Source organism: Streptomyces sp. NPDC051218 (assembly GCF_044455475.1).
GTDB lineage: Bacteria > Actinomycetota > Actinomycetes > Streptomycetales > Streptomycetaceae > Streptomyces.
In genome coordinates, this window is sequence record NZ_JBITEU010000010.1 from 281,617 (window position 1) to 470,707 (window position 189,091).

General features: G+C 70.2%; 173 protein-coding genes and 3 pseudogenes (1 of these 176 cut by a window edge). 74 read left to right on the forward strand and 102 right to left on the reverse strand.

The window, feature by feature from the left end; translation table 11 throughout:
* Nucleotides 1-959, reverse strand: the 5' portion of a protein-coding gene (locus ACIBCK_RS29280; protein WP_399395028.1) for an alpha/beta fold hydrolase. The gene continues 31 nt to the left of window position 1, outside the view; only the first 959 of its 990 coding nucleotides appear in the window; it begins with the start codon at nucleotides 957-959; the stop codon falls past the left edge of the window.
* Nucleotides 960-1,215: 256 nt separating this feature from the next.
* On the opposite strand from ACIBCK_RS29280, the gene ACIBCK_RS29285 reads away from it, so the two are divergent.
* From ACIBCK_RS29285 to ACIBCK_RS29300, 4 genes are all read left to right on the forward strand, one after another.
* Nucleotides 1,216-1,431, forward strand: a complete 216-nt coding sequence (locus ACIBCK_RS29285; protein ID WP_399395030.1) for a hypothetical protein — start codon at nucleotides 1,216-1,218, stop codon at nucleotides 1,429-1,431.
* A 144-nt stretch (nucleotides 1,432-1,575) separates the two neighbouring features.
* Nucleotides 1,576-2,217: a TetR/AcrR family transcriptional regulator gene (locus tag ACIBCK_RS29290; protein WP_160507089.1), complete on the forward strand. Its 642-nt coding sequence runs from the start codon at nucleotides 1,576-1,578 to the stop codon at nucleotides 2,215-2,217.
* Nucleotides 2,218-2,404: 187 nt separating this feature from the next.
* Nucleotides 2,405-2,632, forward strand: coding sequence for a DUF3107 domain-containing protein (locus tag ACIBCK_RS29295; protein WP_055565193.1), 228 nt, complete (start codon nucleotides 2,405-2,407; stop codon nucleotides 2,630-2,632).
* A 222-nt stretch (nucleotides 2,633-2,854) separates the two neighbouring features.
* Nucleotides 2,855-3,127, forward strand: a complete 273-nt coding sequence (locus tag ACIBCK_RS29300) for a hypothetical protein (RefSeq protein ID WP_399395032.1) — start codon at nucleotides 2,855-2,857, stop codon at nucleotides 3,125-3,127.
* A 317-nt stretch (nucleotides 3,128-3,444) separates the two neighbouring features.
* On the opposite strand, the gene ACIBCK_RS29305 is transcribed toward ACIBCK_RS29300, so the two are convergent.
* Nucleotides 3,445-4,182: a ferritin-like fold-containing protein gene (locus tag ACIBCK_RS29305; RefSeq protein ID WP_399395033.1), complete on the reverse strand. Its 738-nt coding sequence runs from the start codon at nucleotides 4,180-4,182 to the stop codon at nucleotides 3,445-3,447.
* Nucleotides 4,183-4,646: 464 nt separating this feature from the next.
* Between ACIBCK_RS29305 and ACIBCK_RS29310 the strand changes: the two genes are divergently transcribed.
* Nucleotides 4,647-7,019: a DEAD/DEAH box helicase gene (locus ACIBCK_RS29310; protein WP_399395036.1), complete on the forward strand. Its 2,373-nt coding sequence runs from the start codon at nucleotides 4,647-4,649 to the stop codon at nucleotides 7,017-7,019.
* Between the two features lie 624 nt (nucleotides 7,020-7,643).
* Complete coding sequence (locus tag ACIBCK_RS29315) at nucleotides 7,644-8,552, forward strand: alpha/beta fold hydrolase (RefSeq protein WP_399395038.1); 909 nt, start codon at nucleotides 7,644-7,646, stop codon at nucleotides 8,550-8,552.
* On the opposite strand, the gene ACIBCK_RS29320 is transcribed toward ACIBCK_RS29315, so the two are convergent.
* A complete protein-coding gene (locus tag ACIBCK_RS29320) occupies nucleotides 8,549-9,490 on the reverse strand; it encodes an NYN domain-containing protein (protein ID WP_399395040.1) in 942 nt (313 codons plus the stop codon). The two genes, ACIBCK_RS29315 and ACIBCK_RS29320, sit on opposite strands and share 4 nt — an antisense overlap.
* 207 nt (nucleotides 9,491-9,697) lie before the next feature.
* On the opposite strand from ACIBCK_RS29320, the gene ACIBCK_RS29325 reads away from it, so the two are divergent.
* Nucleotides 9,698-9,850, forward strand: a complete 153-nt coding sequence (locus ACIBCK_RS29325; protein WP_167829028.1) for a hypothetical protein — start codon at nucleotides 9,698-9,700, stop codon at nucleotides 9,848-9,850.
* A gap of 122 nt (nucleotides 9,851-9,972) precedes the next feature.
* On the opposite strand, the gene ACIBCK_RS29330 is transcribed toward ACIBCK_RS29325, so the two are convergent.
* The 3 genes from ACIBCK_RS29330 to ACIBCK_RS29340 all read right to left on the reverse strand — a co-directional run bounded on the left by ACIBCK_RS29330 (nucleotide 9,973) and on the right by ACIBCK_RS29340 (nucleotide 12,402).
* Complete coding sequence (locus ACIBCK_RS29330) at nucleotides 9,973-10,578, reverse strand: MarC family protein (RefSeq protein WP_399395042.1); 606 nt, start codon at nucleotides 10,576-10,578, stop codon at nucleotides 9,973-9,975.
* A 69-nt stretch (nucleotides 10,579-10,647) separates the two neighbouring features.
* Nucleotides 10,648-11,535: a PHP domain-containing protein gene (locus ACIBCK_RS29335; protein ID WP_399395045.1), complete on the reverse strand. Its 888-nt coding sequence runs from the start codon at nucleotides 11,533-11,535 to the stop codon at nucleotides 10,648-10,650.
* Between the two features lie 225 nt (nucleotides 11,536-11,760).
* Nucleotides 11,761-12,402, reverse strand: a complete 642-nt coding sequence (locus ACIBCK_RS29340) for a DUF6758 family protein (protein ID WP_399395047.1) — start codon at nucleotides 12,400-12,402, stop codon at nucleotides 11,761-11,763.
* Between the two features lie 205 nt (nucleotides 12,403-12,607).
* Between ACIBCK_RS29340 and ACIBCK_RS29345 the strand changes: the two genes are divergently transcribed.
* Entirely contained in the window at nucleotides 12,608-13,897 is a 1,290-nt protein-coding gene (locus tag ACIBCK_RS29345; RefSeq protein WP_399395048.1) for an MFS transporter, read from the forward strand.
* A gap of 18 nt (nucleotides 13,898-13,915) precedes the next feature.
* Here the strand turns inward: ACIBCK_RS29345 and ACIBCK_RS29350 are convergent, their stop codons facing one another.
* A complete protein-coding gene (locus tag ACIBCK_RS29350) occupies nucleotides 13,916-14,500 on the reverse strand; it encodes a suppressor of fused domain protein (RefSeq protein ID WP_399395051.1) in 585 nt (194 codons plus the stop codon).
* 471 nt (nucleotides 14,501-14,971) lie between these two features.
* Here ACIBCK_RS29350 and ACIBCK_RS29355 point away from each other — a divergent pair, with 471 nt between their 5' ends.
* Together ACIBCK_RS29355 and ACIBCK_RS29360 are read left to right on the forward strand one after the other, a co-directional pair.
* A complete protein-coding gene (locus tag ACIBCK_RS29355; RefSeq protein WP_367044822.1) occupies nucleotides 14,972-16,093 on the forward strand; it encodes a magnesium and cobalt transport protein CorA in 1,122 nt (373 codons plus the stop codon).
* Nucleotides 16,094-16,127: 34 nt separating this feature from the next.
* The gene (locus ACIBCK_RS29360; protein ID WP_399395053.1) at nucleotides 16,128-16,655 is read left to right on the forward strand and encodes a hypothetical protein; all 528 of its coding nucleotides are present in this window, start codon (nucleotides 16,128-16,130) and stop codon (nucleotides 16,653-16,655) included.
* 44 nt (nucleotides 16,656-16,699) lie between these two features.
* Here ACIBCK_RS29360 and ACIBCK_RS29365 read toward each other — a convergent pair whose 3' ends face one another.
* A complete protein-coding gene (locus ACIBCK_RS29365; protein WP_399395334.1) occupies nucleotides 16,700-17,422 on the reverse strand; it encodes a hypothetical protein in 723 nt (240 codons plus the stop codon).
* 248 nt (nucleotides 17,423-17,670) lie between these two features.
* Between ACIBCK_RS29365 and ACIBCK_RS29370 the strand changes: the two genes are divergently transcribed.
* The 3 genes from ACIBCK_RS29370 to ACIBCK_RS29380 are packed head-to-tail and all read left to right on the forward strand — an operon-like array spanning nucleotide 17,671 to nucleotide 20,682.
* Nucleotides 17,671-18,948 (forward strand): magnesium transporter MgtE N-terminal domain-containing protein, encoded by a 1,278-nt coding sequence (locus tag ACIBCK_RS29370; RefSeq protein ID WP_399395055.1) that lies wholly within the window; start codon nucleotides 17,671-17,673, stop codon nucleotides 18,946-18,948.
* Nucleotides 18,935-19,504, forward strand: a complete 570-nt coding sequence (locus ACIBCK_RS29375; protein ID WP_399395056.1) for a DUF1003 domain-containing protein — start codon at nucleotides 18,935-18,937, stop codon at nucleotides 19,502-19,504. The genes ACIBCK_RS29370 and ACIBCK_RS29375 overlap by 14 nt, the downstream gene beginning before the upstream one ends.
* A 44-nt stretch (nucleotides 19,505-19,548) precedes the next feature.
* Complete coding sequence (locus tag ACIBCK_RS29380) at nucleotides 19,549-20,682, forward strand: Mrp/NBP35 family ATP-binding protein (protein WP_399395058.1); 1,134 nt, start codon at nucleotides 19,549-19,551, stop codon at nucleotides 20,680-20,682.
* A gap of 93 nt (nucleotides 20,683-20,775) precedes the next feature.
* Here the strand turns inward: ACIBCK_RS29380 and ACIBCK_RS29385 are convergent, their stop codons facing one another.
* The 5 genes from ACIBCK_RS29385 to sigE form a co-directional block, all read right to left on the reverse strand.
* Nucleotides 20,776-21,450: a hypothetical protein gene (locus ACIBCK_RS29385; RefSeq protein WP_399395060.1), complete on the reverse strand. Its 675-nt coding sequence runs from the start codon at nucleotides 21,448-21,450 to the stop codon at nucleotides 20,776-20,778.
* Nucleotides 21,451-21,636: 186 nt separating this feature from the next.
* On the reverse strand, nucleotides 21,637-22,110 hold the full coding sequence (locus ACIBCK_RS29390; protein ID WP_399395062.1) for a sec-independent translocase: 474 nt from the start codon (nucleotides 22,108-22,110) through the stop codon (nucleotides 21,637-21,639).
* 82 nt (nucleotides 22,111-22,192) lie between these two features.
* Entirely contained in the window at nucleotides 22,193-23,800 is a 1,608-nt protein-coding gene (locus tag ACIBCK_RS29395) for a S1C family serine protease (RefSeq protein ID WP_399395336.1), read from the reverse strand.
* 924 nt (nucleotides 23,801-24,724) lie between these two features.
* Nucleotides 24,725-25,825, reverse strand: coding sequence for a zf-HC2 domain-containing protein (locus ACIBCK_RS29400; protein ID WP_399395064.1), 1,101 nt, complete (start codon nucleotides 25,823-25,825; stop codon nucleotides 24,725-24,727).
* The gene (gene sigE / locus ACIBCK_RS29405) at nucleotides 25,822-26,589 is read right to left on the reverse strand and encodes an RNA polymerase sigma factor SigE (protein WP_399395066.1); all 768 of its coding nucleotides are present in this window, start codon (nucleotides 26,587-26,589) and stop codon (nucleotides 25,822-25,824) included. The genes ACIBCK_RS29400 and sigE overlap by 4 nt, the downstream gene beginning before the upstream one ends.
* Before the next feature lie 153 nt (nucleotides 26,590-26,742).
* On the opposite strand from sigE, the gene ACIBCK_RS29410 reads away from it, so the two are divergent.
* A complete protein-coding gene (locus tag ACIBCK_RS29410; protein WP_399395337.1) occupies nucleotides 26,743-27,441 on the forward strand; it encodes an O-methyltransferase in 699 nt (232 codons plus the stop codon).
* Between the two features lie 110 nt (nucleotides 27,442-27,551).
* Here the strand turns inward: ACIBCK_RS29410 and ACIBCK_RS29415 are convergent, their stop codons facing one another.
* Entirely contained in the window at nucleotides 27,552-27,719 is a 168-nt protein-coding gene (locus ACIBCK_RS29415) for a DUF3117 domain-containing protein (RefSeq protein WP_003966491.1), read from the reverse strand.
* 320 nt (nucleotides 27,720-28,039) lie between these two features.
* On the opposite strand from ACIBCK_RS29415, the gene ACIBCK_RS29420 reads away from it, so the two are divergent.
* Nucleotides 28,040-28,840, forward strand: a complete 801-nt coding sequence (locus ACIBCK_RS29420) for an enoyl-CoA hydratase/isomerase family protein (protein ID WP_399395068.1) — start codon at nucleotides 28,040-28,042, stop codon at nucleotides 28,838-28,840.
* On the opposite strand, the gene ACIBCK_RS29425 is transcribed toward ACIBCK_RS29420, so the two are convergent.
* Together ACIBCK_RS29425 and ACIBCK_RS29430 are read right to left on the reverse strand one after the other, a co-directional pair.
* A complete protein-coding gene (locus ACIBCK_RS29425; protein WP_399395070.1) occupies nucleotides 28,837-29,427 on the reverse strand; it encodes a DNA-3-methyladenine glycosylase I in 591 nt (196 codons plus the stop codon). The genes ACIBCK_RS29420 and ACIBCK_RS29425 overlap by 4 nt on opposite strands.
* Nucleotides 29,424-29,828, reverse strand: coding sequence for a DivIVA domain-containing protein (locus ACIBCK_RS29430; RefSeq protein WP_399395072.1), 405 nt, complete (start codon nucleotides 29,826-29,828; stop codon nucleotides 29,424-29,426). The genes ACIBCK_RS29425 and ACIBCK_RS29430 overlap by 4 nt, the downstream gene beginning before the upstream one ends.
* 123 nt (nucleotides 29,829-29,951) lie before the next feature.
* On the opposite strand from ACIBCK_RS29430, the gene folP reads away from it, so the two are divergent.
* Nucleotides 29,952-30,812, forward strand: coding sequence for a dihydropteroate synthase (gene folP / locus ACIBCK_RS29435; RefSeq protein WP_399395074.1), 861 nt, complete (start codon nucleotides 29,952-29,954; stop codon nucleotides 30,810-30,812).
* A 51-nt stretch (nucleotides 30,813-30,863) separates the two neighbouring features.
* On the opposite strand, the gene ACIBCK_RS29440 is transcribed toward folP, so the two are convergent.
* Together ACIBCK_RS29440 and dapE are read right to left on the reverse strand one after the other, a co-directional pair.
* A complete protein-coding gene (locus ACIBCK_RS29440; RefSeq protein WP_399395075.1) occupies nucleotides 30,864-31,619 on the reverse strand; it encodes a TIGR00730 family Rossman fold protein in 756 nt (251 codons plus the stop codon).
* Between the two features lie 105 nt (nucleotides 31,620-31,724).
* Nucleotides 31,725-32,816, reverse strand: coding sequence for a succinyl-diaminopimelate desuccinylase (dapE, locus tag ACIBCK_RS29445; protein WP_399395076.1), 1,092 nt, complete (start codon nucleotides 32,814-32,816; stop codon nucleotides 31,725-31,727).
* A gap of 62 nt (nucleotides 32,817-32,878) precedes the next feature.
* Here dapE and ACIBCK_RS29450 point away from each other — a divergent pair, with 62 nt between their 5' ends.
* Together ACIBCK_RS29450 and ACIBCK_RS29455 are read left to right on the forward strand one after the other, a co-directional pair.
* Nucleotides 32,879-33,802: a heavy metal transporter gene (locus ACIBCK_RS29450; protein ID WP_399395078.1), complete on the forward strand. Its 924-nt coding sequence runs from the start codon at nucleotides 32,879-32,881 to the stop codon at nucleotides 33,800-33,802.
* Nucleotides 33,803-34,104: 302 nt separating this feature from the next.
* Nucleotides 34,105-34,575, forward strand: coding sequence for an ATP-binding protein (locus tag ACIBCK_RS29455; RefSeq protein ID WP_399395080.1), 471 nt, complete (start codon nucleotides 34,105-34,107; stop codon nucleotides 34,573-34,575).
* Nucleotides 34,576-34,649: 74 nt separating this feature from the next.
* Here the strand turns inward: ACIBCK_RS29455 and ACIBCK_RS29460 are convergent, their stop codons facing one another.
* Nucleotides 34,650-35,630, reverse strand: coding sequence for an ArsR family transcriptional regulator (locus ACIBCK_RS29460; protein ID WP_399395081.1), 981 nt, complete (start codon nucleotides 35,628-35,630; stop codon nucleotides 34,650-34,652).
* An 82-nt stretch (nucleotides 35,631-35,712) separates the two neighbouring features.
* Between ACIBCK_RS29460 and ACIBCK_RS29465 the strand changes: the two genes are divergently transcribed.
* Entirely contained in the window at nucleotides 35,713-36,957 is a 1,245-nt protein-coding gene (locus ACIBCK_RS29465) for an MFS transporter (protein WP_399395082.1), read from the forward strand.
* On the opposite strand, the gene ACIBCK_RS29470 is transcribed toward ACIBCK_RS29465, so the two are convergent.
* Nucleotides 36,870-37,973, reverse strand: coding sequence for a bifunctional succinyldiaminopimelate transaminase/glutamate-prephenate aminotransferase (locus tag ACIBCK_RS29470; protein WP_399395084.1), 1,104 nt, complete (start codon nucleotides 37,971-37,973; stop codon nucleotides 36,870-36,872). The genes ACIBCK_RS29465 and ACIBCK_RS29470 overlap by 88 nt on opposite strands.
* A gap of 114 nt (nucleotides 37,974-38,087) precedes the next feature.
* A complete protein-coding gene (gene fdxA / locus ACIBCK_RS29475) occupies nucleotides 38,088-38,408 on the reverse strand; it encodes a ferredoxin (RefSeq protein WP_030573070.1) in 321 nt (106 codons plus the stop codon).
* A gap of 143 nt (nucleotides 38,409-38,551) precedes the next feature.
* Here fdxA and ACIBCK_RS29480 point away from each other — a divergent pair, with 143 nt between their 5' ends.
* Nucleotides 38,552-39,571 carry a GNAT family N-acetyltransferase gene (locus ACIBCK_RS29480; RefSeq protein WP_399395086.1) on the forward strand — a complete coding sequence of 340 codons (1,020 nt, stop codon included), beginning with the start codon at nucleotides 38,552-38,554 and terminating at the stop codon, nucleotides 39,569-39,571.
* 40 nt (nucleotides 39,572-39,611) lie between these two features.
* Nucleotides 39,612-40,448, forward strand: coding sequence for a tetratricopeptide repeat protein (locus ACIBCK_RS29485; protein ID WP_399395088.1), 837 nt, complete (start codon nucleotides 39,612-39,614; stop codon nucleotides 40,446-40,448).
* Nucleotides 40,449-40,458: 10 nt separating this feature from the next.
* Here ACIBCK_RS29485 and ACIBCK_RS29490 read toward each other — a convergent pair whose 3' ends face one another.
* A complete protein-coding gene (locus tag ACIBCK_RS29490; RefSeq protein WP_399395089.1) occupies nucleotides 40,459-41,265 on the reverse strand; it encodes an AraC family transcriptional regulator in 807 nt (268 codons plus the stop codon).
* 49 nt (nucleotides 41,266-41,314) lie between these two features.
* On the opposite strand from ACIBCK_RS29490, the gene ACIBCK_RS29495 reads away from it, so the two are divergent.
* Nucleotides 41,315-41,782: a DUF2000 family protein gene (locus ACIBCK_RS29495; RefSeq protein WP_399395091.1), complete on the forward strand. Its 468-nt coding sequence runs from the start codon at nucleotides 41,315-41,317 to the stop codon at nucleotides 41,780-41,782.
* Nucleotides 41,783-41,851: 69 nt separating this feature from the next.
* On the forward strand, nucleotides 41,852-42,694 hold the full coding sequence (locus ACIBCK_RS29500; protein WP_399395093.1) for a tetratricopeptide repeat protein: 843 nt from the start codon (nucleotides 41,852-41,854) through the stop codon (nucleotides 42,692-42,694).
* Between the two features lie 26 nt (nucleotides 42,695-42,720).
* Here ACIBCK_RS29500 and ACIBCK_RS29505 read toward each other — a convergent pair whose 3' ends face one another.
* The 8 genes from ACIBCK_RS29505 to ACIBCK_RS29540 form a co-directional block, all read right to left on the reverse strand.
* Nucleotides 42,721-43,350 carry a response regulator gene (locus ACIBCK_RS29505; protein WP_399395094.1) on the reverse strand — a complete coding sequence of 210 codons (630 nt, stop codon included), beginning with the start codon at nucleotides 43,348-43,350 and terminating at the stop codon, nucleotides 42,721-42,723.
* On the reverse strand, nucleotides 43,347-44,528 hold the full coding sequence (locus ACIBCK_RS29510) for a sensor histidine kinase (RefSeq protein WP_399395338.1): 1,182 nt from the start codon (nucleotides 44,526-44,528) through the stop codon (nucleotides 43,347-43,349). Before ACIBCK_RS29510 ends, ACIBCK_RS29505 begins: the two co-directional genes overlap by 4 nt.
* Nucleotides 44,529-44,632: 104 nt before the next feature.
* Nucleotides 44,633-45,367, reverse strand: a complete 735-nt coding sequence (locus ACIBCK_RS29515) for an ABC transporter permease (protein ID WP_399395096.1) — start codon at nucleotides 45,365-45,367, stop codon at nucleotides 44,633-44,635.
* The gene (locus ACIBCK_RS29520; RefSeq protein WP_399395097.1) at nucleotides 45,361-46,320 is read right to left on the reverse strand and encodes an ABC transporter ATP-binding protein; all 960 of its coding nucleotides are present in this window, start codon (nucleotides 46,318-46,320) and stop codon (nucleotides 45,361-45,363) included. The genes ACIBCK_RS29515 and ACIBCK_RS29520 overlap by 7 nt, the downstream gene beginning before the upstream one ends.
* Before the next feature lie 140 nt (nucleotides 46,321-46,460).
* The gene (locus tag ACIBCK_RS29525; RefSeq protein WP_399395099.1) at nucleotides 46,461-48,716 is read right to left on the reverse strand and encodes a hypothetical protein; all 2,256 of its coding nucleotides are present in this window, start codon (nucleotides 48,714-48,716) and stop codon (nucleotides 46,461-46,463) included.
* Nucleotides 48,717-48,885: 169 nt separating this feature from the next.
* Nucleotides 48,886-49,368, reverse strand: coding sequence for a DUF6113 family protein (locus ACIBCK_RS29530; protein WP_399395101.1), 483 nt, complete (start codon nucleotides 49,366-49,368; stop codon nucleotides 48,886-48,888).
* Complete coding sequence (mshB, locus tag ACIBCK_RS29535) at nucleotides 49,365-50,318, reverse strand: N-acetyl-1-D-myo-inositol-2-amino-2-deoxy-alpha-D-glucopyranoside deacetylase (protein ID WP_399395103.1); 954 nt, start codon at nucleotides 50,316-50,318, stop codon at nucleotides 49,365-49,367. The genes ACIBCK_RS29530 and mshB overlap by 4 nt, the downstream gene beginning before the upstream one ends.
* Nucleotides 50,319-50,349: 31 nt before the next feature.
* Complete coding sequence (locus ACIBCK_RS29540) at nucleotides 50,350-50,544, reverse strand: hypothetical protein (RefSeq protein WP_160507048.1); 195 nt, start codon at nucleotides 50,542-50,544, stop codon at nucleotides 50,350-50,352.
* 149 nt (nucleotides 50,545-50,693) lie between these two features.
* Here ACIBCK_RS29540 and ACIBCK_RS29545 point away from each other — a divergent pair, with 149 nt between their 5' ends.
* Complete coding sequence (locus tag ACIBCK_RS29545; protein ID WP_399395105.1) at nucleotides 50,694-52,871, forward strand: prolyl oligopeptidase family serine peptidase; 2,178 nt, start codon at nucleotides 50,694-50,696, stop codon at nucleotides 52,869-52,871.
* 329 nt (nucleotides 52,872-53,200) lie between these two features.
* Here ACIBCK_RS29545 and ACIBCK_RS29550 read toward each other — a convergent pair.
* The 5 genes and pseudogenes from ACIBCK_RS29550 to ACIBCK_RS29570 form a co-directional block, all read right to left on the reverse strand.
* Nucleotides 53,201-54,273 (reverse strand): annotated as a pseudogene (locus tag ACIBCK_RS29550) (ABC transporter ATP-binding protein).
* Between the two features lie 52 nt (nucleotides 54,274-54,325).
* On the reverse strand, nucleotides 54,326-55,372 hold the full coding sequence (locus ACIBCK_RS29555; protein ID WP_399395107.1) for an ABC transporter ATP-binding protein: 1,047 nt from the start codon (nucleotides 55,370-55,372) through the stop codon (nucleotides 54,326-54,328).
* A 6-nt stretch (nucleotides 55,373-55,378) separates the two neighbouring features.
* Nucleotides 55,379-56,356 carry an ABC transporter permease gene (locus ACIBCK_RS29560; protein WP_399395109.1) on the reverse strand — a complete coding sequence of 326 codons (978 nt, stop codon included), beginning with the start codon at nucleotides 56,354-56,356 and terminating at the stop codon, nucleotides 55,379-55,381.
* Complete coding sequence (locus tag ACIBCK_RS29565; protein ID WP_399395111.1) at nucleotides 56,349-57,272, reverse strand: ABC transporter permease; 924 nt, start codon at nucleotides 57,270-57,272, stop codon at nucleotides 56,349-56,351. The genes ACIBCK_RS29560 and ACIBCK_RS29565 overlap by 8 nt, the downstream gene beginning before the upstream one ends.
* A 70-nt stretch (nucleotides 57,273-57,342) precedes the next feature.
* Nucleotides 57,343-58,977, reverse strand: coding sequence for an ABC transporter substrate-binding protein (locus ACIBCK_RS29570; RefSeq protein WP_399395113.1), 1,635 nt, complete (start codon nucleotides 58,975-58,977; stop codon nucleotides 57,343-57,345).
* 146 nt (nucleotides 58,978-59,123) lie between these two features.
* Here ACIBCK_RS29570 and ACIBCK_RS29575 point away from each other — a divergent pair, with 146 nt between their 5' ends.
* Nucleotides 59,124-59,717 carry a Uma2 family endonuclease gene (locus tag ACIBCK_RS29575; RefSeq protein WP_399395115.1) on the forward strand — a complete coding sequence of 198 codons (594 nt, stop codon included), beginning with the start codon at nucleotides 59,124-59,126 and terminating at the stop codon, nucleotides 59,715-59,717.
* Here ACIBCK_RS29575 and ACIBCK_RS29580 read toward each other — a convergent pair.
* The 8 genes from ACIBCK_RS29580 to ACIBCK_RS29615 form a co-directional block, all read right to left on the reverse strand.
* Nucleotides 59,714-60,217, reverse strand: coding sequence for a GNAT family N-acetyltransferase (locus ACIBCK_RS29580; protein WP_399395117.1), 504 nt, complete (start codon nucleotides 60,215-60,217; stop codon nucleotides 59,714-59,716). The genes ACIBCK_RS29575 and ACIBCK_RS29580 overlap by 4 nt on opposite strands.
* Nucleotides 60,218-60,309: 92 nt before the next feature.
* Complete coding sequence (locus ACIBCK_RS29585) at nucleotides 60,310-61,476, reverse strand: ABC transporter ATP-binding protein (RefSeq protein WP_399395119.1); 1,167 nt, start codon at nucleotides 61,474-61,476, stop codon at nucleotides 60,310-60,312.
* Nucleotides 61,469-62,530, reverse strand: a complete 1,062-nt coding sequence (locus ACIBCK_RS29590; protein ID WP_399395120.1) for an ABC transporter ATP-binding protein — start codon at nucleotides 62,528-62,530, stop codon at nucleotides 61,469-61,471. The genes ACIBCK_RS29585 and ACIBCK_RS29590 overlap by 8 nt, the downstream gene beginning before the upstream one ends.
* 11 nt (nucleotides 62,531-62,541) lie before the next feature.
* On the reverse strand, nucleotides 62,542-63,498 hold the full coding sequence (locus ACIBCK_RS29595) for an ABC transporter permease (RefSeq protein ID WP_399395122.1): 957 nt from the start codon (nucleotides 63,496-63,498) through the stop codon (nucleotides 62,542-62,544).
* Entirely contained in the window at nucleotides 63,491-64,420 is a 930-nt protein-coding gene (locus ACIBCK_RS29600; RefSeq protein WP_399395124.1) for an ABC transporter permease, read from the reverse strand. The genes ACIBCK_RS29595 and ACIBCK_RS29600 overlap by 8 nt, the downstream gene beginning before the upstream one ends.
* An 81-nt stretch (nucleotides 64,421-64,501) precedes the next feature.
* Entirely contained in the window at nucleotides 64,502-66,127 is a 1,626-nt protein-coding gene (locus ACIBCK_RS29605) for an ABC transporter substrate-binding protein (protein ID WP_399395126.1), read from the reverse strand.
* 625 nt (nucleotides 66,128-66,752) lie between these two features.
* Nucleotides 66,753-68,627 (reverse strand): translational GTPase TypA, encoded by a 1,875-nt coding sequence (gene typA / locus ACIBCK_RS29610; protein ID WP_399395128.1) that lies wholly within the window; start codon nucleotides 68,625-68,627, stop codon nucleotides 66,753-66,755.
* Nucleotides 68,628-68,925: 298 nt separating this feature from the next.
* A complete protein-coding gene (locus ACIBCK_RS29615) occupies nucleotides 68,926-71,250 on the reverse strand; it encodes an ABC transporter family substrate-binding protein (protein WP_399395130.1) in 2,325 nt (774 codons plus the stop codon).
* A 378-nt stretch (nucleotides 71,251-71,628) separates the two neighbouring features.
* Between ACIBCK_RS29615 and ACIBCK_RS29620 the strand changes: the two genes are divergently transcribed.
* The 8 genes from ACIBCK_RS29620 to ACIBCK_RS29655 all read left to right on the forward strand — a co-directional run bounded on the left by ACIBCK_RS29620 (nucleotide 71,629) and on the right by ACIBCK_RS29655 (nucleotide 81,149).
* On the forward strand, nucleotides 71,629-71,943 hold the full coding sequence (locus ACIBCK_RS29620) for a hypothetical protein (protein WP_399395132.1): 315 nt from the start codon (nucleotides 71,629-71,631) through the stop codon (nucleotides 71,941-71,943).
* An 89-nt stretch (nucleotides 71,944-72,032) separates the two neighbouring features.
* On the forward strand, nucleotides 72,033-72,866 hold the full coding sequence (locus tag ACIBCK_RS29625) for a hypothetical protein (protein ID WP_367044778.1): 834 nt from the start codon (nucleotides 72,033-72,035) through the stop codon (nucleotides 72,864-72,866).
* The gene (locus tag ACIBCK_RS29630; RefSeq protein ID WP_399395134.1) at nucleotides 72,866-74,848 is read left to right on the forward strand and encodes a fumarate reductase/succinate dehydrogenase flavoprotein subunit; all 1,983 of its coding nucleotides are present in this window, start codon (nucleotides 72,866-72,868) and stop codon (nucleotides 74,846-74,848) included. The genes ACIBCK_RS29625 and ACIBCK_RS29630 overlap by 1 nt, the downstream gene beginning before the upstream one ends.
* Nucleotides 74,845-75,651 carry a succinate dehydrogenase/fumarate reductase iron-sulfur subunit gene (locus ACIBCK_RS29635; protein WP_399395136.1) on the forward strand — a complete coding sequence of 269 codons (807 nt, stop codon included), beginning with the start codon at nucleotides 74,845-74,847 and terminating at the stop codon, nucleotides 75,649-75,651. The genes ACIBCK_RS29630 and ACIBCK_RS29635 overlap by 4 nt, the downstream gene beginning before the upstream one ends.
* A 188-nt stretch (nucleotides 75,652-75,839) precedes the next feature.
* Nucleotides 75,840-77,060 (forward strand): alpha/beta hydrolase family protein, encoded by a 1,221-nt coding sequence (locus tag ACIBCK_RS29640; RefSeq protein ID WP_399395138.1) that lies wholly within the window; start codon nucleotides 75,840-75,842, stop codon nucleotides 77,058-77,060.
* Between the two features lie 47 nt (nucleotides 77,061-77,107).
* On the forward strand, nucleotides 77,108-77,782 hold the full coding sequence (locus ACIBCK_RS29645) for a phosphotransferase (RefSeq protein ID WP_399395140.1): 675 nt from the start codon (nucleotides 77,108-77,110) through the stop codon (nucleotides 77,780-77,782).
* Nucleotides 77,783-78,199: 417 nt separating this feature from the next.
* Complete coding sequence (locus ACIBCK_RS29650; RefSeq protein WP_399395142.1) at nucleotides 78,200-80,308, forward strand: TPM domain-containing protein; 2,109 nt, start codon at nucleotides 78,200-78,202, stop codon at nucleotides 80,306-80,308.
* A gap of 127 nt (nucleotides 80,309-80,435) precedes the next feature.
* Nucleotides 80,436-81,149, forward strand: coding sequence for a PspA/IM30 family protein (locus ACIBCK_RS29655; protein ID WP_399395144.1), 714 nt, complete (start codon nucleotides 80,436-80,438; stop codon nucleotides 81,147-81,149).
* Nucleotides 81,150-81,224: 75 nt separating this feature from the next.
* Here the strand turns inward: ACIBCK_RS29655 and ACIBCK_RS29660 are convergent, their stop codons facing one another.
* From ACIBCK_RS29660 to ACIBCK_RS29695, 8 genes are all read right to left on the reverse strand, one after another.
* On the reverse strand, nucleotides 81,225-83,843 hold the full coding sequence (locus ACIBCK_RS29660; RefSeq protein WP_399395146.1) for a SpoIIE family protein phosphatase: 2,619 nt from the start codon (nucleotides 83,841-83,843) through the stop codon (nucleotides 81,225-81,227).
* A gap of 166 nt (nucleotides 83,844-84,009) precedes the next feature.
* Nucleotides 84,010-84,426: an ATP-binding protein gene (locus ACIBCK_RS29665; protein ID WP_399395148.1), complete on the reverse strand. Its 417-nt coding sequence runs from the start codon at nucleotides 84,424-84,426 to the stop codon at nucleotides 84,010-84,012.
* Nucleotides 84,427-84,652: 226 nt separating this feature from the next.
* On the reverse strand, nucleotides 84,653-85,039 hold the full coding sequence (locus ACIBCK_RS29670) for a (deoxy)nucleoside triphosphate pyrophosphohydrolase (protein WP_399395150.1): 387 nt from the start codon (nucleotides 85,037-85,039) through the stop codon (nucleotides 84,653-84,655).
* Nucleotides 85,040-85,057: 18 nt separating this feature from the next.
* Complete coding sequence (locus ACIBCK_RS29675) at nucleotides 85,058-85,243, reverse strand: SPOR domain-containing protein (RefSeq protein WP_399395152.1); 186 nt, start codon at nucleotides 85,241-85,243, stop codon at nucleotides 85,058-85,060.
* A gap of 216 nt (nucleotides 85,244-85,459) precedes the next feature.
* Entirely contained in the window at nucleotides 85,460-87,154 is a 1,695-nt protein-coding gene (locus ACIBCK_RS29680; protein WP_399395154.1) for a purine-cytosine permease family protein, read from the reverse strand.
* A gap of 178 nt (nucleotides 87,155-87,332) precedes the next feature.
* Nucleotides 87,333-88,085: a GntR family transcriptional regulator gene (locus tag ACIBCK_RS29685; protein WP_399395156.1), complete on the reverse strand. Its 753-nt coding sequence runs from the start codon at nucleotides 88,083-88,085 to the stop codon at nucleotides 87,333-87,335.
* 174 nt (nucleotides 88,086-88,259) lie between these two features.
* A complete protein-coding gene (locus ACIBCK_RS29690) occupies nucleotides 88,260-89,408 on the reverse strand; it encodes an alpha/beta hydrolase fold domain-containing protein (protein ID WP_399395158.1) in 1,149 nt (382 codons plus the stop codon).
* Nucleotides 89,409-89,709: 301 nt separating this feature from the next.
* Nucleotides 89,710-91,284, reverse strand: a complete 1,575-nt coding sequence (locus tag ACIBCK_RS29695; protein ID WP_399395160.1) for a S8 family peptidase — start codon at nucleotides 91,282-91,284, stop codon at nucleotides 89,710-89,712.
* 250 nt (nucleotides 91,285-91,534) lie between these two features.
* Between ACIBCK_RS29695 and ACIBCK_RS29700 the strand changes: the two genes are divergently transcribed.
* The 3 genes from ACIBCK_RS29700 to fxsT all read left to right on the forward strand — a co-directional run bounded on the left by ACIBCK_RS29700 (nucleotide 91,535) and on the right by fxsT (nucleotide 98,598).
* Nucleotides 91,535-92,641, forward strand: a complete 1,107-nt coding sequence (locus tag ACIBCK_RS29700; protein ID WP_399395162.1) for a threonine synthase — start codon at nucleotides 91,535-91,537, stop codon at nucleotides 92,639-92,641.
* Between the two features lie 204 nt (nucleotides 92,642-92,845).
* A complete protein-coding gene (locus ACIBCK_RS29705) occupies nucleotides 92,846-94,297 on the forward strand; it encodes a hypothetical protein (RefSeq protein WP_399395164.1) in 1,452 nt (483 codons plus the stop codon).
* Between the two features lie 398 nt (nucleotides 94,298-94,695).
* On the forward strand, nucleotides 94,696-98,598 hold the full coding sequence (gene fxsT, locus ACIBCK_RS29710; protein ID WP_399395166.1) for an FxSxx-COOH system tetratricopeptide repeat protein: 3,903 nt from the start codon (nucleotides 94,696-94,698) through the stop codon (nucleotides 98,596-98,598).
* A gap of 36 nt (nucleotides 98,599-98,634) precedes the next feature.
* Here the strand turns inward: fxsT and ACIBCK_RS29715 are convergent, their stop codons facing one another.
* The 7 genes from ACIBCK_RS29715 to ACIBCK_RS29745 form a co-directional block, all read right to left on the reverse strand.
* Nucleotides 98,635-100,494 carry an HEXXH motif domain-containing protein gene (locus tag ACIBCK_RS29715; protein ID WP_399395168.1) on the reverse strand — a complete coding sequence of 620 codons (1,860 nt, stop codon included), beginning with the start codon at nucleotides 100,492-100,494 and terminating at the stop codon, nucleotides 98,635-98,637.
* Between the two features lie 59 nt (nucleotides 100,495-100,553).
* Entirely contained in the window at nucleotides 100,554-100,718 is a 165-nt protein-coding gene (locus ACIBCK_RS29720) for a hypothetical protein (RefSeq protein ID WP_399395170.1), read from the reverse strand.
* A gap of 124 nt (nucleotides 100,719-100,842) precedes the next feature.
* Nucleotides 100,843-101,910, reverse strand: a complete 1,068-nt coding sequence (locus ACIBCK_RS29725) for a trypsin-like peptidase domain-containing protein (RefSeq protein ID WP_399395171.1) — start codon at nucleotides 101,908-101,910, stop codon at nucleotides 100,843-100,845.
* A gap of 12 nt (nucleotides 101,911-101,922) precedes the next feature.
* Nucleotides 101,923-102,231, reverse strand: coding sequence for a trypco2 family protein (locus ACIBCK_RS29730; RefSeq protein ID WP_399395173.1), 309 nt, complete (start codon nucleotides 102,229-102,231; stop codon nucleotides 101,923-101,925).
* Nucleotides 102,232-102,337: 106 nt separating this feature from the next.
* The gene (locus tag ACIBCK_RS29735; protein ID WP_367049225.1) at nucleotides 102,338-102,745 is read right to left on the reverse strand and encodes a rodlin; all 408 of its coding nucleotides are present in this window, start codon (nucleotides 102,743-102,745) and stop codon (nucleotides 102,338-102,340) included.
* Between the two features lie 111 nt (nucleotides 102,746-102,856).
* Nucleotides 102,857-103,747, reverse strand: coding sequence for an LCP family protein (locus tag ACIBCK_RS29740; protein WP_399395175.1), 891 nt, complete (start codon nucleotides 103,745-103,747; stop codon nucleotides 102,857-102,859).
* Nucleotides 103,748-104,389: 642 nt separating this feature from the next.
* Nucleotides 104,390-104,800 carry a rodlin gene (locus tag ACIBCK_RS29745; RefSeq protein WP_399395177.1) on the reverse strand — a complete coding sequence of 137 codons (411 nt, stop codon included), beginning with the start codon at nucleotides 104,798-104,800 and terminating at the stop codon, nucleotides 104,390-104,392.
* A gap of 206 nt (nucleotides 104,801-105,006) precedes the next feature.
* Here ACIBCK_RS29745 and ACIBCK_RS29750 point away from each other — a divergent pair, with 206 nt between their 5' ends.
* From ACIBCK_RS29750 to ACIBCK_RS29760, 3 genes are all read left to right on the forward strand, one after another.
* Nucleotides 105,007-105,417 (forward strand): rodlin, encoded by a 411-nt coding sequence (locus ACIBCK_RS29750; protein WP_399395178.1) that lies wholly within the window; start codon nucleotides 105,007-105,009, stop codon nucleotides 105,415-105,417.
* Between the two features lie 225 nt (nucleotides 105,418-105,642).
* Nucleotides 105,643-105,900 (forward strand): chaplin, encoded by a 258-nt coding sequence (locus ACIBCK_RS29755; protein ID WP_399395340.1) that lies wholly within the window; start codon nucleotides 105,643-105,645, stop codon nucleotides 105,898-105,900.
* Between the two features lie 99 nt (nucleotides 105,901-105,999).
* A complete protein-coding gene (locus tag ACIBCK_RS29760; protein WP_399395180.1) occupies nucleotides 106,000-106,902 on the forward strand; it encodes a chaplin in 903 nt (300 codons plus the stop codon).
* 348 nt (nucleotides 106,903-107,250) lie between these two features.
* Here ACIBCK_RS29760 and ACIBCK_RS29765 read toward each other — a convergent pair.
* Nucleotides 107,251-107,416: pseudogene (locus ACIBCK_RS29765) on the reverse strand (dimethylaniline monooxygenase); the annotation flags it as partial.
* 160 nt (nucleotides 107,417-107,576) lie between these two features.
* On the opposite strand from ACIBCK_RS29765, the gene ACIBCK_RS29770 reads away from it, so the two are divergent.
* On the forward strand, nucleotides 107,577-108,809 hold the full coding sequence (locus ACIBCK_RS29770) for a glycoside hydrolase family 26 protein (RefSeq protein ID WP_399395182.1): 1,233 nt from the start codon (nucleotides 107,577-107,579) through the stop codon (nucleotides 108,807-108,809).
* Between the two features lie 46 nt (nucleotides 108,810-108,855).
* On the opposite strand, the gene ACIBCK_RS29775 is transcribed toward ACIBCK_RS29770, so the two are convergent.
* From ACIBCK_RS29775 to ACIBCK_RS29810, 8 genes are read right to left on the reverse strand one after another with little or no spacing between them, the layout of a single operon-like run.
* Nucleotides 108,856-109,983 (reverse strand): GNAT family N-acetyltransferase, encoded by a 1,128-nt coding sequence (locus tag ACIBCK_RS29775; protein WP_399395184.1) that lies wholly within the window; start codon nucleotides 109,981-109,983, stop codon nucleotides 108,856-108,858.
* Complete coding sequence (locus ACIBCK_RS29780) at nucleotides 109,983-110,642, reverse strand: lipopolysaccharide biosynthesis protein (RefSeq protein ID WP_399395186.1); 660 nt, start codon at nucleotides 110,640-110,642, stop codon at nucleotides 109,983-109,985. The genes ACIBCK_RS29775 and ACIBCK_RS29780 overlap by 1 nt, the downstream gene beginning before the upstream one ends.
* Nucleotides 110,642-111,817, reverse strand: coding sequence for a glycosyltransferase (locus tag ACIBCK_RS29785; RefSeq protein ID WP_399395187.1), 1,176 nt, complete (start codon nucleotides 111,815-111,817; stop codon nucleotides 110,642-110,644). The genes ACIBCK_RS29780 and ACIBCK_RS29785 overlap by 1 nt, the downstream gene beginning before the upstream one ends.
* Nucleotides 111,814-112,599, reverse strand: a complete 786-nt coding sequence (locus ACIBCK_RS29790; RefSeq protein ID WP_399395189.1) for a polysaccharide deacetylase family protein — start codon at nucleotides 112,597-112,599, stop codon at nucleotides 111,814-111,816. The genes ACIBCK_RS29785 and ACIBCK_RS29790 overlap by 4 nt, the downstream gene beginning before the upstream one ends.
* Nucleotides 112,589-114,241, reverse strand: a complete 1,653-nt coding sequence (gene murJ / locus ACIBCK_RS29795; protein WP_399395191.1) for a murein biosynthesis integral membrane protein MurJ — start codon at nucleotides 114,239-114,241, stop codon at nucleotides 112,589-112,591. Before murJ ends, ACIBCK_RS29790 begins: the two co-directional genes overlap by 11 nt.
* Nucleotides 114,238-115,629 (reverse strand): O-antigen ligase family protein, encoded by a 1,392-nt coding sequence (locus ACIBCK_RS29800; protein WP_399395192.1) that lies wholly within the window; start codon nucleotides 115,627-115,629, stop codon nucleotides 114,238-114,240. Before ACIBCK_RS29800 ends, murJ begins: the two co-directional genes overlap by 4 nt.
* 5 nt (nucleotides 115,630-115,634) lie before the next feature.
* Nucleotides 115,635-117,113, reverse strand: coding sequence for a sugar transferase (locus ACIBCK_RS29805; RefSeq protein ID WP_399395194.1), 1,479 nt, complete (start codon nucleotides 117,111-117,113; stop codon nucleotides 115,635-115,637).
* Entirely contained in the window at nucleotides 117,110-118,258 is a 1,149-nt protein-coding gene (locus tag ACIBCK_RS29810) for a glycosyltransferase (RefSeq protein ID WP_399395196.1), read from the reverse strand. Before ACIBCK_RS29810 ends, ACIBCK_RS29805 begins: the two co-directional genes overlap by 4 nt.
* 371 nt (nucleotides 118,259-118,629) lie before the next feature.
* Between ACIBCK_RS29810 and ACIBCK_RS29815 the strand changes: the two genes are divergently transcribed.
* The 7 genes from ACIBCK_RS29815 (at nucleotide 118,630) to ACIBCK_RS29845 (ending at nucleotide 123,072) form a co-directional block, all read left to right on the forward strand.
* On the forward strand, nucleotides 118,630-118,869 hold the full coding sequence (locus tag ACIBCK_RS29815; RefSeq protein WP_399395198.1) for a chaplin: 240 nt from the start codon (nucleotides 118,630-118,632) through the stop codon (nucleotides 118,867-118,869).
* Between the two features lie 200 nt (nucleotides 118,870-119,069).
* On the forward strand, nucleotides 119,070-119,714 hold the full coding sequence (locus ACIBCK_RS29820; RefSeq protein ID WP_399395200.1) for a hypothetical protein: 645 nt from the start codon (nucleotides 119,070-119,072) through the stop codon (nucleotides 119,712-119,714).
* Between the two features lie 270 nt (nucleotides 119,715-119,984).
* Nucleotides 119,985-120,266: a hypothetical protein gene (locus tag ACIBCK_RS29825; RefSeq protein ID WP_399395342.1), complete on the forward strand. Its 282-nt coding sequence runs from the start codon at nucleotides 119,985-119,987 to the stop codon at nucleotides 120,264-120,266.
* Nucleotides 120,267-120,530: 264 nt separating this feature from the next.
* Nucleotides 120,531-121,034, forward strand: a complete 504-nt coding sequence (locus tag ACIBCK_RS29830) for a DUF5949 family protein (protein WP_399395202.1) — start codon at nucleotides 120,531-120,533, stop codon at nucleotides 121,032-121,034.
* 86 nt (nucleotides 121,035-121,120) lie between these two features.
* The gene (locus ACIBCK_RS29835; RefSeq protein ID WP_399395204.1) at nucleotides 121,121-121,771 is read left to right on the forward strand and encodes a vitamin K epoxide reductase family protein; all 651 of its coding nucleotides are present in this window, start codon (nucleotides 121,121-121,123) and stop codon (nucleotides 121,769-121,771) included.
* Nucleotides 121,771-122,160: a tyrosinase family oxidase copper chaperone gene (locus ACIBCK_RS29840; protein WP_399395206.1), complete on the forward strand. Its 390-nt coding sequence runs from the start codon at nucleotides 121,771-121,773 to the stop codon at nucleotides 122,158-122,160. Before ACIBCK_RS29835 ends, ACIBCK_RS29840 begins: the two co-directional genes overlap by 1 nt.
* 39 nt (nucleotides 122,161-122,199) lie before the next feature.
* Nucleotides 122,200-123,072, forward strand: coding sequence for a tyrosinase family protein (locus ACIBCK_RS29845; RefSeq protein ID WP_399395208.1), 873 nt, complete (start codon nucleotides 122,200-122,202; stop codon nucleotides 123,070-123,072).
* A 127-nt stretch (nucleotides 123,073-123,199) separates the two neighbouring features.
* Here the strand turns inward: ACIBCK_RS29845 and ACIBCK_RS29850 are convergent, their stop codons facing one another.
* Nucleotides 123,200-123,478: a chaplin gene (locus tag ACIBCK_RS29850; protein WP_367044739.1), complete on the reverse strand. Its 279-nt coding sequence runs from the start codon at nucleotides 123,476-123,478 to the stop codon at nucleotides 123,200-123,202.
* 171 nt (nucleotides 123,479-123,649) lie between these two features.
* Between ACIBCK_RS29850 and ACIBCK_RS29855 the strand changes: the two genes are divergently transcribed.
* Nucleotides 123,650-123,919, forward strand: coding sequence for a hypothetical protein (locus ACIBCK_RS29855; protein WP_367044738.1), 270 nt, complete (start codon nucleotides 123,650-123,652; stop codon nucleotides 123,917-123,919).
* A 137-nt stretch (nucleotides 123,920-124,056) separates the two neighbouring features.
* Here the strand turns inward: ACIBCK_RS29855 and ACIBCK_RS29860 are convergent, their stop codons facing one another.
* Nucleotides 124,057-124,698: a hemerythrin domain-containing protein gene (locus ACIBCK_RS29860; RefSeq protein WP_399395211.1), complete on the reverse strand. Its 642-nt coding sequence runs from the start codon at nucleotides 124,696-124,698 to the stop codon at nucleotides 124,057-124,059.
* Nucleotides 124,699-125,171: 473 nt separating this feature from the next.
* Between ACIBCK_RS29860 and fusA the strand changes: the two genes are divergently transcribed.
* On the forward strand, nucleotides 125,172-127,271 hold the full coding sequence (fusA, locus tag ACIBCK_RS29865; protein ID WP_399395213.1) for an elongation factor G: 2,100 nt from the start codon (nucleotides 125,172-125,174) through the stop codon (nucleotides 127,269-127,271).
* Between the two features lie 93 nt (nucleotides 127,272-127,364).
* Here the strand turns inward: fusA and ychF are convergent, their stop codons facing one another.
* Nucleotides 127,365-128,453, reverse strand: coding sequence for a redox-regulated ATPase YchF (gene ychF, locus ACIBCK_RS29870; RefSeq protein ID WP_399395214.1), 1,089 nt, complete (start codon nucleotides 128,451-128,453; stop codon nucleotides 127,365-127,367).
* A 197-nt stretch (nucleotides 128,454-128,650) separates the two neighbouring features.
* On the opposite strand from ychF, the gene ACIBCK_RS29875 reads away from it, so the two are divergent.
* The gene (locus ACIBCK_RS29875) at nucleotides 128,651-129,328 is read left to right on the forward strand and encodes a DUF6542 domain-containing protein (RefSeq protein WP_399395216.1); all 678 of its coding nucleotides are present in this window, start codon (nucleotides 128,651-128,653) and stop codon (nucleotides 129,326-129,328) included.
* A gap of 75 nt (nucleotides 129,329-129,403) precedes the next feature.
* Here ACIBCK_RS29875 and ppgK read toward each other — a convergent pair whose 3' ends face one another.
* Both ppgK and ACIBCK_RS29885 read right to left on the reverse strand, forming a co-directional pair.
* The gene (ppgK, locus tag ACIBCK_RS29880) at nucleotides 129,404-130,147 is read right to left on the reverse strand and encodes a polyphosphate--glucose phosphotransferase (RefSeq protein ID WP_399395218.1); all 744 of its coding nucleotides are present in this window, start codon (nucleotides 130,145-130,147) and stop codon (nucleotides 129,404-129,406) included.
* A gap of 35 nt (nucleotides 130,148-130,182) precedes the next feature.
* Entirely contained in the window at nucleotides 130,183-131,166 is a 984-nt protein-coding gene (locus ACIBCK_RS29885; RefSeq protein ID WP_399395220.1) for a 4-hydroxy-3-methylbut-2-enyl diphosphate reductase, read from the reverse strand.
* An 84-nt stretch (nucleotides 131,167-131,250) separates the two neighbouring features.
* Between ACIBCK_RS29885 and ACIBCK_RS29890 the strand changes: the two genes are divergently transcribed.
* From ACIBCK_RS29890 to ACIBCK_RS29905, 4 genes are all read left to right on the forward strand, one after another.
* Complete coding sequence (locus ACIBCK_RS29890; protein ID WP_399395222.1) at nucleotides 131,251-132,675, forward strand: APC family permease; 1,425 nt, start codon at nucleotides 131,251-131,253, stop codon at nucleotides 132,673-132,675.
* Between the two features lie 676 nt (nucleotides 132,676-133,351).
* Nucleotides 133,352-134,578, forward strand: coding sequence for an exodeoxyribonuclease VII large subunit (xseA, locus tag ACIBCK_RS29895; protein WP_399395224.1), 1,227 nt, complete (start codon nucleotides 133,352-133,354; stop codon nucleotides 134,576-134,578).
* A gap of 10 nt (nucleotides 134,579-134,588) precedes the next feature.
* Nucleotides 134,589-134,855 (forward strand): exodeoxyribonuclease VII small subunit, encoded by a 267-nt coding sequence (locus tag ACIBCK_RS29900; protein WP_399395226.1) that lies wholly within the window; start codon nucleotides 134,589-134,591, stop codon nucleotides 134,853-134,855.
* 186 nt (nucleotides 134,856-135,041) lie between these two features.
* Nucleotides 135,042-135,632: a malonic semialdehyde reductase gene (locus ACIBCK_RS29905; RefSeq protein ID WP_399395228.1), complete on the forward strand. Its 591-nt coding sequence runs from the start codon at nucleotides 135,042-135,044 to the stop codon at nucleotides 135,630-135,632.
* Nucleotides 135,633-135,753: 121 nt separating this feature from the next.
* On the opposite strand, the gene ACIBCK_RS29910 is transcribed toward ACIBCK_RS29905, so the two are convergent.
* Nucleotides 135,754-136,272 carry a DUF4245 domain-containing protein gene (locus ACIBCK_RS29910; RefSeq protein ID WP_399395230.1) on the reverse strand — a complete coding sequence of 173 codons (519 nt, stop codon included), beginning with the start codon at nucleotides 136,270-136,272 and terminating at the stop codon, nucleotides 135,754-135,756.
* Nucleotides 136,273-136,480: 208 nt separating this feature from the next.
* On the opposite strand from ACIBCK_RS29910, the gene glpX reads away from it, so the two are divergent.
* Nucleotides 136,481-137,512, forward strand: coding sequence for a class II fructose-bisphosphatase (gene glpX, locus ACIBCK_RS29915; protein WP_367044672.1), 1,032 nt, complete (start codon nucleotides 136,481-136,483; stop codon nucleotides 137,510-137,512).
* Nucleotides 137,513-137,609: 97 nt separating this feature from the next.
* Here the strand turns inward: glpX and ACIBCK_RS29920 are convergent, their stop codons facing one another.
* Nucleotides 137,610-137,990: a WhiB family transcriptional regulator gene (locus ACIBCK_RS29920; RefSeq protein ID WP_361055699.1), complete on the reverse strand. Its 381-nt coding sequence runs from the start codon at nucleotides 137,988-137,990 to the stop codon at nucleotides 137,610-137,612.
* A 126-nt stretch (nucleotides 137,991-138,116) separates the two neighbouring features.
* Nucleotides 138,117-138,806, reverse strand: a complete 690-nt coding sequence (locus ACIBCK_RS29925) for a DUF1707 domain-containing protein (RefSeq protein WP_399395232.1) — start codon at nucleotides 138,804-138,806, stop codon at nucleotides 138,117-138,119.
* A gap of 213 nt (nucleotides 138,807-139,019) precedes the next feature.
* Between ACIBCK_RS29925 and ACIBCK_RS29930 the strand changes: the two genes are divergently transcribed.
* Nucleotides 139,020-140,687, forward strand: coding sequence for a fumarate hydratase (locus tag ACIBCK_RS29930; protein WP_399395234.1), 1,668 nt, complete (start codon nucleotides 139,020-139,022; stop codon nucleotides 140,685-140,687).
* A gap of 55 nt (nucleotides 140,688-140,742) precedes the next feature.
* Here ACIBCK_RS29930 and ACIBCK_RS29935 read toward each other — a convergent pair whose 3' ends face one another.
* Entirely contained in the window at nucleotides 140,743-142,275 is a 1,533-nt protein-coding gene (locus ACIBCK_RS29935; RefSeq protein WP_399395236.1) for a ricin-type beta-trefoil lectin domain protein, read from the reverse strand.
* A gap of 122 nt (nucleotides 142,276-142,397) precedes the next feature.
* On the opposite strand from ACIBCK_RS29935, the gene ACIBCK_RS29940 reads away from it, so the two are divergent.
* From ACIBCK_RS29940 to ACIBCK_RS29955, 4 genes are all read left to right on the forward strand, one after another.
* On the forward strand, nucleotides 142,398-143,810 hold the full coding sequence (locus ACIBCK_RS29940) for a class II fumarate hydratase (protein ID WP_399395237.1): 1,413 nt from the start codon (nucleotides 142,398-142,400) through the stop codon (nucleotides 143,808-143,810).
* A 64-nt stretch (nucleotides 143,811-143,874) separates the two neighbouring features.
* On the forward strand, nucleotides 143,875-144,561 hold the full coding sequence (locus ACIBCK_RS29945) for a DUF402 domain-containing protein (RefSeq protein ID WP_399395238.1): 687 nt from the start codon (nucleotides 143,875-143,877) through the stop codon (nucleotides 144,559-144,561).
* A 172-nt stretch (nucleotides 144,562-144,733) separates the two neighbouring features.
* Nucleotides 144,734-145,381, forward strand: a complete 648-nt coding sequence (locus ACIBCK_RS29950; RefSeq protein WP_399395344.1) for a class I SAM-dependent methyltransferase — start codon at nucleotides 144,734-144,736, stop codon at nucleotides 145,379-145,381.
* 415 nt (nucleotides 145,382-145,796) lie between these two features.
* A complete protein-coding gene (locus ACIBCK_RS29955) occupies nucleotides 145,797-147,512 on the forward strand; it encodes a SpoIIE family protein phosphatase (protein ID WP_399395240.1) in 1,716 nt (571 codons plus the stop codon).
* 70 nt (nucleotides 147,513-147,582) lie between these two features.
* Here ACIBCK_RS29955 and ACIBCK_RS29960 read toward each other — a convergent pair whose 3' ends face one another.
* Nucleotides 147,583-149,847, reverse strand: coding sequence for a transglycosylase domain-containing protein (locus ACIBCK_RS29960; RefSeq protein WP_399395242.1), 2,265 nt, complete (start codon nucleotides 149,845-149,847; stop codon nucleotides 147,583-147,585).
* Nucleotides 149,848-150,121: 274 nt separating this feature from the next.
* Between ACIBCK_RS29960 and ACIBCK_RS29965 the strand changes: the two genes are divergently transcribed.
* From ACIBCK_RS29965 to ACIBCK_RS29975, 3 genes are read left to right on the forward strand one after another with little or no spacing between them, the layout of a single operon-like run.
* Nucleotides 150,122-150,649 (forward strand): PadR family transcriptional regulator, encoded by a 528-nt coding sequence (locus ACIBCK_RS29965; RefSeq protein ID WP_367044664.1) that lies wholly within the window; start codon nucleotides 150,122-150,124, stop codon nucleotides 150,647-150,649.
* The gene (locus ACIBCK_RS29970; RefSeq protein ID WP_399395245.1) at nucleotides 150,646-151,332 is read left to right on the forward strand and encodes an ABC transporter ATP-binding protein; all 687 of its coding nucleotides are present in this window, start codon (nucleotides 150,646-150,648) and stop codon (nucleotides 151,330-151,332) included. The genes ACIBCK_RS29965 and ACIBCK_RS29970 overlap by 4 nt, the downstream gene beginning before the upstream one ends.
* Nucleotides 151,329-153,677, forward strand: a complete 2,349-nt coding sequence (locus tag ACIBCK_RS29975; protein ID WP_399395246.1) for an FtsX-like permease family protein — start codon at nucleotides 151,329-151,331, stop codon at nucleotides 153,675-153,677. The genes ACIBCK_RS29970 and ACIBCK_RS29975 overlap by 4 nt, the downstream gene beginning before the upstream one ends.
* Before the next feature lie 48 nt (nucleotides 153,678-153,725).
* Here ACIBCK_RS29975 and ACIBCK_RS29980 read toward each other — a convergent pair whose 3' ends face one another.
* Nucleotides 153,726-154,664: a LysR substrate-binding domain-containing protein gene (locus ACIBCK_RS29980; protein ID WP_399395248.1), complete on the reverse strand. Its 939-nt coding sequence runs from the start codon at nucleotides 154,662-154,664 to the stop codon at nucleotides 153,726-153,728.
* Between the two features lie 129 nt (nucleotides 154,665-154,793).
* Between ACIBCK_RS29980 and ACIBCK_RS29985 the strand changes: the two genes are divergently transcribed.
* Complete coding sequence (locus ACIBCK_RS29985) at nucleotides 154,794-155,348, forward strand: peroxiredoxin (RefSeq protein WP_399395250.1); 555 nt, start codon at nucleotides 154,794-154,796, stop codon at nucleotides 155,346-155,348.
* Nucleotides 155,349-155,364: 16 nt separating this feature from the next.
* Nucleotides 155,365-155,898, forward strand: a complete 534-nt coding sequence (locus ACIBCK_RS29990; protein ID WP_399395252.1) for an alkyl hydroperoxide reductase — start codon at nucleotides 155,365-155,367, stop codon at nucleotides 155,896-155,898.
* 66 nt (nucleotides 155,899-155,964) lie between these two features.
* Here ACIBCK_RS29990 and ACIBCK_RS29995 read toward each other — a convergent pair whose 3' ends face one another.
* From ACIBCK_RS29995 to ACIBCK_RS30010, 4 genes are all read right to left on the reverse strand, one after another.
* Entirely contained in the window at nucleotides 155,965-157,314 is a 1,350-nt protein-coding gene (locus tag ACIBCK_RS29995) for an AI-2E family transporter (protein WP_399395253.1), read from the reverse strand.
* 124 nt (nucleotides 157,315-157,438) lie between these two features.
* Complete coding sequence (locus tag ACIBCK_RS30000; protein WP_399395254.1) at nucleotides 157,439-158,179, reverse strand: lytic transglycosylase domain-containing protein; 741 nt, start codon at nucleotides 158,177-158,179, stop codon at nucleotides 157,439-157,441.
* Between the two features lie 388 nt (nucleotides 158,180-158,567).
* Nucleotides 158,568-159,890 (reverse strand): PhoH family protein, encoded by a 1,323-nt coding sequence (locus tag ACIBCK_RS30005; protein WP_399395256.1) that lies wholly within the window; start codon nucleotides 159,888-159,890, stop codon nucleotides 158,568-158,570.
* A 329-nt stretch (nucleotides 159,891-160,219) separates the two neighbouring features.
* Nucleotides 160,220-160,981, reverse strand: a complete 762-nt coding sequence (locus ACIBCK_RS30010) for an isoprenyl transferase (protein WP_367049210.1) — start codon at nucleotides 160,979-160,981, stop codon at nucleotides 160,220-160,222.
* Nucleotides 160,982-161,111: 130 nt separating this feature from the next.
* Between ACIBCK_RS30010 and mgrA the strand changes: the two genes are divergently transcribed.
* Nucleotides 161,112-162,149: an L-glyceraldehyde 3-phosphate reductase gene (mgrA, locus tag ACIBCK_RS30015; protein ID WP_399395258.1), complete on the forward strand. Its 1,038-nt coding sequence runs from the start codon at nucleotides 161,112-161,114 to the stop codon at nucleotides 162,147-162,149.
* Between the two features lie 30 nt (nucleotides 162,150-162,179).
* On the opposite strand, the gene ACIBCK_RS30020 is transcribed toward mgrA, so the two are convergent.
* Nucleotides 162,180-162,704, reverse strand: coding sequence for a hypothetical protein (locus tag ACIBCK_RS30020; RefSeq protein ID WP_399395260.1), 525 nt, complete (start codon nucleotides 162,702-162,704; stop codon nucleotides 162,180-162,182).
* A gap of 310 nt (nucleotides 162,705-163,014) precedes the next feature.
* Between ACIBCK_RS30020 and ACIBCK_RS30025 the strand changes: the two genes are divergently transcribed.
* Nucleotides 163,015-163,374 carry a DUF192 domain-containing protein gene (locus tag ACIBCK_RS30025; RefSeq protein WP_399395262.1) on the forward strand — a complete coding sequence of 120 codons (360 nt, stop codon included), beginning with the start codon at nucleotides 163,015-163,017 and terminating at the stop codon, nucleotides 163,372-163,374.
* A 213-nt stretch (nucleotides 163,375-163,587) separates the two neighbouring features.
* On the opposite strand, the gene ACIBCK_RS30030 is transcribed toward ACIBCK_RS30025, so the two are convergent.
* A complete protein-coding gene (locus ACIBCK_RS30030; RefSeq protein WP_399395264.1) occupies nucleotides 163,588-164,034 on the reverse strand; it encodes a winged helix-turn-helix transcriptional regulator in 447 nt (148 codons plus the stop codon).
* 61 nt (nucleotides 164,035-164,095) lie between these two features.
* Here ACIBCK_RS30030 and ACIBCK_RS30035 point away from each other — a divergent pair, with 61 nt between their 5' ends.
* On the forward strand, nucleotides 164,096-165,310 hold the full coding sequence (locus ACIBCK_RS30035) for a winged helix DNA-binding domain-containing protein (RefSeq protein WP_399395265.1): 1,215 nt from the start codon (nucleotides 164,096-164,098) through the stop codon (nucleotides 165,308-165,310).
* Between the two features lie 65 nt (nucleotides 165,311-165,375).
* On the opposite strand, the gene ACIBCK_RS30040 is transcribed toward ACIBCK_RS30035, so the two are convergent.
* Nucleotides 165,376-165,882 (reverse strand): DinB family protein, encoded by a 507-nt coding sequence (locus ACIBCK_RS30040; RefSeq protein ID WP_399395267.1) that lies wholly within the window; start codon nucleotides 165,880-165,882, stop codon nucleotides 165,376-165,378.
* A 214-nt stretch (nucleotides 165,883-166,096) separates the two neighbouring features.
* Nucleotides 166,097-166,855, reverse strand: a complete 759-nt coding sequence (locus tag ACIBCK_RS30045; protein WP_399395269.1) for a class I SAM-dependent methyltransferase — start codon at nucleotides 166,853-166,855, stop codon at nucleotides 166,097-166,099.
* A 66-nt stretch (nucleotides 166,856-166,921) separates the two neighbouring features.
* Between ACIBCK_RS30045 and ACIBCK_RS30050 the strand changes: the two are divergent.
* From ACIBCK_RS30050 to ACIBCK_RS30060, 3 genes and pseudogenes are all read left to right on the forward strand, one after another.
* Nucleotides 166,922-167,257, forward strand: a pseudogene (locus ACIBCK_RS30050) (ketosteroid isomerase); the annotation flags it as partial.
* An 82-nt stretch (nucleotides 167,258-167,339) separates the two neighbouring features.
* Nucleotides 167,340-167,915 carry a GNAT family N-acetyltransferase gene (locus ACIBCK_RS30055; protein ID WP_399395272.1) on the forward strand — a complete coding sequence of 192 codons (576 nt, stop codon included), beginning with the start codon at nucleotides 167,340-167,342 and terminating at the stop codon, nucleotides 167,913-167,915.
* 88 nt (nucleotides 167,916-168,003) lie between these two features.
* Complete coding sequence (locus ACIBCK_RS30060; RefSeq protein ID WP_399395275.1) at nucleotides 168,004-168,378, forward strand: antibiotic biosynthesis monooxygenase family protein; 375 nt, start codon at nucleotides 168,004-168,006, stop codon at nucleotides 168,376-168,378.
* A gap of 298 nt (nucleotides 168,379-168,676) precedes the next feature.
* Here ACIBCK_RS30060 and ACIBCK_RS30065 read toward each other — a convergent pair whose 3' ends face one another.
* The 11 genes from ACIBCK_RS30065 to ACIBCK_RS30115 all read right to left on the reverse strand — a co-directional run bounded on the left by ACIBCK_RS30065 (nucleotide 168,677) and on the right by ACIBCK_RS30115 (nucleotide 178,691).
* Entirely contained in the window at nucleotides 168,677-169,327 is a 651-nt protein-coding gene (locus ACIBCK_RS30065; RefSeq protein WP_399395276.1) for an OmpA family protein, read from the reverse strand.
* 3 nt (nucleotides 169,328-169,330) lie between these two features.
* Nucleotides 169,331-169,927, reverse strand: coding sequence for a hypothetical protein (locus tag ACIBCK_RS30070; RefSeq protein WP_399395278.1), 597 nt, complete (start codon nucleotides 169,925-169,927; stop codon nucleotides 169,331-169,333).
* Between the two features lie 33 nt (nucleotides 169,928-169,960).
* The gene (locus tag ACIBCK_RS30075; RefSeq protein WP_399395281.1) at nucleotides 169,961-170,572 is read right to left on the reverse strand and encodes a pilus assembly protein TadG-related protein; all 612 of its coding nucleotides are present in this window, start codon (nucleotides 170,570-170,572) and stop codon (nucleotides 169,961-169,963) included.
* On the reverse strand, nucleotides 170,569-170,757 hold the full coding sequence (locus ACIBCK_RS30080; protein ID WP_367049207.1) for a hypothetical protein: 189 nt from the start codon (nucleotides 170,755-170,757) through the stop codon (nucleotides 170,569-170,571). Before ACIBCK_RS30080 ends, ACIBCK_RS30075 begins: the two co-directional genes overlap by 4 nt.
* Nucleotides 170,758-171,232: 475 nt before the next feature.
* Nucleotides 171,233-172,108 carry a DUF5936 domain-containing protein gene (locus ACIBCK_RS30085; protein ID WP_367049205.1) on the reverse strand — a complete coding sequence of 292 codons (876 nt, stop codon included), beginning with the start codon at nucleotides 172,106-172,108 and terminating at the stop codon, nucleotides 171,233-171,235.
* Between the two features lie 27 nt (nucleotides 172,109-172,135).
* The gene (locus tag ACIBCK_RS30090; RefSeq protein WP_399395282.1) at nucleotides 172,136-173,080 is read right to left on the reverse strand and encodes a type II secretion system F family protein; all 945 of its coding nucleotides are present in this window, start codon (nucleotides 173,078-173,080) and stop codon (nucleotides 172,136-172,138) included.
* On the reverse strand, nucleotides 173,080-174,438 hold the full coding sequence (locus tag ACIBCK_RS30095) for a CpaF family protein (protein ID WP_399395284.1): 1,359 nt from the start codon (nucleotides 174,436-174,438) through the stop codon (nucleotides 173,080-173,082). Before ACIBCK_RS30095 ends, ACIBCK_RS30090 begins: the two co-directional genes overlap by 1 nt.
* A 10-nt stretch (nucleotides 174,439-174,448) precedes the next feature.
* Complete coding sequence (locus tag ACIBCK_RS30100; RefSeq protein WP_399395286.1) at nucleotides 174,449-174,775, reverse strand: TadE/TadG family type IV pilus assembly protein; 327 nt, start codon at nucleotides 174,773-174,775, stop codon at nucleotides 174,449-174,451.
* Nucleotides 174,776-174,941: 166 nt separating this feature from the next.
* Nucleotides 174,942-176,567, reverse strand: a complete 1,626-nt coding sequence (locus ACIBCK_RS30105; protein WP_399395287.1) for a CpaE family protein — start codon at nucleotides 176,565-176,567, stop codon at nucleotides 174,942-174,944.
* 397 nt (nucleotides 176,568-176,964) lie between these two features.
* On the reverse strand, nucleotides 176,965-177,678 hold the full coding sequence (gene cpaB, locus ACIBCK_RS30110) for a Flp pilus assembly protein CpaB (protein WP_399395289.1): 714 nt from the start codon (nucleotides 177,676-177,678) through the stop codon (nucleotides 176,965-176,967).
* 95 nt (nucleotides 177,679-177,773) lie between these two features.
* Complete coding sequence (locus ACIBCK_RS30115) at nucleotides 177,774-178,691, reverse strand: hypothetical protein (protein ID WP_399395291.1); 918 nt, start codon at nucleotides 178,689-178,691, stop codon at nucleotides 177,774-177,776.
* A 332-nt stretch (nucleotides 178,692-179,023) separates the two neighbouring features.
* Between ACIBCK_RS30115 and ACIBCK_RS30120 the strand changes: the two genes are divergently transcribed.
* Entirely contained in the window at nucleotides 179,024-179,992 is a 969-nt protein-coding gene (locus ACIBCK_RS30120) for a chitinase (RefSeq protein WP_399395347.1), read from the forward strand.
* Nucleotides 179,993-180,070: 78 nt separating this feature from the next.
* Here ACIBCK_RS30120 and ACIBCK_RS30125 read toward each other — a convergent pair whose 3' ends face one another.
* The 5 genes from ACIBCK_RS30125 to ACIBCK_RS30145 form a co-directional block, all read right to left on the reverse strand.
* Nucleotides 180,071-181,402, reverse strand: a complete 1,332-nt coding sequence (locus tag ACIBCK_RS30125; RefSeq protein WP_399395293.1) for an Nramp family divalent metal transporter — start codon at nucleotides 181,400-181,402, stop codon at nucleotides 180,071-180,073.
* A gap of 166 nt (nucleotides 181,403-181,568) precedes the next feature.
* The gene (locus ACIBCK_RS30130; RefSeq protein ID WP_367044631.1) at nucleotides 181,569-183,056 is read right to left on the reverse strand and encodes a gluconate:H+ symporter; all 1,488 of its coding nucleotides are present in this window, start codon (nucleotides 183,054-183,056) and stop codon (nucleotides 181,569-181,571) included.
* A 137-nt stretch (nucleotides 183,057-183,193) separates the two neighbouring features.
* Entirely contained in the window at nucleotides 183,194-183,604 is a 411-nt protein-coding gene (locus ACIBCK_RS30135; RefSeq protein WP_383331629.1) for a RidA family protein, read from the reverse strand.
* A 6-nt stretch (nucleotides 183,605-183,610) separates the two neighbouring features.
* Nucleotides 183,611-184,369 (reverse strand): IclR family transcriptional regulator, encoded by a 759-nt coding sequence (locus tag ACIBCK_RS30140; RefSeq protein WP_399395296.1) that lies wholly within the window; start codon nucleotides 184,367-184,369, stop codon nucleotides 183,611-183,613.
* Nucleotides 184,366-185,427, reverse strand: coding sequence for a sugar kinase (locus ACIBCK_RS30145; RefSeq protein ID WP_399395349.1), 1,062 nt, complete (start codon nucleotides 185,425-185,427; stop codon nucleotides 184,366-184,368). Before ACIBCK_RS30145 ends, ACIBCK_RS30140 begins: the two co-directional genes overlap by 4 nt.
* 227 nt (nucleotides 185,428-185,654) lie before the next feature.
* Here ACIBCK_RS30145 and ACIBCK_RS30150 point away from each other — a divergent pair, with 227 nt between their 5' ends.
* Together ACIBCK_RS30150 and ACIBCK_RS30155 are read left to right on the forward strand one after the other, a co-directional pair.
* Nucleotides 185,655-186,962, forward strand: coding sequence for an amino acid deaminase (locus ACIBCK_RS30150; RefSeq protein WP_399395298.1), 1,308 nt, complete (start codon nucleotides 185,655-185,657; stop codon nucleotides 186,960-186,962).
* Nucleotides 186,963-187,275: 313 nt separating this feature from the next.
* On the forward strand, nucleotides 187,276-188,880 hold the full coding sequence (locus ACIBCK_RS30155) for an amidohydrolase family protein (RefSeq protein ID WP_399395300.1): 1,605 nt from the start codon (nucleotides 187,276-187,278) through the stop codon (nucleotides 188,878-188,880).
* Nucleotides 188,881-189,091 lie beyond the last annotated feature (211 nt).

Consider the following 189,091-nt stretch of genomic DNA (forward strand, 5'->3'; position numbering starts at 1 on the left):
TACAACTCGCCCGTGTCCGCGAGCAGTTCGCGGAATGCCGTGGCCACCGTATCGGGATACTCCATCATCGCCACATGCCCCGCGTCCGGAAGAGTGAGCAGCCGGGAGTCGCGGAACGCGGCGGCGGCCTTGCGGGCCATGCGGTACGAGACGAGCAGGTCCTTGCCGCCGTAGACGAGCAGCGTCGGAGCGAGCACCCGCTCCGCCTGCCGCCACAGCCCGTGCTGGCCCCCCAGTGTGTACGCGTTCACGATGCCGCGCGCCGAGCGTGCCATCGCGTCCCACATGTACGGAAGGGCGAGCCTGCGCTCCATCTCCCGTACGGCCGCGCTGTACCCCTCGGAGGAGACCCGCCCCGGGTCTCCGTAGCAGAGCGCCATGACGCCGCTGACCCGCTGCTCGGCCGTCCAGCCCTTGGTGAGCCGGGTGAACAGGGCCGCGACCCCGGGCACCGCGAGCAGCCCGGTCGGCACCGCCGTGCGCTGCACCCGCAACTCCGGGAGCGCGGGCGAGATCAGCGTGAGGGTGCGGACCAGGTCGGGGCGGACGGCGGCGACGCGCGTGGTGATGGCGCCGCCCAGCGAATTCGCGATCAGATGCACGGGCCCGTGCTCGCGCGTGTCCAGATAACGGATGACCGCGCGTGCGTGCCCCGTGACCGAGTAGTCGCCGTCGTCCGGCGGCGGGGAGTCACCGAAGCCCGGAAGATCGATTGCCGCGCAGTCGACGACGTCCTCGAGGAGCGGCATCAGGGCCGACCAGTTCTGCGAGGAACCGCCAAGCCCGTGCACGTACAACGCGGCGGGAAGGCCCTCACGTACCGACGGCCTGGAACGCACCGAGAGCGTGAGCCCGGGAAGGCTGACCGAGTCGAGCCGCTCGCCCGCCGCGACCGCCACGACGCCCGGCTTGGGGGCGACGGTGGCGGCGATCACGTTTGGCAGCTCGGTCGAGGACATGCGGCAATGTTACGAGACGATCACACGGTGGTTCATGTGTTCGCAGTCACAGATCCGGCCGATGTCGCCCCGCGATCCCCCTGAGGAGTTACCGGGGCACACCCGGAGATCGCCCGTAGATCGGTCGTAGGCATCCCGGAAATGGCCCGGAGATGGCCCGGAGATCGCGTAGCGCCCGGTTCGGCAGTCTCCTACGCTCATAGAAGAGGGCGAACAGGGCACTCGCACCACTAGTCCTCCAGGGAAGAGAGCCACGATGACCGTCGACCCGTCCGACCCCGACACCTTCGAGGTCGAGGAAAACGCCGACCACAGCACCGAAGCGCCCGAGGCCGATGCCGCGGAACAGCAGACCGATCTCGCGCCGCGCGAGGACGACTCCTTGCTGGACGCGGACACGACGGCAGCCAACGAGGCCGACCTGGCCGAACAGGCCCGCGTCGTCAGCCTCGACGAAGACGACTATCGCTGAGCTGCCCGTGTTTGCCCTGCTACGCACGGCTTTCACGGTCATCCAGTCCGTGAAATTCTCCGCTCGTACCGCGCACATCACGGTTACCGAAAAGTACGATGGCCGCGCGGCGCACACCGCACATTCACGATCATGGGAGGCGGCGTGACAGCCATCGAGCAGACAGAGGCAGCGCGCCCGCGGGGCACACGCCTGCCGCGTCGTGCCCGACGCAATCAGTTGCTGGGCGCGGCACAGGAGGTCTTCGTCGCGCAGGGGTACCACGCGGCGGCGATGGACGACATCGCCGAGCGGGCCGGAGTCAGCAAGCCGGTGCTCTACCAGCACTTCCCCGGCAAGCTCGACCTGTACCTCGCCCTGCTCGACCAGCACTGCGAATCACTGCTGCAGTCCGTCCGTACGGCGCTTGCCTCCACCTCGGACAACAAACTGCGCGTCGCGGCCACGATGGACGCGTATTTCGCGTACGTGGAGGACGAGGGCGGCGCGTTCCGGCTCGTCTTCGAGTCCGACCTGACGAACGAGGCCGCTGTCCGTGAGCGCGTGGACCGGGTCACGCTCCAGTGCGCGGAAGCGATCTGCGAGGTCATCGCCGAGGACACGGGCCTGCCCCGTGACGAGGCGATGCTGCTCGCGGTGGGCCTGGGCGGCTACTCCCAGGTGGTCGCGCGTTACTGGCTCGCCAGCGGCAGCACGGTCCCGCGCGACAAGGCGGTCGAGCTGCTCACCTCGCTGGCCTGGCGCGGTATCGCGGGCTTCCCGCTGCACGGCGTGGACGGCCACTGACACCGACCGGGAGCGCGGTTTCCCCTTCCCACGTTCTGTTCCCGATCCCTGTTCCGATCCTGTTCCCGATCTCTGTTCGCTACTGGCGTGCAGCGGCGGAAGCATGCGGGTCGCCTCACCGGGCTAATGTGTGCTGAGTACGGCGCGGCAGGCCGCGCACATCACTGAGCGTCGGAGGGACAAAGCCGTGGAGGTCAAGATCGGCGTGCAGTACGCGCCCCGCGAGATCGTGCTGGAGAGCGGCCAGAGCGCCGAGGAAGTCGAGCACGCGGTGTCCGAGGCGCTGACCGGCAAGTCGCCGCTGCTGAGCCTCGTGGACGACCACGGCCGCAAGGTCCTGGTTCCGGCCGACCGCCTCGCGTACGTCGAGCTCGGCGAGCCGACCGCACGCAAGGTGGGCTTCAGCGCCCTGTAGTTCAGGGACGCAGCACGTAGGACGAAGTACGGGAACGGCCCGGTGGTTGCAACCACCGGGCCGTTCCCGTGTGTTGACGTGCCGCGCAGGAAGCGCCCCGCGGGGGGAGACTCGGGAGTGCTGCGGCGGTCTCTCCGCCGGCTCTGGAGGATTGCATTCCGGCCGCCGGGGGTAAGACCGGCTACAACCGTTTTGCACCTGGCCGCGAGGGAGGAACACCCTGTGATTCTGGAAGCACTCGGCTCTGCACTGCTCGGTTTCGCCCTGGCATGGGCCGCAGCCCACCGACTGTCCCACCGGCTCCCCGCCCGCAGCCTGGTCCTCTCGACCGGAGCCGCGGGAGCCGTGATCGGCGCCTTCGTCACACACATGGCCCTGGGCGCGGGCCACGCCCCCGGCACCATCATCGGCGCGGTGGCCGTAGCGGCGGCCCTGCTCTCGCTACTGATCCGCCCCAGCCAAGGCCGACTGCGCCGTCGCTCAGCGACGGCGTAGGGACGGGGCTCAGCGCCCCGTCCGGGCGCAAGGGGGGAGTTCCGTCCGGGCACGCGAGGCGGCCCCGTCAGACGGCACGGGGAAACGCCCCGCCAGGGGCGCGGGGAACGGGAACGGGCGCAAGCAACCACGACGCCCCCCACAGCCGAGATCGCCGCCCAGCCCCCTAAGGGGCGCGGGGAACGGCGCGACAAGCCCCCACCCACCCGCAGCAGAGAACAGCCGGCCACCCCCCAAGGGGCGCGGGGAACGGCGCGAGCAACCACAAACCCACCCGCAGACAAAAGCAAGCCCCCGGCCCCCCGAAGCCCCAGCGCCTACGCCGCCAAGCCCAGCGCAGCCATCCGCTTCGTATGCGCCTCAGTGATCCGCGAGAACATCCGCCCGACCTCGGCAAGGTCGAAGCCATCGGCAACGCCCCCGACCAGCATGGTCGACAAGGCATCCCGATCAGCGACCACCCGCTGCGACTGCGAGAGCGCCTCGCCCATGAGGCGACGGGCCCACAGGGCGAGCCGCCCACCCACACGCGGATCCGCGTCGATCGCGGCCCGCACCTTCTCCACGGCGAAGCTCGCGTGCCCCGTGTCATCGAGCACACCGAGAACGAGACGCCGGGTATCACCGTCGAGCCGCGCCGCGACCTCGCGGTAGAAGTCACTGGCGATCGAGTCACCCACGTACGCCTTGACCAGGCCCTCCAGCCAGTCGGACGGCGCCGTCTGACGGTGGAAGCCGTCGAGCGCGGCCACGAACGGCTCCATCGCCTCGGTCGCCTCCGCGCCGATCGCCGAGAGCCGGTCCCGCAACTGCTCGAAGTGGTGGAACTCCGCCGACGCCATCTTCGCCAGCTCCGCCTTGTCGCCGAGCGTCGGCGCCAGCTTCGCGTCCTCCGCGAGCCGCTCGAACGCCGCGAGCTCCCCGTAGGCAAGTGCTCCGAGGAGGTCCACGACCGCGGCGCGGTAGTTCGGGTCGGCGGCAGCGGTGGTCCAGTCCTGGGCGGCGATTCCCTTGGGTTCGGCAGGTGTGTCAGCGGCGGTGTCAGGCGTCTCCATAAACCGCACAATAGCCCGCGCGCAGCAACGTGTAAGGGCCTGGTCAGTGACTGTGACGACAGTGACGTGACCAATTCGCCAGACACGGCTGCGAGATTCCGGGGTACAGTGGTAATGCGCCCGCCGAATATTCGTCGGGCCGTACGAATGAGGATGCCCGGTCGGAGGCCCGATCGGCTCCGACCCGACAGCCCTCCAGGCGGCCCGCACAGTGCGGACGGCACGAGGAGGGAACCTCAGCGGTACGAGCGCTCGAGCGCAGGCAGTGGTCCCGCGCCCCCGGCCCCGCCCCCCAAGCAGCCGGCGGTAGTGGCACGGTCACGACCCCCCAGCGTTCGCCTCGGGCCGCGTCTCACAGAAGAGGCAATGCCCTGACTACGACTTTCCGCGATCTCGGAATTCTCTCCGAGACGGCCGAGGCCCTCGAGGCCGTCGGCATCACCAGCCCTTTCCCCATCCAAGAGATGACGCTCCCCGTCGCGCTCTCTGGCAGCGACGTCATCGGCCAGGCCAAGACCGGCACCGGCAAGACGCTCGGCTTCGGACTGCCGCTCCTGGAGCGCGTCACCGTCCCCGCTGACGTCGAGGCCGGCCGGGCCAAGCCCGAGCAGCTGACCGACGCCCCGCAGGCGCTCATCGTCGTCCCCACGCGTGAGCTGTGCCAGCAGGTGACGAACGACCTCCTGACCGCCGGCAAGGCGCGCAATGTGCGCGTCCTCGCCATATACGGCGGCCGGGCCTACGAGCCGCAGGTCGAGGCCCTCAAGAAGGGCATCGACATCGTCGTCGGCACACCCGGTCGTCTGCTCGACCTCGCGGGCCAGAAGAAGCTCAACCTCAAGCACATCAAGTGCCTGGTCCTCGACGAGGCCGACGAGATGCTCGACCTGGGCTTCCTGCCCGACGTCGAGCGGATCATCAACATGCTTCCGGCCAAGCGTCAGACGATGCTGTTCTCGGCGACCATGCCGGGCGCGGTCATCGGCCTGGCCCGTCGCTACATGTCGCAGCCCACGCACATCCGCGCCACCGCGCCGGACGACGAGGGCCAGACCGTCGCGAACACCAAGCAGCACGTGTTCCGCGCGCACAACATGGACAAGCCCGAGATGGTCTCGCGCATCCTGCAGGCCGACGGCCGCGGACTCGCGATGATCTTCTGCCGTACGAAGCGGACCGCCGCCGACATCGCCGAGCAGCTCGAGAAGCGTGGCTTCGCCTCGGGCGCCGTGCACGGTGACCTCGGTCAGGGTGCGCGCGAGCAGGCGCTGCGCGCGTTCCGCAACGGCAAGGTGGACGTGCTCGTCTGCACGGATGTCGCCGCGCGCGGTATCGACGTGGGTGGCGTCACGCACGTCATCAACTACCAGTCCCCCGAGGACGAGAAGACCTACCTGCACCGCATCGGCCGCACCGGCCGCGCGGGCGCCAAGGGCATCGCGATCACGCTGGTCGACTGGGACGACATCCCGCGCTGGCAGCTGATCAACAAGGCGCTGAACCTCGGCCTCAGCGACCCGGTCGAGACGTACTCGAGCTCTCCTCACCTGTACGAGGAGCTGAACATCCCGGTGGGCACGAAGGGTGTCCTGCCGCGCGGCGAGCGGACCCGTGCCGGGCTGCGCGCCGAGGAGGTCGAAGACCTCGGCGAGACGGGCGGCAAGGGTGGCTCGCGCGATCGTGGCGGCCGTGGCCGTGACGGGCGTGATCGTGACGGGCGTGATCGTGACGGGCGTGATCGTGACGGGCGTGATCGTGACGGGCGTGACCGTGACCGTGGGCGTGCTTCCGAGGCCGCCCCGGAGCGCGAGCCGCGTGAGGCGCGTACGCCGCGTCGTCGCCGCCGCACCCGTTCCGGTACGCCGCTGGAGACCCCCGCGGTGGCCGCGGCTGAGGTGGTGGCCGCTCCCGAGGCCGAGCTGACGGAGCCACGCGCGCCGCGTCGCCGCCGCAGGACGCGGAGTGGTTCGGAGGCGGCGGAGGCTGTGGTCGAGACGGTCGAGGCCGTAGAGCCCGCCGAAGCGACTCCCGCCGAGGCCCCGGCCGAGAAGCCCCGCCGCAGGACCCGCAAGGCTGCGGAGCCGGTGGCCGTGGTCGAGGTTCCGGAGCTGCCCGAGGCCGCGGAGACCAAGCCGCGCCGCCGCACGCGCAAGGCCGCGGAGCCCGTGGCCGAGGTGACGGAAGCTGCCGAGGCCGAAGCCCCGGCGGCACAGCCGCGCCGCAGGACCCGCAAGGCCGCGGAAGCCGTAGTGGACACGGTCGAGGCCACCGAGCCCGAGACCCCCGCCGAAAAGCCGCGCCGCCGCACCCGCAAGGCCGCGGAGCCCATGGCCGAGGTGACGGAAGCTGCCGAGGCCGAGACCCCCGCGGCTAAGCCGCGCCGCAGGACCCGCAAGGCCGCGGAAGCCGTAGTGGACACGGTCGAGGCCACCGAGCCCGAGACCCCCGCCGAGAAGCCGCGCCGCCGCACCCGCAAGGCCGCGGAGCCCGTGGCCGAGGTGACGGAAGCTGCCGAGGCCGAAGCCCCCGCGACCAAGCCCCGCCGCAGGACCCGCAAGGCTGCCGAGCCGGTGGCCGAGGTGACGGAGGCTGCCACGGCCGAGGCCGAGGCCCCGGCCGCCAAGCCGCGCCGCCGCACCACCCGCAAGGCTGCGGAAGCCGTGGTGGACACGGTCGAGGCCGAGATCCCCGCTCAGCCGACGGAGGAGACGAAGCCGCGCCGCCGTACGCGTAAGGCTGCGGAGGCTCCGGTTGCCGCCGAGGAGGCCACGGCCACGGTCACCAAGCCGCGCCGCAGGGCGCGCAAGGCGGTTGCTGCGCCGGCCGATGAGAGCTGAGGCGCTCCGCTGAGGCTTGACGCCTGAAGGCCCGGCCCCCCTACGGGGTGCCGGGCCTTTGCCGTCCCCTGCGCGCTCGGCGCCCTGTCCCGGCGCTCCGCGCCGGATCTTTCCCGCCCACCCACCCGATACCCAGCAGCCACACGGCACCCCAACAACGAGAGACCAACAACCGCTTCCCCCAGCAGCTACGGGCCCAACGGGCGGGCTCGGGCCGGCGGGGCCAAAAAGAAGCCAACGACGAAGACCCACCTGGTCACGAAGCAACTCCCGGGCAAACGGGCGGGCGGGCGGGAAAGACCCGTCGCGAAGCGACGGCCCAGATACACAACCCTCAACAGCTACCGGGCAATCGGGCGGGCGGGTGGGGAAAATCCGGCGCGAAGCGGCGGGCAGGCACTCACGACGCACCGGCAGCCAGCCACTCTCCCTTCAGTTCCCAGCGACCGCAGAGCATCGGGTGGGCGGGTGGGGAAAATCCGGCGCGAAGCGGCGGGCCAGGCACCACAACGCGCCGGCAGCCAGCCCCACCCAGCGTAGGAACGCGTACCAGCAGCCAGCCCCTCGCAGAGAAGGCCGCAGGGCCCCACCCGGAAGGCCGGCCCCGCCAGCTAGCCTCAAGGCATGAGCAGGCCCCCGACCTTCACCCCGCCCCCCGGCGTCGACGCGCGGCTCCTCGACACCGCGCGCGGCAGCTTCGCGACCCTCGACGCCCGCCCGGCCGGCGAGGCCAAGGGCACCGTCCTGCTGCTCCCCGGATTCACCGGGAGCAAGGAGGACTTCATCGCCCTGCTGAGGCCCATCGCCGATGCCGGGTACCGAGCGGTCTCCGTAGACGGCCGGGGTCAGTACGAGAGCCAAGGCCCCACGGACGACGAAGCTCCTTACGCCCAGGAGCAGTTGGCCCTCGACACCCTCGCCGTCGCCGACGCGATCAGCGACGGCGACGGAAACGGCCACGGCCACAGCCACAGCCACAGCCACAGCCACAACGCACCCCACCTCCTGGGCCACTCCCTCGGAGGCCTCGTCGCCCGCGCCGCCACCCTCCGCTCCCCCGCCGGCACCTTCGCCTCGCTCACGCTCATGGCCTCGGGCCCCGCCGCCATCACCCCCTCCCAGCAGGCCCGCGCCAAGATGCTGACGGACGCGCTCGGTGTCCTGTCGATGGCCGAGGCCTGGGCGGCGATCCAGGCCATGGATCCGCCGGAGGAGGCCGACCTCGACGGCGAGGCCCTGCGCGAGCGCTGGCTGCGGCACAGCCCCGCCCAGCTCATCGCCACCGGCAAGCAGCTCTGCGTCGAGCCCGACCGGGTCACGGAGCTCGCTGCCACCCCGCTGCCCAAGCACGTCATCTCCGGCGAGCGCGACGACACCTGGCCCATCCCCTGGCTCGACGAGATGGCCGAGCGGCTGCGGGCCCACCGTACGGTCATCGCGGGCGCCGAGCACTCCCCCAACACCGACCGCCCCGCGGAGACCGCCGCCGCCCTCATCACCTTCTGGGACCGGATCAGCGGAGCCGCAGGCTAGTACTGCGTCTGCAGGTGCTCCCAGAAGCCGTCCCGCAGCGCCCGCCTCAGGTCCGACTGCCCCCGCAGCGAGTACGCGAGCAGCTTCTCGGCCTCCACCAGGAGCTCCTGGTCCACGGACCCCGGCAGGTACGGATGCCCCGGCAGCAGGTCCACCAGCGCCGCGCGCCCCCGCGCGGCAAGCCACTTCGCGGCGATCTGCGCGCCCACGAAGCGCACGTCCTCGCGGTTGGGCCGCGGCGTACCCGCCGTCTCATACGTCGCCGCGGCGCTGCGCCGGGACACGTACGGCTTGAAGAAGTCGAGGTCGAACGTGCGCTGGCTGTCGACCTCCCACAGCAGCGGCTCCGCCTGGTTGCGGCCCTCGCTCGCCTCGATGCCCCACAGGTGCACCCGCGCGCCGTACCCCTGCGCCGCCTCGACCGCCGAGACCAGGTCCTCGTCGCCCCCGATCAGGGCCGCGTCGCTGATCGCGCGGTGGCGGGCGAGTGACTCCAGGTCCGACCGGATGAGGGAGTCCACGCCCTTCTGCTGATTGTTCGCGTTGAGGTTGCCCAGGCGGACCTTGACGTCGGGGAGCTCCGCGATCGACTGCTGCTCGATCGTGTGGATGCGGCGCCGCGCACCGTCGTACCAGTAGACGCGCAGCAGACGGCTGTCCGCGAAGATCGTGCGTGCCTTGTCGATGAGGGCCTCGATCAGTCCCTCCGCGTCCAGGTCGAAGGCGCGCCGGTCCTCCGTGCCGACCGCGAGCCGTCCCGCCGCCGCGTAGACATACCCGGCGTCGACGAAGATCGCGTGGGTGGACGGCGTCTTCGCCACCTCGGCCAGCACGCGCTCGAGGAGGCCGTTGGCGCGCTCCAGCTGGGCACTGATCCGGGCACTGTTCTGGGCGCTCTGGGCGCTGCTATGGGCGCTGATCTCGATCTCGTCGTTCATCGGGGCTCATTGTTCCGTTGGTCACGCAGCGAACACAACCGGTCTCGCTACTCGTGAGTAATTAGTCTGTCGAAAAATTTCCTTAGCGTAGGGAATGTTTGCTGGGGGCAACTCGTTGTACCCGTATGGAACGCCGGACACTGCTGTCCCGGCGGCCGCACCCAGTAGTTCTCCTTCAGGAGGATGACCAGACGAAGGGAGAAGCCCTTGCGCTTCGAAATCATGCGACTCGACGACGTCGACGGCGCCGCCGTGGACCGGACCGTCGTAGACGCCGCCTCCGTCAATCGGATCGTGCAGCAGGCCGCAGCGATCGGCCAGCGCATCTATATCCGACCGGCCGAATCCCCGGCCTCGTAACGCACAGGTTGAGCAGACAGAGGTTGAGCAGAGGTTGAGCACAGGCTGAACCGGTTGAAGGGCCCCCGTACATTTTTGGTACGGGGGCCCTTGGCATGCCCGGCGGCCTCGCCCGGCGCGCCTTAGCCGCCGTTGATCACCTGCGTCACGCCGTTGATGATCTGCTGCACGGCGATCGCGGAGAGCATCATGCCCGCGAGCCGCGTCACCAGGACCACGCCGCCGTCCTTGATGACCCGGATGATCAGCAGCGAGTAGCGCATCACCAGCCACAGCACGACGTGCATCGCCACGATCGCCGCCCACACGGAGAGCTGCGTGCCGACACTGTCGGCGTCCTGGACGGCCAGGATGACGGAGACGATCGCGCCGGGTCCCGCGAGCAGCGGCATGCCGAGGGGCACGAGGGCGACGTTGACGTCCTTGGTCTGCTTCGGCTCGTCCGTCTTGCCGGTGAGCAGGTCGAGCGCGATCAGCAGGAGCAGCAGACCGCCCGCGATCATCAACGCGGGGACGGAGACATGCAGGTAGTCGAGGATCTGATGTCCGAGGACCCCGAAGACCGCGATCACGCCGAAGGCGACGCACACGGCCTGGAAGGCCATCTTCCGCTGCACCTTGGCCGGGCGTCCGGAGGTGAGCCCGAGGAAGATCGGGGTGATCCCAGGGGGATCCATGATGACAAAAAGGGTGAGGAAGAGGGAGCCGAAGACGGCGACGTCGAACACAGTGATGGCCTTGCAGAGAGTGGTACGAGAACGCCGCGGGGAGGGGCGGCGCTCAGGGGGAAGTGAGGATCAAGCGGTAGCGGTGGCGGCAGCGCTTCCGCCCGCGCCCGGTACCGGGAACGCCCCGGTCGCGCGGCGCGTGATCTCCCCGTAGATCTCGGGGTCGGTGGTGTACTCCCCGAGCACACAGGTCTTGCGGCTGCCGTGGTAGTCGCTCGATCCCGTGGCCAGCAGACCGAGGTCCGCGGCGAGGCCGTGCAGCCGGGTGCGGGTGGCCGTGTCGTGGTCCATGTGGTCGGCCTCGACACCGTCGAGACCCGCGGCGGCAAGCGCCGCGATCGCGGCCTCGGGCACCACTTGGCCGCGCTTGACGGCCGCCGGGTGCGCGAAGACGGTGACGCCGCCCGCGGCCTTGACCAGGCGGATCGCGTCGAAGGGGTCCAGCTCGTGCTTCCCGGCGTACGCGCGGCCGCCGTCGGCGAGCCAGGCGGGCGTGAAGGCGTCCGAGACGGTGGGCACGACGCCCAGTTCCACCAGGGCCTCGGCGATGTGCGGGCGGCCGACCGAGCCGTCGCCCGCGATGCGCGCGACCTGCTCCCAGGTGACCGGGACGCCGAGCTCCCGGAGCTTGCCGACCATCGTCTTCGCGCGGGGCACCCGGTCGTCGCGCACGAGCTCGCGCTCACGGGCGAGTTCGGGCTCGTCGGGGTCGAAGAGGTAGGCCAGCATGTGCAGGCCCACGCCGTCGAGGCGGCAGGAGAGTTCGGCGCCGGTGACGAGGGTCAGGCTCCGGTCGAGTGTGCCCAGGGCCTCGATCGCCTCGGCGTACCCGCGGGTGGTGTCGTGGTCCGTGAGCGCGACGACGTCGAGGCCGGCGGCGGCAGCGTTGCGCACCAACTGCGCCGGGGTGTCCGTGCCGTCGGAAGCGGTGGAGTGGGTGTGCAGGTCGATGCGCACGACGCGGACTCCAGGCTCTGACGGGGCGGACGAGGGGACGCTCAAGGATAACGGGACCCGAACGCCCCACCGGCCGCCACAAAGGAGACCCCCCTCACTGCACCCCCACCCCACAGCCCGCGACCCCTCGGACACCCGCGAAGCACCCTGCCGCCCGCCGAAGCGTCCCCGGAGCCCGCGAACAGCGCCCTGCGAACAACCCCGCCCCGCAGGGCGGCAGCCCCCTCACGGCATGAGAATCCGCGGCGAAAGCGCCCCGCACGGCAGGAGGTCCACTTCTGCTCCCGCGTCCCGCAGATCGGTGAGCACCAGTTCGTCGTACATCAGGAGCCCCGACTGCTCCGGCCACGCGATCGCCCACAGCCACAGGCCGCGCGCCTCTCCCGCGAAGACCGCGCGGTCGTCCGGCGTGCCCGCCACATGCCACAGCGGGGTCGGCCGGCCCGCCGCGAGGAGCTTGGCCTGCGCCGGCTTGTCGACGTTCAGATACGGGCCGGGGTCCGGGCCGTCGATGCCCGCGTACCGCGCGCCGAGGCCGACGCCGAGCTCCTCGGCCACCAGGACGAGCTCGCCCATGCCGCCGAGCGGCGCGGGACCCGAGCAAGCCACGGCGGTCGCGCGGCCACCACTGCGGTCGTCGCCCGCGCAGGCCACGCCCGTGAACAACCAGCCGACCGGCAGCGGCCACGGCATCCACACCGGCACCTGCGCGCGGTGCACCACGACCTGGAGGGCCTCGACGCTGGGCGGGATCACAGGCTGCAGCGGATGCACCGTCCCGTGCACATCGCACTGCCAGGAGTCGGCAAAGAGACCGGGAGCCCTGACCCGGCCACCACACTTCGGGCAACTGGGTTCGCCCCTCATAGCCACCAACGGTCCTCCCCGGTCGTCGCCCCGTCAAGGACGATCACCCGTCCGGTGGCCCTGTCACCAGGCAAAACTAGATGTAGCTTGCATCTTTTAGCTTGGCTAACTAATATGTGTATACGTCAACGATCTCGACGGAAGTCGCCGACCGGAAATCGCTGAAACGGAAATCGCTGAAACGACAGCCGCTGAAGGAGCAGGCATGAACAGCAGTACAGGAGGAGCCACAGCAGGACGCCCAGCGGGACGCCCGGGAGGCCCCTCTCCAGAGGATCCGTTCGACGAGGGAGCGACGAGTCTTCTGCGCCAGCCGAAGGCCGTCTGGGCCACCGCCGGCGCCTCCGTCGTCGCCTTCATGGGCATCGGACTCGTCGACCCGATCCTCCCCTCCATCGCCAAGGGCCTCGACGCGTCCGCGAGCCAGGTCTCCCTGCTCTTCACCTCGTATTTCCTGATCACCGCCGTGGCGATGCTCGTGACCGGCTTCGTCTCCAGCCGGATCGGCGGCAAGAAGACCCTGCTGCTCGGCCTCGCGCTCGTCGTGGTCTTCGCGGGGCTCGCCGGCACCTCGGGGTCCGTCGGCGAACTCGTCGGGTTCCGCGCCGGATGGGGGCTCGGCAACGCGCTCTTCGTGTCGACCGCCCTCGCGGTCATCGTCGGTGCGGCGGCCGGCGGCAGCGCCGCCGCGATCCTGCTCTACGAGTCGGCGCTCGGTCTCGGCATGGCCTGCGGACCGCTGCTCGGCGCGGTGCTCGGCAACGCGAGCTGGCGCTACCCGTTCTTCGGCACGGCCGCCTTGATGGCCGTCGGGTTCCTGTGCATCACGGCGTTCCTGAAGGAGCAGCCGAAGCCGGCACAGAAGACCTCCCTGCTCGCGCCGATCAAGGCCCTCGGTCACGGCGGACTCGCCTCGGCCGCGGCCTCCGCCTTCTTCTACAACTACACGTTCTTCACGGTCCTGGCCTTCACGCCGTTCGTGCTGAACATGACCCCGTACAAGTCGGGCGCCATCTTCTTCGCCTGGGGTCTGCTGCTCGCCGTCTTCTCGGTGCTCGTGGCCCCGCGGCTGCAGGCGAGGATCGGCTCGCTGAAGGTGCTCGGCGGCTCGCTGGTGCTCCTCGCGGCGGACGTACTGGTGCTCGGGTACGGCAACCACGCCACGGCCGTCGTCTGCACGATCCTGTCCGGCGCCTTCATCGGCGTGAACAACACCGTCTACACGGAGCTCGCGCTCGGCGTGTCGGACGCGCCGCGCCCGGTGGCCAGCGCCGGTTACAACTTCGTCCGGTGGTTCGCGGCGGCCGCCGCCCCGTTCTTCGCGCCGAAGATCGAGGAGTGGAGCAACATCCATATCCCCTTCGTGGTCGCGGCCGTCACGGCGGTGCTCGGCGCGGTCGTGGTCTGGGTCCGCAAGGACTCCCTGACCCACGAGGCCGCGGAGCTCGAACCGAAGCACGCCACGGAGGACAGCGTCACCGTCTTCGCCAACTGAGGCCGCGGGTAAGGGGACTCAGTCCAGGGACACGGACTTGCGCAGCGGATCGCGCAGGTCCGTTCCGCTGTTCAGCCAGCGCTCCTGGAGGGCCTGCGCGCCGTGCACCCGCTTCCACGCGCCCTCGTTCGGCGTCATGGGCAGCAGCGGCAGGAACCGTACGGGCTCCATCGGCTCGTCCAGCTCCAGGTCCTCCACCAGACCGCCGGGCTCCGCGACGAGGACCGACGTGAACTGGGCGCCGGGCCACAGCGGTTCACCCACGTCGAGCGAGGCGCCGGGAGCCACGATCAGGCCCTCGACCTGCGGCGAAGCGGCGAGGACGGCCAACGGCCGCAGCACCTTGTCCGTGTCGGCGACGCCGCCCCGCACCGAGAGGATCAACTCCGCGCGCGGGCCCTTCACCGGGTCGGCCAGGGCGGCGGTGGGGTCGGCCATCGGCTGGACCGACATACCGAGGGTGGCGTATCTGACCACGTCCCCGTCCGTGAAGCGCAGCACCTCCACGCGGTCGGTGCCGAGGAAGGTCACCGCGGCGCGGGCGTCCGGTTCGCCGAGGGCGGTACGGAGCCGGGCTTCGACCAGAGCAAGAACATCAGCCATGCAGGGAGCATAGAACTCGTCAGAGACGGGTAAAGGCGGGGCTTGACTCTTCAGTCGGCTGATAGTGTTGGCCGCTGGTTCCGGGCAGCACGCAGAGCGCGCTCTCAAGCCCGGGCAGATGACTTCGCGCGCTACGCGCTTGGGACCTCCCCTACGGGGGACCGGCCGGAGGAGGTGGGGCTGCCATGGATCGAAGTCGACCGTGCAGTACCACCCGTTCTTCCGTCTGACACCTCACGCAGCTCTGTAGCTGCCACTGTGCGCCCGCACTCACCGTGCTCGCGTACGACGGAAGAGCACTTCGTTTCCACCTGATCTCTCTGAGTTCTCTGATCTGAGTCAGTAGCGAAGCTGCCACCGCGATGGTGCGGTGCTCCCCGCTTTGTGGACGTGCCAAACACCCGCAGCAGGACGTCCCCATTCCGGGTAGTTCCACCCGTCGCCGGCGGCCTCCGTCAAAGGAGCCTGCCCATGTCGATGATCCGTGACCTTCGCGCCGCCGTCCGTCCCTCGCTCCGCAAGGACGGCAGCGCCTACAGCTCGTACGACACCACGCGCGACCCCACAGCGGCCTCCGCCGTCGTCGACTGCGCCGTCTACCGCGACGGCCGCCGCGCGGCCTGCCACGACACGCTCACGCCGCACGAGGCGATGCTCCAGGTGCGTCGCGACGGCGGCTTCGCCTGGATCGGTCTGCACGAGCCGACCGAGGCCGAATTCGCCGGTATCGCGGCCGAGTTCGGGCTGCACCCCCTCGCCGTCGAGGACGCGGTGCACGCCCACCAGCGGCCCAAGCTCGAGCGTTACGACGACACGCTGTTCACCGTCTTCAAGACGATCCACTACGTCGAGCACGCCGAACTCACCGCCACCAGCGAGATCGTGGAGACCGGCGAGGTGATGTGCTTCACCGGGCGGGACTTCTTCATCACCGTGCGGCACGGCGGCCACGGCTCGCTGCGCGCCCTGCGGCGTCGGCTCCAGGAGGAGCCCGAGCTCCTGGCCAAGGGGCCGTCCTCGGTCCTGCACACCATCGCCGACCACGTCGTCGACGGCTATCTCGCGGTCGCCGACGCGATGCAGGACGACATCGACGAGGTGGAGACCGAGGTCTTCTCCGCACCGAGCAAGGGCAAGGGCTCCGCGCGCGGTGTCGACGCCGGGCGGATCTACCAACTCAAGCGGGAGGTCCTGGAGTTCAAGCGGGCCGTCTCTCCGCTGCTTCGGCCCATGCTGTTGCTGAGCGAGCGGCCGATGCGGCTCGTCGACCCGGACATCCAGAAGTACTTCCGTGACGTCGCCGACCACCTGGCCCGCGTCCAGGAGCAGGTCGTCGGCTTCGACGAACTGCTCAACTCGATCCTCCAGGCCAACCTCGCACAGGCCGCGGTCGCGCAGAACGAGGACATGCGCAAGATCACCTCCTGGGCGGCGATCATCGCCGTGCCGACGGCGGTCTGCGGGGTCTACGGCATGAACTTCGATCACATGCCCGAGCTGCACTGGCGGTTCGGCTACCCCATGGTGCTCGGTCTCATCGGCGGCGTCTGCTGGGCCATCCACCGCACCCTGAAGCGCAACGGCTGGCTCTAGCCGCACCCGGCGGGCGGCTCGATAGGCTGCGGCCATGACAGAAACGCTGCTCACCCAGGCCCTCGTCGAGGAGGCCACCAAGAAGTCGGGCCTCATCTGGGTGCGCGGCGAAGGCCCTGCCCGCGCCCTGTGGCACGTATGGCACGAGGGCGCCGCGCATCTCGTCGGGGACGGCCCCGGCGAGCAGCCGCTGCCGGGTCTCGTCGACGGCGGCACCGCCGAAGTGACCGTACGCAGCAAGGACAAGGGTGGGCGCCTCGTCGCCTGGACGGCGGAGGTGACCGAGCTCGCGCCGCGCTCCGAGGCGTGGGAGGCGGCCGTCGCCGAGCTCAAGGGCAAGCGTCTGAACGCGCCCGACGGCGAGCGGATGCCGCAGCGCTGGGCGGACGAGTGCCGGGTCGTCCGGCTCACCCCGCGGGACACGATCACGGACCTGCCCGACGGCTCACTCGTGGCCCCGCCCCTGCCGACCGTGGCGACCACGCGGCAGCCGGTGCCCGACGCGCTGCCCCGGCTGCTGTTCAAGCGCAAGAAGCGGCGGAGTCAGGGCGACAAGCCCTAGTACGTCCCACCAGCCCTCGTACGTCCCACCAGCCCCAGTACGTCCTACGAGTCGGGCAGCTGCTCGCCGTAGTCCACCATCTCGTCCTCGTCCGGCTCGCTGAGGGGGAAGTCCCTGCCCCAGTCGCTGAGCCGGAGCGTGCCCGCGTCGCCCGCGCGCTCCAGGCGCAGCGGATAGGGCTTGCCCTCCAGGGAGACCTCCAGGGTGCCGCCCGCGCCCTTGTCGCCGGTGATCTCGATGCTGGGGTTGCCGTCGATCGTGCCGCGGTCCCCTGCGGCGAGCGCTCCGTGCAGGGTGAGCATGCCCTCCAGCAGGACGTCCTTGTCGGTGAAGCCGCTCAGCTGCTGGTAGGACGCGTCCTCCTCGGGGACCTTCACGTACTTGCCGTCGAGCTTGGCCGCGGCCTGGTCGTCCGCCTTGCCGGGCTTCTCGCCGCCGCTCTTGGCCTCCTCGTGGGTCCAGAAGGCGGAGTCGGCCTTCAGGAAGAGCTGCTTGCCGACGCGCAGCAGCTGGAAGGTCTCACCCTTCGAGGTGACCGAGCCGGTGCCGCCCTCGCCCTTGAGCCGCATGTCGAGCTTGTACGTGTGGCCCTTGCTGACCAGCGTGCCCGACAGCCGCACGGCGGGTGCCGCGTCGGCGGCGGCGCGGGACTTGCTCTGGATCTTCGCGGCGGAGAGTTTGCCGATGCCGTTCGTACCCGCGTCCGGGTCCTCCTCGCTGCTGCACCCGGTCAGACCGGTGACCCCCAGGACGAGACCCGCGCACATCGCGCTCACGAGTGTCTTCTTGTGGATGCGGCGGACCGGGGAAATCGCTGACACAGGGGTCGCTGCCTCTCGTGGGGACGACGGCTACGGCTACGGCAGTACGGCAGCGTACCCGTGCTGACTAGGTGGATCGTCGCCAGTGCGGCCGGACCCTCCGCCGGGGCGTATCCGACCGGGACGGGCTAGCCTGAAGCCCGCATTGATCGACAGATCGGCGAAGAGAGCTACCGGCGAGGGAGGCGCGTGCAATGGCGGCGAGCGCGTCCCGGGTCTTCGTGTCGCATCTGGCCGGTACCGCCGTCTTCGACCCGAACGGCGACCAGGTGGGCCGGGTGCGCGACCTGGTGGCGATGTTGCGGGTGCAGCGCAGACCGCCCCGCCTCCTCGGCCTGGTCGTGGAGCTGTCGACGCGGCGCCGCATCTTCCTGCCGATGACCCGGGTGACCGGCATCGAGTCGGGCCAGGTCATCACGACCGGCGTACTGAACGTGCGGCGCTTCGAGCAGCGGCCCACCGAGCGGCTCGTGCTCGGCGAGATGCTCGACCGGCGGGTGCGGCTCGTCGAGTCGGACGAGGAGGTCACCGTCCTCGACGTGTCGGTGCAGCAGCTGCCGGCCCGCCGCGACTGGGAGATCGACCGGGTCTTCGTACGCAAGGGCAAGGGCGGCACGTTCCGGCGCAAGGGCGAGACGCTCACCGTCGAGTGGTCGGCCGTCGACGGTTTCTCCCTCGAGGAGCACGGCCAGGGCGCCGAGAGTCTGCTCGCCACCTTCGAACAGCTGCGCCCCGCGGACCTCGCCAACGTCCTGCACCACCTGACGCCGAAACGGCGGGCCGAAGTCGCCGCCGCCCTCGACGACGACCGGCTCGCCGACGTGCTCGAAGAGCTCCCCGAGGACGACCAGATCGAGATCCTCGGCAAGCTCAAGGAGGAGCGTGCCGCGGACGTCCTGGAGGCGATGGACCCGGACGACGCGGCCGACCTGCTCGCCGAGCTGCCCGAGGAGGACAAGGAGCGGCTGCTCACGCTGATGCAGCCGGACGACGCGGCCGACGTGCGGCGCCTGATGGCGTACGAGGAGCGCACCGCCGGCGGTCTGATGACGACCGAGCCGATCGTGCTGCGGCCGGACGCGACGGTCGCGGACGCCCTCGCGCGGGTGCGCCAGCAGGACCTGTCCCCCGCTCTCGCCGCGCAGGTCTACGTGTGCCGCCCGCCGGACGAGACGCCGACGGGCAAGTACCTCGGCACGGTGCACTTCCAGCGGCTCCTGCGCGATCCGCCGTACACGCTGGTCAGTTCGATCCTCGACGACGATCTGCAGACGCTCCTGCCGCAGACCGCGCTGCCGCAGGTCGCCGGGTTCTTCGCCACGTACGACATGGTGGCGGCCCCCGTCGTCGACGAGGGCGGCTCGCTGCTCGGTGCGGTCACCGTCGACGACGTGCTCGACCACATGCTGCCGGACGACTGGCGCGAGACCGAGTTCCACCAGGAAGAGGGGGTGCCTCATGCCACCAGCTGACCGGGACACCCGCGTCGAGCCCAGGCCGGCCCCGCGCTTCCGGCTCGACCAGCCGCGGCCGCCGCGCCGCAAGTTCCTGCCGGAGTACGACCCCGAGGCGTTCGGGCGCCTCTCGGAGAGGATCGCGCGGTTCCTGGGCACGGGGCGCTTCATCGTCTGGATGACGGTCACCATCATCGTCTGGGTCGCCTGGAACGTCTGGGCGCCCGAGGCGCTGCGCTTCGACCCGTTCCCCTTCCTGTTCCTCACCCTCGCGCTGTCCCTCCAGGCGTCCTACGCTGCCCCGCTGATCCTGCTCGCGCAGAACCGGCAGGACGACCGGGACCGGGTCAACCTCGAACAGGACCGCAAGCAGAACGAGCGCTCCATCGCGGACACCGAGTATCTGAGCCGCGAGATCGCCTCGCTGCGCATGGGGCTCGGCGAGGTGGCCACCCGCGACTGGATCCGTTCCGAACTCCAGGACCTGGTCAAGGAGCTGGAGGAGCAGCGCAGGAGCCATCGCGTCGTATTCCCGGCCGAGGAGAGCGGCGGGCGTGACGTAGGCGACCGTTGACGGCTCTTTCCGGGGCAGGGTTACCGCGCCGTACTATCGGACGTATGGCTACGGAAGACGCGGTGCGTGAAGCACTGGCGACGGTGAACGACCCCGAGATCCATCGACCCATCACCGAGTTGGGGATGGTCAAATCGGTAGATATCTCCCCTGATGGGGTGGTAGCGGTCACCGTGTACCTCACGGTCTCCGGGTGCCCGATGCGCGAGACCATCACGAAGAACGTGACCGACGCGGTCGCCGCCGTCGAAGGCGTCACGCGCGTCGACGTCACGCTCGACGTGATGAGCGACGAGCAGCGCAAGGAGCTGGCGAGCGCGCTGCGCGGCGGCACCGCCGAGCGCGAGGTCCCCTTCGCCAAGCCCGGCTCGCTGACCCGTGTCTACGCCGTCGCGTCCGGCAAGGGCGGCGTCGGCAAGTCCTCGGTGACGGTGAACCTCGCGGCCGCGATGGCGGCGGACGGCCTGAAGGTCGGCGTCGTGGACGCGGACATCTACGGCCACTCCGTGCCCCGGATGCTGGGCGCCGACGGCAAGCCCACCCAGGTCGAGGACATGATCATGCCGCCGTCGGCGCACGGCGTGAAGGTCATCTCCATCGGCATGTTCACGCCGGGCAACGCCCCGGTCGTGTGGCGCGGCCCCATGCTCCACCGTGCCCTCCAGCAGTTCCTCGCGGACGTCTTCTGGGGCGACCTGGACGTCCTGCTGCTCGACCTGCCGCCGGGCACGGGCGACATCGCGATCTCCGTGGCCCAGCTGGTCCCGAACGCCGAGATCCTCGTCGTGACGACGCCCCAGCAGGCGGCGGCCGAGGTCGCCGAGCGCGCGGGCTCCATCGCCGTACAGACCCACCAGAAGATCGTCGGCGTCGTCGAGAACATGGCGGGGCTGCCCTGCCCGCACTGCGGCGAGATGGTCGACGTCTTCGGCACGGGCGGAGGCCAGCGCGTCGCCGAGGGCCTCACGAAGACCACGGGCGCCAACGTCCCGGTCCTCGGCTCCATCCCGATCGACGTGCGCCTGCGCGAGGGCGGCGACGAGGGCAAGCCGGTCGTCCTGACCGACCCGGACTCCCCGGCGGGCTCGGCGCTGCGCACGATCGCGGGCAAGCTGGGCGGCCGCCAGCGCGGCCTCGCGGGCATGACCCTCGGGATCACCCCGCGCAACAAGTTCTGAGGCCTCCAGGGCTCCTTCCGTACGCCGATGGGGGCGCCGCTCGTCATGAGCGGCGCCCCCATCGGCGTATCTGCGCGGCGTGCGGACTTCCGGCTAGTCGGCCGCGTACGCGTGGATGTCCTTGACCACGGAGAAGCCCAGGCCGTACGCGCTCATGCCGCGCCCGTAGGCCCCCAGGTGCGCGCCCTCCTCGGTGGACCCGGCGAGCACCCAGCCGAACTCGGACTCGCGGTAGTGGAACGAGGTCGGTACCCCGTCCACCGGGAGCGAGAGCGTCGACCAGTCGTCGCCCTGCAGATCGTCCGCGAGGACCCAGGCCGTCTCGGTCTGCTGGTCCAGCCAGTCGTCGCGCAGCGTGTGGTCCATCTGGCTGGGCCAGGTGAAGGACAGCAGCCCCACTCCGGCGAGCCAGGCCGCGGACGACACCGAGGTCGCCTCAAGCAGGCCCGTGCCGTCCGGGCTGCGGCGCACCGGGTTGGCCGCGACGGTCACCACGACCGCGAAGCGCTCCTTGTCGCTGTTCCCGAAGGGTCCGTCACTCCGTACCGACGGCTCATCGCCGTGCCCGATGGAGCCGTGCTCCACCGCGCCGTCCGCGGCGTTGCCGACCTGCATCAGCCAGCGCTGCCCCGTGAAGGCCTCGTCGAGGCCGTACCAGGGGAAGGGCGCCAGCAGATAGCTGTCGACCGTGCGCCGGGCGGAGGGCATCGCCTGTGCGGTGCCGTCCGCGGCCGGCGCCTGTGCGCCTACGCGACTTGTCGTCTCCATGTACCCGGCCGCCTCCTCGTTCTCATCGGTCCGCAGGGCCCGCCCCCCTCGGGCGTCCTCAGCCGGACAACAAGGCAGGATAGCCACACCCGTTCCGGAAGCTGGGACACCGGTCGGCGGACGGGTGTATCGGCGGGGGTGCCAGGAGGCGCGCTCGGGGGCGCGCCGCGGGTGCCTCGGAGGAGGTCAGGTGGCGTCCGCGTCGAACGGCGGGGGGTCGGCGGGCGCGGCCTTCTCGGGCTTCTTGTCCATGTCGAGGCCGCTGTCCTTCTTGGCCATGTCGACGCGGCCACCGCCTGTGCCGGACGCGCTGTCCGAACCCTCCGAGGATTCACTCTCCCGTCCGTGCACGGCGTCCGTGACCTCGGCCATCTCCTTCTTGAGGTCGAAGCCGTTCCGGATTTCCTTCAGGCCGAGCTCGTCGCTGTCGAGCTGCTTGCGGATGAAGGTCTTCGGATTCAGGTCCTCGAACTCGAAGTCCTTGAATTCCGGGCCGAGTTCACTGCGGATATCCGCCTTGGCGCTGTCCGAGAATTCACGGATCTTACGGATGGTGCGCGAGGCGTCCTGAATGAGCTTGGGCAGCTTGTCCGGGCCGAAAACGAGCACGGCGAGGATGATCAGCGCCACTATCTCCAGCGGGCCAATGTCTGTGAACACCTTGAGCTCCTTGCCATCCGGACCGGGTCCACGGTACCCGGCGTTCCTGTCCGTCCGGTAGCCGCTGGGCGACGGACGTGGATCAGCTCCCGTCGGCGGCCCCGAGCACGAGCGTCACTTTCCGGTCCTTTCCCGCGCGCTGGACGGTCAGTTCGAGGCTGTCCTTGGGCCGGTGGGCGCGGATCTTGACGATCAGCTCGTCGCCGGAGTGGATGCGCCGGCCGTCCACTTCGGTGATGACGTCGCCCGGCTTGATCCCGGCGCGGTCGCCGGGGCCGCCCTTGTTCACGGCGGGGCCGCCGTCCTTGCCCTTGTCGCCGACGCGGGCGCCGTCGCCGGTGTACTCCATGTCGAGCGTGACACCGATCACAGGGTGCGTGGCCTTGCCGGTGTTGATCAGCTCTTCGGCGACGCGCTTGCCCTGGTTGATGGGGATGGCGAAGCCGAGCCCTATCGAACCGGCCTGGCCGCCGCCGGGCGCGGAGCTGTCGTCGGCTGAGCGGATGGCGCTGTTGATGCCGATGACGCGGGCGTCGCCGTCCATCAAGGGGCCGCCGGAGTTGCCGGGGTTGATGGGGGCGTCGGTCTGCAGCGCGTCGACATAGCTGACGTCGCTGCCGTCGCCCTTCTCCCCGCCGGCGGTGATGGGGCGTTCCTTGGCGCTGATGATGCCGGAGGTGACGGTGTTGGCGAGGTCGAAGGGGGCTCCGATGGCGACCACGGGGTCGCCGACCTGGACGTTCTCGGAGTTGCCGAGGGGCAGCGGCTTCAGTCCGCGTACGCCGGAGACCTTGACCACGGCGAGGTCGTACCCCGCGTCGCGGCCGATGACCTCCGCCTTGGCGCTCTCGCCGCCGCTGAACGTCACCGTTATCTCGCCGCCGGTCCCCGCGGGCTCGACCACGTGGTTGTTGGTGAGGATGTGTCCCTTGCCGTCCAGCACGAAGCCGGTGCCGGTGCCTTGCGCCTCGTCGCCGCTGACGTGCAGGGTCACGACGCCGGGCAGCGAACTCGCCGCGATCCCGGCGACGCTGTCCTTGGCCCGCGCCTTGTCCTGCGACGTGGCCTGCGGCAGCTCGATGTCGGACACTCCGCCGTTGCGCTCCAGATAGGCCCCGATGGCTCCACCGATGCCACCGGCCACGAGCGTGATGACAGCGATCCCCACCAGAATGACCCGCCGCGCCAGCTTCTTCTGCTTGCCCTCATCCACAGGAACCCCACCGTTCTGCTGGAGGGGCGCATTCCAGGGATCGTAGGGCTGCCGGGCCGGGGCGGGGGCGGCCGGGGTTGCGGGTTGCTGGGGGTGGGGGCTGGCGTGGGCGGGGGCCGGTCCGGGGGTGGTGGCGTGGGGCGGGGTCCCGCTGTGACTTGCTGGCGGGAGCTGGGTGCCGGGGGCCGGGGGTGGCCCGGGGGTGGCGTGGGGCGGGGTCCCGCCGGGATTCGCTGCCGGGAGCTGCGTGCCGGGGGCCGGGGGCGGCCCGGGGGTGCCGTGAGGCGGGGTCCCGCCGGGATTCGCCGGCGGGAGCTGGGTGCCGGGGGCCGGGGGTGGCCCGGGGGTGCCGTGGGCCGGGGGCGGTCCGGGGGTCCCGTGGGGCGGGGTCGCGCCGTGACTCCCCGGCGGAGGCTGGGTGCCGGGGGCCGGGGGCGGCCCGGGGGTGGCGTGGGGCGGGGTCCCGCCGGGATTCACCGGCGGGAGCTGGGTGCCGGGGGCCGGGGCTGGTCCGGGGGTGGCGTGGGGCGGGGTCCCGCCGGGATTCGCTGCCGGGAGTTGCGTGCCGTGGGCCGGGGTGGCCGCCGGGTGCTGTACGGGCGGGGCGGGGGCCCAGGGGCCGGGCTCACCGTAGGGCGGAGTGCTGTACGGATCGGGGTCGTGCAGCGGGCGGGGGCGGTCGGCGGGAGCAGGGCCGGCCTGGGCGGGTACGTCCGTGCCGGGGACGCCAGGCGCAACGGCCACGGCGTCCTGGGCCGGGCCACCGGGAGCAGCGTCGCCGGGGCCTGTGCCGGGGCTGCCAGGGCCTGTGACCGGGGCGGAAGCCGCCTCGACCGGCTGCTGGCCACCCGGAGCGGGGGCGGCGGGAGCCAGGCCCGACTGGGCCGGAACGGCTCGGTCAGGGACGCCGGGCTTGGTGGTCGCGGCAGGGGTCGCGCCGCCAGCAGCGGCGTCAGCCGAGACCGAGCCGGGGCGGCCCGGAGCCGGGCTGCCCGCAGCAGCGCTGCCGGGCGCGGCCGGACCTGTGCCGGGCTGCGTGAGGGCTTCCGAGTCAGGGGTGCCCCGCAGAGGTGCCCCGGCGTCGGAAGCGGGGGACGTCGGTTCAGGCCCCGCCCCCGGCGGAACCGCCGCTGCCAGCGTGAAGTCGCCCGAGGCGTCCTCCGCCCGGCCGGTGGGGGCCATCGCCTCGTCGGGGGCGCCGTGCTCCGGTTCGGAGGCGGACTCCGACCTGGGGCGGCTCCACCATTTCGCCTTCGTGGGCTTGCCCTCGTCCATGCTCTCCCCACACCTGGCTTACGGCGGACGCCGATCACGTGCTCAACTCCGCGCCCGCCACAAGCCTCGGGCAGGCACGGCCCACCGAGGATTCAACCAGGTTCCCGCGCCGAAGCGCAGAGCACCTCAGCGGATCTGTGAAGTGCCCTGCAGTGTGCCTTCGATGGGCGAGGACGCAGAGGTGTGCGCCGGGTCCGCCTCACCGCTCGGACCCGCGCCCTCCATGGAGACCCCGCCCAGCGTCGGCACGGTGCCCGCGGCGGACGGGCCGCCCGACACGACCGGAGGGACCGGCCGGATCAGCGGGGACATGATCGCCGCGCCGGTCAGCATCGGCGCCGCCATCTGCTGCTGGGCGGACACGGACGCGGGCTGCTGGACCCGAGGACCCCGCGCGGGCACGCCGGGCAGCAGGGGCCCGGTCGCCTGCGTCGGCGCGACCGGCGCCGCGAGGACCCCGGGGCGCTGCCCCTGCACGGAAAGCGGTCCGCTGCCACGGCGCCGGACGGAGTCGGGAGCCGCGGCGGCCGTCGAGCCCGGCGAACGCGTCGGCGACGCATTGCTGTTGCCGCCACCCGAGTTGTTGGTGTTGCCCTGGCTGTTGGTGCTGCCGGAGCTGTTGCTGGTGCCCGAGCCCGCCCGCGGGTCACCCGGGTCGGCGGGAATGCCCGTCGTGACACCGCCCAGCGCTATCGCGGCCAGCGACACCGCACCCGCGGCGGCGAAGGCGAACCGCCGCCCGCGCCACAGCGACCGCTCGGCCTCGTGCCGGCCCACGTCGCGGTGGTCGACGTCATGGATACGGAAACCGCGCCCCGAACTCGGCAGCGCCACGGCATGCGTGCCCGCGGGGGCATAGCCGAAGGTCTCGGGCCGCACGCCGAAGACACCGCTCGGCGGCAGCCCTGACTCGCTGTCCGCGGTGGCGAAGCCGCCGCTTCCAGGAGGTCTTGGGCCGGAAGGAGGCTCACTGCCACCGCCGGGCAGACCTTGCAGCCGGGCGAGGAAACTCTCGGAGGGAGGCGGCGGCGCCACCTCGGCGAAGACACTCTTGAGCCGCCGCTGCGAGTCGGCCTCGGTCTTGCACTTCGGACAGGTCGCGAGATGAGCGAGGACTCGCTCACGCGCGTCATGGCCCAACTCACCGTCCACCAGGGCGGCGAGTCGGTCCCCCAGATGCTGCTCGGCCAGATGCCGTTCAACAGGATTCGACCGTGATCCACTCACGCGGTCGCGCCCCCTCCTCCCAGCGCCACGGCTCCTGCGAGCGAGCGGCGCTCGGCGCGGGCTTCGGGCGACCGGTGCTGAAGGGCCTTGCGCAACTGCGAACGGCCACGGTGGATACGGCTGCGGACCGTGCCCAGCTTGACGCCCAGGGTCGCGGCGATCTCCTCGTACGAGAGGCCTTCGATGTCGCACAGGACCACGGCCGCGCGGAACTCCGGAGCGAGGGTGTCCAGCGCCTGCTGCACGTCCGCGTCGAAGTGCGTGTCGTTGAAGGCCTGCTGCGGCGACGGCTCACGGCTGGGAAGGCGCTCGGCCGCGTCGTCCCCGAGGGCGTCGAAACGGATGCGCTGCTTGCGACGCACCATGTCCAGGAACAGGTTCGTCGTGATGCGGTGCAGCCAGCCCTCGAAGGTGCCGGGGGTGTAGGTCGACAGGGACCGGAAGACACGGACGAAGACCTCTTGCGTGAGGTCCTCGGCGTCGTGCTGATTACCGGTCAGGCGATACGCCAGGCGATAGACCCGTCCGCTGTGCGTGCTGACGATCTCCTCCCAGGTGGGCGGAGTCCACGCCTGCGCATCCGCGTCAGCGGCAAAGGTCGCGGTCTGAGCGGAGCTGGCAGCGTGGAATCGGTCAGCGGTCTCGGTCACGGATTTCGGCTCACCCACCAACCTGAGAAAGCGCTTCAGCGCTCCTCCCCGGTTCGCGGACGCAGCCGCACCTCCCCTGTCGGCTCTGGTGGTGTCCAGTGGAGCCCCTACCATAACCACCTCGCCCGTTAGCTCCGGATAAGCGTTTTTACTGGAATTTGGTACGGGCTTCCTGCCAGGTGTCCTGCCTGGTCGAAGGCCCCGCGGCCAGTCTTGATCCATTCGTTACCCCCGGCGTCCGCCTACCCCTACTAAACGCCCGGTCCCATCTGCGGGTTCCCACCCCCAACGGATACAGTCACGGCCAGGCAACCACGGGGACAGGAGAGGGCCATTACCGGCAACCGGCAGACGAGCTGGGCGTTCGCCGACGCCTTTGTCGCCGAGGACGAGGCCACGCGCTGGGCCCGTGACCGGGCCCAGGACGCAGGGCTGCCCTCGGTGTCTCCCGGTACCGGCGCCGCGTTGCGCCTGCTCGCGGCCACGGCGGACGCCAAGGCCGTCGCCGAGATCGGGACGGGCACGGGCGTGTCCGGGCTCCACCTGCTGCACGGAATGCGGCCCGACGGCGTCCTGACCACCGTCGACCCCGAGCCGGAACGTCAGCAGTTCGCGCGGGAGGCCTTCCGCGCCGCCGGATTCGCCGGCAACCGCGCGCGGTTCATCCCCGGCCGCGCACTCGACGTACTGCCGCGCCTCGCGGACGGCGGGTACGACCTCGTGTTCTGCGACGGCGACCGCACGGAGTACCTGGACTACCTCGCTGAATCGTTGCGCCTGCTGCGCACGGGCGGACTCGTCTGCTTCGAGGGCGCCTTCTCCGACGGCCGGACGGTGGACTCCGGTCCGCAGCCCGTCGAGGTGCTGCGCATCCGCGAACTGCTGCGCACCGTGCGCGAGAGCCAGGACCTGATGCCCGCGCTGCTCCCGGTGGGCGACGGCCTGCTCTGCGCCGTCAAACGCTGAGCGCCGCCCGCGCCACGGCTCCTCCCGAACCCGGCCGAACCCCGGACATAGCACTGCCCCGGCTCGTTTGTACGATGCCGGGGCAGTGAAAAAGTGTGGGCGCTTCCGCGTCAGCCGACGACCTTCTTCAGGGCGTCGCCGAGTGCATCGGCCTCGTCCGGAGTCAGTTCGACGACAAGTCGTCCGCCGCCTTCGAGCGGAACGCGCATGACGATGCCCCGCCCCTCCTTGGTCACCTCGAGCGGGCCGTCGCCCGTCCGCGGCTTCATGGCCGCCATGCTCGTTCCCCTTCCTGAAACCAGCTCATCGCAGCCGACAACCCAGGTGTCACCGGCATCGAACATATTGCTTCCAGGCCATTATCCCGCATGGCAGGACCCGATGACCAACATCGGTCTGCATCGCTTGCGCAACGCGCACCCGCAAAACCACTCAATTCGACGATGTGGCTGCGATACTTCGCCGCCTCTTACCCCTCCGCGGCCGGGAATTCTTTGACGCAGGTCACATATCTCCCCTCATGCCGGAGCCCGATGATCTCCGTCATGCTGGGCCCGGACAAAGATGACCGGCGCAGGACCACTGGAGGGGATTCACCATGGCCGACACCGTGCTCTACGAGGTGAGCGACGGGCTCGCGACCATCACGCTCAACCGCCCCGAGGCGATGAACGCGATGAACATCGAGGCCAAGGTCGCTCTGCGAGAGGCGGTGCAGTCGGCCGGGTCGGACCCCGCGGTCCGTGCCGTCCTGCTCACCGCGACCGGGCGCGCCTTCTGTGTGGGACAGGACCTCAAAGAACACGTAGGTCTGCTCACGTCGGACCGCGCGGCGGGCACCGGACAGACGATGAGCACGGTGCGGGAGCACTACAACCCCATCCTGAGCGCCCTGACCGGGATGGCCAAGCCGGTCGTCGCGGGGGTCAACGGCGTCGCCGCCGGCGCCGGTTTCGGCTTCGCGCTCGCCGCCGACTACCGCATCGTCGCGGACACCGCGCGCTTCAACACGTCCTTCGCCGGGGTCGCGCTGACCGCCGACTCGGGCGTCTCCTGGACGCTGCAGCGCCTGATCGGTCCTGGCCGCGCCGCCGATCTCCTGCTCTTCCCGCGCAACATCAGCGCCCAGGACGCGTACGACCTGGGGATCGCCAACAAGGTCGTTCCGGAGGCCGAGTTGGCCGCCGAGGCCCAGAAGCTGGCCCGCACCCTCGCCCAGGGCCCCACCCTCGCCTACGGGGCGCTCAAGGAGTCGCTCGCCTACGCGGCGGGCCACACCCTGGAGGAGTCCCTGGCCAAGGAGGAGGAGCTTCAGGCGAAGGCGGGCGCGTCCGAGGACCACGCGATCGCCGTCCAGGCGTTCCTGGACAAGGCGAAGCCGAAGTACCTGGGCCGCTAGCGCCCCTGGGGGACGCGGATCACGCAATCCTCCAAGTGGTCGTTCACCAGGCCGCAGGCCTGCATCAGGGCGTAGGCCGTGGTGGGGCCGACGAATCGGATGCCGCGCTTCTTCAGGGCCTTGGACAGGGCCGTGGATTCGGGCGTGATCGCCGGTACGTCGGCCAGGGCGCTCGGGGCCTTGCGGGAGGCCGGGTCCGGGGCGTGCGACCAGATGAGCTCGTCGAGTTCACCGTCCGGCCAGTCGGCGAGCACGCGCGCGTTGGCGAGGGTCGCGTCGACCTTGGCGCGGTTGCGGATGATGCCGGGGTCGGCGAGGAGGCGCTCCCGGTCGGCGTCCGTGAACCGCGCGACCTCGGCGATCTTGAAGTCGGCGAAGGCGGCACGGAAGCCCTCGCGGCGGCGCAGGATCGTGATCCAGGAGAGGCCCGACTGGAAGGCCTCCAGGCAGAGCCGTTCGTACAGCGCGTCGTCCCCGTGGACCGGGCGGCCCCACTCCTCGTCGTGGTACGTCACGTAGTCCTCGGTCGAGAGGCCCCAGGGGCAGCGCAGTCTGCCGTCCGGGCCCGCCAGGGCGTCGCCGCTCATCGGCCGTCCTCCTCTTCGGCGGCGTCCTTCGGGGCCGGCTCGTCCTGGAGCGTGGCCGGGGCGTGCGTCTTGAGGAGGCCGGGGCCGCCGACCGCGGTGGCCTGGGCGCCGGCGAGTGCCGCCTCCAGCTCCGCGATGTGGGCGTCACGCTCGGCCAGTTCGGCGGCGAGGCGGCCGAGTACGTCGTCCACGTCCGCCATGCGATAGCCCCGCACGGTCAGCGGGAAGCGCACTGCCTCCACGTCCGCGCGGCGCAGGGCACGGTCCGGCGGCAGCGGGTCGACCAACCGCTCGGCCGCCACGTCGGGCAGCGCGGCGCGCTCACCTCCGCCCACCACGGCCAGGGTCACCGCGCCGACCACCACGACGAGGGCGATGACCAGGAACAAGAACAAGACCATCTCTTCGGCCCCCACGCTCGACTGCCGTGCTGAAACTGTCAGGGTCCGATCGTGCCATGCGCCTGTGACAGTTAAGGTCGCAGGCGGCCGGACCACGGCACCGACGAAGGAGGCTCACCGGGGATGCTCAGGCTTGGCAGGCGTGAATTCGGCGCGCACGAGCCGGTGATCATGGCGATCGTGAACCGGACCCCTGACTCCTTCTACGACCAGGGCGCCACGTTCCGCGACGAGCCCGCGCTGGCCCGCGTGGAGCAGGCGGTGGCGGAGGGCGCCGCCATCATCGACATCGGTGGGGTCAAGGCCGGTCCCGGCGACGAGGTGACGGCCGATGAGGAGGCGCGGCGGACGGTCGGCTTCGTCGCCGATGTGCGCAAGCGGTTCCCCGATGTCGTCATCAGCGTCGACACGTGGAGGCACGAGGTCGGCGAGGCGGTCTGCGAGGCCGGCGCCGACGTCCTGAACGACGCGTGGGGCGGGGTCGACCCCCGCCTCGCGGAGGTGGCGGCCCGCTACGGAGTCGGGCTGGTGTGCACGCACGCGGGTGGCGCCGAGCCGCGGACCCGCCCCCATCGGCTCACGTACGAGGACGTCATGGCCGACATCCTCTCGGTCACCCTCGGCCTCGCCGAGCGCGCGGTCGCGCTCGGGGTGCCGCGTGAGTCCGTGATGATCGATCCCGGGCACGACTTCGGGAAGAACACGCGGCATTCGCTGGAGGCGACGCGGCGGCTCGGGGAGATGGTGGAGACCGGCTGGCCCGTGCTCGTGTCCCTGTCCAACAAGGACTTCGTCGGCGAGACGCTCGACAAGCCGGTCAAGGAGCGCGTGCTGGGGACACTGGCCACGACCGCGGTGTCGGCGTGGCTGGGGGCTCAGGTGTACCGGGTGCACGAGGTCGCGGAGACCCGGCAGGTCCTCGACATGGTGACCACGATCGCCGGCCACCGGGAGCCCGCGGTGGCGCGTCGGGGGCTCGCCTAGCGGCCACCGGACGGGCCGGGTGCCCGCCCGGTGAGGCCGCCCGGCCTGGGCCTAGCGGCCGACTTCCTTCGTCACGAGGGAGACCGCCTCGTCCACGTCGTCCGTGACGTGGAAGAGGTGCAGGTCGTGTTCGGAGGCCTTGCCGCCCGCCACCACCGTGCCGCGCAGCCAGTCGACGAGTCCGCCCCAGTACTCCGATCCGAAGAGGACGATCGGGAAGCGGGTCACCTTGCGGGTCTGGACGAGGGTGAGGGCCTCGAAGAGCTCGTCCAGGGTGCCGAGGCCGCCGGGCAGGACCACGAAGCCCTGCGCGTACTTCACGAACATGGTCTTGCGCACGAAGAAGTAGCGGAAGTTCACGCCGATGTCGACGTGCTCGTTCAGGCCCTGCTCGAAGGGCAGCTCGATGCCGAGGCCCACGGAGACGCCCTTGGCCTCGCGCGCGCCCCTGTTGGCCGCCTCCATGGCGCCGGGACCGCCGCCGGTGATCACGGCGAAGCCCGCGTCGACGAGCGCCTTGCCGATGCGGACGCCCGCCTCGTACTCGAGCGATCCCGGAGGTGTGCGGGCCGATCCGAAGACGCTGATGGCGCTGGGGAGTTCGGCGAGCGCGCCGAAGCCTTCCACGAACTCGGACTGGATGCGCATGACCCGCCAGGGATCGGTGTGCACCCACTCCGACTCGCCCTCGGCGTCGGTGTCGAGGAGCCGCTGGTCGGTGGTGCCGGGGGTGATCTGCTCACGCCGCCGCACCACGGGCCCCAAGTGCTGCTCGTCCCGCGGGCCCTGCCCTTCTGGACTACCCATGAACGTCCCCTTCCACTGACGGTCCTGCTCGACGTGCTGGTGTGCTCGACGTGCTGCTTCAGCGTAGATCCACGGGCGTTACGGGCGACGGACCCTTGCGGGAAATCAGGATGTCAGCCAGGCACTCAGCCGCTTCTCGGCCTCCGGGATGAGGGAGGCCTTCACGCGCTCGTCGATCTTGTGGGCGAGCAGCGGGTTCCCCGGGCTGTAGTTCACGGCGGGCACGCCGAGCGCGCTGAAGCGGGAGACGTCCGTCCAGCCGAACTTGGGAAGGGCCTCGCCGCCGACCGCCGCCATGAAGGCCGCGGCTGCCGGGTGGTCGAGGCCGGGGCGCGCGCCGCCCGTGTGGTCGTCGACGACGAACTCGTCGATCTCGCAGTCGGCGAAGTAGTCGCGCACGAAGGCGAGTGCCTCGTCCTCGGAACGGTCCGGCGCGTAGCGGAAGTTGACGACGACGGTGCACTCGTCGGGGATGACGTTGGTGGCGACGCCGCCCTCGACGCGTACGGCGTTGAGGCCCTCGTGGTACTGGAGGCCGTCGACCACGGGCTTGCGCGGTTCGTACGCGGCGAGCTTCGCCAGGATCGGCGCGGCCTTGTGGATGGCGTTCGAGCCCATCCACGCGCGCGCGGAGTGCGCGCGCGTGCCGTTCGTCTTCAGGTGGACGCGCAGCGTGCCCTGGCAGCCGCCCTCGACCTGGTTGTCCGTCGGCTCCAGGAGGATCGCGAAGTCACCGGCGAGCCAGTCGGGGTGGGCGTCGGCGACATGGCCGAGGCCGTTCAGGTGGGCGGCGACCTCTTCGTTGTCGTAGAAGACGAAGGTGAGGTCGCGGTTCGGCTCGGTCACGGTCTGCGCGATGCGCAGCTGAATGGCGACGCCCGACTTCATGTCGCAGGTGCCGCAGCCCCACAGGACGCCGTCCTCGTCCAGGCGTGAGGGCACGTTGTCCGCGATCGGGACGGTGTCGATGTGCCCGGCGAGGATCACGCGCTCGGCCCGGCCCAGGTTCGTGCGCGCCACCACGTTGTTGCCGTGCCGGTCGACCGTGAGGTGCGGCAGACCGCGCAGGGCCGTCTCGATCGCGTCCGCGAGGGCTTTCTCCTGGCCGCTCGGCGACGGGAAATCGACCAGCTGGGCGGTGAGCGCGGCGGCGTCGAGCGTGAGGTCGAGCGACGTGTCGTGTGAGGTCTGGGCCATGGCTTCGACCCTAACGCCCCTCGGCGCACGGGCCTGTCGGTGGCCTCCAGTACCTTGGTCGCGTGCCTGAGCCCCCCACCCTCGTCCGGCGCGGCCGCCTCCTCCGTATCGGGGCCGCGGTCGCGGTCCTGCTCGCGCTCGTGGGCTATGTGATCGTCCAGTACGTCTTCGGCGGCAAGGCCGCGCCACGCTGTCAGGTCGTCTCGGGCAACGGCGACGGGGCGTCGTACGAATTCGAGGCCGAGCAGGCGCAGAACGCGGCGACGGTCGCCGCGGTGGGCACCTCGCGCGGCATGCCGGAGCGTGCGGTCACCATCGCCCTGGCGACGGCGCTCCAGGAGTCGGGCCTTCGCAACATCAGCCACGGTGACCGGGACTCGCTCGGCCTCTTCCAGCAGCGGCCATCGCAGGGCTGGGGCAACGAGAAACAGATCATGGACCCGGCGTACTCGGCGGCGCGTTTCTACGCCCACCTCAAGGACGTCCCGGGCTATTCACGGCTGCCCCTGACCGTCGCCGCACAGCGCGTCCAGCGCAGCGGCTACCCCCAGGCGTACGCGAAGCACGAGCCGGACGCCGCGCTGCTCGCCGCCGCGCTGACGGGCCGCGCACCCGCCACCCTCACCTGCGAGGGCCGCACGGCCGACGAGCCGGGCGACCCGGCGAAGGTGCGCGAGGCCCTGGTCCGCGACTTCGGCCGCGAGGTGACCCCGAAGGGCGGCAGTGGCGACACGGTCACCGTGCCGGTGAACGCCACGGCGGCAGGCGTCGAGGGCGGGGCCGAGCAGCGGGGCTGGGAGCTCGCGCACTGGGCGGTGGCCCAGGCGTCCACGCTCGGCATCGAGCGTGTCTCGTACGACGGCAGGGAGTGGAGCGCCGCGGATTCCGGGACGGAATGGCGCAAGCCGGGCAAGGCGGGCGAGGCCGATCGGCGCGCGGGCGCCGGGACGGGCACGGGCGACGTCCGAATTGTCATTGGGCAGTAGTACGGCAGGTCACCCGATCGAGTCACGCTGATCACGCACGGGCGATGCACCGCCCAGACTTTCGCGCACTCCTCCCCGCGCCCGCCGGACCCTTGCGAACACAGGGCATTGACGATTCAGCAGCCTTCCACCGACTGATCCTTTTGCCCGTTTTTATCCACAGCCGATTATGCGATGCATTGCCAATTCTTTGCGTTGGGCCACCGCAACCTTCGAGGGCTTCGAGCGGTAGTCACTGCGTCCGAGCGCCGGGCCCCATCCGGCCGGACACACCAACGTTCTCTCCCGTCTGAAGGAGCATCATGTCCCTCCCCCTGACCCGCCGGATCGCCCGCGCCGCGCTGCTCATCGCAGCGGGGGCGGCTCCCGTGGTCGGTGCGGCCGGCTCCGCAAGCGCCGCCGAACTCCCGGCCACCCCCAACCTGGGCGGTGTGTCCGCCGTGGACGGCGCCGGTCTGGGCAACACCGTCGACGGCGCGGCTCAGAACACCACCGGTCTCGCGGGTGAGTCCGGCAGCAAGGCCGTGAAGAAGGGCGTCCCGGCCGCGGGCAAGGTCGTCGGATCGGGCGCCAAGACCGCGACCCCCGTCGCCCAGAAGGCCGCGGGTGACCTCGCGGGCAGCGCCGGTGACGTGGTCGGCGACACCGCGGGCACGGCCACCAAGGGCGGCCTGCCGACCGACGCCGTCGGCGAGGGCCTGCCGACGGACACGGTCACCAAGGGCGGACTGCCCACCGACCAGCTGCCGGTCAAGAGCCTGCCGCTCGGCTGACCGCCGCGTACAACCGACGAGGGCCCGGAGCCGACTGGCTCCGGGCCCTCACCGCGCGTCGGCCGCCCCGCGCCTCACCCGCCGCGCTGCGCCTCGACGAGGACCTCCCCCGCCGCCGTACGGAAGTACAGCACCGACCGCCCCGTACGCCGTCCGCGCACGAGCCCCGCGTCCAGCAGCACCCGCAGATGGCGGCCCACCGAGCCGAGCCCCTGCCCCGTCAGCGTGACCAGCTGCGAGGTGCTCTTCGGCGTCGCGAGGAGCACCAGGACGCCCGCCCGCGCCGGACCCAGGAGCCTGCCGAGCGGCTCGGGCACCGCGGCCGACCGGTCCGCGTCGGCGAGCACCCCCGAGCACGGGTACACCAGCGCGTACCGGTCCGCCGCGCTCCACGACGCCCAGCCCTGCCGTGGCGTGACCGGCACGAAGAGGAGGCGCGCCCCGGAGATCTCGCGCGGCGGGTAGTCGTGGGTGTTGATCTGGAGCCTGCTCTCCCCCAGCCAGCGCATTCCCGGCCGCATGCCGTTCAGCGCCTCGGCCCAGCCGCCCTGGCTCAACTGGGCGGTGCGCGCGATGACATCGGCCTCGATGACCGTACGGATGTGGGGCCAGCGCGGCAGCACCGTCCGCGTCCACACCCACTCCAGGAGGCCCGCCATCCGGTCCGGGGCGCCGGGGCGCAGGAGCTCCGGAGGAAGCGGGCTTCCGTAGGACACCGTCAGGTGCGCTCGGGCGGTCGCGTCAGGGGTCTCGCGGATGTGCGCCACTTCTTCGGCGAAGGAGCATGCGCCGTCGCCGAGGGGGGTCGGCGTGAGGAAGTCCGCGATCCAGCGGGTCCGGTCGCCCAGCGCGGCCCGCACCAGCTGCGCGAGACCGGGCTCGGCGGCCAACCTCCGGCGGTAGGCGGGCAGATGGGCGTCGAGCCAGCCGCGCTCCCCCGGGTGCGTCGCCGTCCGGCGCGCCAGCGAGAAGAGGCTCGCCGTCGCCTCGGCCAGCGGTGACACGACGAAGCGGCTGTCCGCGAGCGTGTCCGCGTTGACCTGCCAACAGCCCATGCCGCAGCCCTTCCTCCGGGCACCTTTCGCCGCCGTGCGAAACATTAACCCTCGCGCACAAAGCCCCCGAAGACTCCTTCGCATGCGCACTTATCGCGAGCTGTTCCGTACTCCGGAGTTCACCCCGCTCTTCCTGACCGCCTCTTTCCTCGCGGCGGCACAGACGGTGAGCGGCCTGGCCCTGGGCACGCTGATCTACGACCGGACCGGCTCGCCGCTGCTCTCCTCGCTCGGCATGTTCGGCCCCGCGCTCGCCCAGGTCGTGGGCGCCGCCTGCCTGTTGTCGGCGGCCGACCGGCTGCCGCCGCGCGGTGCGACGGCGGGCATCACGCTGTTCTTCGCCCTGGCCACCGCGGCCCAGGCCGCCCCCGGGCTGCCGCTGTGGGCCGCCTTCGCGCTGCTCCTGGTGCTCGGGAGCCTGGCCGCGCTCGGCGGGGGCGTGCGGTACGGGCTGCTCAACGAGATCCTCTCCAGGGAGGGCTATCTCCTCGGCCGCTCCGTGATCAACATGTCGAACGGCACGATGCAGATCTGCGGCTACGCGCTCGGCGGCGTCCTGGTCACCGTGTTCTCGCCGCGCGGCACGCTGCTCGCCGGGGCGGCGCTCTATCTGGCCGCCGCGGTCGCCGCGCGCCTCGGGCTCACCCGCAGGGCACCACGCGCCGCCGGGCGCCCCTCGATCGGCGCGACCTGGCGTACGAACGCGCTGCTGTGGTCGTCCGCGCCGCGCCGCTCGGTCTATCTCGCGCTGTGGGTGCCCAACGGCCTGATCGTGGGCTGCGAGTCGCTCTATGTGCCGCTCGACCCCGAACGCGCGGGGCTCCTGTTCGCCTTCGCCGCGTTCGGGATGCTGGCGGGGGACGTGCTGACCGGGCGGTTCCTGTCGCGCCGGTGGCGGGAGCGGCTCGGCGCGCCGCTGCGGCTGTTGCTCGCCGTCCCGTACCTCTTCTTCGCGCTGCGCCCGGAGCTGCCCCTCGCGCTCACCGCGGTGACGCTCGCCTCGGTCGGGTTCTCGGCGAGCCTGCTGCTTCAGGAGCAGCTGATGGCCCTGACGCCGGACGAGTTGAGCGGGCACGCCCTTGGCCTGCACACGTCCGGGAATCTCACGATGCAGGGCGTGGGCGCCGCGCTCGCGGGCGGTGTCGCCCAGCTGACGTCGGCGCCGGCCGCCATGACCGTGCTCGCCATGGCGTCCGTCGCCGTCACGCTCGCCCTCGCTCCCGGGCTGCGGTCAGCGGCTCAGGCGAGCCGTTCCACCGCCGCGGCCACCCGCTCGTCCGACGCGGTGAGCGCGACGCGTACGAAGCGGTCGCCCGCCGGGCCGTAGAAGTCGCCGGGGGCCACGAGGATGCCCAGGCTCGCGAGGTGCCCGACGGTGTCCCAGCAGGACTCGTCGCGGGTCGCCCAGAGGTAGAGGCTCGCCTCGCTGTGCTCGATGCGGAAGCCGTGCTTCAGGAGGGCGTCGCGCAGGGCGGTGCGGCGCGCCGCGTACCGCTCGCGCTGTTCGTGGACGTGCTGGTCGTCCCCGAGCGCGGCGACGACCGCGGCCTGCGTCGGCGCGGACGTCATCATGCCGCCGTGCTTGCGGATCTGCAGCAGGGCGCCGAGGACCTCCGCGTCACCGGCGATGAACGCGGCACGGTAGCCCGCGAGGTTCGACCGCTTGGAGAGCGAGTGGACGGCGACGATCCCCTCGTACGAGCCACCGCACACGTCCGGGTGGAGCACCGAGACGGGCTCCGCCTCCCAGCCGAGCTCCAGGTAGCACTCGTCGCTGACGAGGAGCACGCCGTGCTCGCGCGCCCAGGCGACGGTGCGGGTCAGCTCGTCCTTGGACAGGACGCGACCGGTGGGGTTCGAGGGCGAGTTGAGCCACAGGAGCCTGAGGTTCGCCGGGTCGAGCTCCATCGGGTCGTCGTAACTGACGTACTCGGCGCGGGCCAGGCGCGCGCCCACCTCGTACGTCGGGTAGGCCAGGCGCGGGTAGGCGACGACGTCACCCGGGCCGAGGCCGAGCTGCGTCGGGAGCCAGGCGACCAGTTCCTTGGAGCCCACGACCGGGAGCACGTTGCGGTGCGTGACGTCGCGCGCGCCGAGGCGCCGCTCGCACCAGCCCGTGATCGCGTCACGCAGCTCGGGCGTGCCCCACACCGTCGGATAGCCCGGCGAGTCCGCCGCCGCGACCAGCGCTTTCTGGATCAGCTCCGGGACCGGGTCGACCGGGGTGCCCACCGACAGGTCGACGATGCCGCCGGGGTGGGCGGCGGCCGTGGCCTTGTACGGCTCGAGCTTGTCCCAGGGGAAGGCGGGAAGGCGGCCGGAGAGACCGGAGACTACGGACACGTGCTGACTCCCGTGCTGCGTGTACGCACTGCGGATACGTACGGGGTGGACAAATGCCTCGGTCCCGCACGGCGACTGTGCCGTACGGGACCGGGGCGGCGCTTCAAGCTGCCGTTACTGGTTCTGCGGCGGCAATGCGGCGATGAAGGCGTGGTCGCGCTCGATCAGGCCGAGCTTGCTGGCACCACCGGGCGATCCGAGCTCGTCGAAGAACTCGACGTTCGCCTTGTAGTAGTCCTTCCACTCTTCCGGAGTGTCGTCCTCGTAGAAGATCGCCTCGACCGGGCAGACCGGTTCGCAGGCTCCGCAGTCGACGCATTCGTCCGGGTGGATGTACAAGGACCGGGAGCCCTCGTAAATGCAGTCGACCGGGCACTCCTCGATGCACGCCTTGTCCTTGACGTCGACACAAGGCTGCGCGATGACGTAGGTCACGCTGTCGTTCCTCCTCGATACGGGCGTTGGCGGGCCGTCTTCAGGCTCCGCTCGCCTGGCGCGCGGGAGCGCGGCGTCGTCGATGCCCGCCTCTAGTATCTCCGTTCCCGGGCATGATCCGAACAGGAGGGGCGTACAGAGCTGTGGAATTCACTGCGGGCGGACGGCTCGAGGTCCGTATCAACCCTGCTGACGTGGGCAAACGAGTCTCGGTGCGCCGCCTCAACGACGGGTCGAGAACGGCTGACAAGTTCACTGACACGGTGGGTGTTCTCACATCGTGGAATGACGGTGTGGTACTGATCACACGGCGCGATGGTGAGCGTGTCCGGATCGCGGAGAGTGCGCTGGTCGCGGGCAAGGTCGTCCCCGCGGCCCCGGCCCGCAGGCGCGGCCCGGCGGCCTCCTACGCGGAGCTGGCGCGGGTCTCCGCGCGCGCCTGGCAGCCCGTGGAGAGCGAGCCGCTGGGCGAGTGGGAGCTGCGGGCGGCGGCCGGATTCACCCGGCGGGCCAACTCGGTGCTCCCGCTGGGCGATCCCGGACGTCCGCTGGACGAGGCCCTCGGCCACGTACGCCACTGGTACGAGGCGCGGGAGCTGCCCCCGTACATCCAGACCGCGACCGGAGCCGAAGGCACCCAGGAGCTGCTCTGCGCGGAGCTCGCGGAGCGGGGCTGGGAGCGCGAGGTGAGCGCCGAGCTCCACATCGGCGCTCTCGCGCCCCTCGGTGATCTGGACGCGCCCGGAACAGGTGCGGAACAGGTGCTTCTGTCGCGCTCCTTCGACGAGGCGTGGCTGCGGCGGTACAAGCGCTTCGGGGTCCCGGGGCCGCATGTGCTCAAGGTGCTGGCGGGCGGCCCCTCGGTGTGGTTCGCTTCCGTGCCCGGGGCCTCTCCGGACGCGGGGCCCGCCGCGATCGGGCGGTGCGTCGTGGACGGACGCTGGGCGGGATTCATGGCGGTCGAGGTGGATCCGGCGCACCGCAGGCGGGGACTGGCCACCGCGGTGATGGCCGCGCTGTCCCGGCAGGCGCTGGCCGAAGGCGCTTCGGCGGCGTGGCTGCAGGTCGAGGACGACAACGAGGGTGCGCGGGCGCTGTACGGCGGTCTTGGCTTCGCCGCGCACCACACGTACCACCACTATCGATACCCGTCGGCTCGGTAGCTTCTACCGGTCGGCTCGGTAAGTAAGGCACGAGGCACCCATGCACGAGGAGTCAAGGACCGCCGCGTCCCGACGGCGGTTCGCCGAGGAGGCCAGGTCCGAGCGGCCCGACCTCTCCCTGCTGTGCCTCCTGGTGAGCGCGGAGGCGGATCCGGAGCTCGGCGAGAACGACATCGACGCGGCGCAGATCGAGCTCGACCGGCTCGCCGGGCTGCTCCCCCACCGGCCCGGCGGTGCGCGGGAGTGGGCTGCCGCGCTCGCCGAACTCCTGGGCGCGCGGAGCGGGTTCATGGGAACGCCCGCCGACTACCAGCGCCTGGAGTCCTCGCTCCTGCACGAGGTCCTCGAACGCCGCCGCGGCCTTCCGATCCTGCTCTCGGTGGTGTGGATCGAGGTGGCGCGCCGGGCGGGCGCGCCCGTCTACGGCGTCGCGCTGCCCGGTCACTTCGTGGTCGGCTTCGGCGCCCGCGAGGAGCAGGTGCTCGTCGATCCGTTCACCGGCGGGCGGCTGCTGACGGGCGCCGACGCGGAGCTGCTCGTCGCCGGTTCGTCGGGCGGCACGGTGTCCGCATCGATGCTGACGCCCGCCGATCCGCTGAACATCGTGCTGCGCATCCTCAACAACATCCGCGCATGGGCCGCGGCCCGCCCCGAGCGCTCGGATGTCGCGCTCTGGGCGGTCGAGCTCTCCTTGCTGCTGCCCGCCCACCCGGCGCGACTGCGCTACGAGCGGGCCCAACTCCTCGTCCAGCGCGGTGACTTCCTCGCGGGCGCGGCGGAACTGGAGGAGTACGCCGACGTGGTGACGCCGGTGGAGCCGACCACGGCGGACCGGGTACGGGACCAGGCGCGGGCCGCGCGGGCCATGCTCAACTGACGCTGTCAGCTCAACTGTCAGCCCGCGTACGGGCGTAGCGCCCCGGGGCGATGCCCACCATCCGCTTGAAGTGCCGGGTGAGGTGCGACTGGTCGTAGAAACCCGCGGCGGTCGCCACCTCGCCGGGTGGCTGCCCCGCCAGGAGGAGACGGCGGGCGCGGTCGACGCGGCGGGACGTCACGTACTGGTGCGGCGCGATGCCGAAGGCCCCGCTGAAGGCGCGTACGAGATGGGTGGGGTGGGCGTGGACCAGGTGCGCGGCCTCGTCCAGCGTCACGCCGTCGAGCAGCCGCTCGTCGAGGAGATCGCGGAGGTCCTGGGCGACGCCCCGCCCGGGGCCGCCGGCCGGTTCGGTGGCGAGCCTGGGGCGCAGGTGGCCGCGCAGCCGCTCGCCGATCAGGGCCAGGCGGCTCTCGGCCTCCAGCTCGTCGCCCCGCTGCGCGAGAGCCGCGTGCAGCCGGCCCACGCGGCTGCGCAGGACGGGGTCGACCAGGTCGGGGCCGTCCACCGCGGGGCCGATGAAGCTCGCGTCCAGCTGGGTCATGTCCAGGTAGAGGACGCGTTTGCGGAAGCCGTCGGGGGTGGCGGGCGAGCCGTTGTGCGGGACCTGGGGCGGGAGCAGGGAGACGGTGTCGGCCGGGGTGCCGTGTGCGTGCCGGTCCAGGTCGTAGCGGACGGCCCCGTCGTCCACGATCAAGAGGGTCCACGCGTCGTGCACGTGCATCGGGTACGCGTGCTCGGTGAAGTGGGCATGGAAGACCTCCACGACACCCGCTACCGGCGGGCGCCATGCGGAGATCTCCTGCCGGGCCACCATGCAAAGAACGTACAAGACGCGAGAGCCACCCACTCGGCAGTCTCGAAGCATGAGAACCACCGCTGAGACAGACACCGCGACCGCCGGGATCACGGGCGAGGCGCCCGTCCGCTTCGACACGAAGATCGCCGTGCTGCTCCGTGACGACCTGGAGCCCTGGCAGCGCCTCAACGTGACCGCGTTCCTGGTCAGCGGGCTCGGCACGGCGGCACCCGAGGTGATCGGCGAGCCGTACGAGGACGCCGAAGGCACCCCCTACCTGTCGATGTTCCGCCAGCCCGTCATGGTCTTCGAGGGATCGAAGGAGACGCTGACCGCCGCGCACGGCCGTGCCCTGTCGCGCTCGCTGCCGAGGGCGGTGTTCACGTCCGACCTGTTCGCCACCGGCAACGACCGGGACAACCGGGCAGCGGTGCGGGCCGTGCCGACCGACCAGCTCGACCTGGTGGGCATGCTCGTCCACGGCCCGCGCAACGCGGTCGACAAGGTCCTCAAGGGGGCCCGGATGCACCCTTGACCGAGGGGGCCACCGGCGCGGGGAGAGATCGGAGCGCTATCGATCGGCCCGGCGGGGCACCAAGCATCTATGCACCCCCAATCCCCCGAACGGCGACGCCTCTTCGCCGATCAGGCACGGTCCGCGCGCCCCGATCTCGCGCTGCTGTGCCTGCTGATCGGCGCGGAGGCGGACCCGGATCTCGACGACGCGGGCATGCGCACGACGCGGCGCGTCCTCGACCGTCTCGCCGACCAGCTGGCCGAGCGGCTGCCCGACAAGGCCGAAGGGCCCCGGTCCTGGGCGCTCGCACTGGCCGAACTCCTCGGCGCGCACTACGGGTTCAAGGGCAGGCCCGGTGATTACCAGCACCTTCGGTCGGCGCTGCTGCACGAGGTCCTGCGGCGGCGCAGAGGCCTGCCCATCCTGCTCTCGGTGGTGTGGATCGAGGTCGCGCGGCGCGCGGGCGCGCCCGTCCATGGAGTGGCCCTGCCCGGCCACTTCGTGGTCGGTTTCGGCGCGCAGGACGAGCAGGTCCTCGCCAATCCCTTCGCGGGCGGGCACGTACTGTCGTCCACGGACGCGCAGTTGCTGGTGGCGGGGTCCACGGGCACGCCGCTCGTGCCGTCGATGCTGAAGCCCGCGGGTCCCGTCGACATCGTCCTGCGCGTCCTCAACAACATCCGCGCATGGGCCTCGGTCCGCCCCGAGCGCTCCGACGTCGCGCTGTGGGCGGTCGAACTCTCCCTCCTGCTGCCGGCGCATTCCGACCGGCTGCACTACGACCGCGCCCAACTCCTAGTCCAGCGAGGCGACTTCCTCGCCGGCGCGCGGGAGATCGAGCTGTACGCCGATGCCCTGGCCGCCACGGACGAGGCGGCGGCGGTACGGCTGCGCCAGGAGGCACACGGGGCGCGGGCCATGCTGAACTGACGAACTAACGCCCAAGAAGGGGCAGTTCAGAGCCAGCCCTTGTCCCGGGCGACGTTGACGGCCTCGGCGCGGTTGCGTACGGCCAGCTTCTGGATCGCCGTCGAGAGATAGTTGCGGACCGTGCCCGGTGAGAGGTGCAGGGCCGTGGCCAGCTCGGCGTTGGTGGCGCCGTCGGCCGCCGCGCGCAGGACCTCGCGCTCGCGGTCGGTCAGCGGGTTCGCGCCGCCCGCGAGCGCCGCCGCCGCGAGGGTCGGGTCGATGACGCGCTCCCCCGCGAGGACCTTGCGGACGGCGTCGGCGAGCTGGGCCGCGGGCGCGTCCTTGACGAGGAAGGCGTCGGCTCCGGCCTCCATGGCGCTGCGGAGATAGCCGGGGCGCCCGAAGGTGGTGAGCACCACGATCTTCAACTCAGGCAGCTCCGCGTGGAGTTCGGCCGCCGCCTCGATGCCCGTGCGGCCGGGCATCTCGATGTCGAGGAGCGCCACGTCCACCGCGTGCGCGCGCGCCGCCGCGAGCACCTCGTCGCCGCGGGCCACCTGGGCGACCACCTCGATGTCCGGCTCCAGGCCGAGCAGCGCCGCCAGCGCCTCGCGGACCATCGACTGGTCCTCGGCGAGGAGCACTCTGACGCTGGTGGCCGCGCTCTCCGTACTCATGCGGGAGATCCTAGGGCGGAGGCGCCGGACGCCGGTTCCGCGCCCCGGTCGAGCGGCACCCTGGCCGTGAGCCGGAAGCCTCCGCGCGCGCTGGTTCCCACGTCCACGACGCCGCCGACCGCCTCCACGCGCTCGGCCAGGCCCATCAGTCCATTGCCCTGCGTGACGGAGGAACCGCCCCTGCCGTCATCCTCCACGGACAGCTCGGTGAACGGCCCGTCCAGCGTGTGCCGCGACGTGAGCGCCACCGTGCAGCGGCGCGCGCCGCTGTGCCGCACGACGTTCGTCACCGCCTCGCGCAGCGCCCAGGCCAGCGCCGTCTCCCCCGGCTCTCCGGGCAGTACGGCGGGCGCCTGAAGCGGTACGTCGGCCTCGACACCGGCGGCGGTGAGCGCCGTGCGCGCGCCCGCCAGCTCTCCGGCGAGGGTGCGCCTGCGGTAGCCGGAGACCGCCTCGCGCACGTCCGTCAGGGCCTGGCGGCTGACCTGCTCGATGTCGGCCACCTGCTGCGCGGCCTTGTCGGGGTGGGCCGGGAGCATCCGCCCGGCGAGCTCGCTCTTCAGGGTGATGAGGGAGAGCGAGTGGCCGAGGAGGTCGTGCAGGTCTCGGGCGAGCCGCAACCGCTCCTCGTTCGCCGCCAGTTGGGCGACGGTGGCCCGCGCCTGGCGCAGCTGCACCGTCGTACGCACCAGCTGCCGCACCCCCGTCATCGCGAAGCCGACCAGGAGGGTCAGCACGGCGAGACTGCCCAGCAGGTCCTCGACGCTGTCGGTGCGCAGGCCTACCGCGATCATCACGCCGGTGACGGCCGGGATGACCCAGGTGGCGTGCCACAGCGGCAGCACGGCCCCGGCCGACACGGCCACGTACACGAAGAGCCCGAGCCAGGCCGTGCCGAAGGCGAACGAGAGGCCGACCGCCAGCGCGAGCAGCACCCCGAACGACACGTGCACCGCACGCCAGTCGTGCACCCTGGCGGTGTAACGGAAGACCAGGGACAGGTAGCAGACCACGAAGGCGGTCAGGCCGACGCAGCCGAGCGCGGTGGCCGCGCCGCTGCGCTCGGCCCCGATCAGGTCCTCCACCGGACCGGCCAGGAAGACCAGCCAGATGCCGATCCAGAGCACCTTCGTCAGCACCTGACGGCGGCCGGCCGGCGGGTGGCCGAAGGTGTCCAGCGGGTGGGCCCGCTCGGCGCGGTCAGCGCGGTCGGTGCCGTCGGCGCGGTCGGCGCGGTCGGTGCCGTCGGCGTGGTGGGTGCGGTCGGTGCGGTCGGTGTCGCTCACGCCTTCGATGTGTCCTTCCGGTACAGCCATGCCGCGCCGCCCGCGAAGAGGACGAAGTACCCGACGAGGAGCACGATGTCCTTCGCGTGCGGGGCGTCACCCAGTTCGATGGCCTGTCCGAGGGCAGCGTACGCATGGGTCGGCAGCCAGGACGCGATGTCGCTCAGCCACTGCGGGAAGGTCGCGGTGGGCATCCACAGGCCGCCGAGCACGGAGAGCCCGAAGTACACGATCATCGTGATCGGGCGGACGGCGTCGCCGGTCGCCAGATAGCCGATGGCCACGCCGAGCGCGGCGAAGCAGAGGCTGCCCGCCCAGATCGCGCCGGTCAGGGCCAGCCACTGCCAGGCTTCCAGGCGTACGTCCTTGACGGCCGCGGCGACCACGAACACCACGACGATCGACGGCAGGCTGACCACGGCGGCACTGGCCGTCTTCGCGATCACGTAGCCACGTCCGGGCAGGCTCGTCAGGCGCAGTTGGCGCACCCAGCCGCTCTCGCGCTCCTTGGCGATGCGCTCGCTGTTGCCCATGAGGACGGCGGTGAGGGCGCCGAACGATGCCATCGACACCATGAAGAAGGCGGGCAGCGCGAGCCCCGTGTCGCCGACCATGTCCGTGCCGCTCTGACCGCCCGCGATGATCAGGAAGAGCATCGAGGGGTACATCACCGAGAAGAACAGGAACTTCTTGTTCCGCAACGCGCGGACGATTTCCAGCTTGATCAGCATGCCCCTGCCTCCTTCTTGGCCTCTTCGGCCTCTTCGGCCTCTTCCGCCGCGGTGATCGCCACGAACGCCTGCTCCAGGCCAAGGCCCGCCACTTCGAGATTGCGAGGGTAAAGACCGAGCCCGTAGAGCGCGTGCACGGTGGCGTCGGCGTCCGTCGACTGAAGGCGTACGGAGTGGCCGGAGACGTCGGCGGCGGTGAGGAACGGCAGGGCGCGCAGCTTCTCCGCCACTCCCTCTTCCGGCTCGGGGAGGTCGAAAGAAATCCTGCGCGCCCCTGCCTTCGCCTTGATCTCGGCGGCGGTGCCGTCCGCGAGGAGACGGCCGCGGTGCAGGACGAGGACCCGGTCCGCGATCGCGTCGGCCTCCTCCAGGTAGTGCGTGGCGAACAGGACCGTGCGGCCCTGGTCGGCCTGCTCGCGCATGGTCGCCCAGAAGGCCTGGCGCGCGGTGACGTCCATGCCGGTGGTCGGCTCGTCGAGGACGATCAGGTCGTTCGCTCCGGCGGTCGCGAGTGCGAAGCGGACGCGCTGCTCCTGCCCGCCGGAGAGCTTGTCGACCTTGCGGTCGGCGAGCTGGGTGAGGCCGGCGGCGGCCAGCACGTCGTCCGGGCGGTGCGGCCTCGGGTGCAGATCGCAGGCGAGCCGCACCAGTTCGCGGACGGTGACCTCCGCCATCAGACCGCCGCTCTGCAGCATCGCGCCGACCCGGCCCGCGGTGATCGCCTCGCGCGGGCTCGTGCCGAAGACCCGCACGGTGCCGCTGTCCGCGTGCCGCAGGCCGAGCAGCAGGTCGAGCGTGGAGGACTTGCCGGCGCCGTTCGGCCCGAGGAGGGCAACCGTCTCGCCGGGGTGGAGATCGAGGGAGAGGGCGTCGACGGCGCGCACGTCGCCGTAGGCCTTGGTCACCTGGTGGAAGCTCACCGCTCGCACCGCTGTGGAGGTCACTGCGTTCATGTGATCCATCGTCGCCAAGGCACGGCGGGCGCGGCAGTGTCGTATGTGCCGAGTCCGGGATGACAGATGTCATGCCGGTCGCACCGGAGGCCGGGCGGTCCACCTCAGTGGTCCGCCCGGCCTCCGGGTGCGTACGGGGATCAGCTCGCGTTCGTCTCGATCACACCGACCCGCTCCGCCGGCGTCCTGCCGATCAGCGCCTTGTTCATCGCGGCGGCCACGTCCGTCGGCTGGACCGGCGTCTTGTCGCCGTTGCCGCGCTGGATCAGGATGCCGTCGAAGACGTTGCCGTAGAGCTTCTTGAGCTCGACGGTGTCGTAGTGCACCTGGAGCGTGCCGTTCTTCAGCACCTTCGTCTGGAGCACCTTCGGCAGGGACTTCGCCGGGCCGAACGGGATCGAGGCGTTGCCCGCCTTGATCGTGACGTTGGCCGACATGGCGGGCTTCGCGAAGCGCGTCATGAACTTGTCGACCTCGGCGTCCGGGACGGTCGGCTTGCGGGTCGTGACGGGCACCTCGACGGTGCCGGCGCTGCCGGTCTCGACCTGCTTCTTGTACGCCTCCGAGACGGCCTTCGTGGACGCGGCGACGTCGATGCCGTTGCCCGCCTTGCCGTACACGGGGACGGCCTTGCCGGGCACGAACTTGACCGTGCCCTCCTTGGCGGAGCCCGAGCCGCCCGCGGCGCGCTCCAGGGCGGCCGCCAGCTTCTCCTCGTCCACCGGCATCACCGGCTCGGCCACGCGCGCGCTGCCGAAGAGCGATCCGATCACCGATACGGGGTTGTAGTCGCTGCCCGCGGCCTCGCGGACGGTGGCCTGGCTGTCCAGGGTCAGACCCGCCTGGTCCGGCTTGAGCGTGACCGTCTCGCCGTCGACCGACAGCTTCAGGGGCTTGGCGACGTCCTCGCCGATCGCCGCGTCGAGCTTCTTGACGGCTTCGTCGCGCGTGCCGCCGCCGATGTCGACGCCGAGCACGGTGGTGCCCTTCGGTACGTCGGCGTGGTTCATCAACAGACCGGCGCCGTAAGCACCGCAGGCCACGACGACCACCGCGACGGCCACCAGAACGAGCTTGTTGCGCCCCTTCTTCTTGGCCGGGGCCGCGGCGACGGGCACGTTCGGCTGCACCGGCTCGGGCAGCTTCGGCGGGGTGTGCGGCACGGGTCCTTCACCCTGCGGGCCCGTGGCGAAAGGAGAGTTCTGCGCGGGCGGCACCACGGGGATGCCGCTGGTCAGGGTGTCGCCGGAGACGTTGCTCCCCGGGGAGGGCGCGCTCGGACCACCCGGGATGGAGCCGGGGCCGCCGGGGACCGGGCCGCCGGAAGCGGGGGGCCGGGGGCCGCCGGGGCCCTGGAGGGGGCCCGCCTTCTGCGGCGTGAGGATGGCGGTGTCGTCACCCATGGCGGGGGCACCTGCACCGGCACCTACGCCAGCACTAGCACCAGCACCCGCACCCGCACCCGAACGGGCGGCAGGATTCGCCGGGTTGGGGCGATTGCCGGGATTGCCCGCGTTGGGGCGATTACCCGGGTTGCCCTGATTGCCGGGGTTACCCGGGCCGGCAGGGTTGCCGATGTCGCCCGAACCTCCGTGCCCCGGCGGGGTCAACGGGTTCGCCCGGCCTGCCGGGTTGGCCTGGTTCGCCGGGTTGGACGGATCGACCGGCCTCGGCGTCAGCGGCCCTTCGCCGGTCATCGGCCCGCTGGTGGGCCCCGACGGACCACGGCCGCCGTCACCCTCGCCACCACCGGAGAAGTACGGCAGGTCCCCGCGCTGCGGGTCGCCGCCCTGCGGCGCACCCGTACCGAGCGGGCCCGCCGCCACGGCGCCGGACACGTCGAAGGAGCCCGTACCTGAGCCGTTGCCGGAGCCGTTGCTTCCGGCCCCTGTTCCGCCGGTGCTCGCACTGCTCTTGCGCGGCGCGAACCAGTCGCTCGTCTTCTCCTCGGCCGGAGCGGAAGGCGACGACGCCCCGGCGGCGGAAGGCCCCGCGGGCGCGGAGCCCGCGGCGGGCGCCCCGGCAGCGCCGGGACCACCCGCGCCGTTCGCGGCCCCCGGACGCCCGGCGCCGTCCCCGGAGTCGGGCCCTTCGGCCGCGGGGCCGCCGTTCAGCGGGCGTGACGCACCGGCGTCACTGTCCCCGACGGGCGTGCGCATCACGACCGGTGGGATGGGGCGCGACCCGGGGATGTTGATCCGGATACGCGTGGTCAGCGTGGTCTCGGTCTTCGGCTCATCGGGCCGCTCGTCGGCGGCCTGCCGCTGCGCGCCCTCCACGGCGCCGTCCGACGCGGCACCCTGCGCGGGGGAGCCGTACGGCGGCGTCCCCGAGGGGTAAGCGGCTCCACCGCGCCCCTGGGGCCCGGAGGACGAACTGTCAGTTTCACGACTCAAGGCAGGTTCTCCCGGTTGGCTCCGCCGCCCGTGCTCCCCGCGCGGAGGGGAATTCCCCCGGCCGGAGGCTGGGGGAGGCTCGGCGGCGCGCACCACCATACTGGCCGCCGTCGGCACTCATCCTGTGACCGCCGTCAAACCCGTGCGGTACACGGGCTGAAGTGGTACGTCACTTGCCAAGTCGGGCGGCGGGCCCGCCTGGTTGCGACCACCGGCCGAGGGTGGCACACATCACAGCGACCGCCGTCCCGCCGAACAGGAAGGCGTACGAGCCGAATCCCGCGCCGAACAGGAAGTCCCCCTCGGGCCGACTGGCCATGAGCAGCATGACGGAGACGAACCAGCCCGCCGCAGGCGCCACCGCCCCCGCTCTGGTACCGACGGCACGCGCTCCCCCGTAGAAGAGCCCGGCGGCCCCGAGGAGCGCGAGCAGCAACCCGCCCGGGAACCAGCCCGGGAACCAGGCCCCTTGGACGAGCGCACCGGCCGTGCCGATGACCAGACCGAGGAGGAAGAGGCCCCCATAGGCGGCGAAACGGCCGAGGTTGGGCGGTTGGGCGAGGGCGCTGCCGCCCGGCGGAGGTGCGGCGGACGACGCGCCGGAAGCCGACGATGACGACGATGACGACGCGGCACGCGAACGAGTACTCACAGCGCCGTCACCCCTTCGCGCCCCGAGCCCGCGTGTCCTGCCGAGCCCTCGCGCCCCACGTCTTCGAGCCCCGCGAACAGATCCGTCTCACGCTCGCCGTCCACCGCACCGGCCTTTCCTCGCACCAACTCGTAGTACTCCACATCGAAGATCGGCTGCGCGAGCCCGTTCGACAGGACGAAGAGCGGACCCTGCACCTCGATCTGCGTGGCGTGCGCGCGCATCGCCGCCGCCTTCGTCCCCGCGAAGGCCGTCCCGTCGATCTCCGTCGTGATCCGTTCGTCGTCCGTCACACCGGGGACGTCCGCGGGCACGCCGGGGGTCGTGAACGGGGAGTGCCGCAGGGCACCTTCCATCCACCGGAACCGCTCTTCGACGACGGAGCGCGGCGCGCGGTTCCAGTAGATCTTGTCGATGGTGTGCGGTTCACCGAGGTCCCCGCGGAAGGCGCTCTCGGCCGCGAGGTCCGCGGCGCGCATCGCGACCCGGTGGGCCTGGATGTGGTCGGGGTGGCCGTACCCGCCGTCCGGGTCGTACGTCACGAGCACCTGGGGCCGCACCTCGCGGATGACCTCGACGAGGTGCGCGGCGGCGGCATCGAGATCGGCGGACCAGAAGGCGCCCGCGCGGTGGTTCTGCTCGATGCCCATCATCCCGGAGTCGCGGTAGCGTCCGGTGCCGCCGAGGAAGCGGTGGTCGGCGACGCCGAGCTCCTTCATCGCGGCGGCCAGCTCGCCGATGCGCTGCGGGCCGAGCGCGTCCTCGCGGTCGGGTGCGAGATGGGCGAGTTCGGGCGGAATGACCTCACCCTCCTCGCCCAGCGTGCAGGTGACCAACGTGACATGGGCGCCGTCGGCCGCGTACTTGGCCATCGTCGCGCCATTGTTGATCGACTCGTCGTCGGGGTGCGCGTGCACGAGCAGCAGACGCCGGGCGGGCAGTTCCGTCATGGGGCCACCCTACGAGCACCCCGGGCGGAGATCAGAACTTGATGTCGCCGATCATCCCCGCCACGTTCGTCGTCAGTTCGTTGATCGTCGGGGCGATGGAGGAACTCGCCAGATAGAAGCCGAGGAGCACACAGACGATCATGTGGCCGGTCTTCAATCCTGACTTCTTGACCAGCAAGAAGACAATGATCGCCAGTAGCACCACCGCCGAAATCGAGAGTGCCACGGCGGCTCACCTCCAAGTCCAGGACCCTGCACCAGTGCGGACGCCAGCAGGTTCATACCCACTAAGCGCTACGGATCATAACTATCCGTGGGTCCGCATGACTCGGAGCACGGCAGCACAAGGGGGCGCATGCCCCATAGGCTCGGAGGATGACCACCGAGACGCCCGGAACCACCGGGCCCGCCGAGAGTCACGCGCAGCGGCTCTCCTTCCCTCGCCTGCACGCCCGCACGCAACGCTTCACTCTCGGTGCGCCCCGCGCGTTCACGGTGGCGCCCGACGGGTCCCGCGTCACCTTCCTGCGCTCGTCGTCCGGCACCGACCGGGCGAACCAACTCTGGGTCCTGGACCTGGCGGACGGTGCGGTGGAACGTGTCGCGGCCGACCCCCAGGCCCTGTTGAAGGGCGCCGTCGAGCGGCTCTCCGCCGAGGAGCGGGCCCGGCGTGAGCGCAGCCGCGAGGGCGGCGCGGGCATCGTGGGCTACGCGACGGACGCGGCGGTGGAGCTCGCCGCCTTCGCCCTCTCCGGACGGCTCTTCGCGGCGGAGCTGCGCGTGGGCACGGCACGCGAACTGCCCACCCCGACACCGGTGATCGACCCGCGCCCCTCCCCCGACGGCCGCCACATCGCGTACGTCGCCGGGGGCGCCCTGCGGGTGACGGGCGCCGAGGGGGAAGGCGACCGTGCCCTGGTGGCGCCGGAGCCGGACTCCGTCGAGAAGGAGACCGTCACGTACGGCCTCGCGGAGTTCATCGCGGCCGAGGAGATGCAGCGTTCGCGCGGCTTCTGGTGGTCGCCGGAGTCGGACCGGCTCCTTGTCGCTCGCGCCGACGACGCCCCGGTGCGGCGCTGGTGGATCGCCGACCCCGCGCACCCGGAGACGGAGCCGGCGCGGGTCGCGTACCCGGCGGCGGGCACGGCCAACGCGGACGTACGCCTCTTCGTCGTGACCCTGGACGGCGCGCGCACCGAGGTGATGTGGGACCGGGCCCGCTACCCCTACCTGGCGCGGGTGCACTGGTCGTCGGCCGGTGCGCCGCTGCTCCTCGTCCAGTCCAGGGACCAGCTCAGCCAGCTCTATCTGGCGGTGGACCCGGACGACGGCTCGACCCGCATGGTGCACGCGGAGGAGGACCCGCAGTGGCTCGAGCTCTTCCCCGGGGCTCCCTCCTGGTCCCCCAGCGGACGCCTGGTGCGGATCGTCGACGAGGGCGGCGCGCGGGTCCTCGCTGTAGGTGAACGCCCGCTGACAGGGCCGCAGTTGCACATCCGCGCGGTGCTCGACGTGGCGGACGACGACGTGTTGATCTCGGCATCGGCGGGCGCGGCTGCAGCCGTCCCGGAGACCGGCGAGGTACACGTCTACCGGGTCAACGAACTGGGCGTCGAGCGCGTCTCCACCGAACCCGGGGTGCACTCGGCGGTGCGCTCCGGCGGCCTCACCGTCCTCGTGTCGGCCACCCTGGACCAGCCCGGCTCACGCGTCCAAGTACTGCGCGACGGCAAGCAGGTGGCCACCGTCGCCTCACACGCGCGGCGCCCGGGGCTCACGCCGCGCGTGACTCTGACCGAAGGGGGCGCACGCAAGATCCCGTGCGCCGTCCTGCTCCCCACGGACTACGAGGAGGGGTCGGGGCCGCTGCCGGTACTCCTCGACCCGTACGGCGGCCCGCACGGCCAGCGGGTCCTCGCCGCCCACAATCCGTACCTCACGTCCCAGTGGTTCGCCGACCAGGGCTTCGCGGTGATCGTCGCGGACGGCCGGGGCACTCCGGGCCGCTCCCCCGCCTGGGAGAAGGCGGTCCGGCGGGACTTCACCCTCACCCTGGACGACCAGGTGGACGCGCTCCAGGGCCTCGCCGCGTCCTTCCCCCTCGACCTGGACCGGGTCGCCATCCGGGGCTGGTCCTACGGCGGTTACCTCGCCGGGCTCGCCGTCCTTCGCCGCCCCGACGTCTTCCACGCGGGGGTGGCGGGGGCGCCGGTGACGGACTGGCAGCTGTACGACACGCACTACACGGAGCGGTACCTCGGGAACCCCGGTGAGGACCCGGCCCCGTACGCCCTGAACTCCCTCGTCACGGAGGAGGGTCTGTCGGCCCCGGAGAACCCGTCCCGGCCGCTGATGATCGTGCACGGCCTCGCGGACGACAACGTGGTGGTGGCCCACGCCCTGCGCCTCTCATCGGCGCTGCTGGCCGCGGGGCGGCCTCATGAGGTCCTGCCGCTGTCGGGGGTCACGCACATGACTCCGCAGGAACAGGTGGCGGAGAATCTGCTGCTGCTCCAGGTGGACTTCTTGAAGCGTTCGCTCGGACTGTCCTGAGCGCGGGCGACCGGCCGGGGTGACATGGCAACCCCCGGCCGGTCTACGGCACCCGCACGGCCGTACGTCCGTAAGCCTGCCGCGGGCGTATATCGCCGGCGCGACGGCGCGATTGCCCGCGTGTAAAGCACGAACAGGCTTCTTTCCCCAACCCCGCCCCTTCCCGAAAACCCGCTGCGCGGGGGCGTCCTCAAACGCCGGACGGCTGAAATCTCAGCCCGTCCGGCGTTTGAGGACAGAGCCCGAAGGGCGATCTCGGGGGTCCAGGGGCCGGAGCCCCATGGTTTCGGGAAGGGGCGGGATTGGGGAAAGCCCCGCAGGGACCGCCCCTACGGGACCACCTGTTTCTCCTCCGCGAAGTGGCACGCCGAGTCGTGGGCCGCGGGGCCGAGACCCCGCGGAACTCCGCCGGAACGGCCAGCGCCGGCACCTCCAGAGCACACCGCTCCCGCGCCTTCCAGCACCGCGTGCGAAAACGGCACCCCGAGGGCGGATTGGCGGGCGAAGGCACATCGCCCGCCAGAATGATCCGCTCCCGATGCTCCCGCGCCTCGGGATCCGGCACCGGCACCGCCGAGAGCAGCGCCTGCGTATAGGGATGCGTCGGATGCTCGTAGATCTCGTCCTCGGAGCCGATCTCGACGATCCGCCCCAGGTACATCACGCCGACCCGGTCGGAGATGTGCCGCACGATCGAGAGGTCGTGGGCGATGAACACGTACGACAAGTCGAAGTCGTTCTGGAGCTGGTCCAGGAGGTTCACCACCTGCGCCTGCACCGAGACGTCCAGCGCCGACACCGGCTCGTCCGCCACCATGATCTCGGGCCGCAGCGCCAACCCCCGCGCGATCCCGATCCGTTGGCGCTGGCCGCCGGAGAACTGGTGCGGATAGCGGTTGATGTACTCGGGGTTGAGCCCGACCACGTCGAGCAGCTCCCGCACCTTCTGCCGCCGCGAGCCCTTGGGCGCGACCTCGGGATGGATCTCGTACGGCTCCCCGATGATGTCGCCGACCGTCATGCGGGGGTTCAGCGAGGTGTAGGGGTCCTGGAAGACCATCTGGATGTTGCGGCGCACGGCCTTCAGCGCGCGCCCGGACAGCTTGCTGATGTCCTCGCCCTTGTAGCGGATCTCGCCCGCGGTCGGCCGCTCCAGGTTCACCAGCATCTTGGCGACCGTCGACTTGCCGCAGCCCGACTCCCCCACGATGCCGAGCGTCTCGCCGCGCCCGAGTTCGAAGTCGACGCCGTCGACGGCCTTGACCGCGCCGATCTGCTTCTTGATGACGATGCCCTGTGTGAGCGGATAGTGCTTGACCAGGCCCCGCACCTGGAGGATCGGCTCATGCCCCGAGGGCGAGCCGTGCGCGGCGAACTCGTGCTCCGCCTGCGCCTTGTGCATCAGCTGCCGAGAGGTCTCGCCCTCGTCCTCCAGCTGTTTCCTGCTGACGTGCTCACCACGAGGCATGGAGCGTCTCCTTCCAGAAGTGGCAGGCGCTCCGGCGGTCGGCGGCCAGGCCCTCGTACGTCACGTCGTAGAGGGGCGGCTCGTCGGTCGTGCAGATGTCCTGGGCCATCGGGCAGCGGGGGTTGAAGGCGCAACCCGGCGGGATGTTCATGAGGTTGGGGGGCAGGCCCTTGATCGCGTAGAGCTCCTGGCCCTTCTGGTCGAGCCGGGGGATCGACTCCAGGAGACCGCGCGTGTACGGGTGCGCGGGCGCCTTGTAGATCTCGTGGACGGGGGCCTTCTCGACGATGCGGCCCGCGTACATGACGGCGATGTTGTCGGCGACGTCGGCCACGACGCCGAGGTCGTGGGTGATGAGGATCAGGCCCATGTGCAGCTCGCGCTGGAGCTCGGCGAGGAGGTCCATCACCTGGGCCTGGACGGTCACGTCGAGGGCTGTGGTCGGTTCGTCGGCGATGATCAGCGAGGGTTCGAGCGCCATCGCCATGGCGATCATGATGCGCTGGCGCATGCCGCCGCTGAACTGGTGCGGATACTGCCCGACGCGTTCCTTCGCGGCCGGGATGCGCACCCGGTCCATCAGCTCGACCGCCTTGGCCTTGGCGTCCTTGCGGGACATGCCCCGGTGGACGACGTACATCTCGCCGAGTTGCTGGCCGACGCTGACGACGGGGTTCAGTGAGGAGAGCGCGTCCTGGAAGATCATCGCCATGCCGGCGCCGCGCGTCTTGCGCCGCTCCTCCTCCTTGAGCTTCAGGAGGTCCTGGCCCTTGAAGAGGATCTCTCCCCCGGTGATCTTCCCGGGCGGCATGTCGAGGATGCCCATGATGGCCTGCGCGGTCACGGACTTGCCGGACCCGGACTCACCGAGCACGGCCAGGGTCTCGCCCTCGCTGACGGTGTAGTCGACGCCGTTGACGGCCTTGGCCACGCCGTCCCTCGTCCTGAACTCCACGTGCAGATCGCGCACTTCGAGCAACTTGGTCGTCCCCGGGGCGAGCGCGCCGGACGCGTCGGATGCCACGGTTGCCATGGGCGCCTACCTCAGCTTCGGGTCGAGGGCGTCGCGCACCGCGTCGCCGAGCATGATGAACGCGAGCACGGTGATGGCGAGCGCTCCGGCGGGCCAGAGCAGCATGTGCGGGGCGTTGCGGATGTACTGGGAGGCAGCCGAGATGTCGATGCCCCAGCTCACGGTCGGCGGCTTCAGACCGACGCCGAGGTACGAGAGGGTCGCCTCCAGGGCGATGTACGTGCCCAGCGCGATGGTGGCGACGACGATCACCGGGGCGATGGCATTCGGCGCGATGTGCCGCAGCAGCATCCGCGAGTTGGAGGCGCCGAGGGCCCGCGCCGCCTGGACGTAGTCGTTCTGTTTGGCGGTGATGACGGAGCCGCGGGCGATGCGCGAGAGCTGCGGCCAGCCGAGCAGGACCATGAAGCCGATCACCGGCCAGACGGTGTTGCTGGTGACGACCGACAGGAGCACCAGGCCGCCGAGCACGACGGGGATGGCGAAGAAGACGTCGGTGATCCGGGACAGGATCGCGTCCCAGAACCCTCCGAAGAACCCCGCGAGCCCGCCGAGCACGCTGCCCAGGATCGCGACGCCGAGCGTGGCGCAGACGCCGACGGTGACCGAGGCGCGGGCCCCGTAGACGGTCCGCGTGTAGACGTCGCAGCCCTGGCCGTCGAAGCCGAAGGGGTGGCCGGCGGTGGAGCTCTTCTGGGCGTTGGCGAGATCGCAGTCGAGCGGGTTGCCGGAGGCGATCGCGGACGGCCACAGGGAGATGAAGACGAGGAAGAGGATGATGAGGCCCGAGATGATGAAGATCGGGTTGCGGCGCAGCTCGTGCCACGCGTCGGACCACAGGCTGCGGGCGGGGGCGGACGGGCCGGTGCCGCCGGGTCCGCCTGGCGTCTTCTCCAGCGTCGATCCCTCGGTGGCCGCGAGGTCCATCGCGCCGCCCGCGCCGGTCGGGGCGATGGCTCCGTCTGGCTCTCGGGGTTCAGGCATAACGGATCCTCGGGTCGAGTACGGCGTACAGGAGGTCGACGATCAGGTTGGCCACCAGGAAGACCAGGACGAGGACGGTCACGAAGCCGACGACGGTCTGGGTGCTCTGGCGGAGGATCCCCTGGTAGAGCTGGAAGCCGACGCCGTGGATGTTGAAGATCCGCTCGGTGACGATCGCGCCGCCCATCAGCGCGCCGATGTCCGTGCCGATGAAGGTGACCACCGGGATGAGTGAGTTGCGCAGCAGGTGCCGGGTGATGACACGGCGCCTGGGGAGCCCCTTCGCGATGGCCGTGCGGACGTAGTCGGCACGGCGGTTCTCGGCGATGGAGGTCCGGGTGAGCCGGGTGACGTAGGCCAGCGAGACCGAGGCGAGCACGAGCCCCGGCACGATGAGTTCGTTCAGCGGCGCCTCCGAGGAGACGGAGGGTTTCATGACCCCCCATTCGACGCCGAGCAGCAGTTGGAGCAGCAGGCCGGTGACGAAGGTGGGGATCGCGATGACGACGAGCGTCAGGAGCAGGACGACGGTGTCGATGGGGCGCCCGCGCCGCAGCCCGGTGACGACCCCCAGCGAGATCCCGATGACGATCTCGAAGACGATCGCGACGAGCGTCAGGCGGATCGTGAGGGGGAAGGCCGTCGACATCAGCTCGGTGACCTTCTGCCCGTTGAAAGCGGTGCCGAAGTCGCCGGTGAAGACATTGCCCATATAGGTGGCGTACTGCTGCCACACGGGCTTATCGAGGCCGAATTCCTTCTTCAGCTGGGCGGCCGTCGCGGGGTCGCACTTTCGGTCCCCGCAGAGGCCCGCGACGGGGTCGCCCATCACGTTCACCATCAGGAAGATCAGCAGTGTGGCGCCGAAGAAGACCGGGATCATCTGCAGCAGACGCCGGATCACATAACGTCCCATGAAGGGCTCCGGAAGTAACGGGAGCGGTCATCCGACGCGGTGACGGGCGCCGGATGACCGCTCCCTGGCCTCAGCTGACCTTGATCTCGTTGTAGACCGGGACGCTGAACTGGTTCAGGGCCACGTCGGAGACCCTGTCCGAGTAGCCGGCGCTGCCGTTCTGGTACCAGAGCGGAATGACCGCCATCTGCTCGGCGAGCACCTTTTCGGCGTCCTGGAAGGTGGAGACGGCCTTCGCGGTGTCGGTCTCCGCGTTGGCCTTGTCGACGAGGTCGTCGAATTTCTTGTCGGACCACTTTCCGTCGTTCGACGGGGCGTCCGTGTAGTACAGCGGCTGCAGGAAGTTCTGGATGAGCGGGTAGTCCATCTGCCAGCCCGCGCGCCAGGCGCCGTCCAGCTTCTGCTGCGAGGCCTTGCTGCGGAAGTCGGCGAAGGTGCCGACCGGGCTTCCTACGCAGGACTTGTCATTGCCGAGGGCCTTGTTGATGGAGTTGCAGACGGCGTCGACCCATTCCTTGTGCGAGCCGGTGTCCGCGTTGTACGTGATCTTCAGCGTGCCGCCGGGGATGCCGCCGCCGTCCGAGATCAGCTTCTTGGCCTGGTCGGCGTCGTACTTGCACGCGTCGCCGCACAGCCCTTCCTTGTACCCGCCGTCCTTGCCGAGCACCGGGGATGTCCAGTCGGTGGCGGGGGTCCGGGTCTGCTGGAAGATGGTCTCGGTGATCTGGTCACGATTGATCGCCATGGAGAGCCCTTGCCGGACCTTCTCCATCCCGGGCTTCGACCACTTGCTGTCGTAGAACGGAAAGGCGAGCGTCTGGATGATCCCCGCGGGGGTGTTGATGTAGCGGTCACCCAGATCGCTCTTGGCGTTCTTGAGCTGCGAGGCGGGAACGTCGTCGACGAGGTCGAGATTGCCCGCCATCAGGTCCGTGTAGGCGGTGTTGTTGTCGGTGTAGACCTTGAGATCCACACCGCCGTTCTGCGCCTTGTCCGTACCGCTGTACCCGTCCCATTTCCGCAGGGACATCTTCGATCCCTTGGCGTACGAGTCCACGGTGTAGGGGCCGTTGCCGACGGGCTTGGCGAGCCATGCGTCGTGGTCGTCGTAGAACGCCTTGGGCAGCGGCGCGAATGCCGGGTAGCCGAGGGTCTTGGGCCAGGTGGAGAACTTCTGCGTGAGCTTGACGGTGAAGGTGGTGGCGTCGACGACCTTCAGTCCGGAGAGTGTGTCGGCCTTGGCGTCCCCCTTCTCCGGGTGGACGTCCTCGTACCCCTCGATATAGCCGAAGAAGTAGGCGTTCTTCTGGTTGTTCTTCAGGTGGGCGCCGTAATTCCAGGCGTCGACGAAGGACTTCGCGGTGACGGCCTCGCCATTGCTGAACTTCCACCCTTTCTTGATCTTCACGGTGAAGTTCTGCGAGTCCTTGGTGTCGATCTTCTCGGCGACCATGTTCTTGGCCTCGCCGGTCTTCGGGTCGTACCGCATGAGACCCCGGAAGAGCATGTCGAGCACCTTGCCGCCCTGCACCTCATTGGTGTTCGCAGGCTCCAGCGGATTCTGCGGATCACCCCAGGAGGACCCCACGATCCCGGTGCCGTCGCCACCGCCACCGCCGCTGTCCCCGCCTCCGCCACAGGCGGTCGCCGCGAGCGCGACGGTCACCGCACAAGCGGCCCACTTGGCGTGCGTGGCTCCACGCATGGAGAGCCTCCCTTTCAGGCCTGAGTCACACTTAGGCCCAAATACACCCCAATGCGCTGCGTTACGCATCTTTATGGAGGCTTTCCGGGGCTAGTAGGACCGGGAAACCCTCGGATGCCTCCACCGCCACTCGCTACCCTCGATATATGGAGTACGCGAAGATGCGCGCGATCGCCGAGGAGCTCGGCGCCTATGCCGAGCGCCTCGAGGGCACGTGGAACGTGGAGATCGGGCCTTCGGGACCGATACTGGCCATGATGTGCCCCTCGAAGCGGCGCGAGGGCACGGTCCATCGCATCTGTCGGCAGCTGAACCAGCAGCTCCTCACCACCCACCCCGGTTTCATCTGTGCCAACGGCCCGGAGATCGAGCACCCCTCGATCGGCCGCATGCGCCGCCCCGACGCCCTCGTGATCCCCGAGGCCGTGCTGGACGAAGAAGGCATCGCCGTTGACGCCACGCAGGTGCTTGCCGTCATCGAGATCGTCTCGCCGTCCAACCCGAACGACGACTACGGCGAGAAGCTGACCGAGTACCCCGCGATGGGCATCGACCACTACATGATCGTCGACCCACGGACGGGCACCATCGAAGTGCACTCCGAGCCGTGCGCGGGCCGCTACGGGAGCAAGGAGCCGTACATCTTCGGCGACGACGTGCCGTTCGGCCCCTGGACGGTGGAGACCGTGGCGTTCCGCCGTTACGGGAAGGCCGGGGATCACGCCCCGTCCGGCAGCTAGTCCGACGCCAGGCGCGCGTGCAGTTCCACGTCGTGGCGCACTCCCTCGTACGCGAGCTTCTGGCGCTGCACGCCTTCCGCCACGAAGCCGGCGGACCGGGCCACCCGGCAGGACGCCGGGTTGTTGACCCGGTGGCCCAGTTCGAGGCGGAACAGCCCCAGTTCGCGGAAGGCCCACCGCGCCAGCGCGTCACAGCCGTACGTCGCCACACCGCGGCCCCGCGCCGACGGTGCCGTCCAGTACGAGACCCAGCCCGTTCCGTGGACCTGGTTCACCGCGCCCACAGCCACGTTGCCCAGTGCGATGTCGTCCTCGTCGACCACCGCGAAGGCGTACGCGGTCCCGGCACGCTCCTCTACCTCCCGCAGCGCGATCCACCGCAGAGCACTCTCACGGGAGTCGACCGGCATGTCGGACTGCCGGGACATCTCCGGGGCGGAGAAGGCCGCGAGCACGGCGCCGGCGTCCTCCTCCCGCCAGGAGCGAAGCGCACGCACCACACACCATCCCTTCCGCGTCGACGCCGGAAAATGGGGGCGCCCGGAACCACATGGTTCCGGGCGCCCCCATCACATACAGGCCGTGCACGCACTCACGCCGCGTGCACGACGTCCTTCTCCTCCGCGAAGTGGCACGCCGACTCGTGGGCCGCCGGAGTGTCCTGGCCCGCGAAACGCTGCGGGATCGCCAGCAGCGGGGTCTCCTCCGCGCACTTCGCCTCCGCCTTCCAGCAGCGGGTGCGGAAGCGGCAGCCGGAGGGCGGATTGGCCGGGGACGGGACGTCACCGGTCAGGATGATCCGCTCGCGGCCCTCGCGCGCCTCCGGGTCCGGCACCGGGACAGCCGACAGGAGCGCCTGCGTGTACGGGTGCGTCGGGTGCTCGTAGATCTGCTCGTCGGAGCCGATCTCCGCCATCTTGCCGAGGTACATCACGCCCACGCGGTCCGAGATGTGCCGGACGATCGACAGGTCGTGCGCGATGAAGAGGTACGAGAGGTTGAACTCGTCCTGCAGCTTCTCCATCAGGTTGATGACCTGGGCCTGGACGGAGACGTCCAGAGCCGAGACCGGCTCGTCGCAGATGATGATCTCGGGGTTGAGGGCCAGACCGCGCGCGATGCCGATGCGCTGGCGCTGACCGCCCGAGAACTGGTGCGGGTAGCGGTTGATGTACTCCGGGTTCAGGCCCACCACGTCCAGGAGGTCCTGGACCTTCTGGCGGCGCGAGCCCTTGGGAGCCACCTCGGGGTGGATCTCGAAGGGCTCCCCGATGATGTCGCCCACCGTCATACGGGGGTTCAGGGACGTGTAGGGGTCCTGGAACACCATCTGGATGTTGCGGCGGACCGCCTTCAGCGCACGCCCGGACAGCTTGGTGATGTCCTGGCCCTTGTAGAAGACCTCGCCTGCCGTGGCGCGCTCCAGGGTCATCAGGAGCTTGGCGACCGTGGACTTGCCACAGCCGGACTCGCCCACGATGCCAAGCGTCTCGCCCTGGTACAGGTCGAAGGAGATCCCGTCGACCGCCTTGACCGCGCCGATCTGCTTCTTGAGCAGGATGCCCTGGGTCAGCGGGAAGTGCTTCACCAAGTTGCGGACCTGGAGGATCGGCTCGCCGCGCTCCACCGGCGCCTCGATGGCCGCGACGGCCTCCTCGGCGCTTGCCGCGTCGACCGTTTCGACCTCGGAGACGTTCGGGGTGGCGTCGGCGGGCTCGTCCGTCTTCGAGAGCTTCGAGGCCTTCGTCGGCTCAGCCATGGATCGTCTCCTTCCAGAAGTGGCACGCGCTGCCGCGGCCCGGCAGATCCGTGCCGTCCTGCTCCGTCACCGACACCAGGGCCGGCACATCCGTACGGCAGACGTCCTGCGCCTTGGGGCAGCGCGGGTTGAAGGCACAGCCGGTCGGGATGTGGAGCAGGTTGGGCGGCAGGCCCTTGATCGCGTAGAGCTCCTGGCCCTTCTGGTCGAGCCGGGGAATCGACTCGAGCAGACCGCGCGTGTACGGGTGCGCGGGGCGCTTGTAGAGCTCGTGGACCGGTGCCGTCTCGACGATCCGGCCCGCGTACATGACCGCGATCTTGTCCGCGACGTCGGCGACCACACCGAGGTCGTGGGTGATCAGGATCAGGCCCATGTTGTACTCGCGCTGCAGATCGGCCAGGAGGTCCATGACCTGGGCCTGGACCGTCACGTCGAGGGCCGTGGTGGGCTCGTCGGCGATGATCAGGTCCGGTTCGAGCGCGAGCGCCATCGCGATCATGATGCGCTGGCGCATACCGCCGGAGAACTGGTGCGGGTAGTCGTTCACCCGCTCCTTGGCGGCCGGGATCTTCACCCGCTCCATCAGCTCGATGGCCTTGGCCTTGGCCTGCTTGCGGCTGACACCGTCGTGCACCCGGAACATCTCGCCGAGCTGGTAGCCCACCGAGAGCACGGGGTTGAGCGATGACAGCGCGTCCTGGAAGATCATCGCGATCTTGCGGCCGCGGATCTTCCTGCGCTCCTCGTTGGACATCTTGAGCATGTCCTGGCCGCGGAAGAGGATCTCGCCCTGCGGGATCTTGCCGGGCGGCATGTCGAGGATGCCCATGATGGCCTGCGCCGTCACGGACTTGCCGGAGCCGGACTCACCGAGGACGGCGAGCGTCTCGCCCGCGTCCACGCTGTAGTTGACGCCGTTGACTGCCTTGACGACACCCTCGCGGGTGTGGAACTCGACGTGCAGGTCCTTGACGTCGAGCAGTCTGCCGCCCTTTTCCTCGCCCGAGCGGGGGGCGGGAACCGAGTCTTCCTTGATGTCGATGCTGGTCATTTACGCCTCCCTCAGCGCAGCTTCGGGTCGAGGGCTTCGCGTACGGCGTCACCCATCATGATGAACGCCAGCACCGTGATACTCAGCATTCCTGCCGGGAAGAACAGCGTGTGCGGGTTGTTCCGGATGTCCGCCGTCGCGTCGGAGATGTCGCCACCCCAGGAGATGGCTCCGTCACCGAGGCCGAGGCCCAGGTACGACAGCGTCGACTCGGCCACGATGTACGTGCCGAGCGAGATGGTGGCCACGACGATCACCGGAGCCAGCGCGTTCGGCAGGATGTGGCGGAACAGGATCCGCTTGGTCCCTGCGCCGAGCGCACGCGCCGCCACCACATAGTCGGCGTGCTTGGTGGTGATGACCGCGCCACGCATCACGCGGGCGATCTGTGTCCAGCCGAGGAAGGCCAGCGCGCCCATGACGACCCACACCGTGCGGTCGGTGAAGGCGTTCAGGACGACCATCGCGCCGAGCAGGAACGGGATGCCGAAGAACACGTCGGTGAGCCGGGAGATGAGGCTGTCCCAGAACCCGCCGAAGTAGCCCGCGAGCATGCCGCACAGACCGCCGAAGAGGGTGACGAGGATCGTCACGCCGACGCCCACGAGGATCGAGTTGCGCGCACCGAAGACGACACGGGCGTAGATGCTGCGGCCCGTCCTGTCGTATCCGAACCAGCCCTCCTGGAAGAACTGACCGAGCTCGGGCTTGCCCAGGAAGTGATTGACCTGGTCGCCGCTCTCGGGGTTCGTGTCGGTGAACAGTCCGGGGAAGGCAGCCACCACGACCAGGATCACGATCAGGATCGAGGAGATCACGAAGAGCGGATTGCTGCGCAGCTCCCGCCACGCGTCGTTCCACAGGCTTCGCGGCTTGCCCGGAGCGGGGCCGGCGGCGATCGCGTCGACCGGGGCGTCCGGCGTCACGGTCTTGTCGTCCACGGCCGGGGACTTGGTGAGGTCAGGCATAACGGATCCTCGGGTCCAGGACCGCGTAAAGCAGGTCGACGATCAGGCTGGCTGCGAGGTACACGAGCACCAGGACGGTGACGATCCCGACGATGACCGCGCCCTCACGGCGGGCGAGCGCCTGGAAGAGGAGGTTGCCGACGCCCGTCACGTTGAAGATGCCCTCGGTGATGACCGCGCCACCCATCAGGGTGCCGACGTCCGTGCCGAGGTAAGTCACCACGGGGATCAGCGAGTTGCGCAGCAGATGCCGGGTGATGATGCGCTGCCGGGGCAGGCCCTTGGCCACCGCGGTGCGCATGTAGTCCGCCTGGCGGTTCTCGGCGATCGACGTGCGGGTCAGTCTCGCCACGTACGCGAGGCCGACCATGCCGAGCACGATCGCGGGCACCAGCAACTGGCCCATGTTCTCGGAGTCCTGGACCGTGGGTGTGATCCACCCGAGTTCATTGCCGAAGAACAGCTGGCAGAGCAGGCCGACCACGAAGATCGGGACCGAGATCACCAGAAGCGTGAAGAGCGTGACCGTGTTGTCGACCAGACGGCCGCGCTTGATGCCGGCGAGCACGCCGAGCGTGATGCCGACGATGAGCTCGAACGTCCAGGCCATGGAGGCCAGTCGCATCGAGACCGGGAACGCCTGGGTGATTTCGTCGATGACGGGCCGGTTGCCGGCGATCGTCTTGCCGAAGTCCCCTTGCAGCAGGTTGCCCATGTAGTGCAGGTACTGCTGCCAGAGCGGGAGATCCAGACCCCGGTCGTGGCGAATCTGCGCCACCTGCGCCGGGTCCGGCGGCTTGTCTCCCCACAGCGCCCGCACGGGGTCGCCGGGGAGCACGTTGACCATGATGAAGATCAACAGGGTTGTCCCGATGAAGACCGGGATCATCTGGAGCAGTCGCCGCGCGACATAACGCCCCATTGGTGCCTCCGTCCAATCCGGAGCCGCCCGAAGCGACGCCCGGGATCGCCGGGCGTCGCTTCGGGAACTGGGCTCCGACGCCTACTTCTCGAAGACCTCGATGTCGGTGAGGATCGGGTCGCCGGCCTGGTCGAACTCGACGTGCTTCACGTTCTTGGAGTACGCGGAGAGCGTCTTGTTGTACCAGAGCGGGATGCCCGGGAAGGTCTTGGCGAGCTGCTTCTCAGCCTCGTTGTAGAGCTCCGCGGACTCGTCGATCGTCTTGGCCGCGTCGGCCTTCTTGGTCAGCTCGTCGAACTTCTTGTCCGAGAAGCCGCCCTTGTTGCCGTCCACGCCCGTGCCGTAGAGGTCGGCGAGGAAGTTGCCGTTGAACGGGTAGTCGAGCACCCAGCCCGACCGGTACATCGCCTTGACCTGCTTCTTGTCCCGCACCTCGGTGTCGGCCTGGAAGTCGGTCTTCGGGTCGCCGACGCACTTCACGCCGGTCGACTTGGTGATGCTGTTGCACACCGCCGTGACCCAGCCCTTGTGCGGCTGGTCGGCGTTGTACTGGATGGAGATCTTGTTCCCGGGAACGCCGCCGCCGTCCTCGACGAACTGCTTGGCCTTCTTCGGGTCGAACTTGCAGAACTCACCACAGGCGCCGGCCTTGTAGCCCTTGACGCCCTTGGCGACCCAGCCGGTGGCGGACTCACGCGTACCGGCGAAGGTGGTCTTCGCGATGGTGTCGCGGTCGATGGCCATCGACAGACCCTGGATGACCTTCACGTCGACGTCCTTGAACGTCTTGCTGTAGAAGGCCGGGTTGACCGTGTTGATCGCCGAGAAGTCCTGCTCGATGGCGCGGTCGCCGAAGTCCTGCTTGAAGTTGGCGAGCTCGCTGTCCGGGATCAGCGGCATCGTGTCGACGTTGTCCGAGCGCAGGTCGTTGTACGCGGCCTGCGGCGTCGTGTACGCCTTGAAGTTGATGCCGCCGTTCTTCGGCTTCTTGGCACCCTTGTAGCCGGACCAGGCCGTGACCTGGATCGACTTCTTGTGGTCCCAGCTCTTGAGCTTGTAGGGGCCGTTGCCGACCGGCGCCTCGCCGTACTTCTTCGGGTCCTTCAGCGCTTCCGAGGGCATCGGGTAGAAGGGCGAGTAGACGAGCTTGTACGCGTAGTACGGGATGCCCGTGTTCAGCGTGATGGTGAAGGTGTTGTCGTCGACGACCTTCAGACCGGACATGGTCTTGCCCGAGCCCTTCCCCTTCTCGGGGTGGACCTTGTCGTAGCCGACGATGTCGCGGTACCAGGCGCTGTTCTGCTGGCCGTTGGCGGGGTTCGCCGCCCAGTTCCAGGCGTCCACGTACGACTTGGCCGTGACGGCCTCGCCGTTGTGGAACTTCCAGCCCGACTTGAGCTTGACGGTCCACACCTTGTTGTCCTTGTCGGGGGTGACCGACTCGGCGTTCTCGTAGGTGATGTTCCCCTGCTTGTCGTAGTTGACAAGCCCCGTGAAGAGGGAGTTGATGACGACGCTGCCGTACGCCTCCATGGTGTTGGCGGGCTGCAGGGCGTTCTGCGGCTCACCGTTGGCGTAACTGACGATCCCCTTGGGGTCGACCTTGCCGCTGTTGCCGCCGCTGTCGCTGCCGCCGCCGCAGGCCGTTGCCGTCAGCGCCACGACACCCGCTATCGCGACCCACTTGGCGCTCTTGGCACCACGCATGGGGTTCCTCCTCATGAGTCCACTTGTTCACTACAAGAGGGGGTACGAGAATCCGCGCCGACACCCCTGACGGCGCGTGGATAGAAGTACCCCAGTGTGCTCGTGAGTCGGCGCTCCCCACAGCGCGTGACCCATTGACCCGAGCTATACGCGGTCAACTATTAGCCATGAGGTACCGCCCGACCACACTCTTTTGGTCTCGGTTCAATCACACCTGGTGCGTACAACTTCCAAAATCCGGACAAACCGATCCGAGATAGATGGTTGCGAAACGGACGTGTTACACATCTAACGGTCAACGCCGTCCGCATTCCGGACAGATGGTCCAGGAAAACCGGTTGCGGCGGAGCGGTCGTGAGACGGTTCGCGGCGCCTTCCGGGGTCGCCGGAGCGGACGCGCGTAGATGCGCGGAGAGTCGCGATGGCGGGTGATCCCCCGCCGCGGAGCCTGGGCCAGCGTAGTGCCGCTGGGGCCCGCGCACGGGGGTAACCCCCGCAGACGCACGAGAGGCCGGTTTCCGCCTCTCCCTGGGGAGGGGCGGAAACCGGCCTCGGATGCCGAATTCGCCGAGCGCTTACGGCAGTTGTGCGGAGCCCGAGGTTTTAACCGGGCTTTGCACCGGCGTCAGCCGTGCTTGGCGCGCGAGGCGGAGCGGCCACGCTGCTTGGCGTCCAGGACGACCTTGCGGATACGCACGGTCTCCGGGGTCACCTCGATGCACTCGTCGTCGCGGCAGAACTCCAGGGACTGCTCGAGCGACAGCTTGCGGGCGGGCACGACGTTCTCGGTCGTGTCCGCGGAAGCCGCACGCATATTGGTGAGCTTCTTCTCCTTGGTGATGTTCACGTCCATATCGTCGGCGCGCGAGTTCTCGCCGACGATCATGCCCTCGTACACCTCGGTGCCGGCCTCGGTGAAGATGACACCGCGCTCCTGGAGGTTGACCATCGCGAACGGCGTGACCGAACCCGAGCGGTCCGCGACGAGCGAGCCGTTGTGACGGGTGCGCAGGTCGCCGAACCACGGCTCGTGACCCTCGAAGATCGAGTGCGCGATGCCGGTGCCACGGGTCTGGGTCAGGAACTCCGTACGGAAGCCGATGAGGCCACGCGACGGGACGATCCACTCCATGCGGATCCAGCCGGAGCCGTGGTTGGTCATCGTCTCCATGCGGCCCTTGCGGGTCGCCATCAGCTGCGTGATGGCGCCGAGGTGCTCCTCGGGCGAGTCGATCGTCATGCGCTCGATCGGCTCGTACGTCTTGCCGTCGATCTGCTTGGTGACGACCTCGGGCTTGCCGACGGTCAGCTCGAAGCCCTCGCGGCGCATCTGCTCGACCAGGATGGCGAGCGCGAGCTCACCACGGCCCTGGACCTCCCAGGCGTCGGGACGCTCGGTGTCCAGGACACGGAGCGAGACGTTACCGATGAGCTCCTTGTCCAGACGGTCCTTCACCTGGCGGGCGGTGACCTTGTGGCCCTTGCCGCCCTTGCCGACGAGCGGCGAGGTGTTCGTACCGATGGTCATGGAGATCGCGGGCTCGTCCACCGTGATGAGCGGGAGCGCGATGGGGTTCTCGGGGTCGGCGAGGGTCTCACCGATCATGATCTCCGGGATACCGGCGATCGCGCAGATGTCACCGGGGCCTGCCTTCTCGGCGGGCTTGCGCGTGAGCGCCTCGGTCATCATCAGCTCGGTGATGCGGACGTTGGACTGCGAGCCGTCACGCTTGATCCAGGTGACGGTCTGGCCCTTGCGCAGCTCGCCCTGCTCGACACGGCACAGCGCGATACGGCCGAGGAAGTTGTCGGCGTCGAGGTTCGTGACGTGCGCCTGGAGGGGCGCGTCCTCGTCGTACTTCGGGGCCGGGACGGTCTCCAGGATCGTGGAGAAGAACGGCTCCAGGTTCTCGCTGTCGGCCGGGACGGTGCCGTCCTCCGGCTTGGTCAGCGAGGCGACGCCGTCACGGGCGCAGGCGTAGACGATCGGGAACTCGATCTGGTCCTCGTCCGCGTCCAGGTCCAGGAACAGGTCGTACGTCTCGTCGACGACCTCGGCGATCCGCGAGTCCGGACGGTCCGTCTTGTTGATGCAGAGGATCACCGGCATCTTCGCGGCGAGGGCCTTGCGCAGGACGAAGCGGGTCTGGGGCAGCGGACCCTCGGAGGCGTCCACGAGGAGGACGACCGCGTCCACCATCGACAGGCCGCGCTCGACCTCACCACCGAAGTCGGCGTGGCCGGGGGTGTCGATGATGTTGATGGTGATGACGTCGCCGCCATCCTTGGGGTGGTACTTGACGGCCGTGTTCTTGGCCAGGATCGTGATGCCCTTCTCACGCTCCAGGTCGTTCGAGTCCATCATGCGGTCGTCGAGGGACTCGGCTGCGTGCGCGGCGAAGGAGCCGGCCTGCTTGAGCATGGCGTCGACCAGGGTGGTCTTGCCGTGGTCGACGTGGGCGACGATGGCAACATTACGAATGTCATGGCGCGTGGGCATACGAGCTGCGCTTCTCCCGGGAAGAGTGGATGGCCGCGCGTACGGTCCGGCACGCGTGCCCTGCCGGGCAGAACACGCCACGGCCTCACCCCAGTCTACGTGCCTTGCGCGGGGGTGACCTCCGCGGGGCCTCGTCGGGGGCCTGACCAGGGGATTTTCGGGGTGCTGGGCGGCGCTGGGGAACATGCGGGTCAAGGGGTCGGCACGACCTTGCCCGCCGGGGGTACCGGCGGGCAAGGGAGTTGAGCGGAATCTGAGCGTGACCTGCGGTAATGCTGCCGTGTGACCTGCGACGAAGCTACTTGTCCGCGGGTTTGCCCGCCGGCTTGGCGCCCGGCTTCAGGAAACCCATGTCCTCGTAGTTCGGCACCTGGAAGCCGAAGGCACCCGCGTTCGCGAGGTTCGTGCGGGCCGCCATCAGCTGGGGGCGCTGATAGAGGGGAATCGATCCTGCTTCGGCCCAGATACGGGCGTCGGCCTTCTTGACCAGGGCGCGGCTCTCGTCCTCGTCCAGCTCCCCCATCGCCTGGTCGAACAGTTGGTCGATGTGGTCCGTGCCGACCCGCGTGTAGTTCTGCTCGACGTTCAGCGACCCGTCCGCGGCCGGCACCGGCTTGGCGAAGATCGGGCGCGCGTCCGTCGCCGGGAAGGCCGTCGCGGGCCAGGAGTAGAGGGCGAGGTCGTACTGCCCGGAGGCGATGTGATCCTTGAAGTAGCTGTCGTCGGCGACCTTCGCCGTCTCCGTGCGGATCCCGATCTTCTCCAGCATCCGCGAGATCCGGTCGGCCACCGTCCGCAGTGACTCCGAGCCCTCGCCGGACGGCAGCACGAAGCGCAGGGTGAGGGGCTTGCCGTCCTTGGCCATGGGGCCGCCGGCCGCGGAGCCCTTGGGGGCCGCCGTGCCCTTGGGCGCGTAGGCCCCGGGCGCACCGCCCTTCGCGGCCTTCTTCTCGGACTTGCCCTCCGCGTGCTGCTTCGTGTGGCCGCCGGGGTCCTTCTTCTTCTCCTTGTCCGCCTCGCGATGGGCCCCGAAGGACGCCGCCTGGCGGGTGAGCGCCGCCTGCTGGTAGGCCGCCGCCGGAGCGGGCGCGAGCACCGAGGTGCCGCTGTCGCCCGGCTTCTCGTCGTCCTCGCCGACGACGTACGCACCGTCGTCGCCCGAGTCCTCCGCCGTGTCCGAGTCCCCCGCCGAGTCCTTCGCGCCGTCGGATCCGGAGTCCGCCTTCGACTTCTTGGCGTCCGCCTCGCCCCCGGCCGTCTTCCCCTTCGGCTCCTTCACCGGGCCGCCCTGCGTCCACCCGGCGTCGGCGAGCAGCGCCCGCGCCTCCGCGGTGTCCTGGTCGCCGAGGGCCCCGCTGTTGTCCGCGTACGCCTGCTGCCCGGCGAGGGCCAGGTGGCTGCCGACCGGCTTGGCGGGCAGGCCCAGCGGTGTGAGGACCGCCTTGGCGAGCTCTTCGCGGTCGAGGGCGCGGGCCACCGCGCGCCGCACCCGGTCGTCGGCGAGCGGGCCGTCGGTGCCGTTGAGGGCGAGCTGGGTGTAGGCCGGTTCGAGGGACTTGCGGACGGTGTAGCCCCGCAGGCCCGTCTGCTCGGTGGCGTACTTCTTGATCGCCTTGTCGGTCCGCTGCCGGGCCTGCTGCTCGCTGTCGGCCGCCTCCTCGTCGGAGCCGTGGGCGACCGCCCAGGAGCGCAGCGCCTTGGCCGGGGTCAGCCGCGACTCGGGGCCGTGGCTGAGCGGGCCCTGGACGCCCTGGTCGCGGGCCGCGTTCGCGATGCGCCGCGCCTCGGGGGCGTCGATCTCGGCGAGGTCGACCTTGCCCTGGGCGAGCGCGGCGGCCCGCTCCTCGCGCGGCACCTCGTGCAGGACCAGCTTGGAGAGCTTCGCGGGCCTGCCCCACCAGCGCGGGTTGCGGACCAGCGTGACCTCTTCCGCCTTGCTGTCGAAGTCCTGCACCGCGAACGGGCCCGCGCTCACCTTGAGCTTGCGCCGCGCACCGTCGTTGAAGGAGTCAGGAGTGCCCATGACCTCCTTCGGGTACAGCGGCGAGAAGAGCGAACGCCAGTCCGCGTAGGGCTTGTTGAAGGTGACGCGCACCTCCAGGTTGTCCGCGCCGCGCTCGATCTTCTCGATGCGGTCGTAGCCCGCGTTGCGTGCCGTCCAGTACGCGCTGTCCTTGCCGGACAGAGCACGCTGCTGGGCCGCGAAGTCATCGGCGCCGATCTCCCGGCCGTCGCTCCACACCGCCTGCTGGTTGAGCTTGTAGAGCACGACCTGCTTGGGCTCGCGCTCGACGACCTTCGCGGACTCCAGGTAGTCGGTGTTCTGCTGCGCCCTGCCCTGCGCGTCGAGGCGGAACATCGACGGCAGGACCGCCCCCGCGATCCGCGACGTGCCCGCGTCCGCGTCCGACTGGAAGGAGTTGAGGGTCTCCGGCATCGCGTCGACGGCCCAGTTCATGGTCCCGCCGTCGGCGACGTGGTCCCGGGCCGCGGGCGCGATGTCCTGGCCGGCGGTCGGGGAGCCCGCCTCGTCCTGGGAGCTGCAGGCGGCGAGGCTGGGCAGGGCCAGCACGCCCGTGGCGAGGAACACGGCAGATCTCAGTCTGGCGCGGTCTGGTGACATGACGGGTACCTCCGGGGCTCGCCCGGCCGCCCGCTACCAGGACCGGGCCGGGTTTGATCACGTTTGGCGGTATATGGAGCTGATCACATCTATCGATCCACTGAAGGGGACGTGACCCGGCCCGCGGGGACGACACGGCGTGGGGGCACCGGATCCCACTCGTGCGGCCCAACCCCGCGTGACCGAGCGTGACGAGGGCACAGGCCCGCGCCCCGAAGCACGTGGGGGCGGCGGCGCACACCCCGGCGCGTTCCAGCGGCGCATTTCGGCGCCTACGAGCCGGGAATCCCTGCAGATCTCTTCACAAGCCGGGATGTGACGCGCGACACTCGCAGGCGCATGAACGTTGCCGCCGCACCCCTGAAGTGAGGGCAAGTCATGGCTCTGCAGGATGATCTGACGGCTGTTCAGCGAAGTGTCGACGAGCTGCTCCGCGCCGTCGGCAAGCTGGAGCAGCAGGTCGGCGATGGTTCCCGGGGCGGGCCTGCCGCGATCGACGTGCGCCGCGTCCGCGCGGACGCCGACCACCTGCGGGAGAGCGTCGCGCTCCTGCGCGCCTCGGCCCACGACCCGGCCGCGGCCCCGCAGAAACGTCTTGACCTGGTCACCATCCCCGATACGCCCTACGACAGCTCGCTGTGGACGGACTCGGACGACGAGGGCCTCGGCGCGCGCGACCGGCATGCGCCTTGACCGATCCGGCGCGCCCTGAGTGCCCTCCGGCGGCCGAGCCCGGCCGCCCGACCCGAGGACGAACCTGAGGACGAAGGAGTGGAGCCTCGTTGGCCACCGGCACGGAACCCCATCTGAAGAGCGGTCAGGATCCCGGCGGCGTCCGAGCGGCGACGCGCGCCGCGATCAGCGCTGCCCATCTGCGGACCGACCGCTGGTGGCTCGCGCCCGCCGCGACCGCCGCCGGCCTCTTCGCCTTCATCGTCTACTCGACGTGGCGGGCCTTCGCCAACGCGGACTATTACGCGGCGCCCTACGTCTCACCGTTCTACTCACCGTGCCTCGCCGAGAACTGCGAGCCGATGCGGTCAGGACCCAACTGGGAGATCTTCGGCAGCTGGTGGGGCCTGTCCCCCGCCCTGCTGATCCTGATCTTCCCGCTCGGCTTCCGCCTGACCTGCTACTACTACCGCAAGGCGTACTACCGCGGCTTCTGGGCGTCACCGCCCGCCTGCGCGGTCGCCGAGCCGCACAAGAAGTACTCCGGAGAGACCCGCTTCCCGCTCATCCTGCAGAACATCCACCGCTACTTCTTCTACGCGGCGGTCCCGGTGGCGGGCATCCTCACGTACGACACCGTGCTTTCGTTCCGCGATGAGCACTACGAGTGGGGCCACATGGGCCTCGGCACGCTCGTCATGCTGGTCAACATCGTGCTGATCTGGGCGTACACCCTCTCCTGCCACTCCTGCCGGCACATCGTCGGCGGCAAGCTCAAGCACTTCTCCAAGCACCCCGTGCGCTATCGCATGTGGCAGTGGGTCGGGAAACTCAACGCGCGGCACATGCTGCTCGCCTGGGCCTCCTTGGTGAGTGTGGCGCTCGCCGACTTCTACGTGTATCTGATCGCGTCCGGCGCCTTCGACGATCCGAGGTTGTTCTGATGTCTCAAGTGGAGCGGCAGCAGTGGGATGTTGTCGTGGTGGGAGCCGGAGGAGCGGGCCTGCGGGCCGCGATCGAGGCACGTGAGCAGGGCGCCCGTACCGCCGTGATCTGCAAGTCCTTGTTCGGCAAGGCCCATACGGTGATGGCCGAGGGCGGCATCGCGGCCTCCATGGGCAACGTGAACTCCGGCGACAACTGGCAGGTGCACTTCCGCGACACCCTGCGCGGCGGCAAGTTCCTCAACCAGTGGCGGATGGCCGAGCTGCACGCGCGTGAAGCCCCGGACCGCGTATGGGAGTTGGAGACCTGGGGCGCGCTGTTCGACCGTACGGCGGACGGGCGGATCTCCCAGCGCAACTTCGGTGGGCACGAGTATCCACGCCTCGCGCACGTGGGCGACCGGACCGGCCTGGAGCTCATCCGCACCCTTCAACAGAAGATCGTCTCCCTCCAGCAGGAGGACGAACGCGAATTCGGGGACCACGAAGCACGGTTGAAGGTCTTCCAGGAGTGCACGGTCACCCGCGTTCTCAAGGAGGGCGAGCGGGTCAGCGGCACGTTCTGCTACGACCGCGAGTCCGGCCGCTTCTTCGTGCTCGAAGCCCCGAGCGTCGTCCTCGCGACCGGCGGCATCGGCAAGTCCTTCAAGGTGACGTCGAACTCGTGGGAGTACACGGGCGACGGTCACGCGCTCGCGCTGCTCGCCGGGGCGCCGCTCCTGAACATGGAGTTCGTGCAGTTCCACCCGACGGGGATGGTCTGGCCGCCTTCGGTGAAGGGCATCCTGGTCACCGAGTCGGTGCGCGGCGACGGTGGTGTACTGCGCAACTCCGAAGGCAAGCGGTTCATGTTCGACTACGTACCGGACGTCTTCAAGGAGAAGTACGCGCAGTCGGAGGAAGAGGGCGACCGCTGGTACGAGGATCCGGACAACAACCGGCGTCCTCCGGAACTGCTGCCGCGCGACGAAGTGGCGCGCGCCATCAACTCCGAGGTGAAGGCGGGCCGCGGGTCGCCGCACGGCGGGGTCTTCCTGGACGTCTCCACGCGCATGCCCGCCGAGGTCATCCGGCGCCGGCTCCCCTCGATGTACCACCAGTTCAAGGAGCTCGCGGACGTCGACATCACGGCCGAGGCGATGGAGGTCGGGCCGACCTGTCACTACGTGATGGGCGGCATCGCGGTCGAGTCCGACACGGCGGCGGCGGAGCGCGTACCGGGTCTGTACGCGGCAGGAGAGGTCGCCGGCGGCATGCACGGCTCCAACCGGCTCGGCGGCAACTCCCTGTCCGACCTGCTCGTGTTCGGGCGGCGCGCGGGGCTGCACGCGGCGCGGTACGCGGCGGGCTTCTCCGGGGCGGGTCTCTCCGGAGCGGGTCTTTCTGGGGCGGGTCTCTCCGGAGCGGGCGCCAGGCCGTTGGTGGACGAGGTCGAGGTGGACACCGCGGCTGCCGAGGCGCTGCGGCCGTTCAGTGCGGAGGGCCCCGAGGACGGGGCGACGCCGGAGAATCCGTACACCCTCCATCAGGAACTCCAGCAGACGATGAACGACCTGGTCGGCATCATCCGCCGCGAGGGCGAGATGGAACAGGCCCTGGAGAAGCTGGCGGAGCTGCGGGTGCGGGCACGGCGGGCGGGCGTCGAGGGCCACCGACAGTTCAACCCCGGCTGGCACCTGGCACTCGATCTGCGCAACATGCTGCTCGTCAGCGAGTGCGTGGCGCGGGCCGCCCTGGAGCGCACGGAGAGCCGGGGCGGACACACCCGCGAGGACCATCCGGGGATGAACCGCGAATGGCGCCGCGCGAATCTGCTCTGCCAGCTCACGGATCCTTCCGGCGGGCTCGCGGCGACCGATCCCGTACGCGGCCAGATCGACCTGGTGCGGGTCACCACCGAGCCCATCCGTCCCGACCTGCTTGCTCTCTTCGATAAGGAAGAGCTGGTCAAGTACCTGGCCGAAGAGGAGCTTTACGAGTGAGTACGTCTACGTCCGCGTCCACGCCGAGTTCCACCTCGTACGACGCGCGGTTCCGGGTCTGGCGCGGGAACGTCGAGGGCGGCGACCTGGAGGACTTCACGGTCGAGGTCAACGAAGGCGAGGTCGTCCTCGACATCATCCACCGCCTGCAGGCGACCCAGGCCCCCGACCTCGCGGTGCGCTGGAACTGCAAGGCGGGCAAATGCGGTTCGTGCTCGGCGGAGATCAACGGCCGGCCGCGGCTCATGTGCATGACGCGGATGTCGGTGTACAGCCGCGAGGACGTCATCACGGTGACACCACTGCGGGCCTTTCCCGTGGTGCGGGACCTGGTGACGGACGTCGGCTTCAACTACACGAAGGCGCGGGAGGTGCCGTCCTTCGTGCCACCTGCGGACCTCGGCCCCGGCGAGTACCGCATGCAGCAGGCGGACGTGGACCGCTCCCAGGAGTTCCGCAAGTGCATCGAGTGCTTCCTGTGCCAGGACACGTGCCATGTGGTGCGTGACCACGAGGAGAACAAGGCGGCGTTCGCGGGACCGCGTTTCCTGATGCGGGTCGCGGAGCTGGACATGCATCCGCTGGACGCGGCGGCGGAGAGCGGCATCGACCGCAAGAAGACGGCTCAGGACGAGCACGGTCTCGGCTACTGCAACATCACGAAGTGCTGTACGGAGGTGTGCCCGGAGGGCATCAAGATCACGGACAATGCCTTGATTCCCTTGAAGGAACGGGCAGTTGACCGGAAGTACGATCCGCTGGTGTGGCTCGGGAACAAGATCCGGCGGCGGGGGGAGCAGTAGCGCCGCTCGGGCCGGGTGGGGGTAAACCCCCAGGGTGAAGACTCAAGTTTTCCCCCATGGTCACGGGGGCGGGGCGAGATCAGCATGGAGGCATGAACTCTTCTTCGGCTGTGACTCGCTCGGCTTCGGCTGTGACTCGCTCGGCATCGCACCCGGCTTCTCGATCTTCTCGATCTTCTCGATCACGCTTGACCCGACGCTCGGTGCTCGGCCTCGCGGCGGCCGGTCTGGCGGCGACCGTGCTGGCCGCCCCGGCGCCGGCCCCTGCGCACGCGGCACCCATGGGCGTCGAGGCGAAGCTCCCCGCGCCCACGGGCCCGCACCGGATCGGCACGGTGTCGACCCGCATTGTCGACACCTCACGGCGCGACCCGTGGGTGAAGACCGTGCCGTACAGAGAGCTGATGATCAGCGTCTGGTATCCGGCGGCGGGCAGGCCGAGCGGCGCCGGACACCGCCTCGCTCCGTACATGGCGCCGGGCGCGGCAGAGCGCTGGAACACGAAATCGCCGCACGGCATCCCCAAGGACGCGATCGAATTCGCGGCCGTACGGACGCACGCGCGGGAGGGAGCTCCGGCCGACACGAGCGAGGGCCGACGTCCGGTCCTGCTGTATGCGGCGGGCGCGAACGACCCGCGCACATGGGGCACTTCCGTGGTCGAGGAGTTGGCGAGCCACGGCTATGTGGTGGTGACGGTCGACCACACCTATGAGGCGCCGGGGGTGGAGTTCCCCGACGGCTCGGTCAAGGACGACGCCCCGCTCCTCAAGGCACTCGAGGAGGCGCAGCGGGACGACGCCGTGCCGGCGCTGCTCAAGAAGGTCCTCGACGTCCGGGTGGCCGACTCGAAGTTCGTCCTGGACCGCCTCGGTTCGCTGCCGCACGGCCTGTCCAAGGTCGTGGACCGGAAGCGGGTGGGCATGATCGGGCAGTCGGCGGGCGGAATAGCGGCCGCCGAGACCATGTACGAGGACGGCAGGGTCAAGGCGGGCATGAACATCGACGGCACCCTGGAGCACAACCCCGAACCGAACGGCACGAACCTGCTGCCGGTGGCCCGACACGGCCTGACCGGCCCGTTCCTCCTCATGGGCAGACAGGGCAGCGACCGTACGACGGAGCCGTCCTGGCGCGCGTTCTGGTCCCACACGACGGGCTGGAAGCGGAACCTGACGGTGCGCGGCTCGAAGCACCAGACGTACACGGACCTCGCCGCGCTGCTCCCGCAGGCCGGGGTGGACCGCAAGGTCATCGAGGACAACGTGGGGACGGTCGACCCGGGCCGCGCGGTGGCCGCCGAGCGTGCCTACGCGACCTCGTTCTTCGACCGCTGGCTGCGAGGTGAGGACGACCACCTCCTTGACCGGCCCTCGGGGAGGTATCCGGAGGTGGAGTTCGCGGGGTGAGGCGCCATTTCGCTGCGGAGGCACCGGCGGCGGCTTACGCTCCCGGGATGGGGACGACTGATCGACTGCTCGGCTCGGGGCGCACCGCGGATGTCTTCGCACTGGACGACACGTGGGTGCTGCGCCGGTATCGGGACGGTACCGACGCGACTGACGAGGCCGCCGTCATGACGTATCTGTACGAGCACGGGTACCCCGTACCGCCGGTGCGCCCGGCCGAGGCCGGGGCGCCGCCCACCGACCTGGTCCTGGGCCGGCTGACGGGACCGAGCATGGCGGAGGCCGCGATGCGGGGCGCGATCACGCCGCAGGAGGCGGCGGTGATCCTCGCCCGGTTGCTGCACACGCTGCACGCCCTTCCGGCCCGCTCGTCCACCTCGCCCACGGACCGGATCCTGCATCTCGACCTCCACCCGGAGAACGTGATCCTCACCCCGGAGGGCCCCGTGGTGATCGACTGGGCCACCACGGAGGAGGGGCCGCCCGGCCTCGACTGGGCGATGTCGGCGCTGATCCTCGCGGAGGTCGCGGTGAGCGACAGACCCGAGGCCGCGGGGTCACGCGCCGCCCTGGCCACGCTCCTGACGGACGCGGCGGTCGATGTCAGGGCCACAGCAAACGACCACCTCACGGAGGCCCGCGCCCGCCGAGCAGCGAACCCGACGCTGGGGGCGGACGAGTTGCGGTGGCTGGATGCGGCGGTGGAGCTGGTGCTGGGGTAAAGCAGACGGGGCGAAGGAGGGCCGCGGAGAAGAGACGCCTCCCGGCCTCACTTGGTCGCGGCTCCCGGCCACGGAGCCCGGACGCGGCTCCCGGTGACGCACACCTTGGGCCAGGCCGCCGGGCGCCACGGTGCGAGCGCCCGGTCACGAAGCCCGGCCGCGACCCCGGTCGCGTCCCACCGGCGCCGCGCTGTGGGCGTCCGGACGCCCACACTCTCCCAGCCCGGTAGCGCGCCCCCAGCTGCGGCCGGGCCCCCTGCCGAGAACCCCCGGACGCCCGACCCCGGTCGAGGCACCCCGGACGCCCGACCTCCGGCGATACCCCGCTCAACGACCCCCGGTAGCGAGCCCCCGGTCACGGAGTCCGGCTACGGCCCCCGGTCGCACACCCCCCAAGACGGTCATACGCTCCCAAATGTGACGCCGCCCTCGCACATAGTCGTGCGGGCGTCAGCGGTAGCTGTTGCACTGCTCAGCTGGTGCCTGTTGCTGCTGGTCGCCCCCTCGGCACTCGCCGCCCCGGCCGACGACCCGGTCACGCTCTCTCGTGACGGCCAGATCACCGACAAGGTGGGCGCGCTCGGCGACCGCAAGGACGCCACCGCACGCGCGCTCGACCGGCTCTACGACGACCGCGGCCTCCAGCTCTTCGTCGTCTACGTACGGGACTTCTCCGGGCGTGGCGCGCAGGACTGGGCGGACGTCACCGCTCAGCGCAACGGGCTCGGTCTCGACGACCTGCTGCTCGCCGTCGCCACGCACGACCGCCAGTACGCCTACTCCGCGGACGCCGATTCCCGGCTCACCGAGGCTCAGCTCCAGGACGTGGCGACCACCGCGATCAAGCCCGCGCTGCGGCAGAACGACTGGGCGGGCGCGGCCATCGGCGCCGCGAACGGTTACGACGCGGTCCTCTCCGGCCGGCCCGTCCCCACCCCGGAGATCACCCCGGGAGCCGCCGATCCGGGTGGCGGCAGCGGCAGCGGTGCGGAGACGGCCACCGGCGACCTCGTCCTGCCCATCGCGGTGGTCGGCGGCGCGGGCGCCCTCGCGGCGGTCGCGTACAGCCGCCGCAAGCGGCGTACGAACACGCGGACCACGCCCGGAGGCGGCGGCTGGGGCAAGGGCGCGGCGGGCCAGGGGCCCACCCCGCTCCCGGAGCTCGACAAGCGGAGCAAGCAGCTCCTGGTGGAGACCGACGACGCGATCCGCACCAGCGCGGAGGAACTCGGCTTCGCCACCGCCCAGTTCGGCGAGGAGGCGGTGCGGCCCTTCACGGACGCGCTCGCGTACGCACGCTCCGAGCTGACCACGGCCTTCAAGCTGCGCCAGCAGTTGGACGACGCCTATCCGGAGGACGACGCGACCCGGCGCACCATGCTGGACGAGATCGTCGCGCGCTGCACCGAGGCGGGCCGACGCCTCGACGCGGAGGCCGCGGGCTTCGACCAGCTGCGCGCCCTGGAACGCGACGTGACGGGAGCCCTGGACCACGCCGAGCAGGTGTTCCGGGAGGTCACGGGCCGCACATCGGCGGCGGAGACCACCCTCGGCGAGATCCGCGAACAGTACGCGCCGCCCGCGTCCGCGGCCGTGGTCGGCCATGTGGAGCAGGCCAAGGACCGTCTCGTCTTCGCCACGACGCATCTGAACGAGGCCCGCCAAGCCATCGACGCGGGTGACAACGGCAAGGCCGCCGTTCATCTGCGGGCCGCCGAGGGCGCCATCGACCAGGCGGGCACCCTCGTGGACGCCGTCGACCGACTCGCCGACGAGCTGGCGCTGGCCACGGAGAAGCTCCCCGCCGCGCTCACCGAGACGGAGACCGACCTCGCCGAGGCGCGCGGCCTCCTCGAAGGCACCACGGCGGGAGCCTCCACGGCCGATCTGCACGGCCGTATCGCCCGCGCGGAGACGGTGGTCGCCGAGGTCCGCAAGAAGATGGCCGCGGGCCCGCACGACCCGATCGACGCCCTGCGCCGGGTCGAGGAGGCCGACGCGGTCCTCGACGAGTCCCTGAAGGGCGCCCGCGAACGCGAGGTCTCCCGGCAGCGCGCCGCCACCCTCCTCGGCCAGGCCCTGCTCACCGCGCGCAGCGCCGTGGGAACGGCGGCGGACTTCATCGACACACACCGGGGCGGCGTGGGCAGCGAGGCGCGGACCCGTCTCGCCGAGGCCCAGCGCCATCTCTCGGGCGCCGAAGCCGCCAAGGACACCGACGCCTCCGCGGCGCTCGCCGAGGCGCAGCAGGCCGACACCCAGGCCCGGCAGGCCCAGCAGCTCGCCGAACGCGACGTACGCGGCTACGGCAACCCCTACGGAGGCGCCGGCGGCCGTGGTGGCGGCATGGGCGGCGCGGTCCTCGGCGGCATCATCCTCGGCGAGCTCTTCGGAGGGGGCCGCGGCATGGGCGGAGGCGGCTTCGGAGGGGGCGGCTTCGGCGGCGGTGGCTTCGGCGGCGGCGGTCCCGGAAGCTTCGGCGGCGGCGGTACCCGGGGGCGGATGGGCGGGGGCGGAAGGTTCTGAGCCACGCCCGCCCTGTCCCGCTGGCCGCCCCGCCCCTCTGGCCGCCCTGCCTCTCCGCACCCGTCCCGGTTCTCTGCCCTCCCCGCCCCGTCCCGCTGCCACCACCCCTCACACAAAGGAGCCCGTCATGACCAAGCAGACGATCCTCGGCCGCGTGGCCCAGCTCGCCAAGGCCAACATCAACGCCGCCCTCGACCAGGCCGAGGACCCGCAGAAGATGCTCGACCAGCTCATCCGCGACTACACGAACAACATCAGGGAGGCGGAGGAGGCGGTCGCGACCACCATCGGCAATCTGCGGATGCTGGAACTGGACCACAAGGAGGACCAGGAAGCCGCAGCGGAATGGGGCACCAAGGCGGTCGCGGCCAGCAAGAAGGCCGACGAGCTGCGGTCCGGCGGCAGTGCCGTGGAGGCCGACAGGTTCGACGGCCTGGCCAAGGTCGCGCTGCAGCGGCAGCTGCAGTCCGAGCGGGAGGCCAAGGACGCCGAGCCGACGATCGCCTCGCAGACGGAGGTGGTCGACAAGCTGAAGTCGGGCCTCGACCAGATGAAGATCAAGCTGACCGAGCTGCAGTCGAAGCGCGATCAGTTGGTCGCCCGCGCCAAGACCGCGCAGGCCCAGAACCAGATGATGGACGCCGCCCAGAACATCGATGTCCTCGACCCGGCCAGCGAGTTGCACCGCTTCGAGGACAAGGTGCGCCGCGAGGAGGCGAAGGCGCTGGGGAAGCAGGAGCTCGCCGCGTCCTCCTTGGACGCCCAGTTCGAGCAGCTGGACAGCCTGGGCGACACGGCGGAGGTCGAAGCCCGCCTCGCCGCCCTCAAAGCGACCACCTGACCGCGGATGCGACCCACCACCTGACCACGTACGCGACCGACCACACACACGAACCACAGGGCCACGTAGCGGCCCTCAGAACAGGCTGAGCAGCGCCTCCGCCGCGTCCATCGGCTCCACCCCGCTCTGCGGCAACGGCATCTCGAACCACACCGTCTTGCCGCGCGGCGTCCTGCGCGAGCCCCACGCGGCGCTCAGCAGGCCGACCAGCTGCAGCCCGCGCCCGCCCTCGTCCGTGTCGCGCGCCCGGCGGCGGCGCGGCTGGACGAGGCCCGCGTCCCACACCTCGCACACCAGGGTGCGGTCGAGCAGGAGCCGCACCCGGATGTCGCCCTCGCCGTACCGCAGCGCGTTGGTGACCAGTTCGCTGACCAGCAGTTCGGTCGTGTCGCAGAGGGGGTCGAGGTCCCAGGCGCGCAGCTGCTCGCAGGCCAGTTCGCGGGCCCGGCCCACCGACTTCGGGTCGCGCTCCAGCGTCCAGTCCCCGACGGCCTCGGCGGGCAGACCCTGGATGCGCGCCATGAGCAGCGCGATGTCGTCCTCCCCGTGGTGGGTGTCGAGGGTGTTCAGGACGTGGTCGCAGACGTCCTCGAGAGCGGGCGCGGGGTCGTCGATCGCGCGTACGAAGGCGTTCAGGCCCTCGTCGAGGGGGTGGTGGCGGGACTCGACGAGCCCGTCCGTGTACAGCGCGAGCAGACCGCCCTCGGGCAGCTCGACCTCGACCTCCTCGAAGGGCTCACCGCCGACCCCCAGCGGCATGCCGGGCGGCACGTCGAGCATGAGCGGAGTCTCGCCGGGCTCGACGAGCACGGGCGGCAGGTGGCCGGCGTTGGCGAAGGTGCAGCGGCGCGTGACGGCGTCGTAGACCGCGTAGACGCACGTGGCCAGATAGACCTCGGCGAGGTCCGTCTCGCTCGCGGCTCGCGTCTGCCGGGCCGCTCTGGTGGCCTGCTGGGTGCCCGAGGGGTCGCCGAGGCCGCGGGCGATCTCGTCGAGCGCGGAGAGCACCTCCGCGGGCTCCAGGTCCAGGAGCGCCAGGGTGCGTACGGCGGTGCGCAGTTCACCCATGGCGACGGCGGCCCGCAGACCGCGGCCCATGACGTCGCCGACGACCAGGGCGGTGCGGTGGCCCGGCAGTTCGATGACGTCGAACCAGTCGCCGCCGACCTCGGTCGCCGCGTTGCCCGGCAGATAGCGGCAGGCGATGTCCAGTCCTGACGCCTCGGGGTCGTCGGGCGGGAGCAAGGAGCGCTGCAATATGAGGGCGCGTTCGTGCTCGCGGCGGTAGAGGCGGGCGTTGTCGATGCAGACGGCGGCGCGGGCGGCGAGCTCGACGGCGAGGGCGCGGTCGCGCTCCCCGAAGGGCTCGCTTCCCTTCGTACGGGAGAACTGGGCGAGGCCGACGACGGTGTCGTGGGCGACCATCGGCACGGCGAGCGTCGACTGGATGAGCCCGCCGGTGAGCCTGCTCGCGGAGCCGTCGTCGGCCGCGGAGACGAGCCGCGGACGTGCCGCGCGCAGGGCGTCGGCGCACGGCGATGTGAAGGCGAAACGGTGTACGGCGCCCACGTCGACGGGGTGGCCGCCCTCCGGGAAGGGCGCGTCGGCGACGGCACTGGCGAAGGCGACGCGGCGCAGTTCGGCGCTTCCGTCGGCGAGGCCCGGGGGTGTCTCGTCGCCGTCGAGCAGGCCTTGGTAGAGGTCGACGGACGCGAGGTCGCAGAAGCCGGGGACGGTGACGTCGAGCAGCTCGCGCGCGGTCGTCTCCAGGTCGAGGGAGTTGCCTATGCGTGCGCCCGCCTCGTTCAGGAGGGCGAGGTTGCGGCGGGCGTGGGCGGCCTCGCGGGCGGCGGCGTGCCGTCGGGTGACGTCGGTGCCGAGGCCCGCGACGCCTATGGGGCGGCCGGAACCGCTGTGCACGCGGTAGAGGTTGATGGACCAGTGGCGGCGGTCGTTGCTGCCGGGGGCGGGGCCGACTATCTGCATGTCCGTGACGGAGTCGCCGGTCTCCAGGACCCGCTTGAGCGCGGCGGCCATACGGTCGGCCTCGTGCCGCGGCAGATAGTCGTGGACGGTGCGCCCGCGGTGTTCCTCGACGCCGCCTCCGAAGACCGCGGCGAAACGGCGGTTGGCCCGCTGCACCTTCAGGTCCGTGCCGAACAGCAGGAAACCGAAGGGAGATTGGCCGAAAATGGCCTGCGAGGCGGCGAGGTCCGTCTCGATCTGCCGGAGCGCCCGTACGTCGACGACGATGCAGACGGCGGCCCGCTCGCCCTCCTCCGTACCGGTCGGCATCACATAGACCTCGGCGATGCCCTCGGAGCCCTTGCGGGTCTCCGCGTCGGACGCGTCGGGCCGGGCCGGGGCCCGGAAGGGGACGGACCCGGTCCACTCCCTGCCGTCCAGGATCTCCGCCATCTTGCGGTGCCCGCTGCTGCGCAGCTCGGACGGGACGAAGGCCTCGATCGGGTCCCTGCCCACGGCGTCCTCGGCGGCCACCCCGAACAGCCGCTCGGCACGCAGGCTCCACTGGTCGATGAGACCGTCGGGGCCTATCGAGAACGAGGCCACCTTGATGTAGTCGTAGATCGAACCGGGTGGACTGCTCTGCCACATCACGTCATCCGCAGCTTCGCCCCTGGCGTCGCCCGACGGCCCGTCCTGCTCCGTCGCCTTCGCTGGTATCTCGCTCACGCGAACCGTCCCCTCCAGCTCACCACGTCCGGCACCGGTCACCGGATGCGGCTGCCCGCAGTATCCAGCACTACGGAGCCACGCCACACGGCGTTCACGATCACAGCACGGACTCAACTCTTTTTGGCCCGTGACGGTCTTGTGTCCGTCCCACGCTGCCAGTCTTCTAACCCGGCAGCGCCAGCTCGAACCACACCGTCTTGCCCGTCTTCCCCGTCCTGCCCTGCCGCGTCCCCCAGCGCCGGGACGCCCGCGCCACCAACTGGATACCCCTGCCCCCCTCGTCATCAGGGGAGGTCTCGCGTTCCTGGGGCGGGTCGGGAAGCGGATCGGACACCTCGACGAGGAGGGTGCCCGAGGGTCCGGTCGGACGTACGAGCCGTACGCCGATGGGGCCTGACGCGTGCCGCAGGGAGTTGGTCACCAGTTCGCTCACGAGCAGCACGGTGATGTCGCCGACCGCGGCGAGGCCCCAGGCTCCGAGCTGCTTGCGGACGACGGCACGGGCCATGCGCACGGCGCCCGCGTCCGCGGGAAAATCCCACTCGGCGCAGTCGCCTTCGGTGTCGATCACGCCGATCACTTCCAGACCAGCAACAGCGGACCCTTGTCCGGTTTCATGGGGTTAATGGGCACATACCCGATATCCCGCCGGAATTACCGCTTACCTTGGCGCACTGTGGCACGAACGGCGTAGGTGGGGCTCAAGTGCGGCGAGACAGACCTCGCACGCTCCCCCCCGGCCGATGGCACTCGCTCGCCCGGCCGACGGCACTCCCTCGCCCGGCCGGCGGCACCCCATCCCGCTGCTAGCGGCACTGCATCGCCGCCGCGACCGCCGGGACGTCCGCGTCCAGCCAGTCCACCGACCAGACCTCGTCCGGCGAGAGCCAGCGCAGCTCGTCGTGGTCCTCCAGGGGCTCGGGGACTCCGGACAGGAGCTTCGCCGTCCAGACCCACAGGACGTACCCCGGCTTGAGCGGCCACTGCCCCGGCACTCTCGCGACCGGCTCGGCGTCGACGCCCAGCTCTTCGCGCAGCTCCCGTACCAGGGCTGCCTCGGGGTGCTCGCCGGGCTCGACCTTCCCGCCGGGCAGTTCCCAGCGGCCCGCGAGCTCAGGGGGCGCACTGCGCCGCGCGGCCAGCAGGCGCCCGTCGTCGTACAGGGCGGCGCCCACCACGATCCGTTCCGTCATACGGCGGAGCCTATGCGGTCAGTGCGCGCTGCTGTTCTGGCTCAGCTTCTCCACGCTGTACAGGCGCTGACGGCCGTGGTCGTCGAGGCTTTCCGCGATCCTCTCGGCCTCGGCCTTCGTCGCGTACCTGCCCACCCTGTAGCGGTTGCCGTTGTCGTCCTGACGTATGACGAGCCAGGGAAGAACGGCCGTTCCGTCATTCATCGCGCCCCTCCGCTCCCCGCCCCCGGCGCGCGCCACGCCTCGATCAGTAAGGAAACCGCAATCCGCATATGCCCGAGCCTACGCCCGACCTTTACTCAGCGGATACGACTTTGCACAAAGAGGTACGCAATCGGCCAATAGGAAGGGGGCGCACCCTGTCGGGTGCGCCCCCTGATGACGCCGGTTCGGCCGGCGCGAGCCCTTGCCGGTCCCGCGTCAGTCGGCGCGCACCGTCGGCATCGGCATGAGCACCGGCGCACTCGGCGGCGACGTACGGCAGACGTCTTCGCACTCCGCGTCCAACGAACAACACAGGGAGCAGATCGGTCCCGCCTGGACCGGGCAGTCCGCGATGTCCGGAAGTTCGTACGCCGTCTCGCAGACGCTGCACGCGTGCGTGGCCGTCACGTCGGGCACGTCGACGTGGGGGCCGTTCACCGGGTTCGGCCGCGCCAGGTAGTACTTGCCCCGCGTCGCCCAGGCGATCAACGGGCACAGGACAACGGCGAGTCCGGCCGCGATGAACGTCGAGAAGGCTTCCGCGTACTCCCCGAAGAGGCCGAAGAAGGCCAGGATCGAGACCACCGAGGCGACCACCATCGAGCCGAAACCCGCCGGGTTCACCGCGTACAGGTATGCCCTCTTGAACTCGATGTACGGGGGACTCCAGCCCATCCGCTTGTTGATGACGAGGTCGGCGGCGACCGCCACGATCCACGCGATGCCGACGTTCGAGTAGAAGCCGAGCAGCTTGTTGAGGGCCGCGAACATGTTCATCTCCATCAGCGTCAGCGCGATGGCGAGGTTGAGGAAGATGTACCAGACCCGGCCCGGGTGCCTGTGCGTGATGCGGGAGAAGAAGTTCGACCAGGACAGCGAGCCGCTGTAGGCGTTGGTCACGTTGATCTTGATCTGGGAAACGATCACGAAGAGGGCCGCCGCGGGCAGGGCGAACGAGCCGAGCCACGGTTTCAGGGCCTCGATCTGCGGGGCGATCGGCTCCAGGGCGTGCGTCCTGCCGACGGCTTCGAGGGCCGCGAACGCCAGGAGCGCGCCGCCGAGCTGCTTGGCGGCGCCGATGATGACCCAGCCGGGTCCTGCCGCGAGAACGGCCAGATTCCAACGCCTCTTGTTCTGCTCGGTCTTGGCGGGCATGAAGCGCAGATAGTCCGCCTGCTCGCCGATCTGGGCGATGAGCGAGAGCGCGACGCCCGTGCCGAGCCCGAACGCGACCCAGGAGAACCCGCTGCCCGCGCCCTCGGTACCCCCGAAGGAGCCGAAGGCGCCCCAGGCGTCCGGCGCCTCGAAGGCGAGCACCACGAAGGGCAGCACCATCCCGACGAGCCAGATCGGCTGCGTCCAGGCCTGCACCTTGGCCAGGGCGCCCATGCCACGGAAGACGATCGGGATCACGATGAGCGTCGTGATCAAGTAGCCGATCTCCACCGGGAGTCCGACGGCCTGGTGCATGGCCTGGGCCATGATCGAGCCTTCGAGCGCGAAGAAGATGAACGTGAACGAGGCGTAGATCAGCGACGTCAGCGTCGAGCCGAAGTAGCCGAAGCCGGCGCCCCGGGTCACCAGGTCCATGTCCAGGCCGTACTTGGCGCAGGCGCGCGCGATCGGGATGCCCGTGACGAAGATGATCGTCGCGGCGCACAGGATCGAGGCGAGTCCGCTGGTGAAGCCGTAGGTGAACACGATGGACGCGCCGATCGCGAAGTCCGCGAGGTAGGCGATGCCGCCGAGCGCGGTCGACGCCACCATCGTCGGCGACCAGCGCCGGAAGGAGTGCGGCGCGTACCGCAAGGAGTAGTCCTCGCGGCTCTCGTCAGCCGCCATCTTCGCGTAGCTGCGCCGGGGCGGTGGTCCCGCGGCGGCACTGGTGTCGCGGGTGGCCGTATCCGTCATGTGGGTTCCTGTCGTCCGACCGGGTTGCGGGTACGGGCGATGAAGTTAGGAGCCGTACATGACATGTCACTGACGGGCCTGATTGCTCCGGCGTTACGGAAGTCGATCGCGCGTTAACTCGCGATCACGGCGGGCGGACGGGCCCGTCCGGATTCCTGGCATGCGCCGGAGTGTTCGGTCACCTCACCGGCAGGTGGTAGGCGATCCGATAGCGGTCGGCGGGGACCACGACGTCGGCCGTCTCGACCGGCTTGCCCGACGCGTAGTACGTGCGCTGCACGACGATCACCACATGGCCGGGGACACCGCCGAGCGCCATGAGCTCCTCCGCAAGCCCCGGGCGCGCGCCGACCTCCTCCGCGACGTTGTCCACGACCACGTCGATGGCCGCCATGCGCTCGACCACTCCGCAGCCCCCCAGCGGCCCCTCTTCGGGGAGCATCACCGGAGTGCGTCCGGTGACGGCGAGGGGCTCCCAGGACGTGGAGAGCATCATCGCCTCGCCCGCGTCGCGGTACACGTACTTGGTGCACATGACGCGGTCGCCCGAGCGGATGCCGAGACGCTCGGCGATCGCGCTGCCGGCCTCCACCTGCTCGCTGCGCGACTCCCAGGTGCCGCGCGCGCCGTCCTCCGCCTGCTCCTGACGGAACGGCGTCGAACCGCCGGACGCGCGATAGCCGGTGCGGGCCACGCGACGGGGCACGGGTCGCTCGCGCACATAGGTGCCGGATCCGGAACGCCCTTCGACCAGGCCCTCGGCCATCAGGACCTTGCGGGCCTCCAGGGCGACCGTGTCCGACACTTTGTACTCCTCGCGGATCCTGGCCTGCGAGGGGAGCCGGGTGTGCGGCGGCAGCGAACCGTCGACGATCTTCTTGCGGAGATCACCCGCGACACGCAGATACGCCGGCTGTTCACCGAAAGTCACTGGCCACTCCCATCAGCTTGACAGACAGCAACAGCCTGGCAACCGTGGGTTGTTGGCCGCAACCCAAGGCCAAGGAATCACTCGAAGTGATGATTTTGGGGTGTGCAGGTCTTTACGCAGGGGCTTTCCGCAGCTATGGCGATCACATTCCCGCGGCACCCCGGAGGACGCCGATCAAGCGCTCTCGCCCCGGATCGCGAGGAAGCGGGAGATCGCCGCTCGCGCGATCTGACTCCCCCAGCCGCCCCAGTTCACGTCGAAGCAGTGGTCGGCCCAGGGAAGTTCGACATACGTCGACGGCGCCCCCGCCGATCGGAGTCGCCGCGCCAGCTCACGCGCCTGCGCCACCGGCACCGCCCGGTCCGCACTGCCGTGCAGCAGGAGCGTTGGCGGCACATCGGTCCGCACGAGCTTCGCGGGCGAACCCAGCAGGTAGCGGGCGGGCACGGACTTCGCCGAACCGCCCATCAGCCGCGGGATCATGGGGTCGGCGCGCAGCGCGGTGCCCGCGATGAGGCGCGCCATGTCGGTCGGCCCGTAGAGGGAGATCACCCCGGCGACCGAGCTGTCACGCACCGCACAGGACGCGGGGACGCGGCCGTCACCCTCCGTATAGGCCGCCGCGAGCGCGAGGTTGCCGCCCGCCGAACTGCCCGCGAGCACCAGGCGTTCGGGGTCGATGCCGAACACGCGCGCGTGCCGCCGCACCCAGCCGACGGCGCACTTCACGTCGCCGATCTGGTCGAGCTGGGTCGCGCGGGGCGCGAGCCGGTAGTCGATGTCGAAGACGGACCAGCCCCGCGCGTTGAACCAGCGGTTCCACGCCGGACTCTGCCCCCGGTGCCCCTTGTTCCACCCTCCCCCGTGCACCCAGACCACCGCCGGGTGACGCACCCCCTCCCGCTTCGGCAGGGTCCACAGGTCCAGCTTCTCGCGCCGCTCACCGATGCGGGCGTAGCGGCGGGTGCGGTCGCCGTCGGGGGCCTTGGCGTAGTTGACGCCCTCGAAGTAGGCGGAGGGAACGAGGGGTTGCCCCTGCCCCTGGGCGGTGCGGTATGCGGCGGCGTACGGCATGACCCCGTACACGAGCCCCAGGAACGCGGTCAGGACGGCCAGCCCGGCGCACCAGGGGTGGCGCCGCCCCGCGGCCACTCCGGCGACCAGGCCGATGACCGCGGGCGGCACGAGCACGAGCCCCCAGGAGGTGACCGCCGCCGCGACGAGCACCAGGAGGGAGATGCGGGGCAGCGGGGCGGCGACGAGCACGACGAGGGCGGCGTTCAGGAGGGCGATGGCGACGAGGAGCCAGCGGGACAGATGCACGAGGCGCGAACCCCTGGGGCTGCTCCCGCCGTTGCGGCCGTTCCCGCCGTTGCGGCTACCCCTTCGGGGAGGGTCCGACGCCGCGGGCCCCGGAGTGCGGCGGCCCGCGGCGGCCGGCGTCACGACAGTCGTCACGCCGAAGAACTATCACAGAAGCGGACAAAAGGCCCTTAAGCTGAGCAACCTCGCCCACGGAGCGGGCCGGGCCGAAAACCCGAAGCCGGTCTCCGCGGACGAGGCCGCGTACGGCGGACGAGGCCGCGTACGTACGGGAGCAGCAGCTCAGCTCACGGCCTGCGGCCTAGAACTGCAGCGCCCAGGAGTCGATCCTCCCCACGTCCTGCGCCGCGTTGTCGCTCACCCGCAGCTTCCAGGTGCCGTTGGCCGTCTCGGACGACGCGTTCACCGTGTAGGTGGTGTTGATGTCGTCCGAACTGCCGCCGGTGCCATAGCCCTTCAGCGTGTACGCGCTGCCGTCGGGAGCTATCAGCTGCACCTGGAGGTCACCCACATAGGTGTGCTTGATGGCTACCGGCACGCTCAGGGTGGCGGGCGCCGAGCCCGGGACGCCGCTCACAATGACCGGTGATTCGGCCGTGGCGTTGTCGTTGATCGCGTAGTCGGCCGCGTTCTCGAACTTGGGGCCCGGAGGGTTCGTCGAGCCGGGGCCCACGTTCAGGAGGCGGTTCGGTGAGCCCGATCCGGGGCTGGTGACGACGCCGGTGGAGGCCGCGCTGACCAGCGCCGCGGAGACCTGCGCCGGGGTCGCCGCGCGGTTGTCGGCGAGGTAGAGCGCCGCGGCGCCCGCGGTGTGCGGGGACGCCATCGACGTACCGGAGATGGTGTTCGTCGCGGTGTCGTTCGTGTTCCAGGCCGAGGTGATGGACGAACCCGGCGCGAACAGGTCGAGGACGCTGCCGAAGTTGGAGTAGCTCGCCTTGGCATCGGTGTTCGTGGTGGCGCCGACCGTGATGGCCTCGGTCACGCGCGCGGGCGAGCGCGTGGAGGCGTTGACGGATTCGTTGCCGGCCGCGACGGCGAAGGTGATGCCGGACGCGATGGCGTTGCGTACGGCCGTGTCCAGGGCGCTGTCGGCGCCGCCGCCGAGTGACATGTTCGCCACGGCGGGCTTGACCGCGTTCCTGGCGACCCAGTCGATGCCGGCGACGACCTGCGCGGTGGTGCCGGAGCCCTGGTTGTTCAGGACGCGCACGCCGACGATCTTCGCCTTCTTGGCCACACCGTGCAGGGTCCCGCCGACGGTGCCTGCGACGTGCGTGCCGTGGCCGTGGCCGTCCTGGGCGGTGTTGTCGTTGTCGATGGCGTCATAGCCGTAGGAGGCGCGTCCGCCGAAGTCGCTGTGGCTGATGCGGACTCCGGTGTCGATGACGTACGCCGTGACGCCCTCACCGGCTGAGTCCGGATAGGTGTACGAGTTGTTCAGCGGGAGCGTCTTCTGGTCGATGCGGTCCAGGCCCCAGGACGGCGGGTTCGGCTGGGTGGCGTCGACGGTGAACGTGCGGTTCTGCACGACCGACGTGACCGCCGGGTCAGCGGCGAACTTCTTGGCCTCGGCCGCGGAGAGCTCGACCGCGTAGCCGTTGAGCGCCTTCTTGTACGTACGGTCGATCTCGGCGCCGTACTTCTCGGCCAGGGCCTTGCCCTGCCTGGAGTCGGCCTTCGCGGCGTCCGCGTCGAGGCTGACTATGTAGCTGCCCGGTATCGCACCCGGGGCTCCGGCGTTCTCGATCGTGCCTTCGGCCTGACCCGGGCGGGCGGTCGCGGGGAGGGCGGAGACGACGCCGAGGGCGAGGGCCGCGACCGCTGTCGCGCTGATCCCGGCCAGTCTTCGGCGGGTATGACGCATCACTGCCATCTGAGGGGTCCTCCTCAATAGGTGGTGCGCTGGTGGGGGATGGTGAGGGATGGCGCAGACAGGGGTACCGACAGGGACATGTCAAGCAAAATGCCCGTTCTTGCCCTCACCGCGACGAAAACTTGCCTTCGTCGGGACGAAAGATTGGCGGATCCATAGGAATCTCACAAGGGTCAGGACCGGACGTAACATGACCGCCACGCACCCGTCATGACACATCGGCCCCAACTGCCCCAACTAACCTGCCTACATGACAGCATTGCCGGATTGTTTCTGCCCCACCGACGGAACCCGTGTCCCCTCGGGCACCCTCGCCTGGTGCTGCCCCGTCTGCCGCGGGCCCCTCGACCTGGACTTCTCCCCCAATCCCGCACCGCTGAAGTCTCTGAACGGAAGGGTCAATTCACTGTGGCGGTACGCGGAGTCCCTGCCCTTGCCGGCCCCCGCGTTCTCACTCGGTGAGGGCCGCACACCGCTCGTACCGCTGGATGGCGCGATCTCGGCCAAGCTCGACTTCCTGATGCCGACGCTCTCCTTCAAGGACCGCGGCGCGGTCATGCTCGCCGCCCTCGCCCTGCGCCTCGCCCCGGATCGGGTGATCGCCGACAGCAGCGGCAACGCGGGCACGGCGATCGCCGCCTACTGCGCGCGGGCCGGGCTGCCCTGCACGGTGTACGTCCCGGAGGGCACGTCGCCGAAGAAGCTCGAACAGATCGGCGCGCACGGGGCACGGCTCGAAGTCGTCCCCGGCGACCGCGAGAAGACGGCCTGGACGGCCCGGATGGCGGCCGACGAACCGGGCACCTTCTACGCCTCGCACGTCCACAACCCCTACTTCCTGCAAGGCACCAAGACCTACGTCCATGAGCTGTGGGAGGACCTGGGCGGCCGGCTGCCGGACGCCCTCGTCGTGCCCGTCGGCAACGGCACCCTGCTGCTCGGCGCGGCCCTCGCGGTGCGCGAACTGCACACGGCGGGCCTGATCGCGAAGGCTCCCGCGCTGTACGCCGTGCAGGCCGCCGCGGTCTCCCCGCTGGCCGAGGCGTGGCGGGCGGGCGCCGACGAACCCCTGGGCACCACCCCGGCGGCCCCCACGCTCGCGGAGGGCATCGCGATCCCGCAGCCGCCCCGCGCGCGCCAGATCCTGCGGGCCGTACGCGGTCTCGGCGGCGGCTTCCTGACGGTCACGGAGGACCAGATCCGCGCCGCCCAGCTGGACCTGGCGGGACGCGGCCTGTACGTCGAGGCGACCGGCGTCGCCTGCTGGGCGGCCGTACGGGACGGAGCGCTGGGCGAGCGGACGGCCGTGGTTCCGCTGTGCGGGGCGGGCCTGAAGTCAGGGCTCGCCGACGGCTGAGATTGCTCGAACGGGTGAACTCGCTTTTACGACACGGCAGTTGACATCGCCCGGGTTTACGCCCACAGCCCAGCTCCGCACATGGCCGGAGGCCTGCCCTGAGCTGGACTGTGGCCGTACGCTTGTCGCCACCATCGATATGGCGGTGCGATCGGGGAGGTCACGGGGGTGGACGGGCGCAGCCCTGCGAGGGTTCGCAACGAATTGGTCGCCGACATCGTCGACGTACTGCAGGATTCGAGCACGGTACGGCAGGAGAACAGCGCCGATCTCTGGGTGCGCATGCTGAGCGAAGAGCTGGAGCACCCCGTGGAGCCGCTGCGCAACGCGGCGCTGCGGCCCTGGCTGCTGCAACTGGTGGAGCACTGCGGGCAGCTCCCCGACGGCCTGCCGAGTCTGGTGCGCTGTCTGCAGTATCTGGAGCAGCAGTCCGCCGCCATCGTGTCGCTGCTGCGGCTCGTGGACGAGTGGGAGGCCGTGGAGTTCTTCGACGGCGCCGACCTGCATCCCTTGCAGCCCATCCTCCGCGACATGCGCTCATCGGCGGGCCTCGCCACACTCGCCCGGCGGGCAAGCCGCTCACGCACCCAGGAATTACCCGCGTGGTGCGACACGGGATGGGCAGTCTTTCTACGACTGGCCGGCGACAACACCGCCGCGAAGGAACTCCCCGTCAGCATGGCGTTCCTGGCCCTGGCCGCCGAACGGCTCGTGGAGGACGGACAGATGGAGGCAGCGGAGGACCTGCGTCGCTGGAACCGTCAGCAGGCAAGGACGTGGGGCCTTGAGGAGCAGATCGCCGACTGGCAGCGCGGCGACCTGGCCCGGCAGGCACCGCCGTCCATGGTGCCCGCGTATCTGATGATCCAGTTCGAGCCCGACGGAGTGGACCCCGACCGCTACTTCCTCTCCCACTGGCGGCAGTCGGACGCCGAGGGCTGGCATCCCGTGCCGGGCGAGACCGTGCATCTGCACCGCGACGACCTGCCGTCCGAGGTCGAGGTCCTGATCGAGCAGACCGAGGAGCGGTGGGCGGACCTGCGACAACCGGTCGTCCTCGAATTCATCCTCCCGTGGGAATTACTCGGCGAGCCCGTCGAGTGGTGGCACAAGGAGTCCTCGTCCTCCTCCCCGACCCCTCTGGTGATGGACTACGCGGTTCTGATCCGCAGCTTCGAGCGCCTGCGCAAGGCCGCCTGGCACCGTCCCTGGCACAAGAAGTGGCGCCAGCTCAAGGAGCAGCCCGCCGACAGCCATTCGTACTTCAACCCTCCCGGCCAGTCGCACTTCCATCTGGAGCGCGAGCTGAAGGAGGACGACCACGCGGTCTGCCTGGTCCTGAGCCAGCCCCCCGGCAGCAACTCACCTGCCAGCCATGAGGAGTTCATGGCGGGACTGCGCGCGGGGGTGCCCGCGATGATCTGGCACCGCGGCGACTGCGGCGACCCCGCCTTCAAAGAGGCGGTCGCCGAGATGGTCCAGGACAGGGGCCTCGCCGGTCTGGTGACGCGCGCGGGAAATTGGCGCAAGGAAGCACTGGCGCTGGGCCCCGAGGGCTGGGACAACCACGTGGGACGCCATCTGGCGATCCTGCTCGACGACCCGGAACGCAGACCCGGGCCGCCGGGCCCCGACCGTACGCCGGTGACGAGTTGACCGGGCCCACCGGCCACCGGTCCGTGAACCTCCCGCACACGGCGAGAGGAGGTGCCGCGCCGTGACCGAGCCCGCCTCCGCTGCCGTACGGGCCTCTCCCACCGTGCGCACGCCTCTGCCCGGCGGGCGCACACCCTCGACGACTGGGCGCACGTCTCCGGCGGGCAGGCGCACGGAGCCACTCGCCAGGCACATCGCACACACCGCCGGAGGGGCGAACTCCCTTTCCCGGGGCGTGACTTCCGGCACGATTGCCGTGCGCCCCGGCCCATGCCGCCGTACCCCCTTGCTTGCACTGCGGGCGCACTGTCACGCTGCGCTTGTGGATGTCACGCACGCCCGCGCACTGCGGGACTCCGCACCATTGTCCTGGCCGCCACGACGCCTTGAGGGCGCATATGCATGACGACGGAGGGCAGCGGCAGGGACCGGCAACGCGGGCACGTCGTGAGGCCGCGTCCGTTCTCGGCCGACTCGGGCATGCGTCGGCAGGCCGGCCGGGCGGACAAGAACGCTCCGAGGCGGTCCTCGTCCTCGACAGCCACCTGACCATGCGGATCTGGGACCACGCCGTCGACGACCTGGTCGACGAGCTGAACCGCGAAGGGGACTTCGCGCGCGTACGCGTCCTGAGCCTGCGCGGCACCGACGAGACCGACCCGGCCCGCATCGGCCCCGAGGAACCGCTCGGCAGTGCGGGAGACATGCGCCGCGTGATCCTCGTACTCACCGACGGTCTCGCGGCCGGCTGGCGGTCGGGCGCGGTCATGCCCCTGCTGCGCGCCTGGAGCCGCACCTGCCCGGTCGCCGTCGTGCACGTGCTCCCCCAACAGCTGTGGTTCCGCACGGGCCTGGACGTAAGCCGGGTGCGGCTGCGCGCCGACCACGCCTGGGCGGCCAACAGCGCCCTCGACTGGGAGCTGCGCGATGCCCCCGTCGAGTCGCGCGACCCGGCAGAGCCGGAGGTGGAGGGGGACGCGGTCCTCGTGCCGGTCCTCGCCCTGACCAACCGCTGGGCCGAGGCCTGGACCCAGCTCGTCATGGGACCCGAACCGCGGTGGCTGGAGATGTCCGCCATCCGTGCGCGGGAGTGGAAGCGCAGGCCGGACGCCGCGCGAGCCCTGCCCTGGACGGACGAGGTCCCCGACCCGCGCAGCACGGTGCCCGCGGCGGAACGCGTGTCGGACTATCGCGCCGGAGCCTCACCCACGGCCTTCACCCTGGCCACGCGCTTATCGGCCGTCCCTCTGAGCCTCCCCCTGATCCGCAAGGTCCTGGAGACCACGCCGGGAGCCGGCCCCGCGCACGTGTCGGAGCTGCTGATGAGCGGCCTCGTCCGGCCCAGCGGAGAGCAGGGCGACGACATCACGGACGTGGCGTTCTCCTTCGCTCCCGACATCCGCGAGGAGCTGCTCGCGCTCGGCCGCCGCAGCGACACGGCCCGCATCCTGCACGACGTACGCGCGTTATTGGCGGGCGACGGCACCGGCGCCCCCTCGCTGCTCCCCTCCCCCGCCGAACCGCTCGACACCCTGGCCATGCCCCGGGTGAACAGTCGCAACATCGGCTTCCTCCGCGTGGAACTCGCCGCGCTGAGGGCACTCTCCGGACGTTTCATGCAGCGCGCCGCCCTGCTGGCAGGGGTACTTGGCTGGCACGATCGTCGATACGCAGTCAGCCTGGAGAAAAGCGGTCAAACCCCCGTCTCCCGGCCCCATCCTGAAGGAGTATTGGCGATGTCGACTACGTCCCAGCAAACAGTGGAGGGGGACCGCACATCACAGCCGCGCGTTTGGGGAAACCTGCCGCCCCGTAACCCGAACTTCACCGGTCGCGCGGAGCTGCTCGAACTGCTCGGCGAGCGTCTGCGGGAGGGCACGACCACGGTCCTGCCCGAGGCGATTCACGGCATGGGCGGCGTCGGCAAGACCCAGCTCGCCATCGAGTACGCGTATCGCCATCAGGGTGAGTACGACATCGTCTGGTGGATCCCCTCCGAGCGACCGGGCCAGATCGGTCAGGCGCTCGTCGAGCTTGCCGGGCGCCTGGGCCTGGAGACCAGCACCGAGGCGAACATCGCGGGCCCCGCGGTGCGTGAGGCACTGCGCGAGGGCCGGCCGTACTCACGGTGGCTGCTGATCTTCGACAACGCCGACAACCCCGAGCAGGTACGCCATTACTTCCCCACCGGGGGCAACGGCACGATCCTGGTCACTTCCCGCAACCGGCGGTGGGGCCTGGTCGGCGGCTCACTCGAAGTGGACGTCTTCACCCGCGAGGAGAGCAAGGAACTCCTGCGTCACTCCGGGCCGCCCCTCCAGGAGGACGAGGCGGACCGTCTCGCGGAGGCGCTCGGGGACCTGCCGCTGGCTCTGGAGCAGGCCGCCGCGTGGCGGGCGGAGACGGGCATGCCCGCTTCGGAGTATCTGCGCCTCTTCGAGAACAAGCGGACCGAGCTTCTCGAGACGTCCCCGCCCCCGGACTATCAACTGCCGGTCGCGGCCGCCTGGAACGTCTCCCTCGACCACCTGGAGAACCGCAGCCCATCGGCCCTGCGTCTGCTGCAGCTCTGCTCGTACTTCGCCCCGGACCCGATCTCGCGGTCCATCTTCTCCGGCCTCGGCAACAGCAGCATCTTCCCCGAGCTCGACGCGACGCTGAACGACCCGATGCGGCTCGCGCGCGCCATAAGGGAAGTGAACCGCTACTCCCTCGCCCGCATCGACCACCGTACGAACTCCATCGAGATGCACCGCCTCGTACAGCTCGTCCTGAACAACCGCATGTCTCCCGAGGAACAGGCCCGGATGCGTCACGGGGCGCACACCCTGCTGGCAGCGGCCGACCCCAAGTCCCCGGTCTCCCCGGCCAACTGGCCGCGCTACGCGGAGCTCTACAGCCACGTCATCGCGTCGGACGCGGTCAAGTCGGACCAGCCCTGGGTGCGCCAGCTCGTCCTGAACGTCGCCCTGTACCTCTACCACTGGGGCGATCACGACGTGGCGCTCGACTTCTCCGAGCGGGCCTGGGAGACCTGGCGGGACGTCTTCGGCGAGGAAGACCAGATGACGCTCATCATGGGGCAGAAGCTGGGCTTCTTCTACTGGGCCGTCGGCCGGCACCGCGAGGCCGCGGCGCTGGTCGCCGAGATCAGGGCGATCTACGAGCGCACGGCCCCGCCCGGCCGCGAGGACTCCCGCGAGGACGCCCTGGACGCGATCAACTTCGAGGCCGCGGTGCGCCGTGTCGAAGGCGATTTCGCCCGCGGCGCCGAGCTGGACGCCACGGTCTACGAGCGGGCACGCAGGGCCTTCGGCGAGGAGGACCCGACGACCCTCAACACCGCCCACAACCTCGCGGTGAGCCTGCGTCTGATGGGCCGGTACCGCCAGGCGTACGAACTGGACCAGCAGACCCTGGCGTTGAAGCTGCGTGTCCTCGGCCAGGACCACCAGCAGACGCTGCACACCGAGCTCAACGTCGCCATCGACATGCGCGAGACAGGGGACTACGTCGGCGCGCGTGCCCGCCATGAGGCCGTCATGATGGCCTATCGCGAGGTCTTCGGCCGCGGCAATCCCGCCGCGATCGGCACGGTGCGCCAGCTCAGCGAGGCCTGTCGCAAGGAGGGCGACCACGCCAAGTCCCTCGAACTGGCCCTCGACGCCAGCTCACGCTTCACCCGCCGGTACGGCGACAACCACCCTCAGTCGCTGTCCGCCGCCCTGACGCTGTCCATCGCCCTGCGCGAGAACGGCGATCTCCAGGCGGCACGTGAGCGTGGCGTCAAGGCCTGCCGGGGGTACCGCGAGATCTTCGACCCCAGCCACCCGCACGTGCTGTCGGCCGACATCGACCTCGCGGTGACGCTGCGTCTGCTCGGTCAGCCCGACGAGGCGCGCCGGCTCGACGAAACGGCCCTCTCCTCGCTCACCGAACGGCTCGGTGCGGCCCACCCCATCGCCCTGGCCTGCGCCATCAACCTGGCCAGTGACCTGGCCGCGCTCGACGACCACGCCGCGGCCCGAACGCTCGGCGACGAGACCCTTGAGCGTTGCCGCGGCACGCTCGGGGAAGACCACCCGACCACGCTGGCCTGTGCTTTGAACCTGGCGATGGACCTTGTGGCGGTGGGCGAGGAGACCGACGGGGCCACCCTGCGGGCCGACACGATCGCGCGGATGGAGCGCGTGCTCGACGAGCCCCGGCTCCGCTCGGAGAACGCCGCCCCGCACCCGGCCACCGTCCAGGCCAAGGCAGGACAGCGGGCCAACTGCGACATCGACCCGGTACCTCTGTAGCCAATCCGCCCGGTGGGGCCTTCGCGCCCCACCGCGCTAGTCCTGCTCCGGCGCGCCCCGCCCCAGCCACGCGGCCAGCTCCACCGGATCGGCCCGCTGCCCGGTGACGTGCTCCAGCGCGCTCTGTACGGCGCGGGCCCGCTCCGGGCAGTGGCGCAGGAGGCGGGAGGCATCCCGGTGCTCGGCCACCCCGGCCAGGGCCCTGCCAAGACCCGCCCAGGCGCCGAACGACGGTTTCTTGCAACCGAGTTGTTCGACGAAGGCGTCCCGCGCCCCGCTCAGGTCCCCGCGCGCGAGCAGCAGGTCGGCGCGGTGAACGCCCTCGATGTCGCCCGGGTCGGCCGCCGGGGCGCCGAGGCGGTAGCGGGCCAGGACGGCCGCGGTGTCCAGGTAGCGCGCGTCGGCGACCGGAGCGAGTGCGGGCCGCGCCGCGAGCGTGGCAGGAGGCCGGGGCTCTCCTCGCCGCCAGGCCCCCACGGCGTCCTCCACGGCCGCGACGGGCGGCCGCAGATGGTGGGCGCGCCAGCGGGCGCGGTGGTCGGCCGCCGCCTCTTGCGCCGCCGCAAGTTCGGCGGGCGGCACCGGCTCGGCCATCCATGCGTCACACCGCCCGCGCAGTGCGCCGATGAGGCGTCGCCCCAGGGAGGTCAGACGATCGTGGCCGTGCACGAGGTCCACGGTGGACGACACCTGAGCACGCCACAGGGCGAACTCGAAGTGGGCCATCGGGGCGTACGCGGCGTCGGCGGCATGCCGGTGGACGGACCAGAACCGGGCCACGCCGGCAAAGGCGTAGATCCCCTGGAGGAGCCCGCCCAGGGGCCGCGGATCGTCCCGCCACGGAGCGTAGAAGAGCTGCTCCTGCGCCCCCCGCGGGGCCGTCGGCTCGGTCAGCGGCCCCAGGTGGATCAGGCCGCCCAGCTTGGTGTGCTGGAACTCGTGCACCAGCGTCGCGGCGAGCTGGGCCACGTCGTCCGGCCGTGACGCCATGACACCGCCGAACGCGTCCCCGGCCGTGACGCTGTGCGGCCGGTAGCGTTCCCTGGCCGGCGTGGGCGCGAGCGACATCAGCCCGACGCGCATCGCCTCCGCGCTCTGCGGCTCGTCGCGCCGCAGGACCTCCCACGCCTCGGTGAGCTGCTCCTCCCACGTACGCGCCTCGGTGGCGGACAGCAGGCGGGGCGGGCTCGGGTGCGGGAAGGTGCGATAGGGGTCCAACTCGTCGAGCGCCAGGAGCTTTCCCGGCCCCGTCGGCTCCAGCTCCAGGCGGCGCACCGCGTGCCAGCCCGGCGCACCGCGGGACCAGTCGGGCCCCGCTGCCACCGTCCGTCGGCCCGCCGTGATCCGTAGCCGTCCCTCCCGCGCGTCGACCTGGGCCGTGCCCCACGGCTCCGCCACGTCCTCGAACACCGCGCAGCCCAGAGTGGGCAGCGGCACCCGGCCGTGGCGTACCGGCACGGTGAGGGAGAAGTCGAGGCCTGCCCGGGTCGCGGCGGCGGCGGCGAGCGCCGACAGGTGCCCGGCGACCACCCACAGGGGCGCGTCCTCGTAGGCCGTCGCGCCGCGCAGCCTGCGCAGGGCGAGCGACAGCCACATGCCGGTGTGCGGGCACATCAAGGTGTCCTCGAACGCCTGGGGCGCGTGCTGTTGGGTGCGCGCGAGCAACGTCCAGGCGGCACGGTGCGACAGGGGGTCCGTCCCGGCGGGCTGCGGCGGGTCACCCTCGCTCAGACCGTCGGCGAGGGCCCGCACCAGCAGCAGACGGCGGCTGCGCTCGGCGGTGACGAGTTCCTCCACGGCCGCGCCGCCGCCCTCGCCGCGCACCAGAGCGGCAGCACTGGACGCCGAGAGCCGGTGGAACGCCAGACCTGTCGTCGCCGTGCGCCTGTCCGACACGGATGCTCCACGCCTATCCGACATGGGTGCTCCACGGCGCGGTGACGGCCGCGGCCGTGTCAGTCGAAGCGGGAGGGGCTGTACGACATGGTGACGGCGCGCGCGTCGTCGATGTGGCGCAGCAGGGGTTCGAGCGACCCCGCGATGGCACTGCGGTCCATGGAGAGCAGCGCTTCAAGTGAAACCCCCGAGAGATCTACGAGATCGGACTCGACGGCAGGCATCGATTGCTCCACGGCTGCCAAGTCCCCTCCCGCGATTCCGTGCATGCGCCATCCCTTTCCCCCTCATGATGACCCAGCACGGCACGCTGCGAAACCCCGCATCCGAGCCGTGCCCGACATCAAGTCAGCTGTATCGCTTGGCCAGTTGGGCCGCCTCACGGTCAAGACGGGCCACTTCCGTCGACTGCCCCTCCAGCAGCCGGACGGTCTCCAGGAGCTGATCGAGCGTGCCCCGGTAGCGCAGACAGGTGTGCACGATGCCGTAGATGTCCATCCTGAGTCTGGGGTCCCTCGGGCGGTTCGCGGCGATCTCCGCGTCGATGCTCGCGAGCACCAGACCGAGCCCGCTCGCCTCCTTGAGGGCAGGCACCGCCACCAACGCGTCGACAAGCCCCATGAGTTCACGCAACGGCAGGTCAGGGGGGAGCCCCGCCAGGCTCGCGGGAGCCGCCTTCCCCTCCGCATCCGCCACGGAACCAAGCCCTCCAGGTGCCGGTAGCCCGGCGGCCTCGCCCAGGTGCGCCAACTCGGCCGACGACAGCGCGCCGTACCACTGCTCCACCCTTACCGCCGCGAGCCGTCCCAGGCCGTCCGACCGGTGATGGGCGCTGATGACTCCGATGACGGCGCCGCCGGACCAGACAGCCGCGCCGGACATTCCCTCCCACGGCGAGCGCTCCGGTTCGGGGTCCGCGCGCGGCGCGAGAACGGCCAGTTCGAGTGTGCCCTCGCGGCGGTTGGACAGGACGGAGACGGTCCCCGAGACATGGCAGGAGTCGCGGTACTGGCTGGGGGCGCCGTCATCGAGGAGGCGCATGCTGTCGTCCCGCAGCTTGAAGCGGGGAAACCCCATCGCGCTGACGGGAAGCACCACATCGGCGTCGGGCACGGTGCCGTATCGGGGACTCTCGACGGCGGCGGCCCCAGGCGGCACGGTCATGATCTCCAGGAGTGCCAGGTCCACGGCCTCGGCGAGCAGGACGACGCGTACGTCCGCGCTCCACTCCCCCGGCAGATCGGCGTCGAAGCGCACCCGCACCGACGTCACGGGCCCCGCGACCACATGTGCGGCGGTCAGCACGGACCTTTCCCCCACGCGGTAGCCGGACCCGCGCCGTCCGGGCTCCCCGCCCGGCAGCTCCACCAGTATTTCGGCGACCCGCGCCGCCTCGAGACCCTCTGCCGTCACCATGGGGGTCCGGGCTCAGCGCTCGCGCACGGTCCGGTCACCGCTGACCCAGGGCCGTTCACCGGAGCCGCGGACGCGGGGTTCCAGGCTGAGTGACACACGATGGGTGGTGCTGTTCGCCTGCTGGCCGGAGGCACCTGCCTCGACGACCCAGAAGCGGATCCTGCCGTCAGCTCCCGCGGACCGCTGGACGACGAACTCCGCCTCCAGCTGTACGGCACCCAGCTCGAAGCGCAGATCAGTGTCCTCGGCATCTTCGGCCGCGGCCATGGCGGCGGAGAGTTGCCCACGTAACTGCGCGATCATTTCGGCGAGTTCAATCACGCCGGGCCTCTACCCCCGGCGTGTCGCCTCCACACGGTGGAGGCGACACGGGGGGAGAGCCGAAGGGGCCGGCCGGCACGACGACGGCCGGCCCCCGAGGGCTTGGTCAGCCGTTGCCGGAGCCGTTGCCCGACAGGACCGGGATGTCGTTGAGGATGTGCGAGATCGGCTCGTCGCCCTTGGCCTGCGTCGAGTTCTCGGTGCACTGCTGGTTCTGCGGCGCCGACAGGACCGGGATGTCCTGGACACCGACGTTCACCAGCGCGACGAGCGAGGTGACGTTCGCCTTGACCGGCAGGGCGACACAGGGCTTGTTCAGCGTGCCCTGGACGAGCGTGAGCTGGGGGCTCTGGTTGCCCTTGGTCGCGGAGTTGCCGAACGCCGTCTCGGCGCCGTTGCCGCTGAGCGACGTGGTGCCGCGGTCGTCGCCGATCGCCAGGGCCTGGGGGGCCATCCCTGCCGAGATACCGGCGACGGAGGCGGCAATGGCCGCGGATGCCCACAGCTTGTTCATTTTGATTCCCTTCAAGAGCGGGCTCCCTTGGCAGAGCCGCGTGATGATCAACTGCCTGACACGGCGATGGTTTCGACCTTCGACCCGGTTGGCCCAGTAATCAGAGCGCCGTCAACGGCATTCCAAGGTGTCACCGCGAACGGTCGCCGGGCTCTCGAAGCGCGGCGGATCGCTCAGCCTGGCTTGCGAGTCGGGGGTCGTCAGGGGCTGGTCCTGCTGGAGAGCCGTGAAGACCTTGCCGGCCTTGGCCCTGTCCCACTGGAGCGCTCCGTTCAGCTTCCCGCTGAAGCCACTGACCGGCACCGTGGTGAACTCCATGGACGACGCGGGGAGCCTGCCAAGACGCGTCGCCAGCGTCAGGACCTGCTCGGTGCTGAAGCCCCGGTCGACCCGCGCCGAGCCGACGAGCAGCCGTGCGAGCCGCGCCGCCCTGACCGGGTCGGCCAGGACGTTCTCCGTCCGTACGCCGCGCAACGCGGCGACGAGGAAGCGCTGCTGGCGCTGGATGCGCCCGAAGTCGGCGCTGTTGTCGACGTGGCGGGAGCGGACGTACTGCAAGGACCGGCCGCCGTTGAGCAGATGGCTGCCGGGAGCCAGGTCGAGCTTCGTCGTCTTGTCCTTGAGCGCGCGGGGCGTGCAGACCTGTACGCCGCCGACCGTCTCGACGCTGTCCATGAAGCGCCGGAAATCGAGCTGCAGATACCGGTCGACGCGGACGCCGGTCATCGACTCGACCGTCCGCACCGAGAGCGCGGGACCGCCTTGCGCATAGGCGCCGTTGATCTTCCCCGGCCGTGCGGGACGTTCCTGCCCCGTGGCCTTGTCACGGTGGGCCGGGATGTCGGCGTAGGAGTCCCTGGGGAGGCTGACGACGCTGACGCGGTCCTGTGCCTGCGAGACATGGACCAGCATGAGCGTGTCCGTGCAGTCGCAGGCGACTCCGCCCGCGTAGTACTCCCGCTTCTCCTTGCGCGTAATGGTGTCGCGGCCGTCCGTCCCCATCAGAAGGATATTCGTACCGCTTCCCTCGTTCGGTCGATTCTTCATGTCGCCGAAGACATCGACGCGTTGGACAGGGAGCGGCAGTGCCGCGGCATTTCCCATTCCCACGGCGGCGGCGACCAGAAGAATCACCGGGACGGCGCCGCGCAGCCTTCGCGCACGCCGGGATCCGGCCGATGACTTGACGTGAGTACGCAAGCTGAACTCCGCTGCGGGGGAACCGGGACGAAGAAACGGTAAACCGCTCGTCGGCACCGCCGAGTGCGGGAGTTCGTGGCGCGCACGAACAACAACTCGTTCGCCCTAAGCCGTTCGGTTTCCCCGGATGTCACATCTGGAACAGATGGCTCGACACACGCCCGTCGATGGCGAGGGAACATGGCTGACTTCAAGCGTCAATGGAAGCGGCAGAGCCTCATCCCGGTGAGCAGGAATTCTCCGGAGTGCCGCGTCGATGACCCCATCTTCACGTCGTTGCAGGATTCCTGGGCGCGGCAGGGGAGAACCGTTCCGGGCCGTCCCGACCAGGAATGGAGAGCGCTCGTCACGCGCGATCACTGGCCGCGGGGCTGATCGCGGACGGTGGGGCACACGGCAGCGGGCCGCCGGTGAACGGCGGCCCGCTGTGCGATGCGTGAAGGATCAGTGGTTGCCCTTGCCGTTCCCGGACAGGACCGGGATGTCGGAGAGGATGTGCGACAGCGGCTCGTCGCCCTTGGCCTGCGTCGAGTTCTCGGTGCACTGCTGGTTCTGCGGCGCCGACAGGATCGGGATGTCCTGGACACCGACGTTGACGAGCCCGACGAGCGAGGTCAGGTTCGCCTTGACGGGGAGACCGATGCAGGGCTTGTTCAGCGAGCCCTGGATCAGCGCCATCTGCGGGCTCATGTTGCCGTACGTGGCGGAGTTGCCGTACGCCTGCTGGGCGCCGTTACCGCTGAGCGACGTCGTGCCGTGGTCGTCGCCGATCGCCATCGCCGACGGAGCTGCTGCGGCCGACATGCCGACGACGGAGACAGCAACCGCGGCTGCGGCCATACCCTTCTTGATCACAACTAATTCCCTTCTGGAGAAACCCCGTTCGCCGGAGCGCTCTGATTAACTCCACGCCCTGCGCTTAGTTGCTCCCATTCACTCTGATGGCCCAATGCGGAGCAGACACGCACCCCAACCGAGTGAAGCCCCGAAACTCAAACTCGCGCCGACCGGTTGTTCAGTCCGCAGTGACTCGAGCTTCTGCCAGAAAAGGAACACACAAAATGATGAAGAAGGCTATGGCCACGGCGGCAGTTGCCGTTTCCGTCGTCGGTATGTCCGCCGCGGCGGCCCCGTCGGCGCTGGCCATCGGTGACGACCACGGCACCACCTCCCTGAGCGGCAACGGCTCCAAGCAGGCGTACGGCAACTCCGCGACGCACGGCGACATGAGCCCCCAGCTCTCCCTCGTCCAGGGTTCGCTGAACAAGCCCTGTGTCGGTCTGCCGGTCAAGGCGAACCTGACCTCGCTGGTCGGGCTCGTCAACGTCGGTGTCCAGGACATCCCGATCCTGTCGGCGCCGCAGAACCAGCAGTGCACCGAGAACTCGACGCAGGCCAAGGGCGACGAGCCGCTGTCGCACATCCTCAACGACATCCCGGTCCTGTCCGGGAACGGTGAGCTCAACGGCTGACCTGCCGGCTGAGGATCGCTCGGGCCGCCTGACCGCCGCACGGCGTGGCAGGCGGCCCGGGCTTCTTCATTCTCCGATGCGGTAACTCGAATGCGGTAATTCGGGTGAATTTACTGAACGGTCGAAACCGGCGGTTTCCTCGGGACCGTCAACTCGTTTGCCAACTGCGGGTCATGGTGCGAGACGTACATGAAGTGCTCGCTCGGTTTCGACTGCCAGATCGGCATGACCACAGAGAAGGGAACATCTGTGAAGCACAAGAAGAGCGCGACGATCATCGCTGGTGTCGTGATGGCCATGAGCATGGCTGCCCCCGCCTTCGCCGACTCCGGTGCCCAGGCCGCGGCCGTCGGCTCCCCGGGCGTTCTCTCCGGCAACGTCGTCCAGGTCCCGCTCCACGTTCCGCTCAACGTGTGCGGCAACACCATCGACGTGATCGCCCTGCTGAACCCGACGTTCGGCAACACCTGCGCCAACGTCTGAGGTAGCACCCAGCCACCAGGCTGCTTTTCATGGCCGGCCTCGGAGCGCGTCGCTACGCCTCCAAGGCCGGCTTTCCACTGCTCAGAGGAAGACAACTAGATGCGACAGGTCATTGGTAAAGGGATGCTCGCGACCGCGGCCGCGAGCAGCATCCTCTCCCTGTCCGGCTCGAACGCGTTCGCCGCGGGCGGGGACGCCGTGGCGGCGAATTCGCCCGGGATCTTGTCGGGGAACAGCGTGCAGGCCCCCGTCGAGGTGCCGGTGAACGCCTGCGGCAACAGCGCGAACGTGGTCGGCGTGGGCAACCCCGCCATGGGCAACAACTGCGCGAACGCGGGGGCTTCGCACAAGGAGCACCGCGGAGCACCGGAACGTACGGTGACGCAGGAGCGAGGGGGCAGCGCGCGGACGGACGAAGGCCGGGGTTACGGCTCGGATGACGACCACACCCCGGACAGGGACAGCCACTCGGGCACCCACGGCTCCCACCCGGGCTCCCACCCGGGCACGCACGCGGGCACCCAGTCGGTGGCTCAGGGCGAGGCCACCAACTCGCCCGGCGTCCTGTCGGGCAACAACGCCCAGGCGCCCGCGGACGTCCCGGTCAACGCCTGCGGCAACACCGTGGACATCGTCGGCCTGCTCAACCCGACGGGCGGCAACAGCTGCTCCAATGGGGCGCCCGCGCCGAAGCCCCCGCGGCACGAGACGCCTCCCTCGACCGAGCTGCCGCCCGAGGCGGAGACGACTCCCCGGACCGTCGAGCCGCCGACCGATCGTGCCATGCCGCCCGTGAAGGCCGGTCCGCCGCAGTACGTGGCCTCCTCGACCTCGGCATCCCGGCAGGCGCCGTCGGTCGCCCACGAGGCGCAGCACGCGGCAGCCCGGCTCGCCGCGACCGGCGGGGACCAGGACCTCCTGACCGCCGCAGCCGCCAGCGCCGCCCTGCTGGTCGGCGGGGGGATCCTGTACCGCCGCGGACGCGCCTCGTCCGGCCGCTAGGACACCCGGACACGCAACTGGCGGGGAAGAGACACCCGAGGGTCTCTTCCCCGCCAGGAGGCGAGGGGGGCCGGCCCGCGAGGGGGGTGTTGCCGACCTACGGCGAAGACGCCGACGGCTGGCGGAGGGCAACCAGGCCCGTCCCATGACGACAGAGTCCACCACCTGACCACCGTGGACGAAGAACCGATTCACCCGTTCGCCGACCGCATCACCTGATCGGGTTCCCGAGAGGCGGAGTTCCCCCCTCGGAGCTTGACGACCGGGGGCCCCGTACCAGCCGACGCCCCGTGCACGAAGCGCATGGCCGGACCAAAGCTGAACGCCGTCACCAGGCCCGCCGCACGGTCGCAAGCCGCACCCGGCCCGCCGCGAGTGACGCCTCGACGACCCCCGCCACGGGCGCTGCCACGTCGGAGGCACGCTGTTCCAGTTCAGCCGGCGCGAATGGGCGAGCACCCGAAACGCGCGTTCCCTGCTCGGCGAGGAGCTCCGCGGTCTCCAGGGCTGCCTGCCGAAGGGCAGCACACCGACGCCACGGCACGGCCGAATCCTCTCCATTTGATCCCCCATGCGGGCGGTGGGCACGCCCAGAGGATTACGGGCTCGATCGGCGCAATAGAAATACATATGACTGAGTGTCAGTAGACGGAGGCGCAGCATAAGGAGCGGACATGGCCTTGCAGAGACGCCGGACCATCAGTAAACGGCCGGCATTCGTTGCCACCGGAATCATCGTGTCGGCAGCGCTCGCCGTCGGACCCGGTTACGCGTGGGGAGCCGGACAGGACCCCGAGCCACCGGCCTCCCTGCCCGGCCTGCCGACGACGGCGGCGGCGACGACGACGCCCCCGGCTGCCTCCCCCTCCCCCACCCCTTCCCCCACCGTCACGACGCCCCCGGTCGGTTCGCCCGCGTTCGGCGCCTACCTCACGTACGGGCCCCAGGGCGTGGAGCGCATGACCGACCTCAGCAAATGGCTGGGCGGTGCCGAGCTGCGCGTGGGGCACACCTATCTGCCGGGTGACCGGTGGAGCAATATCGAGGGGGCCCCGAACTTCCTGGAGAGCTGGGCACAGTGGCGGCGCGCGAAGGACGACCGGCTCTTCGTGCTCAACGTCCCCATGATGGAGCGCAACGAGGACCACGTCGGCGACTGGGAGGTCCGTTCACTGCTCCGCCGGGCCGCCGCGGGCGCGTTCGACCAGCATTTCCGCGTCCTCGCCGAGCGGCTCGTGAAGCTCAATGTTCCGGACACCGTCGTGGTGCTCGGCTGGGAGATGAATGGCACCACGTACACCCACCGGTGCGGGCCCGATCCGGAGTCCTGGAAGAAGTACTGGAAGCGCATCGTCACGACGATGCGTTCGGTGCCGGGCCAGAAGTTCAAGTTCGACTTCACACCGAACAGGGGCCGGGACGCGATTCCCTGGACGCAGTGTTATCCGGGTGACGACGTCGTGGACATCGTCGGCATGGACTCGTACGACCAGCCGATGGGCACCGACTTCGCCGAGCAGGTCAGCGAGCCGTACGGCCTGAAGCAGCACGTGGAATTCGCCAAGGCCCACGGCAAGGAGATCTCCTACCCGGAGTGGGGCCTCTTCCGTAACGGCGACAACGAGGAGTACATGCGGAAGATGCTCGCCTGGATGGACGAGCACAAGCCGCTGTACAACACCGTCACCGACTACTGCCCGCACGGCGTATGGCAGTGCGACGACAATCCCAAGTCGTCCAAGGCCTACCGGGCGCTGCTCTTCGGCCGCAAGGACACCGGGCCGACCCCGGAGCCGACGAAGCCCACGACACCGCCGAACTGTTCCCCGCTGAACCTGGGCGACTGGGTGGAGCACTGGCTCGGCGGCAAGCTGTGCATGCGCCTCGACTGGTACAAGCGGTCGTAACCGGCACCGGTCAGGAATCAGGAACCGGTCAGGAATCAGGTACCGGTCAGGACCGTTCCTGGCGTTCCCCGCGCTTGCGCCGGAACTCCTTGGCCCGGCTGCGGGCCGCCGCCTCCCACGCGGCGGCCCGCAGTACAGGAGCGGTGCGCCGGCGGGCGAGGAGCAGCCGGTGGTTGGTCGCCTCCTCGGGGCGCCAGTGGTGCTTGTACGGTTCGTCGCCGCGCAGGAGGCTGAGGACCCGGCTCCGGCCGCTGTCAGCGGCCTCCGTGGAGGCGTGGTACTCCGTGCAGGCGTGCAGGAGCATCGTCGCCACGTCCACCTTCCGCTCGCGCAGCCGCGGATCCGCCCCGTACAGATAGCCCCCGGCCAGGTGGGACGAGAGCAGGGTCAGATCGGTGGCCACCACGGCGTCGTCGAGCCGGAACTCGGTGACCACCGCGCCCCCCTCCCTGACCATGAGCCCGACCGACCTGATCAGGTGCTCCGAGAACCGCGGCCGGAGGTGCTCCGGGGTCACCTTGCGCCCCTGCCACTGGAGTTGGTGCAGGCGCAGGAGCGTGCGCATGGAGTCGTCCACCTCGTCGAGCCCTACGACCCGTCGCTCGACGCCGACCGCCTGCAGCTTCCGGATCTTGGCGCGCGCCCGCTGTGCCCGGGGCGCGGGAAGCCGTCCGAGCAGCTCGGGCAGCGACGTGCTGGGCAGCTCCAGGCAGAGCGAGCCGGTGAGGCGGAGCCGGGGCCCGCTCCAGCGTTCGTAGATGCGCTCGACCGCGGCGCCCGACCTGACCTCGCGGAAGTCGATCAGTGCGCCGCGGGCCAGTTCCGACAGGCCGTCGGCCAGCGCGTCCGCGGCCTCGTCGGCGCACGCGTCGTCGAGCAGCACGTCAGTGAAGTCGGAGATCGCACCGCCCAGCGGCACGAGCACGGGGAGCGGTACGTACGCGCGCATCAGCGGCGCCGCGGCGACGAGCTCGCCGCCCCTGCGCACCAGGACCACGCGGAGGCGCCCGCGCGTGCCGTAGGAGAGCCACCAGGAGTGCAGCCACGCGTGGCTCTGGAACGGTGTCGCCGTCCGGCACCTGCGGTGCAGCCCGGCCCACGCCGTGGCGAGCGCTCCGAATTCCGCCTCGTCCGTGCAGAGTTCGACCGTCAGGGCACTGTCGGCCACCCCCATCACCTGTCCCGGTTGAGGTCGGCGGACTGCGCGGGGCCGGGCACCGCGGCCGACGGCGTGTCCTCGCCGCGGCGGGGGCGCACGAGGAGGGCGAGCCCGCCGAGCAGCCCTCCCGCGCAGGCCCCGACCAGGGCGGTCATGGGCGCGGTCGCCGAAGCGGGCGCATCGGGCTCGACAGCCCGGGAGAGCTGCAGGAGGCGTACCTGCGTGCTCTCCTTGGTGTGGTTCGCGTTGTTGGTCAGGGAGCGCGCCACGGCGTTGGCGATGTCGGCGGCCTTGCCCGGCTTGGCCGCGGACGCCGAGATGGAGATCATCGGGGCGTCGGGCGATGTGGCGGCCTGCACGCTCTCGCGCAGTGTCCGCGGCGAGACGCCCGACTCCACCTGTGCGTCGCCGAGCACCGCGAGCTGCGTGGCGACCCGGCCGTACGCCGTGGCGAAGCCCAGCGCGGCGGCGGGGTCGGAGTCCTTCTGCGGTACGGCGATCACATAGCTGGTCGCGGTGTACTCGGGTGTCGCGACCGCGCCGTACAGGCCGCCGGTGAGGGCGCCGAGCGTGGCGCCCGCGGGCAGGAGCCACCAGGCGGGCAGGCGCTTCACGCGGGCCAGCATCGGGGCCGCGTCGGCCGGGCGGAACCGCCTGCTGAGGGTATCGGTCATCAGGAACTCACTCTCGGGGTCGAGCCGGAGGCGGCTGCCTCGTATACGTGCATCAGCTGTGTTGCGCTGCGGGTGATGCTGTAGCGGTGCGCGGCCTCCAGGGGCAGGCGCGGCCGTGGGCCCGCCGACCGGGCCCGCAGCAGCGCCCGCGCGAAGGAATCCGGGTCACCCAGGACGCGTTCGGCGCCGACGGCCGCGTCCGGCGGGAGGTCCTCGACGGCGGGGCACCGGACGTAGAGCACCGGCAGCCCGGCGGCGAGACCCTCCACGACGGCGAGGCCGAAGGCCTCCTCGGGCGACGGCGATGCGAGGACGTCCATGGCGGCGAGGAGCGCCGGGAGGTCGGCCTCCGCCTCGGAGAGCCCCACCGCGAAACGCCCCTCCTCGCAAGGCCCCGCCTCTGCCGTGTGAGGCCGCTCCCCGGCGAACAACACCCGGTCCACAACGCCAAGTTGAGCCGCCGCCGCCCGCAGACCCGCCTCCTCGGGCCCGCCCCCCACCAGCAGTACACGCACGTCACGTGGCAGCCTCGCCAGGGCGTGCAGCAGGACGTCGAACCGCTTGCCGGGGGTGAGGCGGCCGACCCCGCCGACGACGAACGCCTCGTCCGGAAGGCCCAGTTGACGGCGCGCGGCGATCCGGGCCCGCGGGTCGAAGCGGAACCGCTCGACGTCGATGCCGTTCGGTACGACGTGGATGCGCTGCCGGGGCACACCCCAGCTCCTGAGCCGCTCGGCGACGGACGGAGAGACCGCCACCGTGGCCCGCCCCAGACGTTCGCCCGTCAGATACAGCGCGCGGACCCCCGCGGTGAGCGGCCTGCCCTCCATCTGCGAGTCGCCGAGGGAGTGTTCGGTGGCCACGACGGCGCGCGTCCCCGCCAGACGCGCTGCGATGCGGCCGTAGAGGCAGGCCCGGTACAGGTGGGTGTGCACGAGGTCGTATCCGCCACCCCGGATGACCTTCGCGAGGCGCGGCACCGCACCCAGGTCGCGGTTGCCGGACATGCCCAGGTGGATGACGCGCACTCCGTCCGCCGTGAGGCCGTCGGCGACCGGCCCCGGGTTGGTGAGCGTCACGACGTCACTGCTGACCGGCAAATGACGTAGGAGCAGGCGTAGTTGCTGCTCGGCGCCGCCGACCCCGAGGCCGGTGATGATGTGCAGGGCTCTCATTCGGTCACCGCCGGTTCGCGGACCGTACGGCGGCGCAGCCGGTTGAGCCGCAGCTTCAGCTGGAGCCGCAGGGCGGTGTCCTCCTGCCCGATGTGGACGCGCGGCACGGCGTGCACTCCGGTCAGGGCGCCCGGGGAGATCGCGCACCCGTAGCGGTAGCCGGCCGCTCGTACGGACTCGATGACGCGCTGGTCGACGGTGCCGTACGGATAGCAGAAGCCCTCGACCTCGCGGCCGATGAGGTCGGAGAGAGCGACCCGGCTGCCGCTGGTCTCCTGCCACAGCAGCCGGTCGTCCGCCTGCGTGAGGTCGACGTGGGTGAGGCCGTGCGAGGCGACCTCGATCCCCTCGGCGGCGGCGCGGCGGATGCCCTCCGCGTCGAGGAGCGGTTTGCGCGGGCCCAGCGGGTCCCACGCGTTGTCGCCCGCGAGGCGGCCGGGGAGCACGAAGAGGGTGGCGTCGAAGTCGTAGTGGTGCAGAAGGGGCAGGGCGTTGGTGACGAAGTCGGCGTACCCGTCGTCGAAGGTGAGGCCGACCAGGTCGCGCCCCTCGCCACGGGCGCGGGCCGTGAGCAGCCGCGACATGCTCACCCCGCGCAGGCCCTGGCGGCGCAGCCAGCGCAGCTGGGCCGCGAGGCGTTCGGGCGAGACGGTGATCTTGTAGGGGTCGTCCGCGCAGTTGGCCACGGAGTGGTACATCGCCACCCACATCGGCGCTTCGGGCAGCCAGTGCCGCGGGCGCCGGGTACGGGGGGTCTCACCGAGTGCTGTGTCAACGGACATGCGTGAGCTTTCGTGTGGCGGATGTGACGGAGCGGAGTACCGGCGCGACGGCCTGGGCCTTCAGGACCCAGAGCACCAGGACGAAGACGGCGCCGACGGCCGACGAACCGGCGGCGAAGGCGGCGAACGGCGAGCCGAAGCCGCCCGCGACGGCCCATCCGGCGGCGGTGGCACACCCCGTCGCGGTCACCGGCTTGAGCAGTTCGCCCACCACCCTGCGGACCCGGATCGGCACATTGCGCGGACCCATCCCGCACAGCAGCACGAAGGCGGTGACGCTGATGCCCGCCGCGTTGGCGAGCGCGATGCCGCGTACGCCCCACAGGTCCACCGTCCAGCTGCCGATCCCCGCGGTCGCGGTGACCCCGACCGCCATCGCGCCCAGCGGGAACCAGGTGGCGCGCCCGCCGGAGAAGTAGGAGCGGACGAGCGCTCCCACCAGCGTGTGGCCGAGGAGCCCCAGGGCGTACACGCGCATCACGGCGGCCGTGGCGACCGTGTCGTCCGCGGTGAACGCACCGCGCTGGAAGAGGAGTTGGATGAGCTGCGGCGCGCAGGCGATCACCACGGCGGTGCCGAGCAGGACCACGCAGCCGGCCAGGCCCAGGTCCCGCTCCACGCGCGACCTGGCGCGCTTGACGTCGCCGTCGGCCAGGGCGCGTGCGACGACGGGGAGCGTGACCGTGCACAGCATCAGGGAGAGCATCATCGGCACCTGCGCCACTTTCTGGGCGTAGTTGAGGTGCGAGATGGCCCCCGATTCCAGCGAGGACGCCAGGAAGCGCTCGATGAGCACCTGCGACTGCCGGCACAGCGCGAACAGCAGCACGGTGGCGACGAGGGCGCCGCTCATCAGCGCGGGTGACGGGAGACCCGGCTCCGTCTCGACGGGCGCTTCCGCCGTGTCACGGGTGAGCTGCCTCCAGAGCGAGGGGGCCTGGACGAGCACCATGAGTACGCCGCCGACCGCGACGCCCAGGGCCGCCGCCCGGACGCCGTAGCGCGGGGCCAGGACGAACACGGCGGTGATGATGCCGATGTTGTAGAAGACGTAGATGCCCGCCGGGGCCACGAACCTGCGGTGGGCGCGCAGGGCCGCACTGCAGTACCCCGCGAGGCCGAACGTGAAGACGCAGGTGGCGGTGAGCAGCGTGCAGTCCACGGCGAGCCGCGGGTCGGGCAGCCCCGGCGCGAGGATCTCCACCAGGACGGGCGCCCCGGCCATCAGGATCAGCGCGACGGCCCCGGAGGCCAGCATCAGGCGGGGCAGCGACTTGGCGACCAGGGCGCGGACCGGGTCGCGGCCCGTGCCACGGCCGCGGCGGGCCAGCGCCATGCTGAAGGCGGGGACGAGCGCGAACGCGAGGCCGTCCTCGATGAGCAGGGTGGTGGCCACCTCGGGGACGGTCCACGCGACGAGGAAGGCGTCGGTCTCGGGGCCCGCCCCGAAGAAGTGGGCGAGCGCCTGGTCGCGTACGAGCCCGAGCACCGATCCGGCCACCGTGAGGAACGCGGTGACCAGCGCGGCCTTGGCGAGGAAGCCGTTGGAGGGGTCGGCGCCCCTGACGGGCTCGGCCCCGGTCGCCGGAGCGGGCACCGTGCCTGCCGCTTCCGTGTTCACGGAGTGGGTCGTGGAGGTCATCGCGGTACCTCCCCCGGCGCCACGGCGGACAGGGCGCTGCCGGACAGCGCCCACCAGGCCACGAGCCCGAGGACCACGGCCGTGAGCACCGTCGACGGGCCACCGATGTCGGCGTAACTGAAGTCCACCAGCTGCCAGACCAGGAGCCCGCACGCGGCGAGCGCGCAGTCCGCGCCGACGCCCCCGCGCACCCGGGTGAGGCGTCGCAGGCCGAGCAGCAGGAAGGCCGCCCAACTGCCCACCAGGGCGCACAGGCCGAGCAGGCCCTGTTCGCCGAGGACGAGCAGGTACATGTTGTGCGGGGAGAGCAGCGGCTGGCGGCTGAACTTCGCGCCCGCGCCCGCGGTGTCGCTGGCCGATGAAAGGGCGAGCGAGGCGTGGCTGTCGCGGTGGTCGGGGAAGGCCTTGAGCCCCACGCCCGTCACCGGCTCGGCACGCCACATGTCCACCGCGGCGGCCCACATGGTGTACCGGTCGGTGACCGACTGGTCGGGGGCGTCGGTGACCTGCGTGATGCTGGCGACGCGCTCCTGGAGCATCTGCGTGCCGATGCCGAACCCGCCCACGAGGACCACGGCTGCGGCCGCCGCCACCGCGAGGGCCCGCAGCGCGTTCCGTACGCCCGCGAGGCCCAGCTGCGCGCCGCAGGCCACGACGGTGGCGATCCAGGCGCCACGGCTGAAGGAGAGCGCGAGCGGAACGATCAGAAGCAGCGCGCACACCAGAGCCAACTGCCTTTGGCTCACCACCATTTGACGCTGCATCGGGGAAGCCGGGCCGAGCGCGAGGGCGACCGCGCACACCAGGCCGTACGCCACCACGGTCGACATCCCCATGACGTCCGTCGGGCCGAAGGTGCCCACGGCCCGGACGTCCGAACCCATGTAGCTGGCGCCCGTGCCCGTGGCGTACTGGTAGACGCCGATCGAGCCCTGGAAGAGGGCGAGGGCGATGAGGGACCAGGCCACCAGGCGGAAGTCGCGGCGGTCGCGCACGAGCATCAGGACGGCGGCCGGTACGAGGACGAAGATCTGGAGGTAGCGCACCAGGCCGGTCACCCCGGCGGACCCGGTGCTCGCGCCGACCGCCGCGACGGCGATGCCGAGCACCGGCAGACCGAGCACGACGGCGGCGGTCCGCGTCAGCGGCCGACGCGCCGCGCGCACGGTGCGGGCCACGCACCAGAGCACCACCAGAGCGGAGGCCGCGTCGGCGATCGTGCCGCCACCGGAGCCGCCGCCGGAGCCGCCGTCGCCCGGCGCCGCGGGGAGCGCGAGCAGGGCGACAAGGGCCATGACGGGCAGCACGGGCCCCGCGCTCCGGAGTGCGGACGCCAGTGCCGCGGCCGGCGATCCGGCCGGGAAGATCGTGATCGGGGCGGCGTTCAACCGGGTCAGCTCCCCGTCGGGCGTACGAGGGACGCGGCGGTGCGCAGCAGGATGCACAGGTCCTGCCAGAACGACCAGCTGTCGATGTAGGCGTTGTCGAAGCGGCACCGGTCCTCGATCGAGGTGTCGCCCCGCAGCCCCTGGATCTGGGCGAGCCCGGTGATACCGGTCGGCATGCGGTGGCGCTCGGCGTAACCCGGGTGTGCCTTGCTGAACTGGCCGACGAAATAAGGTCGTTCGGGCCGCGGTCCGACCAGGCTCATGTCGCCCCGCAGGACATTCCACAGCTGGGGGAACTCGTCGAGCGACGTACGGCGCAGGAACTGGCAGAAGCGGCTCATGCGCTGCTCGCCCGCGACGGTCCACCTGGTCGCCGCCTCGTGCGGGTCCGCGGGACGGTGGGTGCGGAACTTCAGCAGGGTGAACGGCCGCCCGCCTCTGCCGATCCGCTCCTGACGGAAGATCACCCCGGGCCCTTCGGTGGCCCGCAGGACCGCGGCGCAGGTGAGGAGGACGGGGCTGATGAGCAGCAGCAGGGCCCCCGAGGTCACGAGGTCGAGGGCACGCTTGCTGACACTGAAGTGGCTGCGCCGCACGGGCACGAGCGGCCGGCAGGGGAACCCGGCGAGCCGCGCGGATCTCGCCTGCCGCCCCGGCGCGTCGTAACCCGGCGGCTGCGTCGCGTCGATCGCCCATACGTCGCAGCCCGAACCGCTCAGCGTCCGCAGCCACCCGATCTGCTCGGGGCCGGGGGTCGGTCCGACGACCAGAACGGTGCGCACGGCGTTCTGGATGACCGCGCGGCGCAGCTCCTCGATCGTGGAGAGCACCGGCAGTTCGGCGCCATCGGACTCCGTGCGCCCGGCAGGCGCCTCCCCCACGATGCCCACGGGCCGCACCCCGGCCTGCGGGTGGCGCAGGACCGCGTCCGCCACGCGCCGCGCGACGGAGCAGGGGCCGACCACCAGGGCCGGGCGCGGCTGCCGGAGCACCGCTCTGCGGGCCCACCAGTACAGGGCGCCGCGGCCCGCGCAGCTCAGCACGCTCTGGAGCGCCGCCGCCGTGCACAGAGTGGCCAGGGAGAGCGGGCTCAGTACGGAGGTGCTCGCGGCCAGAAGCCCCACGGCGCACCAGCTCAGCAGGGCCTGCCAGGCCAGCGAGGGCAGTTCGTCGAGGGCGCTCGGCACGGCGAGCGGGCGGTACAGCGCGGCGCGTGCGTTCAGGCCGGTCACCCCGGCGAGCAGCAGGACCACCAGCAGGGGGTGGCGCTGCGCCCCGGTGAGCAGCACGGTCCCCAGGAGGGCGGCCGCGCAGTCGACGGTGAGCAGGGGCAGGACCGATGAGCGGCGTGCCGAAGGCCCCCGTTTGCTGCTCGTCCTACGGAGCCCCCCGCCCCCGCGGGGTGGGATGACCGAGGCGGTGGCGATGGCTTGGTCGGCCGCCCGTGGCTGCGCGGCAGGGGCGACGGTTCGTTCCGCACTCACGGGTTGCTGGACTCCCTGCTCTTGATGGGCCCCACGTCCAGTAGCTCGCGGTACACGGACGCGACAGCTTCCGCGGTGTGCCGCACATCGTGGGTGTTCAGAACGTGGCGGTGCGCCGCACGGCCGAGGGATTCACGCAGCGGCGGATCGCCGAGCAGTCCGAGGAGGGCGCGCGCCAGTGCCTCCGGGTCCTCCGGGGGGACGAGGCCATGGGGCGCGAGGCCGGGCGGCAGGCTCTCGCGCGCGCCGTCCACGTCGGTGACCACCACGGGCCGTGCGCAGGCCATCGCCTCCAGGGGTACGAGCGCCATGCCCTCCCACCGGGACGGCAGCACCACGAGGTCGGCCGCCCGGTACCAGGGGGCGGCGTCCTGGACGTCTCCGACGAACCGCACGGATGCGGGCGCCTGTTCCCGCAGTCCTGCCGCGTCGGGTCCGTCCCCCACGAGGGCGAGGCGGGCGAGCGGCATCCGCTCGGCGACCGCGGCCCAGGCCCGCAGCAGGACGTCCTGTCCCTTCTGCCGGCACAGCCGTCCCACGCACACCACCAGAGGCTCCCGCTGGGAGAGCCCCAGAGCCGTGCGCGCGGTTTGGGCGGCCTCGGGCCGGAAGCGCTCGACGTCTACCCCGTTCGGGATCACGGACCAGGGCGCTTCGATCCCGGCCCGCTGCCCGGTCCGCCGTTCCGCCTCGCTGACGCAGACCACGTGCGTGGCCCAGCGCGCCCCGAAGCGCTCCCACCGCCGGGCGAGCCCCGCGGTCACGCCGCCGACGGCCTCGAAGGACCATGCGTGCGGCTGGAAGACCGTGGGCACCATGCCGCGCAGGGCGAGCCGGGCGGCGAGTCCGGCCTTGGCGCTGTGGGCGTGCACGACGTCGGGCCCGAGCTCGTCGACGATGCGGGAGATGCGCCGGACCTCGTCCGCGAGGCCCGGCCCCGGGGAGCGGGTCGCCGCCCACCTGTGGACACCGCATCCCGTGCCGCGCACGGCAGCCGGCAGGCCGCCACGGTCCGGACACGCCACGTCGACCCGCATCCCGGTGGACAGCTGGGACTTCACCAGGTCGGTGACCACGCGGGCCACTCCGCCGTCGACGGGCTGCGAGACGTGAAGGACGCTCAGCCGGGGGTCAGTTGATGACATGGGAGAGCCGCACGGAATAACGCATGACCGGCGTTGCCCTTTCGGGAAAGGTTCCGAACCAGGAGCGAGAATTTCATGCGACAGTCACACGCAACTCGCAACTTCCCGCACTTGTTCATTCAAATGGCTTCAGGAGGAGAGCAACACTAGCCGCTTTTTGCATTAATCCAGGAAGGCTGACAAGTGTGTCGGAATCGTGAAGTGCGTAACGCACGGAGCCTTCCCGGAACACGGGCGCGGGGGCCGTCGCGTTAACCCTGCGCCAGCAGATCACCCTTTTGGGCCCACAACCCCTGCGGGCGAAGTCCGTTGATCCATGCGCCGGGCACCCCGCCCTGCCGATGCATCAACTGACCAAGGAGCAACACTCCATGTCGCGTACCGCGAAGGCCCTCGCCCTCTCCACCGTTGCCGTGGCCGCCATGGCCGGCAGCGCCGGCGTCGCCGCCGCCGACTCCGGTGCCCACGGTGCCACCGTCAACTCCCCCGGTGTCATCTCGGGCAACGCCGTCCAGGTCCCGGTCCACGTGCCGGTCAACGCCTGCGGCAACACCGTCAACGTCATCGGTCTGCTGAACCCGGCGTTCGGCAACACCTGCGTCAACGCCTGACGCTCCGGCAGCACCGCTGCACGCTCTGCGCGACGGCCGTTCTCCCCCGAGGAGGACGGCCGTCCTGCGTTCCCCTCCACACCCCCGGTGTGCGCCATGCCCCCGAATGGCAGTCGCTCGGTTGCGGCCGATGTCCACCGCTTTCACGGTGAACACAAGATCCGACACAGCACCGAGACGCATCACCGAAGGGAACATCCATGCGCGCTCTGCCCGTACGGCGTATCGCGACCACCGTCCTCTCCGCCACGCTCCTCCTCGGGGCGGCCGCTCCCGCCATCGCAGCCGAGAGCGACTCCTCGCATGGCAGCACCCGGCAAGCGGCCGGCGAGCCCGTCCCCGACGTGGAAAAGCTGCTGGCCCAGGTCAAGACCCTGGGCGACGTCGGCGGCGTCCTCACCCCGGTCACCGATCTGCTCACCGCCGTGCTCAAGGCCGAGAAGGGTCAACTTCCCGAGGCGGACGCCACGAAGCTCACCGCTTCGGCGAAGGACGCCATCACGGAGGCCACCGGCGCGGCGCCCCAGACACCGGCGCTCCCCCAGACACCGGCCGCTCCCGACACCTCCACGGTGCCGCAGGCCCCTGCGCTCCCCCAGGCCCCGTCCGGCACCGACAAGGCGGCGCCGGACCCCAAGGCCGACGCCCTGAAGGCGCTGCAGACCACGGTCGACGCCCTGCTCAAGGCGGCCACCGGCGGCGACGCCGCGAAGGCGGCGGGTGCGGTCCCGCCCGTGCTCACCGGTCTCGTCAACGTCCTCGCCGCCACGCTGGTCGGCGGCGGCCTCCCCGCGCCCGACCTGGCAGGCCTGCCGGCCCTGCCGAAGGAGCCCGCGGCTTCCTGAGCGTCGCCCCCTGCCCGTCGTGTCGGACCTCCGTCCGGCGCGACGGGTTTCTCATGTGCCCGTACCGCACGTGCCGTCTCACACGTGTCCATCTCACACGTGTCCATCTCGCGCACGTGTCCATCTCATACGAGAAAAAGACCCCGCCTTCGTTCGGGTGGGTTCCGGGATTTTCCGCCGCACAGAGTTTCCGCCGTACACAGCGCTCGTTACCCATGGCGAAGTGAAAATCCCCTCTGGCGACCGTCCGTCGCCGCAGAAAGGAACATGATGAAGCCCCTGAAGGCTGCCGCCGTCGTTGCCGGATCCATGGTCATCGCTGGTGCCGCCGCACCCGCCTTTGCCGCCGACCTCACGCCCACCAGCCTGAACGGTGCAGTCGACACGCTCGCCGCCCACTCGTCGCAGCTCGACGCGGCCCCGCTCGCCACCAACGCCCTTGACACCGAGAACAAGGACTCGGTCGTCAACACCGTTTCGGGTGCGGCGAAGAGCCTGCACGCGGGCGGCGGCGCCGGCAAGCTCCTCGGCGGACTTCCCGTCTCGAAGTAGAGCTCTTTCCCGCTCCTTCATTCGGTGCAATTGCCGCGGTGAAACAACACGCGACAGTGAGGGCCGGTTCCGCGGAAACATTCTGCGGAACCGGCCCTCAGGCCTTTCCCGGGCCGCCCCTTCTCCGCCGTTGCCCCTCAGTTCGACTGCGGGGAGCCGGAGTTCGAGCCGCGCGTGCCCCGATCGTGTGATCGCTCGCCCGTACTCACCCAAACAAGTGACAGCCGTAGTCGGGGAATCAGGACACATCGATACGGTTCCGGGATGACGTCGACATCGAGCGAGACCCGCACTTTCCGAGCCGCCGATCTGGGCACCCTCACGGTGGTCGCCTGGAGTGGTGAACACCCCGAGGACGAGAAGGACATGCCTTTCCTGCTCGCCTATTCGCTCGGCGACGGCGAAGGCGGTCCTGAGGGCGCGACCGAAGCCATCGAGCTCCTCCTTGAGAACACCGGACTCCCTATCGGCGGTCCCGTCGTGGAGAGTTCCCGCAATCCGAGCCTGCCCGTTACCCTCCTCGTCGAGGCAGGCCAGGCCGTACTGAACATGCCGCACCTGAACGCCCAGTGCGTCGTACCGCCGGAGTGGCTCGCCGCGGTGGGCGAGCGCGGGCACGCCTACTTCATGTTCACCACGCGCCCCTGGCCCGAGGCCAAGCCCGGCGTACCCCTCTCCGAGGAGGCACTCGCGGCGTTCGCGGGCACCGAGGAGACGATGACGCGGTCCGCGCACTGCCTGCTCACCGCGAAGAGCCTGCGCGGCTAGGAGCCGCACCGGAGCCCGCACACGACCGGGGCCCGCCGCTCGGGACGAACCGACGGGCCCCGGTGAACCCAGTGAGGATCGCAGCGATGTACACGAAGACGTCTCTTCCTGAGGCCCGTAAGCCCGAAGCCCCTTTAGGGCGGGTGGATCCGCCGTCCGGTGACACCGGTGGGAGCCGTGCGCTCGCGCTGCTTCTGGTGATCACGGGAGCGGCGGGGCTGCTCGCGGCGTGGGTCATCACCCTGGACAAGTTCAAGCTCCTGGAGGACCCGGACTACACGCCGGCGTGCAGCCTCAACCCGGTGGTCTCCTGCGGCAACATCATGAAGAGCGAACAGGCGTCGGTCTTCGGGTTCCCGAACCCGATGCTGGGCATCGCCGCGTACGCCGTCGTGATCTGTGTCGGCATGAGTCTGCTGGGCCGTGCGCGCTTCCCGCGCTGGTACTGGCTCACGCTGAACGCGGGCATGCTCTTCGGCGTCGGGTTCTGCACCTGGCTGATGTACCAGTCGCTGTACGAGATCAACTCGCTGTGCCTGTGGTGCTGCCTGGCCTGGGTCGCCACGATCGTCATGTTCTGGTACGTCACCTCGTTCAACGTCCGTAACGGCCTTCTGCCCGCGCAGCCCTGGCTGCGTACGTTCTTCGGTGAGTTCACCTGGGTGCTTCCGGTGCTGCACGTCGGCATCATCGGCATGCTGGTCCTCACCCGCTGGTGGGACTTCTGGACCAGCTGATGCCGATCACATCCTTCACCCGCAGAGCCACGATGCGGAACCTCATCGCCGTCGCCGTCACCGCGGTGACGGGGCAGGCCGCCCTCCACTGGTGGACCAGGCAACCGGCTCAGGACCCGCCGTCCGACGACCTCGGTGACGGCTCGTTCGACGAGATCTACGCGGGCTGGCACATCCGCGGGTCGAAAGCCGCCGCGAACGGCCCCCACACGGGCGCCTCCTGGGACATCACCGTCGACGGCCGCCCGCTCCACCTCATACGACGCGCCGACGGTGGCTATCTGAGCATGATCGACCACTACCAGTCGTATCCGACGCCTCTCATCGCCACCCGCAGGGCAGTGGACGAACTCGGCCCCGGACAACAACTGCGCGCCGTGCACACCTGATCACCGCCCCGCACGCCCGGACCGGAGGAGCGAACCGACGTGGTCCACACGCGCAAGAACCAGGCCCGGCTCACCAGCGCCGAGAAGCGGCGCTTCGTCAACGCGCTGCTGGAGCTCAAACGCAAGGGCGAGTACGACGAGTTCGTCCGGGTCCACATCGAGCACTACGTGTCCGACGGGGACGACGGACTGAGGGTGGCCCACATGACGCCCTCGTTCCTGCCCTGGCACCGCCGGTTCCTCCTGGAGTTCGAGCGGGCCCTGCAACGGGTGGACTCCGCGGTGACCGTCCCGTACTGGGACTGGACGGCGGACAGGGCACCCGGCGCCTCGCTCTGGGGCAGCGGGCTCATGGGCGGCAACGGGCGCCGCACCGACCGGCAGGTCATGACCGGTCCGTTCGCCCGCACGAACGGGGCCTGGATCATCAAGGAAGGGGAGACGAGCGGTGACTTCCTGATGCGCGACTTCGGCCGGCCGCAGAACCCGATCGAGCTGCCCACCGAGGCGGAGCTGTCCCGGGCGATGCGCGACCCTTTGTACGACAAGGCGCCCTGGGATTCCACCTCGTCCACCGGCTTCCGCAACAAGCTGGAGGGGTGGACGTCCGGCATCGGCAACAGCAAGTGGCGCAACCACAACCGCGTCCATCGCTGGGTCGGCGGGCACATGCTTGGCGGCGCGTCGGTCAACGACCCCGTCTTCTGGCTGAACCACGCCTTCGTGGACCTGCTGTGGGACCGCTGGCAGGCGCGCCACCCCCGCTCGGCGCCCTACCTGCCCGAGAAGCCACCGCGGGCCGGGAACGGTCCGCCGCGCGGCCGTATCTGCGCGCGTTACGAGGGGATGCCGCCGTGGGACGCGAAGCCGGACCAGCTGATCAGCCACCGTGGTATCTACCGCTACGCGTGACGGGACATCTACCGCTACGCGTGACGGGGCATCCATCGTTACGCGTGCCGGGGCATCCACCGATACGCGTGACCGGCATGACGAAGCCCCCGGCGGCCGTCGACCGCCGGGGGCTCACGTACGGGGGTCAGCTGCCGTAGCCGCCGTGGCCGCCCTTGTGTCCGCCGTCGGCGTTCACGCAGGTGTTGCCGAAGGCCGGGTTCAGCAGCCCGATGACGTCCACAGTGTTGCCGCACACGTTGACCGGGACGTGGACCGGGACCTGGACGAGGTTGCCCGAAAGGACGCCGGGCGAGCCCACGGCCGCACCCTCGGCGCCGGCGTCAGCCATGGCCATACCGGTGCCACTGAGCACCACGGCGCCCGTGCCGACGGCAACAGCGGCTGCCTTCGCGATGCGAGACATCACGTTCTCCTTTGAATTGACGAGTACAGCCGCATGTACGCGGCCCTACTGTCCCTTCAACGGCGTCATCGACCGCAGGTAACGGCACCGATCGGTACATCATTGGTGAAATCGTCGGTGAATTCGTCCGGGCGACCGTGTCCAGCGCTGTTCCGATCCGTTGCGCATCACATGATCTCAACACGACGCATGGCCGCCGCCCTCGCTCTCGCAGCGGGCGCCACCGCCCTTGCCGCGCCCGCCGCGAGCGCCGCCCCCATCTCCCCCACCGGCACGATCGACTCGCTCGCCGCGTCCTCGATCCCCGAGGAGCACCGCGCCGAGGTGCCGTCCGTCACCGAGCAGCTCAAGGGACTCAACGGTCTGTACGAGCTGCAGCAGCTGCACCAGCTGACCGACATGGCCGCGCCGGTCACGGGTCTGCTGGGCGGCATCCAGTAGTAACCGCACGTCTCACGTGCGAGGAGAGGCGGGGCCGGGCCCGAGCGGTCCCGGCCCCGCCTCACGCATGGCCGACGCCGGCGGCCCGGTGGATCTAGTAATGGATCTATGGGATCTATGGGATCTAGTAATGGATCTCAGTAGTTGTCGCCGAAGGCGGCTCGTTGGCGCTTCTCCAGCCAGCCACTGAACAGTCGGCCGATCGGCGCCGCCGCGACGCCGCCCTGTTCACCCGGTCCTGCCACCGACAGCAGCCAGGCAGGCATGAAGCGCAGCGTCCAGCCGGGGGCCGTCTTGCGCATGTGGGTCGCGAAGCCCTTCCAGACCTGCTGGCCGAGCGCCGGGGCGAGGCGGCCGAGCAGCTCGCGCTCCTCGTCACCCGCGTGCCCCGCCAGTTGTTCGCGCACCTCCTCCGTACGTCTGGCGAGTTCCGTCGCGACGGCGGGGTCCGTGCCGAGCCGTTCACTTGTCTCGTGCCAGGTGTGCAGGACCTTCGCCAGCTCTTCGTGCTCGGCGGTCATGAGATCCAACGCCTCCTGGTCTGCGCCTAGTTCACGTAGCCGAGGCCAGAGGTAGTCGTCCTCGCCCTCGTGGTGGTGCTCGATCACCTGGAACAGCTTGTCCACGTAGTCGAGGAGGGCGGCGGCCTGTTCGGCGTCGGGGGTACGGGCGAGCTGCTCGGCGCTGCGGGCCACGCGGTCGAGATCGCGCACCATGGCACGGTGGGCCAGCAGCATCGTCTGGTGACCCGAGGGCAGATGGGCGATGGACTCGGTCATGAATGTCGCTCCTCACAGGTCAGCGGCGTGCGTCACGATCTTGCCTCGACCGACGGCCGCGCCGGGGGCGTTCGCGTAACCCGGCTGCCGCGAACGGCCGCAACGCCCACCGGCCGGTGATATTCCGGTGCGGCGGCGATATTCCGATGCGGTGCACGGTCACGGCTGCCTAGACTTCGGGCAGCCGAATGATCAGCCAGTGAGGGAGGAGCCGGGCCATGCGTCACCGCACAGCTGCCTGCGCTCCCCGGTCGCGGTTCGACGTGATCCTGGTGTCTTCGCGCGTGCGGTGCCGGCTGCGCGGCCGTCACTGAACCTTCGGGGCGAACCCTCCGACGTACCAACGAGCCTCTGCCTGTCCGGGCACCTGTTTGGGCACCTGTCCGGGCAAGGAGGTCGTCGTCCTCGGTCCGGCTCCGTCCCGCCCTCAATCGCGCTGCCCCGCCCCGCATCACACCGAAAGGCCAAGGGCCGTGCGCACCAACACCAACACCAACCCCCCGTTTCAGCCTGGCAGTTCATCGACCGACGTCCGGAACCTCGGCATCCTCGCCCACGTCGACGCCGGCAAGACGACCGTCACCGAGCGGATCCTGTACCTGACCGGCGCCACCCACAAGAGAGGTGAGGTCCATGACGGCACGACCGTCACCGACTTCGACGCGCAGGAACGCGACCGGGGAATCACCATCTTCGCGGCGGCGGTCAGCTGCGCCTGGGACGGGCACCGGATCAACCTGATCGACACCCCGGGTCACGTCGACTTCGCCGACGAGGTGGAGCGCTCGCTGCGGGTGCTCGACGGCGCGGTGGCGGTGTTCGACGCCGTCGCGGGCGTCGAACCGCAGAGCGAGTCGGTGTGGCGCCAGGCCGATCGGTACGACGTGCCGCGGATCGCGTTCATCAACAAGCTGGATCGCGCGGGCGCGGACCTGGACACGGCGGTCGCGTCGCTCAGGGAACGCCTGCACACGGTCCCGCTGGTGGTGCAGCTGCCGATCGGTCGTGAGGACGAGTTCACCGGGGTGGTGGACCTGCTGGGCATGCGCGCACTGCTCTGGCAGGCGGGCAACGACTCGTACGAGACAACACCGATCCCCGAGGCCCAGATCATCCAAGCCCGCACACGCAGACGGGAGTTGGAGGAGAGGGTGGCGGAACTGCACCCGGCGGCGATGGAGGAGTACTGCACGACATCGACGCTCACCACCGCCACCCTGACGGCCGCGCTGCGCGACCTCACCCTCAGCGGTGGGGGCGTGGTGGTGCTGTGTGGTTCCGCCTACCGGAACCGCGGCATCGAGCCGCTGCTCGAAGCGGTCGTGGCCTACCTGCCGTCACCGACGGACGTTCCGCCGGTACGCGGGACGCTGGGCGAGACCGTGCAGGAGCGTGCGGCCGATCCGGGGGCGCCGTTCGCGGGCCTGGCGTTCAAGGTGAACGCGACGGCGACGGGGCGGCTGACGTACGTGCGCGTGTATTCGGGGACGATCGCGAAGGGAGAGACAGTGATGGACGCGGGCACGGGCCGCACCGAACGGATCGGCCGCATCCTGCGCGTACAGGCCGACCGCCACGCGGAGTTGGACCGGGCGACGGCCGGCGACATCGTGGCCGTGGTGGGCCTGAAGACGGCCCGCGCCGGCACCACGCTGTGCTCCCCTGCGGCGCCCCTGGTCCTTGAACCTCCCACGGTGGCGGAATCGGTGGTCTCGGTGGCGGTGGAGGCGCAAAGGAGCGTGGACACCGGCAGGTTGTCCTCGGCACTGGCGCGTCTGGTCGAGGAGGACCCGTCGCTGGCGGTACGGGTCGATCGCGAGACGGGCCAGACGGTGCTCTCCGGCATGGGTGAACTGCACCTGGAGGTGGCGGTGGAGAAGATCCGCCGCGCCCACGGCATCGAGGTCGGCGTGGGCCGCCCGCAGGTGGCGTACCGCGAGACGGTCGTGCGCGGGGTGTCGGGTCTGGTCTACCGGCACGTCAAACAGGACGGCGGGGCAGGGCAGTTCGCCCATGTGGTCCTGGACGTCGAACCTCTGGAGGCGCAACCGGGCATGGCTCACACCTTCACGTTCGACGCCACGGTGACGGGTGGCCGGGTGCCGCAGGAGTACATCCGCGCGGTGGAGGCAGGCTGCAGGGACGCTCTCGCCGAGGGCCCCCTGGGCGGCCACCCGGTGACGGGCCTGCGGGTCACGCTCACCGACGGGGCGACCCACTCCAAGGACTCCTCGGAGATGGCGTTCCGCACGGCGGGCCGATTCGCCCTGCGTGCGGCACTCCGGGCTTCGGTGCTGCAACTCCTGGAACCGGTGGTGGAGTTGACGGCAACGCTCCCGGAGGAGGCGGTGGGCGGAGTACTCGGCGACCTGGCGGCCCGCCGAGCCCGGATCACCAACTCAACCACGCGCTCCGGCACAGCCACGATCACGGCAACGGTGCCTTTGTCCGAACTCTTCGGCTACGCAACCCGCCTACGCAGCCGCACCCAGGGGAGGGGGACGTTCTCTACTCGGGGGGTGGGGTATGCGGGGGTGCCGGTCGGTGTGTTCACCGAGGCCCCGGCCCGTTAGCGCCAGGGATGGCCCCGCCTTGCACAAAGGGATGGCCCCGCTCGTGAGAGCGGGGCCATCCCCGTGCCGACGGCGTGGTGTCGGCTGGTCCGGTCACACGTTGAACCGGAACTCCACCACATCCCCGTCCTGCATCACATACTCCTTGCCCTCCATGCGCGCCTTGCCCTTCGCGCGGGCCTCTGCCACCGAGCCCGTCTCGACCAGGTCCTCGAAGGAGATGACCTCGGCCTTGATGAAGCCCTTCTGGAAGTCCGTGTGGATCACGCCGGCCGCCTCGGGGGCCGTCGCGCCCTTCGGGATCGTCCAGGCTCGGGATTCCTTCGGGCCCGCCGTCAGGTACGTCTGGAGGCCCAGGGTGCGGAAGCCCACGTGGGCCAGGGTGGCGAGGCCCGGTTCCTCCTGGCCTACCGACTGGAGGAGTTCCAGGGCCTCCTCCTCGTCCAGCTCCGCGAGGTCCGACTCCAGCTTCGCGTTGAGGAAGATCGCCTCCGCGGGGGCGACCAGGGCGCTCTGCTCGGCCTTGAACGCGTCGTCCGTCAGCTCGTCCTCGTCCACGTTGAAGACGTAGAGGAAGGGCTTCGTCGTCAGGAGGTGGAGGTCGTGGAGGAGCTCCTCCCGGCCCGAGCCCTGGACGATGCCCTGCGAGAAGAGCGTGTCGCCCTTCTCCAGGATCGCCTGGGCCTCCTCCACCGCCTTCACCTTCGGAGCGATGTCCTTCTTGATGCGCGATTCCTTCTGGAGGCGCGGGAGGACCTTCTCGATGGTCTGGAGGTCGGCGAGGATCAGCTCGGTGTTGATCGTCTCGATGTCGTCCTTGGGCGAGACCTTGCCGTCCACGTGCACGACGTTCTCGTCCTTGAAGGCGCGGATGACCTGGCAGATCGCGTCCGACTCGCGAATGTTCGCGAGGAACTTGTTGCCCAGGCCCTCGCCCTCGCTCGCGCCGCGCACGATGCCCGCGATGTCGACGAAGTCGACCGTCGCCGGGAGGACCTTCTGGGAGCTGAAGATCTCCGCCAGTTTCGTGAGGCGGGGGTCCGGGACTCCTACCACGCCGACATTCGGCTCGATCGTCGCGAACGGGTAGTTGGCCGCAAGGACGTCGTTCTTGGTCAGGGCGTTGAAAAGGGTCGACTTGCCGACATTGGGCAGGCCGACGATTCCGATCGTGAGCGACACGTTGCGACTTCCCGTACGTGAGTGCTGTGGGTGGACGGCCCGGAGGGCCGGAGCGACCGTAGGGCGATCCCCCAGTCTACGGCGTGCGGGCCCCGCACTCGTCGGCGTACCGGACTTGTATCGAACGCTTGGCCAAGGTCGGCCAAAGGGCGTGTCCCATGCAGGATTATCGGTATGGCTCGACCTAGGTTGGTCCGGTGGAGCAACACAGGACGCGTCCCCCCCAGTCTCCGGCCCGGCCGCGACGCACCGCGCCCCTGCCGCCGCAGGGCAGGCCATCCGACGCGGCGGCGGTCTACCGCGCCGCACCCCGCCCCCGCCGCCCGGCCCCGCCCTTCGTACGCAAACTGCGCGCGCTGCCCCTCTACCGCAGGCTGCGCGCGATGCCGAACCCGCGCCTCACGGGGCTCGGCAGCGGGCTCTTCTGCGCCACGGTGATGTTCCTGCTCGCCTGTCTGCTGTGGCTGCTCTTCGGCAGTTCGGCCGTCGCGTACGGGGTTCTGTTCGTGCCCGTGAGCATCCTCACCGCGTTCTGGGTGCGGCCCGCCGATCTGGTGACCGCGCCGGTGGCTGTGCCGATCGCCTTCGCCGTGGGTCTGATCCCGATCTCCGGGGGCAACGGCGGCGGCTTCAGCGGGCATTTCATGGGGCTGATCACCGCGCTCGCGCTGCACGCGGGCTGGCTGTACGGCGGGACGATCGTCGCCGCTCTCATCGTGGCCGGGCGCCGGATCAAGCTCATGGGGCAGCGGCGCCGGGCTCGGGCCGTCTCCCCCGCCGCAGCCGGGCCGGGGCAGGGGCCGGGGCCGGGAACTGGGGCGGGGATGGGCGCGGGGTCGCGGGGAGTGGCCAAGCGGCGTATGCCCACCGCGTGAGTCCATCGCGCGAGCCTGGGGCCCGGCGGGGAGATGGGCACCCGCCGGGGAGGCCGCGTTCCCGCGTCCGCGTGGTTACTTCTCCGCCGCTGCCATCGCCGCGCCCACGATCCCCGCGTTGTTCTGCAGCTCCGCGGGGACGATCTCTGCCTTGATGTCCTTGATCAGCGGCAGGAACTTGTGCGACTTGCGGCTCACGCCGCCGCCGATGATGAAGAGCTCGGGCGAGAACAGCATCTCCACGTGCGCCAGGTACTTCTGGACGCGGTGCGCCCAGTGCTCCCAGCTGAGGTCCTCGTCCTCCCTGGCCTTGGACGACGCCCGCTTCTCCGCGTCGTGACCGTGCAGCTCCAGGTGGCCGAGCTCGGTGTTCGGGACGAGGCGGCCGCCGGTGAACAGGGCGCTGCCGATGCCCGTGCCGAGGGTGAGCAGGATGACCGTGCCCGTCCGGCCGCGGCCCGCCCCGAAGTGCATCTCGGCCACGCCCGCCGCGTCCGCGTCGTTCAGGACGGTGATGGGGGCGTCGCCGCCGAGCCGGTCCGACACCAGGCTCTCGATGTCCGTGCCGATCCAGCTCTTGTCCACGTTGGCCGCGGTGCGCGCCGTACCGTCGGTGATCACGCCGGGGAACGTGGCGCCGATCGGGCCCGTCCAGCCGAAGTGCTCGACGACCTCCCGCACCTTGTCGGCCACGCCGTCGGGCGTGGCCGGGTGCGGGGTCAGTACTTTGTGCCGCTCTTGTGCCAGGTCTCCACGGTCCAGGTCAACGGGCGCGCCCTTGATCCCTGATCCGCCGATGTCCACACCGAAGATCTGCATGAGACCCACCGTACGGCCACCCTCCGACAGCCGCGTTACTTCTGTGACAGCTCGGCGGCCTCGGCGCGCAGGTCGCGGCGGAGCTCCTTGGGCAGCGAGAAGGTGATCGACTCGTCGGCCGTCTTCACCGTCTCCACGTCCCCGTAGCCCCGCTCGGCGAGCCACTCGATGACGCCGTCCACCAGGATGTCGGGCACCGAGGCGCCCGAGGTGAGGCCGACCGTGGTCACGCCCTCCAGCCAGGCCTCGTCGATCTCCTCGGCGTTGTCGACGAGGTGCGAGGCGGCCGCGCCGGCGTCGAGGGCGACCTCGACCATGCGGATCGAGTTCGAGGAGTTCTTGGAGCCGACCACGATGACCAGCTCGGCGTCCTCCGCCAGCTTCTTCACCGCGACCTGGCGGTTCTGCGTGGCGTAGCAGATGTCGTCGCTGGGCGGGGAGATCAGGCCCGGGAACTTGGTCTTGAGGGCGTCGACCGTCTCCATGGTCTCGTCGACCGAGAGGGTGGTCTGGGAGAGCCAGACGACCTTGTCCGGGTCGCGGACCTCGACGTTCGCGACGTCGTCGGGGCCGTCGACCAGCGTGATGTGGTCGGGGGCCTCACCGGACGTGCCGATGACCTCCTCGTGGCCCTCGTGGCCGATCAGGAGGATGTCGAAGTCGTCCTTGGCGAACCGGACGGCTTCCTTGTGGACCTTCGTGACCAGGGGGCACGTCGCGTCGATCGTCGCCAGTTTCCGCTCGGCGGCTTCGGCGTGGACCGTCGGCGCCACTCCGTGCGCGGAGAACATGACGATGGAGCCCTCGGGGACCTCCGCCGTCTGGTCGACGAAGATGGCCCCCTTCTTCTCCAGGGTCTGCACCACGTACTTGTTGTGCACGATCTCGTGGCGGACATAGATCGGGGCCCCGTACTGCTCAAGGGCCTTCTCGACGGCGATCACGGCACGGTCCACACCCGCGCAGTAGCCGCGGGGGGCGGCGAGCAGGACTCGGCGGGCAGGAGTCGAAGCAGTCATGCCCCCATCGTAAGGCCGAGCCCAGCGCGTCAAAGATCGGCTTCTTGGGGAGACTGGGGGCCTGCGTTCACTTACGGAGGCACGATGTCCGGTAACCAGTCCGGGAACCCCGGCGACTCAGACACGACGGGCGGCGCCCACACCGCCCCCGCTGCCGAGGGCGACGGCCTTCGGCGCAGTCTCGGCTTCCGTGATCTGGTCGTCTACGGGTTGCTGTTCATCGCCCCAATGGCGCCGGTCGGCGTCTTCGGGACGCTCGACGCCAAGTCGCACGGCGCGGTGGCGCTCGTCTACCTCATCGCCACGGTCGCGATGGCGTTCACCGCATTCAGCTACGCCCAGATGGTGAAGGTGGTCCCCCAGGCGGGTTCCGTCTTCGCCTACGCGCGCGTGGGGCTCGGCAACGGCCCCGGGTTCATCGCCGGGTGGATGGCGATGCTCGACTATCTCCTCATCCCGGCCGTCGCCTATCTCTTCTCCGGGATCGCGATGGAGGCGCTCGTGCCCTCCGTCTCCCGGTGGGTGTGGACGGCGATCGCGGTCCTGGTGACGACCGCGCTGAACCTGTGGGGCGTACGGGCGGCCGCGCGGGTCGGGTTCCTGGTGCTCGCCATGGAGATCGTGGTCCTCCTTGTCTTCGTGGTGTCGGCGATCGTCGTCCTTGCGCAGGACGGGGCGCAGCGGGACTGGCTCTCGCCGCTGAGCGGGGACGGCTCGCAGGGGGCGTTCGCGCTGGGTGCCGTGGTGGGGGCGGTGTCGGTGGCGGTGCTGTCGTATCTGGGCTTCGACGCGATCGCCTCGTTCGCGGAGGAGGTGACGGGGGGCTCGGCGAAGGTGGCGCGGGCGGTGCTGTGCTGCTTGGCGCTCGCGGGTGTGCTGTTCGTCGCCCAGACGTATCTGGTCGCTCTGCTCGAACCGATGTCGTCGGCGCAGCTGGCCGCCGAGCCGGCCAAGCAGGGGTCCGCCTTCTACGATGCGGTCGACTCGGCGGTCGGGGACTGGCTCCATGACCTGGTGGCCGTCAGCAAGGCGATCGGTGCGGCCTTCGCCGCGCTGGCCGGGCAGGCCGCGGCGGGGCGGCTCCTGTTCGCCATGGCTCGCGACCGGCGGCTGCCGGGGGCTCTGTCGAGGACGGATTCGGGGACGCCTCGGCTCGCGTTGCTGTGCTCGGCTGTGATCACGATGGTGGCGGCGGTGTGGGCGGCTCGGCGGGACGACGGGATGGATCACCTGGTGTCGGTGGTGAATGTCGGGGCGCTTACGGCGTTCGTGTTGCTGCACGCGAGCGTGGTGGGGTGGTTCGCGGTACGGAAGCGGGGCGGGGCGGTCAGTTGGTGGCGGCATCTTCTGGTGCCGGTGCTGGGGGCGGCGATCACCATTGCCGTGATTGTCGAGGCTTCGGGGGCTGCGCAGGTGGTGGGGGCGGTGTGGTTCGCCGCGGGGCTCGCGGTGCTGTTCGGCCAGCGGGGTCGCCGGGGGGCTTTCCCGCCCCCGCCGGGGGGTCACTGACTTGGTCGGCGTTGGCCCCGCCGGGGGCGTGGGGGCCGGGGCTGGCGGGGGGCCTTCGGGGGCCTGAACCGCCGCTGGGTCTGGCGGGGGCGCCTTGGCGGGGCCTGAACCGCCGCTGGGCCTGGCGGGGGCGCCTTGGCGGGGCCTGAACCGCCGCTGAGCCTGGCGGGGGCGCCTTGGCGGGGCCTGAACCGCCGCTTCGCGGCGGATCTTTCCCGCCCACCCACCCGATACTCCGCGTCCGGTCCTCGATGTAGGAGCGCTGGTTGTGCCGGCACTGGTTGAGCTTGTGGCCGGGCGGGGCGGTGAGCGCAGGGCGGAAGCTGAGCAGGTGGGGCGACTGGCCGTCAGGTGCGTGCTCGGGAGCTGGGTGGGCGGGTGGGTGGGTGGGTGGGTGGTGCGAGTGCCGGGGCGGGCCTCGATAGCGCTAGTTGAGCAGACGGGCGGACAAGAGTGGCCGGGCAGGGGCCGCGCGGGTGGGGGCCCGGGTAGAGCCCCGGGCGCGGGAGCCGCGCGGGCGGGGGCCGGGGCGCGGGAGTTGTGCGGGGCGAGGCCGAGCGGAGGTCCGCGCTCGGGAGTTGTGCGGGCATAGGGCCGCGGTTGTTGAGGGCTGAGGGTGGGCTTCGTGGGTGTGCGTGGGGGTTGGGGTGTCGGTGGTGGGTTATACGCTCCGGGCATGGCTTTGAATACGTCCGCTGATGCCCCGTTGCCCGTGGGTGAGGTGTCGCGGCTCATCGGGGGGTGGATCGATCGGCTCGGTGCCGTGTGGGTCGAGGGGCAGATCACGCAGCTGTCCCGCAGGCCCGGCGCCGGCGTCGTATTCATGACGTTGCGCGATCCCTCGCACGACATCTCCGTCAGCGTCACCTGCTACCGCCAGGTGTTCGACGCCGTGGCGGACCTCGTCTCCGAGGGCGCCCGAGTCGTCGTCCACGCCAAGCCCGAGTGGTACGCACCCCGGGGGCAGCTGTCCCTGCGGGCCGTCGAGATAAAGCCCGTCGGTGTGGGTGAACTGCTCGCGCGCATCGAGTTGTTGAAGAAGAGCCTCGCCGGGGAGGGGCTCTTCGCCGCCGACCGGAAGAAGGCGCTGCCCTTCCTTCCCCAGCTCATCGGCCTCGTCACCGGACGCGCCTCCGCCGCCGAGCGGGACGTACTCGAAAACGCCCGGCACCGCTGGCCCGCCGTCCGCTTCGAGGTGCGTAACGTCCCCGTCCAGGGCGTGCACGCCGTAACGCAAGTCGTGCAGGCCGTGAAGGATCTCGACTCGCTGGACGCCGTCGACGTGATCATCGTGGCCCGCGGCGGCGGCAGCGTCGAGGACCTGCTGCCGTTCTCCGACGAGCAGCTCGTACGCGCCGTCGCCTCCTGCCGTACGCCCGTCGTCTCCGCGATCGGCCACGAGCCGGACAACCCCCTGCTCGACTACGTGGCGGATCTGCGCGCCTCCACCCCCACCGACGCCGCCAAGAAGGTCGTGCCGGACGTCGGCGAGGAGTACGAGCGCGTGCGGTGGCTGCGGGACCGGGCCCGGCGCTGCATGGACGCCTTCCTCGACCGCGAGGACCGCGGCCTCGCGCACGCCCTCGCCCGCCCCTCCATGGAGAATCCGCACCGCATGATCGAGGAGCGCGAGGAGCAGGTCTCCGCGCTCGTCGACCGCAGCCGCCGCACGCTCGGGCATCTCCTCGACCGCGCCGAGTCGGAGCTGACGCACACCCACGCGCGCGTGGTGGGCCTCTCCCCCGCCGCGACGCTCCAGCGGGGGTACGCGGTGCTGCAGAAGGCGGACGGCGCCGTGGTGCGGGCCCCGGAAGACGTGGCCCCCGACGAGGAGCTGCGGGCCCGGGTCGCCGAGGGCGAGTTCACCGTACGGGCCACAGAGACCACACGAACCGACATTTAGGGTGGGGCACATGACCAGCAAGACGGACGAGGCCACGAGCCCGGCGGACGTACTCGGCTACGAGCAGGCACGGGACGAGCTCATCGAGGTCGTACGCCGCCTGGAGACCGGCGGCACCACGCTCGAGGAGTCGCTCGCCCTGTGGGAGCGCGGCGAGGAACTGGCGAAGGTGTGCCGCCGCTGGCTGGACGGCGCCCGCGCCCGCCTGGACGCTGCCCTGGCCGGTCCCGACGGGGACGCCGACGCGAACGAGGGCGCGGACGCCCAGGACGACTAGCGCGACTAGCGCGACTAGCGCGTCGGCACTTCGGCACCGCACGACCCGCCGCAGATCCTCGCCCCCTGACCTGGTGCGTTGTGAAGCGGATCACCAAACCGCCGATTTGGTTGAAGATTAAACCGCAGCGTCGTACGGTCGACGAAGCAAGCTGATCCACGCACGACGCACCGAGAAGGTTGATCCATGTCTCTCGTCCTTGACCCCGCCGCACAGGACCTGCTCTTCCGCGAGGCCCGCACCGCGAACTCCTTCACCGATGAGCCGGTCACCGACGAGCAGGTTCAGGCGATCTACGACCTGGTCAAGTTCGGCCCGACCGCCTTCAACCTGTCCTCGCTGCGCATCACGCTGGTCCGCTCGCCCGAGGCCCGCGAGCGCCTGGTCCAGCACATGGCCGAGGGCAACCAGCCCAAGACCGCCTCCGCCCCGCTCGTCGCGATCCTCTCCGCGGACAACGAGTTCCACGAGGAGCTGCCGACGCTGTTCCCGCACTTCCCGCAGGCCAAGGACGTCTTCTTCTCGGAGCGCCCGGCCCGCGAGGGCGCCGCGCACCTCAACGCCGCGCTGCAGGCCGCCTACTTCATCATCGGCGTGCGCGCCGCCGGCCTGGCCGCGGGCCCGATGACCGGCTTCGACGCCGCCGGCGTCCAGAAGGAGTTCCTGGACGGCGACCACACCCCGCTGATGGTCGTCAACATCGGCAAGCCCGCCGAGAACGCCTGGTTCCCGCGCTCCCCGCGCCTCGAGCTCGACCAGGTCATCCAGACCGTCTGAGAGTGACGCCTGCCGACGAGCAGGCAGTACGAGTGAGGGCCCCGGCGACTGCCGCCGGGGCCCTCACTCGTACCACCCGAGAGACTCGTACCACCCGAAGGACTCAGGCCACCCGAGAGACTCAGGACGTCTTCAGCGCCTGCGCCATCTCCGTCAGCTGACCGAACGACGCCGTACCCGCAACCACCGTCGTCGCACCCTTGTCCTCGCGCACCAGGGCGTCGTACGTCTGGCCCTTGTAGCGGTGCCACGTCTGGCCGCCGATCTTCTCGGTGGCCTTCGTCCGCACGGCCCGCTGCGTGGCATCTTCGATGAACTTGACCGGCTTGGCCGTGGACTGCTTGACCACGACGTACTCACCGGACGGGTCGAGGAAACCCAGGTGCCAGCTGTCGCCCTTGGAGCCGTCGAACCGCACCGACGTCGGCTTCCACGTCTTGGCCAGGCCCTCGGGGGCGACCACCGGATACGCCGCCGCCCGGCGCGCGGACAGCAGCTCCACGCGGTAGTCGACGCGCTTGACGGGACTCTTGGAGTCGTCGTGCGGGATGAAGAGGTACATCGCGCCTGCCACGAGGGCGATCACCGCCATCGACCACAGCATGTTCCGTACGGTCTGCTTGCCTTGTCTGCCTGCCACGCCCCCCATGTTCTCAGGCCCCGGACAACGCGCTTCCCCCGGTGCTCCCCAAGCGCCGATCCGCCTGAGCCCGAGCGCACTTTCCGCTTGAGCCCGACCGCCCTATCCGCTCATGCGTGGGGCCCTCTGCTCATTTTGTCGACCTACGGATAGAGTCGTCGCACACCCTCATCCGGCCGTCGTCGTATCAGCAGAAAGGTGCGCTCCGATGACCGAGCATCATCTCCCGTCCGAGCTCGAAGTCTCTCCCGAGGCTCCCGACCGCAACCTCGCCCTGGAGCTCGTCCGGGTCACCGAGGCCGCCGCCATGGCCGCCGGCCGCTGGGTCGGCCGCGGCGACAAGATCGGCGCCGACGGTGCCGCCGTCAGGGCCATGCGCACCCTCGTCTCCACCGTCTCGATGAACGGCGTCGTCGTCATCGGTGAGGGCGAGAAGGACGAGGCCCCGATGCTCTTCAACGGAGAGCGCATCGGTGACACCACCGGCGCCGAGGTCGACATCGCCGTCGACCCGATCGACGGCACGACCCTGTGCGCGAAGGGAATGCCGAACGCGATCGCCGTGCTCGCCGCCGCCGACCGCGGTGCAATGTTCGACCCGTCCGCGGTCTTCTACATGGACAAGCTGGTCACGGGCCCGGAAGCCGCCGACTACGTGGACATCAACGCCCCGGCGTCCGTCAACATCCGCCGCGTCGCCAAGGCCAAGGGCCGCTCGCCCGAGGACGTCACGGTCATGATCCTCGACCGCCCCCGCCACGAGGGCATCGTCAAGGAGATCCGCGAGACCGGCGCGCGCATCAAGTTCATCTCGGACGGCGACGTCGCCGGTTCGATCATGGCCGTGCGCGAGGGCACCGGCGTCGACATGCTCATGGGCATCGGCGGCACCCCCGAAGGCATCATCTCGGCCTGTGCGATCAAGTGCCTCGGCGGAACGATCCAGGGCAAGCTGTGGCCCAAGGACGACGCGGAGCGCCAGCGCGCGCTCGACGCGGGACACGACCTGGACCGCACGCTGTCGACGACCGACCTGGTCCGCGGGGACAACGTCTTCTTCGTCGCGACCGGCATCACCGACGGCGAGCTGCTCCAAGGCGTGCGCTACGCCGCCGAGAAGGCCTCGACCTCGTCCCTGGTCATGCGCTCCAAGTCGGGCACGATCCGCAAGATCGACTCCGACCACCGCCTCGCGAAGCTGCGCGCCTACAGCGCCATCGACTTCGACCGCGCCAAGTAGCCGAGCCGCCAAGTAGGCTTCATAGAGCGCGAGTTGCGCACACCGGAGGGGGCGCCCCGTGCGGGGGACGCCCCCTTCGGCGTACAGAGGAACAGGCCTATCCGGCGGCGGCGATCGGCCCCGCGGTCGTGTGCGCGGCCTTCTTGAGCTCGACCTCGCGGCGTCGGCGCCTGGCCAGCACCACGCGGCGCTCCGCGGCCGTGAGGCCGCCCCAGACGCCGTACGGCTCGGGCTGGAGCAGGGCGTGCTCCCGGCATTCGACCATCACCGGACAGCCGCCGCAGACGCGCTTCGCGGCTTCCTCCCGGGACAGGCGTGAGGCGGTCGGTTCCTTCGACGGGGCGAAGAACAGCCCGGCCTCGTCTCGTCGGCACACCGCCTCGGTGTGCCATGGGGCGTCTTGGTTGCGATCTCGCACTGGTCCACGCTGGGCCGGAACGGCGGCGACCTGCAGGGACTGATGCGACGGCTGCAGCACGGGTCTACTCCTGACGACGGCTTCGCGAGCGAGAGACGATGCAGCAGCTCTACCCGCTGTGCATGCGCCTATGCACTGAGTTCCGATTAGCGGAACTTCGCGCCGTCAGTGGCCCTAATGCGCCCCTCAGTGGCCGAGATGCTTGCGCAGGTGCTTGTGCAGGTCCCGGACGAGCTTGCCCCGCTTCGCCTTCGCCTCGATGTTGCCGAGGACCGCGAACCCGTCGACGAAGACGACCGGCGCGTCCCGCTCGGCCGAATCGAGCATGTCCACCTCGAAGTTGCCGAGCACGCCCGTGCCGTTCCCGCGCAGCGAGACGTTCTCCGGGACGCGGATCTCGACGTTGCCGAAGACGGAGATCGCCCTGATGACGATCTGGCGCTGCTCGAAGATCGCCTCGCTGAGGTCGATCTCCACGCTGCCGAAGATCGCGTACGCGTGCATGCGGCGGCTCACGCGCCAGCGTCCCTTGCGGACCGAGGCGCTGAAGACCGCGACCAGGTTCTCGTCGGCGACCGGCGGCACCACGCCGTCCGAGGGCCGGGAGGGGACGGGCTCGGGAGTCACCGTCGGGCGCGCGGCACCGCCCGCCGCGGGCAAGTCGCTGACCAGCGGCTCCAGTTCACCCATGGTCTTGGCGCGATAGACCCCGTCGATCCGCTCGCCGTGCTCCTCGGCGGTCAGCCGGCCCTCGGCAAGGGCCTCGCGGAGGATGTCCGCCGTGCGGTCCCGGTCGGCGTCCGACGCGCGCATGCCTGTGGGCTGCGGTTCCGGGTGGGTCTGCTCGGGGGGCTGAGGGCGCTTCTCTAGGTCCACACCACTCAGCGTACCCAAACGCGATAGATCGCGACTACCCCCTGTGGACAACCCGCGCACACCCGCGCGACCCCGGGCGAGCGCTCGCGGCAACACCGGACGGGCGCTACTGAGCCTTACCTCACAGACCCGGCCGTCCTGTGGCGTTCTACGCTGGTTGGCGCGTCGCCAATGGAGGCCGCGCCGCTGTCTGCCGAGTGAGGAATGGCCGTAATGCCAGAGTTTGAGTACTCCGATCTGCTCCCCCTGGGAGAGGACACCACGCCGTACCGGCTGGTGACCGCCGAGGGTGTCTCCACCTTCGAGGCCGACGGGCGGACGTTCCTCAAGGTCGACCCGGAGGCGCTGCGCACGCTCGCCGCCGAGGCGATCCACGACATCCAGCACTATCTGCGGCCCGCGCACCTGGCCCAGCTGCGGCGCATCGTCGACGACCCGGAGGCGTCGGGCAACGACAAGTTCGTGGCGCTCGACCTGCTCAAGAACGCGAACATCGCGGCCGCCGGCGTGCTCCCCATGTGCCAGGACACCGGCACCGCCATCGTCATGGGCAAGCGCGGCCAGAACGTCCTCACCGAAGGTGAGGACGAGAAGGCGCTCTCGAAGGGCGTCTTCGACGCGTACACGAAGCTGAACCTGCGCTACTCGCAGATGGCTCCCCTGACCATGTGGGAGGAGAAGAACACCGGCTCCAATCTCCCGGCCCAGATCGAGCTGTACGCGACCGACGGTGGCGCCTACAAGTTCCTCTTCATGGCCAAGGGCGGCGGCTCGGCCAACAAGTCATTCCTCTACCAGGAGACGAAGGCCGTTCTGAACGAGGCCTCCATGATGAAGTTCCTGGAGGAAAAGATCCGCTCCCTGGGTACGGCCGCCTGCCCGCCGTACCACCTGGCGATCGTCGTCGGCGGCACCAGCGCGGAGTTCGCCCTGAAGACCGCGAAGTACGCCTCCGCGCACTACCTGGACGAGCTGCCCGCCGAGGGCTCCCCGACCGGCCACGGCTTCCGGGACAAGGATCTTGAGGAGAAGGTCTTCGAGCTGACGCAGAAGATCGGCATCGGCGCGCAGTTCGGCGGCAAGTACTTCTGCCACGACGTGCGCGTGGTGCGTCTGCCGCGTCACGGCGCCTCGCTGCCCGTCGCGATCGCCGTCTCCTGCTCGGCCGACCGCCAGGCGACCGCGAAGATCACCGCCGAAGGTGTCTTCCTGGAGCAGCTGGAGACGGACCCGGCGCGCTTCCTGCCGGAGACCGAGGACTCCCACCTGGACGAGTCCGCGGACGTCGTGAAGATCGACCTCAACCAGCCCATGGACGCGATCCTCGCCGAGCTCACCAAGCACCCGGTGAAGACCCGCCTCTCGCTGACCGGCCCCCTCGTCGTGGCCCGCGACATCGCGCACGCCAAGATCAAGGAGCGCCTCGACGCCGGCGAGGAGATGCCGCAGTACCTGAAGGACCACCCGGTGTACTACGCGGGCCCGGCGAAGACCCCCGAGGGCTACGCCTCCGGCTCCTTCGGCCCGACGACGGCCGGCCGGATGGACTCCTACGTGGAGCAGTTCCAGGCGGCCGGCGGCTCCAAGGTCATGCTCGCCAAGGGCAACCGCTCCAAACAGGTCACCGACGCCTGTGACGCGCACGGCGGCTTCTACCTGGGCTCGATCGGCGGCCCGGCGGCGCGCCTCGCCCAGGACTGCATCAAGAAGGTCGAGGTCGTCGAGTACGAGGAGCTCGGCATGGAGGCGGTGTGGAAGATCGAGGTGGAGGACTTCCCTGCCTTCATCGTGGTCGACGACAAGGGCAACGACTTCTTCCAGAACCCGGCCCCGGAGCCGACGTTCACGTCCATCCCGGTGCGGGGGCCTGGCCTGGCCTAGCACGTACGCAGCGCCAAGAGGGGCCCTCTCCCGGGAGAGGGCCCCTCTTCATTGCTCAGGCGAACCGCTGGTTCGCCGCCCCGGTGCACTTTTGGAGCCGCAGCGGCTCCTTCGCCCCGGCCAGGGTCAAACAGAGCCCGCTCGCGGCGGCGGGACGCAATGTCCCCGCCTCACGCACGAACTTCTGGTTGGCCCCGCCGTGGCAGTTCCACAGAGTCACGGCGGTGCCTTCCTGCGCCGTCCCCGGAACATCCACGCACCGGTCCTGCGTCAGACCGGTGTGCAGCGACTTCTGCCCCGCGTCGTACCACCACGTCTGGTTCCTGTTGCCGGTGCAGTCCCAGCCCTGGACCTTGGTGCCGTTACGGCTCTTCGAGGCGTCGGCATCCACGCACGTCCCCGTGCCCGCGTTCTTCAGCGGCTTGTACGCGTCGTCCCATCCGCCCTGGTACAGCTTCGGGCTGCCCGTGCTCGCCGGGTCCGCGCAACCACCCTCGCTCCAGCCGGAGTTGTAGATCTGCGTCAGGCAGGAGGCGAAGGCCGCGTGGCCGCGGGCGTTGGGGTGGAAGGACTGGCGGACCGAATTGGAGTCCGGCGGGAAGGGGTTGGAGAGGTCCACGTAGAGGCCGCGCGCCCAGGTGTCCTCCATGCAGACCTCATGGCCGTGGAAGAGGCGGGAGTTGTCGAGGTAGGTCGCGCCCGCGGCCTTGACCGCCTTGCGCATGCCGGTCTCGAAGGCGGGGACGGCGTAGTTGCGGCCCCACTCGGTGTCGGAGTCGTAACCGAGGCCGCCGCAGATCAGCTTGCCGGGGAACTTGGGGTTGTCACGGAAGTCCGGCCCGATCGGGCTCGGGTACCCCATGACGACCAGGTTGTAGTCGTCGCCCGCGTAACCCGCGTCCCTCATGACGGTCTTCAGGTCGCGGATGGACTGCTCGACCTTGGGCACGAGCGCGTCGACCCGCGCCTGCCAGCCGTCGTTGTACTTGCCCGCGCAGGCGCCCTGGCTGAGCAGGAAGCGCGTCACGCAGTCCGTCATCACGGGGGCGAACTGAAGGTCGTCGTTGGCCCCGATGACGAGCATCACCGCCTTGATCTTGGTGTTGCGCGCCTTGACGGCGAGATTGTCGCTCTGCACCAGCTCGTCGGGGTACTGCTGCTCGCCACCGATCTTGATGTTGACGGTCTGCGCCCCCGAGCAGGCGACGTTGTACGTCACGTCGGCGGGGATACCGGTGCGGTGGATGGCGGCGTCCGGGGAGCGGTGGCACCAGTTGTCGGGGCCGTCGGTGCCCGGTTCGTACGTTCCGACGCCCTCCCCCGAGATCTCGCTGTCGCCGAGCGAGATGAGCCCGGTCTTCCGTTCGGCGAGCGGGCGCTCGGCCGGGTCGCCGTAGAGCTCGGTGGCCTCGGCCGCCCTGATCTTCTCCAGTTCGGGCGGCAGGGGCGTGGACACCGGCGCCCTGTTCCCCTCCTCCGCGGCCTGGGCCGGCATGGCGGCGGCCGTCCCGACTACCGCCGCCATCGCCACGGCCGCCGCGAACGTACATCGCAGGCTGCTCCGGCGGCCGCGTCTGATGCGCTTCATTGCGCCTCCCCGGTTTGGTGTTACCCACGGTTTTTACTGGTCGGTAAGAGCCTTGGGAATACCTGGAACAAGACAAGTGCTCAACTTTTCAGCGAGGTTTGACGGAGAGGTAGGTTCGAGGCATGACCAGCGACGCCAGCGCAAGCGACAGCGGTGACTACCGGATCGAACACGACTCCATGGGCGCGGTGCGGGTCCCCGAACACGCCAAGTGGCGTGCGCAGACGCAGCGGGCGGTGGAGAACTTCCCCGTCTCCGGGCAGCGCCTGGAGCGCGCGCACATCGCCGCTCTCGCCCGGATCAAGGCGGCCGCGGCCAAGGTCAACGCGGAGCTCGGGGTGCTCGACAAGGACGTGGCCGACGCGATCGCGGACGCCGCGGGCGAGGTGGCCGAAGGGCGCTGGGACGAGCACTTCCCCGTGGACGTCTTCCAGACCGGCTCCGGCACTTCGTCCAACATGAACACGAACGAAGTCCTCGCGACGCTGGCCACGGAGCGCCTCGGCCGGGACGTCCACCCGAACGACCACGTGAACGCGTCCCAGTCGTCGAACGACGTCTTCCCCTCCTCGATCCACGTCGCTGCCACCGGCGCCGTGACGCAGGACCTGATCCCGGCGCTGGAACATCTGGCGACCGCCCTGGAGCGCAAGTCCGCGGAGTTCGCCGACGTGGTGAAGTCGGGCCGCACGCATCTGATGGACGCCACGCCCGTGACCCTCGGCCAGGAGTTCGGCGGGTACGCGGCCCAGGTGCGCTACGGCGTCGAGCGGCTCCGGGCCTCGCTGCCCCGCCTCGCCGAACTGCCCCTCGGCGGCACGGCGGTGGGCACCGGCATCAACACCCCGCCCGGCTTTTCGGCGGCCGTGATCGACGAGGTGGCGCGGGCCACGGGCCTGCCGCTGACCGAGGCCAGGGACCACTTCGAGGCGCAGGGCGCACGCGACGGGATCGTCGAGACCAGCGGGCAGCTGCGCACGATCGGCGTGGGCCTGACGAAGATCGCCAACGATCTGCGCTGGATGGCCTCGGGACCGCGCACCGGCCTCGCCGAGATCAACCTTCCCGATCTCCAGCCCGGTTCCTCGATCATGCCGGGAAAGGTGAACCCGGTCATCCCGGAGGCGGTCCTCATGGTCGCCGCGCAGGTCACCGGCAACGACGCGACGGTCGCCGCCGCGGGGGCCGCCGGCAACTTCGAGCTGAACGTGATGCTGCCGGTCATCGGCAAGAACGTCCTGGAGTCCGTGCGGCTCCTCGCCAATGTGTCGCGGCTGCTCGCGGACCGGACGGTGGACGGCATCACCGCGAACGCCGAGCGGGCACGGGAGTACGCCGAATCGTCGCCCTCCGTCGTCACGCCGCTGAACAAGTACATCGGTTACGAGGAGGCGGCGAAGGTCGCCAAGAAGTCCCTGGCCGAGCGGAAGACCATCCGGGAGGTCGTGCTCGAAGGCGGGTACGTCGAGCGGGGCGAGCTCTCCCTGACCCAGCTGGACGAGGCTCTGGACGTGCTGCGGATGACGCATCCATAGCTGTTTTCCTGTGCGCCCGGACACGTTCCGAAGAGCTTGTCCGGGCGCCGACTAATATCTCCGCATGACAGACCTCACCACGCCGCCAACGACGAGCAGCGAAGCAGCACGCTGGGCCCCCGGCTCCCACGTCCTGTGGCGGTACAAGGAGAACGCCGGGAACGGCATTCACATCTGCCGGCCCGTCACGGTCGTGCGGGACACCGAAGACGTGCTCGCCGTCTGGATGGCCCCCGGCACGGAATGCGTGAAACCCGTCATGGCCGACGGGACCTCCGTCCACCAGGAACCACTCGCCACCCGCTACACGAAGCCGCGCGCCCTGCGCAGGGGCCGCTGGTCCGGCACGGGCGTACTGAAGTTGGCCCGACCTACGGAGCCGTGGTCGGTGTGGCTGTTCTGGGACCCGGGATGGCGCTTCAAGAACTGGTACGTGAACCTTGAGGAGCCGCGCACCCGTTGGGCCGGCGGCATCGACTCGGAGGATCACTTTCTGGACATCTCCGTGCGGCCCGATCGGTCATGGCTCTGGCACGACGAGGACGAGTTCGTGCAGGCCCAGCACGCCGGACTCATGGGGGCGGGGAAGGCGCGGGAAGTGCGGGCCGCCGGGGACGCCGCCATCGACGTGATCCGCTCGTGGGGGCGGCCCTTTTCGGACAACTGGCCGCACTGGCGCCCCGATCCGGACTGGGCGATTCCGCCCCTACCGGACGACTGGGATCGCACGCCCGTACATGTGACGTCATGAGACCCTTGATGCGCCCCCATGGTTCAAACGTAGGATCGTCCTCCGCAAGGGCGCACAGCAGCAACTCAGCAGCAACTCCCTGAGCTTGCGCGTTGCCTGACAGGATGTCATCGAAGGGCGGCAGAACGTGAGCGAGCCGAGCGGGTTCGACAGGTACGGCGGGCCATCCGGCATGCTGCCCGACCGGACGGGCCAGGCCGAGGCCTTCGACGCCATCGGACAGCACTACGACGACGCGTTCCCGCACAAGGACGGCCAGTTGGCCGCCGGGCGCAGGCTCGCCGACGCACTGCCGCCCGGCTCCAGGGTGCTCGACGTGGGGTGCGGCACCGGACTGCCTACCGCCCGGCAGCTCACCGACGCCGGGCACTCGGTCCTCGGCATCGACCTCTCCTCGGGCATGCTCGACCTCGCCCTGAAGAACGTACCCGCGCAGAACGTCGAATTCCGGCAGCTCGACGTGGCGGCACTGCGCTCCGAAGGGCCGGGCGGCGTAGGGAAGTTCGACGGGATCGCGGCATTCTTCGCGCTCCTCATGCTGCCGCGCGCCGAGATCCCGTACGCTCTGCGGCTGCTGCACGGACTGCTGCGCCCCGGGGGTCTGCTCGCGCTCTCCATGGTCGAGGCGGACCTGGACGACGCGGGAATTCCGTTCCTGGGGCACACAATCCGGGTATCCGGATACCTGCGGGACGAACTGCGGCAGGTCGTACGTGACGCGGGCTTCGACATCGTCGACGAGGACACGTACTCCTACGCCCCGGCGACCACCGACGTACCACCCGAACACCAGGTTTTCCTGCACTGCCGACGCGGCTGACCAACGTAGCCACCGGACATCAAGGCGCAGCCCCGGACGGACGGATTCGAAACGCGTGACGGAGCACTCCATCCCCGACGAGGGCCGACAGCCCCGAGCTGCCCGGCCCGCCGCCCCCGCGGACCCCCGCGGGGCGCTGGTGCGTGCCCCGAAGGCGCGGGACACCCCGGGCGCGGCCGCTTTACCCGCACAGTCCCAGGCCCGCACGGGCGACTCCACCGCGAGCCCCAGCGACGAGCACGCGCAGTCGCCCGGCCCCTCGGGGCAGCAACCCGACCCCCACCGGCCGCGCCCCGACCAGGGGGCGGGCCAGGGCGGCGGGCACGACGATCCCGATGGCGCCCCCGCGGGCGCCCCCGGCGGTGAGGAGCGGCGTACGGGACAGCCACGGCCGCCGGGCTCCGGCCCCGCGGCGATGAGACGCGACGGCGACCGGCTGCGCTTCGTGGGCGCCGCGACCCGGCGCATCGCCCGCGGCATCGACCTGGACGAGATCGTGATGGGCCTGTGCCGGGCCACGGTGCCGACGTTCTCCGACGCGATACTGGTCTACCTGCGCGACCCGCTGCCGGTCGGCGAGGAGCGGCCCAGCGGCGCGCTCATCCTGCGCCTGCGCCGCACCGACCGGCTGCGCTCGATCGAGGAAGGCGCGGAGGACCCCGACACCGAGGGCGGCAGCCCCCTGCCCGCCCTCCAGGTGCAGACCGACCTGGTGACCACCGCCGAACTGTGCGAAGTGCGCCCCGGCGGCGCCCTCGCCGAGGTCCTGCGCGGGGTGCGCCCGGTCTTCGCCGACGCCCCCGCGGCCCGCGCCGCCCTGCCCGAACTGCTCGGCGAGGGACGCACGGTCCCCTCCGGGCAGCGGACGATCCTCGCCCCGCTGCGCGGCAGGCGCCGGGTGATCGGCGCCGCGGTGTTCCTGCGCCGCCCCGACCGCCCCGCGTTCGAGGGCGACGACCTCCTCGTCGCGGCCCAACTGGCCACGCACAGCGCGCTCGGCATCGACAAGGCCGTGCTCTACGGCCGCGAGGCGTACATCGCGGACGAGCTGCAGCGCACGATGCTGCCCGAGACCCTGCCGCGCCCGACCGGCGTGCGCCTGGCGTCCCGCTATCTCCCGGCCGCCGAGACGGCCCGGGTCGGCGGCGACTGGTACGACGCGATCCCGCTGCCCGGCAGCCGGGTCGCGCTCGTCGTGGGCGATGTCATGGGGCACTCCATGACATCGGCGGCGATCATGGGCCAGCTGCGGACGACCGCGCAGACCCTGGCCGGGCTCGACCTGCCGCCCCAAGAGGTCCTGCACCACCTGGACGAGCAGGCGCAGCGCCTCGGCTCGGACCGCATGGCGACCTGCCTCTACGCGGTCTACGACCCGGTCGCGCACCGCATCACCATCGCCAACGCCGGCCATCCGCCGCCCGTCCTGCTGCACTTGGGCGGTCGGGCGGAAGTCCTGCGGGTCCCGCCGGGCGCCCCCATCGGCGTCGGCGGTGTCGACTTCGAGGCCGTGGAGCTGGACGCGCCCGCGGGCGCCACCCTGCTGCTCTACACGGACGGCCTCGTCGAGTCCCGCCTGCGTGACGTGTGGACCGGGATAGAGCAGCTGCGCGAACGGCTCGCCGCCACCGCGCAGTTGACGGGCCCCGACCATCCGCCGCCCCTGGAGGCCCTGTGCGACGACGTGCTCGACATGCTCGGCCCCGGCGACCGTGACGACGACATCGCGCTGCTCGCCGCCCGCTTCGACGGCATCGCGCCGAGCGACGTCGCGTACTGGTTCCTGGAGCCGGAGGATGCCACGCCCTCGCGCGCCCGGCGCCTGGCCCGCAGCGCCCTGGAGCGCTGGGGCCTCCAGGAGCTGACCGACTCCGTGGAGCTCCTGGTCAGCGAGGTCGTGACGAACGCCGTGCGGTACGCGTCGCGGCCGGTGACCCTGCGCCTGCTGCGCACGGACGTGCTGCGCTGCGAGGTCGGCGACGACGTGCCGCAACTGCCGCGCCTTCGCCAGGCGCGGGCCACGGACGAGGGCGGCCGGGGGCTCTATCTCGTCAACAAGCTGGCCCGGCGCTGGGGCGCGACGCGGCTGAGCACCGGCAAGGTGGTGTGGTTCGAGCTGAACCACAGCTGAGCGCCGAGCAGTTCACGGCGAAGGCCCCGGAAGCGTGTGCTTCCGGGGCCTTCGCCGTGCCATGTGTCCGTCAGTCCCTGCCGGGCCGCCCGTTCGGGTTCTCCGGGATCTCGATGGAGGTCGTCGGGTCCGGCTCCTCCGGGTCACCCGTCGGCGGCTCGGTGGTCGGGTCGTCCGTCGGCGGTTCGGTCGTCGGAGTCTCCGTCGGCTTGTCCGTCGTCGGGTCGTCCGTCGGCGGCTTCGTCGTCGGGTCCTTGGTCTTCGTGGGCTCCTGCGTCGGTTCCTTCGGGGCCTGTGTCGTCGGCTCCGGCGGCGGTGCGATCGCCGCGCCCATGGAGGTGTCCAGGTCGAACTCGCTGGGCGAGCCCATCGCGTCGAAGGTGTACGCCGCCCAGATCTGCGCCGGGAAGCTGCCGCCGTCGACGCGCGGCAGACCACCCGCGCCCTTCATGGAGACCTGCTTGCTCTCCTCTGCGGTACCGGCCGCGCCCTCGCCGAACAGACCGACGGACGTGACCAGCTTCGGCGTGTAGCCGGTGAACCAGGCCGACTTGTTGTCGTCGGACGTACCGGTCTTGCCCGCCACGTCCTGCACCGGGCTGCGCACCGCGCGGCCCGTGCCGTCGTCGACCACGCCGGTCAGGACCGAGGTGAGCGAGTCCGCGGTACCGCGCTCGACGGCCTGCTCGCCGATCGGGTCCGGCAGCTCGATCGTGCGGTCCTTGTGCTCCACGGAGGCCACGACCGCGGGGGTGACCTTCTTGCCGTGGTTGTCGAGCGTGGCGTAGACCCCCGCCATCTCCAGCGGGCTGGCGCCCATGGTGCCCAGGGTCTGGGCGGGCACGGCGGGCAGATCCTCGACGTCCATGCCGAGCTTGCCCGCGGTCTCCAGGACCTCGTCCATGCCGACGTCCACGCCCATCTGCGCGAAGACGGAGTTGATGGACTTGTTCATCGCCTTCTGGACGGTGGAGGGGCCATAGCTCTTGTCGTCCTCGTTCGGCGGCGCGAAGGCGACGTCACTGCCCTTGACCGGGCGCTCGCTGGTGCCGTCGTAGATCGTGTTGGCCGTGATCGGCTGGCCCGACTGCGTCTTGGCGCCGTTCTCCAGGGCGGCGGCCAGGATCAGCGGCTTGAAGGTGGAGGCGGGCTGGTAGTCACGCCGGGTCGCGTTGTTCGTGTAGTGCTTCACGTAGTCCCGGCCGCCGTACATCGCAAGGACCTTGCCGGTCTTGGGGTCGACGGACGCGGCGCCCGCCTGCACCCGGGCGTCGGCCTTGCGCTTGTCCGGGTCGAGCTGGTCGTTCAGCTTCTTGTCGACGGCCTTCTCGAGCTGCTGCTGCTTCTTCTTGTCGATGTTGAGCGTGATCGTGTAGCCGCCCGCGTCGAACTGCTCCTCGCTGAGGTGGCCGGCCTTCATGACCTCGTCCTTGGCCGCCTTCACGAGGTAGCCGTTCTGGCCTTCGAGGCCGGGTGCGGCCTTGGGCGGCTCCGGCTTGTCGAACGTCATGCCCTCGCGCTCGCTCGCGGACAGCCAGTTCTCCTCGACCATGTTGTCCAGTACGTAGTTCCAGCGCGCCTCGACCAGCTTCCTGCTGGCGGGCGTCGCGGACGTCCAGTCGTACTGGCTCGGGGCCTGGAGGAGAGCGGCGAGGTAGGCGCCCTGCGAGACGGACAATTCCTCGGCGTCGACGCCGTAGTACGCCTGGGCGGCGGCCTGGATGCCGTAGGCGCCGCGGCCGTAGTAGCTGGTGTTGATGTACCCGGCGAGGATGTAGTCCTTGCTCTTGTTCTGGTCCACCTTCAGTGAGATGACCAGTTCCTTGAGCTTGCGGGTCACCGTCTGGTCCGCCGTCAAGTAGTAGTTCTTGACGTACTGCTGGGTGATCGTCGAGCCGCCCTGCTTGCCCTTGCCGGAGACGGTGTTGATCAGGCCGCGGGCCGTGCCCTTGAAGTCGACGCCCTTGTCCTTGTAGAAGGACTTGTTCTCGGCGGCCACGAACGTGCGCTGGACCTTCTTGGGCACCTTGTCCAGGTCGACGACCTCGCGGTTCAGCTCGCCGGTCCTGGCGATGACGTCGCCGTTCTTGTACTTGTAGACGTTGCTCTGGAGCTTGGCCGCCGCGTTGCCCTCCGGCACGTCGACCACCATGTAGAGGACGACGAAGGAGAGCATGCCCAGCAGGCAGAGCCCGAAGAACGTGCCCAGGATCTTCTTCAGCGTGAAGAACCGGCGTATGCCCGTGCGCTTGGGTTTGCCGCCACCGGCGGGGCGCCCGCGCGATGCCCGGCGCGCGCCGCGCTGCCGCGCCTGTCGCTCTTCCGCTCGGCCCATGGTCCCGTGTGCTCCGCTTCCGTCTAGTCCTCATGCGTACGTCGAGTGCGTACGCAGAGTGCGTACGTCGAGTCAGCTCACGAAGCTAACACCGCACCCTGGGACAAACTCCTGCCGATCCGGTCTTTTCCGGACGTGACAATGAGCACCTGCCCTTAAGAACCGACGAACACAGGCCTCAGAAGGTTGCCCGCTTCTCGAACCTGTGAGCCACCGGTCAACTCCGAACCGTGTGTATACATGGCACGTATACACACGGTGTAGAGTGCTCCGCATGTCCATCGGTCACACCCTCCTCGGCCTCCTTGAGTCGGGCCCGCGCCACGGCTACGACCTCAAGCGCACCTTCGACGAGAAGTTCGGTCACGACAAGCCACTGCACTACGGGCAGGTCTACTCGACCATGTCCCGCCTCCTGAAGAACGGCCTCGTCGAGGTCGACGGCATAGAGGCGGGCGGCGGCCCCGAGCGCAAGCGGTACGCGATCACCGACGCCGGCATCACCGATGTCGAGCAGTGGCTCGCGACCCCGGAGAAGCCCGAGCCCTACCTCCAGTCGACCCTCTACACGAAGGTCGTCCTCGCGCTCCTCACCGAACGCGACGCCTCGGAGATGCTGGACGCCCAGCGGGCCGAGCATCTGCGTCTGATGCGCATCCTCACCGACCGCAAGCGCAAGGGTGACCTCGCCGACCAGCTGATCTGCGACCACGCGCTGTTCCACCTCGAAGCCGATCTGCGCTGGCTGGAACTGGCCGCGGCCCGCCTCGGCAAGCTCGCCCAGGAGGTTCGCTCCGCATGACGCCCGCCGGCTCCCTCCTGACCGCATCCGGCCTGCGCAAGACGTACGGTCCGACGACCGCGCTCGACGACGCCGGGTTCTCCATCCACCCCGGCGAGGTCGTCGCCGTGATGGGCCCGTCCGGCTCGGGCAAGTCCACGCTCCTGCACTGCCTCGCGGGGATCGTGAAGCCCGACGCGGGCTCCATCACCTACAACGGCCGCGAGCTCACAGATCTGCCGGACGCCACGCTGAGCGCCCTGCGCCGCAGCGAGTTCGGCTTCGTCTTCCAGTTCGGCCAGCTGGTCCCCGAGCTGACCTGCGTGGAGAACGTCGCGCTTCCGCTGCGGCTCAACGGCGCGAAGCGCAAGGAGGCCGAGGCGACCGCCCGTACGTGGATGGAGCGTCTGGAGGTCGACGACGTCCGCGCCAAGCGGCCGGGCGAGGTCTCCGGCGGCCAGGGGCAGCGCGTCGCCGTGGCCCGCGCGCTCGCCACGAGCCCGCGCGTGATCTTCGCCGACGAGCCGACCGGCGCGCTGGACTCCCTCAACGGCGAGCGCGTCATGGAGCTGCTCACCGACGCCGCGCGCTCGGCGAACACCGCCGTGGTCCTGGTCACGCACGAGACGCGGGTCGCCGCCTACTCCGACCGCGAGATCGTCGTACGTGACGGCAGGGCCCGCGACATGGAGCGGGCGATATGAGTCCCCGCGCCTTCGCCCGTGACCTGGTGATGGGCCTACGTTTCGCCGTCGGCGGCGGCCGTGAGGGCTGGACCCGCACCCTGCTCACGGCGGTCGGCGTCGGCCTCGGTGTGGCTCTGCTGCTCGGCGCGGCATCCGTGCCCAACCTGCTCAAGGAGCGCGAGGACCGCTCGGTGGCCCGCACGGCCGAGGGTGAGTTCTCGGGCGAGAAGATCAAGCCCTCCGACTCCACGGTCCTTCAGCGCGACGTCCCGACCGACTTCCGTGACTCGACGGTGAGCGGCCGCGTGCTGCGCGCCGAGGGCTCCCACCCGGTGCTGCCGCCCGGCCTGGACAAGATGCCGGCGGACGGCGAGATGGTCGTGTCGCCCGCCCTGCGCGATCTCCTGAACAGCTCCGACGGCGCCCTCCTCAAGGAGCGGTACGGCGACTACAAGGTCACCGGCACCATCGGCGACGCGGGCCTGACCAACCCCAAGGAGCTCTACTACTACGCCGGTTCCGACGCCCTCACCCCGGCCAAGGGCGGCCACCGCGTGGACAGTTACGGCTACGAAGAGCCCGCGGAACCCATGGACCCGATGCTGATCGTCCTGGTGGTCCTGATCTGCGTGGTGCTGCTCACCCCGGTGGTCATCTTCATCGGCACGGCGGTCCGCTTCGGCGGCGACCGGCGCGACCGGCGTCTTGCCGCCCTGCGCCTGGTCGGAGCGGACGCGCACAGCGTGCGGCGGATCGCGGCGGGCGAGGCCCTGTGTGGCGCGCTGCTCGGGCTCGCCGCGGGCGGACTGTTCTTCATGGGAGTACGCGAGCTGGTCGGCACCCTCGACGGGTGGCGGATCAGCGCCTTCCCCTCCGACGTGGTGCCGGTGCCGGCCCTCGGCGCCCTGATCCTGCTCGCCGTGCCGCTCACGGCCGTCGTGGTCACGCTGATCTCGCTGCGGGCCGTCTCCATCGAACCGCTCGGGGTCGTGCGCAGCACCAAGCCCCGCAAGCGCCGCCTGTGGTGGCGCATCGTGATGCCGCTGCTCGGCCTCGGCATCCTGCTGGCCGCGGGCCGCGTCGGGGGCGACTACGCGCCGCCGGTCTTCGCCATCGGCGCCGGCGCGACGCTCACCCTGGTGGGCCTGGCCGCGCTGCTGCCCTGGCTCGTCGAGGCGAGCGTGGCCCGGCTGCGCGGCGGTGGCCCCGTGCCCTGGCAACTGGCCACTCGCAGGCTTCAGTTGAGCAGCGGTACGGCGGCGCGCGCGGTGAGCGGCATCACCGTGGCGGTGGCCGGCGCGGTCGCCCTGCAGATGCTGTTCGTCGCGATGCACGACGACTTCAACCGGGTGACCGGCACCGACCCCGGCCGCGCCAAGCTGGTGGTCCGGGCCGACGTCGGCGACGGCGAGCTCGCCCAGCGGATGATCGACAGGTTCCGCACGACCAAGGGCGTCAAGAACGTCATCGGCACGGTCACCTCGTACGTCGTGAAGCCCGGCACGATGAAGAACCCCGAGGACATCCGGCCCACCACGGAGCTGACGGTCGGCACCTGCGCCAACCTGCGCGAGCTGGCCCGGATCGGTACCTGTCAGGACGGCGACACCTTCGTCGTGCACACGGGCAACGCCAGGATGAACAAGTGGGTCGACGAGTCGGCCCGTCCGGGCAAGCCGATCGACCTGAACTCCGACAGCTGGGACCGAGCGGGCAAGCACGTCCCGTGGACGCTGCCCGCGGACTCCCGCACGGTCCAGGCGCGCCCCGACCCGGGCGGCGACCTGCACGATGGCATCTACGCGACGCCGGGCGCGATCGACGTCTCCAGGATGACCAACGCCTCGACGACCGCGATGATCCAGGTCGACCCGGAGGTCGAGGACGGCGAGGAGTTCATCCGCAACACCGCGGCCCACGTCGACCCGTTCCTCTCCGTGATGACGCTGCGCGCGGTCGAGCGCGACAAGCAGTACGCCACCATCCAGACCGGTCTGCAGATCGGCGCGATGGCGACGATGGGGCTGATCGCGGCGTCCCTGCTGGTCTCGATGATCGAGCAACTGCGGGAGCGCAAGCGTCTGCTGGCCGCGCTCACCGCGTTCGGCACGCGCCGCGCGTCGATGGCCTGGTCGATCCTGTGGCAGACCGCGATCCCGGTGGCGATCGGCCTCGTGCTCGCCGTCGCGGGCGGCCTCGGTCTGGGGTGGGTCATGGTCCGCATGATCGACAAGACGGTCACCGACTGGTGGCTCTTCGCCCCGCTGACGGCCGCGGGCGCCGCCCTCGTCGCCGTCGTGACGCTGCTCAGCCTGCCGCCGCTGTGGCGCATGATGCGCCCGGACGGCCTGCGCACGGAGTAACTCCCGTAAGAGGGAAGCGATACAGGGCGATGCGTTGCCGGTGCGGGGTCACAACACCCGCACCGGCAACGGCTTCACGGCCCCCCGCAGCGCGGCGGCAAGCTCCTCGTACTCCGCCGCACGCGCGGCCCCCGTACGCATCGCGAGCGCGATGCGCCGGGTCGGCGCCGGGTCCGCGAAGTACCCGGTGAGCAGCTGATTGCTGCGGCTGGTCTCGACGCGGACGGCGGTGCGCGGAAGCAGCGTCACGCCGAGCCCGCCCGCCACCAGCTGTACGAGCGTGGAGAGCCCGGCGGCGGTCGTGGTCACCGGGGCGTCCGCGCGCCCCGCCTCCCGGCAGATGTCCAGGGCCTGGTCGCGCAGGCAGTGCCCCTCGTCGAGCAGCAGCAGGTTCAGCTCGCGCAGGGCGTCGCGCGGGATGCCCTCGCGTCCGCCGAGCCAGTGGTCGAGGGGCGTGACGAGCACGAAGTCCTCGTCGAACAGGGGGAGTTCGCTGACGCCGGGCATGCCGAGCGGCACGGCGAGGAGCAGCAGGTCGAGCCGTCCGGCACCGAGGCCCTCGATCAGCGAGGACGTCTGCTCCTCGTGCACCTGAAGGTCCAGATCCGGGTACTTCTCGTGGACGAGCCCGATGAGCGTGGGCAGCAGATAGGGCGCCACGGTCGGGATCACGCCCAGCCGTAGCGCACCGGTGAACGGCGCGCGCACGGCGTCGGCCTCCTCCATCAGCGCCCCGACCTCGTCGAGCACGGCCCTGGCCCGCACCGCGAGGCGTTCGCCGGCCGACGAGAGCAGCACCTTGCGGGTCGTACGTTCGAGCAGGGTGACACCGAGTGTCTCCTCCAGGGCGGAGACGGCACCGGAGAGCGCGGGCTGGCTCATCCCTATTGCTACCGCCGCGTCCCTGAAGTGCAGATGTTCGGCCACGGCCGCGAAGGCGCGCAGCTGCGCCAGGCTGGGTTGCTTGCCCCTATTTATGGCTTGCACTGATAGCCACCTCCGATCAACGGGACAGAGTGTAGCTATTTCCCGAATCAATGCACTCTGTGCCACGATCGACAGCAGTCCAACCCCCTGGAGCCCCTTACCGGGGTTCCTATGCTGCAAGGAGAGTCCGTGCTCACTGTCGGTGACAAGTTCCCCCAGTTCGATCTGACCGCCTGCGTCTCGCTGGAGAAGGGCGCTGAGTTCAAGCAGATCGACCACAAGACCTACGAGGGCAAGTGGAAGATCGTCTTCGCCTGGCCCAAGGACTTCACCTTCGTGTGCCCGACCGAGATCGCCGCCTTCGGCAAGCTGAACGACGAGTTCGCCGACCGCGACGCCCAGGTCCTCGGCTTCTCCGGTGACTCCGAGTTCGTGCACCACGCCTGGCGCAAGGACCACCCGGACCTCACCGACCTGCCCTTCCCGATGCTGGCCGACTCGAAGCACGAGCTCATGCGTGACCTCGGCATCGAGGGCGAGGACGGCTTCGCGCAGCGCGCCGTCTTCATCGTCGACCAGAACAACGAGATCCAGTTCACGATGGTGACCGCCGGTTCCGTGGGCCGTAACCCCAAGGAGGTCCTCCGGGTCCTCGACGCGCTCCAGACCGACGAGCTCTGCCCCTGCAACTGGACCCAGGGCGACGAGACCCTCGACCCGGTCGCGCTCCTCTCGGGCGAGTGAACGGAAAGGTACTGACATGGCACTCGACGAACTGAAGTCCGCCGTACCGGACTACGCCAAGGACCTGAAGCTGAACCTCGGCTCGGTCATCGGCAACTCGGACCTGCCGCAGCAGCAGCTGTGGGGCACGGTGCTCGCCTGCGCGATCGCCTCCCGCTCCCCGAAGGTGCTGCGCGAGCTGGAGCCCGAGGCGAAGGCGAACCTCTCCCCCGAGGCGTACACCGCCGCCAAGTCGGCCGCGGCCGTCATGGCGATGAACAACGTCTTCTACCGCACGCGCCACCTCCTCTCGGACCCGGAGTACGGGACGATGCGGGCCGGCCTGCGGATGAACGTCATCGGTAACCCGGGCGTGGAGAAGGTCGACTTCGAGCTGTGGTCGCTCGCGGTCTCCGCGATCAACGGCTGTGGCCAGTGCCTCGACTCGCACGAGCAGGTGCTGCGGAAGGCGGGCGTGGATCGCGAGACGATCCAGGAAGCCTTCAAGATCGCCGCCGTGATCCAGGCGGTCGGCGTCACGCTGGACTCCGAGGCAGTGCTCTCCGAGTAGGACGCGCTGTCCCGTGCGAAAGGGCCCCTCCGACCACTGGTCGGAGGGGCCCTACGTGTGCCCGGTCTACTCGGCGGTGCGCTCCCGCTCCACCGGAGCAACCTCCACCGCCGTCGCCCCCCGCGGCTGCGGCGCCTGCTTCAAGGCGGCCTCGCGTGAGTACGCCCGCAGATAGCCCACCACCGTGTTCGTCACGGCGACCAGCGGCACGGCCACCACCGCCCCGCCGATCCCGGCGACGAGCCCGCCCGCGGCCACCGAGAGCACCACGGCCAGCGGATGCACCCGTACGGCACGCCCGAGGATGAACGGCTGGAGGATGTGCCCCTCGATCTGCTGCACGGCGAGGACGACCACCAGGGTCATCACACCGGTGAAGACCCCCTGGGTGACCAGGCCCACCACCACGGCGAGCGCGCCCGAGATGACCGCACCCACCAGCGGGATGAACGCGAAGAGGAAGATGAAGACGGCCAGCGGCACCGCCATCGGCACCCCGAGGAAGTAGATCCCGAGCCCGATGAAGATCGCGTCGATCAGGGCCACTATCACCGTGCCGCGCACATAGGCCGTCAGCGTGCGCCAGGCACGCGGCCCCGCGCCCGCGATGCCGGGCCGCGCGGGCGCAGGGACCAGCTTCAGGACCCACTGCCAGATGCGCTTGCCGTCGTACAGCAGGAACAGCGTCGAGAACATCGCGAGGAGGATGCCGGTCATGGTCTCCACGATGACGGTGACCCCTTCGAGCCCCGCCGTCGTCAGCTCCTCGGTGTTCGCGCCGACCGCGTCCCGCAGGCTCTTGGCGATCTCGTTGATCTGATCCTCGGTCACATGGAACGGGCTGTTCAGGAGCCAGTTGCGCAAGTCGTCGATGCCGTCCTGGAGCTGGCTGGAGAGCGTGTCCGCGTTCTCCATGACCTGCCAGACGACGAACCAGCCGACGAGCCCTATGACGACGAAGCCGAGTACGGCCGTGAGGACGGTCGCGAGCCCTCTGGGCAGACCGAGCCGTCTGAGCCGGGCCACCGTGGGCTGCAGCATCGCGGTGACGAGCAGCGCCGCCACGAAGGCGAAGACGACCAGCTGCACGGCGCTGATCACCTTCATCAACACCCAGAGCGTGCCCGCGAGTACGAGAAGGCGCCAGCCGGCCTCGGCCGCGACCCGCATCCCCCACGGCACGGCGGCGACGGGGTCGGGCCGTGCCGCTATGTCCGGGGCGTACGCGGGTGGCGCGGGCACCACCGTCTCCGCCTCCTGGGGGGCCTCGTCGGAGGGGTCACCGGCGGACGACCGTCGCGAGCGCCCGGCGTCGTCCTCGAAGTCGTCGTCCGACCGGGAACGCTCGCTCCTGCGCTCGCTCAACTGAGACAGTCCGTCTCCGAGCCGGCCGATCCACCCTGGTACTCGCGACATGATCCGTCCTCTTCCCCCGTCTTTCCGCGCCACTCCCCCCTGGAGTTGTCGGACTGACCGTACACGGCTGAGACCCCCCACCGAAGGACGGTGAGGGGCCTCTGAAGGTTGAGCGTGGAGCGGCTCAGTACCAGTTGTTCGCCTGCCAGAAATCCCAGGCTCCGCACGGGCTTCCGTAGCGGTCGTTCATGTAGCCGAGGCCCCACTTGATCTGCGTGGCGGGGTTCGTCTGCCAGTCGGCTCCGGCCGAGGACATCTTGGAGCCGGGGAGCGCCTGGACGAGGCCGTACGCACCCGAAGAGGGGTTGCTGGCCTTGTAGTTCCAGGTGGACTCGTGGTTGACGATGTTGCTGAAGCACTGGAACTGGTCACCGGGGACCATCTGCCGTGCCATCGCCTGGACCTGCGAGACGGAGTACGAGGACTGCGGGGCGAAGTCCGAGGCGTCGCGCGCGGAAGAACGGCTGGCCTTGACCTCCGTCTTCTCCTCGCGCTCCTTCTTGGCGGCCGCCTTCTCGGCAGCCTCCGCCTTCTCGGCGGCCTTCTGCTTCGCGATCGCCGACTCGGCGGCCTGCTTGCGGGCCGCCTCGGCCGCGGACTTCTTCGCGGCCGTGTCGGCGGCCATGGCCTGCGCGTCGGCCTGCTGCGTCAGGGACGCGGTCTGCACCTGGGCCTGCTGACCCGCGGGGATGTCTGCGAGGAGAGTCGCGTCGCTTGCCGTCGCCTCGAAGTCGTTGTCATTCGAGGCGCCCGGGGTGCTGCCCGAGGCGACACCGACGACAGCGCCAACAGTGGTGACCGCGGTGGCGGATGCCACGGCGAATCCCCGGACCGAAATCCGGCTCACACGGTTTCCTTCCAGCATCGCCCGCTAGGTGACCTCGCGGACGCAATCTTGCCCCTTGCGCTGGCCTCCACTTGGTATCGGTCACGGGAGGCACGGGCCCGATGGGCAACCCCCGTTACGGGAGCGCCTCGTGGTGCTCGGGCGGCATGCGACGGCCACTATGAAGTTCTGGTGTTTCCGGTTTGCGGTACCGCTGGGGGTACAGGTGTGTCGCATGCGGGGCCTGACAGGACCCAGACTCTGCCCCAGCCGGACGCCGCAAGGCAATTCCCCGTTGCGTGTGAAAGCTCACACCTCGTTTGCCCCAGCAGTTTTTCGGAAAAGGGCGAACGCCAAGACGCCGCCCGGCTAAGCTCCTTCGCTTCGCCGGGCGGCGCCAACTCCCCTGCAACCAGGGTGAACTCGGTCAGATCGAACCGTCCTCCAGCATTTCGGTCACGAGGGCCGCGATCTGCGAACGCTCGGAGCGGGTGAGCGTGACGTGGGCGAAGAGCGGATGCCCCTTCAGCTTCTCGACGACGGCAACTACCCCGTCGTACCGCCCCACTCGGAGGTTGTCGCGCTGGGCGACGTCATGAGTGAGGACGACACGGGAGTTCGCCCCGATCCTGGACAGAACGGTCAAAAGAACGTTCCGCTCCAGGGATTGGGCCTCGTCGACGATCACGAACGCGTCATGCAGCGAGCGCCCGCGGATATGGGTGAGCGGGAGCACTTCGAGCATGCCGCGCGCCGTCACCTCCTCGATGACCGCCTTGCCCGCCACCGAACCGAGCGTGTCGAAGACCGCCTGGGCCCAGGGGCCCATCTTCTCGGCCTCCGTGCCGGGCAGGTAGCCGAGCTCCTGCCCGCCCACCGCGTACAGCGGCCGGAAGACCATCACCTTCTGGTGCTGGCGGCGCTCCAGGACCGCCTCAAGTCCCGCGCAGAGCGCGAGAGCCGACTTGCCGGTGCCCGCCCGGCCGCCCATCGACAGGATGCCGATGTCCGGATCGAGCAGCAGATCCAGCGCGATGCGCTGCTCCGCACTCCTCCCCTTGATGCCGAAGGCCTCACGATCGCCCCGTACGAGACGGACGTTGCCGTCGGCCGTGACACGGCCGAGGGCCTTGCCCTTCTCCGACTGGATGGTGAGGCCCGTGTGGACGGGCAGATCGGCCGCCTCGGGGACGTACAGGGTCTCTTCCTCGAAGAGGAGGTCCACCTGTTCGCCGGAGAGGGTCAGTTCGGACATTCCGGTCCAGCCGGAGTCCGTGATGGCGAGTTCGGCGCGGTACTCCTCCGCGAGGAGACCGACCGAGGACGCCTTGATCCGCAGAGGCAGATCCTTCGACACGACGGTGACGTCGTATCCCTCTGCCTGGAGGTTGCGCGCTACGGCGAGAATCCGTGAGTCGTTGTCCCCCAACCGGTAGCCGGCCGGAAGCACGCCGGGATCGGAGTGGTTGAGCTCGACGCGCAGCGTGCCGCCCAGATCGCCGATCGGGATCGGCGCGTCCAGGCGACCGTGCCTGACCCGGCAGTCGTCCAGGAGGCGCAGGGCCTGCCGGGCGAAGTAGCCGAGTTCGGGATGGTGCCGCTTCGCCTCGAGCTCCGTGACCACGACGACGGGCAGCACGACTTCGTGCTCGTCGAAGCGGTACATGGAGTTCGGGTCTGCGAGCAGAACGCTGGTGTCGAGAACATAGGTGCGCCTGTCGGGCATGCGGCGCTTTGTGCTGGTCACCACGGAAGGACGTACCCCCTCGGATGAGGTCGGGGAGCGACGGGAAGGATGCCGGGAGAAGTCCGGACCGGTCTCGTGCCGCAGTGCGCGGGCCGAGCTCCGGCCCTCCACTTCGCCCGTACTCACCGCACGGTCGTCCTGGTGCAAAGGGCCTCCCGGGCGGACGGCCCCATGCCGCCCGCTGAGATACGACATCCGTGAATCGGATGTCGACCTGGAAGGCTTATTCCCTCGAACAAGCGCAGCCATGCCATGGCATATGACGGCGCGTCCATGAACTCTGGGTTACTCGCGCCTCACCGACGTGAGCACCTCGCGTGCCGCGTGGGGCGTCAGCCGCCGTAGCGCCGGTGCCTGGCCGCGTAATCACGCAGCGCACGCAGGAAGTCGACCTTGCGGAAGGCCGGCCAGAAGACTTCACAGAAGTAGTACTCGGAGTGGGCCGACTGCCAGAGCATGAAGCCGGAGAGACGCTGCTCACCACTCGTTCGGATCACCAGGTCGGGGTCCGGCTGGCCCCGGGTGTAGAGGTGCTTGGAGATCAGGTCGACGTCGACGGTCTCGGCGACGTCCTCCAGGCTCGTGCCCTTCTCCGCGTGGTCCAGGATCAGCGAGCGGACCGCGTCGGCGATCTCCTGCCGGCCGCCGTAACCGACGGCCACGTTGACCAGTATTCCCTTGTTGCCGTGGGTGGCCTGCTCGGCCTCCTTGAGGACGGCCTGGGTGCGGGCGGGAAGGAGGTCCATCGTGCCCACGTGGTGCACGCGCCAGCGGCCGTCGGCGGCGAGGCTGCGGACCGTGTCCTCGATGATGCCGAGCAGCGGGATGAGCTCCCGCTCGGGGCGGTCGAAGTTGTCGGTCGACAGCATCCAGAGGGTGACGACCTCGACGTCCGTCTCTGCGCACCAGCCGAGGAACTCCTCGATCTTGTACGCGCCCGCCTGATGGCCCTGTTCGGTGGTCCCGCCGGACGCCTTCGCCCAGCGCCTGTTGCCGTCGAGGATGACCCCGATGTGCTTGGGCACCTGATCGTGGTCGAGGCGGCCTTCCACCCGGCGTGCGTAAAGTCCGTACACCAGGTCGCGCAGGTTCACTTCTGTCAGCCCCTCCATGCAGATGGCAGTCCCCGAAGGCGAAAGCCTACCGCTGTGAGGGCGGGGTTCCGCCCTGGGGGGACGCGGGCACCGGCCCCGCAAGATCCCTCGCTGAAGTAGCTTCGTACCCATGAACGACACGTCTCTGTACCGAGCGGCAACGGACCGTTACGACGCCATGGAGTACCGGCGCACGGGCCGCAGCGGCCTGAAGCTGCCCGCCGTCTCCCTCGGCCTGTGGCACAACTTCGGTGACGACAAGTCCCTGGAGAGCCAGCGCGCGATCCTGCGCCGCGCCTTCGACCTGGGCGTCACCCACTTCGACCTGGCGAACAACTACGGCCCGCCCGCCGGTTCGGCCGAGCTCAACTTCGGCAAGCTGTTCGCCCAGGATTTCGCCCCGTACCGCGATGAACTGGTCATTTCGACCAAGGCGGGCTACCTCATGCACCCCGGCCCGTACGGCGAGTGGGGTTCGCGCAAGTACCTGCTGTCGTCCCTGGACGCGTCGCTGAAGCGGATGGGCGTGGACTACGTCGACATCTTCTACTCGCACCGCTTCGACCCCGAGACCCCCCTCGAAGAGACGATGGGCGCGCTCGCGTCCGCCGTCCAGCAGGGCAAGGCGCTGTACGTGGGCGTCTCCTCCTACAACAGCGAGCAGACCGCCGAAGCGGCGCGGCTGCTGCGGGAGATGGGCGTGCCCGCGCTCATCCACCAGCCCTCGTACTCGATGATCAACCGCTGGACCGAGGACGACGGCCTGCTCGACACCCTTGAGGACGCGGGGATGGGCTGCATCTCGTTCGTGCCGCTCGCGCAGGGCCTGCTCACGAACAAGTACCTGAAGGGCATCCCCGATGGGTCGCGCGCCACGCAGGGCAAGTCGCTCGACCCCGACCTCCTGAGCGAGGAGGTCGTACGCCGCCTCAACGGCCTGAACGACATCGCGGCCCGCCGCGACCAGTCGCTCGCGCAGCTGGCGCTCAACTGGGTCCTGCGCGACGAGCGGATGACCTCGGCGCTGATCGGCGCCTCCAGCGTGAAGCAGCTGGAGGAGAACGTGGCGGCGCTTGCGGGACCGAAGCTCACGGACGAGGAGCTCGCCGAGATCGACACGTTCGCGGTGTCCACGCCCGGCACCAACATCTGGGCCGGGCGGGGCTAGGCCTGGCGGGGCGGGTCCTGGCGGAACGCCTCAGCCCGCGTATCCCTGCCCCGGGGCGGGGGTGCGCGGGCGCTTGAACCAGGCGCCCGCGGCCCCCTGACTCAGCAGGATCACGAGCGCGATCGAGCAGCCGACGAGGATGAGGGCACCCGGGCCACCCCCTCGGCCAAGGGCACCGAATCCCACCAGGATCTGCACACTGCTGAGCACGATCGACGCGACACGCTTCCCGTGGCCCGGCAGGTGGTACCAGAAGGCCAGGACGCACAGCGGTATCAGGAGGAAGTTGCCCCCGAGAACCGCGCCTGCGACCCGAGGCCCGTACAGCACGCCGCCGAGGACGGAGCCGAGCAGGCACATCCCCGAGAGCACCCAGATGATCACCTGCGCGGCGCGGACGCCGCCCGGCATCTTCTGCGGCGGGACCGGACCGTAGCCATACCCGTACCCGTAGCCGTAGCCGTTGTAGGGGTCTTGCGCGGGGCCCGTGTAGCGGGGCAGGCCCGCTTGGGGGTTCTCATGCGGGGACGGTGGCGGAGGGGACTGGTTCGACATGTCCCTGACCATATCCGGCACAAAAAAATCGGGCCGGTCCATGGGGGGGAGATGGACCGGCCCGAGGGGGGGTTTCCACCATAACCCTTCGTAAGGGATGCCGCCCACATCGGCGTGCCACAACTACTCTCCGAAACCGCCCGACAACTCCGCGACCCTGCTCTGCCACCGGATTTTGGCCCCCGGCGACAAATTTCAGCCCCGTATGGCGGTAGCCCACAGGAGGGACGGAGGCAGGGCGCGCCCTTGACGCGGCGGGCGGGTGGGGTGCTTGACGCAGTGGGCGGGTGGGGCGCTAGCTTCGGCTCGCATGGCGTCGCTTCTTCTGCCGAGCGGTCGGGCCCTCCCCCTGGAGATCGCGGACTCCCCCGGTGCGCGGAGACGCGGACTGCTCGGCCGGGACGGGGTGACCGGGGCCCTGCTGCTGACCCCGGCGAACAGTGTGCACACCGTGCGGATGCGGTTCGCCATGGATGTGGCTTACCTCGACCGGGGGCTACGGGTGCTCGCGGTGCGGACGATGCGTCCGGGGCGGATCGGGCGCCCCCGGCTGCGGGCCCGGCACGTGCTGGAGGCGGAGGCCGGGGCGATGGCGGGGTGGGGCGTCGGCCGGGGCGCGCGGCTGCGGGTGGAGTGGACCGGGAGCAGGCCGGGAGCAGGCCGGGAGTAGATGGAGGAAGGCGCGCGGGGCCGCGCAGCCCCCTCCGCCGCGCGGCACCGCACACGTGGCTTTGCTCACGCGAATTCGCCTTGGTCTGAACTTACGTGATGCGTGGCCTCAGATCGAGCCGGTGGCGATAACGATGCGGAATCAACGCCGCCCGTTCCGGGATCACTTGGCTAACGATCGGCGCGCCACGCAACCATCAGTGGCGTTTTTTCGTCAGGCGACTTTGCCCGACTTCTTGCAATCCCTGTTGGCCACCAGCTCCTGCATGTGCTCGTCGCCCCACACACCCAGCGGGATCAGCGCCTCGTTCAGGGACAGGCCCAGGGGGGTCAGCGAGTACTCGACCTTCGGCGGCACCTCCCGGTACACCTCGCGGTGCACGATGCCGTCGGACTCCAGCTCGCGCAGCTGCTGGATGAGCACCTTCTCGCTGATGCCGGTGATGTTCCGGCGGAGCTCGCCGAAGCGCATCGTCGTGCCCGAGTACAGCGCCCAGAGGATCATCGGCTTCCACTTGCCGCCGACGACGTCCACGGCAGCGTCGAGGCCGCAGGCATACAGCGTCTTGCCGACCTTGCCGCTTCCCGTGACGCTCTCCCTGGCAACCCCCGTGCCTTCTATGACGCTCCCCGAATCACCCTCCGCGCCGCTCTTCGGCATGGTCCACTCCTCGTGTCCGCAGAGCCACTGACTGGATCGAGAGTACTGAAGGGGAACGCCGATGACCGGGGCCGTTGTTTCATGGAGCGCCGCCAACGCCCGTCGCATGGAGCGGCAGTTCCTGCGGACACCGGCCAAACCGGGCCAGGCGGGGGCAGGCGAGGTGGTCGACGCGATGCTTGCCGCGCAGGCACAGGTGATGTCCGCCGCCGAGCTCTCGGTGGGGTTGCGGATGGACGGGGCGAACCGGCAGGACGTACGGGATGCGCTGTGGGGCGACGAGCCGAGCCTGGTCAAGACGTACGGGCCACGCGGCACGATCCACCTGCTGCCGACTGCTCAACTCCCCATGTGGACAGCCGCGTTGTCGGCGATCCCGGGTGGAGCGAGCCCTTTCAAGGCGGGCGACCGGCTGACTCCTGCCCAGACGGAGGAGATCGTGAGCGCGATCGGAGAGGCGCTCGACGGGGCCCAACTGACCATCGACGAGCTCGGTGACGAGGTCGTGGCGCGTACGGGGCCCTGGGCTGGCGATCTGGTGATGCCCGCCTTCCAGGGGATGTGGCCGCGCTGGCGCTCGGTGATGCATCTGGCGGGCCACCGCGGGGCGTTGTGCTTTGCGCCGAACCGGGGCCGCAAGGTGACGTACACGCGCCCGCCCACGTCCGACTCCGGGGAGCCGGAGCTCTCCGCCGAGGAGGCGACGGCGCGTCTGGTACGACGCTTCCTGTACGCGTACGGCCCCGCGACGCCGGCCCAGTTCGCCAAGTGGGCTGCCGCGCCTGGTGGTTGGGCGAAGGACGTGTTCGGGGGGTTGGCGGCTGCCGGGGAGATCGAAGGAGTGGAGATGGGCGGGGGGCCGCCAATGTCGTCGGCGCCCGCTTCGGCGTGGGTGGTTGCGGGTGACGCGGAGTTTCCCCGGGAGCCAGGCGAGACAGAGGAACTGGTGCGGGGAGTGCGGCTGCTGCCGTATTTCGACGCGTACGTGATCGCCTCACACCCGCGTGAGCGGCTCTTCCCGGGCCGGGCCTACGAGCGGGCGCTGGCCGGGGGCCAGGCCGGCAACTTCCCCGTGATGCTGGTCGACGGGGTCGTCGCGGGAGTCTGGCACCAGCGCCGCTCCGGGCGAAGGCTGACGGTCACGGTGGAGCCACTGGGGGCACTGAACGCGGCCCAGGAGCGGGAGCTCGCGGGGCAGGTGGAGCGGGTGGGGGAAGTGCTGGAGGGGGCGGCGGAGTTGGTGGTGGGCGAGGTGACGGTAGGAGCGCACGCCTAGGTCGTCGTACCTGGTCGTGCCCCCAGTCACGCCTCAGCCGCGCCCCAGCCGCGCCTTAGTCCTGCCTAGTTGTCGGTCGTGCCGTCGAGCATCTCGCGCAGGATGTCCAGGTGGCCGTTGTGGCGGGCCGTCTCCTCGGTGAGGTGGAGGAGGATCCAGCGGAGGTCGACGTAGAGGCCGTTGCGGATGGTCCGCTGGGCCTGCTTGTCCAGGGGGTTCCCTGCGACCAGTTCGCGGTAGCGGGCGCTCTGTTCGGCGTACTCGTCGAGCAACTGCGTGAGCGGGAAGTCGACGGCGATACGCATCTCGCGGTCGGGGTCCTCGTCCGTCATGGGGGCCTGGTCTTCCTCGCCGAGGAAGATCACCTGGAACCAGTAGTACTCGACCCAGCGCAGATGGTTGATCACTCCGCTCATGGTCATCAGCGGCGAACCCGGCAGGAGCGCCTTGCGGGCGTTCTCCGCGGAGACGCCGTCGCACTTGGCGCGGGCGGTCCCCCGTGCGTAGTCGAGGAATGTGGTGAGCTGGGTACGGTCGTCCCAGGCGGGCGGCGTGTCGTTGATTCTGGTCATCGCGCGAAGCTTCCCTGATCACCCTGACCGCTGTCGAGGGATTAAGGGATTAATCGAGGTGGCGGGCGCTGTGTGGGTGGGGGCGCTGCGGCTGCGTGGCGTGGGGCGGCGCTACGGCTGGGTGGCGTGGCGCCGCGGTCGTCCCCGCGGTCGTCCCTGCGGGGCTCAGGCCTAGGTCACGCCTAGCTCACTCCTAGGCCGTCCGCCCGGACGGTCAGCTTTTCTTGCGGGCGTCGAAGAGGTGACGCGTGCTGTGGGCCACGAACGAGCCCTCAGCCTCGATCTGGTCGTGCAGTTCCCGCAGCCGCGACCAGTACCGCTCCACCGAGAAGTCCGGCACCATCCACACGACCTTCCGCAGGAAGTGGATGACGGCCCCGATGTCGTAGAACTCCATCCGAAGCCGCTCGGCCCGCAGGTCGACGATCTCCAGGCCGGCGGCCTCCGCGTCGGCGCGTTCGCCGTCGGGGTGACGCCCGTTCCGTACGTGGTCGGGCTGGGGTCCGAGGAAGTACTCGACGACTTCGAAGACGCTGGCGGGGCCCACGTGCTGGGCGAAGTACGTGCCGCCGGGGCGCAGCACGCGTGCGATCTCGTCGAAATGTGCCTTCACCGGATGCCGGCTCGTGACCAGGTCGAAGGCCTCCGCGGCGAAGGGCAGCGGCGCGTCCTCCGGCGAGGACACGACCACCACGCCCCGCGGATGCAGCAGGGCGGTTGCCTTGGCGACGTTCGGCGCCCACCCCTCCGTGGCGACGGCGAGCGGCGGGAGCGAGGGCGCGGAGGCGAGGACCTCACCGCCGCCGGTCTGGATGTCGAGGGAGGCGGTGGCATGCCCGAGCCGCTCCCCCATGGCGTGGGCGTACCGCCAGGAGGGCCGCTGCTCCGAGGCCCGCCCCTCGAACCAGGAGAAGTCCCAGCCTTCGGTCGGGGCCGACTCGGCTTCCGCCACAAGTGTGTCGAAACTACTCATGGACCGATCTTCGCATCGCACGGGGCCGGAGCTCGCGCCCATTACTCCGGCTGCACGGCGTCCCGGCTGCCGGGCGCCACGACAACGAGGAGGGAATGGAGGACCTGCTGCGGCCGTATCGGCGAGGGAGACCCCGAGCGCATCGCCGAGCCGTACGCCGCCGGCGCCGACTGGAAGCTGGACTGGCCGGAGGACGAGCACGGCCGGGCCGCGACGCCGTGGATCCGCCACCGCGCCACACGCGTCGACGCCGCCGCCCACTATCGCGAGCTTGCCGAGCACCATGTGCCCGGGGAGGCGGCGACCCAGGTGGAGCACATTCTCGTGGACGGCGGCGACGCCGTCGTACTCGGCGAGATCCGCCAGACCGCTCGGTCAACGGGCCGCGCCTCGCGGTCGCGCAGGCCTTCGGGGAGGGGTAGGCGAGCCCCCGGGGATGAGTAAAGCGGGGGCGCTGCAACGGAGTTCGTCCTACCGTGGCGCGATGAGCGACGACGATCTTGCGACGCAAGTGCGGCTGCGACCCGTCCGTGAGGAGGATCTGAATCTCCTCGACCGGTTCCTCACCGACCCGGAGGCCTGCGGGGAGTTCCAGTGGCAGGGGTGGCGGGACCCCCGCACCTTCCGGCGGCGCTGGGAGGACGACCGGATGCTCGGCGACGACAAGGGCACGCTGATGGTCGTCTCGGACGCCGAGCGTCTCCGTTCCGAGGGTGACGAGCCGCTCCGCTCCGGTGATGAGGCACTCGGCTTCGTGGCGTGGCGGAAGGTCGTGACCTTCCGGACCTCGTACTACTGGAACGTCGGCATCCAGCTCCTGCCGGAGGCCCGTGGCCGCGGCGTCGGCACGCAAGCCCAGCGGCTCCTGGTGCGGTACCTCTTCGCGCACACCCCCGTGACGCGCATCGAAGCGGAGACCGATACCGACAACACCGCCGAACAACGAGCCCTGGAGAAAGCGGGCTTCACCGCCGAGGGCGTCTCCCGCAGCGTGCTCTTCCGGGACGGTCAGTGGCGGGACGGGGTGCGGTACGGGGTCCTGCGAGGGGATTTGGGGTGAGGAAGGGTGAGGGGTGAGGGGTGGTGGCACCATGGGCCGTCAACTCGCGCTTATTCAGGCTTAATTAGGACACCCCTAGGGTCCGATCATGACCACAGAAAGCCAGCAGCCGAAGCAGCAGCCGCAGCAGCCGATGGACGTGTCGGACGCCTCGGCCGTCACCTTCATCAACATTTTCGAGATCGCCCCCGAGGACGTCGACGCCTTCGCGGAGAAGTGGGAGCAACGGGCCGCCATCATGAGCAAGCAGTCGGGCTTCATCGACACCCGGCTGCATCGCGCCCAGTCCCCCGATGGCCGCTTCCAGCTCGTGAACGTTGCCCACTGGGAGAGCCAGGAGGCCTGGGAAGCGGCCACTGCCGACCCCCAGTTCGCGAACCGCGCGAACGCCGCCCGCGATTCCGCGGAGACGCCGGTCACGGCGAACCCGGGGCTCTACGACGTGGTCGTACGGTTCCCTTGATCCGCTGGGCCCCGCAGCGGCTCGCGTGGCCCGTTCCAGGCGGGTGAAGGCCGACCGGATCTGAATTCGCTCCGGGCCGCCCACCACACCTCGGAGCCGGTGACCGTGCCTCCGGCGGGCCAGGCCTCCGCTGCCGTCGGCAGCGGCGGGAGGCTTGGGGACGCGGACCACCATTCCCGTGATGACCTGCCCGAAGCGCAGCCCCTCTCGGATCCTCTTCCACTCGCTCTTACTGGGCTCACTGGCCTGGCCGTGTGGTCCGCGGGCAGGGGGCAGGGGGCAGGGGCACGGTCCGCGCCTAGCTCTGCGTACCCGCGTCGGAGCCTTCTGCCGTTCCCCTCGGGAACGTGACCTCGACTCGGCGGTTCTTCTTGCGGCCCTGCTCGGAGGTGTTGTCCGCGATCGGATAGTCCTCGCTGTAGCCGCGTACGGAGTACGTGACTTCGGGGCCCAGGTAGCTCGCCAGCTTGTCGTGCACCGCTTCCGCGCGCTTGCGGGACAGGGTCTTGCCGTGGCTGTACGAGCCGAGGTTGTCCGTGAAGCCGAACACCCTGACGTTCGTCGCCTTCTGCGCCTTGGCCTCCTCCGCGATCGCCTTGATACGGGCGTTGGCCTCCGGATTCAGCTTGTTGCTGTCCTTGGGGAACAGGACCTCGGCCTGCAGGGCGAACTTGACGTCGGTGTTGGTGTCCTCGCGGCGTTCCTCGCCGCCGAGGTCTTCGACCACGGACTTGATGTCCAGGACCTTCGCGGGGGCGAGGGTCGCGCCGTCGGCGAGCTTCAGGCCGGGGCTGTTGGAGTCGACCTCGGGGGGTGGGGATGTGGTGGTGCTGCCCGGGGGGGCGCTGGGGTCTTCGTCGTCGGCGTGGGCGGGGGTGCCGGTGAGGAGGACCAGGGCCGTGAGGGTGAGCGTGGCTGTCGCGAGGGTGCGTGATCGTGGGTGGGCCATGGGTCACTCGCCCTCGGAGAGTTCGATGGCAGCCGGGGCCATCCCGCCCACTTGGAACGTCAACTTGTTCGTCCCCTCCGGAGGGGCGGGGAACTGCGCGAACCAGTCGACGGTGTTCCCCGAGTCGATGCCGCCCTCGAACTTGGTGCAGAGGCAGCGCCCGGAGGTGTCTCGCAGGACCAGGTACCGCTTCTTCCCCTCCTCATCCACCAGGCTGGCACCAGCGATGGAGCCGCCGTTCTTCTGCAACTCCTTTTCATCTCCGCGCCATTGCCCTCCGGTCCATAGACCACCAGAGGTGTTCGTCACCTTGCCTGCAACGGTAAGAAAGCCGCCCTCATCACGCTTGGCAGAGTTGATTACCAGCGTCACCCCGTCCCCCTTGGATTCGGCCAGCGTCTCGTCGGCGGGGGGAACCTGCGACTCCTTCTTCTCACCCCCACCGTCGTCGCTCTTTGTTGGCGCGGAGGGCTTGGAATCCTGGTCGGACTTGTCGTCACCGCCACCGCCGCCGCAGCCAGCGACCGTGAGGACCAGCCCAGTAGTGATCGCCACAGCGGTCATCGCTCTGCGAGTCTTCATGGTGCGCCGAATGTTCATCGCTACGGCTTCCTTCTTTCGTCGATCGCTGTGTCAGTCGGCCAAGTGCACGGAGAAGAGAGCAGACGCGTCCGGCAGATCCTCTAGATCGAAGTCTTCAGGATCGATCTCGAAGGAAGCTCCGCCGTCACACTCGAACTCCACTTCCTTCTCCGGGTCGGAGGCAGGGGTGATGCCGCAGCGCGGCTTGATGACCGCAGTCGCCGACGCCTTGGCGTGCTGGGACTCCGTACCGGGGATGATCGAGTCGCCCACGGTGTAATTGGTCTCGATCTCTACCCGGTAGCCCGGGTATCCGTTCACTTCTTCCGGACCGAAGCCAGTGACAGCCGAGTCGTTATCAGCGGCCAACGCGTCAGCCGCCTCTTGGGCCCCCTCACCGGTGAACTTGTCGCCGTCCAGCCAGTCGAGCCAAGCGTCACCGTCACCAATGGCCTGCCCCAGTCCATCGACCAGTTCATCCCTGGAGTCCTGCGCAGCAGCCAACGCTGCTGCATCGGCCGAAGTTTGCGCGCCGTTACGCGCCGAAGCCGCTTGGGCAAACGCAAAGAAGGCGAACGCAACGAAAAGCAGAATCCCCGTCATCCAGATGTAGATGGGGAGAGTCTGCCCGCGATCGCTTCGCAGGGAGGGGCGGGGTGTCACCCGCCGATTACGTCGCCCACCGCGTTGCCAATTGCCGTGGAGATCTTGTTGTCCAGGGCCAGACTGTCGATCAACGTATAGATCCCCGCGATCAAAATCATCAACCCCGCATACTCCACAAACCCAGCCCCCGCATCCCGCCCCTTCCCCCGAACCCGGGAAGCAACGGTCACCGTCCAGTCGATCCAGACTCTGAGTACGCGATCCTTCAGCACGACGGCCCCTTCTCTCCCACCCGATACCCGCACTGCTGGCGCAACCACTTCCGACGCCGCTGTCGTCATAGGCAACGTACGCGAGATCTTGTGACCCAACAGCCACTCTCCGCAACCAATGCCTTCTGTTACGCGGAAGTTGGCGAGTTCTCTTCCCCGGGGGCGAGGTCATCACGCACCCCGGGGGTGTGCGGTGGAGGTCCTTGGTGGGGCCGGTGGTGGTTCCTTGCGTTTCACGACTTCCCCTCCCGTGAATACCGTGAACTCACCTTTTGCAAAGGTTGGTAGGGCGAGCAGGGCTCGGCTGGGGCCGTCCCCGGGGGCACCGCAACCCTCCCACCCTCCGGGCGACTGTCCCATAGTTGGTTGCAGGCGCGAAGGGGTTTGGGGCAGTGGCTTGATACCGGCGTTTGTCTCGCTGCTCCGCGAACCGGTCATGGCGTCCTCACTTCCCCAGGATCGAGCCGAAGTCCGAGCCCGAACCGAGAAACATCCCCGCCGCGATCAGAATCATCGTGGCCGGAAGCATGAACACCAGCGTCACCATCGTCGCCTTGGGGATCGTTTTCGCCGCCCTGCGGCGGGAGTTCTGGGCGTCCGTGCGGCGCATGTCCGTTGCCAGTTGGATCAGGGTGTCCGCGATCGGTGAGCCCAGTTCCTCGCCCTGCTGGAGCGCCGAGACGAACTGGGAGACCTGTTCGGAGGCGTTCCTGCGGCGGAGTTCGTCGAAGGCCTGGCGGCGGCTCACTCCCATGTCCATCTGGCGGAGGGTGATGCGGAGTTCGTCCGCCCAGGGGCCCTCGTAGCGCTCCGCCACGCGGTCGAGCGCCTGGCGGAAGCCGAGGCCCGCCGAGACCACCACCGCGAGGACGTCCAGGAAGTCCGGCAGGGTGCGGTCGATGACCTCGCGGCGTTCCCGTATCGCCTGCCAGATCAGCCCGTCCGCCGCCGTCACTCCGAAGGCGAAGGTCAGGAGGCCGAAGAGGGATGAGCCGTTGGTGAGGAAGACCAGGGCCATGACCGTGCCGAAGATGCCGTACACCGCTCTGCGTGCCGCGTAGCGGTCGATCGTCAGGCCTCCGGGATTGCCTGCCATGTCTATCTTGCGGCGCTTGGCGTCCACGCGTTTCGGGCCCATCAGGCGCAGGACCAGTGGCGCGAAGCGTATGCCGAGGCGGTCCACCGCCGAGCCCGCCGTCGAGACGCGGGTGGCGCCCACCTCCAGGGCGATCGCCAGGTCCGAGGGGAGTTTCGCCTCCGCCCGGTACATGCGGATGCCCTGGCACACCCCGGCCACCGCCAGGCCCATCACGGCCGCCATCGCCAGACCGAACACGTCGACCGCTCCCTACACTTCGATCTTGCCGAGGCGCCTGATCACGAAGAAGCCCACCGCGTACAGGCCGAGTGAAATCAGGATCAGCATCTGGCCCATCGGGGAGCCTGTCACCCTCGCCAGTGCGCCCTCGTTGGAGGAGTTGATGAGGAGCAGCGAGCCGAGGCCCAGGAGCGGGACCGTGAACGCCGTCGCGTGGACCTCCGAGAGCATCGTGCGGACCTCGCGTCGCGTCTCCTTGCGGTCCTCCAGGGTCTGCGTGAGGTTGCGGAGGGAGTTCACCACCGAGCCACCCGCCTTGTTGGAGAGGACCAGGGTCGTGACGAGGACGATCAGTTCGCGGGACGGGAGGCGCTGCGCCAGTTCGCCCAGCGTGTCGTCGATCGAGCGGCCCAGCGTCAACTGGTCGGCCACCATGGACAGTTCCTCGCCCGCCGGCGCTTCCAGTTCCTCCGCCGCCATCGCCAGTGATGTGCGCAGGGCCAGGCCCGCCGCCGTGGCGTTCGCCAGGATGCGTGCCACGTCCGGGAGTTGGTTGATGAAGGCCTCGATACGCTTCTGGCGTTGCCAGTTGAGGAAGACCACCGCGCTCCAGACCGCCACCAGGCCGGCGATCGGACCGAAGAAGGGGGCCAGTGTGGCCGCCGCCATCAGCCAGAGCGCGGTGACGACGGCCACGACGTAGACGAAGAATTCGCCCGCCGTCAGGTCCAGGCCCGTCGCCGAGAGGCGCAGTTGGATGGAGCGGCCCAGGCGGGTGCGGCGCAGACGGCGGTCGACCGCGCCGAAGCGCCTGCCGCGGCCCGAGGTGCTCCCGGTGCCGGGGCCGATCGCCAGGCGGTCGACCAGGGCCTGGCGCTGGGCACGGCCGGACGCGTACGCGTGGACTCCCGCGACGGCGAGCGTGCCCGTCAGGATCGTGGCGCCCAGGGCCAGGAGGGCGGCTTGGTTCTCCATCAGCCGATGGCCTCTCTCGTGTTCAGTACGTCGATGGCCTGGGCCACACCGAAACCGGGCGGCACCGGCTCTCCCGCGACGTACAGCCGCTCGGCGACGGAACGCGGAAGGGGCAGGTGCTCGAAGTAGCCGTGCACGCGGCGGTCCAGGCCGTTGCCGCCCGGCTGGTGCGGCACGAAGCGGGTCGCCGGGGCGATGCGGAACTGTTCGCGGCCGTGCGAGACGAGCAGGACGATCTCGGCGACCTTGCGGGAGCCGTCCGCGTGCCTGGCCAGCTGGACGACCACGTCCACCGCCGAGTTGATCTGGTCCTTCAGCGCCTCGAAGGGGATCTGCACCTCCGACATCGAGCCGAGGGTCTGCAGGCGCATCAGGGCGTCCTCCGCCGTGTTCGCGTGGACCGTGGCGAGGGAACCGTCGTGGCCCGTCGACATGGCTTGCAGCATGTCGAGGGTCTCGCCGCCGCGGACCTCGCCGACGATGATGCGGTCGGGGCGCATACGCAGGCTGTTGCGGACCAGGTCGCGGATGGTGATCTGGCCCTTGCCCTCGACGTTCGGGGGGCGGGATTCGAGGCGGATCACGTGGTCCTGCTGGAGTTGCAGTTCGGCCGAGTCCTCGATGGTGATGATGCGTTCGTGGGCGGGGAGGAGGCCGGAGAGCGCGTTGAGGAGCGTCGTCTTCCCGGAGCCCGTTCCGCCGCTGACGATGATGTTGAAGCGGGCCCGTACGAAGGCGGAGAGCAGGAGCAGCATGTGCTCGTCGAGCGAGCCGAGGCTGATCAGCTCGTGCAGCGTGTACGCGCGCGGGAAGCGGCGGATGGTGAGCGTCGCACCGGTGAGCGCCAGCGGGGGGATGATCACGTTCACTCGCTCGCCGGTGGGCAGGCGCGCGTCGACCATCGGGTTCGACTCGTCGACGCGGCGGTTGACCGTGGAGACGATGCGTTCGATGGTCTGCATGAGCTGGTCGTTCGACGCGAAGCGGAGGGGGAGCTGTTCGACGCGTCCGGCGCGCTCGACGAAGATCGAGTCGGGGCCGTTGACCATGATCTCCGTGATGGAGGCGTCGGCGAGGAGCGGTTCCAGTACGCCGAGTCCCAGCGCCTCGTCCACGACGCGGCGGATGAGCTGGGAGCGTTCCGAGGTCGAGAGGACAGGGCCCTCACGGCTGATGATGTGGCCCATGACGCGTTCGAGGCGGACGCGGCGGTCCGCCGCGGTGAGGGACGACATCTCGGCGAGGTCGATCTCTTCCAGGAGCTTGGAGCGGTAGACGGCCACGAGGCTGTCGTCGCGGCTGGGGTCGTTTCCCTTGCCGTGGTCGTTCGGGGTCGCTATGCGGTCGCGGAGGCTCATCTGTTCTCTCTCAGCTCCCGTCTTCGTCGTCGTCGTTGGGCATGGTCGCCGACTTCGTGACGGACCAGCCATCCACGAAGGGGAGCAGCGTGGGGACTTGGACGGTGACGTCGGCTTTCGTCGTGTCGCCGCCGCCGCTGATGACGACCCCGGCGTCGAGGCTTCCGTCCATCGCCGCGAGGCCCGCCGCCTCGCCGCCCTCGCCCTGGGATGCGACGCGTGCCGCGGCGCGGGCGCCTGATCCTGCTTGGTTCACCGCGTAACCGACGAGGCCCAGTTGGATGGCGGCCAGGCCGATGAGGAGCAGGATGGGGAGGAAGCCGGCGAATTCGAGCATGGATACGCCTCGGTCGTCGTCGAGGCGCTTTCTCTTGCGCAGGGGGTGCCGGGTCCGCTCCTGGCTCTGCGGGTGCCGAACGCTTCGGCGTCGGTGGTTCAGCCCGGCCGGCGGTTGCGGACGGACTCGGCGAAGCCGGTGACCGGCGGTACGCGGCGCTGCCGGGTTACCCATCACCGTCCTCGCCCTCCTTCGCCGCGCCCGCCTCCCCGCTCACGCTCCACCCCGCGTCGACCCCGGGGAAGAACAGCGGTACGTCCGCGTCCACGTGGGCCTTCCACACCGTTCCCTCGTCGGTGCAGGCCACCTCCGCGCCCTGCCACGCCGACGGCAGGTGCTCCTTCGCCGCGGCCTCGCATGCCGCCGCGCCGCCCTCCCCCACCGCGTACGCCGCCGTCGCCGCACGCGCGGCCTCGTCCGCCGCGTTTCCCGCCAGGGAGAAGGTGTAGCCGTACAGCGCGCACTGCCACAGGAGGCCCATCACGGCGAGCAGCAGCGGGAACATCCCGGCGAACTCCAGGGTTACGGCGCCCCGGTCGCTCTGGTGTACGGCCGCGGCCCGCTTGCGGAGCGTCAGCCGCTTGGACCCGGTGGACGCCGCCTCCGGCTCCACCAGGCCCAGCTCGCCCGCCAGCGCCCACAGCGCCTGCTTCACCGAGGACTTGCTGTCCAGGTCCTGCATGCGGCCCGCGTCGACCGCGCCCTGCAGTTCCTTGAAGTTCGCGGGGACGGTGGTGCGGGCCACGCGGGTCCCCGTCACCCTTTCCACCAGGGAGGGCTGGATCTCCGCGCCCTTGCCGTGGCGGTTGACGACGGTGAGCGTCTCCTCCGCCTTGCGGATCTGGAGGCGGTCCCACAGGCGGACCATGCGCTTGGCGGCGCGTACGGAGACGACGTCCGGGGTGACGAGGAGGATCGCCTGGTCGGCGAGTTCGATGGCCGCCGCGCTCGCCCCGGTGACGTACGTTCCGCAGTCGACGAGCACGACGTCGTAGCGGCTGCGCAGGGCGCCGAGCGTCTGGCGGGCCACCCGGTCGGTGATCTCCTCGCCCCGCTCGCCCTCGCCGGGGGCCAGGAGGAGGCCGATGCCGGTCTCGTGGGTGTAGACGGCGTCCTGGAGGACGCGGGGGGTGATGTCGGTGATCGACGCGAGGTCGGCGATGGAACGGCGGAACTGCACGTCCAGGTACGAGGAGACGTCGCCGGCCTGGAGGTCCAGGTCGAGGAGGGCGACGCTGCGGCCGGACGCCCTTGCCGCGAGAGCGAGTTGGACGGTGGCGAGGGTGGTTCCCACGCCTCCCTTGGCCCCGCTGACCGCGACGACGTGGCCGCCGCCCGGGGTCTCCCCCGGCCCGGCGTAGAGCTCTATGCCGGCGCTGCCCAGGTGCCTGCGCATCCCCGCCGACCAGGCGGCCGCCGCGTGCACCCGCTCGGCGAGGGCGTCGTACGCGAGGGGGAAGCCGACGATGCCGCGGGCGCCGGAGTCCATCGCGGCGGTGAGGAGGGTGGGGCTGGTGTCGGCGGTGATGAGGATGACGCCTACCGCGGGGAAGCGGAGTACGAGGTCGCGGATCAGGTCGAGGGCGGGGACGGGGCCGATGCGCTCGTGGATGATGACGACTTCGGGGAGCTCGTCGAGTGACTCCGCGGCGAGTCTTGCCAGGTGGTCGAGCAGGGCGGTGGAGTCTGCGACGGGCAGGGCGGGTTCGGCGTCCGGCAGCTGTCCCGTCAGCGTCGACAGCGCGCGGGCCGCGTCCAGGTCCCCCACGGCGGGCAGGATCCGGGTCGTCATACGGCCTCGCCTCCCGGCAGGGGCTGCGGGGCGCCTGCGGCGGGCTGGACGTCCTGGGTTTTACCCCCCGGGAGTAGGCCCACCTCGCCTGCGGCGGGCTGGACGTTCCTGGTGCTTCTACCCGGCGGGGGGCGCCTTGCGCCTGCGGCGGGCTGGACGTCCCGGCCACTGTCACCCCGCAGTTGGTGCCGCCGCACAGGCTTTTCCCGCCCACCCACCCGATTGCCCCGCGGGGTAATCGGGTGGGTGGGCGGGAAGGATCCGCCGCGAAGCGGCGGCGCAGGGCACCTGCCCACATCGCAAGCGAAAGCCCCGCCGCGCAGCGGCAACCCAGGAGCGTCGCCCCCCGCGGGAGCGGTACGCCGTGGTGTAGATGTGTGGCACATCCGCAGGCCCCCTACTTGTCCTCGTCGAGTGTGTATGTTCGGTCGCCCCGGGGGATGGCGGGTTCCTCGCCCTGGCCTACCAGGGCGAGGCGGACGTGGGTCGCGAACGACTCCGCGTACGCCACGCGCTGCGCGTCCGCCGTGTCCAGGGCGAACGTGATCGGCACCGCTTCCGTCGCCGTACGACGGCTGCTGCGGTCGTCCTGGTCCGGGTCCAGCGCCGTCAGCTTGCCCACGTCGATCACCTTCGCGGACTCGACGATGACCTTCGACTGGTCCTTGGCGTTGTCGGTCTCGGCCTTGAAGGTGGCGTAGATGTTGACCGTCGCGCCGGGCGTGATCTTGCCCGCCACGCCCGTCGCCGCGTCGATCATGATGGCGATCTCCTGCTGACCCGGATCGAGTTCGGGGCGGTCCACGATCATGTCCGTCTGGAGCAGCGAGCCCTCCCGCAGCTCCGTCACCGCGATCTTGCCGCGGACCTGGCGGAGGTCGGTGACGGCGTTCTCCGATAGCCAGCGCTCCGGCATCTCGACCTTCTCGAACTGGTCCACGCTCAACTCCTTGTAGGGGGCGATGTCCCCCTTGAGCTTGTACGCGGCGACCTCGGGCCCCACCTTCGAGTTCACGTCCCGGATCACCGAGAGGACGCCCGCGAACGCGCCGAACGCGGCCAGGACCGAAAGGACCAGCAGGATGACGCCGCGGCGCTGGCGTGAGTTCATGAACCGGACTACCTCGATCGAGTGCGGACGGCTACGGACAGTGAGCGGGATGGCGCGCGTTCAGTTCGGGCAGTGCACAGGGTCGGGGTTTGGTGCTACGTCGCGCCTCGTGGCAGCAGCGCCCGTACAGGAGAAGCGGAGGCGGAGACACGGGCCGCGGGTGCCGGCGCCGCGCGTTCCGGCGGTGGCAGCAACGGCGCGGCGCAGAAGCCGCAGCGGTCACCGATGAGTTCGAGCCCGCACCAGTGGCAGTCGTCGCGGCGGACGGACGACACCAGTTGGTAGAGCACGGAGATGTCGGGGATCGCCGCGGCGAACTCGACGAGCTTGCCCGTCGCCCACCACCGCGCGGACTCCCCCGGAAGGCGCGCCTCCGCCACCCCCTGGGTCCGCCAGGCGGGGGCGAGGGCTTCGGTGACCCAGTCGGATCCCAGTTGCCCGGTGGCGTACAGCAGCTTCGTGCCGAACCCGGGGCCGGGGAGCATCGCGTCCCCCGTCACCTTGATCAGCTCGGGCCGGGGAGTCGCCAGGACGGCGAACTGGGTGCTCGGCATCCATGACTTGGCGTGGGACTGGAGCGTGACCGGGACCCGGTCCAGCTTCGCCACCGAGCCGAGCAGCGCGCCCGCGTAGATGTAGTGGGAGAGGAGGCGGGCCGCCGAGGCGAGTACGCCGGGGCTGAAGTCGCAGATGGAGAGCTGGCGGAGCTGGAGCGCGAGGACCGCGAGGCCGAGCGGCGGCAGGTCCGGGCGCAGGATGGCGATGCGGTCGCTCTCCAGGACGGAGCGGATCGCGTGCATGCGCTGGACCAGGGCGGGCGGCGCCGACGCGGGACAGAGGACGATCACATAGCCGTGGTGCTCGATGAGCGTGTGCATCTCGGTGAGCGCCTGGTCGAGGGAGTACGTCCGCGGTGACTGGACGGCGCTCTGCAGTACGGCCGCGGACGGGGTGTGCCGGTCGGGCGACGGCAGCACCAGGTCAGGGCCGGTGACGGCTATGGCGGTCGGCATACGCACACCCCCCGGTCTTCGTGCACTTCTGCCTCAGCACCTTATCCAGGTCATCGCCACCTCAACACCCAACTTCCCACTGTTCACGCAGAGGTTGGCCGGACTCGCGGGGCCCGGGTGGCGTGAGAGGCGGCCTCAGAGGTGTCACCGGAGCTGTCGTCAGAGGTGTCGTGAGAGGTGTTGTCAGAGGTATTGACAACCCTGATTGGTCTGGACCAGCTTGTACGACCAAGAACGCCCCCACAGGAACACTCCGAAAGCCCCAACTCCCCCCACCGGAGGCAGAAGTGGACCACGCACGCGGCAGGACTCGCAGGAAGGCAGGGTCCGTCATCGGTCTGACAACGGCACTCGCCCTCGCGCTCACCGGCCTGCTCACCGGCGGCGCCGACAGCGCCGACGCCGACACCCGCGCCGTGCCGAAGCACGCGGTGACGGGCTACTGGCAGAACTTCGACAACGGCGCCACGGTCCAGAAGCTGAGCGACGTACAGGACGAATACGACATCATCGCGGTCTCGTTCGCGGACGCGACCGCCACACCGGGCGAGCTGGCCTTCAACCTCGACTCGGCCGGGCTCGGCGGTTACACCGTCGACCAGTTCAAGGCCGACATCAAGGCCAAGCAGGCGGCCGGGAAGTCCGTGATCCTCTCGGTCGGCGGCGAGAAGGGCGCGGTGTCCGTCAACGACGGCGCGTCGGCGACCGCCTTCGCCGACTCGGCGTACAAGCTCATGCAGGAGTACGGCTTCGACGGCGTCGACATCGACCTGGAGAACGGGCTCAACGCGACGTACATGTCGCAGGCCCTGAAGTCCCTGTCCGGAAAGGCGGGTTCGGGGTTCGTCCTGACCATGGCGCCGCAGACGATCGACATGCAGTCGACGTCGAACGAGTACTTCAAGACGGCGCTCGCGGTGAAGGACATCCTCACCGTCGTCAACATGCAGTACTACAACAGCGGTTCGATGCTGGGCTGTGACGGCAAGGTCTACAGCCAGGGCTCGGTCGACTTCCTCACCGCGCTCGCCTGCATCCAGCTGGAGGGCGGCCTCGCCCCGTCCCAGGTCGGCATAGGCGTCCCGGCGTCGGCGAAGGCGGCCGGCGGCGGTTACGTATCGCCGTCCGTGGTGAACCAGGCCCTCGACTGCCTGGCGAAGGGCACCAGTTGTGGTTCCTTCAAGCCGTCCAAGACGTACCCCGACATCCGGGGTGCGATGACCTGGTCGACGAACTGGGACGCGGCGGACGGCAACGCCTGGTCCAAGGCGGTCGGCCCGCACGTCCACGGGCTGCCGTAGCCGGCATCCGCCCGTCGTTCCCCCACACCTGCAGCGCCGCCGCTCCCCCGGCGGCGCTGCGGCACGTACGGCAGGGCGCTAGAAGAAGCTGCTCCAGTCCTGGTCCGTGATCTGCTTGACGCACAGGACCAGGAACAGCAGGCCCGCGATCGCCAGCATGCCGTTGCTGAGCCAGCCGTTGCGCCACTCGCTCGGTGTACGCGAGGAGTTGAGCAGCCAGACCAGGGTGAGGGCGAGGAAGGGCATGAAGGCCGCGCCGAGCACGCCGTAGAGGATGATGAGGCGGAAGGGCTGGCCCTGGAAGAGCAGGATCATCGGCGGGAACGTCAGCCACAGCAGGTAGGCGCGGAACGGCACCGACTTCTCGCGGGCCCCGGACGCCACCTCCTCGCCGGTCAGGGCCTTCGTGTCGGCGCCGGCCCGCTGCTTGCGGTAGCGCTCCACGAAGTCGGCGAACATCAGGCTCACGCCGTGCCACACGCCGATCAGCGAGGTGAAGGACGTGGCGAAGAAGCCGATCAGGAAGAGCTTCGCGGTGGCGTCGCCGTACTCCTTCTCCAGGATGCCGGAGAGCTGCACGAGGCCCTTGTCGCCGCTGGCGATCGCGACGTTCGCGGAGTGCAGCAGCTCGGCGCCGACGAAGAGCATGGCGACGACGAAGATGCCGGTGGTGATGTAGGCGACGCGGTTGTCGAGCCGCATCACCTTCATCCAGCCGGTGTTGGTCCAGCCCTTGGCGTTGACCCAGTAGCCGTACGCGGCAAGGGTGATGGTGCCGCCGACGCCGCCGATCAGGCCGAGCGTGTTGAGGATGGAGTCCTTCTCGTCGGGCAGGACCGGCAGCAGGCCCGCGAAGGCGTCACCGAGGTGCGGCGTGACGCGGATGGCGAGATAGACGGTGACGACGAACATGATGCCGACGAGCACCGTCATGACCTTCTCGAAGACGGCGTACTTGTTGAACCAGACGAAGACCAGGCCGACGATGCCGGTCAGCATCCCCCACCACTTCAGCTCCATGACGTCCGGGAAGAGCGCCTGGAGCGGGAGTCCCGACGACGACATGGCCGCGGCCCCGTAGACGTACCCCCAGATCACCACGTAGACGACGAAGAACCACGTCGTCCAGCGGCCGAGGCTCGCCCAGCCGTCGAACAGGGTGCGGCCGGTCGCCAGATGCCAGCGGCCGGCCGCCTCGGCGAGCGAGATCTTGACCACGCAGCCGATGACGGCGGCCCAGAGCAGGGTGTAGCCGAAGTTGCTGCCCGCGATGAGCGTGGCGACCAGGTCGCCCGCGCCGACGCCGGTCGCGGCGACGACGATGCCGGGTCCGATGTATTTCCAGCTGGACTTGCGGGGCTGGGGAGCCGCATCTCCTGTGGCAGTGCCACTGCCTGTCGTATCTGCCATGCCGATCAAGAAACCGCATGGCGGCGCGCGGCACAAGGGGTTGGCCGAAGACGGCACCGCGGGCCCGGACGCCCTCACGCGTCCGGGCCCGCCGGGTGTCGCGGTTTCGGGGTGTCGGTGTTGCGGGGTGTCGGTGTTGCGGGGTGTCGGTGTTGCGCGAACGGGGCTACACGAACAGGCTCACCACGGCCGCAACCGCGAAGCCGGCCAGGGAGAGGACCGACTCCAGGACCGTCCACGTCTTCAGTGTGTCGCGCTCCGAGATGCCGAAGTACTTCGCCACCATCCAGAAGCCGCCGTCGTTGACGTGCGAGGCGAAGATCGAGCCCGCCGAGATCGCCATGATGACCAGGGCGATGAAGGCCTGGGAGTAGTCGCCCTCGGAGAGGAGCGGGGCCACGATGCCCGCCGTCGTCACGATCGCCACCGTGGCCGAGCCCTGGGCGACGCGGAGCACCAGGGAGAGCAGGTAGGCGAGGACGATGATCGGCAGGCCGACGTCCTGGAAGGTCTCCGAGAGGGCCCCGGCTACGCCGCTCGCCTTGAGGACCGCGCCGAAGATGCCGCCGGCGCCGACCACCAGCAGGATGTTGCCGACCGGCTTGAGGGACGAGGTCGACACCGTCTCAAGGGACTTGCGGGACCAGCCGCGCCGGATGCCGAGAAGGTAGTACGCCATGAGCAGGGCGATCGTCAGGGCCACGAAGGGGCTGCCGAAGAACTCGATGACGCTGCGCAGGGTCGAGGGGTCGAAGGCGATCGACGAGAAGGTCGCGAGGAGGATCAGGAACAGCGGCGTTCCGATGATCGCGAAGACGATGCCGAGCGGCACCGGCTTCTCGCCCGGCTCCACGCCCGCGGCGCGCTGCTCGGCGACGACGGCCGACCTGGCTTCCTCGGCGGCCTCGACCATGTCCTGCGGGACGGGCACGAAGATGCGCTTGCCGATCCAGGCGGAGTAGACCCAGGCCGCGATGACGGCGGGTATGCCGCATATCAGGCCCATCAGGATGACCCAGCCGAGGTCCACGTGGAGCAGACCGGCGGCGGCCACGGGGCCGGGGTGCGGGGGCAGGAACGCGTGGGTCATCGAGAGACCCGCGAGCAGCGGCAGGCAGTAGAGCAGGATCGACTTGCCGCTGCGCTTGGCGGCGGCGTACACGATCGGCGCGAGGACGAAGATGCCGACGTCGAAGAAGACCGGGATACCGAATATGAGGCCCGTCAGGCCCATCGCGAGGGGGGCGCGCTTCTCGCCGAAGAGGCCCAGGAGGCGGGAGGCCAACACCTCTGCGCCGCCCGAGACTTCGAGGATCGCGCCGAGCATCGTGCCGAGGCCGATGATGATCGCCACATGGCCGAGGATGCCGCCCATGCCGGACTCGATGACGGAGACCGCGTCGGACTTCTGGACCGTGCCGAAGAGTTCGGTGACGGAGAGGCCGGCCGAGAGGCCGACGACTATGGAGACCGCGAGCAGCGCCACGAAGGGCTGCAGCCTGACCTTGATGATCAGGAAGAGGAGAAGCACGATGCCGAGCGCGGCGACGGTCAGCAGGCCGGCGGTGCCGTCGATCAGGGTGAGGATTCCGCCGGTGTGCGGTGGGGCCTCGGGGGCGGCGGCCGCGAGCGCGGTGGAGAGGGACGGGGACATCTTTGACCTCGTAAGTGCATGGGGCTTTCGGGGCAGGGGGGATCACGGCGCGGCGCCACCAGGGGAGTTGGCGCCGCACCGTGAAGACGTACGGCTTGCGGGGGTTTGTTCAGTTCAGGAGCGTGGCGCCCGGCTGATCAGCCGAGGACGGCCAGCGCGTCGATCTCGATGAGCAGACCCTTGGGCAGGCCCACGTAGACCGTGGTGCGGGCCGAGGCGGGGGCCTTGAGGCCCTGCTCCTCGAAGTACGCGTTGTAGATCTCGTTCATCTCGGCGAAGTGGTCCACGTCCGTGAGGTAGACGCGCATCATCATCACGTCGTCCCAGGTCGCGCCGCCCTCTTCGAGGATCGCCTTGACGTTGGCGAAGGTCTGGAGGGTCTGCTCGCGCAGGGTGGGGCCCGCGGGGGTGGGGGCCTTGCCCTCCTCCGCCGGGAGGAAGCCGACCTGACCGGCGACCTGAAGGATGTTGCCCTTCTTCACGCCGTGGGAGAACTTCGCGGGCGGGGTGGTGTGGGTGGCCGGGGTGAGCGCGGTCTTCTCGGTCATGGTCGTTCAGGCTTCCTTCAGGGGTGACTTGCCGGAGTACTCCCGGCTGATGGCGTCCGCCGTACGGCGCACCAGCGGGAGCAGCGTGAGGAGTTCGTCGGCGGTGACGACGACATTCGGCGCTGAGACCGACATGGCGGCGACGACCCGCCCGTCCGCACCGCGGATGGGGGCCCCGATGCAGTTGATGGACTCCTCGTGGCCACCGAGGTCGGTGGCCCATCCCTGTTCGCGCACGGTGCCGAGTTCCTTGAGGAACGCGGCGGCGTTGGGCGTCGAACGGGACGTGTATGTGGGGTAGTCGAGCTTCTCCGCGATGGCGCGGCGCTCGGCCTCGGGAAAGTCGGAGAGCAGCAGCTTGGCGACGGCGGCGACCGTGATCGCCACCGGCTTGCCGATGCGCGAGTACATCCGCACCGGGTAGCGGCTCTCGACCTTGTCGATGTAGAGGACTTCCTGCTCCTCGTAGACCGCGAGGTGCACGGTGTGACCGCACTTCTCGTTGAGCGCGAGGAGGTGGGGGTGCGCGATCTCGCGTACGTCGAGGTTCTCGACGGCCTCCTGCGCGAGCGCGAAGAGGCGGGCGCCCAGGCGGTAGCGCTGGTCGGACTGGCGGTAGACCAGGCCGTGTTCGTGGAGTGTGCGCAGGAGCCGCAGGGCGGTGGACTTGTGCACCTCGAGACGCTCGGCGACCTGGCCGAGGTCGGCGGGGCCTTCGGCGAGCAGCGGCAGGATCGACAGGGCGCGGTCGACGGTCTGGCTCATGTACGTGCCTCCTCCTTGGCCTCGGTGTTCACGGCGTTGTTCTCGGGAACGTCTCCGGGAACGTTTCCGGGGACGCCGTCCGTCCATCCCGGGCCGAGACGAAGTGTCCCCCAGGCGTCGGCGTCCAGTGCGGCGAGACGGTCGGTGTGCGCCCTCGCCGGCGGCGTCGCGAGGTCTCCGGGGACGGTGAGCGCGGCGGCCGCCATGAGGTGCCCGTGGCGCAGGCGCCGCTCGGCGTCCAGTCCGCGCAGGGTCGCGGAGAGGAACCCGGCGGCGAAGGCGTCCCCGGCGCCGACGGGGGCGACGACGTCGACCTTGAGCGCGGCCTGGAAGACGGCGGGCTCGCCTTCGGTGAAGACGGTGGCGCCGCCGCTGCCCTGCTTGACCACGAGGGTCGCGGGCTCGGGGAGCGCGGCGCGGATGGCGTCGGGGCCGCCGGTGACGCCCCAGGCGTCGGCGGCCTCGTCCTCGCCGACGAAGACGAGGTCGGCGCCGCGGGCGAGGTCGAGCAGGACAGCCGGGCCTTCGCCGGTCCCAGCGCTCCAGAGACCCGGGCGGTAGTTCACGTCGAACGACACGAGCGGCCGGCCGGGGCGGGGTGCGGTCAGGTCGCGCAGGAGGGCGAGGCAGTCCGCGGAGAGGGCCGCGGTGATGCCGGAGAGGTGCAGGATGCGGCCGGCGTCCAGGGCCTCGCGGTCCACGCTGCGGGGTGCCATCGCCGATGCGGCGGAGCCCGCGCGGTAGTAGAGGACCTCGTGGGCGTCGGTGTCGCGGTCATCGGCGGTGCGGAAGTAGATGCCGGTGGGGCGGTGCGGGTCGCGGCCGACGCACCGGGTGTCGACGCCGTAGCGGGCGATGGCCTCGACGAGGTGGTCCCCGAAGCCGTCGGCGCCGACGCGGCTGACCCAGCGGGTGCGGTGGCCGGCCGCGGCGAGCGCGCAGGCGACGTTCGACTCGGCGCCGCCGATTCCGCGATCGAAGGAGGGGACGTCGGCGAGGCGGCCCGCGCGGGAGGGCAGGAACGTGACCATGGACTCGCCGAGCGCGACGACGTCCACTGCCGCCTGTGCGGCCACTGTCGTCTGCGCGGCCACGGCTGCCTGCGTGGCCACTGCAGCCTGTGCGGCCTCTGCGGCGTTTGCGGCCTCTGCGGTCACGATCTTCCTGCCCCTCAACCGACGGTCCGGATCCGTTGACCCGGCGTTGGCTCGGATGTTAGACAGCAGTAAGCGACATACGCAATGACCGTTGCACACAACGCAACGCACCTTTTCGAGGAGGCGCCATGGCCGCCGACAACGCAGCCGACCGCTCCGCCGGACGTTCCGCCCGGGAGCTCGACCGGCTCGCAGAAGAGCGGGTCGACCACCGCTTCAAGGGCCTTCCGCCGGACGCGGAGGGCCTGACGGTCGGCGAGCTCGCGGCCCAGCGCAGGAACCTCTTCACGGACGGTTTCACCACCCCCGTCCTCGCACTCTCCGCCGAGCGCCTCGAGCACAACCTCGCGCTGATGGAGACGTACTCCGAGCGGCACGGCCTCGCCTTCGCCCCGCACGGCAAGACGTCCATGGCGCCGCAGCTCTTCGCGCGTCAGCTGGAGCGGGGCGCGTGGGGCATCACCCTCGCCGTGCCGCACCAGGTGCGGGTGGCGCGGGCCTACGGCGTCGAGCGGATCTTCCTCGCCAACGAACTGGTGGACGCGGCGGCCCTGCGCTGGATCGCCGGCGAGCTGGCGGCGGACCCCTCCTTCCGCTTCATCTGCTACGTCGATTCCGTGCCCGGCGTCGCCCTGATGGACGCCGCGCTGCGCGAGGCGGGCGCGACGCGTCCCGTCGACGTCGTGGTGGAGCTCGGCGCGGGTGACGGGGCGCGCACGGGTGTGCGGACCGAGGCCGAGTGCGTCGAGATCGCCAACGCGGTCGCGGCGGCGGACACGCTGCGTCTGGTGGGTGTCGCCGGGTACGAGGGCGAGGTGCCGGACGCGACGCCCGAGCGCGTGCGGGACTGGCTGCGCCGCCTCACCGCGCTCGCGGTCGAGTTCGACAAGGCGAACCGGTTCGCCGACCTGGACGAGATCGTCGTCAGCGCGGGTGGCAGTGCGTGGTTCGACGCGGTCGCGGACGTCTTCGCGGAGCTTCCCGAACTGTCGGTGCCGGTGGTGAAGTTGCTCCGCTCCGGGGCGTACGTCTCTCATGACGACGGTCACTACCGCCACCTGACCCCCTTCAACCGCATCCCGGACGAGGGCGCGCTGCACCCGGCGTTCCGGCTCTGGACGCAGGTGGTGTCCCGGCCCACGTCCGAGCAGGCGTTCATCAACGCGGGCAAGCGGGATGCGGCGTACGACCTCGATCTGCCCGAGGCGCAGGTCGTCCACCGTGACGGGGTGGACCGGCCCGCCACGGGGGTCGCGGTGACGGGGCTCTCCGATCAGCACGGGTGGGTTCGTACGGCGCCCGAGGCGGATCTTGCCGTGGGTGACTGGGTGGGCCTTGGTCTCTCCCATCCCTGCACGGCGTTCGACAAGTGGCAGCTGATTCCTCTGGTCGAGGCGGACGGGACGGTCACGGATTACATCCGTACTTTGTTCTGACCCCTGGGTCTTGGGCGGGTCCCTGGGCCGCCGCTCCGCGGCGGGTCTCTCCCGCCCGCCCACCCGATTGCCCCGCAGCCGGGTCCGCGGGCGAAGAGCCTGAACCGCCGCTTCGCGGCGGATGTCTCCCACCCACCCACCCGATTGCCCCGCAGCGCGATGGGACAGTCGCCGATGGTGGCTCGCCCCCACCAGGGCCACCCGCAGTCGGCGACGAGAGTCGCACGGGTGGTGCGGGTGGGAGACACAACCCGGCCGGAGGCCGGGTGCACCACGTACAACTCGCAGGCAAGCGAAAAGAGAGGCACCCCCCATGGACCTGGTGATCCGGGACGCACGCGTCATCGACGGCACCGGAGGTGCCTCCTACCGAGCCGACGTCGGCGTACACGAGGGGCGGATCACCGAGATCCGCAGGGAGGGGGAGGGCGAAGGCCCCCGGCTGACCGGGGCCAGGACCGTGGACGCCCAAGGCCTTGCGCTGGCCCCCGGTTTCATCGACATGCACGCCCACAGCGACCTCGCCCTCCTCCGCGACCCGGACCACAGCGCGAAGGCCGCCCAGGGCGTCACCCTGGAGGTCATCGGCCAGGACGGCCTCAGTTACGCCCCGGTCGACGACCGCACCCTCGCCCAGGTCCGCCAGGCCATCACCGGCTGGAACGGCGACGGCAGCGACATCGACTTCGACTGGCGCACCGTCGGCGAGTACCTGGACCGCCTCGACCGGCAGGGCACCGCCGTGAACGCGGCCTACCTCATCCCCCAGGGCACCGTCCGCATGTACGCGGTCGGCTGGGACGACCGCCCGGCCACCGCCGCCGAGGTCGAGCGCATGAAGCAGCTCGTCGCCGAGGGCATGGAGCAGGGTGCCGTCGGCATGTCCTCCGGGCTCACCTACACCCCCGGCATGTACGCCGACGACTCCGAACTCACCGAGCTCTGCAAGGTGGTGGCCCAGTTCAACGGCTACTACTGCCCCCACCACCGCAGTTACGGCGCCGGTGCCCTCCAGGCGTACGAGGAGATGGTCAACCTCACCCGCACCGCGAACTGCCCCCTTCACCTCGCCCACGCCACCATGAACTTCGGTGTGAACAAGGGCAAGGCGCCCGATCTGCTCGCGCTCCTCGACTCCGCGCTCGCCGGCGGCGCCGACATCACCCTCGACACCTACCCCTACACCCCCGGCTGCACCACTCTCGTCGCCATGCTGCCCAGTTGGGCCAGCGAGGGCGGGCCCGACGCGATCCTCGCCCGGCTCCAGGACGACGAGACCGCCGAGAAGATCCGCCACCACATGGAGGTCATCGGCGCCGACGGCTGTCACGGCGTACCGATCGAGTGGGACAAGATCGAGATCTCTGGTGTGAGCGACCCCGGTCTGGCCTCCTGCGTGGGCAAGACCATCGCGGAGTCGGCTGTCCAGCGCGGCGAGGCGCCCTGGATCACCGCCCGGCGCCTCCTCGTCAACGACAAGCTCGGGTCGACGATCCTCCAGCACGTCGGCCACGAGGAGAACGTCCAGGCGATCATGCGCCACCCCGTGCACACCGGTGGCAGCGACGGCATCCTCCAGGGCTTCAAGCCGCATCCGCGCGCGTACGGCACGTTCCCGCAGTACCTCGGCCGCTACGTACGTGAGCTCGGTGTCCTCACCCTGGAGGACTGCGTCGCTCACCTCACCGGGCGCCCGGCGGCTCGCCTGCGCCTGCCCGACCGGGGGCTCGTCCGTGAGGGCTACCGCGCCGACCTTGTCCTCTTCGACCCGGAGACGGTCGCGGCGGGCTCCACGTTCGACGCTCCCCGCACCCTGCCGACCGGCATCCCGCACGTCCTGATCGACGGCAAGTTCGTGATGCGGGACGGCCGCCGCACGGACATCCTGGCGGGCCGCTCCGTACGCCGGGCGCCGTAGGGGGCTTCGGTCACCGAAGGGCGGCTTTGCGGGGCCGGTGGCTTTGCTGCGTGCCGGGGCCATCCGGTGTCCCGAGGTTGGTGGTTCCGGTCCGGGAGTCAAGGGCGCTCCTCCGTCGCGTCGGCTACGCCGATTCCGCTGCGCTCCACCCTTGACACCCGCCCCTCCACCACGCGAGGGAAGACGACCGGACGGCCCAGGAGCGGGACTC

What these genes read in the sequence shown, in the direction of transcription:
- ACIBCK_RS29285 (WP_399395030.1), top strand. Translation starts at nt 1,216, where the DNA reads ATGACCGTCGACCCGTCCGACCCCGACACCTTCGAGGTCGAGGAAAAC.
- ACIBCK_RS29305 (WP_399395033.1), bottom strand. Translation starts at nt 4,182, where the DNA reads ATGGAGACGCCTGACACCGCCGCTGACACACCTGCCGAACCCAAGGGA.
- ACIBCK_RS29310 (WP_399395036.1), top strand. Translation starts at nt 4,647, where the DNA reads ATGACGCTCCCCGTCGCGCTCTCTGGCAGCGACGTCATCGGCCAGGCC.
- ACIBCK_RS29315 (WP_399395038.1), top strand. Translation starts at nt 7,644, where the DNA reads ATGAGCAGGCCCCCGACCTTCACCCCGCCCCCCGGCGTCGACGCGCGG.
- ACIBCK_RS29320 (WP_399395040.1), bottom strand. Translation starts at nt 9,490, where the DNA reads ATGAACGACGAGATCGAGATCAGCGCCCATAGCAGCGCCCAGAGCGCC.
- ACIBCK_RS29340 (WP_399395047.1), bottom strand. Translation starts at nt 12,402, where the DNA reads ATGAGGGGCGAACCCAGTTGCCCGAAGTGTGGTGGCCGGGTCAGGGCT.
- ACIBCK_RS29345 (WP_399395048.1), top strand. Translation starts at nt 12,608, where the DNA reads ATGAACAGCAGTACAGGAGGAGCCACAGCAGGACGCCCAGCGGGACGC.
- ACIBCK_RS29350 (WP_399395051.1), bottom strand. Translation starts at nt 14,500, where the DNA reads ATGGCTGATGTTCTTGCTCTGGTCGAAGCCCGGCTCCGTACCGCCCTC.
- ACIBCK_RS29355 (WP_367044822.1), top strand. Translation starts at nt 14,972, where the DNA reads ATGTCGATGATCCGTGACCTTCGCGCCGCCGTCCGTCCCTCGCTCCGC.
- ACIBCK_RS29360 (WP_399395053.1), top strand. Translation starts at nt 16,128, where the DNA reads ATGACAGAAACGCTGCTCACCCAGGCCCTCGTCGAGGAGGCCACCAAG.
- ACIBCK_RS29365 (WP_399395334.1), bottom strand. Translation starts at nt 17,422, where the DNA reads ATGTGCGCGGGTCTCGTCCTGGGGGTCACCGGTCTGACCGGGTGCAGC.
- ACIBCK_RS29370 (WP_399395055.1), top strand. Translation starts at nt 17,671, where the DNA reads ATGGCGGCGAGCGCGTCCCGGGTCTTCGTGTCGCATCTGGCCGGTACC.
- ACIBCK_RS29375 (WP_399395056.1), top strand. Translation starts at nt 18,935, where the DNA reads ATGCCACCAGCTGACCGGGACACCCGCGTCGAGCCCAGGCCGGCCCCG.
- ACIBCK_RS29380 (WP_399395058.1), top strand. Translation starts at nt 19,549, where the DNA reads ATGGCTACGGAAGACGCGGTGCGTGAAGCACTGGCGACGGTGAACGAC.
- ACIBCK_RS29385 (WP_399395060.1), bottom strand. Translation starts at nt 21,450, where the DNA reads ATGGAGACGACAAGTCGCGTAGGCGCACAGGCGCCGGCCGCGGACGGC.
- sigE (WP_399395066.1), bottom strand. Translation starts at nt 26,589, where the DNA reads ATGGTAGGGGCTCCACTGGACACCACCAGAGCCGACAGGGGAGGTGCG.
- ACIBCK_RS29415 (WP_003966491.1), bottom strand. Translation starts at nt 27,719, where the DNA reads ATGGCGGCCATGAAGCCGCGGACGGGCGACGGCCCGCTCGAGGTGACC.
- ACIBCK_RS29420 (WP_399395068.1), top strand. Translation starts at nt 28,040, where the DNA reads ATGGCCGACACCGTGCTCTACGAGGTGAGCGACGGGCTCGCGACCATC.
- ACIBCK_RS29425 (WP_399395070.1), bottom strand. Translation starts at nt 29,427, where the DNA reads ATGAGCGGCGACGCCCTGGCGGGCCCGGACGGCAGACTGCGCTGCCCC.
- ACIBCK_RS29430 (WP_399395072.1), bottom strand. Translation starts at nt 29,828, where the DNA reads ATGGTCTTGTTCTTGTTCCTGGTCATCGCCCTCGTCGTGGTGGTCGGC.
- folP (WP_399395074.1), top strand. Translation starts at nt 29,952, where the DNA reads ATGCTCAGGCTTGGCAGGCGTGAATTCGGCGCGCACGAGCCGGTGATC.
- ACIBCK_RS29440 (WP_399395075.1), bottom strand. Translation starts at nt 31,619, where the DNA reads ATGGGTAGTCCAGAAGGGCAGGGCCCGCGGGACGAGCAGCACTTGGGG.
- dapE (WP_399395076.1), bottom strand. Translation starts at nt 32,816, where the DNA reads ATGGCCCAGACCTCACACGACACGTCGCTCGACCTCACGCTCGACGCC.
- ACIBCK_RS29455 (WP_399395080.1), top strand. Translation starts at nt 34,105, where the DNA reads ATGTCCCTCCCCCTGACCCGCCGGATCGCCCGCGCCGCGCTGCTCATC.
- ACIBCK_RS29460 (WP_399395081.1), bottom strand. Translation starts at nt 35,630, where the DNA reads ATGGGCTGTTGGCAGGTCAACGCGGACACGCTCGCGGACAGCCGCTTC.
- ACIBCK_RS29465 (WP_399395082.1), top strand. Translation starts at nt 35,713, where the DNA reads ATGCGCACTTATCGCGAGCTGTTCCGTACTCCGGAGTTCACCCCGCTC.
- ACIBCK_RS29485 (WP_399395088.1), top strand. Translation starts at nt 39,612, where the DNA reads ATGCACGAGGAGTCAAGGACCGCCGCGTCCCGACGGCGGTTCGCCGAG.
- ACIBCK_RS29490 (WP_399395089.1), bottom strand. Translation starts at nt 41,265, where the DNA reads ATGGTGGCCCGGCAGGAGATCTCCGCATGGCGCCCGCCGGTAGCGGGT.
- ACIBCK_RS29495 (WP_399395091.1), top strand. Translation starts at nt 41,315, where the DNA reads ATGAGAACCACCGCTGAGACAGACACCGCGACCGCCGGGATCACGGGC.
- ACIBCK_RS29500 (WP_399395093.1), top strand. Translation starts at nt 41,852, where the DNA reads ATGCACCCCCAATCCCCCGAACGGCGACGCCTCTTCGCCGATCAGGCA.
- ACIBCK_RS29505 (WP_399395094.1), bottom strand. Translation starts at nt 43,350, where the DNA reads ATGAGTACGGAGAGCGCGGCCACCAGCGTCAGAGTGCTCCTCGCCGAG.
- ACIBCK_RS29515 (WP_399395096.1), bottom strand. Translation starts at nt 45,367, where the DNA reads ATGCTGATCAAGCTGGAAATCGTCCGCGCGTTGCGGAACAAGAAGTTC.
- ACIBCK_RS29520 (WP_399395097.1), bottom strand. Translation starts at nt 46,320, where the DNA reads ATGAACGCAGTGACCTCCACAGCGGTGCGAGCGGTGAGCTTCCACCAG.
- mshB (WP_399395103.1), bottom strand. Translation starts at nt 50,318, where the DNA reads ATGACGGAACTGCCCGCCCGGCGTCTGCTGCTCGTGCACGCGCACCCC.
- ACIBCK_RS29545 (WP_399395105.1), top strand. Translation starts at nt 50,694, where the DNA reads ATGACCACCGAGACGCCCGGAACCACCGGGCCCGCCGAGAGTCACGCG.
- ACIBCK_RS29555 (WP_399395107.1), bottom strand. Translation starts at nt 55,372, where the DNA reads ATGGCAACCGTGGCATCCGACGCGTCCGGCGCGCTCGCCCCGGGGACG.
- ACIBCK_RS29560 (WP_399395109.1), bottom strand. Translation starts at nt 56,356, where the DNA reads ATGCCTGAACCCCGAGAGCCAGACGGAGCCATCGCCCCGACCGGCGCG.
- ACIBCK_RS29565 (WP_399395111.1), bottom strand. Translation starts at nt 57,272, where the DNA reads ATGGGACGTTATGTGATCCGGCGTCTGCTGCAGATGATCCCGGTCTTC.
- ACIBCK_RS29570 (WP_399395113.1), bottom strand. Translation starts at nt 58,977, where the DNA reads ATGCGTGGAGCCACGCACGCCAAGTGGGCCGCTTGTGCGGTGACCGTC.
- ACIBCK_RS29575 (WP_399395115.1), top strand. Translation starts at nt 59,124, where the DNA reads ATGGAGTACGCGAAGATGCGCGCGATCGCCGAGGAGCTCGGCGCCTAT.
- ACIBCK_RS29585 (WP_399395119.1), bottom strand. Translation starts at nt 61,476, where the DNA reads ATGGCTGAGCCGACGAAGGCCTCGAAGCTCTCGAAGACGGACGAGCCC.
- ACIBCK_RS29590 (WP_399395120.1), bottom strand. Translation starts at nt 62,530, where the DNA reads ATGACCAGCATCGACATCAAGGAAGACTCGGTTCCCGCCCCCCGCTCG.
- ACIBCK_RS29595 (WP_399395122.1), bottom strand. Translation starts at nt 63,498, where the DNA reads ATGCCTGACCTCACCAAGTCCCCGGCCGTGGACGACAAGACCGTGACG.
- ACIBCK_RS29600 (WP_399395124.1), bottom strand. Translation starts at nt 64,420, where the DNA reads ATGGGGCGTTATGTCGCGCGGCGACTGCTCCAGATGATCCCGGTCTTC.
- ACIBCK_RS29605 (WP_399395126.1), bottom strand. Translation starts at nt 66,127, where the DNA reads ATGCGTGGTGCCAAGAGCGCCAAGTGGGTCGCGATAGCGGGTGTCGTG.
- typA (WP_399395128.1), bottom strand. Translation starts at nt 68,627, where the DNA reads ATGCCCACGCGCCATGACATTCGTAATGTTGCCATCGTCGCCCACGTC.
- ACIBCK_RS29615 (WP_399395130.1), bottom strand. Translation starts at nt 71,250, where the DNA reads ATGTCACCAGACCGCGCCAGACTGAGATCTGCCGTGTTCCTCGCCACG.
- ACIBCK_RS29620 (WP_399395132.1), top strand. Translation starts at nt 71,629, where the DNA reads ATGGCTCTGCAGGATGATCTGACGGCTGTTCAGCGAAGTGTCGACGAG.
- ACIBCK_RS29630 (WP_399395134.1), top strand. Translation starts at nt 72,866, where the DNA reads ATGTCTCAAGTGGAGCGGCAGCAGTGGGATGTTGTCGTGGTGGGAGCC.
- ACIBCK_RS29645 (WP_399395140.1), top strand. Translation starts at nt 77,108, where the DNA reads ATGGGGACGACTGATCGACTGCTCGGCTCGGGGCGCACCGCGGATGTC.
- ACIBCK_RS29655 (WP_399395144.1), top strand. Translation starts at nt 80,436, where the DNA reads ATGACCAAGCAGACGATCCTCGGCCGCGTGGCCCAGCTCGCCAAGGCC.
- ACIBCK_RS29670 (WP_399395150.1), bottom strand. Translation starts at nt 85,039, where the DNA reads ATGACGGAACGGATCGTGGTGGGCGCCGCCCTGTACGACGACGGGCGC.
- ACIBCK_RS29675 (WP_399395152.1), bottom strand. Translation starts at nt 85,243, where the DNA reads ATGAATGACGGAACGGCCGTTCTTCCCTGGCTCGTCATACGTCAGGAC.
- ACIBCK_RS29680 (WP_399395154.1), bottom strand. Translation starts at nt 87,154, where the DNA reads ATGACGGATACGGCCACCCGCGACACCAGTGCCGCCGCGGGACCACCG.
- ACIBCK_RS29695 (WP_399395160.1), bottom strand. Translation starts at nt 91,284, where the DNA reads ATGGCAGTGATGCGTCATACCCGCCGAAGACTGGCCGGGATCAGCGCG.
- ACIBCK_RS29700 (WP_399395162.1), top strand. Translation starts at nt 91,535, where the DNA reads ATGACAGCATTGCCGGATTGTTTCTGCCCCACCGACGGAACCCGTGTC.
- fxsT (WP_399395166.1), top strand. Translation starts at nt 94,696, where the DNA reads ATGCATGACGACGGAGGGCAGCGGCAGGGACCGGCAACGCGGGCACGT.
- ACIBCK_RS29720 (WP_399395170.1), bottom strand. Translation starts at nt 100,718, where the DNA reads ATGCCTGCCGTCGAGTCCGATCTCGTAGATCTCTCGGGGGTTTCACTT.
- ACIBCK_RS29725 (WP_399395171.1), bottom strand. Translation starts at nt 101,910, where the DNA reads ATGGTGACGGCAGAGGGTCTCGAGGCGGCGCGGGTCGCCGAAATACTG.
- ACIBCK_RS29735 (WP_367049225.1), bottom strand. Translation starts at nt 102,745, where the DNA reads ATGAACAAGCTGTGGGCATCCGCGGCCATTGCCGCCTCCGTCGCCGGT.
- ACIBCK_RS29740 (WP_399395175.1), bottom strand. Translation starts at nt 103,747, where the DNA reads ATGGGGACGGACGGCCGCGACACCATTACGCGCAAGGAGAAGCGGGAG.
- ACIBCK_RS29750 (WP_399395178.1), top strand. Translation starts at nt 105,007, where the DNA reads ATGATGAAGAAGGCTATGGCCACGGCGGCAGTTGCCGTTTCCGTCGTC.
- ACIBCK_RS29755 (WP_399395340.1), top strand. Translation starts at nt 105,643, where the DNA reads ATGACCACAGAGAAGGGAACATCTGTGAAGCACAAGAAGAGCGCGACG.
- ACIBCK_RS29760 (WP_399395180.1), top strand. Translation starts at nt 106,000, where the DNA reads ATGCGACAGGTCATTGGTAAAGGGATGCTCGCGACCGCGGCCGCGAGC.
- ACIBCK_RS29770 (WP_399395182.1), top strand. Translation starts at nt 107,577, where the DNA reads ATGGCCTTGCAGAGACGCCGGACCATCAGTAAACGGCCGGCATTCGTT.
- ACIBCK_RS29775 (WP_399395184.1), bottom strand. Translation starts at nt 109,983, where the DNA reads ATGGGGGTGGCCGACAGTGCCCTGACGGTCGAACTCTGCACGGACGAG.
- ACIBCK_RS29780 (WP_399395186.1), bottom strand. Translation starts at nt 110,642, where the DNA reads ATGACCGATACCCTCAGCAGGCGGTTCCGCCCGGCCGACGCGGCCCCG.
- ACIBCK_RS29785 (WP_399395187.1), bottom strand. Translation starts at nt 111,817, where the DNA reads ATGAGAGCCCTGCACATCATCACCGGCCTCGGGGTCGGCGGCGCCGAG.
- ACIBCK_RS29790 (WP_399395189.1), bottom strand. Translation starts at nt 112,599, where the DNA reads ATGTCCGTTGACACAGCACTCGGTGAGACCCCCCGTACCCGGCGCCCG.
- murJ (WP_399395191.1), bottom strand. Translation starts at nt 114,241, where the DNA reads ATGACCTCCACGACCCACTCCGTGAACACGGAAGCGGCAGGCACGGTG.
- ACIBCK_RS29810 (WP_399395196.1), bottom strand. Translation starts at nt 118,258, where the DNA reads ATGTCATCAACTGACCCCCGGCTGAGCGTCCTTCACGTCTCGCAGCCC.
- ACIBCK_RS29815 (WP_399395198.1), top strand. Translation starts at nt 118,630, where the DNA reads ATGTCGCGTACCGCGAAGGCCCTCGCCCTCTCCACCGTTGCCGTGGCC.
- ACIBCK_RS29820 (WP_399395200.1), top strand. Translation starts at nt 119,070, where the DNA reads ATGCGCGCTCTGCCCGTACGGCGTATCGCGACCACCGTCCTCTCCGCC.
- ACIBCK_RS29825 (WP_399395342.1), top strand. Translation starts at nt 119,985, where the DNA reads ATGAAGCCCCTGAAGGCTGCCGCCGTCGTTGCCGGATCCATGGTCATC.
- ACIBCK_RS29830 (WP_399395202.1), top strand. Translation starts at nt 120,531, where the DNA reads ATGACGTCGACATCGAGCGAGACCCGCACTTTCCGAGCCGCCGATCTG.
- ACIBCK_RS29835 (WP_399395204.1), top strand. Translation starts at nt 121,121, where the DNA reads ATGTACACGAAGACGTCTCTTCCTGAGGCCCGTAAGCCCGAAGCCCCT.
- ACIBCK_RS29840 (WP_399395206.1), top strand. Translation starts at nt 121,771, where the DNA reads ATGCCGATCACATCCTTCACCCGCAGAGCCACGATGCGGAACCTCATC.
- ACIBCK_RS29850 (WP_367044739.1), bottom strand. Translation starts at nt 123,478, where the DNA reads ATGTCTCGCATCGCGAAGGCAGCCGCTGTTGCCGTCGGCACGGGCGCC.
- ACIBCK_RS29855 (WP_367044738.1), top strand. Translation starts at nt 123,650, where the DNA reads ATGATCTCAACACGACGCATGGCCGCCGCCCTCGCTCTCGCAGCGGGC.
- ACIBCK_RS29860 (WP_399395211.1), bottom strand. Translation starts at nt 124,698, where the DNA reads ATGACCGAGTCCATCGCCCATCTGCCCTCGGGTCACCAGACGATGCTG.
- ppgK (WP_399395218.1), bottom strand. Translation starts at nt 130,147, where the DNA reads ATGCAGATCTTCGGTGTGGACATCGGCGGATCAGGGATCAAGGGCGCG.
- ACIBCK_RS29885 (WP_399395220.1), bottom strand. Translation starts at nt 131,166, where the DNA reads ATGACTGCTTCGACTCCTGCCCGCCGAGTCCTGCTCGCCGCCCCCCGC.
- ACIBCK_RS29890 (WP_399395222.1), top strand. Translation starts at nt 131,251, where the DNA reads ATGTCCGGTAACCAGTCCGGGAACCCCGGCGACTCAGACACGACGGGC.
- xseA (WP_399395224.1), top strand. Translation starts at nt 133,352, where the DNA reads ATGGCTTTGAATACGTCCGCTGATGCCCCGTTGCCCGTGGGTGAGGTG.
- ACIBCK_RS29900 (WP_399395226.1), top strand. Translation starts at nt 134,589, where the DNA reads ATGACCAGCAAGACGGACGAGGCCACGAGCCCGGCGGACGTACTCGGC.
- ACIBCK_RS29905 (WP_399395228.1), top strand. Translation starts at nt 135,042, where the DNA reads ATGTCTCTCGTCCTTGACCCCGCCGCACAGGACCTGCTCTTCCGCGAG.
- glpX (WP_367044672.1), top strand. Translation starts at nt 136,481, where the DNA reads ATGACCGAGCATCATCTCCCGTCCGAGCTCGAAGTCTCTCCCGAGGCT.
- ACIBCK_RS29930 (WP_399395234.1), top strand. Translation starts at nt 139,020, where the DNA reads ATGCCAGAGTTTGAGTACTCCGATCTGCTCCCCCTGGGAGAGGACACC.
- ACIBCK_RS29935 (WP_399395236.1), bottom strand. Translation starts at nt 142,275, where the DNA reads ATGAAGCGCATCAGACGCGGCCGCCGGAGCAGCCTGCGATGTACGTTC.
- ACIBCK_RS29940 (WP_399395237.1), top strand. Translation starts at nt 142,398, where the DNA reads ATGACCAGCGACGCCAGCGCAAGCGACAGCGGTGACTACCGGATCGAA.
- ACIBCK_RS29945 (WP_399395238.1), top strand. Translation starts at nt 143,875, where the DNA reads ATGACAGACCTCACCACGCCGCCAACGACGAGCAGCGAAGCAGCACGC.
- ACIBCK_RS29950 (WP_399395344.1), top strand. Translation starts at nt 144,734, where the DNA reads ATGCTGCCCGACCGGACGGGCCAGGCCGAGGCCTTCGACGCCATCGGA.
- ACIBCK_RS29955 (WP_399395240.1), top strand. Translation starts at nt 145,797, where the DNA reads ATGAGACGCGACGGCGACCGGCTGCGCTTCGTGGGCGCCGCGACCCGG.
- ACIBCK_RS29960 (WP_399395242.1), bottom strand. Translation starts at nt 149,847, where the DNA reads ATGGGCCGAGCGGAAGAGCGACAGGCGCGGCAGCGCGGCGCGCGCCGG.
- ACIBCK_RS29965 (WP_367044664.1), top strand. Translation starts at nt 150,122, where the DNA reads ATGTCCATCGGTCACACCCTCCTCGGCCTCCTTGAGTCGGGCCCGCGC.
- ACIBCK_RS29970 (WP_399395245.1), top strand. Translation starts at nt 150,646, where the DNA reads ATGACGCCCGCCGGCTCCCTCCTGACCGCATCCGGCCTGCGCAAGACG.
- ACIBCK_RS29975 (WP_399395246.1), top strand. Translation starts at nt 151,329, where the DNA reads ATGAGTCCCCGCGCCTTCGCCCGTGACCTGGTGATGGGCCTACGTTTC.
- ACIBCK_RS29990 (WP_399395252.1), top strand. Translation starts at nt 155,365, where the DNA reads ATGGCACTCGACGAACTGAAGTCCGCCGTACCGGACTACGCCAAGGAC.
- ACIBCK_RS29995 (WP_399395253.1), bottom strand. Translation starts at nt 157,314, where the DNA reads ATGTCGCGAGTACCAGGGTGGATCGGCCGGCTCGGAGACGGACTGTCT.
- ACIBCK_RS30000 (WP_399395254.1), bottom strand. Translation starts at nt 158,179, where the DNA reads ATGCTGGAAGGAAACCGTGTGAGCCGGATTTCGGTCCGGGGATTCGCC.
- mgrA (WP_399395258.1), top strand. Translation starts at nt 161,112, where the DNA reads ATGAACGACACGTCTCTGTACCGAGCGGCAACGGACCGTTACGACGCC.
- ACIBCK_RS30020 (WP_399395260.1), bottom strand. Translation starts at nt 162,704, where the DNA reads ATGTCGAACCAGTCCCCTCCGCCACCGTCCCCGCATGAGAACCCCCAA.
- ACIBCK_RS30025 (WP_399395262.1), top strand. Translation starts at nt 163,015, where the DNA reads ATGGCGTCGCTTCTTCTGCCGAGCGGTCGGGCCCTCCCCCTGGAGATC.
- ACIBCK_RS30030 (WP_399395264.1), bottom strand. Translation starts at nt 164,034, where the DNA reads ATGCCGAAGAGCGGCGCGGAGGGTGATTCGGGGAGCGTCATAGAAGGC.
- ACIBCK_RS30035 (WP_399395265.1), top strand. Translation starts at nt 164,096, where the DNA reads ATGACCGGGGCCGTTGTTTCATGGAGCGCCGCCAACGCCCGTCGCATG.
- ACIBCK_RS30040 (WP_399395267.1), bottom strand. Translation starts at nt 165,882, where the DNA reads ATGACCAGAATCAACGACACGCCGCCCGCCTGGGACGACCGTACCCAG.
- ACIBCK_RS30045 (WP_399395269.1), bottom strand. Translation starts at nt 166,855, where the DNA reads ATGAGTAGTTTCGACACACTTGTGGCGGAAGCCGAGTCGGCCCCGACC.
- ACIBCK_RS30055 (WP_399395272.1), top strand. Translation starts at nt 167,340, where the DNA reads ATGAGCGACGACGATCTTGCGACGCAAGTGCGGCTGCGACCCGTCCGT.
- ACIBCK_RS30060 (WP_399395275.1), top strand. Translation starts at nt 168,004, where the DNA reads ATGACCACAGAAAGCCAGCAGCCGAAGCAGCAGCCGCAGCAGCCGATG.
- ACIBCK_RS30065 (WP_399395276.1), bottom strand. Translation starts at nt 169,327, where the DNA reads ATGGCCCACCCACGATCACGCACCCTCGCGACAGCCACGCTCACCCTC.
- ACIBCK_RS30070 (WP_399395278.1), bottom strand. Translation starts at nt 169,927, where the DNA reads ATGAACATTCGGCGCACCATGAAGACTCGCAGAGCGATGACCGCTGTG.
- ACIBCK_RS30085 (WP_367049205.1), bottom strand. Translation starts at nt 172,108, where the DNA reads ATGGCGGCCGTGATGGGCCTGGCGGTGGCCGGGGTGTGCCAGGGCATC.
- ACIBCK_RS30090 (WP_399395282.1), bottom strand. Translation starts at nt 173,080, where the DNA reads ATGGAGAACCAAGCCGCCCTCCTGGCCCTGGGCGCCACGATCCTGACG.
- ACIBCK_RS30095 (WP_399395284.1), bottom strand. Translation starts at nt 174,438, where the DNA reads ATGAGCCTCCGCGACCGCATAGCGACCCCGAACGACCACGGCAAGGGA.
- ACIBCK_RS30100 (WP_399395286.1), bottom strand. Translation starts at nt 174,775, where the DNA reads ATGCTCGAATTCGCCGGCTTCCTCCCCATCCTGCTCCTCATCGGCCTG.
- ACIBCK_RS30105 (WP_399395287.1), bottom strand. Translation starts at nt 176,567, where the DNA reads ATGACGACCCGGATCCTGCCCGCCGTGGGGGACCTGGACGCGGCCCGC.
- cpaB (WP_399395289.1), bottom strand. Translation starts at nt 177,678, where the DNA reads ATGAACTCACGCCAGCGCCGCGGCGTCATCCTGCTGGTCCTTTCGGTC.
- ACIBCK_RS30115 (WP_399395291.1), bottom strand. Translation starts at nt 178,691, where the DNA reads ATGCCGACCGCCATAGCCGTCACCGGCCCTGACCTGGTGCTGCCGTCG.
- ACIBCK_RS30125 (WP_399395293.1), bottom strand. Translation starts at nt 181,402, where the DNA reads ATGGCAGATACGACAGGCAGTGGCACTGCCACAGGAGATGCGGCTCCC.
- ACIBCK_RS30130 (WP_367044631.1), bottom strand. Translation starts at nt 183,056, where the DNA reads ATGTCCCCGTCCCTCTCCACCGCGCTCGCGGCCGCCGCCCCCGAGGCC.
- ACIBCK_RS30135 (WP_383331629.1), bottom strand. Translation starts at nt 183,604, where the DNA reads ATGACCGAGAAGACCGCGCTCACCCCGGCCACCCACACCACCCCGCCC.
- ACIBCK_RS30140 (WP_399395296.1), bottom strand. Translation starts at nt 184,369, where the DNA reads ATGAGCCAGACCGTCGACCGCGCCCTGTCGATCCTGCCGCTGCTCGCC.
- ACIBCK_RS30150 (WP_399395298.1), top strand. Translation starts at nt 185,655, where the DNA reads ATGGCCGCCGACAACGCAGCCGACCGCTCCGCCGGACGTTCCGCCCGG.
- ACIBCK_RS30155 (WP_399395300.1), top strand. Translation starts at nt 187,276, where the DNA reads ATGGACCTGGTGATCCGGGACGCACGCGTCATCGACGGCACCGGAGGT.